Genomic DNA, 165,616 nt, shown 5'->3' with positions numbered 1-165,616 from the left:
AGTAGCGGCCGCGGGGCATGGTGAGGTCCTTGACGAGCGTCGGGCCCGCCCGGCCGGACGGCGCGGACGGGCCCTGGGGCCCCCGCCTGGGCGGGGGCCGGGTCAGCGGCCGCCGACCGTGCGGTCGGCGGCGCCGGTGCGATCAGCGGATGCGATCAGTAACGGTAGTGCTCGGGCTTGTACGGGCCCTCGACCGGGACGCCGATGTAGGCGGCCTGCTCGGGCCGGAGCGTGGTCAGCTTCGCCCCGAGCGCGTCGAGGTGGAGGCGGGCGACCTTCTCGTCCAGGTGCTTGGGGAGCACATAGACGTCGGTCGGGTACGACTCCGGCTTGGTGAAGAGCTCGATCTGGGCGATGGTCTGGTTCGCGAAGGAGTTGGACATCACGAACGACGGGTGACCGGTCGCGTTGCCGAGGTTCAGCAGACGGCCCTCGGAGAGCACGATGAGCGTCTTGCCGTCGGGGAAGGTCCAGGTGTGGACCTGCGGCTTGACCTCGTCCTTGACGATGCCCGGGAGGGCGGCGAGGCCGGCCATGTCGATCTCGTTGTCGAAGTGGCCGATGTTCCCGACGATCGCCTGGTGCTTCATCTTGGCCATGTCCGCGGCCATGATGATGTCCTTGTTGCCGGTCGTGGTGATGAAGATGTCGGCGGTCTCCACCACGTCGTCCAGGGTGGCGACCTGGTAGCCGTCCATCGCGGCCTGGAGTGCGCAGATCGGGTCGATCTCGGTGATGATCACCCGGGCGCCCTGGCCGCGCAGCGACTCGGCGCAGCCCTTGCCCACATCGCCGTAGCCGCAGATGACCGCGACCTTGCCGCCGATCAGCACGTCGGTGGCGCGGTTGATGCCGTCGACCAGGGAGTGGCGGCAGCCGTACTTGTTGTCGAACTTGGACTTGGTCACCGCGTCGTTGACGTTGATCGCCGGGAAGAGCAGCAGGCCGTCGCGCTGCATCTCGTAGAGGCGGTGGACGCCGGTGGTGGTCTCCTCGGTGACCCCGCGGATCTCGGAAGCGAGCTGCGTCCACTTCTGCGGGTTCTCGGCGATGGTGCGGTTGAGCAGCTCGAGGATGACGCGGTGCTCGTCGTTCTCGGCGGTGGCGACGTCAGGGGCGGCGCCGGCCTTCTCGTACTCGACGCCCTTGTGGACGAGGAGGGTGGCGTCGCCACCGTCGTCCAGGATCATGTTGGGTCCGCCGGTGGGGGTGCCGGGCCAGGTCAGGGCCTGCTCCGTGCACCACCAGTACTCCTCCAGGGTCTCGCCCTTCCAGGCGAAGACCGGGATGCCCTGCGGGTTCTCCACCGTGCCCTTGGGGCCGACGGCGATCGCGGCCGCGGCGTGGTCCTGGGTGGAGAAGATGTTGCAGGAGGCCCACCGGACCTCGGCGCCGAGGGCGACCAGGGTCTCGATCAGCACGGCGGTCTGCACGGTCATGTGCAGCGAGCCGGTGACACGGGCGCCGGCCAGCGGCTGCTGCTCGGCGTACTCCTTACGGATCGCCATCAGGCCGGGCATCTCATGCTCGGCGAGGGTGATCTCCTTACGGCCGAAGGCAGCCAAGGAGAGGTCCGCGACCTTGAAGTCCTGACCGGAGACGGCTGTCGTCATGAGTGCTGCTCCTCCTCGATCGTGTGCGAGCGAGAGTGGTTTCGGCTGGGCATGTGAGGCGCTGGGCAGGGCCCCGCACAGCGGGCACACCTATCCCCTTCTACCTCACAGTGCGCAGTCCGTCGGAGGCCCTCTCTCCCTCGGCCGACCCGGTGTACGGGCCGCCCGACCGCCATCAGCAGCGACGTCTGGCTCGGTCACGAATCTACACCGATCGGCGCGGCGAACCCCAGCCCCCATCGGCCATCTTCGGCCGTAAGGCCATGACCTGCGCCGACGGCCACACCGCTCGGGGAGCCCGGTGGCTCACCCCGTCGCTTTGATCCTGGCCGGATGTATTGCACGATGCCGCGAGCGCGGGGACGCTGGCAGCTTCCCGCGCCCGCTCGACGCGTTGTTAAGGAGAACCACGTGACCAGTCCAGCCGATCCCCCCAACGGTGCGGGGGCCAGCGGACCGGGGCTCAAGCTGCTCGCGGTGACCGCCTGTCCCACGGGTATCGCCCACACCTATATGGCCGCTGAGAAGCTGGCTCAGGCGGCGGAGTCACTCGGCCACAGCATGAAGGTGGAGACCCAGGGCTCGATCGGGGCCGAGAACGTTCTGTCTGACAACGATGTCAGCCGGGCCGACGGCGTCATCATCGCCGCCGACAAGGACGTCGACCGCAGCCGCTTCATCGGCAAGAGAGTGCTCGTCGTGGGGGTCGCCGACGGCATCCACCGCCCGGAGCGGCTGATCGAGCAGGTGCGCAACGCGCCCGTGTACCAAGGCGACGGCCGGGAGGCCCAGCGCGGCGCCGCCTCGGCCGCTTCGGCTTCCGGCGGCGGTAAGGGGCGCAGCGTCACCTATAAGGCGCTCATGAACGGCGTCTCTTACATGATCCCGTTCGTCGTGGTCGGCGGTCTGCTGATCGCGGTCTCGCTCGCCCTGGGTGGTGATACGACGTCCAAGGGCATCGTCATCCCCGACGACTCCTTCTGGAAGACGGTCAACGACATCGGGAGCATCGGCTTCCAACTGATGATCCCGGCCCTGTCCGGCTATATCGCCTACGCCATCGCGGACCGGCCCGCGCTGGTGCCGGGCATGGTGGGCGGCTGGATCGCGGCCCACGGCGAGCTGTACGACAGCGAGGCGGGCGCCGGCTTCATCGGCGCGATCGTCACCGGCTTCCTGGCCGGTTACCTGGTGCTGTGGATCAAGCGGGTCAAGGTTCCGAAGTTCGTCCAGCCGATCATGCCGATCATCGTGATCCCGATCGTGGCGACCTCGGCGCTCGGCCTCTTCTTCATCTATGTCCTCGGCGAACCGATCTCCTGGGTCTTCGAGCGCCTCACCGACTGGCTCGGCGGGCTGACCGGCACCAGCGCGGCGCTGCTCGGCATCATCCTCGGGCTGATGATCGCGTTCGACATGGGCGGTCCGGTCAACAAGACCGCGTTCCTCTTCGGCGCCGGGCTGGTGTCCAAGAACCCCGAGGTCATGGGGGCGTGTGCGGCGGCCATTCCGGTTCCGCCGCTGGGCCAGGGCTTGGCCACGCTGCTGCGCCGCCGGATGTTCGACGACCAGGAGCGGGAGACCGGGCTCGCGGCGCTCTTCATGGGCTTCTTCGGCATCACCGAGGGCGCGATTCCGTTCGCCGCGGCGCGTCCGGCGCGGGTCATCCCGGCGAACATGCTGGGCGGCGCGGTCGCCGGGGCGATAGCCGGGGTGGCGTCGGTCGAGGACAACGTGCCGCACGGCGGGCCGATCGTCGCGGTGCTCGGCGCGGTCGGCGGGGTGCCGATGTTCTTCGTCGCGGTCGTCGGGGGTACGGCGGTTACGGCGTTGGTCACGATCGGGCTGATGTCTGTGGGCGGTGGTGGTCGGGGTTCGGACGCGGATGCGGATGCGGATCCGGCGGGGGCCGCGGAAGTCGCGGAGGCTGTCTCCTTGGCTCCGTCGCCGGCGGGTGCGCCGGTGCTGGCCGGGGTGGGCAGTGGAGGCGCTACGGGGGCGGCGAGTGGTGCCGTGGCGGATTCCTCGGCGAAGGCTGCGTCCGTCTCGGCCGCTGAGCCGCGGGACGGCGGTAAGGCCGAGGCCGAGGCTGCGCAGGAAGCTGAGGTCGCTCCCGAGGCTGAGGCCGCTCCCGAGGGCGATGCCGCGGACCAGGTGTTGTCCGGCTATCTCGGCGAGCAGACCGTGAAGGAGCGGCTGGCGGCGGACGGTAAGGATGCCGCGATCCGCGAGATGGCCGAGCTGCTGGCCACGACCGGCAAGGTGGCGGATACGGCGGAGCTGGTCCGGGCCGCGTTCGCCCGGGAGGACCAGGGCACCACCGGTCTCGGCGAGGAGATCGCGATTCCGCATGCCAAGACGGACGCGGTGACCGCTCCGGTCGTCGGCTTCGCGCGCTCCCCCGAGGGCATCGAGTGGGGCGCGCCGGACGGCACGAAGGCCAGGCTGGTGTTCATGATCGCGGTGCCGGAGGCGGCCGCGGGCGATGAGCATCTGCGGATTCTGGCGCTGCTGTCACGCAAGTTGATGGGCGCCGAGTTCCGGGAGCGGTTGCTGGGGGCGGCGGATGTGGGGGCGATTCTGGGGGTGCTCGGGGAGATCGAGTAGGTCCCTTGTGGGCAGCCCCTTGTGGGTAGGTGCGCCCCGGTCGCGTGTGCGGTGTATGCCGTTGGCGGCCGGGGTGCGCTTTCGGGTGTGGCCCGGTTGTTCGTGCGGAGCGCGCCTTCCGGGGTTGAGGTGCGTTGCCGCGTGCCGACCGGTTGTTCGTACGGCCTACGCCGTCGGCGGCCAGGGTGCGTTGCCGGGTGCGGGCCGGTGGCCGGTTTGTGCCCACCCGTTCCACCCCGCGGAACGAATGCCCACAAACCGGCGGTTCCGCTCAGGTGGTTGTGGAGGTGCGGAGGATGTCGGGTTCCAGGTAGATGACTCGGGCGATGGGGACCGCCTCGCGGATGCGCGCCTCCGCGGCGTCGATCGCGCGGGCGATCTCCACCGCCGTGTCGTCGTGCTGCACCGCGATCTTGGCGGCCACCAGCAGTTCCTCGGGGCCGAGGTGGAGCGTGCGCATGTGGATCAGCCCGGTGACGGTCTCGCCGTCCACGACCGCTTCGCGGATCTTGGTGACCTCGGTGATGTCGGCCGCCTCGCCCAGCAGCAGCGACTTGGTCTCGGCCGCGAGCACCAGGGCGATCAGCACCAGCAGGACGCCGATGCAGAGGGTGCCGACGCCGTCCCAGACACCGTCGCCGGTCAGCAGCGCGAGCCCGACGCCGCAGAGCGCGAGGACCAGGCCGATGAGAGCGCCGAAGTCCTCCAGGAGGACGACGGGCAGCTCGGGGGCCTTGGCCCGGCGCACGAACTGCGACCAGCTCAGCTTGCCCCGGATCTCGTTGGACTCCTTGATGGCCGTGCGGAAGGAGAAGCCCTCGGCGATGATCGCGAAGACGAGCACCCCGACCGGCCAGTACCAGTGCTCGACGTCATGGGGATGCTTGATCTTCTCGTAGCCCTCGTACAGCGCGAAGACACCGCCGATGGTGAACAGCACGATGGAGACGAGGAAGCCGTAGATATAGCGTTCGCGGCCATAGCCGAAGGGGTGCTCGGGGGTGGCCTCGCGCTTGGCCTTCTTCCCGCCGAGGAGCAGCAGCCCCTGATTGCCCGAGTCGGCGAGCGAGTGCACGCCTTCGGCGAGCATCGACGACGAGCCGCTGAAGGCGAACGCCACGAACTTGGCTGCGGCGATAGCCAGGTTCGCGCCCAGCGCGGCAACAATCGCCTTGGTTCCGCCTGATGCACTCATATGTGCCGAATGTCCCTTCCGCTTCGATACACCTCATGGCGGCTTTGCCAGCGCTTTACCGCCTCACGGCGCGCCATTGTTCCAGCCCCTCGAACGGGCCGTACGTCAGGCTGTCACTGTGGCCCTGAACACAGTGCCGTCGCCGCCCAGTACGGCCTCCTCACCGGCCGGTACGAAGGCCGACTGCCCGCGCGTCAGCGGGAGTTCGCCGTCCGCGCCACGCAGGGAGACCTCTCCCGCGGCGCACAGCAGGATCTGCGGGCCGGTCGCCGGCAGCGGGCGCGGAGCGGCGCCGTCGGCCAGGACGTGGCGGGAGAGCCGGAACTCGCCTATCGGGGTGGTGTAGAGCTCCTCGCCGGAGGGGTCCGCCTCGGGCCGCAGCACGGCGGGGGCGGCGCTTTCGAAGCGGACGATGCGCAGCAGCTCGGGGACGTCCACATGCTTGGGCGTGAGTCCGCAGCGCAGCACATTGTCGGAGTTGGCCATGATCTCGACGCCCAGGCCGTCGAGATAGGCGTGCGGTACGCCGGCGCCGAGGTAGAGAGCCTCGCCGGGCTGGAGGGTCACGAAGTTGAGCAGCATCGCGGCGATCACCCCGGGGTCGCCCGGGTAGTGCTGCGCGATGGAGGCGTACGCCGCGTACGCCGGGGCGTGCGGTCCGTCCAGCGCGCCGAGCCGCTCGGCGGCGTCCGCTGCCCGCCTTACGGTCTCCGTCATCGCCTCAGGGTCGGCCGTCAGCACGGCGGTCAGCACCTCGCGCAGGGCGTGCGACTCCGGGTGGGCGTGCAGGATGTCGACGTACGGCTTGAGCGAGTCGACCTCCAGGGCGGCCAGCAGCTCGGCCGCCTCGTTCGGGTCGCGGAAGCCGCACAGCCCGTTGAACGGCGTGAGCGCGCATATCAACTCGGGCTTGTGGTTGGCGTCCTTGTAGTTGCGATGCGGGGCATCGGCCGGAACGCCGCGCTCCTCCTCGTCCGCGTAGCCCTCCTTGGCCTGCTCGAGGTCGGGGTGGACCTGGAGCGACAGCGGCGAGGCGGCGGCCAGCACCTTCAGCAGGAACGGCAGCCGCGGCCCGAAGAGGCTTACGGCGTCCGCGCCGAGCTCGCCCTCGGGATCCGCGGCGATCACCTCGGAGAGCGCGACGGGGCCCGAGCCCCGGTCGACCCGGGACGGCGCCCCGGGGTGTGCCCCCATCCACATCTCGGCCTGCGGCTCCCCGGTCGGCCGGACGCCCAGCAGCTCGGGGATGGCGGTGGTGGAGCCCCAGGCGTAGGGGCGCACGGTGTTGACGAGGCGGTCCATGCGGTGCGGTTCCTGACTGTGCAGTGAGGGACGTGGGGCGAGTGGTGCGTGGTCTTACGGCGTCAGGTTCTGGAGATCTGTTCCAGATGTCTACGGCGTCACGTTGTCGAGGTCTACGGCGTCAAGTTCTATCGGCCGAAGCGAGCGCGAGGTAAACGGCGGCGAAATCCGTGATGGCGAGAAGTTCCGCGGCGGTCTCCAGTGGGGTGCCCTCGGCCGGTTCCAGCTCGCTGAACGCGGTGTCATGCGCCAGCGCCAGCTCCCGGGCGGTCGGCACCGCCGAGACCGGGCCCACCGGCTCCTCGTGGAGCAGCACGATCCGGGCGCGGAGCGCCTCCGCCTCCTCCACCCGGTCGCGGAAGAAGTCGTCCGGGTCGGCCCCGCCCGCGAACGCCCCGGTCAGCATCGCGCCATGCGCGGCGAGCGCCCCGGGAAGCTCGGCGACGAGCGCGGGGCGCCCGGCGAGCGACGCGAGCAGCCTCGCGAACCGCCGTCCGGTCGCGGCGGCGACCGGGCCCTCGGTCCACAGCAGCGGAAGCGCCCCGGCGAGCTCGGCCGCGAGCGTCTTGGCGGGGTTGGTGTAGGTGGCGATGGCCGGGCCGCAGCGCTCGGCGACCTGGTCGAGCCGGTCGGCGACCTGAAGCAGCGCGGCGGGCGGCGCGGACACCAGGCCGATCCGGTCGACCAGCAGGAGCAGCGGGGTGAGCAGGGCCCACAGCGTGCCGGGCAGCGCGGGGCCGGTCATCTCGTCGGGCGCGGTGCCGGGCGGCTCGACGGGGTGCGGGACGGGAGGCGTCCCGTACGTGCCGGGGGCATCGCCCAGGGCGCCCTCGGCGCGGGCGGTGTCGTCGTCCTCGGCCGCGCCCGGCGCGTGCGGGTCCCTGCGGTACGGATCGGTGCTGTACCCGCCCGTGGCGTACGGGGCCGAGGCGTACGGCGCCGTGGCCAGCGGCACCATCAGGCCGCGCGCCTGCGCGACCGCGTCGGCCAGCGGGGACTGGCCCGGGGCGACCGCGACGATCGCGCAGCCGCGGCGGTACGCCTGCTCGACAAGGCGCGGAAGGCCCGGTTCCGTACCGTCCGGCGTCGCGACGATCAGCAGGTCGAGCGGGCCCGCCCAGCCGGGCAGTGTCCAGCGCAGCGCGCCCGGCGCCGGGGCCACACCGGTGGGCGCGATCAGGCTGACCGGGCAGTTGCCCCCGCTGAGCGCGCCGAGGAGGTCGGCGGTGCAGGTTCCGGCCGCCCCTGGGCCCGCGACCATGACGGCGCGCGGCCGCCCGTCCGGCTTGAGATCGCCGATCCCCGCCTCGGTGGCGTGCCGGGCGGCGGTGCGGATGCGGGCGCCGGATTCGGCGGCTCCGCGCAGCAGCCCGCGGCTGTCGGCGCGGGCCAGGGCCTCTGGGGCGTCGAGGAGGGATTCGTCGAGCATCGTGCTTCGGCCTCCGATCGCCGTGGCGGGCGGTACACGCGGGACCGCGCGGGGCTGGGGCTCCGGCGGGCCGCCGGGTCAGGCCGGGCGGCGGGCCTCGTCGACGAGCAGCACGGGGATGCCGTCCCGGACGGGGTACGCGAGACCGCACCCCTCGCCCGTGCACACCAGCTCGGGGGTCTCCGGGGACTGCTCCTCGCGCAGCGGGGCGTGGCACGCCGGGCAGGCGAGGATGTCCAGAAGACCGGCTTCGAGCGGCATGGGGCGTCCCTTCGGGTATGGGTCCAGCCGGACATCGGCCCGGCGTGGTCAGCGTACCGCCGGGCGGGGGCGGGGCGCGGCCGGTGGGCACCGGAGCCCGGGGGCTCGCCCCGGGCTCCGGCGACGCCGTGCGCCCCGCGCGCGGACGGCCGTAAGGGCAGCGCGAGGACCGCGGGGAGCTGGCCCTCGGCGGGGCCCGCGCACGGAACGGCCGTAAGGCTTACGTATGGACGACAGCCGTAGGGCTTACGCACGGACGACAGCCGTAAGGCTTACGCGCGGACGATGGAGAGGACCTCGTCGCGGACCCCGGCCACCCGCTCCGCGTCCCGCGCCTCCACGTTCAGCCGCAGCAGCGGCTCGGTGTTGGAGGGGCGGAGGTTGAACCACCAGTCGGCGGCGGTGACCGTAAGGCCGTCGAGTTCATCGAGCTCGACGCCTTCGCGGCCCTCGTACGCCGCCTTGACCGCCGCCATGCGCCCGGTCTGGTCGTCGACGGTGCTGTTGATCTCCCCGGAGGCCGCGTACCGGTCGTACTGCGCGACCAGCTCCGACAGCGGGCCCTTCTGGCCGCCGAGCGCGGCCAGGACGTGTAGGGCGGCCAGCATGCCGGTGTCGGCGTTCCAGAAGTCGCGGAAGTAGTAGTGCGCGGAGTGCTCACCACCGAAGATCGCGCCGGTGCGGGCCATCTCGGCCTTGATGAAGGAGTGGCCCACGCGGGTGCGGACGGGGGTGCCGCCGTTCTCCTTGACGACCTCCGGGACCGACCACGAGGTGATGCAGTTGTGGATGACCGTCCCACCCGGGTGCTTGCCCAGCTCGCGGGCGGCGACCAGGGCGGTGATGGCGGAGGGCGACACCGGTTCGCCGCTTCCGTCCACCACGAAGCAGCGGTCGGCATCGCCGTCGAAGGCGAGCCCGAGGTCGGCGCCGGTCTCCAGGACCCGGGCCTGGAGATCGACGATGTTCTTGGGGTCGAGCGGGTTGGCCTCGTGGTTGGGGAAGGTGCCGTCCAGCTCGAAGTAGAGGGCGTCGAGCTCGAGCGGGAGCCCCTCGAAGACGGTCGGGACGGTGTGGCCGCCCATGCCGTTGCCCGCGTCCACGACGACCTTCAGCGGCCGGATGGCGGTCAGGTCCACCAACGAGCGCAGATGGGCGGCGTAGTCGGCGAGGACGTCCCGCTGGGTGATGGTGCCGGCCTCGGCGGCGGGCTCGGGCGCGCCGCTGTCGGCCCATTCCTCGACCAGGGCGCGGATGTCGGCGAGCCCGCTGTCCTGGCCGATGGGGGCGGCGCCCGCGCGGCACATCTTGATGCCGTTGTACTGCGCGGGGTTGTGGCTGGCGGTGAACATCGCGCCGGGCAGGCCGAGATGTCCGCTCGCGAAGTAGAGCTGATCGGTCGAGCACAGCCCGATCTCGGTCACATCCACCCCGAGCGAGGCGGCGCCGCGCGCGAAGGCCCGCGCCAGACCGGGCGAGGAGGGGCGCATGTCATGGCCGACGACGATCGCGTCCGCGCCGGTCACCCGGGCGAAGGCGGCGCCGAAGAGTTCCGAGAGCGACTCGTCCCACTGGTCCGGGACCACACCGCGCACGTCGTACGCCTTCACGATCTGCGACAAGTCGGGCACAGCCAACCCCTTCTGGAGGTCCTGGTGAAGATGTCTCCGCGGACGCCTCTGGGGACGTCCCCGCGGACCTCAAAACCTACCCGCAGGACCTGGGCCGGAACTGTGAGCCCCGTCGCGCGGCGTGCTGCCGTGCGTCCCGGACCGGGTCACGGCAGCATGGCGTGCCGCCGGGCATCCCCGGCCGGGTCACGGCAGCATCCAGCCCAGCAGGAACGACGACTGCGCGACGACGATGAGGCACATCACCAGCAGCAGCGCGAGGCTCCACGGCAGCACCTTGCGGAGCAGATCCCCCTCACGCCCTTTCAGCCCCACCGCCGCGCAGGCGATGGTGAGGTTCTGCGGGGAGATCATCTTGCCGAGCACCCCGCCCGAGCTGTTGGCGGCGGCCAGCAGGTCCGGGGAGAGCCCGGACTCATGGGCGGCGGTCACCTGGAGGGCGCCGAAGAGGGCGTTCGCGGAGGTGTCCGAGCCGGAGACGGCGACGCCGAACCACCCCAGCACCGGGGAGAGGAAGGCCAGCCCGGCCCCGGCGGCCGCGACGAAGTGCCCGATGCCGGCGGCCTGCCCGGAGAGATTCATGACATAGGCGAGCGCGAGCACCGAGGTGACCGTAAGGATCGCATGACGCAGTTCGTGCACCGTCGCCGTCCATTCCCGCGCGGCGTCGCGGGCGGTCACCCCCAGCACAGCGACGGTGGCCACCCCGGCCAGCAGCACCAGGGTGCCGCCGGTGGCGATCAGCGGCAGCGAGAAGACATTGGCGCCGACCGGCTTGCCATCAGGCGCTCCGACGTCCAGGAAGGGCCAGTCGAAGGTGCGGGTGGCCTTGGCCAGGAGATCCTTGACCGGGCCGATCTGGGCGATGGAGAAGATCGCCACGATGAGCGCGTACGGGGCGTAGGCGCGCAGCACCTCGGGGCGCGGGTCCTCGCGGTCCAGGTCGTCGCTGCGTACGCCGGTGAGCACGGCGGCGCGCACCGGCTCCTCGGCGGGGCGCCGGGCGGCGGGCATGGCCACCAGTACGGCCGCGCCGGCCAGCGCCGCCGCGATGTCGGCGAGCTGGACGGAGAGGTAGTTGGAGACGGTGAACTGGGCGACGGCGAAGGCGACCCCGCAGGCGAGCGCGGGCGCCCAGGTCTCGCGCAGCCCGCGCCGCCCGTCCACGAGCGCGACCAGCAGCAGCGGGACGACGAGGGCGAGCAGCGGGGTCTGCCGCCCCACGACGGAGGCGACGGAGTCCAGCGGCAGCCCGGTGACCTGAGCCAGCGTCACCACGGGGGTGGCCATGGCGCCGAAGGCGACCGGCGCGGTGTTGGCGACGAGCGCGACGACGGCGGCGCGTACCGGGTCGAAGCCGAGCGCCACGAGCATGACCGAGCAGATCGCCACGGGGGCGCCGAACCCGGCGAGCGCCTCCAGGAGCGCACCGAAGCAGAAGGCGATGACGAGGGCCTGGACGCGGGGGTCGTCCGAGAGCCGGCCGAAGGAGCGGCGCAGCACGTCGAAGTGGTCGGTGCGGACGGTCATCCGGTACACCCACAGGGCGTTGACGACGATCCACATGATGGGGAAGAGACCGAAGAGCGCCCCCTGGACGGCGCTGGAGAGGGCCTGGCCGACGGGCATCCCGTACGGGAGGCAGGCGACGAGAGCGGCGACGACGAGCCCTATGGGGCCCGCGTAGTGGGCGCGCATCCGCACCCCGCCGAGCAGGACGAGGACGGTGACGAGGGGAAGGGCGGCGACGAGGGCGGACAGGGAGAGTGAATCGGCGACGGGGTCCAACTGCTGCACGAACACACGGGCCTCCCGTTATGGGCAATCCCTGGAAGGTCACATCCGTGATGCGGAAACGGAGGACCCTGGTGTGCAGGCATGGTCGTGTCCGCGCCAAGTCACAGTCAATGCTCCGTCAGCAAGTGATCCCGACAAGGAGCCGGAGAGGACCGCGAGACGTTCGCGAGAAGAACGCGGGGAAAGTGCGGGAAGATCGCGAGGGAAGTGCGGGGGGGCCGATCAGGACTCGGGCGACCGCAGGACCCGCAGATGGCCGCGGCGCGCGACCTCACGCGGGTCGCCCTCCCGGCCGCCATGTCCGCTCCCGGCCCCGGAGCCTCCCGAACCGGACGCCGCCCCCGCCGCGCGCTCATGGGGGCGGGCGGCCTCGCGGACCGCGTTGGCCAGCGCCTCCAGATCGTCACCGCTGGGCCGCGTCGGACCGGTGTCGACGGCGAGCCGGACGACCTCCCAGCCACGCGGGGCGGTCAGCCGCTCCGAGTGCTCCGAGCACAGGTCGTAGCAGTGGGGCTCGGCGTACGTGGCGAGCGGCCCGAGAACGGCGGTCGAGTCCGCGTAGACGTACGTCAGCGTCGCGACGGCGGGGCGGCCGCAGGCGGTGCGCGAACAGCGACGTACAGGGCTCACGACGTTGGACGGTACCGCACTCTTGAGCGGGCCGCGACGACTCTCCACCAGCTCACTCCGCCGTGTCGTCCTGGTTCGCCCCGTGCACCCGAAACGTGAACTTACCCGTTGACCAGCAGGGACTTCCGGTGCGGCAGAAACCGCCGGCAACGAATCCGGTCAGCACTCGAACCGAGAGAGATCATCCTGGGCCAGGGAAGCGATGCAAGAGACGTCCGTTTTTGGACCCAAGCATGGCTGGAATGCTCATTTGGCGACATCCGGCACGGCTGTCCGGTAAGCGCATGGGAGGCGGGCGGGCGACGGCTACCCTCGTGAGTGATGACCAGGCCCGTACATCCCCATCAGTCCGAGCCGCGCCCTCGCCGCCGCGACCGCCACGGACGAGGTATGCGCGGCCCTATCGCGCCGCCCCAGGTGCCGCTCTCGGTCAGCCGCGCGGAGTCCTTCGTCGATCTGGTGCAGGACTCGGCCGAGCGGCTGGAGAGACGCTGGCCGCAGTTGTCCGGAGTCGACTTCACGGTGCTGGAGGTCCCCACGTCGGAACTGGGCGGCCCGGGGCCGGGCGGGGGCCCGGACGGGCACGGCGGACCGGACGGCTGGGACGGCGAGTCCGTGCCGCTCGGGCGCTTCATCGCGGCCCGCGGGGACGCGCCGGACCGGATCGTGATCTACCGCCGCCCGGTCGAGATCCGGGCGAAGAACCGGGACGAGCGGGCGCTGCTGGTGCACGAGGTCGTGGTCGAGCAGGTGGCGGAGCTGCTGGGGCTGGCCCCGGAGTCCGTGGACCCGCGGTACGGGCAGGAGTAGCGGGCAGCGGCACCGAGGCACGAGACGCCCAGAGGCGCGACGCGCCCCGAGGGACGAGGCGCCCGGAGGCGCGACGCGCCCCGGGGCGGGCCGCGAACCCCCGCGGCCCGCCCCGGCACGGGCCGCGGGCCCCAGGACCGCAAGGACCCAGGAGCGGCCCCAGTCGCCCCAGTCGCGACCCTAGTCGTCGTTGAGCAGGGACAGGTCCTGGCCCGCCTCGGGCACCGCGACCATGCCCCGGTCGTCCGGCAGCGGCTGGATCGTGAACATCGGGACCCCGCCCTGCGGCAGCTCCAGCATCCGCGAGGCGTGCACCGGACCGCCGGAGAGCCGCTCGACCGTCACCGCGTACGGGCCCTTGCCCGAGGCCGGGCGCGGTGGCTCCAGCGCCTGGGTGGTGCCGCCCTTGACCTCGTAGGTCTTGCTGACCGGACTGCCGCCGCCGGCGCCCGCGGAAGCGGTGATCCGCACCTTGGCGGTCGCTCCCGGCGCCACCAGGGAGAGCGTCGAGCCCTTGGTGCGGTTGTCGGCCGCGGTGGCGCTGCGCTCGATCGCGCCGGTCGCCGGGATGAACGCCGTCTCCTGGTCGCTCCCCTTGCCCCGGGTCACCTGGAGCCCGGCCACCACCGGTGTGGCCGGGCCGTCGCCGCCCTCGGGGGTGAGCAGCAGCGAGCCGGGCTCGCCCTTGGTCACGTCGCCGAGGTCGATCGCGGCCGTCATCCCGCTCTTGACGTGCAGTGACTCATGTCCGGCGGGGGTGATCGAGTTGTTCGGCCCGGCCAGCCGCACCTTGAGGTCCGCGTCGTCGGCCCCGGGCGCGAAGACGACAAGGCGCGCCGAGGTGGCGTCCTTGGGGATGCCGGGGATCGCCACGCTCGTCGAGGGCACGGCGGAGGCGGGCAGCCAGTCGCTGCCCGCCTTCTGGTCCACGGCCTGCACGGCCGCGCCGATCCGGCCGGTGCGGGCCGTCACGCGGAGCGAGGCGCCGGCCGCCCGCTGGTCGGTGAGGGTCGAGAGCAGGACCGGGACGGTGGAGCGCGGCGGGACCGTGATCGACTCGTCGGTCGAGGGCTTCAGCCGGCCGCTCGGTCCGTAGAGCTTCAGATCCACCTCGGCGGCGGCGTCGTCCGGGTTCGTCAGATGGACGAAGTCCTGGCGGTTCTTGTCGGTGCTGACCCCTGGGAACCAGAAGTCCGTATCGGGAGCGGTGCACGCGGTGCCCAGGATGCCGCGTCCGCTGCCCGCGTCGATCGTGGTGGTCTGCTGGACGGTCCAGCCGGGCGCGAAGCGGCCGTCGGCGGTGCCGATGAGCGCGGGGGCGCCCGCGCTGTCCAGGTCCGTGGTGACGGGCTTGCCGGGCTCCTTCAGGGGCAGTACGGGCTTCTCGCCGCCCGGGGACGGCTGGTCGCCCTTCTTGTCGCCCTTGCCGTTCTTGCCGTCCTTACCGGCGTCATCGCCGGGATTCTGCACGTCATCGGCGGGGTTCTGGGCGGGCAGCAGTTCGGCGGTGCCGTCCTTGGCGTCCACGCCGTCCCGCTTGGGCGTGTACGCGGTGTAGGTGGTGCTGCTCACATCCGAGGAGGAGGGCGTCGGGCACAGCAGCGTCGAGCGCTGCACGGGCAGCCGGGTGGCGGCCTTCGCGGTGGAGTCCGCGTCATCGGAGGAGCCCCCGGTGAGGGCCGCGACGCCGGTGACGGCGGCCAGCGCGGTGGCGGCGCCGATCAGGGACAGGGTGGTGCGGTTCATCGCTGCTGCTCGCTCCCGTCGCGGCGGTCCTCGGGGTCGGCGCCGCCGTACGTCGTATCGCCCTGCGGGGGGTAGCCGCCGTCGGGGTAGGGCTGCTGCTGGTCGTAGCCGTAAGGGTCGGCGTACTGGCCGCCCGCGTACGGGTCCGCCGGGTACTGGCCCTCCTGGTACTGGCCCTGACCCTGGCCGTCCTGGTAGCCGGCCGGATAGCCGGTGTCCTGATAGCCGCCCTGGTAGTCACCGGCCGGGTACTGGCCGCCGGGGTACTGACCCGGGTAGCCCTCGCCCTGGTACTGCTCGCCTTGGTACTGCTCCCCCTGGTACTGGCCGGCCGGGTACTGGCCGTATCCGGCGTCGGCGTACGTCTGCGCGTCCCACTGCTGCCCGTACTGCTGCTGGTGCGGTACGGCGGCCTGCTGCTGATGCGGCACCGCCGCGTACGGGTCACCGGCGGCCGTCTGGTCGCCGTACGGATCGTTGGCCGCCGCCTGGTCGCCGTAAGGGTCGTTCGCCGCCGCCTGGTCGCCGTAAGGGTCACCCAGGGCGGCCGGCTCGGCGGGCGGCTCGGCGGGCGGCTCCAGCGGCGGCTCGCCCGGCCGCGGGGGAATCCCGTCCGGCAGCGGGGGCATGGCGTCCGCGTCGGCCGGGTCCGCGTCCGGCCGCCCCTTGGCGGCCTCGGCCTGTACGGCCTGCGCCTCCGCGGCGGCCCGCAGCCGCCGCGCCCGGCGTCCGTCGCCCGCCATGTCCTCGGCGGTGATGACGGCGGCCGCGGCCTCCGCGTCCGGCAGGTCGTCGTCGACGTTCCGGCGGCGGCCCGGCAGCGCGAGCACCAGCAGCACGACCGCGAGCAGCCCCTGCGCCCACACCCACGCGGTGTGCGTGATGGGCGTGTCGTAGCTGAGGTCCAACCGGCCGCCGTTCGCCGGGAGTTCGAAGCCCTGCGCCCAGCCGTCGACCGTCGTCGCCTTCAGCGGCTTGCCGTCGAGCGTGGCCTGCCAGTCGGGCGCGGACCGGTCGGCGATCCGCAGCACCCGCCCGGCCGTGCCGTCCGGCACCGTGGTGTGCGCCTCGACCGGGCCGGACGCCACATGCACCGGCTTGGCCGCCGCCCCGCCCGCCGGGCGGCCCGAGGACTCCGCCGGGACGATGGAGACCCGCGAGACCCGCTGGTCGACCCGCCACAGCACGCCGCCGTGCTCCCGGCTGAGCTGGGTGAGGCCCGGGGTCGCGTTCAGCACCCGCTCCATCTCGGACGGCGCGCCCTTCTGGACGTACACATAGCGCACCGCGTAGCCGCCGAGCTGACGGGTCTGGTCGGCGCCGGAGCCCGCGATCAGATTGGCCACGACGCCGTCGAGCCGGGTGTCGGCGGCGCCCGCCGCCGCGAGTTCGCCCTCGCCCAGCCGGGCGCCGGAGCCGCGCACCAGGGCGTAGTCGGCGTGGGCGGCGCTGCTGCCACCGCCGAGCACCAGAGTGCGGGCCTGGTCCTCGGTGGCGCTCTCGGCCGCCACGAACGCCGGGACCTGCGAGGGGTCGCGCCGCCCCACCGGGCCGTCCGCGCCGCTCACCATCCAGACGACGGCGGCGTACAGCGGCGCGGCGACCGTGGCGACCGCGATCAGCAGCGCCACCGGCTGGCGCCAGCCGAAGCTCTGTGCCGCGACCCGCTCGCGTGCGTTCTCGGCGCCCACCACACCGGCGGTCAGCAGCGCCAGGCCGTAGACGAGGGTCGCGGGCCCGGCCCAGCCGGAGCCGCCCGTGAACGCCGCGAAGAGGAAGCCGGTGAGCGCCACGGCCCACGCGGTGCGCACCACCGTCTGCCGCTCCCCGCGCATCAGCGCGGCGAGGGCGGCCAGCACGAAGCCGAGCAGCAGCAGCGTGCCGCCGCCCTTGGGGCCGCCGGGGCTGAGCGCGAGCAGGTCCAGGGCGGACGCGGAACCGGCGCCGCGGTCCAGCCCGGCCTCCTTCAGGAAGCGCGCGGGGTCGGTAAGGAGGTCGAGCGACCAGGGGGCGAGCACGACGAGCGGGGTGCCGACCACGGTCAGGAACCGCAGCCCGTACCCCATGAGCTGCTCGGTGCCGCTCTGCCGGAACCGCAGCACGAGCACACCGGCGCCCAGGAGGAGCGCCATCGGCCAGACGACCGGGGTGAAGGCCATGGTGAACGTCAGCAGCAGCGCGTACGCCCACGCCGCCCGCCAGCTCGGCAGCCGCGTCCCGTTGCTCGTGAACCCGGTCGCGGCGGCCGCGGCCCGGGCCATCAGCGGCAGCAGTATGGCGAGCACGGCGGTGCCGAGCCTCCCGCCCGCGAGCGCTCCGGTCGCGGCCGGGAGGAAGGCGTACGCGACGCTCCCCCAGGCGCGCAGCAGCCGGGACTCGACCAGCGGCCGGGAGGCGAAGTACGCGATGAACCCGGCCAGCGGCACCGAACAGACCAGCAGCAGGGTCAGCGTGAAGCCCGTGGAGCCCAGGAAGACCGTGCCCAGTGCGGCGAGGGCGGCCAGATACGGCGGCGCGGACTGCGTCCCGCCGGTGCCGACCGGATGCCAGCCGTCCACATAGCTCGACCACAGCTCGGAGACATGAGCGGGCGCGGGTAGCAGGGCGCCGCCCGCGAGCGCGCCCGCACCGAGCAGATCCCGGCAGGCGACCAGCGAGACCACCAGCAGGACGAGGAAGAGCATCGGCCCGGGCTTGCGCGCGATCCGCTTGAGCCGGGCGAACTGCTCGATCTCCAGGAAGTCGGCGTCATCGCCGCCGGGCCCGGACTCGACCGCGCCGTGCCGTCCGCCGGACGACAGTTCGGGCTCGGAACGGCCGCCTATATTGCTGGCGACCTGCTCGACCGTCGCCCTTACGGTCGCACCGGGCGGCGGGAACAGCGGCCGCAGCTCGCTCGGCTCCGCCGCGGGGCGGCCTCTGCGCTTGCGCGCGGCGAGGATCCGCCCAGGCCGCAGCAGGATGCCGAAGAGACCGGCGACCTCGTCCAGGGCCTGCCCCGGCACCTTGCCCACGAGATAGGCCAGGGTGCGCAGCAGGGTGCCGAACAGAAGCCGCAGCATCACATAGGGCAGCAGCGCGCCGCGGGTGTTGACCAGCAGGGTGTAGACGGCGCCGGCCTTGTCCACGCGATGGGGGTTCGCCACCGAGCGCCCCACGCAGTCGATGGGCCGCCGCTCGCGCGCGGACGCCTCCGCGTGCCGCAGTACGGCGTCCGGGGCGATCAGCACCTGGTGGCCGGCCGCCTGGGCGCGCCAGCACAGGTCGACGTCGTCCCGCATCAGGGGCAGCCGGGCGTCGAAACCGCCCAGCTCCTCCCACACATCGCGGCGCACCAGCATGCCCGCGCTGGACACCGACAGCACGGGGCGCACCTGGTCGTGCTGGCCCTGGTCCTGTTCGCGCCGTTCCAGACCGGTCCAGCGGCGGCCGCTGCGGGCGATGCTGACGCCGACTTCGAGCAACTGCCGCCGGTCGTACCAGCCGCGCAGCTTGGGGCCGACGATCGCCGGCTCGCGGTTGGCGGTGAACTCGGCGTCCACGACCCGCAGCAGCTCGGCCAGCGCGTCGGGCTCGGGCGAGCAGTCGTCGTGCAGCAGCCACAGCCACTGGACGGGCTCGCCGTGCGGCAGCTCCGGCAGGTCGTACGCGTCGTCGCGCCAGGCCCGGTTGACGGGGTCCCAGCCGCTGGGGCGCTTGAGGTACGTGAGCTCCTCGGGGCCGAGCACCGGGGCCGTACGGACCGCCTCGGCGACGGCCGTGCCGAAGCCGCTGCGGCGCGCCATATGCAGCACCCGCTCCTCGCCGAGGGTCTCGGTGAGCAGCCGGGCGGAGTCGTCGGCGCTGCCGGTGTCGGCCGCGACGACGCTCTGGACGGGGCGCTCCTGGCCGAGCAGACCGGACAGCGCGTCGGGCAGCCAGCGGGCGCCGTCGTGGGCGACCAGGACGGCGGTGACGACATGACGCGGATAGGCCGGTGTCTGAACCGGTTCTTGAGCGGGCGCAAACGCGGCGTTGGCGGCCGGATATTGGGCCGCCTGGTGGCTGTGCACGGACATCGAGGTACGGGCCCCGGTTCGCTGGACTGCGGTGGACGCGCGCGCCCCCTGGGGGCGTTGGAGCGTCTCGGACGGGGCCCCACACTAACGGCTGTGTATGCGACCGGTCCGCCTCCCGTCACCATGCGGGCAGGGGGCGGACCGGTCGCGGTGGCTCAGCCCGCCGTGAACTGTGCGGATATGTCAGCGCGGGTCATACGGTTCCGGCAGGCCCGACGGGGCCGAGGAGTCGGCCGGGGCCGAGGAGTCGGCCGGGGCCGACTGGTCCCCTGAGTCGGCGGGACCGACGGGACCGGCGAGTCAGGCGGGTCCCGTGTCGGGTGTCAGACAGCGGCCTTCTTCAGTCGGCGGCGCTCACGCTCGGACAGACCACCCCAGATGCCGAACCGCTCATCGTTGGCGAGGGCGTACTCAAGGCACTCGGAACGGACCTCACAGGCGAGGCAGACCTTCTTCGCCTCACGGGTGGATCCGCCCTTTTCCGGGAAGAACGATTCGGGATCGGTCTGGGCGCACAGTGCGCGCTCCTGCCAACCGAGCTCCTCGTCCGCCTCTTCGACCAGCAGTTGCTGGAACAACTCGGTCATGTGCGCCCCTCGTCTGTCTTTGCGTCCCCGTGCCTGATGCCGTCGGTGAACCGGCAGAACGACACGAGTGAAATTACAAGTGTGCCGATCCGGGCCAGTCAAGCCGAGATCTGCTATTGGGCCTCTTATTCACTCTGCGGAACCAAGGCTGCGCGGAAAGTGTTCAAATCGGCCTAAACGCGACACCTTCCCCATCCGACGACCGAGTCCCTCCTCTCACGCTCACTGAGGAGGACGCCATCGACGCCGCTCCCGTTGCATCGCCCGGGAGATGGAGCGGGGTGGCGCAGGGGTCGTGCGGGGATCGTGCAGGAGTGGTGCGGGGGTGGTGCGCGTCGATGCGCGTTGGTGCGCCGTCTCACCGGTACAACGCGCGCACAAACCTTTCTGCCTCCATAGCGACCGGAAGAGGTGAACCTTGAGCTGAAACGTGAGATCAAGTTGACAGCGGCGCGGCGATCCAGGTCTCCTTGGTCGCATGTCAGTGACCCACGCGCCCCTGCCGACCCGTGACCACGGGTTCCGCTGCGCTGTGCGGGCTCGCTGTCGCTGTTCGAGCTGTTGATGCCCCCAGAGCTCCGGCTTTCTCCGCGTTTCTCTCGCTTCGCTCACCGCGTCTCGTCCTGAGACCGCGTTCGCAGCGCGCTTCGCACCGCACTTCGGGCCGCATTTCGCGCCCTTGCCGCCTCCCTACGGCGCACCTCTCCGCGCCCTTCCCGCCGAGGAACCCCCGCCATGAACAGCGACGTCCAGATCGCCGGTGACCCGCTCGCCATCCCGCATCTGCTGCCGCCCGTACCCGCGCGCCCCACCACCGTCTCCGCCTTCGCGGGCCTGGCCCGCACCATCGCGGCCGACCGCGACGGCTGGGCGTCCCTCGTCCAGTACGACGCCACCAGCCGCTGGTACCACCGGCTGCGCACCGGCCCCGGCTATGAGGTGTGGCTGCTGAGCTGGGTGCCCGGACAGGGCAGCGGAGCCCATGACCACGGCCGCTCCTCCGGGGTGCTGACCGTGCTCCAGGGCGAGCTGACCGAACGGGTGGGAACGCGCGGCGTGCGGCATGCGCTGCGCGCCGGCGCACAGCGGGTCTTCGCGCCTGGTTATGTGCACGACGTCGTCAACGACGCCCTCGAACCGGCCGTCAGCCTGCACATCTACTTCCCCGGGCTGACCGAGATGCCGCTGCACCCCACCCAGAGCGCCGAGTTGTCCGCCCCCGCGCACCCTGCCGCGGCCCCCGGCACGCTGGGCGTCCCGGGGCGCTGAGCCGCCCCGAACGCCCGCGATGTCCGAGGCTGCTGCCAGACTGTCTCCCATGCGCATTGTGGTTCTGGCAGGCGGTATCGGCGGCGCCCGTTTCCTTCGCGGTCTGATGTCGGCGGCTCCGGACGCCGACATCACCGTCATCGGGAACACCGGCGACGACATCCACCTCTTCGGCCTCAAGGTCTGCCCCGACCTCGACACCGTGATGTACACCCTCGGCGGTGGCATCCACGAGGAGCAGGGGTGGGGCCGGGCCGACGAGACCTTCGCCGTCAAGGAGGAGCTGGCGGCATACGGGGTGGGGCCCGAGTGGTTCGGCCTCGGCGACCGCGACTTCGCCACGCACATAGTCCGTACGCAGATGATCGGCGCGGGCTATCCGCTGAGCGCCGTCACCGAGGCGCTGTGCGCCCGGTGGCAGCCGGGCGTGCGGCTGCTGCCCATGACGGACGACCGCGTCGAGACCCATGTCCTGATCGACGACCCGGACGCCCCGGACGGCGAGAGCCGTAAGGCCGTCCACTTCCAGGAGTACTGGGTGCGGCTGCGCGCCTCCGTGCCCGCCCACGCCGTCGTCCCCGTCGGCGCCGACCAGGCCAAACCGGCGCCCGGCGTCCTGGAGGCCATCGCCGACGCCGACGTCGTCCTCTTCCCGCCGTCCAACCCGGTCGTCAGCGTCGGCACGATCCTCGCCGTGCCCGGCGTGCGCGAGGCCATCGCCGACGCCGGGATCCCGGTCGTGGGCCTGTCCCCCATCGTGGGCGACGCGCCCGTGCGCGGCATGGCCGACAAGGTGCTCGCCGCCGTCGGCGTCGAGTCCACCGCCGCGGCCGTCGCCAAGCACTACGGCTCCGGGCTGCTGGACGGCTGGCTCGTCGACACCGTGGACGCGGGCGCGGTCGACGAGGTCGAGGCCGCGGGGATCCGCTGCCGGGCGATCCCGCTGATGATGACGGACCTCGAGGCCACGGCGGCGATGGCGGCCGAGGCGCTGGTGCTGGCGGAAGAGGTGCGGGGATGAGCGCGTTGCGGGACGGGGTGGAGGGCGCGTCGGGCGACGCGTCGGAGCGCGTGCCGGGGGGTGTGGCAGGCGACGTGTCGGAGGAGTTGCCGTCGTATCAGGTGTGGGCCCTCCCCGGGATGCCCGAGGTGCGGCCCGGTGACGACCTCGCCAAGCTCATCGCCGACGCCGCGACCTCCGGCGGTCTGCCGGGGCTCGCGCACGGCGATGTGCTGTTGGTCACCTCCAAGATCGTCAGCAAGGCGGAGGGGCGCGTCGTCGAGGCGACCGACCGCGAGGCGGCCATAGACGCCGAGACGGTGCGGGTCGTGGCGCGGCGCGGCCGCACCCGGATCGTCGAGACCCGCCACGGACTGGTCATGGCCGCCGCCGGGGTCGACGCCTCCAACACCCCTTCCGGGACTGTTCTGTTGCTCCCCGAGGACCCCGACGCCTCGGCCCGGGCGATCCGGGCCGGGCTGCGGGAAGTGCTGGGCGTGGAGGTGGGCGTCGTCGTCACCGACACCTTTGGGCGACCGTGGCGGACCGGGGTCACCGACGTCGCCATCGGGGCCGCGGGGGTGCGGGTCCTGGACGATCTGCGCGGCGGCGTCGACGCGTACGGAAACGCGCTGAGCGCGACCATCGTCGCCACCGCCGATGAGCTGGCCTCGGCGGGTGACCTGGTCAAGGGCAAGGCCGAGGGGTTGCCGGTGGCTGTGCTGCGGGGGCTTCCGCAGGTGGTGAGGTTCGAGGGGCTGGACGATGAGTCTGGGGGACTTGGTGGGTCTGGGGGACTTGGTGGGTCTGGGGGACTTGGTGAGTCTGGGGGACTTGGTGAGTCTGACGGGTCTGACGGGCCAGGAGCTGATGAGGGTGCGCGGGCGTTGGTGCGCGGTGCCGCGGACGACATGTTCCGGCTGGGCACCTCCGAGGCCGTACGGGAGGCCGTGACGCTGCGCCGTACGGTTCGGGAGTTCACCGACGAGCCGGTGGACGGCGCGGCGGTGCGGCGCGCGGTCGCCGCCGCCGTCACGGCGCCTGCGCCGCACCATACGACGCCGTGGCGCTTCGTCCTGCTGGAGTCGGAGGAGTCGCGGACGCGGCTGCTGGACGCGATGCGGGATGCCTGGATCGCCGACCTGCGGGGGGACGGCTTCTCGGAGGAGAGCGTCGCCAAGCGGGTGCGGCGCGGGGATGTGCTGCGGAAGGCGCCGTACCTGGTGATCCCGTGCCTGGTCGCGGACGGCGCCCACACCTACCCCGACCCGCGTCGGAACACGGCGGAGCGCGAGATGTTCGTGGTCGCGGCGGGCGCCGGGGTGCAGAACCTGCTGGTCGCGCTGGCGGGTGAGGGGCTGGGGTCGGCGTGGGTGTCGTCCACGATGTTCTGCCGCCCGGTGGTGCGCGAGGTACTGGGCCTGCCGGACGAGTGGGACCCGATGGGGACGGTCGCGGTGGGCCAGGCGGCGGTTCCGCCGGTGGCACGGGCGGAGCGGGGGGTCGAGGGGTTCGTGGTGGTGCGGTAGGACGTCGGGTCCGGGGGCTGGTCGGGGCCGGGTCCGGGGGCTGGTCGGGGCCGGGTCCGAGGTTGTGCGGGCCGGTTGTGCGGTGGGGTCGTGTGCGCGGGGGCAGGGGGGCGCGCGTTGTGCGGGGTGGGGGCACGGGTGCGGGAGCGTTTGCTGGGGTGCGCCGTGGGGTTGCCCTTGGAGCGGGGCGCCCTTGGGTCCGGTGGTGGGTGCCGGGTGCGGGGCCTCCGGGGCGGCGCCCTGGACCGTATATTTACGGCGCCATTGGCCGGGGGCGTTGAGTGGGCCGGGGATTGGCGCCACAAATACACGTAAGCGTCCAGGACACCACCCCTGCGACCCCGCCCCCTCCCGTCTCTGGACATCAGCCGGGCGTTCATCGAGCCGCCGCGGGCCTCGGGCAACGGGGTGCTGGTCAACGTCGCCAGCATGGCCGCGTACTTCCCCGTCCCGAACATGGTCGTCTATGGGGCGGCCAAGGCGTTCGTGCTGAGCGTGGTCTCCGGTCGGCTCAACAGTTGTCATGGTCATGGGATCCAGTACCGCTCAGTGACCCTCGGCGCGCGGCGGGCCGTAGGGTGGCGGGGTGTGTGTGAGACGTACCTGGAGCCCTTCGGGACCCTGCGACCTCGCGCGTAACCTCGGCGTGCTTCAGCGAGGCCCAGGGGATCCCGCGTTTCAGGTCGGCACGGACGGCGCCTTCTGGCGGGCGAGCCGGACGCCGGCCGGGCCCGGGACCATACGGATCGCGCGCAAGGGTTCGGAAATCGAGGGCCGGGCCTGGGGGCCCGGCGCGGAGTGGCTGCTGGACGGTCTGCCCGCCCTCCTCGGGGCCGACGACGACCCGTCCGGGTTCGTGCCCCGCCATCGGCTCGTTCACGAGGCGCACCGGCGCCATCCCGGTCTCCGGCTCATCCGCACCGGGCTGGTCCTGGAGTCCCTGATTCCGTCGATCCTGGAACAGAAGGTCACCGGCGTCGAGGCGTACCGCGCCTGGCGGCTGCTGCTCCAGCGCCATGGCGAGCCCGCGCCCGGTCCGGCCGAGGGGATGCGGATGCGGGTCATGCCCGATCCGCGCACCTGGGCGCTGATCCCGTCGTGGGAGTGGCATCGCGCGGGCGTGGACACCAAGCGCTCCTCGACGATCCTGCGGGCCGTCCGGGTCGCCCGACGGCTGGAGGAGGCCACGTCCATGGACCTCGCCACCGCCTCCGCCCGGCTGCAACTCATCCCGGGCATCGGGCCCTGGACGGCCGCGGAGACCCTCCAGCGCAGCAATGGCACTCCGGACGCGATCACGGTCGGGGATCTGCATCTGCCGCGGATCGTCGGCTACGCGCTCACGGGGGAGCGGGGTGCGGATGATGAGGCGATGCTCGAACTCCTGGCCCCGTATGCGGGTCAGCGATACCGTGCGACCCGGCTGATCCTTCTGTCCGGCCGTACTCCGCCCCGGCGCGGGCCCCGCTTCGCGGTCAGGGACTTCCGGACGATGTAGCCCCCACCCCGCCCCTTCCCACAGCATCAATATGCGGCTCCGCCGCGTGGGGGGGGCTCCGCCCCGGACCCCGCTCCTCAAACGCCGGAGAGGCTGAATTCACGCCACCGGCGCGCGGACGCCGACGAGACGGGAGGGGGCGGGGTCGCAGGGGTGGTGTCCTGGACGCTTACGTGTATTTGTGGCGCCAATCTCCGGCCCACCTCACGTCCCCGGTCAATGGCGCCGTAAATATACGGTCCAGGGCGCCGCCCCGGAGGCCCCGCACCCGCCACCCACCACGAACAGCAGGCGCACCACCCACACACCCGCACCGCACCCACAAGCCGCACCCACAAGCCGCACCCAGCGGAACCCGCGCCCCCCCCCGTCACTGGTCGGACGAGAAGCGGACCGCCCCCGCCGGGATGTCCGCCCCGCACCACACCCGTACGCCGTCCCGCAGCTCGTTGTCCGGGCCGACCAGCGCGCCGTCCCCGACCACCGCGCCCTCCAGCACCGTACGGGCGCCGATGCGCGCCCCCGCGCCGACGAGCGAGTCGCGCACCTGGGCGCCCTCCTCCACGACGGCGCCCTCCAGCACCGTGCTGCCGTCGATGCGCGCGCCCGCGCCCACCCGGGCCTGGGGGCCGATGACCGTGCCGCCGGTCAGCTTGGCGTCGCCCGCGACCGAGGCGCTGTCCAGGACGAGGCGGTCACCACAGCGCCCGGGGACGGCCGGGGAGGGGGCCCGGCCCAGCACCAGGTCCGCGGAGCCGCGGACGAATGCCTGGGGGGTGCCGAGGTCGAGCCAGTACGTGGAGTCGACCATGCCCTGAAGATGCGCGCCCGCGGCCAGCAGACCGGGGAAGGTCTCGCGTTCGACGGAGACGGGGCGATCGGCGGGGATGGTGTCGATGACCGAGCGGTTGAAGACGTACGCGCCCGCGTTGATCTGGTCGGTGACGATCTCCTCGGGGGTCTGCGGCTTCTCCAGGAAGGCGGTGACCCGGCCCCGCTCGTCGGTGGGCACCAGCCCGTACGCGCGCGGGTCGGGGACCCGGGTGAGGTGCAGGGAGACATCGGCGCCCGTCGTGCGGTGGTTGTCGACGAGGGCGCGGATGTCGAGGCCGGTGAGGATGTCGCCGTTGAAGATCAGCACCGGGTCGTCGGGGCCCGAGCGCAGCCGGGAGGCGACGTTGCGGATGGCGCCGCCGGTGCCGAGGGGTTCCTCCTCCGTGACGTACTCCAGGTGCAGGCCGAGCGCGGAGCCGTCACCGAAGTACGGCTCGAAGACCTCCGCCAGATAGGAGGTGGCGAGCACGATGTGCTCGACCCCGGCGGCGCGGGCGCGGGCGAGTTGGTGGGTCAGAAACGGAACGCCCGCCGCCGGGACCATTGGCTTGGGAGTGTGCACCGTCATCGGGCGCAACCGGGTTCCCTTGCCGCCGACCAGGAGGATCGCCTCTGGCGATGGCGTTGCTGGCGCAATGGTCACGTAACGTCTCTGCTTCCTGCTGGGGCTCGCCGGTCGGCGGCCAGTGTATGCAGATCCCCGGACCGCGCCTGATCAGCGCCCCTGGAGGCGGGCGGCTGTCTTCCGTACCGAACCGAGCTTCTTGTAGAGGTCCTTGCCCGGGCACTCGGTGGCAAAGCCGTCGCGGTGACCTGCGATCACATGGAGCTTTACGTTGGTGCCCTTTTTGTACTTGTTGCCGCCGCCGGACACCAGATGCGCGGTGCCACGCGGATTTCGCTTGAAGAGGCCCAGCTTCCACGCGGCGAGCTTGGCGACGGCCTTCACGGCCTTGGCCGAGGGCTTCTTGGACGAGAAAGTACCGAGGACGGCGACGCCCATGCTGTTGGTGTTGAAGCCCAGCGTGTGCGCTCCGCGGACGGCTTTGGCCACACCGCCGGAGCGGCCTTCGTAGATTTTTCCGCACTTATCGATGGTGAAGTTGTAGCCGTAATCGCGCCATCCCAGGCTCTTCACGTGGTAGCGGTAGATACTGCGCAAAACGGAGGGCGCCTGGGAGCAACTGTACTTATTGCCCGTCACGGTGTGGTGGATGAAGGCGACCTTCACGGTCTTGCTGTAGACGTGGCCCGTTTCACGGATCTTCTCGTCGGCGCCCCAGCCCGCGCGCGTGACGATGCTGGGCCGCGGCGCGCTGTAGCGGGCGGCGTTCGCCTTGGTCACCTCCTCGGGGAGTGCGCTGGTCGGCGGGGTGATGGCACTGGGCGGCGCGGTGGGGCGGGTGGCGTGAGTGGAGGGGGCGGAGGGCGCGGAGGATGTGGAGGATGCGGAGGGGTACGGCAGCGGCCTGGCGGATGACCCGGAGGGCCTGGAAGACGGCCTCCCGACCGACCCCGGCGACGGCCTCGCGCCCGGCGCGGCACCTCCCGACGCCGACACGGCGCCCGCCTTCCCGGCACCCCCCGGCGTCGGCACCGGATGCGCCGGAAGGGCGCGCAGTACGGCCTGGTCCGGGGGCGGCGGCGCCGGGGTCTCCCCGGGGTCGACCAGCTCCAGCCGCAGCCCGGACGGCAGCACCGCCGACCTGGCAGCCACACCCCCGCCCGCACCCGCACCCCCGACTCCGTCCGCCGCCGCAACCACCTCCGGCCGCACCCGCGCCTGCACGCCGTCCGAGTCGCCGACCCACAGCGGTGCGGTGCCGCCATGGGCCCGTACGCCCCGGAGTTCGGGCGAGTCGGGGTCGGGGCCGTCGTCCCCGTACGGCAGCAGCTCGCGCCATGGGGACCACTCGCCGCCGACCGCGCGGGTGCGCACCTGCACCCGGCCGCGGAGGTCGGCGGAGGGCTGGTCCCAGACGACGCCGACGAGCGAGAACGGCCGTACCCGCGATGCGGCGACGCCCCGGTCGGCCGAGACGCCCCCGTCAGCCGGAGCCGGAGCATCGGCGCCGGGCGCGGCCACGCCCCGGTCGAGCCCGTCCGCCGCCAGCGGAAGGAGCGGCAGCGACTGCGTGGAGCCGGAGGAGGAGAAGGAGGAAGGGGAAGGGGAAGGGGAAGGGGAAGGGGAAGGGGAAGGGGAGGAAGAGGGGGCGGCGGTCCGCTCGGCCCGGGCATGTGCGGGACCGGGATAGACGGCGAGGGGCAGGGCGAGGGCGGCGGTGCACGCGACGCCGATCGAGGATGCCAGGTATGCACGCATGATTGAAATCGTCTACATAAGGGGACAAACCTGTCCATTCGGAAGAGCGGCCATGTCGCGGACCGTTCGCTGAGCCGACCCCCACCGACCCCGTCCGCGCGGCATCTTCGGCGCGTAGTCTTGCGCGCGTGAACGCCACCGATCGCACCCCCGCCGACCTGCTGGGATCCGCGCTCGCCGCGGACCCGCCCCGCCCGCTCGTGACCTTCTACGACGATGCCACGGGCGAACGTGTCGAACTCTCCGTGGCCACCTTCGCCAATTGGGTGGCGAAGACCGCCAATCTGCTCCAGGACGATCTGGCCGCCGCGCCGGGCGACCGATGCGCACTGCTGCTGCCCGCCCACTGGCAGACCGCCGTGTGGCTGGTGGCCTGTTCCTCGGTCGGGGTCCTCGTGGACATCGGGGGCGACCCGGCCTCCGCCGATCTCGTCGTCAGCGGCCCGGACACCCTCAAGGAGGCACGGGAGTGCTCCGGTGAGCGGGTGGCGCTGTCGCTTCAGCCGCTGGGCGGCCGGTTCCCCCAGTTGCCGGAGGGGTTCGCGGACTACGCCGTGGAGGTGCCCAGCCAGGGCGACCGCTTCGCCCCGTACTCCCCGGTGGACCCGGAGGCACCCGCGCTGACCGTCGGCGGTGTGGAGCTGACGAGCGCGGAGGTGGTGGAGCGGGCGCACGCCGACGCCGCCGCGCAGGGGCTCGGGCCCGGTTCGCGGATCCTCTCGGGGCTTCCGTACGAAAGCTGGGAGGGGCTGTCGTACGGGCTGTACGCACCGCTGGCCACCGGCGGTTCGGTGGTGCTCTGCCGCCATCTGGACCGGCTGGACGAGAAGGGGCTGGCGGGGCGCAAGGAGAGTGAGCGCGTCACCGCCACCATGTCCTGAGACCACTCATGCCCTGAGACCACTCATGCCCTGAGACGACTCATGCCCTAAGCCGACACCCCAGCCCCCAGCCCCCAGCCCCCACCCCCCTTCCCACCCCTGACCCGTCCGGCGGACCGCGGGCCGAGTCCACGGGCCGCGTCGCCCACCCCGCGCGATGATCTACGGATACGTACAACCATGTGCGGGCTTCGCATGTCTGTTCCGTTAATCGGTATCCCGGTAATCGGTAGGTATCCCGGTAATCGGTATCCCGCCATGCGATGCCGCTCCGCCCCCGGGCGGAAGACGGGTGGGAGGACGCGGACGTGACGACCGACAGTTCCGAGCCTGCGCCGAGACGCAGGCGCCGCTGGCCGCGTGTTCTCGCGCTGGGCGTGGCCATGCTGGTGCTGTCGGTCGCCGGTGCGGGGTGGTGGTTCTACGAGCGCCTCGACGGCAATATCCGCACCGATACCCGGACCGCGAACGAGCTGAGGAAGTACGAGGCCGAGCGGCCGGTGTCGGTGGTGCGGGACGCCCAGAACATCCTGCTGATCGGCTCCGACAACCGGGGCGGCAAGGGCAACGGCAAGTACGGCAAGGACACCGGCACCCAGCGCTCGGACACCACGATCCTGCTGCATCTACAGGCCGGCGGTAAGAGCGCCACCGCCGTCTCCATCCCCCGCGATCTGATGGTGGACATCCCGGCCTGCGACCAGCCGGACGGAAAGCGGACCCGGGCCCGGTTCGCCCAGTTCAACTGGGCGTTCGAGGCCGGTGGCGCGGCCTGTTCGATCCGTACCGTCGAGAAGCTGACCGGGATCCGCGTCGACCACCATCTGATCGTGGACTTCAGCGGCTTCAAGCGGCTGGTGAACGCGGTCGGCGGGGTGGAGATGTGTCTGAAGGAGCCCGTGGACGACGCCGAGGCGCATCTGAAGCTGCCCGCGGGCCGTCAGGTGCTCCACGGGGAGCAGGCGCTGGGCTATGTGCGCGCCCGGTACAGCATCGGCGACGGCAGCGACACGGAGCGTATCGGCAGGCAGCAGGAGTTCATGGGCTCGCTTGTGAAGAAAGTGCAGAGCAATGGTGTGCTGCTCAATCCGGCGAAGCTGTATCCGGTACTCAATGCGGCGACGTCCGCGCTGACCACGGATCCGGGGCTGGATTCGCTCAAAGATCTGTACGGACTGGTGCGCGGGGTGCGGGACATCCCGCGGGAGAAGATCCGGTTCCTCACGATTCCGCGGCAGCCCTACACGTATAACAAGAACCGGGATGAGCTCGTCCAGCCCGACGCCGACCGCTTGTTCCGGCAGTTGCGGCTCGATCGGCCGGTGCCGGTGGCCCACACCGTCACCGCCTCGACGGGCGGCGATCAGAAGGCCGGCGACCTCAGCCCGTACCAAGGGACGACGGCCGCCCGAGGTATCTGCGAGTAAAGGCACGTTAAGGGCGGCCCATGAATCGTGAAGGGCGAGACAACAATTGGGCAGATTGCCCAGTTGTAGGGAAGTGGAATTTGTCACCGGCGTCGCTTGACGCTGATCCGGGCGGATAGTGTGAGCGATCCGGTGCGCTCTACGAGGTGGCCGCGCACTGCACGAAGACAGATGGAGCGCCTTGAGGGGGAGGCGCCGCGTGGCACCGACGGAGGACACAGGCGACCGTGGACGCGCAAGGCCCTGGCGGGGCGGGTGACTTCGACCCAGCCGATCAGTGGGTGTTCGACCCGAATACGGGCAATTACGAGCTGCGGCTGAACCCCGCCGAGACATCGGAGGACACCACCGAGCTGCGAGCGGTCTCCAGATCGTCGAGCGCTGACGGCGCCACCGACTCCGAGCCCAAGGGGCGCCGGCGCGCGGCCAAGCGGGAGTCGGAGGAGGAGAAGGAGACCGGCCCGGTCAGCCGCCGCAAGCCGAAGCCGAAGAAGTCGAAGACGAAGAAGGCGCTGTACTGGGGCAGCGGCACCCTGGCCTTTCTGCTGGTGGGCGGTTCCGCCGCGGCCTACTTCGTCTATCAGCACCTCAACAACAACATCAGCAAGGTCGACGTCGGCGAGAACAACGCCGCGGTCTCCGACGGCCCGATGAACATCCTGCTGATCGGCACCGACCGGCGCGACGGCAAGGGCAACGAGGGGTACGGCGACGCGGGGAGCGTCGGGCATGCCGACACCACGCTGCTCTTCCATGTCGCCGAGGACCGGTCCAACGCGACCGTGCTGTCCATCCCGCGCGACATGATCACCGACATCCCGAACTGTCGTACGAAGCAGAAGGACGGTTCCTTCAAGAGCATCCCGGGCGAGTCGGAGGTGCGCTTCAACACCAGCCTGGGTCAGGAGGGGCGCGACCCCGGCTGCACCTGGCAGACGGTCGAGAAGCTCACCGGGCTGGAGATCGACCACTTCATGATGGCCGACTTCAACGCGGTCAAGGAGATGTCCTCGGCGGTCGGCGGGGTCGAGGTGTGTCTCGCCAAGGACGTCAACGACCCCAAGTCGCATCTGAACCTCAAGAAGGGCCGCCATACGATCAAGGGCGAGGAGGCGCTGGCGTTCGTCCGGACCCGGCACACCGTCGGCTTCGGCGGCGACCTGGACCGGATCAAGCTCCAGCAGCAGTTCCTCAGCTCGCTGATGCGCAAGATGAAGGACAGCGGGACGCTCACCAGCCCGGGCAAGATGTGGGACCTGGCGCAGACCGCCACCAAGGCGCTCACGGTGGACACCGGGATCGGCACCGTCAACAAGCTGGCCTCACTGGGGAAGAACCTGAGCAAGGTCGACCTCAAGAACGTCACCTTCGCGACCGTCCCGGTCGTCGACAACACCGACGGTGCGACCGTGCTGCTCGACAAGACCAAGGCCGAGCCGCTGTTCTCCATGGTCCGCCAGGACGTGTCCCTGACCGAGGTCAAGAAGAAGGAGAAGGCGGCCAAGGACGAGCAGGCGGCACGGCTGAAGGGGCCCAAGGCCGATCCCGCCGATGTCCGGGTCAAGGTGCTCAACGGCAGCGGGCAGTTCGGCGCCGCCCAGGAGACCGTCGACTGGATGCAGAACACCGAGGGGATGCTCCGCACCAGCAACGGCGGAAACGCTCCGTCAGAGCTGAAGAAGACGACGCTGGAGTACGCTCCCAACCAGGCCGACCAGGCACGTCGGCTGGCCGACAGCATGGGGCTGCCCGCCTCCGCCATGAAGGAAGGCACGAAGGACGCCGAGCCGAAGGCGGAGATGAGCCTGACGCTGGGGGCGGACTTCAAGGGCGCCGGCACACCGATCTCCGCTCCGGCGAAGGCGCCGAAGGACATTCAACGGGTCGAGGCCGACGACAAGAACGTCTGCGCCAAGTGACCTCACCGGCCAATTCGCCCTCTTCCGTTGAGCCGGACAACAGACAGACAGACAGCAGGAGGCCCGATGCGGCAGAGCAGTGTGCGGGGGAGAAGAGGGCGGCGGGCCACCGTTCCCGAACCCCGTGAGCCTGGTGAGGACGGCAGCCCGTCGGAAGGGGAGCGCCCCGCGTCGAACGGCGCGGGGCGCCGGCCGGGCGGTCGGGGGCGGCCAAAGCCGAAGCGGAGTCGCGGGGTGCGGATCCTGCGCTGGACCGCCCTGACGCTGGCCGTGCTGGTACTCGGCGGGGCCGGCGCCGGATACTTCTACTACGAACACCTGAACGGCAATCTGAAGAAGGCGGATCTGGACCTCGGCGACAGCAAGCTCGGCAAACCCGAGCCCAACGCCGCCGGACAGACCCCCCTCAACATCCTGCTCATCGGCTCCGACGGCCGGAACACCGCGGAGAACGTCAAGCTCGGCGGCGCCAAGCGGGACGCGGACCGCAAACCGCTGGCCGATGTGCAGATGCTGGTGCATGTCTCGGCCGACCGCAGCAATATGTCGGTGGTCAGCATTCCGCGCGACACCCGGGTGACCATCCCCCGGTGCACCGATCCGGAGGACGGGACGGTCTACCCGAAGACCGTGGGGCCCATCAACGAGTCGCTCCAGTACGGCGGTCCGGGCTGCACGGTCGCCACCTGGAAGGAACTCACCGGCGTCTACATCGATCACTTCATGATGATCGACTTCTCCGGGGTGGTCTCCATCGCGGACGCCATCGGCGGCGTACCGGTGTGCGTGAACAACAACGTCTACTCCCATGACAGCGACGGCCACGGCTCCGGTCTGAAGCTGACCAAGGGCACCCACAACGTCAAGGGCGTCCAGGCCCTCCAGTGGCTGCGCACCCGCTACGGCTTCGAGGACAACACCGACATAGGCCGGGCCAAGGCCCAGCACATGTACATGACCTCGATGATCCGCCAGCTCAAGTCGGGGACCAAGCTCAGCGACCCGGGCAAGCTGATGGACCTCACGGAGGCCGCCACCAAGGCGCTGACTGTCGACCACGGCCTCGGCTCCCCCAAGAAGCTGTACGACCTGGGCAATGACCTCAAGCGGGTGCCGACCAAGCGCACCACCATGATCACCATGCCCTGGGTGTACGGCGAAGGCGAGAAGTACGTGCTGCCCAAGCCGGGCGACGCCGAGCAGACCTTCTCGCTGCTGCGCAACGACACAGCGCTGGACGGCAAGGACAAGAAGAAGCCCGACGCCACCCCGGCGCCCACCGCGCCCAAGGACCAGCTCCCGGTGGTGGTGCAGAACGGCACCGCCAGCACCGTCCTGGGGCCGGCCTCCGGCCGGGCCTCGGAGATCACCTCCGAGCTGGTGCGGCTGGGCTACGCCAAGGCCACCGCGAACTCGGTGCTGATCTCGCAGGCCGACACCACCGTCCTCTACCCGGGCGAGGACCGGCAGGGCGACGGCCTGGCCGTGGCCAAGGCGATGAAGCTGCCGAAGTCCGCGGTGAAGTCGTCGAAGTCGGTACGGGAGATCACCGTGGTGATCGGCAACGACTGGCGCCAGGGCACCGCCTATCCGAAGCCGGCCACGGACGACGGCGACAAGACGCCCAAGAGCGCGGACGCGCTCAACGGCGAGGAGAAGGGCTGTATGAAGGTCAACCCGGGCTACAGCTTCTGACGCCTCCGTGAGGGCACGACGCCCCCGTGGGGGCACGATGCCTCCGTGACGGCACGACGAAGGGGCCGGACCCGCTGGTGGGTCCGGCCCCTTCGCGTAGGGCTACGGGGCCATGACCGCCGGGCGGCGGCTGGCGATGACCCGCTTGGCGAGCGCCCGCGGGCTGGTCAGAAAGCCCCAGCCCCAGGACATGTGCATGGTCGCGAGCGCCACCGGGACCCGCAGCCGGGCCATCACCGGCAGCCCCTTGCCCGCCGGGACCGAGCCCGCGACGATCGCGGCCAGATAGCCGCCGGGGATCACCAAGGCCCAGGGGGTGACGGCCGCGCCCACCACGATGCCCGCCGCGATGGCGACGACGGCGGTCGGCGGGGCGAGATAGCGCAGATTGATCGAGCCCTGGTGGAAGCGGGCGACGACATGGCGCCAGCGCCCGTAGTCCTTGTACTGCTTGGCCAGGGCCCGCACGCTCGGCCGCGGCCGGTAGGAGACCTTCAGCTCGGGCGAGAACCAGATGAGCCCGCCGGCCTCACGGATCCGGAAGTTCAGCTCCCAGTCCTGGGCGCGGATGAACTCCTCGTTGTAGCCGCCCTGTTGCTCCAGCGCCTCGCGCCGGAAGACGCCCAGATAGACGGTCTCGGCGGGGGCCGCCTCGCCGCCGGTGTGGAAGGCCGCGTTGCCCACCCCGATCTTGGAGGTCATGGCGGCGGCGACGGCCTTCTCCCAGTCGTTCTCGCCCTCGGCGTGCATGATCCCGCCGACGTTCTGCGCGCCGGTCTCCTCCAGGAGCCGTACGGCGGTGGCGATGTAGTTCGGCGAGAGCATGCCATGGCCGTCGACCCGCACCACCACCGGATGGCGGGATGCCTTGATCGCCGCGTTCAGGGCGGCGGGGGTGCGGCCCGTGGGGTTGGGGACCGTATGCACCCGGGGGTCCTCCGCCACCAGTTCGGCGGCGATCTCGTCGGTACGGTCCGCGGACGGGCCGAGCGCGATCACCACCTCCATCTCACCGTCGTACTCCTGCTCCAGGATGTGCCGCACGGCATTGCGCAGATGGCGTTCCTCATTGAGCACCGGCATGATCACGGAGACGGCCGGGAGCTGATGCGGGGGCATGGCACCTCGGGGTTCGGGGGCCGGGCCCAGGTGACTGGGGGTGGGGCCCCAAAAGACTGCGATATCGCGCCCACGTTACCGCGAATGGGCGACACCGGAACGCGCCGCCCGGGTGGCAGTGCGCCGCACGGGCGGCGTGGGGCCGTCAAAGCGATCGTCGTATGGGCCTACGGTGAGGCGGTTCCGCCCAGCCCACCCGTTCACGGAGGTCCCCGGAGTGAGTGCACCGGCCCGATCGCCGCGCCCGCCGCGCCCCCGCTCCCGCCGCCCCCGCTGGGGGCTGCGGCTCGCCACGGGCGGCGCCGCTCTGGTGCTGGCGGTCAGCGGCATCGGGCATCTGCTGGTCAGTGAGCTCGAATCCGGGATCCACCGGGTGGATGCCTTCGGCGGCCTGGACAACCGGCCGAAGAACACCGGCGGGGGCGTCAACTTCCTCGTGGTCGGCACGGACGGACGGGAGAAGATCACGCCTCGGGAGAAGGCGCTGTACCGGCTGGGCGGAGCCCCCTGCCGCTGCACCGACACGATCATGCTGATGCATCTGTCGGCCGACCACCGCCGGGTCAGCGCGGTCAGCCTGCCCCGCGACTCGTACGCCCAGATCCCGGCGTACACCGACGCCACCGGCAAGCGCCATCCGCGCCATCCGCGCAAGCTCAACGCCGCGTACGCCGAGGGCGGGCCGAGCCTGACCGTGCGCACCGTGGAGCATCTGACCGGCGTCCATATCGACCACTACCTCGAGGTGGACTTCACCAGCTTCATGAAGACGGTCGATGTGCTCGGCGGGGTCAAGATCTGCACCTCACGGCCGCTCAAGGACGACCACACAGGGCTCGACCTGGCGCCCGGCACCCACGTCCTGAACGGCGGCCAGGCGCTCCAGTACGTCCGCTCCCGGCATGTCGACGGCACCTCCGACCTGGGCCGGATCCAGCGCCAGCAGCGCTTCCTGGCCGCCGTGGTCCACCAGACCACGGCCGGTGGCATCCTGCTCAACCCGGTGCGGTTCAACCGGGTGGCCGGGGCCCTGCTGGGCTCGGTCCGCGCCGACCACGGCTTCGGGGCGGCGGACATGGTCGCCCTGGGGCGGGCGATGAGCGGCGTGACCCCCGCGTCCTCGGAGTTCGCCTCGGTCCCGGTGATCCTGCCCGGCGTCGCGGTGCAGGGGGCCGGCTCCACGCTCCGCTGGGACCGGGCCAAGGCCGAGCGGCTCTTCACCACCCTCCGCGAGGACCGGCCGCTGGTCGCCCACCGCCCGAAGCCGTCCGGCGCCACCCCGGTCGACGTGGACCCGGGCCGGGTCCGGGTCCATGTGCTCAACGGCACCAATACGGCGGGGCTCGCCCGCCGCGCGGACCGCGCGCTGCACGCCACCGGCTTCGCCACCACCGGCTCCCCCGCCGATGCCGCGACCCCCGACGTCCGGCACACGGTGATCGCGTACGACCCCGTCTGGGACCGCTCGGTGCGCTCGCTGGCCGCCGCGCTGCCCGGGGCCCGGCTGAAGCCGGTGGTCGGACAGGGCGCGGTGATGCAGATCACTATCGGCGCGGACTACAAAGATGTGCGGCCGGTCCGGGTGGAGAAGCCGCGGAGCGACCCTGCCGGGTTCGGCGCCATCACCGGCGACGAGGTCGTCTGCCCCGAGAGCGCCACTCACGCCCTCTGACCCGAGGGATCGCCCGCTGACCCGAGGGGTCACCGCCGGTGGGCGTCCTCGGTGTCGTCGGCGGCGCGCGGGGCGACGCGCTGGGCGCGGAGTTCCTTGATCGCGCGGCGCCGGGCCAGCCGGTGGGTCCGGCGGATCTCGGCCTCCTGTTGACTGGCCGCCCGATGGATGCAAGCCGAAGCGCTGCGCCTCGCCCGCCTGTTCGACCCCCACCCTGGCGAGCCCTACCTCGGGAGGGCTCCCGTCGTCCCCACCGGGCCCACGTGTCCCCGCCCTCACGCCTACCTGTACGCATGGCTCAGGAACCCGGCCAGTACAAGCAGGCCCTACTGACACTCGCAGCCGCCGAGCCGTACCGCATCAGCGTCACCGACTACGACGCCCGGTACAGCCTGCTCGTCGTGCCCCTGCTGATGCCTCCCCAACCCCTCCCCCTCACTCCCCCGCCCCCGCCGGGTGCCAACCCTCCCCGGCGAGGGCGGGCCGACGCCGCCGGAAACCGGCGAGGCATGCCGCCCGTTGACCGCTGCCCTCGCTCGTTACCGGTTCCCCCGGGGCGCGAGGGCGGTGCACCACCTGTCCAGAACCACCGCCCAACCTAGGGAAGTGAGTCCATGGAACAGTTCGAGCGCGCCCGGATCGACTCCTATTTCGCGCGCATCGCCGCTGAGTTCGCCCCGACCGAGCGGCCGTCATCCTTCTTGATCACGCACCTTCTACCCGAACGCCCCTCGTTCCTGGGGGCCGTGGGCAGGACCAGCAACCTGCGGGCCGTCCTGCCCAAGCCGAAATCCATCGACGCCGCCGCCCGCCGCGCGATCGAGAAGACGACCCCGTGCGAAACCCTGTCGCGCGAGATGTTCGAGGACCCCGACACCGCCGTCGAGTACATCGAGTCGCGGGCCGCCGGCGAGGCCGTCGTACTGCTCGACGTGGGCGGGTACTTCACCCCCTCGCTCGACGCCATCTGTAATCAGGTCTCCGGGCGCATCCTCGGCGTCGTCGAGGACACGGAGAACGGGCACAAGCGCTACGCCAACAGTGACAAGCTGCCCTGCCCGGTCGTCTCCGTCGCGCGCTCCCCACTCAAAGACCCCGAGGACTTCCTCGTGGGGCAGTCGGTCGTGTTTTCCACCGAGGCTCTCCTGCGCAGCCGCGGAGACATCCTGCACGGCCGGCCCGCACTCGTCATCGGGTTCGGCAAGCTCGGGTCCAGTATCGCCCGCTTGCTGCACGCAAAAGGCGTCCAGGTCACCGTGCACGATGTCGACCCCGTACGGCGCACACAAGCACTCTCTCAGGGCTTCACGGTGGCCCGCGACCGCGACGTCGCCCTGCACGGCGCCGGCCTGGTGCTGTGCGCCACCGGAACCGTGTCTCTCCGCGGCGAGGACTTCGCCACCCTGCGGAACGGCGCCTACGTGGCCACGGTGACCAGCAGTGAGGACGAACTCGACCTCGGCAGCCTGCCCGATGTCTACCAGCGGACGCCCAACGGCGAGCACGTCACCCGCTACGCGACGACCGGCCACTACTTCTACTTGCTCAACCGCGGCAACGCCGTCAACTTCCTGCACGGCGCCAGCGTGGGCCCGTTCATCTTCCTCGTGCAGGCCGAGATACTCGCCGGAATCCGGATGCTCACCCGCGGCGACCTCGGACACGGTATGCGCGAGGTGGACGCCGCCGACCGGAAGACCATCGCGGCAACGTGGCTCAACTACTTCAACCGCTAGGAGACAGGACCCCATGCCGATCACGGCACAGCATGTGCGCGAGACCGTCGACGCCTACCTCGCCGAGAACTCCGACGAAAAGGACAGCCTGTCCGCCCTCGCGGAAACCCTCGGCCAGGTCGGCGACACGATCGCCTCGCGTAAGGAGTTCCGGGGACACGTCACCGCCGGGGCCGCCCTGCTCCGCCCCGACGGCCGCGTACTCACCATCGAGCACCGCGCCCTGCGTAAATGGTTGCTGCCCGGTGGCCACGTCGAGGACAGCGACGCAACCCTCGTCGACGCCGCCCTGCGCGAACTGGCCGAGGAAACCGGCATCAGCCCCGATCAGGTCGAGCCGGACAGCGGCCTGCCCCTCCATGTCGACGTGCACACGATCCCGGCCAACCCCGACAAGGGAGAGCCGGAACACCTTCACTTCGACTTCCGGTACCTGTTCCGCACCACGGCCGACACGGTCGAGCTGCAAGAGGAAGAGGTCACGGCCTACTCGTGGCAGTTCGCCGACATGCTGACAGCCGAGCCGCTGCGCTCCCGCGTAATGGCCTCCACTCGCATGCAATAGGCGAAACACAGAAGCGGCCCCGGCCCCCCCAGAGGGGCGCCGGGGCCGCCGCGCGTCACTTGTCCGGGCGCTGCTCGCGCAGCTCCCGAATGGCGCGGCGCCGGGCAAGCCGGTGCGTACGCCTGATCTGCGCCTCTTCAAAGCGCCGCTTGTCGCGCTCCGTCTCCGGAAGCACAGGGGGGACCGCGCGCGGCTTGCCGTCGGCGTCGACCGCGGCGAACACCAGGTAAGCCGATCCGACCTGCTGCGCCGGCGTCGACTCGTTCCAACGCTCGGCCTCGACCCGTACGCCGATCTCCATGGACGTTCGGCCAGTCCAATTGCACTGTGCGTGAACATGCACAAGATCGCCCACACGGACGGGCAGGAGAAACGCCATTTCATCCATGGACGCCGTTACGGCGGGCCCGCCCGAGTGCCGACCCGCTACCGCTCCGGCCGCGTCGTCCACCAACTTCATGATCACGCCACCATGGACGGTACCGAGCAGGTTGGTGTCAGCGGCCGTCATGATGTGTGACAGCGTGGTACGGGATGCGGAGGTGGGCTTACCCGGAAGCTCCGGTTCCGCACCGTGGGCCTGATTGGTCATGCTGTCCACCTTATGCGGACGACATTCTTATCAGGTCTGCAACAGCCGTGCCCCGATCCGGCCCCCGCCCTGTAAGGGGACCCACCCGACCAGGCACACTGCCTTGCATGAGCGAATGGCCCCAGGGATCGACCGGCGACCGCAGCGGCCGGTACGGACGTGGTAGCGGCAGCCCCGAACCGGAGGGGGCCCGCGCCATGCCGCAAGTGAGGCGCTCGGCGCCCGGTGCGGGCGGTCCGCCGCCCTACAACGAACCGCCACTGCCGCCCGACCTCTCGCCCCACGGCACCATTCCGCGGCAGCAGGCGTCCCAGGGCTATGACGACTACGACGACGGCTACAACACGGGGCAGGTCTACGGCCACGGCAACGGCGGACCGGGCGGCGGCGGCCCCCACGGCCCCGGCGGTCCGGGCGGCCCCGGCCCACGTCCGGTGAGGCCGAAGAACTGGAAGCGCCGGATAACCATCGGCCTGGTCACCCTGGTCGTCCTGCTGCTCGCCGTCGGCATCGGCACCTACATCTGGGCCGACTCCAAGCTCCGCAACGAGGTCGACCTCAGCAAGGTCGAGGACCGGCCGGGCGGCGGCAAGGGCACCAACTACCTGATCGTGGGTTCGGACAGCCGCGAGGGCATGTCCGACGCGGACAAGAAGAAGCTGCACACCGGCTCGGCCGACGGCCGCCGCACCGACTCCATGATCCTTCTCCATGTCGGTGAGAACGGGAACACCATGGTCAGCCTCCCGCGTGACTCCTGGGTCACCATCCCGGCCTTCACCGGCTCGGAGAGCGGCCGGCGGATCCCGCAGAGCCAGAACAAGCTGAACGCGTCGTACTCCTCCGAGGGCCCCTCGCTGCTCGTCCGCACGATCGAGTACAACACCGGCCTGAAGATCGACCACTACGCGGAGATCGGCTTCGACGGCTTCGCCAATCTCGTGGACGGGGTCGGCGGCGTCGACATCGACGTCCCGCAGGACATGAAGGACAAGAAGTCCGGCAATGACCTGAAGAAGGGCAAGCAGACGCTGAACGGCCAGCAGGCGCTCGCCTTCGTCCGGCAGCGCTACGGCCTCGCGGGCGGCGACCTGGACCGCACCAAGAACCAGCAGAAGTTCCTCTCCGCGCTGGCCAACAAGGCGGCCTCGCCGAGCACGATCATGAACCCGTTCAAGCTCTACCCGACGATGGGCGCCGGCCTGGACAACCTGGTCGTCGACAAGGACATGAGCCTGTGGGACGTGAAGGACATGTTCTTCGCGATGAAGAGCGTCTCCGGCGGTGACGGCAAGCAGATGAACATGCCCATCTCCAACCCCGGCCTGGCCACCTCCAAGGGCAGCGCGGTGCAGTGGGACATGGGCAAGGTCAAGCAGCTCATGAGCGAGCTGAAGAACGACGACAAGGTCACGGTCTCCAGCAACTGATCCGGACCACCACCAAAGACCGCTGCCGGGCCCGTCGGGCCCGGCAGCGGTCTTTGGTCTTTCGAAGACTACGGAAGGTTCCTTGCCATCACGATGCGCTGAACCTGATTCGTGCCCTCGTAGATCTGCGTGATCTTGGCGTCGCGCATCATCCGCTCGAGCGGGTAGTCACGGGTGTAGCCGTAGCCGCCGAGAAGCTGGACGGCGTCCGTGGTGATCTCCATCGCGGCATCCGAGGCGTAGCACTTGGCCGCGGCACCGAAGAACGTCAGGTCCTCCTTGCCGCCCCCGGCGGAGACCCGCTCGGACTTGGCCGCCGCCGCGTAGGTGAGCTGCCGGGCGGCCTCCAGCTTCATGGCCATGTCGGCGAGCATGAACTGGACGCCCTGGAAGTCGCCGATCGGCTTGCCGAACTGCTTGCGCTCCTGGACGTACCCCTTGGCGTAGTCCAGGGCGCCCTGGGCGATGCCGAGGGCCTGCGCGGCGATGGTGATCCGGGTGTGGTCGAGGGTCTTCATGGCGGTGGCGAAGCCGGTGCCCTCTTCGCCGATCATGCGGTCGGCGGGGATGCGGACGTTGTCGAGATAGACCTCACGGGTCGGGGAGCCCTTGATGCCGAGCTTCTTCTCCGGGGCGCCGAAGGAGACGCCCGGGTCGCCCTTCTCGACGACGAAGGCGGAGATGCCCTTGGAGCGCTTCTCGGGGTCGGTGACGGCCATCACCGTGTAGTACTCGGAGACCCCGGCGTTGGTGATCCAGCGCTTGACGCCGTTGAGGACGTAGGAGTCGCCGTCGCGCACCGCCTTGGTCTTCATCCCCGCCGCGTCCGAGCCCGCGTCCGGCTCGGAGAGACAGTACGAGAACATCGCGTCGCCCTTGGCGAGCGGCGCCAGGTACTTCTTCTTCAGCTCCTCGGAGCCGGAGAGGATGACCGGCAGCGAGCCCAGCTTGTTGACCGCGGGGATCAGGGAGGACGAGGCGCAGACCCGGGCGACCTCCTCGATGACGATCACGGTGGCCAGCGCGTCCGCGCCGGAGCCGCCGTAGGACTCGGGGACGTGCACCGCGTGCAGATCGTTCGCGACCAGGGCGTCGAGCGCCTCCTGGGGGAAGCGGGCCCCCTCGTCGACCTCTGCCGCGAAGGGGGCTATCTTCGCCTCGGCGAGAGAGCGGACGGCGTCCCGGAGCATGTCATGCTCCTCGGACGGCCGGTACAGGTCGAAGTCGTTCACCGAGGACGCCAAGCCTCTCACTCCCCAAGAGTGCTAACTACCGTTAAGTAACTGAATTCTAGGGGCGGCGCCCCGGTAGGTATACGTGAGTTACCTGACAGAGTCGGCTGAGCCCGTCCCGTGGTCCCGACTATGCTCAGGCACCGCATCTGCGATCGACCGTTCTGGAGCACTGCATGGCCCTCAAGATCACTGTGATCGGCACCGGCTACCTCGGCGCCACCCACGCAGCGGCCATGGCGGAACTGGGCTTCGAGGTGCTCGGCCTCGACATCGTGCCCGAGAAGATCGCGATGCTCACCGAGGGCCGGGTGCCGATGTACGAGCCCGGCCTCGAGGACCTGCTGCGGCGCCATGTCGCGGGGATCGAGGGCGCCACCGGGCGGCTGCGCTTCACCACCTCCTACGAGGAGGCCGGGGAGTTCGGCGACATCCACTTCATCTGTGTGAACACCCCGCAGAAGCACGGCGAGTACGCCTGTGACATGAGTTACGTGAACGCCGCGGTGGACTCGCTCGCCCCGCATCTGCGCCGCCCCGCGCTGGTCGTGGGCAAGTCCACGGTGCCGGTCGGCAGCGCCGACCTGCTCGCGGCCCGGCTGGCCGAGCTGGCCCCGGTGGGGGCGGACGCGGAGCTGGCCTGGAACCCGGAGTTCCTGCGCGAGGGATTCGCCGTCCAGGACACCCTGCACCCGGACCGGATCGTGGTCGGCGTCGCCGGCGACCGGGCCGAGAAGCTGCTCCGCGAGGTGTACGAGACGCCCATCGCCGAGGGCTCGCCCTTCGTGGTGACCGACTTCCCGACCGCCGAGCTGGTGAAGGTCGCGGCCAACTCCTTCCTGGCGACGAAGATCTCCTTCATCAACGCCATGGCCGAGGTCTGCGAGGCGGCAGGCGGCGATGTGGTCAAGCTCGCCGAGGCCATCGGCTACGACGAGCGCATCGGAAGCAAGTTCCTGCGGGCCGGGATCGGCTTCGGCGGCGGCTGCCTGCCCAAGGACATCCGGGCCTTCATGGCGCGCGCCGGTGAGCTGGGCGCCGACCAGGCGCTGACCTTCCTCCGCGAAGTCGACTCGATCAATATGCGGCGCCGCGGCCATATGGTCGAGCTGGCCCGCGAGGCCGTCGGCGGCAGCTTCCTGGGCAAGCGGGTCGCCGTGCTGGGCGCGACCTTCAAGCCGGACTCGGACGACGTCCGGGACTCCCCCGCACTCAACGTTGCCGGTCAGATACAGCTCCAGGGCGCCCAGGTCACCGTCTTCGACCCCAAGGGCATGGAGAACGCCCGGGCCCTCTTCCCGACCCTCGCCTACGCGGCGACGGCGGCCGAGGCGGCGCAGGGCGCGCATGCGGTGCTGCATCTCACCGAGTGGCGCGAGTTCCGCGAGCTGGACCCGGCGGCCCTCGGCAGCGTCGTCGCCGAGCGCCGCATCCTGGACGGGCGCAACGCCCTGGACCCCGACCACTGGCGCGAGGCCGGCTGGACCTACCGCGCCTTGGGGCGCCCGCTGGCGTAGCCGTTCGCCCGACGCCACTGCCCCCACCGGACGGGCTCCGGTGGGGGCAGTGGCGTCGGGCCGGTTTCAGCGGCGGGGGCGGTGGCCGCGTTCCTGCCGCGGGGGCTTCTGGTCGGCGCCCGGCAGGGTCGGCTTGGGAAGGTTCTCGACGTCCTTCTTGGCCTGCTCCAGTTGCTCGGCCGTGTCGTCCGGCAGCTTCGGCGGCTTCGGCGCGGCATGCGAGAAGCCGAAGGCCGAGGTGAGGTCGCCGAAGGTGCGGCGGCGCCACTGGCTGATGTTCGGCTCCTCGACCCCGGTCAGCCGCTCCAGGAACTGGAGCACCGAGGTGTGGTCGAACGCCTGGCCCGCGGCCCAGCCGCCCACCGTCCACGGCGAGACGATCAGACAGGGCACCCGGAAGCCGCCCCCGATGGGCAGGCCGCCCACGAACTCGTCCACGGTCCCCTGCTTGGGGGTGGGCGGCGGGACATGGTCGAACAGGCCGTCGTTCTCGTCGTAGTTGAGGATGAAGACGGTCTTGCGCCAGACCTCCGGGTTGGCCGCGATGGCCTCGATCTTCGAGGCCACGTAGTCGGCGCCGGCGGCGGGCAGATAGTCCGGGTGCTCGGACTGGGTGCTGGTGGGGATGATCCAGGAGACGGTCGGCAGCCGGCCGTTGCGGGCGTCCTCCTCGAACGTCCCGGCGGGGCTGACCACCATGCCGCGGTCGTGCAGCGGATCGCCCGGCTCGGCGTCCCGGAACTGCTGGAACTGCTCCAGCAGATTGCAGCCGTAGTCGTCCTCCTCCTGGTACACCTTCCAGCTCACGCCCGCCTGCTGGAGGCGTTCGGCGTATGTCGTCCAGCGGTACGGCTGCGGGGCGGTGTTGTCCAGGACCGGACCGCCCTTGCGGCCCGCCGGGTCGATGGTGCCCGTCATCCAGTACAGCCGGTTGGGCCAGGTGGGGCCGAAGACCGAGCAGAAGTAGTTGTCGCAGATCGTGAACGCCTCGGCGAGCGCGAACTGGAACGGGATGTCCTCACGGGTGTGATAGCCCATGACGTACGGACCGTTCTTGCCGTCGGCCTTACGGTGCGCGGGCAGCCACTTGTCCATGGCGCCCTTGTTCCACGCCTCGTGCTGCACCGACCAGGCGTGGCTGGTGGAGGGGATCGCCTGGGCGCTGGTGGAGTGGGTGTCCAGATGGAACGGGAGCAGATAGCCGTCCAGGTTCTCCTCGTCCGGCTGGTAGAAGACGGACTTGCCGGTGGAGAGGGTCAGAGCGTCCGGGTCGGCGAAACCGCGGACCCCCTTGAGGGTGCCGAAGTAGTGGTCGAACGAGCGGTTCTCCTGCATCAGCAGGACGACGTGCTCGATGTCGTGGAGGGAGCCGCCCTTGGCCGGTCCGGCGGCTATCGCCTGCTGCACACTCGGCGGCAACAGCGACGCCGCCGCGCCCACACCGAGCGAGCCGGCGGCGGCACCGAGAAGTCTACGGCGGGTGAAGTCGGGCATAACGCCTCTTTCCCGTTGAGCGCGTGAGAGATCGTCAGACCACTTCGACTCTCTCGCCCGGAAGGCAACGGGGAAGAGGAGAATTACGTGAACGATGCATCAAGGCATCGCAAAGGCACCAAGAGCCGCTAAAGCGGCTGTTGGTGCGTCAGGTCGGTCAGTGTGTTCGGCCGGTGGTGCGTCAGGCGGTGGCCGCGCCGTCCAGTTGGTCGATGGTCGCGAGGGACGGGCCGCGGGTGCTCTGCGCGGCGCGCGCCACGTCCTCGGCGCCACGCAGCGTACGGACCGCGTTCTGCCAGGTCAGCTTGGCGAGGTCAGCCGGTGACCAGCGGCGGCCGAGAAGCTCGGCGATCAGGTTCGGATAGCCCGCGACATCGGTGAGGCCCTCGGGGGTGAAGGCGGTACCGTCGAAGTCGCCGCCGATGCCGATGTGGTCGATGCCCGCCACCTCGCGCATATGGTCGAGGTGGTCGGCGACGGTCGACACCGTCGCCAGGGGACGCGGGTTGGCCTCCTCGAAGGCACGCTGGACCTTTATCCCGGCGGACGTCATCTCCAGCGGATGCATTCCGTGGGCGCGCATGTTCTCGTCCGCCGCCTTGGTCCAGGCGACCGCCTCGGGCAGGACGAACTTGGGGACGAAGGTGGCCATCGCCACGCCCCCGTTGGCGGGCAGCAGCCCCAGCACATCGTCGGGGATATTGCGCGGATGGTCGCAGACGGCGCGTGCGGAGGAGTGCGAGAAGACCACGGGCGCCTCGGTCACCCGGAGCGCGTCGCGCATGGTGTCGGCCGAGACATGGGAGAGGTCCACGAGCATGCCCAGGCGGTTCATCTCGCGCACCACCTCCTCGCCGAAGCGGGTCAGGCCATGCGCCTTCGGCTCGTCGGTCGCCGAGTCGGCCCACGGGACGTTGTCGTTGTGGGTGAGCGTCATGTACCGCACGCCGAGGTCGTACAGGGTGCGCAGAGTGGCCAGCGAGCAGTTGATGCTGTGGCCGCCCTCGGCGCCCATGAGGGAGGCGATGCGGCCCTCGGTCCGCGCCGCCTCCATGTCGTCGGCGGTGAGGGCGGGGCGCAGGTCGGTCGCGTAGCGCTCGTTGAAGCGGCGGACGACGTCGATCTGTTCGAGGGTGGCGCTGACTGCGGTGTCACCGCTGAAGTCCGAGCGCACGTACACCGACCAGAACTGGGCGCCTACGCCGCCCGCTCGGAGGCGCGGGATGTCGGTGTGGGTGTGCTGGGTGAGGTCGGCGGCCATGTCGCGCTGGTCCAGGTCGTAGCGGACCTGCTCGCGCAGGGCCCAGGGGAAGTCGTTGTGGCCGTCTACGACGGGGTGGGCGGCCAGCAGGTCGTGGGCCTGCGCGAGGTGATCGGTCATCCTGGCATTTTCGTCCGTGGCTCGGCCGAAGTCACGTGTTGGGGGGCGGCGCGTGTGCGGTGGGGGCGCCTGCGGCGGGCCATGCCCCACCCCGCCCCTTCCCGAAACTGGGGGCTCCGCCCCCAGCCCCCCGTTTTCGGGGCTCCGCCCCGGACCCCGCTCCTCAAACGCCGGAGGGGCTGGAATGGGCTCAGTGACCGAAGCCGAACGAACCCGCCCCGTCCACCTTCGCCCGCAGGCGCTTCCCCTTTTCCGTTGCCTGGGCGTTGAGTTCGTCCTGGAACTCGCACATGCGTGCCTGGAGTCCGGAGTCGTGTGCGGCCAGGATTCGAGCGGCCAGCAGGCCCGCGTTGCGGGCGCCGCCGATGGAGACGGTGGCGACCGGGACGCCCGCGGGCATCTGGACGATCGACAGCAGGGAGTCCATGCCGTCGAGGTACTTCAGCGGTACGGGCACCCCGATCACCGGCAGCGGGGTGACGGACGCGAGCATGCCCGGGAGGTGGGCGGCGCCGCCCGCGCCCGCGATGATGGCCTTGAGGCCGCGGGATGCCGCGTTCTCCCCGTAGGCGACCATCTCGCGCGGCATGCGGTGGGCCGAGACGACATCCACCTCGTACGGGACCTCGAACTCGTCGAGGGCCTTGGCCGCTTCTTCCATGACGGGCCAGTCGGAGTCGGAGCCCATGACGATGCCGATCACAGGAGCGCTCATTCGGTGATGGTCCCTCGGAGGTAGTCGGCGGCGTGCCGGCCGCGCTCGCGCACATCGGCCAGGTCGTCGCCATAGGTGTTGACGTGGCCGACCTTGCGGCCGGGCTTCACGTCCTTGCCATACATATGGATCTTGAGCGCCGGGTCGCGCGCCATGCAGTGCAGATACGCGCCGTACATATCGGGGTAGTCGCCGCCGAGCACATTGGTCATCACGGTCCATGGCGCGCGCGGCCGCGGGTCGCCGAGCGGGAGGTCGAGTACGGCCCGCACATGGTTGGCGAACTGGGAGGTGACGGCGCCGTCCTGGGTCCAGTGACCGGAGTTGTGGGGGCGCATCGCCAGCTCGTTGACCAGCAGCCGGCCGTCGCGGGTCTCGAACAGCTCGACCGCGAGATGGCCGACCACACCCAGCTCCGCCGCGATCTTCAGCGCCATCTCCTGCGCCGTACCGGAGAGCTCCTCGGAGAGGCCGGGGGCCGGGGCGATCACGGTGTCGCAGACCCCGTCCACCTGGATCGACTCCACGACGGGGTAGGCCACGGCCTGGCCGTGCGGGGACCGTACGACGTTGGCGGCCAGCTCACGGGCGAAGTCGACCATCTCCTCGGCGAGGACGGGCACCCCCGCGCGGAACGGCTCGGCCGCCTCCGCCACGCCGCGGACGACCCAGACGCCCTTGCCGTCGTAACCGCCGCGCACCGTCTTGAGGACGACCGGGAATCCGTCGCCCTCCCCCGCTTCCGCCGCGAACCGCGCGACGTCCTCGGGGTCGGCCACGATGCGGTGGCGCGGGCACGGCACACCGGCCTCGCTCAGCCGCTCGCGCATCACACCCTTGTCCTGGGCGTGCAGCAGCGCCTCGACTCCGGGGCGGATGACCACGCCATCCGCTTCCAGGGCGCGCAGATGCTCCGCCGGGACATGCTCGTGGTCGAAGGTGACCACAGCACAGCCTTGTGCGAAGGCACGAAGAACGTCCAGGTCGCGGTAGTCGCCGATGACGACATCGCTGACCACCTGGGCCGCCGAATCCTGAGGGGTGTCACTGAGCAGCTTGAACCTGATGCCGAGGGGGATGCCCGCCTCATGGGTCATACGGGCGAGCTGGCCGCCACCGACCATGCCGACTACCGGGAATGTCACCCTCCCAGGGTAACTTCCTCCGCCGACCGGCCCTGACCTGCGTTGGAGGAACCTCCAGACATACCCGCCGGACACCTGGCCGCGGCCTGAAGGGCGCGGGGCGCGGCCGCTGGTTAGCATGGTGGGATGGACGACGCCGACGGGACGGGGCTGAACGATCACCATGAGTGAACGGAGCACACTCGGCGGGCTGCGCGCCCAGATGGGGCAACTGGCCCGCGAGATCGCGAAGTTCGGGGTGGTCGGCGGTGCCGGCGTCTTCGTCAATCTCGCGGTGTTCAACCTGGTCCGCAGCCTCACCGAACTGCCGGTGGTGCGGGCCAGCATCGTGGCCACGGTGGTCGCCACCGGCTTCAACTACGTGGGATACCGCTACTTCACCTACCGGGACCGCGACAAGCAGGGCCGCACCAAGGAACTCAGCCTCTTTCTGCTGTTCAGCGCCATCGGCCTGATCATCGAGAACGGGGTGCTCTACGCCGCCACCTATGGCTTCGGGTGGGACAGCTCACTTCAGAGCAATGTGTTCAAGTTCCTCGGCATCGGCCTGGGCACCCTCTTCCGCTTCTGGTCCTACCGGACCTGGGTGTTCCGGACACTGCCCGCCCGGGACGCCGTCGTGCGCGCGGAAGCCTTCCTGTCCGACGCGCCGCCCGCCCAGGCCACCCGTAAGCAGCCGGTGCGCAAGTAGGTCCGTAGCAGGTCGGCAAGGAGCGCCCGAGGGCCCTCGGGCGCCGCTCAGGCGCCCGCCGAGGCGTCGTCGGCCTCCCGGCTGAGGAAGAGCGCGAACACCGGCGGATGCTGCTGGAGCAGCTCCAGCCGCCCGCCGTCCGCCTCCGCGAGATCCCGGGCGACGGCCAGCCCGAGCCCGGTGGAGTTCCGTCCGCTGACCGTCCGCTCGAAGACCCGCGCCCCCAGGTCCGGGGAGACCCCCGGCCCCTCGTCGGAGACCTCCACCACGGCCTGGTTGCCGGTGACCCGGGTACGCAGCGCGACCGTGCCGTCACCGTGCATCAGCGAGTTCTCGATCAGCGTCGCCAGCACCTGGGCGACCGCGCCCGGGGTGCCCACCGCGCGCAGCCCCTTCTTGCCCGAGCGCACGATGGCGCGGCCCTCGCTGCGCGAGGCCGGGCGCCACTCCTCGATCTGCTGCTTGACGACCTCGTCCAGGTCGAAGGCGACCGCGGAGCCGCTGCGCGGATCGCGCGAATTGGTCAGCAGCCGCTGGACGACGTCGGTGAGCCGCTCCACCTGGCCCAGCGCGATCGTCGCCTCCTCCTTGACCGTCTCCGGGTCGTCGGTGAGCGTGATCTCCTCCAGCCGCATCGACAGCGCGGTCAGCGGCGTACGGAGCTGATGCGAGGCGTCGGCGGCCAGCCGCCGCTCGGCGGTGAGCATCCGGGCGATGCGCTCGGCGCTCCCGTCCAGGACGTCGGCGACCCGGTCCAGCTCCGGCACCCCATAGCGCCGGTGGCGCGGCCGGGGGTCACCGGAGCCCAGCCGCTCGGCGGTCTCCGCGAGATCGGTGAGCGGGGCGGAGAGCCGGTGCGCCTGGCGTACGGCGAGGGCGACGGCGGCGAGCACGGCGAGCAGCGCGACCGCGAGGATGATCAGCATGGTGCGGCCGACCTCGCGGCTCACCGTGGTCCGGGACGCCTCGACCCGTACGACCTCGCCCTGCTCACCCGCCTCCTCGGCGGAGATGACACTGCCCGTGGGGCGCTTGCCGATCTCCACATTGCGGTGGTCGGGCATCCTGATCACGGCGTAGCGGCCGGGCTCGATCTGCTCGCGCAGCACTTGGGGGGTGACCCCCTCGCCCCCCAGCAGCCTGCTGTCGACGATGCTGACCAGGCGCACCGCGTCGGAGCTCACGCTCTCCTGGGCGCTGTTCTCGATGGTCCGCGTCTCGACGATGACCAGCGACAGGCCGAAGACCGCGATGACGACGAGCACCACGGCCAGCGTGGAGTTGATCAAACGACGGCGCATTGCCCCACCGTGTCAGCCCCGGTCAGCTTTTCTCGAATCGGAAGCCGACACCCCGAACGGTTGCGATATAGCGGGGGTTGCCCGCATCGTCACCGAGCTTCTTGCGCAGCCAGGAGATATGCATATCGAGGGTCTTGGTGGAGGACCACCAGGTGGTGTCCCACACCTCGCGCATGAGCTGATCGCGGGTGACGACCCGCCCGGCGTCCCGCACGAGGACGCGCAGCAGATCGAACTCCTTGGCGGTGAGCTGAAGCTCCTCGTCGCCCATCCAGGCGCGGTGCGACTCGACGTCGATCCGCACCCCATGGGTGGCCGGCTGCTGTTGCTGCGTCTCGACGGCACCGCGCCGCAGCAGCGCCCGGACCCGGGCGAGCAGTTCGGCGAGCCGGAAGGGCTTGGTGACGTAGTCGTCGGCGCCGGCGTCCAGGCCGACCACCGTGTCCACCTCGTCCGCGCGGGCCGTGAGCACCAGCACCGGAAAGCCGTGGCCCTCCGTACGGAGCCGACGGCAGACCTCGAGCCCGTCCATTCCGGGCAGGCCGAGGTCGAGGACGAGCAGGTCGACGCCTCCTTGCAGACCGGCGTCGAGCGCGGTGGGTCCGTCCTCGCGCACCTCGACCTCGTACCCCTCGCGGCGCAGGGCGCGGGCGAGCGGCTCCGAGATGGATGCGTCATCCTCGGCGAGCAGTACTCGGGTCATGGGGGTGATGGTAGTCCGCTGAGGTCGGGGCACGGGGCGCGTACGGCGCGACGGACGGAGCACGGAAGGTTGCACGCCTCCACCGTGAGCTATCTCTCACCGTCTCCAAGAGTGTCAAGTACGTGTCGTATGGTGAAACAACGTCTGTAGCACTCCTCCGGGACCTTTGGTGACGACGACGCACCCAAAGGTCTCTGTCATGTCCGGAGCGGGGAAGGGGCCGGCACGACCGGCCCGGACCACGTCCGGCGCTCAGTCGCTCAGCCATCCCCCCATGGGCGCCGGCCCCTCGGCAGCGCTCTCTGAGCACGCAAGGAAACCACCATGGCGTCCAGCCTGACGAAGGGCGCCACCGCGCAGGGGACCCCTGCCGGCGGCAAAACCTTCTTCGGCCACCCCCGCGGCCTGGCCACTCTCTTCATGATCGAGATGTGGGAGCGGTTCAGCTTCTACGGCATGCGGGCCCTCCTCGTGGTCTATCTGATCTCCGGCGGCCCCGACGCCAAGTCCGGCGCGCAGGGCGGCGGACTCGGGCTGACCGAGGGCAACGCGGTCGCCATCTACTCGGTCTATCTGGCCATGGTCTATCTGCTGGCCATGCCGGGCGGCTGGTTCGGCGACCGGGTCTGGGGCCCGCGCAAGACGGTGGTCATCGCGTCCGGGATCGTCATGGCCGGGCATCTGGCGCTCTCCGTCCCCGGCCAGGCGACCTTCTTCGTCGGCCTCGCGCTGGTGGCGCTCGGCTCCGGTCTGATCAAGGCCAACATCTCGACGATGGTGGGCCAGCTCTACGACGGACCGCAGGACCCACGCCGGGACGGCGGCTTCACCCTCTTCTACATCGGCATCAACCTCGGTGCCTTCGCCGCCCCGTTGGTCATCGGCACCGTCGGCCAGTCGTACAACTGGCACCTGGGCTTCGCGCTCGCCGCGCTGGGCATGGCGCTGGGTCTGGTCCAGTTCCTGATCGGCACCCGCCATCTGAGCCCGGAGAGCAACGTCGTCCCCACCCCGCTGGCGACCGAGGAGCGCCGCTCCTGGCTGCGCAAGGCGATGATCTGGCTGATCGTCGCCGCGGTCTTCTACACCGGCGTGGTGCTCAGCGGAAGCTGGACCCTCAACTGGGTGCTGATCCCGATCACCGTCCTGGGCCTGATCATCCCGACCGGCGTGCTCATCCGGATCAAGCGCGACCGGGAGCTCTCGGCCGTCGAGCAGACCAAGGTGAGCGGCTACATCTGGTTCTTCGTGGCCGCCGCCGTGTTCTGGATGATCTACGACCAGGGCGGTTCGACGCTGTCCGCCTTCGCCGAGTCCAAGACCGCGGACACGATCTTCGGGCTGCACTTCCCGTCCTCGTGGTTCCAGTCGGTCAACCCGCTGATGATCATGGCGCTGGCCCCGGTCTTCGCGTGGCTGTGGCTGTGGCTGGCGCGGCGTGACCGGGAGCCGAACACCACGCTGAAGTTCGCGATGGCCCTGGTCCTGGTCGGCGCCTCGTTCTTCGTCTTCGTCGTGCCGATGGGGATGGCCCAGGACGGGACCAAGGTCAGCCCGCTGTGGCTGGTGTCGATCTACATGGTCCAGACGATGGGCGAGCTGTGCCTGTCGCCGGTCGGCCTGTCGGTGACCACCAAGATGGCGCCGGCGAAGTACGCCAGCCAGATGATGGGCGTGTGGTTCCTGGCCGTGACCGCGGGCGACTGCGTCACGGGGCTGCTCTCCATCGCCGGGGTCGACCTGAGCGGGGTCGGGGTGATCACGCTGGAGGCGGCCATGGCGGCGCTCGCGGGCTTCGCGGTCTTCATGTACCGGAAGAAGGTCGTGGCCCTGATGGCCGACGTCCACTGACGTTCGCAGCGGAGCGAAGTACGCGGGCACTCCGTAGCGATACGAGGGGCCCGGCGCGGGAAACCGCGACGGGCCCTTCGCCGTTCGGTGTGGCTATCCGGTTCAGCGGGTGGTGCCGCGCAGCTTGCGCCACGGGGTGAGGGTGAAGATGGCGCCGCCGAGCAGCACGGTGGTACCGGCGATCAGGGCGAGCGCCTTCAGCCCGCCGTGGTCGCTGGCACCGGTGTCGGCGAGCCCGCCGCTGGTGGCCGAGCCGCCGCCGCCGGCGGTGCCGCCCCCGGAGCCGCTGCCCCCGGTCGTGCCACCACCGGTCGAGTCACCGCCGGTGGTGCCGCCGGGCTGGCCGGTGGTGTCCAGTTCGAGTGAGGCGCCGGGGTCCTTGGACGGGGTGCAGGTGGTGGTCGTACCGAGCGCCTTGACCGTCAGCACCCCGGGAGTGAGCGTCGACTTGCCGCTCGCGCCCGGCTTGTAGGTGCCGGTGAGGTCGGGGATCTCGATCGGATCACCGGACTTGATGGGCCCCTTGTTGGTCGGCCCCGCCACGGCGACGGTGCCCTTGTCGGCACCGCCCACCTTGACGGCCATCGACGGCTTGACCGAATCGGCGGGGATATCGGCCGGACTGTCCATCACGGACTTGCCGAACTTCACGGTCAGCGCGAAGCTCCCGCCGCTCTTGGTGGCGTTGATCTGGACCGGGGAGGTCGCGTTCTTGTCGCCGATGGGGGTCTTGCAGGCGTAGGCGACCTCAACCTCCTTACCGGTGTACGAATCGCCTCCGCCGCCCCCGCCACCGGTGTTCCCGCTCGTGGTGCCACTGGTCGTGCCGCTCGTGGTGCCACTGGTGGTACCGCTGGTCGTACCGCTCGTGGTCCCACTCGTCGTACCGCTGGTGGTGCCACTTGTCGTGCCGCTGGTCGTCCCGCTCGTGGTGCCGCTGGTCGTGCCGCCCGGACCGCTGCCGCCGTCCGTCACCTTGATGGTCGCGGCGGCCTTGACGTCCTCCTTCGCCGAGCACTTGGTGTCCGTGGACAGCGGCTTGCTGACATTGATGTTGTAGCCGCCGGGTGTCAGCGTCACCTCGCCCGCCTTGGTGAGCTTCAGCTTCCCCTTCATGTCGGAGAGCTTCATCTCACCGCCCTTGGGGATCGCCGGGTTCTCCCGCGGCCCCTCCATGGACAGGTCACCGGTCTGTGCGCCGCCCACCGTGATGGTGCCGGTCGGCAGGATGGTGTTGGCCTCCAGGTCGAGGATCGGCGGGTTCTTGGAGGCGGCCTGCACCGTCTTCCACACCACCTCGACCTCCTCCCCGACCTTGGCCGTCGCCGGTGCCGTCACGGCCACGGTCGTGGTGCCCTCCACCGGCGGCAGACCGGAGATCGGAGGCGGTAGACACTCGGTCTTGTACGAGACCTCGGCGCCCGCCGCGCTGCCCGCGCCGAGCAGCACGCCCGCACCGCCGAGCAGCAGCGCGACGGCGGCCGCACTCACTCTTCGTCGCATCTCAGGTGGTTCCTTTCGGAGTCGATCGGATCTCCTCGGACGGTGCGGAAATCTGGTGGTGCGGCGGTGCCTCCGGCGCCGTGTCGGGGGTGAACCAGGGCAGCGCCGGATGCGCCCCGTTCGCCGCGGCCGGTCCGGACGCGCTCGATCCGGACGACGAGGATGAGGGCGGGGGCGGGGGCGCGGCCCGGGAGGTACGGGGCCGTACCTTGTCCACGATGGCCATGCCGATCCGGAAGACCGTCGCCGCGACCACCACGCACAGCAGGACCCAGAAGAGCGTGACGCCCCAGGGCCGCCCCACCGTCCACGGCTGTTCGACGAGCAGCTTGTCCCCGTAGCGCAGCGAGACCAGATAGTCGCCATGGGCCCCGGCCGACAGTTCGACGTCCAGCTTGACCTGCGTCTTCTTCCCCGGCTGAAGCGTCCCCCGCCATCGCTGCTCCTCCCAGGAGGGGGCGAAGACGCCATGTGAGGTGCCCACTTCGAAGACCGGATCGCGGGCCGGGGTCGAGCCGAGATTGCCGACGGTGACCACGAGCCGTCGACTCGGCGGTGCGCCGAACCAGGTCAGCAGCCCGCTGGAGCCGTCGAGCCGGGCCGAGAGCACGCTCAGCCGCTCGCCTCCGCTGCGTTCCTTCGGCAGCGGCGCGACCGGATGCCCGGCGACCTTGAACGTCACGTCCGCGGCGGCGGCTTCACCGGTGACGGTCGCTATATGGATGACACAGGGGCAGGGTTTGGGCGGCTCGGAGACCGGCAGCTTCTTGGTGAAGGTGCCGTCCGCGCCGACGGTGACCGCCCTGCCGTCGCCGTTGGCACAGGAGTTGGTGCCGCCGATCATGTTCTGGCCGCAGATGAGCAGGGTCAGCAGGGCACGCGGCCGCCATCGGGCGCCGGTCACGGTGACCGTGCCGCCCGTGCCCGCCTCGGCCCGGGATACCTTCGCGGTCGGGCCCTCGGCCGCCATGGCGCCGCCCGTAAGGGGCGCACCGAGGGCGAGGAGGACCAGGGCGAGCACGGTGACCACGGCGGCGGGCCGGGCCGGGGTGCCTGCGAATCGGCGTGCGTTCACGTGGTCGCTCCTGCCCCTGTGCTCTGCGGTTGCGGCTGTGGCTGCGGTCGTGGGGTGCGGGGTCGGCGCCGTCGTCTGCGCAGCAGCCAGACGCCTCCGCCGGTGCCCGCGCCCACCAGAGCCGCCGCCGCGGGGGCGAGCAGCCACCAGGGGACGGCGGTGTACCCGGCGGTCGCGGTGGCGTGTGCGCCCCCGCCCGCGGTGACCGTGAGCCGCACGTCCACCGAGTCCAGGGCGGGCGGATGCGGCCAGTTCTCGGTGAGCCGCACCCGTTTGCCCGGCGGCAGCTCGACCGGCAGGGTGCGCGGGCCCCGGCGCAGCACCTGGCCGAAGAGCCCGTCGGCGCGTACGGCCAGCCGCGGGGTGAGCACGGTGTTGCCGCGGTTGACGAGGGCGTAGCGGATGGCCGCCCGGTCGCCGCGGCCCTGGATCGTCACGTCCTCCACGGCGAGGGCGGACAGCGTCGCACCGCTGATCCGCAGCCGCAGCCGGACCGCGATCTCCCGGCCGCCGGAGGAGACCATGACCGCGCCGGGACGTTCGCCGGGCGCCGCGTCGGAGGGAACGGTGACGGTGAAGGGGATGTCGGCGCGGGTGCGGGGCGGCACCGTCACCCGCTGTCCGGCGAGCGCGATACGGACGCCGTCGGCGGCGCGCAGCCGGACGGTGCGGGGGCGCTCGCCCTTGTTGGTGACCGACAGCTTGTCCTCCAGGACGGCGCCGGGCCCGCCTTCGAGGTAGATGTACGGCCGGTCGCCCGCGCCCGGTGCGCTGCCGCCCCCGGCGGCGGGCGCCGCCGACCAGTCGGGTCCGGCGGCGGCAGCCGGGGCGGCCCAGGACACCGGGCTCGCCGGGGCCAGCAGGGCCGCGGCCAGCAGGGCCGGGGCCCAGACGCGGACGGCCGGCCGGACGACGGCATGCATGGCCGCACGGCCGGTTGTACGGCTCGCTGCACGGCTGAGCGCACGGCCCGCTGTACGGCTGACTGCGCGGCTGACGGCACGGATACGCGGCGGCATCGGCGGCTCCTCGGCTGCCGCGAGCGTCAGGGGGTCCGCTGACGGCGGGTCAGCCAGAGCGCCCCGGCCACTCCGGCGAGCAGCACCGTGCCGCCGAGGGTGCCGAGCGCGACGGCGGAGTCCGCTGGTCCGGTCTGTGGCAACTGGTCGTTGCCGGAGCCGCCCTGCGCACCGCCGGATCCGCCCGTGCCGCCCGTACTCGTACCGCCCGTACTGCCCGTACCGCCGGTGGAGCCGGAGTCCCCGCCGCCGCCCGCGCCCTTGACGTCCAGCGTCAGCGAGGGCTTGGGGTTGTTGCCGGGGGTGCAGGTGGTGGTCGTTCCCAGCGCCTTGATGGTGAGCGTGGAGGCGGTGAAGGTGACCTTTCCGCTCTTCTTGGGGGTGTAGGTGCCCGACAGATCACTGATCTTGATCGGGGTGTTGGCCGGGATGGCCTTGTCGTTGGCGGGCCCCGAGACCGACAGCGTGCCGCTCTCCGCTCCGCCCAGCTTGATGAGCGCGCTGGGGTGCATGGCGCCCTTGCCGAGCTCGACGGGGCTGGAGGAGACGCCCTTCTCGAAGGACATCGTGAGCTTGTAGGAGCCGCCGCTCGCGGTGCTCTTGATATCGATGGGCGATACGGCGCTCTTGTCGCCGATCGGTGTCTTGCACTGGTAGTCGACGTCCACGGTGTCGGCGTGCGCGGCCGGGGCGGTGAGGAGCACCACGGAGCCGGCCAGGGCCGCCGCGAGCGTGAGGGCGCCGCCACGGCCGGCCGGGCGCCGTTGGATGTGGGACACCACGAGATCCCCTCTCGTCAAGCGCCGCAGCCGAATGTAACTGACGGCACATCAGATTGGGCGCTGACGGTACGCCGGGGACCTTGCCAAGGGAAGACAAAAAGCACGCCGGATCGGCGCGAAGCGGAGAAGAGGGGTGAAGTGGCCGCTTACGGCGGCGGGATCAGACGGGCCCGGGCCGGAAATGCGGCACGGATCAGGCCGGCTCGGGGCCGGAAACGCCGGAGGAGACCCCGGCCGTGGCGGGCACGGCCGGGTCGACCACGGCCGGGTCGGCGCGGCGGATCGGCCGGGCCTGCGGGTGGACGGTGGTGTCGCGGTGGGGCCTGGGCCGCGCTCTTCAGCCCGGCGCGGCGAGTTCGGCCCAGACCGTCTTGCCGGATCCCTCCACGTTCCGCACGACCCCCCAGTCGAGGCACAGCCGCTGGACGATGAACATGCCGTGGCCGCCGGGCCGGCCGGCCCGGTGCGGGGTGCGCGGCGCGGGCGTACCGGTGCCGAGGTCCACGACCTCGAGGCGGAGCACCTTGGCGTTGCAGCTCACGCGCAGCTCTTCGGGGCCCTCGGCGTGCAGACAGGCGTTGGTGACCAGTTCGGAGACGACGAGCAGGACGTCCTCGGCGGCGGCCCGGTGGTCGGCGGTCGCCGCCGGAAGCCACCCCCAGTCGCGCAGCGCCTCGCGTGTGAAGTCGCGGGCGCGCGGAACGGCCCCGCTGGCCCCGATCAGAGCGAGCCTGCGGGTCTGGCGGAGGGGACCGGCGGTCGGGGGTGCCGGGGGTGCCGGTGGGGAGGCCGAAGCCGCGGGGCCGTCCGGGTCCGGGCCGCGGTCGCCCGGCGGGTACGGCCGGGTGGTGCTCATCAGCGCTTCACCTCACCGATTCACCGATTCAGGGTCAAGGGATACCTGATCTCTTCAACAGTTTCAGCCTGTCTCCTGCCCGGCCAAAGCGTGAGAACACCCACTACTTCCGCCCCACTGATGTGACGCGGGCAACGCATCGATGACCCATCGATAACACGCCGGGAACAGGAGTGACCTATGTCACTCGACAAGGGCCGCGTCGAGCGACTCATGCACCGTAAAGACAGCATCCGCGCCCGTGATCTCGAACACTCGGGCAACGATCGGCAGCATCCCGGCCAGATGGACGCCGCCGCCTTCGGCCTCGGCCTTGAGCCGTGCGCCGAGGAGGACATTGAGCCCGGTGGAGTCGCAGAACTCCAGCTTCGAGCAGTCCACCACCAGCCGGACACGTCCCCCCTCTACGCACTTCTCGAGCGGCTCGCGGAGCACTTCGGCGGTGTGGTGATCCAGCTCACCCGCCGGTGTCACGATCGCGCTCGCCCCGTGGTGCCGAACCTCGACCTGGAGCCGGCCTTTGCTGGCGCTGCCGACCATCCCGCGGTCCATCTGCGCACCTCTTCTGGCGTCTCGTTGCTTTCGATTGCGCGCATCGAACCCTACGCCTTCTACCCGGTCCTCTGGTAGCTGAACATTTCGCATAGTTCGGCAAATATGGACAACGTGGACTTGCCACTTGGTGGCTGATGCAGGTAGGCGTAGAGGGTCACATCCGCTTACGGCCCGGCTTTGGAGGCGCCGCTCACCGGAGCAGCACGTTATGGCACCGGCAGCCATATGCCGAGAACGATGGAGGAGACTATGTCACCCCGCCTCGACGACACGCGTACCGAACCCTCGGGGAGTACCCGGACCACCGTTTCGTCGGCCCCCCTGCCCGAGCAGTTCACCCCGGACGCGGACGCCCAGGCGACCGTTGGCCACCTCTTCGACGAACTGCCGGAATTGTCCGATCTGCCGGAAATACCTCCTTATGACACGGTAGCACCGGTGGACGCGAGGGCTCTGTCGAAGACCCTTTTCGAGCGTCTCGAGGTGCTGGAGGAAGGCACCCACGAATACGCCTATGTGCGTAACACCCTGGTCGAGCTCAACTTGGCGCTGGTCAAGTTCGCCGCCTCCCGGTTCCGCTCCCGCAGCGAGCCGATGGAGGACATCGTCCAGGTCGGCACCATCGGCCTGATCAAGGCCATCGACCGCTTCGAGACCGGCCGGGGCGTCGAGTTCCCGACCTTCGCGATGCCGACGATCGTCGGCGAGATCAAGCGCTTCTTCCGCGACACGAGCTGGTCGGTGCGCGTACCGCGGCGGCTACAGGAGCTCCGTCTCGACCTGGCCAAGGCCGGCGACGAACTGGCCCAGCGGCTGGACCGCGCCCCCACCGTCGGCGAGCTGGCCCAGCGGCTGGACATCAGCCAGGCCGAGGTCGTCGAGGGCATGGCCGCGAGCAACGCGTACACCGCGAGCTCGCTGGACGCCCAGCCGGAGGAGGACGACTCCGAGGGAGCGCTGGCGGACCGGATCGGCTACGAGGACCACGGACTCGAAGGCATCGAGTACGTCGAGTCCCTGAAGCCGCTGATCGCCGATCTGCCCGCACGCGACCGGAAGATCCTCTCCCTGCGCTTCGTGGCGAATATGACGCAGTCGGAGATCGGTGAGGAGCTGGGCATCTCCCAGATGCATGTCTCGCGGCTGCTGTCGCGCACCCTCCGTCGGCTCCGTAAGGGTCTGATGATCGAGGAGTGACGCCTCCGCAGACGGATAAGGGCCCGCCCCCGGCCGACCGGGACGGGCCCTTATCCGTGCGCCTATCCGTGCGCGCTGCCGTTCCGTCAGGTCAGGCCGGATCAGGTCAGATCAGGGTGCCGTTGTGCCATACCGCCGAGATCAGCGGGACGCCGGGGCGGTAGGCGAGGTGCACATGGGACGGGGCGTCCAGCAGCGCCAGATCGGCGCGGGCGCCCGGGCTCACCCGGCCCACGTCGGTACGGCGCAGGGCACGCGCCCCACCGGCCGTGGCGGCCCACACCGCCTCGTCGGGGGTCATCCCCATCTCCCGTACGGCCAGGGCGACACAGAACGGCATGGAGCTGGTGAAGGACGAGCCCGGGTTGCAGTCCGGGGACAGCGCGACCGTGGCGCCCGCGTCGAGCAGCCGGCGCGCGTCCGGATAGGTCGAGCGGGTGGAGAACTCCGCCCCGGGGAGCAGGGTGGCGACCGTCTCCCCCTGGGCCAGCGCGTCGACGTCCCCGTCGGTCAGATGGGTGCAGTGGTCGGCCGAGGCGGCGCCCAGCTCCACCGCGAGCTGCACTCCGGGGCCGTAGGAGAGCTGGTTGGCGTGGACCCGCGGGATCAGCCCGCGCTCCTTGCCCGCCGTCAGGATGGTGCGGGCCTGGTCGCCGTCGAAGGCGCCCTGCTCGCAGAAGACATCGATCCAGCGGGCGTACGGGGCGCAGGCGTCCAGCATCGGGCCGGTGACCAGATCCACGTACGCGGCCGGGTCGTCGGCGAACTCGGGGGCCACGATATGCGCCCCGAGGAAGGTCACCTCGTCGGTGTGGGCACCGGCGATGGTCAGCGCGCGGGCCTCGTCCTGCGAGGTCAGCCCGTAGCCGGACTTGATCTCGACGGTCGTGGTGCCCTGGCGGCGCGCCTCGGCCACATAGCGGCCGACGTTGGCGTGCAGCACGTTGTTCGACGCGGCGCGGGTGGCGGCGACGGTGGTGCGGATGCCGCCCGCGCTGTAGGGGCGGCCGGACATCCGGGCGTTGAACTCCTCGGTCCGGTCGCCCGCGAAGACCAGATGGGAGTGGGAGTCCACAAAGCCCGGAATGGCCGCCCGGCCACCGGCGTCGACCCGGTTGTCGGTGGCGGGTGCTTTGCTGGACTCACCGACCCAGGCGATGCGGTCGCCGTCGATGACGACGGCCGCGTCCCGGATCAGACCGAGGGGGCCTTCACCGAGGGAGGGGTCATTGGTGACCAGACCGGCGATGTCGGTGATGGCGGTCGTGGTCGGCGCGGTCGTCGCGGTCGTCGCGGTGGTCATCGTGGGGGTGTTCTCCTTCGTCGGCCGTTGCGGTGGCGGCCGGATCACCGTCCGAGCAGGGCTTCGATGGATTCGGCCAGCGCTTGCGGGACGCGCGGGACGAGCTGATGGGTGCCGTCCCGTACGACATGGCGGCCGCCGACCACGGTGTGCCGGACGTCCGCGTTGGTCGCCGCGAATACGGCGGTCTCGGCGCCCAGCCGGGGCGGCGGCCCCGCCGTGCGCACCGAGTCCAGTGCGACCGTGGTGAGGTCGGCGAGCGCGCCCACCTCGATCCGGCCCGCCTCCGCGCCCCAGCCGAGCGCCGCGTGACCGTCCACGGTGGCGGCCCGCAGCAGTTGGGCCGCGGTCCAGTGGCCCCGGGCGCGGGTGCGCAGCCGCTCGTCGAGCTCCATGGCGCGGGCCTCCTCCAGGATGTCGATCACGGCATGGCTGTCGCTGCCCAGCGAGAGCGGTGAGCCCGCGCTCTGTAGCTCGGCGGCCGGGCCGATTCCGTCGGCGAGGTCACGCTCGGTGGTCGGGCACATACAGACCCCGGTGGCGGTGTGGCCCAGCAGCCGGATGTCGCCGGGGGTGAGATGGGTGGCGTGCACGGCGGTCGTCTCCGGGCCCAGCACACCGTGGTCGGCGAGCAGCCGGGTGGGGGTGAAGCCGTGTGCCTCCACACAGGCGTCGTTCTCGGCGGTCTGCTCGGAGAGATGGACGTGCAGGGGCGCCGTGCGCTCCTGGGCCCATCCGGCCACGGTCGCGAGCTGATCGGCGGGGACGGCCCGCACCGAGTGGATCGCCGCGCCGATGCGGGTGTTGCCGTCGCTCTTCAGCTCCGAGACCCGCTCGGCCCAGGCTTCCGCCGTGCCGTCGGAGAAGCGCAACTGGTGCTCGTTGGGCTCGGCCCCGAAACCGGAGGAGAGATAGCAGGTGTCGAGCAGGGTGATCCGGATACCGGCCTCGGCAGCGGCCGAGATCAGGGCCTCCCCCATCGCGTTGGGGTTGCCGTAGCGGGCGCCGCCGGGCGCGTGGTGGAGGTAGTGGAACTCCCCCACACAGGTGATCCCGGCCATCGCCATCTCGGCGTAGACGGCGCGGGCCAGCTCGAAATAGCTCTCCGGGGTCAGCCGGTCGGCGACTGAGTACATCACCTCGCGCCAGGTCCAGAAGGAGTCCGGCGCGCCCTTCCCCTGCCCGTCGCGCTGCCGCTCCGGCGCGCCCTCCGCCGCGGTCCCGGCCTCGCTCTCCGTCTCGCTCTCCGCCTGTACGACACCGCGCAGGGCCCGGTGGAAGGCGTGGCTGTGGGCGTTGGCCAGACCGGGAATGGTCAGGCCACGGAGAGTGACGGATCCGGCGGGCGGGCGCGGACTCCCGGGCACCACCGCCGCGATCCGTCCGTTGGCCGCGGCCACGATCACCACGTCCGACCGCACGCTGCCGTCCACCCAGGCGTGCTCCGCCCAGTAGGTCTGCGCCGTCAGTGACACGCCAGGCCCTCCAGTACCTCCGCGAGCGCGGCCACACCGGCGAGGCAATCGTCCTCGCCCGCCGTCTCCGCGGGTGAATGCGAGACGCCGGTGGGGTTCCTTACAAACAGCATGGCCGTAGGAACGGACGCGGACAAAATGCCGGCGTCGTGCCCGGCCCCGGTCGGCAGCACCGGAACGCCGCCCAGCAGCCCGGACAGCCGGTCCCGAAGGTCATGGGCGAACTCGACGACCGGGGTGAACGACTCCCGGGTGACCCGCACGTCCACCCCGTCGCGCTCCCCGCGCTCGAGCGCGGCGCGCTCGATCTCGCCGACCACGGCCGCCAGGGTCTCCTCGTCGGCGGCGCGCGAGTCCAGCCAGCCGCGGACCAGGCTCGCGATCGCGTTGACCCCGTTCGGCTCGACGCTGACCTTGCCGAACGTCGCCAGCGCCCCGGCGATCCTGGCCTTCTTACGGGCCGCGAGGACGGTGTTGGCGTAGGTGAGCATCGGATCGCGGCGGTCCTCGATCCGGGTCGTCCCGGCGTGGTTGGCCTCGCCGTGGAAGTCGAACCGCCAGCGGCCGTGCGGCCAGATCGCGGACGCGACGCCCACGGCGTCGTCCGTGTCCGCCAGGGCACGCCCCTGCTCGATATGCAGCTCGACGAACGCGCCGATGCGGGCCAGCCGCTCCGGGTCGGGGCCGATGGCGTCCGGATCGTATCCGGCGCGCTCCATCGCCTGGGGGAGGCTCAGCCCGTCCCCGTCGCGCAGTTGGTGCGCCTGGTCCGTGGTGAGCTGCCCGGCGGTCAGCCGGGAGCCCACGCAGGCCAGGCCGAAGCGGGCGCCCTCCTCGTCGCCGAAGTTGACGATGGCGAGCGGTTTGGTGGGGTGCGCACCCCGTGCTCGCATCTCGTCGAGGGCGGCGAAGGAGGAGACGACGCCCAGCGGGCCGTCGAAGGCGCCACCGTCGGGGACGGAGTCGAGGTGGGAGCCGGTGACCACGGCGCCTTGGGCGGTGGGGTCACCGAGCCAGGCCCATTGGTTGCCGTTGCGATCTACTTCGTAGGTGAGGCCGCGGTTCTGGGCCTGCTCCTTGAACCACGTCCGGCAGTCGGCGTCGGCTTCCGTCCAGGCGTAGCGGCGGTAGCCGTTCGTTGTGGTGTTGCGGCCGATGGGGGCCAGGTCGCGCCACATCTCGTGGAACGACGCGCCCGTGGTCGCGGGTGCGCCTTCCGCCGCCGGTCCTTCCGTTTCGTTGGCGAGTGCGGCCCGGTGGTCGCGTTGTGCCCACCCGTTCCGCCCCGCGGAACGATTGCCCACAACGCGGCTCACTGCGCTTCCCTCATGGGGATCCGCACATTCCGCTCCTCCGCGATCTCGTCCGCGTGGTCGTAGCCCGCGTCCACGTGGCGGATCACGCCCATGCCGGGGTCGTTCGTCAGGACCCGGCGGATCTTCTCGCCCGCCAGCGCGGTGCCGTCGGCGACCGTGACCTGGCCCGCGTGGATCGAGCGGCCCATGCCGACCCCGCCGCCGTGGTGGATGGAGACCCAGGACGCGCCCGAGGCCACGTTGACCATGGCGTTGAGCAGCGGCCAGTCGGCGATCGCGTCCGAGCCGTCCAGCATGGCCTCGGTCTCGCGGTACGGGGAGGCCACCGAGCCGCAGTCGAGGTGGTCGCGGCCGATCGCCAGCGGTGCGGCGAGCGTGCCGTCGGCGACCATCTCGTTGAACCGCTCGCCCGCCTTGTCGCGCTCGCCGTAGCCGAGCCAGCAGATACGGGCGGGCAGCCCCTGGAAGTGGACCCGCTCCCCCGCCATCTTGATCCAGCGGGCCAGCGACTCGTTCTCCGGGAAGAGCTCCAGCATCGCCTTGTCCGTGGCCGCGATGTCCCTCGCGTCGCCGGACAGGGCGGCCCAGCGGAAGGGGCCCTTGCCCTCGCAGAACAGCGGGCGGATGTAGGCGGGCACGAAGCCGGGGAAGGCGAAGGCGCGATCGTAGCCCGCGAGCTGGGCCTCGCCGCGGATCGAGTTGCCGTAGTCGAAGACCTCGGCGCCCGCGTCCATGAAGCCGACCATGGCCTCCACATGCCGGGCCATCGCCTCGCGCGCCCGCTGGGTGAAGTCGGCGGGCTTCTCGGCGGCGTACGACGCCATCTCGTCGAAGTCCACGCCGATCGGCAGATAGGCCAGCGGGTCGTGGGCGCTGGTCTGGTCGGTGACGATGTCGATCGGGGCGTTCATCGCGAGAAGCTGCGGGACCAGCTCGGCCGCGTTCCCCAGCACGCCGATCGACAGGGGGCGCCGGGCGTCGCGCGCCTCGGTGGCCAGTCGCAGGGCGTGGTCCAGGCTGTCGGCGCGGACGTCCAGGTAGCGGTGCTCGATACGGCGCTCGATGGCGCGCGGGTCGCAGTCGATGCAGATCGCGACGCCGTCGTTCATGGTGACCGCAAGCGGCTGGGCGCCGCCCATGCCGCCGAGGCCCGCGGTGAGGGTGATCGTTCCCGCCAGGGTGCCGTTGAACTTCTTGGCCGCCACGGCCGCAAAGGTCTCATAGGTGCCCTGGAGGATGCCCTGGGTGCCGATGTAGATCCAGGAGCCCGCGGTCATCTGGCCGTACATGGTCAGGCCCAGCGCCTCCAGGCGGCGGAACTCCTCCCAGTTGGCCCAGTCGCCGACCAGGTTGGAGTTGGCGATCAGCACCCGCGGCGCCCATTCGTGCGTCTGCATGACGCCCACCGGGCGGCCCGACTGGACCAGCATCGTCTCGTCCTGCTTGAGCGTGCGCAGGGTGCGGACCATGGCGTCGAAGGAGCGCCAGTCGCGGGCCGCCTTGCCGGTGCCGCCGTAGACGACGAGCTTGTCGGGGTGCTCGGCGACCTCCGGATCGAGGTTGTTCTGGAGCATCCGCAGGGCGGCTTCCTGCTGCCACCCCCGAGCGCTGAGCTCTGCACCACGCGGCGCCCGTACGGGTCGCGGTCCTGTCATGGGGCCAAGCCTCCCTGCCATCGATTGGATCGAGTTATTCACATCTTGATGCCGATGAATATGACTAGTCAATACCACGGAGCTGCGCATACACCCGGGTGGTTCAGCGGCGCGGGCTCGCGGTGGGCACGAACGGCAGGTTCCGGCCCCCCGGGGTAGCGTCACCGGGAGGTGTCCGCTCCGCCCCCGCTCCGCCCGCCGAGGAGCCCCGCGTGTCCCTTCCCGCCACCCACCGCGAGGTCCGTCTGGCGGCCCTGCCCGAAGGGGCGCTCACCCCCGGTCACTTCGAGGTCGTCACCGCTCCCGTCCCCGCCCCCGGCCCCGGCCAGGTGCTGGTGCGCAACCGGCTGATGAGCGTCTCCGCCGTGATGCGCCCGCTCACCCTCGCCGACCCCGACACCCTCGGCCTTCCCCAGTTGCTGCACAAGACCGGCGAGGTGATGCGGGGCCCGGCCCTCGGCGAGGTGATCAGCGCGCCGGGTACGGAACTCGCCCCCGGGACCCTCGTCCGCCACCGCGCGGGCTGGCGCGAATACGCGCTGCTCGACGCCGCGCAGGCGTCGCCCATCGACCCCGAGGCGCTGCCGGACCCGGCCGCCCATCTGTCGCAGGGGTTCACCGCCTGGCTGGGGGTGGTGCGCGGGGCCGGGGTGCGGCCCGGCGACACGGTGTTCGTCACCGGTGCGGCGGGCGGCGTGGGCTCGCTGGCCGGGCAGTTCGCCCGGCTGCACGGCGCCGAACGGGTCATCGGCTCCACCGGCTCCCGCCGCAAGGCCGACCGGCTGACGCGGGAGCTGGGCTACGACGCGGTCGTCCTCCGGGACGCCGGACCGATCGAGGAGCGGTTGCGCGCGGCCGCCCCCGACGGAATCGACGTCCTCTTCGACACCGTCGGCGGCGAACAGTTGCGGGCCGCGGTGGCGGTGGCCCGCCGCAACGCCCGTTTCGCCCTGGTCGGCGCGCTGGCCGCGCAACTGTCGGACGACGCGTCGGCCCCGACCGGGATCAGCACCCTGGCCCTCATCGCCCGGGGCGTCACACTGCGCGGCATCAGCGCGATGGACCACCAGGACGCCATGCCCGCGTATCTGCGCGAGTTCGGCCGGGCGCTGCGCGCGGGCGCCCTGACGTATCCGTACACCCGGCTGACGGGGATCGACCGGGCGCCGGGCGCGCTGTGCGAGCTGCTGGAGGGCCGCCACCTCGGGGCGGTGCTGGTGGAGCTGTGAGGCCGGATCGGTCCCGGGCCGGGGGCCACGCTCCCCACGACCACACGGCCCCGTCCCGGAGCACCCCCGGGGGAACTGGTCCGCAGCCGTCCTCGGTGGTTGGCTGAAAGCATGACTTCGAAACCGGTTGCGATGGCCGCCCGGCGCGAACGGGCCGTTCGGGCCGCCGTGGAGCAGGGGCTGCTCGGCCCGGATCAGCCCGTCGTCGGACTGCTGGACGTGGCCGGGATCCGCGCCGCCGCCGCGGAACTGCGCGCCGCCTTCGAGGAGGTCGTCACGCCCGGCACCCCGGTCCTGCACGCCTTCGCGGTCAAGGCCGCCGCGCTCGTCCCGGTCCTGCGGCTGCTGGCCGACGAGGGGCTGGGCTGCGAGGTGGCCAGCCCCGGCGAGCTGGCGCTGGCCCGCGCGGCGGGGGTGACGCCCGACCGGATCGTCCTGGACTCCCCCGCCAAGACCCCCGCGGAGCTGCGCGAGGCCCTCGACCTGGGCATCGCCGTCAACGCCGACAACCCACAGGAGCTGGACCGGCTCGGCGAGCTGGTGGGGGACCACGCGGACCCGCCCGCACCCCTGGGCCTGCGGATCAACCCGCAGGTGGGCGGCGGCAGCATCGACGCGATGAGCACGGCCACCGCGACCTCCAAGTTCGGCGTCGCCCTCCAGGACCCGGGGGTGCGCGAGTGGGTCGTCCGCGCCTTCGCCGAACGCCCCTGGCTGACCCGGCTGCACGCCCACGTCGGCTCCCAGGGCTGTCCGCTGGAGCTGATGACGGCGGGCATACGGGCGGCCTACGAACTGGCCGAAGAGATCAACGGGGCGGTCGGCCGACAGCAGATCGACGCCCTCGACATCGGCGGCGGCCTGCCGGTGAACTTCGCCTCCGACGAGATCACCCCCACCTACCGGGAGTACGCACAGCTTCTGCGGAGCACCGTGCCGGGGCTCTTCGACGGACGGTACAAGCTGGTCACCGAGTTCGGACGGTCCCTCCTGGCCAAGTCCGGCCTGGTGCTGGCGCGGGTCGAGTACACCAAGTCCGCGGGCGGCCGCCCGATCGCGGTCACCCACGCGGGCGCCCAGCTCGCCACCCGTACGGTCTTCGCCCCCGAGGCTTGGCCGCTGCGCGTCCTGGCCTACGACGCGGAGGGCCGCCCCAAGGCCGGGGGCTCCTCCGACGGCCAGGTGCCCCAGGACATCGCCGGTCCCTGCTGTTTCGCGGGCGACCTGGTCGCCCGCGACCGGCCGCTGCCGGAGCTGGTGGCCGGCGATCTGGTCGGCCTGCTGGACACGGGCGCGTACTACTTCTCCAACCACTTCGCGTACAACAGCCTGCCCCGCCCCGGGATCCACGGCTTCGACGCCACGAACGGCGACGGCGAGGTGCGCTTCGCGACGGTACGAGAGCCGCAGACGGTGGACGAGATCGTGGCCGAGAGCGGCGCGGCACATGCGCTGGGCCTCAGCCGCCTGCGGTAGCGGACCACGTCCAGGCGGGCTGCGATGCGCCGCATATCGCGAGGTGCGCCCAGGCCGCATGAGCTCAAGGTCCATGGCGCGCCTACCGCTTCGTCTCGCTTGGCGTCGTTTGAGCATCAGGACAGGTAGGGGCGGCCCGGAGCCCGGCCACCCCACCCGGTGGGGGTACCCCCTTCCAGAAAACGCTTGATCTGACGCAACTAATTCATCAAACGATTTCGCGAGGGGTACCCCCACCCCCCGCAGTCCGGATCGGCGCGAAGCCCAGGCCGGAGGGGCGCCGCAACCGGGCCCGTAGGGCCGAAGGTCTGCCCGTTGTCGCGTGATCGGGGCAGGCGTGCCCCTCGAAAGCCCCGCGCCCGCGACCCCTCAGCGCGTGGCCGCCGCCACGGTCCGCGAGGAGCGGCGCGCGCCGCCCGGCCCCGCGTCCCCGGCCACGATGCCCGTCGTCTGGTAGGCGTCCACCGCCTTGCCCGCGGGCCGCCCGCCGGAGACCCGCTCCGTGCGCACCCACAGCAGCACATCGTTCGCGCGCTCCCAGCGGCCCAGCCACAGCGCCTTGGCCCACAGCCCGGCGCCGAGCCCCGCCAGCAGCATCCCGCCCGCCGCCGGAACGGCGAAGGACGAGCCCATCGCGGCGAGGAAGGCCGGCAGCAGCCACCAGCGCAGGGCGCGTCGGCGCGTCCTTACGGTCACCGCGCGGTCCTGGAGGAAGACCGACTTGCTCGCGCGCGAGGCACCGCGCGCCAACTCCAGATACCGCTTCCGACGCACCGTGAACACCACGACCGCCGCGATCAGGAAGAGCGCCGCCCCGGCGAGCACTCCGATCCGGCGCCCGGTCAGCCCCGGCACCAGCGCTCCGATCCCCGCGGCCAGCACACCGGGCCACCACAGCCATCCGGCAGGGGCCCTCACGACCACCGCCACCCGTGCCAGCGCATACGCCCCGCGCCCCACGACCGACCTCCCTCACCCTGGCGAATCCCTGATGAAATCCCTGCCGGAACCCCTGTCGGAATCCCTGACGAATCGAAGAATCTAGCCAGGATGCCTGAGAATTGGGTGAGAGGGACGGGGGTTGGCATACACAGCGGCGCGCGGGCCCGGGCTCACTCCACGAACAGTCCCCGCTCCGCCGCCTTCGCGTCGAACTCCTCCAGCCGCGCCTGCGCATCCGGCAGCGCGTCGCAGATCGCCTCCAGCAGCACCCGCCCCAGCAGCATCGGCGCACACGCGGTGTCGAAGGCGAGGCCCGTGCCGACCGCCGCGGGCAGCAGCAGATCGCTGTGGCGGGCGATCGGGGCGAAGGCGCTGTCGGCGACGGCGACCACGGTCAGCCCCGCCTCCTGGGCGTACTCCAGACCTTCCACCACCTCCCGCGGATGCCGCGGCAGCGCGAAGCACAGCAGTGCCGTGGCACCCGCGCGCTTCGCGGCGTCGACGCGGTCGGCGAGCATCGTGCCGCCCTCGTCGAGCAGCCGGACGTCCGGATGGACCTTGCGCGCGAAGTAGGTGAAGCCGCGCGCCTGCGCGGAGGCGGCGCGCAGCCCGAGGACCAGCAGCGGGCGGGAGTCGGCGAGCAGCCGGCCGGCCCGGACGACGGGGGCGGGGTCGGCCAGCAGCGCGGCGAGATGGCGCAGATTGTCGATCTCGGACTGCACGGCCTGCTGGTACTCGTTGTACGACCCCTCGTCGGCCGCCGGCTCGGCGGGGGCCACATCGCGCAGGTGCTTGCGCAGCGCCGGATAGCCGTCGAAGCCGAGGGCGACCGCGAAGCGGGTCACGGACGGCTGGCTGACGCCCGCGAGTTCGGCCAGCTCGACGCTGGAGAGGAACGGCGCGTCGGCGGCCCGCCGCACCATGCAGTGGGCGATCCGCCGCTGGGTCGGGGTCAGCCGGTGGCCCTCGAAGAGCGCCTGAAGCCGAGCGGCGGTCGAGGCACCAGAACCGGCCGCCGCGACCGAACCCGTCGTAGCGACCAGGCCACCCGCATCGCCCGCGCCCGCCGACGCCCCCGCGACATCCTCGCCCACTGGCTCCATCCGAACACCGCTCACCCCGTCGCTCACCCCATGGTCCGTACTCATCGCGTCCTCCCGAACCTCGTACCCTCGTCCCTCATACCCCTGCCAGCCGGTCGAGCAGACGCGCGGCCACCGCCACATCCTCCGTCAACGGCCGGTCCTCCATGCGGGGATCGAGCACTTCCGACGCCATGGCGAAGGCGACACCGGCCGGGAGCTCCGGGTCCGGCTCCAGCCCGCGCTGGCGCAACGCCCTTACGGCCGCGACCAGTTCACAGCCCAGCACCAGCCGGTAGTGGTCGGCGACGCGGAGCGTCTGGCGGGCGCCGAGCGAGGCGAAGCTGGCCTGTTCCTCGACACCGCGGGAGAGCACGGCATGGCCGAGCGAGGCGGGGTGGGAGACCGCGCGCATCTCGCCGAGGGCCGCCCCCGCCGCGTATTCAAGGATCATCACGCCCGAGCTGGCGGGCGCGGCGTCGCCGAGGAAGGGGCGCAGCCGGGTGAAGTCGGGTTCGCTGAGCGCGGCGAGCCGGGCCGTGGAGAGCCGGGCGGTCTGTAGCGCGGCGAGCCGGAAGGCGTCCAGGGCGAGGGCGGCGTGCGCGGCGTAGAAGTTGCCGTGGTGGTAGGCGGCCTCGTCGGCGGAGCTGATCAGCGGGTTCTCGGTGGCCGCGTTGAAGTCGACGGTCAGCACCCGCTCCAGCGCCTCCGCCGCGTCCAGCGCCGGTCCGTGGATCTGCGGCAGACAGCGGAAGCCGTACGGGTCCTGTATGCGCCCGAGCGGCGGGGTGGGCCGGGCCGGGGCGCCGAGCAGGGCGCGCATCCGGGCGGCGGCCTCGACGGAGCCGGGGTGCGGCCGGGCGGCGTGCACGGGTTCGGCGTACGCCTCGTACGACCCGCCGACCGCGATCAGCGAGAGCGCGGCCACCGAGAGCGAGGCGGACAGCAGCCGCTGAAGCTCGGCGAGGGCGAGCGCGGACTGGCCGAGGGTGAGGGCGTTGCTGCTGATGAGGGCGAGGGCGTCATTGCTGTCGAGCACGATCGGGTCGGGGGCGCGACGGCCCGGGGCGGCCTCGGTGAGGTCCCAGGGGTGTTCGCCGACAAGCGCGAGACCGGTCTGGGCGAGCGCGGCGAGGTCCCCGGTGCCGACCGCGCCGTATTCGTTGATCACCGGGTGGGCGCCGCTGTCCAGGCCCTCGACGAGCGCGGTGACGACGGCGGGGCGCAGCCCGGCGCCGCCCGCCAGTAGCTGATTGGCGCGGACGGTCATCATGGCGCGCACCTCGCGCGCGGGCAGCGGTGCGCCGATCGCGCCGGCGTGGCTGCGCAGCAGCCGCAGCCCGTGGTCGGAGTCGGCCGGGCCGACGTCCTCGGTACGGTTGGCGCCCACACCGGTGCTCCGGCCGTAGACGCGGCCGGTGGCGGCCAGCCGGTCCGCGGTCTCCCAGGCGCGTTCGGCCAGGGCGAGCGCGGTCGGGTCGGGCGCCGCGGGCCGGCTGACGCGGTCGGCCAGGCGGGCGATATCGACGACGCGTAGGCTCCGGCCGTCCAATGTGATGCGCTGAGCCGCGCCGCCCGCGCCCTCGGCCGCCGCGGCATCAGCATCCAGCATGTGAGACAACATCCAGGGCAACCCCTTTCAAAACGCCCATTCCGGGCCAGCCGCCAGGCACTTCGTCCACATTGCGAGCAGAAGTAACCGGTGATTAACGCAGACCTCTTGACTTCTATTCACTCGACTATGACTGTGCATGACTATATGCAGACAGGGCAAGGGGAAGCGGATGATCAGCTTCAAGGACGTCAGTAAGCACTACCCGAACGGCACCACCGCGGTGGACCGTCTCAACCTCGAACTCCCGGAAGGGGGCATCACCGTTCTCGTCGGCTCGTCCGGCTGCGGCAAGACCACCACCCTCCGCATGGTCAACCGCATGGTCGAACCGAGCAGCGGCACGGTGAGCGTGGCCGGGCGTGATGTCCTCGCGGCGGACGCCGCCGAGCTGCGGCGCGGCATCGGCTATGTGATCCAGCAGGCCGGGCTCTTCCCGCACCGCACGATCCTCGACAACATCGCGACCGTCCCGCTGCTGCTGGGCTGGGGCCGCCGCAAGGCGCGGGCTCGCGCCGCCGAGCTGCTGGAGCTGGTCGGGCTGCCGAGCGACTCCGGCAAGCGCTATCCGCACCAGCTCTCGGGCGGTCAGCAGCAGCGCGTCGGGGTCGCCCGCGCGCTGGCCGCCGATCCGCCGGTGCTGCTGATGGACGAGCCGTTCGGCGCGGTCGACCCGGTCGTGAGGACCCAGCTCCAGAACGAGCTGCTGCGGCTTCAGAGCGAGCTGCGCAAGACGGTCGTCTTCGTCACCCACGACATCGACGAGGCGGTACGGCTCGGCGACCGCATCGCGATCTTCCGCACCGGCGGCCATCTCGTCCAGTGCGCACCCCCCGCCGAGCTGCTGGCCAGCCCCGCCGACGACTTCGTGGCGGGCTTCCTGGGCGCCGAGCGCGGGCTGAAGCTGCTCTCCCTGTCCACCCTCGCGGACCTGCCGCAGGAACCCGCTCCCGCCGACGGGGACCGCTGGCGGCTGGTCACCTCCGAGCGCGGTGAGCCGCTGGGCTGGCGCGACACCGAGGGGCCGGAGGGCGACCGGGCGCCGCTGCTGCCGGTGCGGGCGCTGCGGGACGGCGATTCGCTGCTCACCGCCCTGGACGAGTCGCTGGCCTCCCCCGCCGGTCTGGTGGCCCGCGTGGACGCCGACGGCGTTCTGACCGGGGTCACCGGGCGCGAGCGCATACATGAGTTCGCGGGGCGCCGCCATGCGGAGGCGGGCCGCGCGGCGGCCCTCAAGAACGCCACGGAAGCCGCCGGGGCCGACGAGGCCCCCGCCACCGCTGAAGCCCCCGCCACCGCTGAAGCCGCCGAGACCCGTGGCGAGACCGACGGCGAGGGCACCCAGGGCTCCGCGGGCTCCGACGACGCCCCGGCATCCGACCCGAGCGTGACCGCATGACCGTCGACTGGGGCTGGTTCCCCGATCACCAAAGCGACCTGGTCACGCTCACCCTCGACCACCTCTCCACCGCCGTCCCCGCCGTCCTCTTCGGTCTGCTGATCGCGCTGCCGCTGGCCGTGATCGCCCACCGGGTGCGGGCGCTGCGCGGACTCCTCCTCGGGCTCTCGAACATCCTGTTCACGATCCCGTCCATCGCGATCTTCGTGCTGCTGCTGCCGGTCACCGGCCTCACCCGCACCACCGCCATCACCGGCCTGACCGTCTACACCCTGGTCGTGCTGCTCCGGAACACCGTCGAGGGGCTCGACAGCGTCCCCGCCAAGGTCCGCGAGGCGTCCGCCGCGATGGGCGCCCGTCCGCTGCGCACCCTGCTCACCGTCGAGCTGCCGCTCGCCTTCCCGGTGATCATGGCGGGCGTACGGGTGGCCACGGTGATGGCGATCTCCCTGGTCAGCGTCGCCAGCTACATCGGGTACGGCGGCCTGGGCCAGCTCTTCACCGACGGCTTCCAGCGCAACTACCCCACCCCCGTCGTCGCCGGGGTCCTTCTGTCCCTGCTGCTCGCGCTGGTCGCGGACGCCGTGCTGGTCACCATCCAGTGGCTGTGCACCCCGTGGCTGAGGAGGCGTGCCTGACATGATCGAACTGCTCAAGGACCTCCTCCGCTGGCTGACCAGCGGCTCCCAGTGGTCCGGGACCGACGGCATCGCGACCCGCCTCCTGGAACACCTCCAGTACTCCCTGCTGGCCACCCTGGTCGCCGCCGCCATCGCCCTCCCGGTCGGGCTGCTCATCGGGCACACCGGGCGCGGCGCGTTCCTCGCCATCAACCTCTCCGGCTTCGGGCGGGCGCTGCCCACCGTCGGCCTGGTCACCCTGGTCTTCCTGGCCAGCGGGCTGAGCATGTGGCCGGTGTACATCTCGCTGGTCGCCCTCGCGGTCCCGGTGATCGTCACCAATACGTACGCGGGCATGGCCGCCGTCGACCCCGAGGTCCGGGACGCGGCGCGGGGCCAGGGCATGCGCTGGTACCAGGTGCTGTTCCAGGTCGAACTGCCCCTCGCGCTCCCGCTGATCATGACCGGGCTGCGGCTGGCCTGCGTCCAGGTCGTGGCCACCGCCACCATCGCCGCGTACGTCAGCTTCGGCGGGCTCGGCCGCTACGTCTTCGACGGGCTCGCCCAGCGCGATCTGGTGCAGGTGCTGGGCGGGGCGGTGCTGGTCGCCGTACTGGCCATCGCCCTGGACCTGGCGCTGGCCGGAGTGCAACGCCTGCTGTTCCGCAACCGCCCCCCGCGCGCCCACGCGCACTGACGTCACCGACTCACTCCGGATCCGAGGAGAGCACCCCATGAACCGCAGGAAACTGCTCGGCGGCCTGCTCGCCGGCGCCTCCGTACCCGCGCTGGCCGCCTGTAGCGGCGGCGTCACCTCGCTCAAGGGCGACGGCGGCAGCGGTGGCTCGGGCGGCGGCAGCAGCCTGGGCGGCCTGGTCATCGGCACCGCCAACTTCACCGAGAACCAACTGCTCGGCTATCTCTACGCCGAGGCGCTGAAGGGCGCGGGCATCAAGACGAGCGTGCGGCCCAACCTCGGCTCGCGCGAGATCGTCATCCCCGCGCTCCAGCAGGGCGATATCGATCTGCTCCCCGAGTACCAGGGCAATCTGCTGCTCCACTTCGACGACAAGGCCCCCCAGACCGAGGCCGGCGACCTCCAGAACGCCCTCACCGTCGCCCTCCCCAGCGGCCTGGAGGCCCTGTCGTACGCGGCGGCCGAGGACAAGGACGTCTTCTGCGTCACCCATGAGGCCGCGCAGAAGCACGGTCTGCGCAGCTTCGCCGACCTCGCCAAGCAGAACGGCAAGCTGATCTTCGGCGGCCCGGCCGAGGACAAGAACCGCGTGGTCGGCCTGGTGGGCCTCAAGGACCGCTACGGCGTGACCTTCAAGGAGTTCAAGGCCCTCGACGCCTCCGGCCCGCTGGTCAAGGGCGCGTTGAAGAAGGGCGATGTCGACGTCGCCAACCTCTTCTCCACCGACCCCGACATCGAGGCCAACGGCTGGGTGATCCTCGCCGACCCCAAGGCCCTCATCCCCGCCCAGCACATCGTGCCCGTCATCCGCTCGGCCAAGGCCGACGCCAAGGTCCGCAAGGCCCTGGCCCGCCTGGGCGGCGCCCTCACCACCCAGGAACTGGCCCGTCTCAACAAGCTGGTGAGCAACGACAAGAAGGACCCGGACCGGGTCGCCGCCGACTGGGCGGCCAAGAACGGCCTCACCAAGAAATAGCGGCAGGAGCACACCCTCATGACCGACTCTCTCGACTCCCGCGGCTCCCGCGACACCGTCGACTCCCGCGACGCCCTCGACTCTCTCGTCGAGAAGCGCTCGATCGACGTCGTCCCGGACGCGGAGCGCCATGGCACCGCCTTCAGCCAGTTCACGTTGTGGCTCGGCGCGAACCTCCAGATCACCGCCGTCGTGACCGGCGCGCTGGCCGTCGTCTTCGGCGCGGGCGCCTTCTGGTCGATCATCGCCCTGCTGCTCGGCAACCTGCTCGGCGGAGCCGTCATGGCGCTCCACTCGGCCCAGGGACCCCGGCTCGGCCTCCCCCAGATGATCTCCTCCCGGGCCCAGTTCGGGGTCCGGGGCGCGATCGTCCCGCTGCTGCTGGTGATCGTCATGTACGTGGGCTTCTTCGCCAGCGGCAGCGTGCTGGCGGGCCAGGCGGTCGGCGAACTGACCCATCTCGGCGACACCACCGGGATCATCATCTTCGCCCTCATCACCGGCGTGGCGGCCGCCGTTGGCTACCGCCTGATCCACACCCTGGGCCGGATCGCGGGCGTGGTCTGCGCCCTGGCCTTCGTCTACCTGGGCATCCGGCTGCTGGACCGCACCGACCTGGCCACCCTCCTGCACGACCGGACCTTCGACTTCCCGCTCTTCCTCCTCGCGGTGTCGCTGTCCGCCTCCTGGCAGCTCGCCTTCGGCCCGTACGTCGCCGACTACTCCCGCTACCTGCCGCGCAGCACCTCCCCCAAGGCCACCTTCTCCTGGACCCTGGCCGGCACCGTCCTCGGCTCGCAGTGGTCCATGACCTTCGGCACCCTCGCGGCCGCCGCGGCCGGCCACGCCTTCGTCGGCAACGAGGTCTCCTACATCGTCGGCCTCGGCGGCGGCGCGGCCGTGATCACCTCACTGCTCTACTTCGTCATCGCCCTCGGCAAACTGACGATCAACGTCCTGAACACCTACGGCGGCTTCATGTCGATGGTGACCAGCATCAGCGGCTTCCGCGGCAACGCCACCCTCTCGCCGCGCGGCCGGGCCGCCTATATCGCCGGGATCATGGTCGCGGGCACGGCGGTCGCGCTGCTCGGCAAGGACAGCTTCCTGTCCTCCTTCAAGGACTTCCTGCTGTTCCTGCTGACCTTCTTCACCCCGTGGAGCGCGATCAACCTGGTCGACTACTACGCCATCGCCAAGGAGCGCTACGACATCCCCGCCCTCAGCGACCCGGGCGGCCGCTACGGCGCCTGGCGCTGGAAGGCCCTGTCCACCTACGCCGTGGGCGTCCTGGCCCAACTCCCCTTCCTCTCCACCCACTTCTACACCGGCCCGCTCGTCGCCCCGCTGGGCGGCGCGGACATCTCCTGGCTCGTCGGCCTCGCCATCCCCGCCGCCCTCTACTGGCTCCTGGCCCACCGCGACACCGCCCACGTCCCCGACCACATGATCCTCACCCCGGAGCCGACCCCCGACCGCCCGTACGCCACCGAGCCCGGCTGACCCGGACCGGCACCGCTCAGGTGCCGCCCGCTTCCAGGGCGGCGAGGACGCGTTCGCGCAGCGCGGCGGCCCGGGGATCGTCGAACGAGGCAAGCGCGCGCAGCGCCTCGCCCCAGTGCCGCCGCGCCTCCTCGCCACCGCCTGCCTCGTCGGCCTCGCGCAACGCGGTGGCGAGGCCGACGAGGGCGAGCGCCGCGTGCCACAGGTCGTCCAGCTCCCGATGGGCCGCCACGGCCCGGCGGTGGAAGTCGGCCGCCTCACCGGGCCGCCCGAGCCGCCGGTAGGTCTCCCCCGCGCCGTCCCACGCCCGGGCCTCTCGCGCCCGGTCGCCGAGGCGGCGCTGGAGCGAGGCGGCCCGCTGGAACGAGACCAGGGCGGCGTCGAACGCGCCGTTGGCCTGCTGCGCCCGGCCCAACTCCAGCAGCCAGTACCCCTCCCACATGTGGTTGCGGTGGGTGCGGGCGATCTCCAGCGCACCCTCGGCGGAGCCCAGTGCCTCCTCCGGCTGCCCACGGTCCCGCTGAATGGCACTCAGGATGCGCAGCGCGTTGCCCTCGCCGCCCTGGTTCCCCAGTTCGCGGTGCATCTCCAGGGCCCGCCGCACAAAGCCGGACGCCTCTTCGGGCCGGGCGAGCTCGTACGTCACCTCGGCGAGGTTCGCCAGCACAACGGCCTCCCACTGGGCGGCCCCCAGCTCCCGGAAGACCGCCGCGGCCTGCTCGAACCGCTCCTTCGCCTCCTCCAGCCGGCGTCCCCGCAAGTGGATCAGCCCGATGTCGTTGAGCGAGAGCGCCTCCCCGAGCCGGTCGCCGGTCTCCCGGCGGGCGGCGAGGGCGCCCTGGTGGTACTCCGCGCCCTCGGCGAGGCGATGCGACTGCGTACAGGCCATCCCGAGGCTCTCCAACAGCTCGGCCTCCGCGGTGCGGTCGCCCAGCCTGCGTGCGGCGCGCAGTCCGATACGGCCCATGGCGAGCCATTCCTCGAACGGGTTCAGCAGCATGTGCACGCTCCGCAGCACCGCGGGAAGCTGCCAGGCGATCACCTCGAGACCGGCTTCACCGGCGGCGCGGGTCGCGGCCAGCAGATTGCCGCGCTCCGCCTCGTACCACCGCATGGCCTCCTCGTAGTCCGCGAAGGACGCGGGGGTGAGGTCATCGCCCGGCGGATCGAGCGGGATATGGGCCTCCTGAGGGTTGATCCACGTCTGGGCCGCGTCCGCGGAGTGCAAGTACCAGACAAGCACCCGTCGCAACGCGGCCGCACGCTCCTCCGGGGGCTTCCTCATCGTCGTCCGCCGCCCCCGATTACCTGACCGTTCCGCCAGTCATCCGGTGGCGCCGCATCTGATCCGGACACACAGCGCAAGCATCGGCACGGCGGCCACGCCGAGGTGTGCAGGGGAGCCAACGGGTCACTGCTGATGACCACCACTTCTGCGTCCCACGTCCGGCCGCTGTCACGGGACACCCGGATACTCATGAGCCGCTGCCCCTTTGCCGCTCCGTCCATCACGATCCGCCTTTCTGTCGTGTTCGGTCGTGATGGTGCCGTTGGTGTCCAGGCCATCGCGACGACAGAAAAGGCGTTGTTCGGGCGTCCCTCAAAAGGCGTCATTTAGGTGTCATTGATGGGCATCTGGGGCTAGCGTGGACGTCATGACGACCGAGGTGCACGCACCGAACGACGCGCTGCGGGCTGTGCGGATCGGCCTGCGGATGAGCCAGGACGACCTGGCGAAGGCGCTCCGCCGAGCAGGTGCGGAGCTGGGCGAGCCGAACGAGGCCAGCAAACGACTGGTCCAACGCTGGGAATCCGGCATCAGCAGGTCGCCGAGGCCGGTCTACATCCGCGCGCTGGAGAGGGTCACAGGGATGCCGGTCGAGTCGTTGGGATTCGCCCCGCAGGTGCCCATGGCGAGAGTCCATGGCGATGGGGCAGGAGGCCATGACATGGCACCGGGTGCGGAGGGTATCGCCCCCGCGTCCGCCGACACCCGGGAGGGCCAGCAGATGACGGGAGACAACTTCAGCGGCGTCTGGCTTTCCCGGTACGAGTACTACTCGTCAGGCCGTGACGACGTCTATGAAGGCAGGCATTACGTGGTGCTCGTCCAGCACGGCAATCGTCTGACGGGGCGGTCGCTGAACGGTGCGTCCCTGAACTCCGATTCCCCGCTCAGTCTGGATCTCACTGTTGACCGCAACGTGGTCACGGGCGCCTGGACGGAGCAGACGGCCACGGATGGCTACTACCAGGGAGCGTGTTACCACGGCGCGATTCAGATGCTCGTGGAGCCGACCAGTCGCCGTATGGCCGGCAAGTGGGTCGGATTCGGCAAGGACTTCGACGTCAACACCGGGCCGTGGGAACTGCGCCTGATGGACACCTCGATGTCGAAGGCGACTCTGGAGCAGTACAGCGTCCCGCCGGAGTGACCGGCTCGCGGCCGGGGGTCGTCAAGCCCGAGCATCGGGGATGTCCGGTTTCGCGGCGCTCAGGGTGGAACCCGGGATGACGACGAGGCGCTCGTCCGGGGCGATGCTGGCGTCGTCGGGGAGTTTCGCCCGGTAGGCGTCGGTGAGGTCGCGGCCGATGACCGCGATGTCACCGTTGTCGAGCTGCCAGATGTCGGGACACCCGTCGCGTCCACCGGTGTTTCCCAGCTCGCGCGCCGACTTTCCTAATCGACGCGCGAACGATGCGGACGGGTCGGCTTCCCATGCGCGGACCATCGGTCTCTCCACTCATCCGTCGTGGTCACTGAGTGTAGGAATGAGCGTCACGGATGGCAACGGCGGCCGGGAGCCGGGGCCGGGATCAGGCCGGGGGCAGGAGTTTCTTCTGGGGCTTGCCCATGGCGTTGCGGGGCAGGGCCTCCAGGAAGCGGACCTTGCGGGGGCGCTTGTGGACGGAGAGCTGGGAGGCGACGAAGTCGATCAGCTCCTGTTCGCCGATGCCGTCGGCGACGACGTAGGCGACGATCTCCTGGCCCAGATCCTCGTGCGGGGCGCCGACGACGGCGGCCTCGCGGACCGCGGGGTGGTCGAGGAGGGCGTTCTCGACCTCGCCCGCGCCGATGCGGTAGCCGCCGGACTTGATCATGTCGGTGGAGGCGCGGCCCACGATGCGGTGGAAGCCGTCCGGGTCGATCGCGGCGATGTCGCCCGTGCGGAACCAGCCGTCCTCGGTGTACGAACCGGCCGTGGCCTCGGGCCGGTTCAGATAGCCGTCGAAGAGGGTGGGGCCGGTGAGCTGGAGTTCGCCGATCTCGGCGCCCTCCTCGGTGGCGATCCGGGTGCGGATGCCCGCCAGCGGGGTGCCGACATAGCCGGGGCGGCGCTCTCCGTCGGCCCGGGTGGAGAGGGTGATGAGGCTCTCGGTCATGCCGTAGCGCTCGATGGGGCGCTGGCCGGTGAGCCGCTCGAGGTCGCGGAAGACCGGGGCGGGCAGCGGGGCGCTGCCGGAGACCAGCAGCCGGGCGGAGGCCAGGGCGCGGGCGGAGTCCGGGTCCTGGACGATCCGGTTCCAGACCGTCGGCACGCCGAAGTAGAGGCTGCCGCCCGCCGCCGCGTACGCCGCCGGGGTCGGCTTGCCGGTGTGGACCAGGCGGCTGCCCGTGCGGAGCGCGCCCAGGACGCCCAGCACCAGCCCGTGCACATGGAACAGCGGCAGCCCGTGGACCAGCGTGTCCTCCGCGGTCCAGGCCCAGGCCGTGGCGAGCCCGTCCAGGTCGGCGGCCACCGCCCGCCGGGAGATCAGCGCGCCCTTGGGCGCCCCAGTGGTCCCCGAGGTGTAGAGGATGAACGCCGTGGACTCCGCGTCCGGCTCCGGCTTCGTCCACGCCGCCCGCTCGGCCGGGTCCACCGGGACCGTCTCGATCGGGGCCGCTATCGCCTCCCCGGTGAGCAGCAGGGTGGCGCCCGAGTCCCGCAGGATGTGGTCGCGTTCGGCCGGGCCGGAGTCCGGCGGTACGGGCACCACCGGCACCCCGGCCAGCAGCGCGCCGACCACCGCGACCACCGTCTCCGGCGTCGCGGTCGCCCGGACCGCCACGACCGGCGCACCGGCGATACGGGCCGCCACCGCGCCCGCGGCACCGAGCAGTTCCTCGCGCGAGAGGGAGCGGCCGCCGACGCTCAGCGCGTCGGGGCGGTCGCCGCCGGGCGCGGCGAGGGACGTGAGGAGAGGTGCGGTCACGGAACTGACTCCTTCCACAGCGGGCCGGGGGTACCAGGGGGGTACCCCTTCGCGCCCGCGCGTCTTTCGGGGGCTAGCCCTACCGACAAAGCGTCCCCGCGACCGTACCGTCATTAGCATGGACGCCCGTGACCCGGATCTGCCGGATCTGAAAAAGGAACTCGACGCGGCCCTTCAGACCCGTAAGGAGCTGGGTGCGGAGTACGAGTCGGAACTGGTCGACTCCTTCATGGACAAAGTCGAGCAGAGCTTCAACGATACGGCGGACCGGCATGTCCGCCGCCAGCTCGCCGAACAGCAGATGGCGGCGGCCCGCGGCACCCGCCCGTACGCCACCGGCGCGAACCCGGACCAGCCCCACGGGATGGGCATCGGCGAGCGCTTCGCCTTCGTCGGGGTCTCCCTGGTGCTGGCGATCCCGCTGTCGGCGATCGGCGTGGTGAACGAGGGCATGCCCGGCCTGCTGGTCACCTGGGCGGGGATCTTCGGGGTCAACGCGGTCCACGCGGCGGGGGGCTTCTCCTGGCTGCGCCGGGACAAGGGCCTGGAGGAGAGCCGGGACTAGGTTCCGCCGAGCTTCCGGGTGCTGGGGTCTTCCGGCGAGTGAGCCGAAGGGGCGCGTCGCTGTCGTAAGGGAGTCGCGCGCAGGGAGCGAGGTACGAGCGACCGAGCACGTCGACCGTCGACAGGGGGCACCTCCCGGCGGTAGCTGGGGGAGGCTTTTGCGCCCCGGAGGCGAACCGAGCCTCAAAAAAATACGCGGGGACCGCCGCACCCCGGTGCGTTGCACCGAGGGCGGGACGACGGCGGTCCCCGCGGGGGACGCGGGCCGGGTCAGGGCCGGACTTCCGCGTCCAGGGCGACCATGGAGGTCCGGGAGCCGCTCCGGAGGTCCTGTCGCCTCATCCTGGGTGTCGGTGTCGTCCTTCCGACACCCACTAATCTGCCGGAGCTGTGTTAACCCTGTGCTGCGGGCGCGTGACACGTACGTACCACTTCCCCGAAGCACTGGCGGGCCCTCCTCGAAGGGCAGTTGGGCCCCCTTCGGGCCCCGGTCGAATCCCCGTCGAGTCCCGTTCGAGCCCCCCTGATGAGCCCGCTCATGAGCGGTTACTTGACGCCGCTGGCCAGGTACGCCAGCAGGTCCTGCCGGCTCACCACACCCTTCGGCTTCCCCTCCACCAGCACGATCGCCGCGTCCGCCGTACCCAGCACCGCCATCAGGTCCTCGACCGGCTCGCCGGAGCCGACGTGCGGCAGCGGCGGGCTCATGTGCTTCTCCAGCGGGTCGGTCAGCTCCGCCCGCCGGGCGAACAGCGCGTCCAGCAGCTCGCGTTCCACCACCGAACCGATGACCTCGGCGGCCATCACATCCGGGTGCCCGGCGCCCGGCTTGACGATCGGCATCTGCGAGACGCCGTACTCCCGCAGCACGTCGATGGCCTCGCCCACCGTCTCCTCCGGGTGCATATGGACCAGCGAGGGCAGTCCGCCCTGCTTGCCCTGGAGGACGTCGCCGACCCGCACCGAGGGGCCGTCCTCCTCCAGGAAGCCGTAGTCGGCCATCCACTCATCGTTGAAGATCTTGGACAGATAGCCGCGGCCGCTGTCGGGCAGCAGCACGACCACCACATCGTCCGGGCCGAGCCGCTCGGCGACCTTCAGCGCGCCCACGACCGCCATTCCGCAGGAGCCGCCGACCAGCAGCCCCTCCTCCTTGGCCAGCCGCCGCGTCATCTGGAAGGCGTCCTTGTCGGAGACCGCGACGATCTCGTCCGCGACGGTCTGGTCGTAGGCGGTCGGCCAGAAGTCCTCACCGACGCCCTCGATCAGATACGGGCGGCCGGAGCCGCCGGAGTAGACGGAGCCCTCGGGGTCGGCGCCGATCACCTGGACCCTGCCCTCGCTGGCCTCCTTCAGATAGCGGCCGGTGCCGGAGATCGTGCCGCCGGTGCCGACGCCCGCGACAAAGTGGGTGATCTTCCCCTCGGTCTGCTCCCACAGCTCGGGGCCGGTGGACTCGTAGTGGGAGAGCGGGTTGTTCGGGTTGCTGTACTGGTCGGGCTTCCAGGCACCCGGCGTCTCGCGGACCAGCCGGTCGGAGACGTTGTAGTACGAGTCGGGGTGCTCGGGGTCCACCGCGGTGGGGCAGACCACCACCTCGGCGCCGTAGGCCCGCAGCACGTTGATCTTGTCCGTGGACACCTTGTCCGGGCAGACGAAGATGCACTTGTAGCCCTTGCGCTGGGCGACCATCGCGAGGCCCACGCCCGTGTTGCCGGACGTCGGCTCGACGATCGTGCCGCCCGGCTTAAGCTCACCGGAGCGCTCGGCCGCCTCGATCATCCGGACCGCGATCCGGTCCTTCACCGAGCCGCCGGGATTGAAGTATTCGACCTTGGCCAGGACGGTTGCCCGGATGCCCTCGGTCACGGTGTTGAGCTTCACCAGCGGGGTGTTGCCGACCAGCTCAATCATCGATTCGTAGTACTGCACACCTGCTCCTGGTCCGGTTCCGCGGGATCTCCGCGTCGGGGCGGCCGCCATCGCGGCGCCGTGCTGTCAGCTTATTGCGCGCCCCGGCCGTGCGACCCGTGCGTTGGGAGGAAGGCTGTGCGGGGCAACAAGTTGTTAGCAAGGCGTACAAAGGAGAGGGAAGCGCGTGCGCGTGCGGACGGAGGTGGGCTGGACCCATGTCGATGTCGAGGGCGAGGGTGGCGCGGCGGATCGCGGCTGCGGCGGCGTACGGGGGCGGCGGGATCGGGCTGCTGGGCGGGGTGACCGCCGTGCTGTTGCTCACCGAGGTGTCCCATGCGAAGCGGGTCGTGGGCGGGTCGGACGATCCTCCGCCGCGCGCGGACGGCCGATATGGCTTCGCCTTCGCCCGCAGGACCGGCCAGCCCCCACTGCGGCTGGCCTTTCTCGGCGACTCCACGGCCGCCGGGCAGGGCGTCCACCGCCCTAGTCAGACACCGGGCGCGCTGCTCGCCTCGGGGCTCGCGGCGGTCGCCGAGCGCCCGGTGGACCTGCGGAACGTGGCACTGCCGGGGGCGCAGTCCAGCGATCTGGAGCGCCAGGTCACGCTGGTGCTGGAGGATGCGGAGCTGCTTCCCGACGTATGCGTGATCATGATCGGGGCCAATGACGTCACCCGCCGGATGCCGCCCGCCAAGTCGGTTCGGCTGCTGTCGGACGCGGTGCGCAGACTGCGTGAGAGCGGCTGCGAGGTGGTGGTGGGCACCTGTCCCGACCTCGGCACGATCGAGCCCGTCTATCAGCCGCTGCGCTGGGTCGCGCGGCGGCTGAGCCGACAGCTCGCCGCCGCGCAGACGATCGGGGTGGTGGAGCAGGGCGGGCGCACGGTCTCGCTGGGCGATCTGCTCGGCCCCGAGTTCGCGGCCAATCCGCGTGAGCTGTTCGGCCCGGACAACTTCCACCCCTCGGCGGAGGGGTACGCCACGGCCGCGATGGCCGTTCTGCCGACCCTGTGCGACTCGCTGGACCTCTGGCCCGAGGAGGCGCCGGAGACGCTCGACGAGGGCATCCTGCCGGTCGCCACGGCGGCGGCCGAGGCGGCCGCGGAGGGCGGCACCGAGGTCACGGCGGCCCGCGGCCCCTGGGCCCGGCTGCTGCGGCGCCACCGACTCGCGGCACAGGAGCCCGCGACCGTATCCGGCTCCCCCGACACCTCGTATCCGACGCCCCCGCCCTCTTCGGGCTGCTGACCCCCGCCGGGTCCCGGGCCCGGCTGGGGCCTGCGGCCCGAGCCCATCCGGGTCTGCGGCCCCAGCCCACCGGGCCTGCGACCGCAGCCCACCAATGCCTGTGGGCCCGGGCCGGGCTTGCCACGCCGTCGCCGGACTCCGGCCGCCGCGCCGCCGCGGCGGCGGCACCTCCCCGGGCCGCCATGCCCCTGCGGGGTGGGCTGCTCTGCCCGGCCGGGCACGGCCTTCGTCTCGCGCCTCCGGCGCAAATGAGCAGCGGCGGCGGACGTACCCGGCCGAGCCTTCGCCGCCGACCACCGAGCCGGAAGGGGCGGGAGCCGGTGGCGGCTCCCGCCGCCTGGGGTCAAGGCCGACGCCGGAGAGCGGGCCGCGCCCACGCCACCGGGCCTGCGGGCCCCGGGCCGGGCGGGCACGCCGTCGCCGGACTCCGGCCGCCGCGCCGCCGCGGCGGCGGCACCTCCCCGGGCCGCCATGCCCCTGCGGGGTGGGCTGCTCTGCCCGGCCGGGCACGGCCTTCGTCTCGCGCCTCCGGCGCAAATGAGCAGCGGCGGCGGACGTACCCGGCCGAGCCTTCGCCGCCGACCACCGAGCCGGAAGGGGCGGGAGCCGGTGGCGGCTCCCGCCGCCTGGGGTCAAGGCCGACGCCGGAGAGCGGGCCGCGCCCACGCCACCGGGCCTGCGGGCCCCGGGCCGGGCGGGCACGCCGTCGCCGGACTCCGGCCGCCGCGCCGCCGCGGCGGCGGCACCTCCCCGGGCCGCCATGCCCCTGCGGGGTGGGCTGCTCTGCCCGGCCGGGCACGGCCTTCGTCTCGCGCCTCCGGCGCAAATGAGCAGCGGCGGCGGACGTACCCGGCCGAGCCTTCGCCGCCGACCACCGAGCCGGAAGGGGCGGGAGCCGGTGGCGGCTCCCGTCGGCGGGGCCGGGGCCGATGCCGGGCAGCAGGCAGTAGCGGGCCAGGGTCGCGCCACCGGCCGCTGGGCGGTGGCGGCTTCCGTGGGCCGGGGGCGTGGCCCATGCGGGGACGGGCAGGGGGTGGGGTACCCCTTTGGAAATCGCTTGATGGATTAGTTGCATCAGGTCAAGTAATGGGCGTGCCGGGGGCGGGGGCGCCCGGGTGGCGGGCGCCCGGCCCGTGTTCAGGGCCCGGGGGCACTGGGCCCCGGGCGGGCGGCGCCCGGGGGCGCATCGGGGCCCGTAGGGCGTGAGAGAAAGCGCCGCGGGCGACGCCAACCCGGGGTCGCTGAGCGTACGCTTGGAAAAAAGAGTCCCGGGTCACAGCCCGCACCCCGTGACCCTGCCGATACGTACGGGTAACTTCCCTCGGAGTCCCACCCGCACCCCCGCCCCCATGGAGCCGTGATGCCCGAAGCAGTGATCGTCTCTGCCGCCCGTTCTCCCATCGGCCGCGCCTTCAAGGGATCGCTCAAGGATCTGCGCCCGGACGACCTCACCGCCGAGATCATCCAGGCCGCGCTCGCCAAGGTCCCCGAGCTGGATCCGCGCGAGATCGACGACCTGATGCTCGGCTGCGGTCTGCCGGGCGGTGAGCAGGGACACAACCTGGGGCGGATCGTGGCCGTGCAGATGGGGATGGACCACCTCCCCGGCTGTACGGTCACCCGCTACTGCTCCTCCTCCCTCCAGACCTCGCGGATGGCGATGCACGCCATCAAGGCGGGCGAGGGCGATGTCTTCATCTCGGCGGGCGTCGAGATGGTCTCGCGGTCGAAGAAGGGCACCTCGGACGGACTGCCGGACACCCACAACCCGCTGTTCGCGGAGGCCGAGGCCCGTACCGTCGCGCGCGCCGAGCAGGAGGGCACCGACTGGCACGACCCGCGCGAGGACGGCCTGCTGCCCGACCCGTACATCGCCATGGGCCAGACCGCCGAGAACCTGGCCCGGCTCAAGGGCGTCACCCGTGAGGACATGGACGAGTTCGGCGTCCGGTCCCAGAACCTCGCCGAGGAAGCCATCGAGAAGGGCTTCTGGGAGCGTGAGATCACCCCGGTGACCACCCCGGACGGCACGGTCGTCAGCCAGGACGACGGCCCCCGCGCGGGCACCACCCTGGAGGCCGTGCAGGGCCTGAAGCCGGTCTTCCGCCCCGACGGCCGGATCACCGCGGGCAACTGCTGCCCGCTCAACGACGGCGCCGCGGCGCTGGTGATCATGTCCGACACCAAGGCGCGGGAGCTGGGCGTGACCCCGCTGGCCCGGATCGTGTCGACCGGCGTCTCCGGGCTCTCCCCCGAGATCATGGGGTACGGACCGGTCGAGGCGTCCAAGCAGGCGCTGGCCCGGGCCGGGATGTCGATCGGCGATATCGACCTGGTGGAGATCAACGAGGCGTTCGCCGCGCAGGTCATCCCGTCCTACCGCGACCTGGGCATCGACCTGGACCGGCTCAATGTCAACGGCGGCGCGATCGCCGTGGGCCACCCCTTCGGCATGACCGGCGCCCGGATCACCGGCACGCTGATCAATTCGCTTCAGTTCCACGACAAGCAGTTCGGCCTGGAGACCATGTGCGTCGGCGGCGGCCAGGGCATGGCGATGGTCATCGAGCGCCTGAGCTGAGCCGGACCGGGCCGGGCGGCCGAGCGCGGCCGAGCCGCTGGGCGGAGCCGGGCCGGGCCGGGGGCCGAGCCGCCGCGCGTCTGAGACACTGGTCTGGATCGAGCCGTGACCGAATCTCCCCCAGGATGTGACAAAGGTCCTGGGGGAGAGCCGTCTGCCCAGCTCAGTACCGGTGACCAAAGACCCTTCCGGTACCGAATTCTGCCCATTTGGTGATGGTATGTGCTGACGTCGGGAGGCGATAAGCCTCAAGCTGAGGTAGGAATTCGGGGGATCAACAGCCAACCGGGAGTACGTCAGTGAGCCCCACGACTCTTGCCCTCCTCCTGGCCGCGGTGACCGCCACGGCCGTAGGGGCGGCCGCCCTGCACACCGCGCGCGGTATGCGCCGGCAGATCTGTGAGCTGCGCGCTGAGCTGGCGGCCACCGTCGCCGCCGGCGCCCAGGCGGGCAGCGGCGGCGAGGAGAACGGTGCGACGGTGCCCGCACCCCGCGCCACCCCGGCCGCCGAGATACGCGCGGCGGTGGCCGAGGCGCTCGCCGAGGAGCGGGAGCGCGAGCTGGCCGAGGCGCGGGCGTTCTGGGCCGCCCAGGAGGCCAGGGACTCCGCCGGAACGGCCGACGCCCACTCGCTGCTGGGCGGGCCCGGCGGGTACGGCGAGGACGCCGTACAGGACGCGCAGCTCTTCGTGCCCCGCCAGGCCGATCTGGCCGGGCTCGAACCGCTGCTCGGTCTGGACGCGCTGGGCCCCGAGGCGCTGGACTCCGGCGGGGACCAGGAACCCGAGGTCGAGGCCGAGGTGGAGCTGGAGCTGGGCGTCGAGCCGGAGCCGGCGGCCGAGCCCCGGGAGTCGGCCGAACTCGCGGCGGCCCGCCGGCGCCATCCGTCCCACCCCGACTTCTCCCCGTCGTCCCCCGTGGCCGACCACGACCGTACGGTGACCCGGATCACCGAGCTGGCCGCCGCCCGCACCCCGCTGTCCGATGTGCGCCCCGGGCCCCTCGGCACCCTGGATGTCTATGTCTTCGCCGACGGCACCACGATCTGCATGACCCCGGGCCACCGGGAGACCGCCGAGCGGCTGGCGGACGCGCTGCGCGAGGGCACTGTCCCGGTGCTGCTCGGCGGCTCGGGCGTCTCCGGTGCGTTTGCGCTCACGTTCGGTTGCGGCGAGGACAATGTGTACGTCCTGGCCGACCGCGTCATCGCCTCGTTGTAAGGGCAGCCACCCGGGTACTCAGACCCCGCAGCGCCCCGCCGTCTCCACCACGAGCGCCACCGCCTCGGTGACCCCCTGCGCCGCCCGGGCGCCCCCGGAGCCGCCCGGCGCACGCTCCAGCGCGTGCACCAAATCATGTCCGGCCACCGCCACCTGGTCGGCGACCACGAACAGCCCCGCGTCCGGCATGATCCGCGGCGGGGTTCCCGGCTCCTCCAGACGCTGTGCGCGCGCCGACAATTCCCTAGCCAGCGCCAGTCCTTCGGCCGCCGCGCCCGCGCGCAGGCGGGACTGCGGAAGGGCACGCAGCCGGTCGGCGAACCGGTCCACGGCGGTCATGAGGGGGGTCGTATCATCCACGCTCCGAGCGTATGCGCCACCGAGGGACTGTTGCCAACGGGCGAACACTCAGGCACGGTGAGCTGAAGGAAACCCGGGCCATGGACCCGGGGGCCGGCATGGAAGCGTCCGGAGGCGCCGATGTCCCAAATCTTCTCCGACGAGACTCACCGGAACCTACTCTCCCGCATCCCCCAGTGCACGGGCCGTGAAGTCGCCGATTGGCTGCGCACGGTCGACGATGGCCCCGCTTTCTTCCGCTTCGAGGAGAAGGTGAGCTGGTTGCGCGGCGAGCACCAGCTCGCATACGGCCACGCGAAAGCCATCATCCATGAACACGACTTGAGGCGTGCGGCACGCAAGCTGCTGTAGCCGCTGCCCGGAGGCAGAAGCGTGTATGACAGACCCACCGAGCCGGGCGGCTTAAGCCGCACAGGAAGAAGGGCCCGCGGAGGTCATCGCCTCCGCGGGCCCTTTCAGGTGTTGCGGGTCCGAGCCGGTGGTGCGGACGAGGCCCGCACCACCCGACGCTAGTCCCTGAAGATCGAGATCAGCCGGAGCAGCTCCAGGTAGATCCAGACCAGCGAGAGCGTCAGCCCGAAGGCCGCCAGCCAGGACTCCTCACGCGGAGCGCCGTACTGGACGCCGTCCTCGATCTGCTTGAAGTCCATCGCCAGGAACGCCGCGCCGAGCACGACACCGACGAGGCCGAAGACGATGCCGAGGCCACCGCTGCGGAAGCCGAGGCCGTCCCCGCCGCCGATGAGGGCGAACAGCAGGTTGACCGCCATCAGCAGCACGAAGCCGATGGCGGCGGCGAGCACAAAGCGCTGGAATCGCGCGTTCACCCGGATGAGGCGGGTCTTGTACGCGACGAGCACACCGACGAACACGGCCATCGTGCCGAGCACGGCCTGCATCGGGATGCCGGACCAGCGCTCGTTGTACACCTGGCTGATGACGCCGAGGAAGAGACCCTCGAAGAGGGCGTAACCCATGATCAGCGCGGGCGAGGCCGTGCGCTTGAACGACTGGACGAGGCCGAGCACCATCGCCACGAGCGCGGCGCCGAAGCCCACGCCCACCGGAAGCTGCGCGATCCACGCGGCCGCGGCGGCGACGATGACGGTACCGAGCGTCATTCCGGTGCGCATGACGACGTCGTCCATCGTCATCCGGCCGGTCTGAAGCGGACCCGCCGGCGGCGCACCATACATCTGCTGGAGCTGCTCGGGGGTCAGATTCTGCTGGTCGCCCGCCGCATAGGGGTTTGTGGGCGCCTGTGTCTGCGCGTACGGATTGCCTTGACCGGCGACGGGGCTCCCGGCCTGCGGCGCCGCGCCGAAACCGGCGTAGCCGCCGCTGCGGCTGAACCCCCGTCGCGAGAAGACCGGGTTGCTGCTCCTCATCTCACTCCTCCATGGCCGCCGGGCGCGACCTTGACTCAAGAGTAATAGGTAAGCAAAGAAAGCACCCTAGTGCCCAAGGAGGATCTTTTCACGCAGGGAGGGACCGCGCGAGGCCCCTGCGGGTCCCGCCACGGCACGTGGGGCGACCCTTCACCCACGCTGACCGCGCCCCATCGGATCCGTGCCTCGGTGGGCGGCCCGCCATGCCATGGGGCTGGAGCCGAACTCGTCGCGGAACCAGCGTGAGAAGGTGCTGAGGGCGGAGAAGCCGAGTAGTTCCGCGATCTGGGTGAGCGTGCGGTTCTGGTTGACCAGGTACTGCTGGGCCAGTTGCGCACGGGTGGAGCTCAGCACCGACGAGAACGTCTCCCCGGATTGGGCGAGGTGGCGGTGGACCGTCTTGCGGTCGACGCCCAGACTGTGCGCGACCTGCTGGAGCGAACAGCGACCTGTCGGGAGCAGCGCCTCGACGAGGTCCCGGATGCGGTCGACCTCGGCTTCGGGCCGGGGGACGGCGAGCGCTTCGAGGTGCTGCCGGGCGTAGGGCCTCAGCAGGGGGTCCGACTGTTTGTTCGGGGCGTTGAGATCGGCGGCGTAGAAGACGATGCCGTTGACCTCCTGGCCGAAGCGCAACGCGGGGCCGAGGACGCGGTGGTGGGTCGCCGTGTCGGCCGGTGCCTCGTGGGTGAACAGGACGGTGACCGGCTTCCAGTCGCCGCCGATGAGGCTGTGGAGATAGCGGTGTATGGCACCGACGAGCAGCTCCGTGGCCTGGCGGCCCGCGGGTACGGTGCCCAGGTCCAGGGCGGGCTGTGGAGCCTGGCGGCGCTGTGGTCAGCCGCCGCGGGCAGCTACGCCCAGTTGTTCACGGCCCGGTCGATGCTGGGCGTCGGGGAGGCCGGCTACGGCCCGGCAGGGGCGGCCCTGCTGTCCAGTTACTTCCCTCAGCGCGTGCGGGCGACCGTGCTGAGCGTCTTTCAGGCCGCCGGTCCACTGGGGTCGGTGCTCGGGGTGGTCCTCGGCGGCAGCATGGTCGAGCACTGGGGATGGCGGCTGACGCTGGGCGCGTTCGGAGTCCCCGGACTGGTGCTGGCGCTGATGTTCCTGAGGGTGCGTGACTACCGCGCTCCCGCCGCGGCGGACGACGCCGTAAGTGCGGCCGCCGGCACCTCGACGGCCGCCGTCGACCAGCCGAAACTGCGCGAGACCCTGCGGGAGCTGTGCCAAGTCCGCACGGCCACCTGGTGCTATGCCGGCGGGGCCCTCAACCTGGTGCTGCTGTCCACGCTCTACACATGGCTGCCCACCTACCTGACGCGTGAAGACGGCCTGTCCTCGGCCGCCTCCGGCACCAAGACGGCACTGGTGATCCTCGCCGGCGCCGCGGGAACCGTCGCCTTCGGCCACCTGGCCGATCGGTGCGGTGCACACCGTCCGCGGCGCAGGCTCATGGTCCCCGCGCTGGCCGCCGGGGCCACCTGCCTCGGGTGGCCAACCTCCTCGCCTCGCGGGGCATAGGGCGGGGCGAGGAGGTCGCGTTGTCCTGTGCCAACGTGCCGCAGTTCCCCGTCGTCCACTACGGCATTCTCAAGGCCGGCGCCGTGGTCGTACCGGTCAACGTGCTGCTCAAGCGCCGTGAGATCGCCTACCACCTGGCCGACTCGGAGGCCAGGGCCTACTTCTGCTTCGAGGGGACGGACGAGCTCCCTCTCGGGCAGGAGGGATGGGCCGGATTCACCGAGACCGAGGGCTGCGAGGACTTCTTCCTCATCACCGCCGGTCCCGTCGCCGCATGCGCCCTGAGCCGGGCCGAGACCCTCGACGAGGCACTCGATGGGCGGAGCGCCGAGTTCGCCGCCGACGCGGACGCGGCGGCCGCCGGGCAGAACCTGCGTATCGCCGTCTCCGGTGGCGCTCCGCTGCCCGTGGAGATCCACCGGAGCTTCCGCCGCCGCTTCGGGACGTCGATCCGGGAAGGCTACGGACTGTCGGAGACCAGCCCGCTGGCGACCTTCACGCCCCCGGGCTCCGAGCCACGACCCGGTTCCATCGGCAAGCCGGTCTGGGGGGTCGAGGTGGACCTGATCGGAGACGACTGGACCTCGGTCGGCGATGGCCGGATCGGAGAGGTCGCGATCCGCGGCCACAATGTGATGCGGGGCTACCACCGGCGACCCGAAGCCACCGCCGAGGTCCTGCGTGACGGCTGGTTCCGCACCGGCGACCTGGCCTCCCGCGACGAGGACGGCTGGCTCTACATCGTCGACCGCGCCAAGGACATGATCATCCGGGGTGGCTTCAACGTCTATCCGCGTGAGATCGAAGAGACCCTGCTCTCCCACCCCGCCGTCAGCATGGCCGCCGTCGTCGGGGTACCCCACGCCACCTACGGTGAGGAGGTCAAGGCGTTCATCGTTCCCGTACCCGGTGCGGAGATCACCGAAGAGGCTCTTGTCGCCTGGTGCCGCGGCACCATGGCCGGTTACAAGTACCCCCGTGCCCCGCCGAGCCGCTGTTCCACCTGGTGGCGCGATCACTCCGGCGGGGCTCTTTCGCGTGGTCACGTACGCCATGGAGGGGCGATGCGCCCGCGTGGTCCCACACTCCACCGAGAACTCTGCGTCACCGACGCGTTTCAGTAGGTCAGGGGGTGTGAGCAAGGTGGTGCCCGGAACCGGACTTGAACCGGTACGCCCGCGAGGGGCAGCGAGGTTTAAGCTCGCCGTGTCTGCATTCCACCATCCGGGCGGCGGTTCCCCCTGGGCCGTACGGAGCGCATACGGCCCTCCCCTGGAAGAGAGCAGCACGAGCCTATCCGGGGACATGCCCCCGCACAGTGAATCCGCGGACCGAGGTTGTCTTATTTTATTGGCAACTGAGGGTGCATCAGCAGCGGGGCGGGGTACCCGAAGATGCCGACGGCCATTGGACCTGCCGATATGCCCTGAACCCCCACTAACTGGGGATTGACGCAATCTCGACGCCCCGCCCGGGGTGTCTTCTCCTCCTCAAGGAGGACTCCGCCACCACCACCTACATCGCGAGACCCCCCGCAGAACCGGAGCACGGGGTGATCCCGTCCCCTTTTACAACCGGAACCATGGAGTGACGTCCCGCCCACTCCCGTAGAGCACGACAGGAGTCATCCACCGTGACCACCACCCCCTTCGGCGTCGAAACCGCCCACCGCACCTCAGCGGCGGCCGCCCGGGCCACCGATCTCTCCAAGGTCTACGGCGAGGGCGAGACTCAGGTCATCGCCCTGGACTCGGTCTCGGTCGAGTTCCGCCAGGCGGAGTTCACCGCGATCATGGGCCCCTCGGGCTCCGGCAAGTCGACGCTGATGCACTGCATGGCGGGTCTCGACACGATCTCCAGCGGCTCGGCCCGGATCGGCGACGTCGAACTGACCACGCTCAAGGACAAGAAGCTCACCCAGTTGCGCCGCGACAAGATCGGCTTCATCTTCCAGGCGTTCAACCTGCTGCCCACGCTGAACGCGCTGGAGAACATCACCCTCCCGATGGACATCGCCGGCCGCAAGGCCGACCAGGCGTGGCTGGACCAGGTCGTGGCCACGGTCGGCCTGGCCGGGCGGCTCAAGCACCGGCCCAACCAACTGTCGGGTGGTCAGCAGCAGCGCGTCGCGGTGGCCCGCGCCCTGGCCGGCCAGCCGGAGATCATCTTCGCCGACGAGCCGACCGGAAACCTGGACTCCCGCTCCGGCGCCGAGGTCCTGGGCTTCCTCCGCAACTCGGTGCGGGAGATGGGCCAGACGATCGTGATGGTGACCCACGACCCGGTCGCCGCGTCCTACGCCGACCGCGTGGTCTTCCTCGCCGACGGCCGGATCGTGGACGATCTGCGCAACCCCACCGCCGACTCGGTCCTCGACCGCATGAAGCGCTTCGACGCCAAGGGCCGTACGAGCTGACGCGGGGCGCGCCCGTATCCGTACGCCGCCTCGCACTCCCCTCCCCACCCCTCAGGACTGACACTCATGCTCCGTACAGCCCTGCGCAATGTGCTTGCGCACAAGGCCCGGTTGCTGATGACCGTGCTCGCCGTGATGCTCGGCGTGGCCTTCGTCGCCGGCACCCTGGTCTTCACCAACACCATCTCCGACGCCTATCAGAAGAGCTCCCAGAAGGGCTTCCAGGGCGTCGACGTCGCCATCAGCCCGGACAAGAAGGACGACGACTCCGCCAACCCCGGTGACGCCCCCCGGCTGAGCCAGCAGGTGCTCGACAAGGCGGCCAAGGTGCCCGGCGCCGCCTCCGCCTACGGTGTGGTGAACGGCTACTCCGCCCTCGCCGACAAGAAGGGCGACCTGCTCGGCGGCGGCTTCTCCAACCGCGGCGGCAACTACTACCCGGGAGCCGATGGCAAGGACCCCCGGTACACGATGACCGAGGGCCGCGCCCCCAAGGCCGCGGGTGAGATCGCGCTCGACTCCAAGACCGCCGAGCGCGGCAAGTACAAGGCCGGGGACTCCATCCGGGTCTCCGTCGACGGCCCGGTGCGCACCGAGAAGGTCGTCGGCGTCTTCACCACCGACGACGGCAATGTGGCGGCCGGCGGCACCCTCGCGCTGTACGACACGGTCACCGCCCAGAAGCTGTTCGCCAAGCCCGGGCAGTTCGACGAGATCGACGTGAAGGCCGCCGCGGGCACCTCGCAGGCGACGCTGAAGTCCGCGCTCGACAAGGTCCTGCCCGAGCAGGCCAAGGCCACCACCGGCAAGAAGCTCGCCGATGACCAGGCCAAGGCGATCGAAGACGGCATGAGCAGCATGCAGACCGCGATGCTGGTGTTCGCCGGGATCGCGCTCTTCGTCGGCATCTTCATCATCGTCAACACCTTCTCCATGCTGGTCGCCCAGCGCACCAAGGAGCTCGCCCTGATGCGCGCGGTGGGTGCGACCCGCCGTCAGGTGACCCGGTCGGTGCTGATGGAGGCCACCTTCGTGGGCGCCGTCGCGGCCGTGGTGGGCCTCGCGGCCGGTGTCGGCATCGGCGCCCTGCTGCGCTCGGTGCTCAACTCCACCGGGGCCAGCGTCCCGGACGGTCCGCTGATCGTCGCGCCCAACACGGTGCTGATCTCGGTGCTGGTGGGCGTCGTGGTGACCGTGCTCTCCGCCTGGCTGCCCGGCCGCCGCGCCGCCAAGATCCCGCCGGTCGCCGCGATGAACAGCGTGCACGCCGCGCCGACCACCCGTGGTCTGGTGGTCCGCAACACCATCGGCTCGCTCTTCGCCGCGGCCGGTATCGCCCTGGTGGTGTCCGGTGCGGGCATGAACGGCAGCGACGGCCAGGGCCCGATGGCGTTCGGCGCGGCCGTCCTGGTGATCGGCGTCTTCATCCTCACCCCGCTGCTGTCCCGGCCGCTGATCGCGGCCGCCTCCCCGGTGCTGAAGATCTTCGGGATGCCCGGCAAGCTGGCCCGGCAGAACGCGGTGCGCAACCCGCGCCGTACCGCCGCCACCGCCTCCGCCCTGATGGTCGGTCTCACCCTGATCACCGGCATGACGGTGATCGCGGGGAGCATGCAGAAGGGCATCAACAACATGGCCGCCGACGGGCTGAAGTCCGACTACGTGGTCAGCATGGGCGGGGACGGCGTACGGCCGCTGTCGCCGGAGGTGTCCAAGACCCTGGCCAAGGTGCCCCAGGTCACCGCGATCAGCCCGCTGCGCTCCTCCCCGGCCCGGGTCGCCGGTGACACCGAGACCCTGATGGGCGTCGACCCCAAGGCCATCAAGGAACTGGTGAACGTGGACTTCACCGAGGGCTCCTTCGGCGCGCTCGGTGGCACCAAGGTCCTCGTCGACGACAAGATCGCCGACGAGAACCACTGGAAGGTCGGCTCCGCCTTCCCCGTGACCTACGAGGACGGCAGCAAGGGCCGGCTGACCGTGGGCGGTGTCTACGAGGGCAACCAGATGGTCAACGGCGTCATGCTGGACAGCGCCACGGTCACCCCGCACATGACGACCGTCGCCGACTTCCAGGTGATGCTGAAGACCAAGGGCGGCGCCACGCAGGACACCCAGGACCTGCTGAAGAAGACGCTCGGCGACAACCCCGCGATCAAGGTCCAGAACAAGCAGGACCTCTCGGACGAGATCGCCAAGGCGTTCACCCTGATGCTGAACATGCTCTACGGGCTGCTCGGCATGGCCGTGATCGTCGCGGTGCTCGGCGTCATCAACACCCTGGCGATGTCGGTCTTCGAGCGGTCCAAGGAGATCGGCATGCTGCGGGCGATCGGCCTGGACCGGGCCGGTATCAAGCGGATGGTGCGGCTGGAGTCGCTGGTCATCTCGCTCTTCGGCGGGGTGCTCGGCATCGGCCTCGGCGTCTTCTTCGGCTGGGCGGCCGGTGAGCTGATCGCCGCCGAGCTGCCGACCTACGAGCTGGTGCTGCCGTGGGCCCGGATGGGTCTGTTCCTGCTGATGGCCGCTCTGGTCGGGGTGATCGCCGCGCTGTGGCCGGCCCGGCGGGCCTCCAAGCTCAACATGCTGATGGCCATCAAGGCCGAGTAGCGACGAGCCGATCGGCAGGCCGCCACCGGACGTCCCCGTCCGCCCCCTCTCCGGGGCGGACGGGGACGTCCGCGTTTCAGCCGCGCCAGTCGCGGGCGCGCAGCGGCAGCCCCGAGGTCCCGCTCTCGGGGGTGCGGACGGCGAGGATCTGGTTGACCCCGATCCGGTTGCGTTCGAAGGAGAGGGCGGAGGCCGCCATATAGAGCCGCCAGACCCGGGCCCGGCCCGGGGAGGTCAGCCGCATGGCCCGCGGCCAGGACCGCTCCAGGTTGGCGACCCAACCGCGCAGCGTGAGCGCGTAATGCTCGCGGATGGCCTCCACATCGCGTACCTCGAAGCCCGCCTCCTCGAGCTGGGTGACGGTCCGGCCGACCGGGGCCAGCTCGCCGTCGGGGAAGACATACCGGTCGATGAACTCGTCCACGTGGTACGCCTCTTCGTCCGGCTGGGGGCGCCGGGCGATCTGGTGGTTCAGCAGCCGCCCGCCGGGCCGCAGCAGCCGGTGCAGGATGGCGGTGTACTCGGCGTAGCGCACGGAGCCCACATGCTCGGCCATCCCGATGGAGGAGATGGCGTCGTACGGCCCGTCCGGAACCTCGCGGTAGTCCTGGACCCGGATCTCCACCTGGTCGGTGAGCCCGGCGTCCGCGATGCGCTTGCGGGCGTACGCCGCCTGCTCCTCGGAGAGCGTGACGCCGACGGCGCGCACCCCGTACTCGCGCGCCGCGTGCAGCACCATCGAGCCCCAGCCGCACCCCACGTCCAGCAGCCGCTGGCCCGGTCGCAGGGCCAGCTTGCGGCAGACGAGGTCCAGCTTGGCGCGCTGGGCGTCCTCGAGCGCCGCATCCGGTCTGTCCCAGTAGGCGCAGGAGTAGACCATCGAGGGGCCGAGCACCAGCTCGTAGAAGTCGTTGCCCACGTCGTAGTGGTGGCTGATGGCCTTCTTGTCGCGGCGCAGGGAGTGCAGCGGGCCGAAGCCGGTGCGCGCCTCCTCGCGGGGCGGGGCCGGCGGCAGCCCCGGCCCGGCGAGCGCGATCAGCTTCCGGGCGGCGGTGCGCAGCGCGGGGTCGCGCAGCGCCTCGATGCCGGTGCGCAGCCGGGACCGCGGCGCGGTGGCGGGGCCGCGCTCCCACAGCAGCCCGGACAGCCGCTCCAGGGCGTCATACAGATCGCCCTCGACGTCCAGGTCCCCGGCGACCCAGGCGCGGGCCAGGCCCAGCTCGCCCGGCCGCCACAGCAGCCGGCGCAGCGCCCGGCGGCGCCGGATGACCAGGGTGGGGGCGCCGGGCGGGCCGGTCTCGCTGTGGTCCCAGGCGCGGACGCGGATCGGGAGGGGGTCTCCCAGCACCTCCTTGGCCAGGGTGGCGATCCGCCCAGCGGCGTCGGACATGTCACACCTCCGTGATGGCGAGTCAGGAAGATTCACTCACCACGTAAACACCATGGAACCCGCTTTACAGTCCCGCCGACACGTCTGGAATCGGCAAAACAGCTTCAAAAGGCGGGCCATCGGCGGGCAGACGAAAGGGCGCCCGCCCCACGGATGGCGGACGCCCTCGGCGTCAGATGTGCGGGTCCGGCCCCGAGGTCAGGACGCCTTGGCCTTCTCGGCCGGTGCCGACGGCTTGACCGCGGCGGCGGCGCCGACCGGGGAGGCGGCCTCGTAGAACTCCTCGCGGGGGTTCTCGATGGCACCGAGCGAGACGACCTCGCGCTTGAGGAACATCCCCAGCGTCCAGTCGGCGACCACCCGGATCTTGCGGTTGAAGGTCGGCATGGCCATGCCGTGGTAGCCACGGTGCATGTACCAGGCGAGACGGCCCTTCAGCTTGATCTTCATCTTGCCGAAGACGATCATCGCGACGCCCTTGTGGAGGCCCAGGCCCGCGACGGCGCCCTTGTTGGCGTGCTTGTACTCGCCCTGCGGGAAGCCCCGCATGCCCGAGATCACGTTGTCGCCGAGGACCTTGGCCTGGCGCAGCGCGTGCTGGGCGTTCGGCGGGCACCAGGCGCCCTCGCCGACGGCGAGGTCCGGCACCTGGGCGTTGTCGCCCGCGGCCCAGATGTAGTCGGTGCCCTGGACCTGGAGGGTCGGGGCGGTGTCCACGTGGCCGCGCGGGCCGAGCGGCAGGCCGAAGCGGGCCAGCGCCGGGTTGGGCTTGACGCCGGCGGTCCACACGATGGTGTTGGAGTCGACCTCGAGGCCGTTCTTGAGGACGACATGGCCGTCGATGCAGGAGTCCATCGAGGTCTTGAGGTAGACCTCGACACCGCGCTTCTGGAGGTGCTCCAGACCCCACTGGCCGAGCTTCGGGCCGACCTCGGGGAGGATCTTGTCGGCGGCGTCGACGAGGACGAAGCGCATGTCCTCGCGCTTCACGTTCGGGTAGTACTTGGCCGCGTCACGGGCCATGTCCTCGATCTCGCCGATGGTCTCCGCGCCGGCGAAGCCACCGCCGACGAAGACGAAGGTGAGCGCCTTGCGGCGGATCTCCTCGTCCGTGGTGGAGTCGGCCTTGTCGAGCTGCTCGAGGACGTGGTTGCGCAGGCCGATGGCCTCCTCTATGCCCTTCATGCCGATGCCGTTCTCCGCGAGACCGGGGATCGGGAAGGTGCGGGAGACCGCGCCGAGGGCGACGACCAGATAGTCGAAGGGCAGCTCGTACGTCTCGCCGACGAGCGGCTGGATGACGGCGACCTTGCGGTCCTGGTCGATGGTCGACACTCGGCCGGTGAGGACCTCCGCCTTGGGGAGCACGCGCCGCAGCGGAACCACGACGTGGCGCGGGGAGATGCTGCCGGCCGCAGCTTCGGGGAGGAAGGGCTGGTACGTCATGTACGAGCGCGGGTCGACGACCGTGACGGTCGCCTCGCCGTACCGCATCTTCTTGAGGATGCGGCGCGCCGCGTACAGGCCTACGTACCCACCGCCTACAACGAGGATCCTGGGACGCTCCGTGGTGCTCATGTTTCGAGTATCCAGCACCCCCCGAGGGGGACCTCGTGAGCCCCTTCACAAGCATGGTGACGGCATCTGCTACACTCCGCCGCCCCCGTGACGGATGCCATATCCGCACAGGGGAACCACTAGGCGGAGCGGCACGTTCCCGGCCCCTCTGAGCAGGGCTTGTGGCTGAACTGGGGAGTAGACCAAACGGTCGGCACCGGGGCCCGCGACACCCCTGTGACACCTCACGATCCGGTCAGCGACGGGCCCCGGACACCGAAACCGCCCCGGAGGGCCGTATCGGTCGGCCACCAGGCGCCTTTTTCATGTGAAGAGTTTCACGAACTTTCTCGGAGGCGGTTCACGGAAGGCCCCCGAAGGGCGTTCCGTGGCCGCTCATACGTTATTCCACCCGCTCAGGCGATGCTCCAGGCGATCCCGTCGAGGATGTCATGTTCGCTCACCACGACCTCCTCGGCGCCGGTCCTTTCCATGATCGAAAGCAGGATGAGGGCCCCCGCACCGATCACATCGACCCGCCCCGGGTGCATCACCGGAATCTCCGCCCGCTCGGCGTGGGTGGAGCCGAGCAGCTTCGCGGTGATCTCGCGGACCTGGTCCACGGTGATCCGCGAGTGGTGGATCGCGGAGGAGTCGTACTCCTCCAGACCCAGCGCGATCCCGGCCACGGTGGTGACCGAACCGGCCAGCCCGACCAGCGCATGACCGTCCGCGGGACGGCAGGCACCGGTGAGCGGCACGGTCCGCTCGGCGAGGTCGAGCGCCGCGTCCACATCGCCCCTTATGGCGGCGAGCTGATCCTCCGTCGGGGGATCGGTGATCTGGCCGTCGGCCACCAGATGGCGCTCGGTCAGCCGGACGCAGCCGATGTCCACGCTGCGGGCCGCCCGCACCCCCTCGCTGCCCTCGACGAACTCCGTCGAACCGCCGCCGATGTCCACCACCAGATACGGCCCGGCCACATGGTCATGGCCCTTGAGCTCCTTGGTGGCCCCGGTGAAGGAGAACTCCGCCTCCTGGTCCCCGGTGATCACCTCGGGCTCCACGCCAAGGATCTCCACGACCCCGCGCACGAACTCCTCGCGGTTCTCGGCGTCCCGGGAGGCGGAGGTGGCCACGAAGCGGACGCGCTCGGCGCCCAGCTCACCGATGACCTCCGCGTACTCGCGGCAGGCGGCGAAGGTGCGCTCCAGGGCCTCGGGGGCGAGCCGTCCGGTGCGGTCCACGCCCTGGCCCAGCCGGACGATCTTCATCCGGCGGTCGAGTTCGGTCAGCTCCCCGGTGGCCGGATCGGCGTCCGCCACCAGCAGCCGGATCGAGTTGGTGCCGCAGTCCACGGCCGCGACGCGGGTCATGCGCCCTCCTCCCGGCTCGCGCCCTCGGCCCCGCAGGGGCTCACGCACGGGCCCTTGCGCCACCACTCCGGCAGCATCGCGAGCGCCTCGTCCCCGAGCGGATTGACCCCGGGCCCGGCCGCGAGGGCATGGGCGACCAGGACATGCAGGCACTTCACCCGGTCCGGCATCCCGCCCGCGCTGGGGAAGCCCTGGAGCACCTCGATGGCGTCGCGGCGCGCGATGTAGTCCTCGTGGGCGGCGCGATAGGCGGCGGCCAGTTCGGGGTCGGTGGCCAGCCGGGCCGTCATCTCCTTCATCACGCCCTCGGCCTCCAGCGTGCCGATCGCGGACGCGGCGCGCGGACAGGTCAGGTAGTAGAGGGTGGGGAAGGGCGTACCGTCCTCGAGCCGCGGCGCGGTCTCCACGACGTCCGGATTGCCGCAGGGGCAGCGGTGCGCGATCGCACGCAGGCCCCGGGGCACGCGGCTGAGCTGCTCCCGTACGGCGTGGATGTCCGCGTCGGTGGGCGCGGTGGGCTCCGTCTGGGGCGGGGGCGTATCCATGAGTGGGAAAGTTCTTCTTCTTCGTGTCGGTTCGAACGCCGGGTGCGACCGGTGGCCGGAGCGCGGCGCCTCAGCGGCGCGCGCTGCCCGCCCCCGCCGCGTCCGCCGTGTCCACGGCGTCCCAGAGGTTGGAGTACCAGGGGCGGCCGGCCGCGCCCTGGTCGGTGGAGCGCTCGATGATGCCGCTGCCGTCCACCACGCTGTAGCCGGTCTCGCCCGGCATCAGGAAGTGCAGCCGCTCCCGGGCCTGCTGCTCGGTGTAGGCGGGGTCGCGCAGCCGGGCCTTCCGCTCCCGCAGCTTCTTCACGTCCTCGCGGGCCCGCTGGGCCTCGCTGCGCTGCTCGGCGATGTCGGAGCGCTGGGAGATGTACTGCCGCATCGGGTAGGCGAGCGCCACCACGAGGGAGCAGACGACCAGCGCGAGCAGGGCCGCGCGGCCGGTCAGCCGGCCCCGGCGGCGCTTGGTCCGCACCCGGTAGACCCGGGCGGCGGCGTGCTCGCCGAGCGCCCTGAGCCTGGTCGCGGTGGAGAACCGTTCGCGATCCGCCGGCACGTCGCCTCCCCGGTGATGACTTCGCTTGAGTGACGCGTAACGCCGTCCCCGGTCACGGTACGGGACCACGGCCGGGGACGGGTGTCAGACGTGTCTGCTACTTGAGGTGGTGCGCGGGTCAGCCCTTGAAGCGCGGGAACGCCGAGCGGCCCGCGTACACCGCGGCGTCGTCGAGGATCTCCTCGATGCGCAGCAACTGGTTGTACTTGGCCACCCGCTCGGAGCGGGCCGGGGCGCCGGTCTTGATCTGGCCGCAGTTGGTGGCGACGGCCAGGTCGGCGATGGTGACGTCCTCGGTCTCACCGGAGCGGTGCGACATCATGCACTTGTAGCCGCTGCGCTGGGCCAGCTCGACGGCGTCCAGGGTCTCGGTCAGCGAGCCGATCTGGTTGACCTTGACCAGCAGGGCGTTCGCGGTGTCGCTGTCGATACCGCGGGCGAGCCGCTCGGGGTTGGTGACGAAGAGGTCGTCGCCGACGAGCTGGACCTTGTCGCCGAGCTGCTCGGTGATGGTCTTCCAGCCGTCCCAGTCCTCCTCGTTCAGCGGGTCCTCGATGGAGACCAGCGGGTACGCGGCGACCAGCTCGGCGTAGTACGAGGTCATCTCGGCGGCGGTGCGGGACTTCCCCTCGAACTCGTACGACCCGTCCTTGTAGAACTCGGAGGCGGCGACGTCGAGCGCGAGCGCGATGTCCTGGCCCGGCTGGTAGCCGGCCTTCTTGATCGCCTCGAGGATCAGGTCGAGGGCCTCCCGGTTGGAGCCGAGGTTCGGCGCGAAGCCGCCCTCGTCGCCGAGGCCGGTGGACAGCCCGCGCTCCTTCAGCACGGACTTCAGGGTGTGGTAGACCTCGGCGCCCCAGCGCACGGCCTCGGAGAAGGACTCCGCGCCCACGGGTGCGATCATGAACTCCTGGATGTCCACATTGGAGTCGGCGTGCGACCCGCCGTTGAGGATGTTCATCATCGGGACCGGCAGCAGATGGGCGTTCGGGCCGCCCAGGTAACGGAAGAGCGGGAGGTCGGACGCCTCGGAGGCGGCGTGCGCGACCGCGAGGGAGACGCCGAGGATGGCGTTGGCACCGAGCGAGGACTTGTCCGGGGTGGCGTCCAGGTCGAACATCGCCTGGTCGATCAGACGCTGCTCGGTGGCGTCGTAGCCGACCAGCTCGGGGCCGATCTGCTCGATGACGGCGAGGACGGCCTTCTCCACGCCCTTGCCGTTGTAGCGGTTCTTGTCGCCGTCACGGAGTTCGAGGGCCTCGAAGGCGCCGGTGGAGGCGCCGGACGGAACGGCGGCACGGCCGGTGCTGCCGTCGTCGAGGCCGACCTCGACCTCGACCGTGGGGTTGCCTCGCGAGTCGAGGATCTCGCGAGCTACGACGACGTCGATGGACGGCACGAGGTTCTCCTTCGTATGGGTCTGCGGTAGCAGCACGAGCCTAACGGGCCGGGAGGGCTGCACCCCGCGTTCGCCCGCCCCACGAGACAGGGGCGTGACACAAAAAGCCGGATTCCGAATCACATATCAAGATTTCTGGCGAATTGGGCAATGAGGAAGCCCCGGTGGGGCGCGCCATGGGGGCGGCACGCCCGACCGGGGCTCGTCGCTCAGGTGCGCACCGTGGCTCAGCCGAGGTGCAGCTTCTGGCCCGGGTAGATCAGGTCGGCCTTCTCCACGATGTCGTCGTTCAGCTTGAAGAGCTTCTTCCAGCCGCCCTTGACGTGGTGCTCCTTGGCGATCTTGCCGAGGGTGTCGCCGGACTTGACCTTGTACTCGCCGTCACCCTTCTTGATCGGGCCACGGGGCTGCTCACGCGTGGCGCGCTCGGGCGCGGAGTGCGGCTGGGCCTTCGGCTGGGCGGGCTGGGCGGCCGGGGTCGACTTGGTGGAGGCCGAGGGCTGGCCCTGCGAACCGGACGGCGCGGAGGGGGCGGAGGGCGCGGACGGGCTGCCGCCGGAGGTCAGACCCTTGCCGCAGACCGGCCAGGCGCCCTTGCCCTGGCTGCCGAGGACCTTCTCGGCTATCTGGATCTGCTGGCTCTTGCTGGCCTTGTCCGCGGTGGGCGCATAGGCGGTGCCGCCGTACGCGGCCCACGTGGAGCTCGAGAACTGGAGGCCGCCGTAGTAGCCGTTGCCGGTGTTGATCGACCAGTTGCCACCGGCCTCGCACTGCGCGACCTGGTCCCACTGGGAGGTGGTGGCCGCGGAGGCGGAGGTCGCACCGATGAGGGGGGCCGCCACGGCGGCACCGGCGAGACCGGTGAGCGCGGCGATACGGGTGGCCTTGGAGGGACGGCGGTGCTTCCCGTTGGACTTCAGCATCGTTGGTTCGTTTCCTCACCGACGCCTACGAGGTGAGCTGTCGGGTTCGGACGTGAGTTGCCCGGCCGGTCGCGATCGAGGATCGCTCCCGGCTTCACCCCTAGCCGACGAGCCCGTGTCCACAGGCCACTCGGCACCTACCTTGGGTCCCCCGCTCCTGCCTTCGGCGCTGACGCGTCGGATTCCCCCCGACCGCCGGCAGGATTCGGCGTGACGATCGACGGTGCCCGCGGTGGCGAGCGGAAAGACGTTAAACACACCTCCCGAGAACGTTCAAACACCCCAATGGCAGCGAATGAGGCTGTAATTGATCTCACTCGGCCCACATCGGCGCAGGTAGGGCCGGGTGAGGAGAGATCGGACACGAGGTGCGCCCCGGAAATTGTGACGAGATGTATGTCTCACCGGAACCAGATCGGGCAATTCCCCCCGAATCACTGCTCCCTGATGGTGAGGTCAAGTCGCTGACCAGGGATGATCAGGTCGGGGTCGGTTCCGATGAGGTCCTCGTTGCTCTCGTAGAGCCCTTCCCAACCTCGGGACACATTCCGGTCCTCGGCGATGCCTGACAGGTTGTCACCGGGGCGAACAGTGTAATCGTCGGCCGCGGGGCTCCGGTCGCGGTCCGCGGCGCCGCGCGAGGCGTGGCGGCCGGAGGGCTGTCCGTCCGCCGAATCGCCGTCCTCGGCCCGCTTCCCGGCGTCCGGGGTGCCGCGGTGGCGGCCGGAGGGCGAGGGGTCGGCGGAGGGATCCGCCGAGGACCCCTTCGAACCGTCGGACGCCGAGTCGTGCGGGTCATCCGAGGCCGGGTCGTCCGAGGCCGAGCCGTCCGACGTCGGGGTGTCCGAGGCCGAGCCGTCCAGTCCGTCGGGGGACTTGGAGGTGTGGGGGGCCTCCGGCTTACCGGTCGATCCGGACGAATCCGGCTTACCGGCGCTGTCGGACGTCCCCGAACGGTCCGAGTCCTGCGAGGAGGCGCCGTCCCGCTCCCGGTCCCCCGCCTCGCCCCGGCCGGCCCCCTGGTCCGGGCCGGCCGTGTCACCGGGGTTCACATCGGGGGCCCCGGAGCCGTCGGTGAGCCCGGCGCCCAGCGCACAGCTCGGCCAGGCGTCGGGGCCACGGTCGCCGAGGATCGACTGGGCGACGGATATCTGCTGGGAGCGGCTGGCCAGGTCGGGACGCGGGGCGTACCGCGTGCCGCCGTAGTCCTTCCACATGTCGAGGGTGAGCTGGAGTCCGCCGTAGAAGCCGTTGCCCTCGTTGGCGCTCCACATCCCGCCGCTCTCGCACTCGGCGACCTGATCCCAGGTGGCGGTCTGGGCGGCCTGTGCGCCGGACGCCCCGAAGAGGGGCAGCGCGATGCTCGCTCCCGTGACCCCCGCCGCGACGATGATGGCCGGGGCCTGACGGGGGCGACGGTGTCGACCATTACCGGAACGCATGCGATTGCCCTCTCTATGGCGAACTCGGTTGCCGGTGAACATAGCGAGGGCACTCGATCATCACAAGCCGATGTATCCCAGGTCACGCCACGGTCACACGGCTGATCATTCGTCACCAATGTCCGTACGTACGGGGCTTGAACGCCTCAGCGGTCCGCGGAATTCCAGGTCACCGGGAGCGTGCGCAGCCCACGCATGATGAGCCCGCCGCGCCACCGCAGCTCCTCCGGCTCCGCCGCGAGCCGCAGTCCGGGCAGCCGCCGCAGCAGGGTGGCGATCGCGGTCTGCGCCTCCAGCCGGGCGAGCGGGGCGCCGAGGCAGTAGTGGATGCCGTGGCCGTAGCCGAGGTGCTGGTTGTCGCGGCGGGTGAGGTCGAGAACATCGGGCTCCGCGAACCGCTCGGGGTCCCGGTCGGCGGCGGCGAGCACCACCAGCACCGGCTCCCCTTCGGCGATGCGCTGCCCCGCCAGGGTGAGCGGCTCGGTGGCGAACCGCCAGGTGGCGATCTCCACGGGCCCGTCGTAGCGCAGCAGCTCCTCGACCCCGGCGGCCAGCAGCCGCTCGTCCCCTTCTTCCAGGGCCCGCTGCATGACGGCGCGCTGCTCCGGATGGCGCAGCAGTGCGTAGACGCCGTTGCCGATGAGGTTGACGGTGGTCTCGAAGCCGGCGAACAAGAGGATGAAGGCCATGGCCGCGGCCTCGTTCTCGGTGAGGTGCTCACCGTGGTCGCTGGCCCGGATCAGCCCCGAGATCAGGTCCTCCCCGTCCTCTTCTTCTCTCCGCTCCACGAGCTCCAGGCGCTTGCGGTGGATCAGCTCGCCGAGATACGCGCGGATCCGCTTCACGGCGCGGGCCACTCCGCCGCGCGGGCCGCCGCCGTGCCGGATCATCGCCCCGGCCCAGTCCCGGAAGTCGTCCTGGTCCTCGCGCGGCACCCCGAGCAGATCGCAGATCGCGTAAATAGGGAGAGGGAAGGCGAACTCATGGATGAGGTCCGCCTCCCCCCTTTCCTCGAAGGCGTCGATGAGCTGATCGGTGAGGGTCCGCACCCGAGGGGCGAACGCGGCCACCCGGCGCGGGGTGAACGCCGTGGAGACCAGGCGCCGCAGCCGGGTGTGGTCGGGAGGGTCGATATTGAGCAGATGTGTCATCAGATCGGCACGCCGCTCGCCGGGAATGCCCACCTTGCCCTTTGCGTGGGCCGCCGCGCTGTGCCGTTGGGGGTTCTTGGAGAGCCGGGGGTCGGCCAGTGCCTTCCTGGCATCGGCGTAACGGGTCACCAGCCAGGCGTCGACACCGCTGGGCAGCGTGGTCCGGTGCACCGGGGCGTGCTCGCGTAGCCAGGCGTACGCAGGGTAGGGATCGGTGGCGAACTCCCAGGTGAAGAGGGTGGGAGCGGAGCTGTCACGGGGCTGTTCCGACACGCCCCGACGATACCCGCGACCGGTCGCCACCTCCGGCCTGTCGGAAGTAACGGGCAATATGAGAAATAAGTGAATAAACAGAACAAAGAGAATAAGAGAGTAATGACCGGGATGAATGTCCAGCGGAATTCCCCATTCATCTCCACACACCCTTCACCACCCATGCACAGCGCGGGCCGAATGCCCGGATATCTGATGGCTGCGACCGCCGTTCGGCGGTTGCCCGCGCCGCCCCGATACGAACCCCCGGGACATGCCCTGACGTCGGTCAACGTGGTGAACTGACGGTGTGGCTGAAACGGCGTCAGGTGAACGAATGAGACTGGGGCACATGCACGGGGCCCAGTGATACCGGTGATACGATCACCGCGCTTGCCAGGCGAGCCAAGGGCGCGTAAGACACACGGCGATCCGGCACATCAGCCGAGAGGGTCCCCACTCTGAGGAGCATTATGCCGCCAGTTGGGCATATGGAGCCGTTCCGGCGCACCGACGCCTGTGCGCTGCCGTCGGCAAGACGAGTGCGATGTCCCCGGAACCCGCGGGCGCCGTACGGGCGCTGACTTACCGCTGCTCAGGCACACTCCAGATCGCATAACGCACCACACCTCCCTAAAGTCCCTGGCGGTCTAGTCGTTCAAAGAGAGTCTTAATGACGCAATATCTACAGGATCCAGCGCTCTGGGCCCTGATCGCTGGCACGCCTCTCGCCGCAACCGCCATTATTCGCGGGCGAAAGGCGCGGGCGAATCTGCGCCAGGAGAAGGCGGAGCTCGAGAAACGCGCGGCCGACCTCGACAACAATTACGCCGAGGCGGTCCAGGAGGCTCACAACCGCGCCGAGGAGGCCACCAAGAGCGCTCTGAAGTCCGCCATGCGTACGCTTCAGGGCCTCGCCAACGAGCAGCAGCTCGCCATCTCCAAGACACAGGACAAATACGGCGAGCATCAGCTTCTCCAGGACCTCCTGGAGATCGACCATATGAACTCGCAGTTCGGTCGGCGTGCGCAGTCCATCGCGGTGCTGTGTGACGGCTGGCTGGGCCGGCAGCGCGCGGTCGCGTCGGTGTACGACGTGGTCCGCAGCGCCAAGGGCCGCATCCGCCATTACACCCGGGTGGAAATCCGCTCACAGAGCAACTTCGCCCTGGTCAGCCGGGCCGTGGAGCCCGTCGCGCTGGCGCTGGCCGAGCTTTTGGACAACGCGACCAGTTACTCCGCGCCCGACTCGCCGATCGACATCACCATCCGCACCGTCCCCAAGGGTGTCTGCGTCATCATCGACGACGCCGGTGTCGGTATGAACGAGGAGGAGAAGAACCGGGCGGACAAGCTGCTCTCGGCCACGCACGCCACCGGTGTAACAGGACTGGGCAATCCGCCGCAGTTCGGTTTTGCGGTGATCGGTGTGCTCGCCGCGCGCTATGGCTTCACGGTGTCCGTCGATTCGGCCTCTCCCTACGGTGGTGTACGCGCGGTCGTGCTTCTCCCCGAGGACCTTCTGACCAATATGCCCGAGCCGGAAGAGCAGCCGACGACCCACGTTCCCGCCGAGGCCGAGCAGCCGCAGCCGAGCGGTTCCGCCATGACCGGTGCCGCCGTCAGCGGTTCGACCGTGAGCGGTGCCACCGCGGGGGGCCTGCCCAAACGTCGCCGTAAGGGCTCGATTTCCATCGTCCCCAGAGCGGACTCCACCAGTGCCCCGGCCCGGACGAGCGAGGAATCCGCATCGATCATGGGCGCGTTCCAGCGCGGCACGCAGTCCGGACGCTCAGCAAACCCGAACAGGGAAGGGCATGATCCTCAGTGAACAACGACCTGTCATGGATGCTTGAGAGCGCCCTGGAAGTACCAGGGGCTCGTCATGCGATCCTGGTCTCCGCCGACGGTCTGCTGATGGCCCGTTCTCAAGAGGTCAAAAAGGACGAGGCCGACACCGTCGCCGCGGCGATGAGCGGCATCCAGTCGCTGAGCCGCACCATGGCCGGCTTCTGCGGTGGCTCCCATATGACATGGCGCCAGACCCTGGTCGAGTTCGACGGTGGCTGGGTCTTCCTCATCTCCGCGGGTGAGGGCGCGTATCTGGCGGTCTCCTCCGCCCCGGATGTCGACATGGCCGACATCACCTTCCGGATGCAGCAGCTTGTGGGGCAGCTCGGCAAGGCGCTGTCCACACCACCGCGCGAAAACACCGGAATACAGGCATGACGGCGCCAGGCGAGCAGGAGCCCCAGTCCGCTCAATTAGTGCGACCGTACGTCATCACGAACGGTCGCGGGCTGCCGGAGAATGACCAGTTCAACCTGATCACGCTGGTCACCGCGTCCGAACAGAGACCCCCCAGTCAGCTCGACCCGGAGAAGCGCAGCCTCTTGGAGCTGTGCGCGGGTGGTTATCTCTCGGTTGCCGAGATAGCGGGGCATATGGGGCTGCCGATCGGCATCGTGAAGGTTCTGCTGTCCGATCTCTCATCGGACGGGTACCTGATCACCCGTGCCCCCGCGCCTCCCGCGCAGCTTGTCGACGTTTCGCTCCTTCAGGAGGTGCTGGATGGGCTCCAGGCCCGTTTCGGATGACGATGTCTATCTGAACGAAGCGGTGCAGATCGCGGCCAAGATTCTTGTCGTGGGGCATTTCGCGGTCGGCAAGACGACGTTCATCGGCACCATGTCCGAGATTCCTCCGCTGCGCACCGAGGAGCGGATGACTCAGGCCGGAGCCCACGTCGACGACCTCATGGGTACCCGGGGCAAGACCACGACCACCGTGGCCATGGACTTCGGCCGGCTCACGCTGAGCGAACGACTTGTCCTCTACCTCTTCGGCACACCCGGACAGGAACGCTTCGTCCAGGTGTGGGAGGACATGACCCGGGGCGCTCTCGGGGCGCTGATCCTCGTCGATCCCGAACGCATCAAGGAATCCTTCCCGGTCATCGACCTGGTGGAGCACTACGGACTCCCCTATGCGATTTCCGTCAATCACTTCGACGGCACGCCGACCCGCCCCGACGAGGAATTGCGCGAGGCGCTCGATCTGCTGCCCGAGACCCCCATCGTCACCTGTGACGCACGTGACGAGAAGTCATCGGCCAATGCCCTGATGGCGCTTGTCCGTTACCTACAGGAACGTACCCGCTAGGAGCACCTGATGAACACGCAATCGGATTTTTCGGCGGTGCCGCCACCCGGCTGCCCCGCCCATGGCAGTGGCAAGCGGGTGCCGCTGTACGGGACGGAGTTCGCCGCCGATCCGGGTGCCTATTACACGTATATGCGCTCGTTCGGCCCGGCCGCACCGGTCGAGCTCTCCCCGGGTGTCGAGGCCACGCTGATCACGGACTATTCGGCCGCGCTTCAGTTGCTCCAGAACCCCGACACCTTCCGGAAGGACTCGCGCCGCTGGCGCGATTACAACGAGGGCAAGGTCACCCGGGACAATCCGGTCGTCCCGTTGCTGGAATACCGGCCGAACTGCATGTTCACCGATGGCGCCGAGCATATGCGGCTGCGGCAGGCGGTGACGGACAGCCTGGCCCGGGTGGATACGCATCGGCTGAGCCGCCATGTCGAGCGCGTCGCGGACTACTTGATGGACCAGTTCATCTCCCGCGGCTCGGCCGATCTGCTCAACGACTATGCCAAGCTGCTGCCGCTGTTTGTTTTCAATGAGCTCTTCGGATGCCCGGCGGAGATCGGCGACCGGGTCATCTTCGGCATTTCCGGGATCTTCGACGGGATCAACGCGGAGAAGGCGAACGAGGTGCTCGGCCAGAGCGTCAGCGAACTCGTCGCGCTGAAGCGCAGGCAGCCCGGGGAAGATGTCACCTCCTGGCTTATGCAGCACCATGCCCAGTTGACCGATGAGGAAATGGTCCATCAGCTCGTCCTGCTGCTGGGCTCCGGCGCCGAGCCGCAGCGGAACCTCATCGCCAACGCGCTGCTCCTGCTGCTCTCCGACGAGCGGTACGCGGGTGCCGGGCTGCTGGTCGAGGACGCCCTCGACGATGTGCTGTGGAACAGCCCACCGATGTCCAACTACGCCCCCCACTACCCGGTTTCCGACGTGGACTTCGCCGGAACCCGGCTGCGGGCGGGCGATCTGGTGATGGTCTCCATCGCGGCGGCCAACACCGACCCCGCGCTGTCCGCCTCCCGGCAGCAGCTCAGCAAGCGGGCGCACCTCGCCTGGAGCGCCGGTCCGCACGCCTGCCCGGCCAAGGACACCGCTCAGCTCATCGGTGTGGTGGCCATCGAAAAACTGCTCAACCAGTTGCCCGACATTGAACTCGCGGTGCCCGAGTCGAGCCTGACTTGGCGCCCCGGTCCGTTCAACCGCGGGCTGACCGCGCTGCCTGCCCGATTCACTCCGATACGTACGGACAAACAGCCCGTTGCACAGCAACAGATACCGACGGGCGACCATCGTGGGCACGCCCAGAACAAGCAGGAGAAGGGCGGCTTGTGGAGTTCGTTCCTCTCGTGGTGGAGAGCGTGATCCACGCCACATCCGGAACCCATTTCATACCGCATGAATGTTCAACTGAACGGGTAGGCACTATCGCGCAATTTTTGTTGGCCCATTCCTAAGAGGAGCTGTCGTGAGGTCTCCCGCCGCCGACGACATCACTGTCGGTCGACGATCCGCGGTTTCACTCATATCCCGACCGCACCACCCCCGCGGCCAATCGAACACCTACCCTAATTTCGCGGATGCACACGCGATGGGAGCCGAGATACCCGCCCCACGGGGCGGGTATCTTCTCGTGGGGCATGACCGCCCGATTACCCCGCCGCACAAACCCAAACAGCCGTTCCTCTCGATTCAGCGGGAGGTTCGATGAACGGTTTCAATTCGGGTGAGGCGCTGCTCGGCGACCTCGCCACGGGCCAGCTCACCCGACTGTGCCAGGTGGCGGGGCTCAGCGAGCCCGATACGGCCGCCTACACCGGGGTGCTGATCGAGAGTCTGGGCGCCTCGGCCGGACGGCCGTTGGCGCTGCCACCCCCGTCACGGACCTTTCTCTCCGACGACCACAGCCCCTTGGAGTTCTCCCTGGCCTTTCTGCCGGGGCAGGCTCCGGACCTGCGGGTCCTGGTGGAACCGGGCTGCTCCCGGGGCGACGACCTCGCGGAGAACGGCCGGGCCGGTCTCCAGGCGATCCACGTCATGGCGGACCGCTGGGGGTTCTCGACCGACCAGCTCGACCGGCTCGAGGACCTGTTCTTCCCCCAGTCCCCCGAGGGCCCGCTGGCCCTGTGGTGCGCCCTGGAGCTCCGCCCCGGCGGCGTCCCCGGGGTCAAGGTCTATCTCAACCCCTCGGCGAACGGCGCCGACCGGGCCGCCGAGACCGTACGCGAGGCGCTGGCCAGGCTGGGCCATCGGCAGGCGTTCGACTCGCTGCCCCGGGCGGACGGCTTCCCGTTCTTCGCCCTGGACCTCGGCGACTGGGACGCCCCGCGGGTGAAGGTCTACCTCAAGCACCCCGGTCTGTCCCCCACCGAGGCGGGCTCCCTCCCCCGGATGTCACCGGCACCGGGCCGGGAACGACTGGAGGAGTTCTTCCGCACCGCGGGGGACCTCCCCGCCGCCGACGACCTCACCGCCGACGGGGCCGCTGAGGACGCCGACCGGCTCACCGGGCGCCCCGCCCTCACCTGCCACTCCTTCACGGAGACGGCGACCGGGCTGCCCAGCGGATACACCCTCCATGTGCCCGTCCGCGACTACGTCCGGGACGACGGCGAGGCGCGGGAGAGGGCGGTCTCCGTGCTGCGCAGCCATGACATGGACAGTGCAGCTCTGGACCGGGCGCTGGCCGCCGTGAGCCCGCGCCCCCTCGGCGACGGAGTGGGCCTGATCGCCTACCTGGCGCTGGTCCATGAGCGCGGCCGGCCGCCGCGGGTGACCGTCTACGTCTCCTCCGAGGCGTACCGGACCCGCCCGCCCCGCGAGACGGCCCCCACCCGCGACCGGGTGCGGGCACGGCTGTGACATCCGTCGAGACCGAGACACGGAACAACGAAAAGACAGGAGCAGCGGTCGCGTGGAGCCGTACAGGATCAAGGTCGTCGAACCGATACCCTTCACCACCCGGCAGCAGCGCGAAGAGGCGCTGCGGCGGGTGAACTACAACCTCTTCGATCTGCGCGCCGAAGAGGTGACCATCGATCTGCTCACCGACTCGGGCACCGGAGCGCTCTCCGCCGCCCAGCTCGCCGCGGGGATGGCCGGCGACGAGTCCTACTCGGGCTCCCGCTCGTTCTACCGGTTCCACGAGACGGTCACCGAGCTCACCGGTTACGCGCATATCCTCCCCGCCCACCAGGGGCGCGCCGCCGAGCGGGTGCTGTTCACCACCCTGCTGGAGCGCGGCAACCTCGTGCTGTCGAACACCCACTTCGACACCACCCGGGCCAATGTCGAGCTGAACGAGGCCGAGGCGCGCGACCTGCCGTGTCCCGAGGCCAAGAACCTCGACAGCACCGAGCCGTTCAAGGGCAATATCGACCTGGAGGCGCTCGCCCAGACGCTGTCCGGGCCCGAGGGCTCCCGGGTCGCCGTGGTGGTCATGACCATCACCAACAACGGCGGCGGCGGCCAGCCCGTCTCCATGGACAACCTCAAGCGGACGGCGGCCCTGTGCCGTCAGCACGGCGTTCCGCTCTTCCTGGACGCCGCCCGGTTCGCCGAGAACGCCTGGCTGGTCACCCGCCATGAGGAGGGCTACCGCGACCGCACCCCCCGGCAGGTCGCGGAGGAGGCGTTCCGGCTGGCGGACGGCTGCATGATGAGCGCCAAGAAGGACGGCATCGTCCACATCGGCGGCTTCATCGGCACCAACGACCCGGAGCTCGCTCAGAAGTGCGAGCTGCTCCTCATCGCCACCGAGGGGTTCGCGACCTACGGCGGTCTGGCCGGACGCGACCTCGACATGATGGCGCAGGGGCTGACCGAGGTGACCGAGCCGAGCTATCTCGCCGAGCGCGCCGAGATCGCCTCCCACCTCGCCCACCGGGTCCGCGCCGCGGGCGTGGACATCGTCGAGCCGCCGGGCATGCACGCCCTCTACCTCAACGCCGGGCGGTTGCTGCCGCACATCCCGCCGCACCAGTACCCCGGCCACGCCCTGGCCTGCCAGCTCTACCTGGAGGGCGGCATCCGCTCGGCCGAGCTGGGCTCGCTCTACCTCGGTGAGGAGGACGAGCACGGGAACCCGATCAAGAGCGCGCCGTACGAGCTGGTCAGGCTCGCCCTGCCGCGCCGGGTCTACACCCGCAGCCACTACGACCACGTGGGCGAGACGCTCGCGAAGATCGCCAAGAACGCGGACCAGGTGTACGGCTTCCGGATCACCGATCAGTCGCCGATCCTGCGCCACTTCCGCGCCACGCTGGTGCCGGTGCCCATCACGGGCTGACCGCGCCGCACGATCAGGGCACGGACCAGGGCCCGGCACCGGACACCACCGGTGCCGGGCCCTCGTCATGCGCCCGTATCGCGCGCCCGCCGTGTCCCCGAGCCGCCCAGCTCGGACGGGAACCGGCGGCCGCGGTGCGGGTCCAGCTCATCGGGTTCGCGGTGCTGGGTGACATAGCCGACGCTGCCGCCGTCGTCCTGGTGCCCCGGGCCATGGCCCGCCGCCCGCGCCTCGTGGTCGGCCTCCTGGGCCTCCTGCCAGGCACCGGCGCGGGGCTGCGGCCGGTGGGGCGGGGCCGGTTCACGGGCCCGTAGCCGTATCCCCCACCACACGGCCCCGACGCACAGGATGACGACCACCAGACCGACGATGAACGGACCGGTCCCGATCAACAGGTCCCGGGTCACGGCGAGATCCTCGGTGTACGTATCCATGGCGGCCGGGTACCCGGACCCGCCCGGATATCACTCCGGCCCCACGGGCGTCACACCCCGCCCGCGCCACGGCGCCGCGTCACCCGCCCCGCACCCGCGCCCCGGATCACCGCACCGAGGTCACCGCCCCGCGGAGCCCTCCGCCGCCCGTATCGCGTCGCGGTAGGCGCGGGCCGCCGCGCGCAGGGCCGCCTCCGGGTCCACGCCGTCCGCCTCGGCGCGCACCGCGAGCGCCAGCAGCTCATAGCCGACGCCCGCCCCCTCCGGCAGGGCCACGTCGAGGGCGGCCGTACGGGCGCGGAAGGCCAGCTTGGCGGTCAGCGCGAGCGCGGGCTGGCCGAGTGGCACCCCCTCGGTGACCGAATCGCGTTGCTTCTCGGCCGCCTTGGTCCGCAGCCAGTGCCTCCGGACGTCCTCGGCGGTCTCGGCGGTCTCGTCGCCGAAGACATGCGGATGGCGGTGGATCAGCTTGTCCACGATGCCGCCCGCCACATCGTCGATCGAGAACGGGTCCTCGGGGGCGTCCTGGGCGATCCGGGCGTGGAAGACGACCTGGAGCAGCACATCGCCCAGCTCCTCCAGCAGCGCCTCGCGGTCGCCCTCCTCGATGGCCTCGACGAGTTCGTACGCCTCCTCGATGCCGTACTTCACCAGCTCCTCGTTGGTCCGGGTGCCGCTCCACGGGCACTCGGCGCGGATCCGGTCCATGACCTGCACCAGATCGAGCAGCCGCGCGCCCGGCAGATCGTAGGAACCGGGCAGCAGCTCCAGGTCCGGCATCGCCTCTCGGCCGGATCCGGCCAGCCGCGCCAGCCCGTCGGTCAGCTCGGACTCGCCCTCGGCGGAGGTGAGCACGACGGCCGTACGGCCGCCTCCCGCCACGCAGTAGTCGACCAGCTCGCGCGCGGCCGGTGAGCCCGGCTCCACCTGGACGCCCGCCTCCCGCAGATACGGCAACTGCGGATGGTCCGGATCGCCGGAGAGCACCCGGTCCGCGCCGTGCAGCGCCTGCCAGGCGGGCCAGGACAGCAGCCCCGGCGCCACCCGGTGGGTGGTGGTGAGGAGGACGATACGGCCGGTGGGGGCGGCGTCGGCGGGTACGGGCGAGTCGGCTTCGGTCACCCTTGCAACGTAACTTACGCCTGCTCGGGGGTGCCGCCGGAGGTGCGCAGCCATGCCTCCTTGGCGAGGACGGCGGTGCCCTGGGTGTTGTCCCACTTTCCGTAGCGGGGGTTCACCTTGATGTCGAGCGCCTTGGAGGTCCGGGCGAACACCTGGTTGACCTTGGAGGTGCCCAGCTTGCGCAGCAGGGCGTTGCGCGTGAGGTCCATCCGGACGGCCTCGTCGATGCCGCCGGGCGCGATGCCCTGCTGGAGATACAGGGCGCGCAGTGCGGTGGCCCCGCCGCTCTGCCCCTCGGCGGCGGCGCGGGCGCGCTGGATCTCGCGGCGGGTGAGGCTGATCCCGTTGTCCTTACCGGCCCGCTCGATCACCCGGAACTGGATCATCCGGATCAGCGTGTCCTGGCTCAGCCGGCCGCTGCCCGCGACCATTTGAGCCGCCCTCGGATCATGACGCTGCGCCTCCCGGACGGCCTTGACCTGCCCCTGGAGCTCGGACACGGTGATCCGGCCGCCGTCCATGACCGCCGCGGCGCCGGGCCGCGGGGCCTCGCCGCACGCGGTGAGCAGCGGGGCACAGAGGAGGAGCGCGGACGCGGCGGAGACGGAGAGCGCAGTATGGCGGCGGATCATTGAGCCTCCCGGCAGAGATCGTGCGGCGCGACAAACGATCTGGCGTTGATCGATGGTATGGAGTCGGCGCGGCCTAGGCCACTGCTTGGACAACGATTCACCGCGGTCTTGGTCAGCGCCCGGCCGCCATCCGCCGGTGCGGGCCCAGGGTCTGTCGCTCGGATCCGGCCTGATCCGAACGACAGGCCCTAGCGGCCGCCGGAGCGCGCGGGCAGCTCGGCCGTGGGGCAGGAACCCAACACCCGCTTCATCGCCCCCTTCTCGGCCTCGGTCACCCACAGCCCGTACGCCTTCTTCACGGCCACCTGATGCGCCACATAGTCACAGCGGTACGCCTTGTTGGGCGGCAGCCAGGTCGCCGCGTCGCCGTCTCCCTTACGGCGGTTGGCGGACGCGTCCACCGCGATCAGATTGAGCGGATCGTTGGCGAACGCCAGGCGCTTGTCCCGGTCCCACTTCTGCGCGCCCTTCTGCCAGGCGTCCGACAGCGCGACCACATGGTCGATGTCCACCTTGCTGCGGCCCCGCACGAACCGCACATCGCGGCCGGTGTACGGATCGTCGGTGAGCGTGCCCGAGGCGACCAGGCAGTGGCCGTCGCGGAACCTCACATCCTTCAGGTCCCGTTTGAGGATGTCGTCGCGGGTCCCGCAGCCGTTGTCGTCGGTGTCCACCCACGAGCTGCCGAACTCGCTCCGCTCATAACCCGTCTTCGGCGCACGCCCCTTGACTGTGAGCGAGGACACAGCCGCGAGGGCCGATCCGGACGTCGCGGGCCCGCTCGAAGCGCCCCCGCCCCTGCCGCCACCCTTACCGCCGCCCTGGTCACCGTCCTGGTCACCGGCCTTGCAGCCGCCGACCGCCAACAGCGCGGCCAGCACCGTCACAGAACTGCGCATCGGTATGCGAAACCGTCCCTGCAACCTTCCCGCCCCCTTCGCGTATCTTTTCGCACAGACCGCCCACACGATAAGGACCCTGGATGGACACGGCCGCAACCGCTCCGCCCGGCACCGGCGCCGAGGGGGCGACCGCCGTCACCGCGGGGCGTACCCGGCTCGTCGCGAGAGCGGGTGCACTGCGGCAGCCGCGGGCCGATCCGTACTGGCTGGCCCTCGCCCTCTTCGCCGCCTTCACGGCGCTGTCGGTCTGCCGCTTCCGCCGCATGGCCACCATGTCCTGGGACCTGGGCATCTTCGAGCAGGCGATACGGGCGTACGCACACTTCCAGGCCCCCATAGCCGATCTCAAGGGCCCCGGCGCCAATATCCTCGGCGACCACTTCAGCCCCATCACGGCGCTGCTCGGGCCCGTCTACCGGATCTTTCCCGGGCCCGTCACGCTGCTGGTCGCGCAGGCGGCGCTGTTCGCCGTCTCCGCCGTGCCCGTCACCCGCGTCGCGGCCCGGCTGCTGGGCCGCGGCCGGGGGCTCGCGATCGGCATCGCCTACGGGGTCTCCTGGGGCATCCAGCGCGCCGTGGACTTCGACTTCCACGAGATATGTTTCGCCGTTCCGCTCATCGCCTTCTCCCTGGAGGCGGTGATCCGGGGGCGCTGGTATCCGGCGATGCTGTGGGCCGCCCCGCTGGTCTTCGTCAAGGAGGACATGGGCGCCACCGTGGCCGCGATCGGCGCGGTCGTATGGCTCCGCGCCCGGCACGACCCCGAGCGGGGCCCCCGCGCCGTTCCGCTCGCCGTCGTGCTGATGGGCTTCGGCGTCATCGTCTCGGCGCTCGCGCTCGGCGTCGTCATCCCCGGCTTCAACGGCGGGGGCTCGTACGACTATTGGGACAAGGTCGGCAGCGGCGGTGAGCAGACCGGCACGATCCCCTTCGGCACCGCGCTGCGCACCCTGCTGTGGATCCTGCTGCCGACCACCGGTCTGCTGGCGCTGCGCTCCCCGCTGCTGCTCGCCGCCGTGCCCACCCTCGGCTGGCGCTTCCTCTCCCACGACGACCACTACTGGGGCACCGACTGGCACTACAACGCGGTGCTGATGCCGGTCGTCCTGCTGGCCCTGGTGGACGCCCTGGACCGCACCCGCGGCACCCGGCGGCCCTGGCTCGCCTCGTACGCCCGCCAGATGCCCGCCGCGGTGTGCGGCGCGGCCCTGGCGCTGTCGTCCTCCATGCCGCTGTACAGCCTCACCCAGGGCGCCACCTACGACAGGCCGCCGCAGGCGGGCGCGGTGGAGCGGCTGCTGGACCGGATCCCGGACGGGGCGACGGTGGAGGCCAACGTGGGGCCCATAAGCCGGCTCACCAGCCGCTGCCGGGTGCTGTGGGTCGGCGCCACCGAGGACATACAGCCGGACTACATAGCCCTTCAGGAGCCGCCGGAGCGCACCGTGCGGCAGGTGCTCGACTACGCGGGGCAACTGCACCCGGACACGCCGTACACACCCGTCGGCTTCGCCTCGGGCTACTTCGTCCTCAAGCGGGGCTGAGCGGACCCTCAAGCGGGGCTGAGCGGACCCGAGGCTCTCGGGTCCGCGCCGGTCCGGCCCGCGGCTCAGCTCATGGGCTTCGGGGCGATGAGGGCGAACGGCGCCCCCTGCGGGTCCTTCACCAGGGACATCCGGCCCGCGACCATGTCGTACGGCGGGCGGAGGACCGTGCCGCCCTCCGCGGACACCTTGGCCGCGGAGCGGTCGGCGTCCTCGACGGCGAAGTAGACCAGCCAGTGCGGGGGCACCTCCGGCGGCGTCCCCTCCCGCAGCGGCTGGAGCCCGCCGACCGTACGGCCGTTGACGGAGAGCGCGAAGTAGCCCTCGGCGCCCTCCATCGGGGTCGACTCCACGCCCAGCGCCTCCGCGTAGAAGGCCGAAGCCGCCTCTCGGTCGGTGGTGTTGAGCTCGTTCCAGATCAGCGTTCCCGGCTCGTTGACGAGGCCCGCGCCGGAGAAGCTGAGCGGCTGCCAGATGCCGAAGACGGCCCCCAGCGGGTCGGCCGCCACCAGCATCCGCCCGAGGTCCATCACATCCATGACCGGCAGCAGTACGGTGCCGCCGGCCCGGCTGATGGCCTCCGAGGTGGCCTGGGCGTCGGCGGAGCAGAAGTAGGTGGTCCACACGGTCGGCGGCGGGCCCTCCCCGGACATCGACTGCGCGGACATGGCCCCCGCGACGGGCTTGCCCCTCAGGGTGCACATCGCATAGCCGCCGGTCTCCGGAGGGCCGACCTCCGCCTCCCAGCCGAACAGCCCGGAGTAGAAGTCCAGGGCGGCCTGTTGGTCGGGGATCATCAGATCGATCCAGCAGGGTGTTCCGGGCTGATAGGACGTGACTTCGGGCATGGGGCCGCCTCCGTATCGCCACCTCCGGCCGGGCGTGGCCGGATGGGATGGCCCCCTTCGGCCCATTCTCCTCCGGCCGGCCCGGCCCGCCACTCGACGGGGATCGCTACGGCGCGCACCGGTCCGTGACCGGCCGTGCACACGGCTCTCCGGCCCTGGACACGGCTGTCCGGCCGTTCCGAAGCCGCCGTGAAACCGCCGGGCGGCGGCCGGCCCGAAGGCCGACCGCCGCCCGGCGGTGGTGAGAAGAGGGTGCGTCAGGCGCCGGCGGCGCTTCCGGCCACCCACTTGCTCCAGTCCATGTTCCATCCGTTGAGGCCGTTGTCCGGCTGGATGGTCTTGTCGTTGGAGTTCTTCACGACGACGACGTCGCCGACCTGGGAGTTGTCGTAGAACCAGGCGCCGTCCGTGTTGGGGTCGCCCGCTCCCTTGGTGTCCGACAGGCCGACACAGCCGTGGCTGGTGTTGACGCTGCCGAAGATGGACTTGGCGCCCCAGTAGTTGCCGTGGATGAAGGTGCCCGAGGTGGACAGCCGCATGGCGTGGGGCACGTCCTTGATGTCGTACTCGCCCTTGCCGTCATCGTCCGTGAAGCCGACCGTGGCACCGTTCATCCGGGTCTCCTTGAACTTCTCGGAGATCACCATCTGACCGTTGTAGGTCGTGTTGTCGGGGCTGCCGGCCGAGATCTTGATGGTCTTCAGCAGCTTGCCGTCGCGGACGACCTTCATCTCCTTGGACTCGGCGTCGACCGTGGAGACCTGGGAGTGGCCGATCTTGAAGTTGACGGTCTTCTCCTGGACGCCCTTGACACCGGGCGCCGCCTCGACGCCGTCCAGGTCGAGCTTCAGGGTGACGGTCGAGTTGGCCTTCCAGTAGTCCTTCGGGCGCAGGTCCAGCCGGTTCCCGTCGAACCAGTGGCCGACCACCTGCTGGCCGCTGCTGGAGGTGACCTTGATGTGGGACTCGACGTCCTTCTTGTTGGTCACCGCCTTGTCGAACCGGATCGAGACCGGCATGCCCACGCCGACCGTGGAGCCGTCCTCCGGCGTGAAGTTGCCGATGAAGCTGTTGGCGGGCGAGACGGTGGTGAAGGACGAGTTCTCGGTCGCCTTACGGCCCTTGGAGTCCTCGGCGGACGCGGCGATCTTGTACTGGGTGGCCCGCTCGAGCTGCCCGCTCGGCTTCCAGGACGTCTTGTCGGGCGATATGGTCCCGGCCACGGTGTCGCCGGTCGACGCGGACGTCATCGTGACGGAGCTGAGCTTGCCTCCGCTGACCGTGACCTTGGTGTCACTGTTGATGCCCGCGTTCGTCGCACCGGCCTTCGGCGTGATCTTGATGTGGGCGTCCGACGCGTCCTTGGCCGCTGCCTCGTCGACCTGCGACTGCGACTTGTTCCCGTCGTTCTTGGCGTCGTCGCCGCCGCCATCCCCGCCGCATGCGGCGAGAGTGAGTACGCCGCCGAGCACGGCGGCCGCGGCCACCAGCCCCTTACGGCGCTTGCCGTCCGTCATCACACGCTTCTCCATTTGACCTGGATCTTGATCTGGACCCCAGAAACCCCGGACCTGCCTGAAAAGAACGCCCGTACCTTTTGGCCGGTTCCACGCACAGTAAAACTGTGCGCAAGGCCACTGAGCAAAGACACCGGACAAGCCTAAGACCCGTCGGCCCCCGGACCCGTACGGCTCAGCCGTCTTCGCCCCGTCTTCGCCGCCCTGAGCCCCCTCCGCGCCGCCCTGAGCCGCCGTGTGCGCCGCCACCCGGCTCACTCGTCCCAGTCATCCTCGTCGCCCCAGTCGTCTCAGTCGTCTCAGTCGTCCTCGTCCAGCTCGGCGAAGGCCCCGGACCACTCGGCGGCGCGAGGATCGTAGTCGATGTGCTCGCTGCTCCAGGACGCCTGGGCCAGTTCGACCCCCGGCACCTCCTCCACCATCTCGAACGGATCGACCAGATACGCCAGCGCCTCGGCCTCGTCCGACTCCACCATGCGGCGCGCGTGTCCTCGCTCCTCCGCGGCCAGGGACGCATCGCCGTCGATCCGCTCGTACGTCGCGCGCCGCAGCACATCCGGATCGGTGATCTCCACCACGAGCTCCACGCGAAGCCGGACAAACCGGGATGTCTCGGTACTCGTCATGCGACGGAGATTAGGGCTCCTACCCGTCTCGCTACCGCACGACCCGCAGTTGTCACTACGATCGGCGCACGGGGTCAATTTGCCGCAGCCTCAAGGAGGATGCCGTTGTCCGCACGCCGACCGCTGCTGACGGCCGCCGCTGCCGGTTCGCTGCTGTGCGCCCTGTGGTTCGTTCCATCCGCCAACGCCACGGTGGAGGACCCCGGGTCGTCATCGGCGCCCTCGCGGACCTCACCCGGATCGACCGGATCCGAGGCCAGAACCGAGGCCGTGCCCGACGGGGATCTGGCCGACACCGGCAGTGTGGACGTCACCCCGTATCTCTTCGGCGGCACGGCCTTTCTGTGCCTGGGCGTCGCGATGGTGACGGCCTCCGTGCGGCGGACCCGCCCGGAGGCGTACTGACACCGCGGGCGCGGGCCGTTCAAGCCTCGTGGACTCTTCCGTTCACGCCGCCGGTTCAGTCCAGGCGGCCCGTCACCGACTCCACGGCCTCGATCAGCTCTCCGGATCGTACGAACGCGTCCGCCGCCGCCAAGTCGGGCGCCAGATAGCGGTCCCCGCCCGGCCCCTCGACGCCCGCCCGGCGCACCGCCGCCAGCACCGCCCGGCTCGCGGGCGCGGGCTCCAGCCCCTCGCGCAGCTCGACGCCGCGGGTGGCGGCGACCAGCTCCACGGCCAGCACGCGGGCCAGGTTGTCCACCGCCGTACGCAGCTTGCGCGCCGCCGACCAGCCCATCGAGACATGGTCCTCCTGCATCGCGGAGGACGGGATGGAGTCGACCGAGGCGGGCACCGCCAGCCGCTTCATCTCGCTGACCAGCGCCGCCTGGGTGTACTGGGCGATCATCAGCCCGGAGTCCACGCCCGGGTCACCGGCCAGGAAGGGCGGCAGGCCGTGGGAGCGGTTCTTGTCCAGCAGCCGGTCGGTGCGGCGCTCGGCGATCGAGGCGAGGTCGGCCGCCGCGATGGCCAGGAAGTCCAGGACATACGCCACGGGGGCGCCATGGAAGTTGCCGTTGGACTCCACCCGTCCGTCCGGCAGGACGACGGGGTTGTCCACGGCGGAGGCCAGCTCGCGGTCGGCGACCAGCCGGGCGTGCGCGAGGGTGTCCCGGCCCGCGCCCGCGACCTGCGGGGCGCAGCGGATCGAGTACGCGTCCTGGACGCGCGGCGCGTCGTCCTGGTGGTGCCCGGTGAGCCCCGAACCCTCCAGCACCCGCAGCATGTTGGCGGCGCTGGCGGCCTGCCCCGGGTGGGGGCGGATGGCGTGCAGCTCGGGCGCGAGGACGCGGTCGGTACCGAGCAGCGCCTCCAGTGAGAGGGCGGCGGTCACATCGGCGACGGTGAACAGCCGGGCGAGATCGGCGCAGGCCATGATCAGCATGCCGAGCATCCCGTCGGTGCCGTTGAGCAGCGCGAGACCCTCCTTCTCCCGCAGCTCGACCGGCTCGATGCCGTGCTCGGCCAGCAGCTCGGCGGCCGGCCGCACGACCCCGTCCGGGCCCTCGGCCTCGCCCTCGCCCATCAGGGTCAGCGCGCAGTGGGACAGCGGCGCGAGGTCCCCGGAGCAGCCCAGCGAGCCGTATTCGTGCACCACGGGGGTGATCCCCGCGTTGAGGAGCGCGGCCATCGTCCCGACCACGACGGGCCGGACCCCGGTACGGCCGGACGCGAGCGTCTTCAGCCGCAGGAACATCAGCGCCCGTACGACCTCGCGCTCGACCGGCGCGCCCATGCCGGCGGCGTGCGACCGGACGATGTTGCGCTGGAGCTGGGCGCGGAGCTCGGGGCTGATGTGGCGTACGGCGAGCGCGCCGAAGCCGGTGGAGACGCCGTAGACGGGCTCGGGCTTGGCGGCGAGATCGTCGATCACCTGCCGCGAGGCCGAGATGGCTTCGAGCGCCGCCTCGGAGACCTCTACGCGCGCGGCGCCGCGGGCCACGGCGATGACATCGTCGGCGGTCGTTCCGGACGTCCCCACGACCACAGATTGCATATCCATATTCAGGAACCCTAGAGAGTGAATCGCTCCCTGTCACCCCACTGAACCTTCCCCACCCGGCCCCGAACCGGGGGCAAACCCCCGCACCCCCACCGGGGCTCCGCCCCGGACCCCGCTCCTCAAACGCCGGAGAGGCTGAAACCGGGACTCCGCCCCGGGTCCCCGGGAGGAGGGGAGGGGTATGGGGCGGCGGAGCCCCGGACGGGGTCCGGGGCAGAAGCCCCATCCCCCAGCCCCTCCGGCGATCCCCCAGCCCCTCCGGCGATTGAGGAGCAGGGTCCGGCGCAGAACCCCATCTCCCAGCCCCTCCAGCGACTGAGGAGCGGGGCCCGGGGCGGAGCCCCACCTCCCAGCCCCTCCGGCGACTGAGGAGCGGGGCCCGGGGCGGAGCCCCACCTCCCAGCCCCTCCGGCGATTGAGGAGCGGGGCCCGGGGCGGAGCCCCGGGGTGGGTGGGAGGGCGGGGCGCGTCGTACGCGTTAGCGGCGTCCGCGGAAGCGGCGGCGCTCCGGCGGGTGGGCAGCAGACGTGTCGGCCAGACGGATCACCGAGTCCTCGGTCCCCCCATCCCGCCCCGCCACCACCGGCTTCAGCGAACGCGCGGCCTTCGCCCGATACTGCGCCGCGTCCGCCAAGCGGAACAGGCGGCGGGCCGATGGCACCGGCCCGATCGGATCGCCCGTGGAGGCGATCCCGCAGGCGACCCCCTCGCCCATCTCCAGCTCGGCGGCCCGGCGGCACAGCTCATCGGCCACCCGCACCACCTCGTCCGCCGGGGGCCCGACCCCCAGCAGGCAGAACTCATCGCCGCCCAGCCGGGCCACCAGCGCCCCGGGCAGCATCGCGCCGCAGAGCGAGAGCAGCGAGCCAAATCGTTCCAGCAGGCGATCGCCGACGGCGTGGCCAAGCGTGTCGTTGACCCGCTTGAGGCCGTTGAGGTCGCAGACCACCAGGCTCACCACGGTGCCGTCCGCGTGGTACGCCTCCAGCGCCTCGTCCAGCCGTATGTCCACCGCGCGGCGGTTGCCGAGGCCGGTCAGCGGGTCGGTGAAGGCGAGGCGGCGGGCCTCCTCCAGGCGCTCGGTCTGGGCCAGCCCGGCGGCGGTCACCGAGGCCAGTACGGTCGCGAAGTCGGCGTCGTCGCGGTCGAAGACGGGACGGCCGATCGCCCGGGCCACATACAGCTCGCCCCACGCCCGCCCGTGCAGCACGATCGGGGCCACCACACAACTCCCCCGGCCGCGCCGCCGCAGGGCGGCCACCCTCCCCCAGCTTCCGCCGGCAGGCGGCGCCCCCTGATGGCCGGGCGGGGCCGCGCCGGGTCGTACGCCGTCGGCGGTCTCGACCCAGGCGTGCGGCTCCCCGCCCGCCGCCCAGTGCTCATGCAGGAACTCGGCGATCTCCGGGAAGTCGTGCACCGGATACGACTCGTCCTCCGGCAGCGGCTCCTCGCCCGCCATCAGCTCGCCCACGTTGACCAGCACCCGCAGCCGCCCCCGCGCACGCTCCCACACCGAGATCGCCGCGAAGCCGCCGTCGAGGGCGCGGCGGGCCGCCTCGGCCGCCGCGCCCACCGACTCCTGCGAGGTGTGCGCCGCCGCCATCTCCTGGGCGAGCCCCACGACGGCCCGCAATCGTCCATCGACCCCGGCGGGCCGTCCGCCGATCTCCCCGTTGTCCGTCACGACGGCCTCGCATTCCTCACGGCCATGCATCGTTCGCTCTGCTCTCCAGCGTAAGAACGTCGAGAACAATCCGCTGCGGGCCGTTCACCCCGGGTATCCGAGCGAACGGTCACCCCCGGTGACCGCGCGCTCCCCGGGCCGGGGCCACTCCCCGGATCCGGTCAGCTTCCCCGGTCCGGGATCCCTACTCCCCCGGCCCACTACTCCTCCGGCCCCCGGCCAGTCCGGGCCGGTCCGGCCGGTCCGGCCAGCCTCGCCGACCCGCCCCTCACTCCCCCGGCCACTGCGGCGACCGCTTCTCGTTGAACGCGGCGACACCCTCCGCACGGTCGCCGGAGAAGGCCACCGTCCGCCACGCCGCGTCCTCGACCTCCAGACCGGCCCGCAGATCCAGCCCCTGCCCCAGCCGCAGCGCCTTCTTGGCGGCCCGCACGCCCACCGGGGAGTTGGCGGCGATGCCCCGGGCCAGCTCCAGGGCCTCGGCCCGGTCCTCGCCCTCCGCCGCCAGCCGGTCCACCAGGCCCAGTTCATGGGCCTCCGCGGCGGCCACCCGGCGCGCGGAGAAGATCAGCTCGGCGGCGCGCGCGGCGCCCACCCGGCGCGGCAGGAGCTGGGTGCCGCCGCCGCCCGGGATCACCCCGACCGACACCTCCGGCAGCCCCACCACGGCGGTGGGGTCGGCGACGATCACGTCACAGGACAGGGCCAGTTCGAAGCCGCCGCCCAGCGCATAGCCGTGCACCGCGGCGATGACGGGCATCGGCAGCTCCAGCACCCCGGTGTAGGCGGCGCGGGAGACCGGCCGGTGCCGCAGCATCTCGGCGTCGGAGAGCGAGTTGCGCTCCTTGAGGTCCGCGCCCACGCAGAAGGCCCGCTCATGGGTCGAGGCCAGCACGACGGCCCGGACGTCACGGTCCTCGGACAGTGCCGTGCAGGCCGCCGTGATGCAGCGCGCCATCTCGGAGGAGACGGCGTTCATGGCCCCCGGCCGGTCCAGCACCAGCTCGGCCACGAAGCCGTCCCTGCGGACCGCGACCCACTCCCCGTACCGCTGCTCACTCATCACGCACTCTCCCGGTTAACGACCGTGAACCCGATGCGGCGATCATTTCAGCTTCCCGGGATGTGCGGAACCTGTGAGCCACCCGGACCGGGCCCAGGGCCTGTCGTTCGGATCAGGCCCTAGCGGGCCCGCCGCCACCGGTTCAGCAAGCCCATCAGGAACGACTGCTGTTTCTGCCCGTCCTCCCCCGGCTGCTCCAGATCCGTCCCCTCCAGGGGCTCGCCTCCGGACACGGACGCCCCCTCGGTGGCGAGCGGCAGCGAGAGCGGCGGCGCCCCCTGTGGCACCCCTTGCGGCGCGCCCTGCGGCATCCCTCGCGGCATCATCCCCTGCGGTATCGCTTGCGGCATGCCCGGTGGCGCCTCGTGCCGCTGGTCCTGCGGGTCCCGCTCGCCGGGGCGGGCGGCGGGCGGGGCGGGGCGCCGTCCCCCCGGCCTGGCGACGGGGGCGAACCGCACCGGCAGCGAGACCACCCCGCGTACGAAGACCCCGGACAGCCACTTCAGCTCGTCGGCCTCCCCGGCCAGCGCGAGGTCCGGGATCCGGTCCAGCAGCTTCTCCAGGGCGACGGAGGCGATCAGCCGGGCCGAGCTCCGGCCGGGGCAGGCGTGGGGGCCCGCGCCGAACGCCAGATGGGCCCGGTTGCCCTGCTTGTGCGGGGACCTCAGCAGGGCGTCCCGGTTGGTCGCCGCGAAGCTGATCATCACGGCGTCGCCCGCGCGCAGCCGCTTCCCGGCGAGATTGGTGTCATGGACCGGGAAGTAGAGCCCCATGTTGGCCAGCGGCGGGTCGGTCCAGAGCACCTCGTCCAGGGCGTCCTCGACGAGCATGCTGCCGCCCATCAGCTCGCCCGAAAACCGCTCATCGGTGAGCAGCACCCGCAGCGAGTTGCCGATCAGGCCGGGCACCAGCCCGGTGATCATGCCGATCAGCAGCAGAAGCTGCTCGACCAGCTCCTCGTCGCTCAGCCGCGCCGGGTGGGCGATCAGCCAGGACGTGATGTCGGCCCCCGGCTCGCGCCGCTTGAGGTCGATCAGCTCGCGCAGCGCCGCGGCCGCGGCCCGGTCCCCGCCCGCGGGATCCGAGCCGTCGATGAACGCCACCACGCCCCGCAGCAGCGGGTCCATGGCCTGCTGCGGGAAGCCGAAGAGCTGGCTGGTCACCAGCACCGGGACCAGTGCGCAGTACGTCCCGATCAGCTCGGTCCCGCCCGCCTCGCAGAACTGGTCGATCAGCGAATCGGCGATGCGCTCGACATAGTTCCGCAGCGCGCCGGAGTCGATCCGGCCGGTGCAGTCGTCGATGGCGCCGCGCAGCCGCCGGTGCTCCTCGCCGTCCACGAAGTCGGCCTGCGGCCGGGGCCTGATGACCTGCGGGACATAGCTGGTCCCGGGCAGCACGCCCTCGTTCCTGGCCCGCCAGTGGCGGGGGTCCTTGGAGAAGGTCTCGGGGCGCCGCATGATCTCCAGCGCGGTTTCGTACCCCAGGCACAACATGGCCGGGACGCCTCTGTCCAGCTCCACCGGTGCGAGCTGGCCGTGGGTCTCGCGCAGGCGCCGGTAGACCGCGAAGGGGTCTCTTCCGAACTCGGGCGCGTGGAGCGGCTCGACACCGGCCCCTTCATGGGCGGGGCAGCCCGGCGGAGGTAAGGCGCCCGGACGCTGAGCACTCGAATCGTAAAGCGGGGTCACACGTGCTCCTGGACACCGCCGGGCCCACCCCGCGGGCGGACGCGCACGGTGCTTCTTCGACGACAGGACCTGGGATCCACCGAGTGGATCTTGCGGACGTAGGCTAGCCCAACAGGTCCGGATCCGCGCCCAGTTCAACGATCCGGCCGCAGCCACCGAAGGGATCCGGACGAGCGTCGTCCACCGCGTCCCACCCGGAGACGCGCCCCGGCGTCATGCCCGGCCGCCACCCGGGGTCATGCCCGGCGGCTCAGCAGCCACGGTTCCACGACCCCCAGACCACGCACCGGCCGCTGCCACATCGGCTGGAGCGCGAACCGGTACGAGGGCGGCTCCTCGCCCTCCTTCTCCGCCGCGGCGGCCGCCTCCGCGGCCTCCGCCTCCGACACCGGGGCCTCCCCGGTGCGGCTCAGCTCCTCCGCGAACGCGCCGTCCACCAGGACCGCGTTCTTGGGGGCTATGGAGGTCAGCCGGCTCGCCAGGTTCACCGTCGTCCCGAACACATCGCCCATCCGGGTCGTGACCGTGCCGAACGCGATCCCGACCCGCAGCTCCGGCATCGTCTCGTCATGCGTGAGCGTCTCGATCAGGCGCAGCCCGATCTCGGCGGCGATGCCCGCGTCGTCGGCCGCGTAGAGCACCTCGTCGCCCAGCGTCTTGATCAGCCGCCCGCCGTGCGCCGCCACCAGGTCGGCGGCCGTGGTCTCGAACGCCTCGACCAGCTCGCCGAGCTCCTCCTCCTCCAGCCGCCGGGTCAGCCGGGTGAAGCTCACCAGGTCCGCGAAGCCGACCGCCAGCCGCCGGTCCACCATCTCCGCGTCGTCCGCCGCCTGCACCACCCGGCCGGTCGCGGCCGCGAGCTGGCGCCGGTAGACGTAGACCAGGAACTCCTCCAGCTCCGGCAGCAGCAGCTCGACCAGCGGATACGCGATCTCGGTCCGGGTCATCCCGGTCTCCTGGGGGTCGGTGAGCCCCTCCAGGAACGAGTCGATCTGCCAGTCGGCGAGCCGGGCGCTGGTCTGGCCGGTGGACCGCGCCACCTGGATGGCCATCGGCTCGCTCAGCAGCCCGGCCTCCACCAGACCGGACAGCCGGCGCAGCGCCAGCACATCGGCCTCGGTCAGCGCCTTGGCCTGGCCGATGTCGGCGAAGCCCATGGCCCGCCAGAAACGGGTGGCCAGCTCGACCGAGACGCCCGCGCTGCGGGCGGCCTGGAAGGGGGTGTAGCGCCGCTCGGCACCGAGGATGAGCTGCTCCAGCCGGAGCGCGATGGGATCCGGCTGGTCCGCATCCTCAAGGGCCTCGTCGGGTGCCTCTTCGGGGGCCTCCGCGGCGGCGCTCTCCCGCGCCCCGGTGTCCCGTACGGCCCCGTCCGGCGCGGCGGCGTCCCACTCCTCGCGCTCCTCGGCCGTGCCGGAACCCGCGTCGTCGGCGGTCACCGCCCGCCCCCTGTCAGATCCCTGCGCACTGCCCTTCCGTTCCCTCTTCCCGGTTGGGGTTCCGAATCGCCCACAGCCGCCCCGAGCTGGACCGACCGCGACCACGATACGTCAGGTGTGCCGTAGCTCACTCTCCACGGCAGGGGTTCATTCCTCCCTCGGTACGGAGCGTAGATGCACGATGTCCCCGGCGGAGACCGGCTCCTGAACCCCGCCCTCGGTGGCCAGAACCAGCCGTCCGTCGCCGTCGACCGCGACCGCCTCGCCGACCCGCTCCCGGCCGCCCGGAAGCTCGGCCCGCACCTGCCGCCCGAGGGTCGCACAGCCCGCCGCATAGCTCTCCTGGAGGCCGCTCGCGCCGGGGTCGCCCTCGAAGCGGCACCACTCCCCGTACCACTGAGCGATCGAGCGCAGCACGGCCCGCAGCAGCGGATCGCGGTCGGTGGAGATCGCGTCGGCCAGGGCCAGCGACCCTGCGGTGGGCACCGGAAGCTCATCCGCGCGTAGCGAAACGTTCAGCCCCATGCCGATGACCACCGCGTCCCCGGCCCGCTCGGCGAGGATCCCGCCGAACTTCCGCTCCTCGCCCGCGACCGTCACCAGCAGGTCGTTCGGCCACTTCAGCGCGGTGTCCACGCCCGCCGTGCGGCTGAGCGCCCCGGCGCCGGCGACCCCGGCGAGCAGCGGCAGCCAGCCCCAGCGCTCGGTGGGCACGCCGGCGTCCGCGGGCCGTAGCAGGATGGAGAAGAAGAGCCCGGACCGGGCCGGGGCCGTCCAGGCGCGGTCGAGCCGGCCGCGCCCCGCGGTCTGCTCCTCGGCCACGAGCACCGCGCCCTCGGGGGCTCCGGCCCGGGCCCGGGTGGCCAGATCCGTATTGGTCGAACCGGTCGCCTGCACCACCTCGAACTCGGTCCACAGCCCGCCGGGGAGCACCAGCCCCCGGCGCAGCGCGGTGGCGTTCAAGGGGGGCCGCTCCAGATCGGACCAGCGGCCGGGCCCGTCACCTGGGCTCCCTGAGGTGTCAGAAGGCGTCATGAGGGCCAGCCTAGGGTCAGGAGGTGTGGCCAACGACGCAGTGCCACCAAGCGGTGCCGCCGATACGCTACGTGCCGGTAGCCCAGCCGGCGCAACGGCTGCCGAACGGTCCGTAACCACCGAACGTCCATAGGCCCCCACTGATCACGATTCCGACCCCTCACTCCGCTTCCGCCGATTCCCCCCGACCCTGAAGAAGCCCGCCGTATCCAGAAGTCCGCCGTACCCACCCCCAGGACGAGCAGGAGCCGCATCCCGATGTCCGAGCCGGAGATCGCCCCCGAGATTCCAGACCGTCACACCACCGCGGGGAAGCTCGCGGATCTGAAGCGCCGTATCGAAGAGGCGACCCATGCGGGGTCCGCGCGCGCGGTGGAGAAGCAGCACGCCAAGGGCAAGCTGACCGCGCGCGAGCGCATCGACCTCCTCCTGGACGAGGGGTCCTTCACCGAGCTCGACGAGTTCGCCCGGCACCGCTCGACCAACTTCGGCATCGAGCAGAACCGCCCCTACGGCGACGGGGTCGTCACCGGCTACGGCACGGTCGACGGCCGCCCGGTGGCCGTCTTCTCCCAGGACTTCACGGTCTTCGGCGGGGCGCTCGGGGAGGTGTTCGGCGAGAAGATCGTCAAGGTCATGGACTTCGCGCTGAAGACCGGCTGCCCGGTCATCGGCATCAACGACTCCGGCGGCGCCCGCATCCAGGAGGGCGTGGTCTCGCTCGGCATGTACGGCGAGATCTTCCGCCGCAACACCCATGCCTCCGGAGTGATCCCGCAGATCAGCCTGGTCGTGGGCCCGTGCGCGGGCGGGGCGGTCTACTCCCCGGCGATCACCGACTTCACGGTGATGATCGACCAGACCTCGCATATGTTCATCACCGGCCCCGATGTGATCAAGACCGTCACCGGTGAGGACGTCGGCTTCGAGGAGCTGGGCGGCGCCCGGACGCACAACACCACCTCCGGTGTCGCCCACTACATGGCCGGGGACGAGAAGGACGGCATCGAATACGTCAAGACCCTGCTGTCCTACCTCCCCTCCAACAACCTCTCCGAGCCCCCGGCCTTCGCCGACGAGGCCGATCTGGAGGTCTCGGACGAGGACCGGGAGATGGACACGCTCATCCCGGACTCGGCGAACCAGCCGTACGACGTGCACAAGGCCATCGAGCACGTCCTGGACGACAACGAGTTCCTGGAGACGCAGGCGCTCTTCGCGCCCAACATCATCACCGGCTTCGGCCGGGTGGAGGGCCATCCGGTGGGCATCGTGGCCAACCAGCCGATGCAGCTCGCCGGCTGTCTGGACATCGACGCCTCCGAGAAGGCCGCACGCTTCGTGCGCACCTGCGACGCGTTCAACGTGCCCGTGCTGACCTTCGTGGACGTGCCCGGCTTCCTGCCCGGCACCGACCAGGAGTACAACGGCATCATCCGGCGCGGCGCCAAGCTGATCTTCGCCTACGCGGAGGCCACCGTCCCGCTGATCACGGTCATCACCCGCAAGGCGTTCGGCGGCGCGTACGACGTGATGGGCTCCAAGCATCTGGGCGCGGACCTCAACCTGGCCTGGCCGACCGCCCAGATCGCGGTCATGGGCGCCCAGGGCGCGGTCAACATCCTCCACCGGCGCACCATCGCCGCCTCCGACGACCCCGAGACGACCCGCACCGAGCTGATCGCGGACTACGAGGACACCCTGCTGAATCCGTATATCGCGGCCGAGCGGGGGTATGTGGATGCTGTGATCATGCCGTCCGAGACCCGCCGCCACATCGTCCGCGGACTGAGGACCCTGCGGAACAAGCGCGAGTCGCTGCCCCCGAAGAAGCACGGCAACATCCCCCTCTAGCCCCCTCGAGCGAAGGGCTAATTCCATGATCCGAATTGTCCGGGGCAACCCGACCCCCGAGGAGTTGGCCGCCGCACTGGCGGTGGTGCAAGCACGCGCGGCGGCCGTCACGGCCGCTGCGCAGAGCGAGGACGATCCGGAGGAGTGGTCCGACCCGGCCCGCACCGTCCCCGGCCACCGGGTGCCCCACCCCGGCCCCAAGGCGTGGCGTACCACCTACTGGCCCGCTTGAGAGCCGCGCGGTAAGGCCGGAATGCACCTTCGCGCCGGGGCGCCTGAGTACGCGTACTCAGGCGCCTCGCCGTCCGCGGCCTCAGGATCGGTTCCATGCTGTGGTCCGAGCCGCCCGATGAGCCGCCCGAGGAGCTGCGGCGCGCCGAGGCCATGCTCCGCCGCGCCCGCACGGTCCTGACCGTCTCCGTGCTGCTCGCGATGTGCCTCCTCAGCATGTGGCCGTGAATGGCCCTGCATACGGCCCTGATCCGACCCCCGGCCGGGCCCTTTCGGGGGCGGCTTACCCTGGTGCGCATGACCGCTCAGCGCACTCTCATCCTCGCGTCCGCCTCACCCGCCCGGCTCGGGCTGCTGCGACAGGCCGGAATGGCGCCGAAGGTGATCGTCAGCGGGGTGGACGAGGACGCGCTGAGCGCGGCGACCCCCGCCGAGCTGGCCCGGGTGCTGGCCGAGGCGAAGGCCACCGCCGTGGCCGGGCTCCCGGAGGCGGCCGGTTCCCTCGTCATCGGCTGCGACTCGGTGCTGGAGCTCGACGGCCAGGCGCTCGGCAAACCGGCGGACGCCGAGGAGGCCACCGCCCGCTGGAAGTCGATGCGCGGCCGGGCCGGGGTGCTGCGCACCGGGCACTGCGTGATCGACACGGCGAGCGGCCGCCGCACCTCGGCCACCGCGTCCACCACCGTCCGCTTCGGCGAGCCGACGGACGAGGAGGTCGCGGCCTACGTCGCCAGCGGCGAACCGCTGCATGTGGCGGGGGCGTTCACGCTCGACGGCCGTTCGGCGCCGTTCATCGACGGCATCGAGGGCGACGCCGGAACCGTGATCGGGCTCTCCCTGCCGCTGTTCCGCCGTCTGCTGGCCGAGTTGGGCGTGCGGATCACGGCCCTCTGGGACTAGCCAGGGGTCTCCCGGCCTCCGGGGCGACTGGGGATTCCCTGAGTCAGACCGGGCCGGGGGCTAGGGATTCCCCCCGAATCAGGCCGGGCCCGGCTAGGGATTTCCCCTGAATCAGGCCGGGCTGGGGGCGTCCTGGCCGCCGCCCGCGGCCTCCGCGGAGGGCTCGGCGGGCCGTTCCGCCTCGTACCCCAGCAGGCTCAGCACGATCAGCCCCAGCACCACCATCAGGAACGCGAACGCCGGCCAGCCCACCAGGCCGACCGCGAACGCGCCCACCAGCCCGTGCACCACCGCGCAGGTGACGAGCAGGATGCGGGCGAGGCGGCCGGGGGCGCGGTCGCGTACGGCGGTGCGCAGCAGCACCACCCCGCAGACCAGCAGATAGAGGCCGAAGAGGCCGCCCCCGACCCAGGTGCCGATGGACATCGCGTCGGTGTCGAGGCCGCCCATGGACATCTGCTGACGGTCCACGACCAGGCCGAGGATCCAGTTCAGCAGCGCTATGCCGACCGCTTCGAACATGAGCGTCACAGCCGCTATCGCGGCCACTGGTCTGCGCGCCACCGTGTTCCCCCTCCACTCCGTCGGTGCCGAAGCACGCTACTAACGGGTAAGCGCTGCCACAAGAGGTGCGGACGAGCAGAACGCCATGGCAAAGTTTCCGCCCGGCATTCGTAGGGTTTCCACAAAGAAACGCGAAGCGCCGCAGCACGGCGGGCCAGAGACCTTGCCCACACCGTGGACAGCGCACCAGCCCTGAAAACCGGGCGTACGGTGGAGCGACGGGGGATCTGGTCGCTCGCCCAACGCGAGGTTCACGCTCCGTGTGGTCAAGCTCACGCCCGGGATCTTCTCGGCGCGAGGTGTCGCCTGTACCTAAACTCGGCTTGTTTCAAGGAGGGAGCCATCGTGCGCAAGGTGCTCATCGCCAACCGTGGCGAGATCGCTGTCCGTGTTGCCCGTGCCTGCCGGGATGCCGGGATCGCGAGCGTAGCCGTCTATGCCGATCCGGACCGGGACGCTGTGCATGTGCGCGCGGCCGATGAAGCCTATGCGCTGGGCGGTGACACCCCGGCGGCCAGCTATCTCGACCAGGCCAAGGTCCTTGCCGCGGCCGCCGAATCCGGCGCCGACGCCGTCCACCCCGGCTACGGATTCCTCTCCGAGAACGCCGAATTCGCCCAGGCCGTCCTCGACGCGGGCCTGACCTGGATCGGCCCCCCGCCGCACGCCATCCGCGATCTGGGCGACAAGGTCGCCGCCCGCCATATCGCCCAGCGCGCCGGCGCCCCGCTGGTCGCCGGCACCCCCGACCCGGTCTCCGGGGCGGACGAGGTCGTGGCCTTCGCCGAACAGCACGGCCTGCCGATCGCCATCAAGGCCGCCTTCGGCGGCGGCGGACGCGGCCTCAAGGTCGCCCGCACCATGGAAGAAGTCCCCGAGCTCTACGACTCCGCCGTCCGCGAGGCCGTCGCGGCGTTCGGCCGCGGCGAGTGCTTCGTCGAGCGCTACCTCGACAAACCCCGCCATGTGGAGACCCAGTGCCTGGCCGACACCCACGGCAACGTCGTGGTCGTCTCCACCCGTGACTGCTCCCTCCAGCGCCGCCACCAGAAGCTGGTCGAGGAGGCCCCGGCCCCGTTCCTGACCCAGGAACAGAACGACCAGCTCTACGCCGCCTCCAAAGCCATCCTCAAGGAAGCCGGCTATGTGGGGGCGGGGACGGTGGAGTTCCTCGTCGGCAACGACGGCACCATCTCGTTCCTCGAGGTCAACACCCGGCTCCAGGTGGAGCACCCGGTCACCGAAGAGGTCACCGGCATCGACCTGGTCCGCGAGATGTTCCGCATCGCCGACGGCGAGGCCATCGGCTACGACGATCCTCCGATGCGCGGCCACTCCTTCGAGTTCCGCATCAACGGCGAGGACCCGGGCCGCAACTTCCTGCCCGCCCCCGGCACGGTGACCTCCTTCGTCCCGCCCGCCGGCCCCGGTGTCCGGCTGGACGCGGGCGTGGAGTCCGGCAGCGTCATCGGCCCGGCGTGGGACTCGCTGCTGGCCAAGCTGATCGTCACCGGCGCCACCCGCACCCAGGCCCTCCAGCGCGCCGCCCGCGCGCTGGCCGAGTTCCAGGTCGAGGGCATGGCCACCGCGATCCCCTTCCACCAGGCGGTGGTCGTGGACCCGGCGTTCACCAGCGAGCCGTTCACGATCCACACCCGCTGGATCGAGACCGAGTTCAACAACACGATCGCCCCGTTCGCGCCGACCGGGATGGATGAGACCGACGAGCCCACCGCCCGTGAGACCGTCGTGGTCGAGGTCGGCGGCAAGCGGCTGGAGATCTCGCTTCCGGCGGTCCTCGGCCTGGCGGTGTCGCCCGGGGAGGCCGCGGGGACCAAGAAGCCCAAGCGCAAGGCGGTCAAGAAGTCAGGCTCCGCCGCCTCCGGCGACGCCCTGGCCTCCCCCATGCAGGGCACCATCGTCAAGGTCGCCGTGAGCGAGGGCGACACCGTGGCCGAAGGCGACCTCATCGTCGTCCTGGAGGCCATGAAGATGGAACAGCCCCTCAACGCCCACCGCGCGGGCACCGTCAAGGGCCTGGCCGCCGAGGTCGGCGCGTCCATCACCTCGGGCGCGGTCATCTGCGAGATCAAGGACTGAGCGAGGATCAGGGACTGACCAGCCCCACCGCACCATGACGGCGGGCCCCGACCGGAATCCTCCGGCCGGGGCCCGCCGTCGTCGTGCCCGGCCCGCTCAGCGGCTGTGCACCACGTCCTGGGGGAAGGTGAGCTGGCCGTTCATCCACCGCAGGGCCGTGGGCAGCTCTCGCCGCCAGGTGCGGAAGTTGTGGCTGCCCCGGTCGAGGATGATCGACTGCGCGCTCATCGGCGGCCGGACCGCGGCCAGGAAGTCACGCGTGGCCCCATAGTTGGGCTCGCCCCGGCGGCTGGAGGACACCAGCACCGAGACCTGCGGCTGGGGCAGATGGTGCAGCCGCCACTGAAGATCGTGCTCCCGCTTGCCGCGCTCGCCCTGCGGGCCCTGGCCGAAGAGGTCGCCGGTGGTGGGGTCGTTGACCACGCGGTAGTCGGGCGACAGGGCCGCAGCCGCGCTGTAGACGCGAGGATGGCGCATGGTCAGCTCCAGGGCGCAGGTGCCGCCCGTGGAGTAGCCCAGCACGCCCCAGGCGCTGGGGTCATGGCCGACCCGGTAGTGCCCCCGCAGCGCCTCGGGCAGGTCCTGGGCGAAGTAGGTCTCGGCCTGCGGGCCGCCGGGGACGTCCACGCATTCGGTGTCGCGGGGCGGGGCGATGGTGGGCCGCACCATCACGATGACCGCCGGCTGCATCGCCCCGGTGCGGATCAGCCCGCCCGCGGTCTGGGGCAGCCGCAGATGCTGGGCCAGCAGGAAGGTTCCGCCCGGATAGCCGCTGATCGCCACGATCACCGGGAACCGCTGGCGGGCGTACTGGCGCTGGAAGTACTGCGGCGGCAGATACACATACGCCGGGGTGGCCACCTGGCTGCGGCGGCCCAGGATCCGCACCGACTCGACCTTGCCCGCCTTGTCGGGGGGCCCGCTGGGCAGTCCGTGCACCCTGTCCAGCCCCTGCGGCGGGGCGGGCCGCACCAGCCCGCCCGACGCCCCGACCGGCCCCGCGGCGCCGCCCTGCACATGGGAGAGGGCCGCCGGTGCGGCTTCGCCCTCGCCCAGCAGTTCGTCCCAGGACCCGTAGAACTGGAAGGTGGTGTTCACCGCGAGGGCCAGCGCGGCCACGATCGCGCATTGGGTCACGGCGAGGGCGGCCAGCCGCCCCAGCCAGGCCCGTACGCCCCGGCCCGCGAAGCGCGGCCACAGCCAGAGCGTCAGCCCCGCGCACCCCACGGCGAGGGCGATCATCACATACTCGAGTGAGCGACTGGTCAGTCCCATCGTTCTTCCACTTCGGCGCACCGCAACGCACGATGCCTTCGCCCCGTTTGATGCCGTTCGCGGTGCCCGCGTTGCCTGGCCAGGGCGTGCCTCCGGTCACGAAATGGCATGCTTGACTCACGGGCAGCCACGGCAGGGAGGACCGCGATGGCGATCGAGACAGCCACGGCGCAGATGCCACCGCGCCCCATGCGCGCCGACGCGCGCCGCAACTACGAGCGGCTGCTGGCCGAGGCGCGCACGGCGTTCACCCGGCACGGCACCGATGCCTCGCTGGAGGACATCGCACGCCGCGCGGGCGTCGGCATCGGCACGCTCTACCGCCACTTCCCCAACCGCACCGCGCTGATGGGCGCGGTCTTCCAGGGCGAGATATGCGCCCTGCTGGAGCGGTCGCGGGAGCTGGCCAAGGCGCCGCGGCCGTGTCAGGCGATGATCGACTGGCTGCGCGCCATCATCGACCACGCCAGCACCTACCGCGGGCTCTCCCGGGCCCTGATGGCGTGCTCGGGAGACGAGACCTCGGCACTGTCCCGCGGCTGCGGGCTGCCGCTGCGCGAGGCGGGCAGTGAACTGCTCGCCCGCGCCCAGCAGAGCGGTGCCGTACGGTCCGATGTGGTCATCGCCGATCTGATGCAGCTCACCAACGCGATCGCGCTGGCCGTGGAGCAGTCGCCGGACGACCCGGAGTTGGCCGACCGGCTGCTGGCGCTGGCCTTCACCGGCCTCAAGGCCCGCTGACACCGGCCGGTGCCCCCTCGTTAGCGACGGCGCGGCGCCAGATCCGCCACCCGCCCCGGCTGCTCCGCCAGCGGCACCGCACTGCGCAACTGCGCGGAGCCGGGACCGCCCGGCGGATGGGGGTGGTTACGGCGCGGCCCCGGCAGCGGCAGGCCCTCCTCGCCGCCGCCACGGCCCTGGGACCCGGCCAGCCGCCCCGACTGCCGCCCGGCCGAACCGCCGCCCTCACCGCCCCCGGCCGGGCCGGACCCCGCGCCCGGCCCGGCCACGGCGATCTGAACCCCCTGGTCCGCGAGGGCCTGGAGCTCGGTCAGGGCACGGTCGTCATGGGCGGGTGGCTCATCGGTCACCAGCCGGGTGATCACATCGGTGGGCACCGTCTGGAACATGGTGTCGGTGCCCAGCTTCGTATGGTCGGCGAGCACGACCACCTCCGCCGCCGCCTGGACCAGCGCCCGGTCGACGCTGGCCGAAAGCATGTTGGAGGTGGACAGACCGCGCTCGGCGGTCAGCCCGCTGCCGGAGAGGAAGGCGCGCGAGACCCGCAGCCCCTGGAGGGACTGCTCGGCGCCGCTGCCGACCAGGGCGTAGTTGGAGCCGCGCAGGGTGCCGCCGGTCATCACGACCTCGACCCGGTTGGCATGCGCCAACGCCTGTGCGACCAGCAGGGAATTGGTGACCACGGTCAGCCCCGGAACCCGCGCGAGCCGGCGGGCCAGCTCCTGCGTGGTGGTTCCGGCACCGACGACCACGGCCTCGCCCTCGTCGACGAGACCGGCCGCGAGATCGGCGATGGCCGTCTTCTCCGCGGTCGCTAGATGGGATTTCTGCGGGAAGCCGGACTCCCTGGTGAATCCGCCCGGCAGCACCGCACCGCCGTGCCGGCGGTCGAGCAGTCCTTCTGCCTCCAGCGCCCGCACATCACGCCGTACGGTCACTTCGGAGGTCTGGACGACGCGGGCGAGCTCCCGGAGCGACACCGCTCCGTTCGCGCGCACCATTTCAAGGATCAATTGGCGACGTTCTGCAGCGAACACGAAACTGACAGTAACGCCAACGACCGTCTGTTTTCAGCAGCTTGCACCAATTAGCAGAAGTTGGACATCTCTGAAGGTGCGAAGTGCTATAAGGACCGGATCTACGACTCTTCCTGAGTCTTCCGGGTGTGCAACTGCCGCGCCACCTCGGCGATCGAACCGGACAGCGAGGGGTAGACCGTGAACGCCTTGGCGATCTGCTCCACCGTCAGGTTGTTGTCGACCGCCAGCGAAATCGGGTGGATCAGCTCGCTCGCCCGCGGCGCGACCACCACACCGCCGACCACGATGCCGGTGCCCGGACGGCAGAAGATCTTGACGAAGCCGTCCCGGATGCCCTGCATCTTCGCCCGCGGATTGCGCAGCAGCGGCAGCTTCACCACCCGGGCGTCGATCTTCCCGCCGTCCACATCCGCCTGCGAGTAGCCGACCGTGGCGATCTCCGGGTCGGTGAAGACGTTCGCGGAGACCGTCTTCAGGTTCAGCGGCGCCACCGCGTCCCCCAGGAAGTGGTACATCGCGATCCGGCCCTGCATCGCCGCCACCGACGCCAGCGCCAGCACCCCGGTGCAGTCACCGGCCGCGTAGATGCCCGGCGCGCTGGTCCGGGAGACCTTGTCGGTCAGGATGTGCCCCGACTCGGCCAGCTTGACCCCGGCCTCCTCCAGACCCATGTCCGCCGTGTTCGGGATCGAGCCGACCGCCATCAGACAGTGGGTGCCGGAGATGACCCGCCCGTCCGAGAGCGTCACCTCCACCCGGTCCCCCACCCGCTTGGCCGCCTGCGCCCGCGAGCGGGACATCACGTTCATCCCCCGGCGCCGGAACACGTCCTCCAGCACCGCCGCCGCGTCCGGGTCCTCACCCGGCAGCACCCGGTCCCGGCTGGAGACCAGCGTGACCTTCGACCCCAGCGCCTGATACGCGCCCGCGAACTCCGCACCCGTGACACCGGAGCCGACCACGATCAGCTCCTTGGGGAGCTCGTCCAGGTCGTACACCTGCGTCCAGTTCAGGATCCGCTCGCCGTCCGGCTTCGCGTCCGGGATCTCCCTCGGATGGGCACCGGTCGCCACCAGCACCGCGTCCGCCACCAGCGTCTGCTCGGTGCCGTCCACCGCCCGCACGATCACCCGCCGCGAGCCGTCCGGCGACTGCTGCGGCTCCACCCGCCCATGCCCGCGCATGACCCGGCCGCCGGCCCGGGTGACCGAGGCCGTGATGTCGTGCGACTGCGCGAGCGCGAGCCGCTTCACCCGGCGGTTGACCTTGCCGAGATCCACGCCGACCACCCGGGCCGCCTGCTCCATCGGCGGGGTGTCGTCGGCGACGATGATCCCCAGCTCCTCATAGGAGGAATCGAACGTCGTCATCACCTCGGCGGTGGCGATCAACGTCTTCGACGGCACGCAGTCGGTGAGCACCGACGCGCCGCCCAGACCGTCGCAATCGACGACGGTCACCTCCGAGCCGAGCTGCGCGGCGACCAGCGCCGCCTCATAGCCGCCGGGTCCGCCACCAATGATCACGATCCGAGTCACATGCTCCATTGTCCCGCACCGGTTCGACCGGCTTCCGCCCGGGGGGTTTCGCGGGGGCGACTGACGTACGAACCTCCCACCCCGGGGGCCGTTCCGCCCCTCTCCCGTACCCTCAGACCCATGTCGCTCTACGCCGCGTACGCCGGCAACCTCGACGCGCGGCTGATGTCCCGCCGCGCACCGCACTCCCCGCTGCGCGGAACGGGCTGGCTGAACGGCTGGCGTCTCACCTTCGGCGGAGAGCAGATGGGCTGGGAAGGCGCCCTCGCCACCATCGTGGAGGCCCCGCGCTCCCAGGTCTTCGTCGCCCTCTACGACATCGCGCCCATGGACGAGGACTCCATGGACCGCTGGGAGGGCGTCGGCCTCGACATCTACCGCCGGATGCGGATCCGCGTCCACACCCTGGACGGCGACGAACCCGCCTGGCTCTACGTCCTCAACGGCTACGAGGGCGGCCTACCCTCGGCCCGCTACCTCGGCGAAATCGCCGACGCCGCGGAATCCGCCGGCGCACCGCACGACTATGTGATGGAGCTACGGAAGCGCCCCTGCTGAGTCCGGTGTTTCCGGTCTGTCTGTGTCTCCGGGCGAGCCGTGTACCCGGGGCGGCCCAGGGGCCGGGGGGCGTGTTTTCGGTCGGCCCGGGGCCCGGGGGTTCGTGTCTTGGGGCGGCCCGAGTGACCGGGGGCCCGTATCTCCCCGCGGGCCTGATCGGCCCCGGGGTCCGGGCGGCCTGAGGATCCAGGGGTCCGGGGACCGTGTTCCCGGGCGGCCCGGGGCCTCCGAGTCCCCCCGGGGACTCCGTGAGTCCGTGAGCTTGACCGGACCCGCCCCCAACCTGCCGGGTCCCCCTGGACCCCCGCTCCGACCGAGCCCACGGCTTCACCGGACATACGGCCCTCCGGGCCCACGCACCGGACACGCGCCCCCAGCCCCCCGGGCTGACCGGACGCACAAACCCCCCGGGGAGGCTATGCAACGATCCGAATACCTCGGCGGACCCGTCTACGCGCGTAGGCAGTTACCGGCTACCCTCGTGCGCGTGAACGCATCAGTTTCTTGGGACGACATCCAGGGCGACCCCCACGCCGCCGCCGACGACGCCGCCACCCGCCTGCGCGAGCTGACCGGCGCGGAGACCCACGACGTCGCGCTGGTCCTGGGCTCCGGCTGGGTCCCCGCCACCGACGCCCTCGGGGCGCCCGAGCACGAGTTCCCCGTCACCGAGCTGCCCGGCTTCCCGCCGCCCGCCGCCGAGGGGCATGCGGGCCGGATCCGCTCGTACCGGATCAACGACAAGCGGGCGCTGGTCTTCCTCGGCCGTACGCATTACTACGAGGGTCGCGGTGTCGCCGCCGTCGCACACGGCGTACGCACCGCCGTCGCCGCCGGCTGCAAGACCATCATCCTCACCAACGGCTGCGGCGGCCTCCGCGAGGGCATGCGCCCCGGTCAGCCGGTACTGATCAGCGACCACATCAACCTCACGGCCACCTCCCCGATCGTGGGCGCGAACTTCGTCGACCTCACCGACCTCTACTCCCCGCGGCTGCGCGCCCTGTGCCAGCAGGTGGACCCGACCCTGGAGGAGGGCGTCTACGCCCAGTTCCCCGGGCCGCACTACGAGACCCCGGCGGAGATCACCATGGTCCGCACCCTGGGCGCCGACCTGGTGGGCATGTCCACCACCCTGGAGGCCATCGCGGCGCGCGAGGCGGGCGCGGAGGTCCTGGGCATCTCCCTGGTCACCAACCTCGCGGCCGGTATGACCGGCGAACCCCTCAACCACGAGGAAGTCCTCCAGGCAGGCCGCGACTCCGCCTCCCGCATGGGCAGCCTGCTGTCGCAGGTCCTCGACCGCATCTGACCTCGCCGGTCGGGCGACCCTATTCCGACGTTGGCGGCGGCGCCGGCGGCGTCACAGCGTGCTGTGCGGGTACTCACCCCTCAGCCAACTGAACAGAGCGTCGCGGCACCCACGGCCGGGCCGAGCCGGGGGCGCGGTGGGGTGCCCTCCACCGGGGGCGGGGGCGCGGTGGGGTGCGTGGTGGGTGCCGGGGGCGGGGCCTCCGGTGCGGCGCCCTGGACCGCATATTTACGGCGCCGGTGCCCGGGAGCGTGGAGTGGGCCGGAGATTGGCGCCACAAATATGCGAGAGCGTCCAGGACACCACACCTGCGACCCCACCCCCTCCCGTCTCGTCGGCGGCCACCCGCCGGTGGCCTCCTCCCCTGGCCCGGTTCCGCGTCGCCTGGTGGCGGCCGCTGGGTGGAGATGGGTACGGCCCCGCCTCCCGAGCCCGCACGGCACGGACACCGACGAGCGAGAGGGAGACGGGCCGCACCGGACATCCGGGCGATCAGGAAACAGGCCGGGGCCCGTGCCACCGGTGGGGAGCCGCCGACGAGACGGGAGGGGGCGGGGTCGCAGGGGTGGTGTCCTGGACGCTTACGTGTATTTGTGGCGCCAATCCCCGACCAACTCAACGCCCCCGGCCAATGGCGCCGTAAATATACGGTCCAGGGCGCCGCCCCGGAGGCCCCGCACCCGCCACCCACCACGAACAGCAGGCACACCACCCACGCACCGCACCCAGCGGAACCCGCACCCAGCGGAACCCGTACCCGTAAGCCAGCCCCGAACCCACCAACCGACCACCACCCCCCAGGAGGCCCCCATGGCCACGGAGCCCGATCTCATCGCACAGGCCCGCGCATGGCTCGCCGAGGATCCCGATCCCGAGACCCGCGACGAGCTCAGCACGCTGCTCCAGGCCAGCAAGGACGGCGGGGACGGCGCGGAGGACGCGTTCGACGAGATCGCCGATCGGTTCTCGGGCATGTTGCAGTTCGGTACCGCCGGTCTCCGGGGTGAGCTCGGCGCCGGGCCCATGCGGATGAACCGCGCGGTCGTCATCCGGGCCGCCGCCGGGCTCGCCGCCTACCTGCGAGGCAAGGGGCATGCGCAAGGGCTCGTCGTCATCGGTTACGACGCGCGCTACAAAAGTGCCGACTTCGCGCGCGACACCGCCGCCGTCATGACCGGCGCGGGCTTCCGCGCGGCCGTGCTTCCGCGGCCGCTCCCCACGCCCGTCCTCGCCTTCGCCATCCGTCACCTCGGCGCAGTCGCCGGTATCGAGGTCACCGCGAGCCACAACCCGCCCCGCGACAACGGCTACAAGGTCTACCTCGGCGACGGTTCCCAGATCGTGCCGCCCGCAGACGCCGAGATCGCCGCCGAGATCGCCGCCATCCGCGGCCTGGACGACGTGCCCCGCCCCGACAGCGGCTGGGAGACGTTGAACGACGACGTCCTCGACGCGTATCTGGCCCGTACGGACGCCGTGCTCACGCCGGGTTCGCCCCGCAACGCCCGCGTCGTCTACACCCCGCTGCACGGCGTCGGCCGCGAGACGCTCGTCGCGGCCTTCGCGCGGGCCGGTTTCCCGGCGCCCGCGGTCGTCCCCGAGCAGGCCGAGCCCGACCCGGCGTTCCCCACGGTCGCGTTCCCCAACCCGGAGGAGCCGGGGGCGATGGACCTGGCCTTCGCGACGGCCCGCAAGGTCGCGCCGGACATCATCATCGCCAACGACCCGGACGCCGACCGCTGCGCCGTCGCCGTGCCCACGATCACGAACCCCACGGCCCCCACGGACGCCGCGGGCTGGCGGATGCTGCGCGGGGACGAGGTCGGCGCGCTGCTCGCCACGCACCTCGTCCACAAGCGCGCCCGTGGCTCCTTCGCGACCACGATCGTCTCCTCGTCGCTGCTGTCCCGGATCGCGGAGGACGCCGGGCTCCCGTACGCCGAGACGCTGACCGGTTTCAAGTGGCTGGCCCGGGCGGACGGGCTGCGCTACGCGTACGAGGAGGCGCTCGGCTACTGCGTGGACCCGGCGGGCGTACGCGACAAGGACGGCATCACGGCCGCGCTGATGGTCGCCGAGCTGACGTCCGAGCTGAAGGAGCAGGGCCGTACCGTCACCGACCTGCTGGACGACATCGCGGTCGCCCATGGCCTGCACGCCACCGACCAACTGTCCGTCCGCGTCACGGATCTCTCCCTGATCGGCACCGCCATGAAGCGGCTGCGCGAACAGCCGCCCACCGAGCTCGCGGGGCTCGCCGTGACCTCGGCGGAGGATCTGTCACGGGGTACGGAGACGCTGCCCCAGACGGACGGGCTGCGCTACCAGCTCGCCGGGAAGGAGACCGTCCGGTCCGCCCGCGTGATCGTCCGGCCCAGCGGCACCGAGCCGAAGCTGAAGTGCTACCTGGAGGTGGTGGTGGACGTGCAGGGGGCGGTGGCCCTGGTCGCGGCCCGCGCCACGGCGGACAGCGTGCTGGCCGCGCTCAAGAAGGATCTTTCGGCGGCGGCGGGAATCTGATCGGCGGCGCAGTCCGCGCTCCGGAGATGCTCCGGACCCGCTCCGGACGCCCGGCGCTCAGCCGATTGCCAGCATGATGATCAGCAGCACCGCACCCGCCAGCGTCGGCGCGATGACCTCGAACGCCCACCGGACCTCGGGCGCCCCCTGGGCGCCATCGCGTTGGGCGTTCAGCTCCGCCATTTCGCGCAGGTCGCCGATGGCCGCGTCGGAGGGGGCTCGTCGGTCCTCCCCGGCCTTGTCCGCCGACACATGGGCCGACGTACGGCGGAAGGGGTCCTCGGAGGCCGCCCTCGCCTGCTGCCTCGCGGCCCGCTTGCGCTGCCGCAGCGAGACCGGGATCGCCCAGAGCTGGTACTTCGCCCCGCCCGCCAGCACCTCGCTGGTGTATCCGGCGCGCAGGCCCTCGACCGAGGCCCAGGGCAGGGTGACCGTACGGAAGGGGTTGCGGACGAGCAGCCGGTCCTGGCCCGCGTACACCGCCGGGCGCACCGTGAAGGCGATCACCACCGGCACCGCGAACAGCAGTCCGGCCAGCGCCAGCCACGGCGTCCGCCCCTCGCCCCGGATCATCGCGTCGATGCCCAGCCAGCCGCTGAGCGCGAGCAGCAGCACCCCGCCTCCGATGCCGCTCGGGGAGCGGTAGACCCGGTCCGAGAAGGTCTCGGGCACCGAGGAGGATGCGGCGGGGGCGGAGGAGTCGTCGTCCGGGCTCGTCATGCGCCCGATTGTGCACCACACTCCCGGTACGGGGGACGCCCAGGGATCGCTCGCCCCGGCCGCCAGGGAATCCGGGGGCGGGGGTGACATCCGACTACGCGCGTAGATATGCTCGTCTGGTGACCATGCCCACCACAGTTCCCGCATACGGCAAAGAGGCCGCGGAGCGACTCGCGTCGATGGCGGACGTGACCGCCGACGACCGCGCCCTGCGCCGCTTCCTGCACGGCCTGCCGGGCGTCGACGCGGTCGGCCTCCAGGCCCGTGCCGCGACCCTCGGCACCCGCTCGATCAAGACCACGGCGAAGGCGTACGCCATCGACCTGGCGATCTCGATGATCGACCTGACGACCCTGGAGGGTGCCGACACCCCGGGCAAGGTCCGGTCCCTGTGCGCCAAGGGGATCAACCCCGATCCCACCGACCGCACCGCCCCCCAGGTCGCGGCGATCTGCGTCTACGGCGACATGGTGGCCACCGCCAAGGAGGCCCTGAAGGGCGGCGGCGGCATTCATGTGGCGGCCGTCGCCACCGCCTTCCCCTCCGGCCGGGCCGCGCTGCCGGTCAAGCTGGCCGACACCCGGGACGCGGTGGCCGCCGGGGCGGACGAGATCGACATGGTGATCGACCGCGGCGCCTTCCTCTCCGGCCGCTATCTCGAGGTCTTCGAGGAGATCCGGCAGGTGAAGGACGCCTGCGTGCGCGAGGACGGCACCGCAGCCCACCTCAAGGTCATCTTCGAGACCGGTGAGCTCCAGACGTACGACAACGTCCGCCGCGCCTCCTGGCTGGCGATGCTCGCGGGCGCCGACTTCATCAAGACCTCCACCGGCAAGGTGGCCGTCAACGCGACCCCGCCCGTCACCCTCGTCCTGCTGGAGGCGGTCCGCGACTTCCGCGCCGCGGTCGGCGTCCAGGTGGGTGTGAAGCCCGCGGGCGGCATCCGCACCTCCAAGGACGCGATCAAGTACCTGGTGATGGTCAACGAGACGCTGGGCGGCGAGTGGCTCTCCCCGGATTGGTTCCGCTTCGGCGCCTCCAGCCTCCTCAACGACCTGCTGATGCAGCGCCAGAAGCTGAGCACCGGCCGGTACTCCGGTCCCGACTACGTGACGGTGGACTGATACGCCATGCCCGTTTTCGAGTACGCACCGGCGCCGGAGTCCCGCGCGGTCGTCGACATCGCCCCGTCCTACGGCCTGTTCATCGACGGGGAGTTCGGCGAGGCGGGCGACGGCAAGGTCTTCAAGACCCTCTCCCCCTCCTCCGAGGAGGTCCTCTCCGAGGTCGCCCAGGCCAGCGCCGAGGACGTGGACCGCGCCGTCAAGGCCGCCCGTAAGGCGTTCACGAGCTGGTCCGCGCTCCCCGGCTCCGAGCGCGCCAAGTACCTCTTCCGGATCGCGCGCATCATCCAGGAGCGCTCCCGCGAACTGGCCGTCCTGGAGTCGCTGGACAACGGAAAGCCGATCCGCGAGTCGCGCGACTCCGATCTGCCCCTGGTCGCCGCCCACTTCTTCTACTACGCGGGCTGGGCCGACAAGCTCGCGTACGCGGGCTACGGTCCCGACCCCCGGCCCCTGGGCGTCGCCGGCCAGATCATCCCCTGGAACTTCCCGCTGCTGATGCTGGCCTGGAAGATCGCCCCGGCGCTCGCCACCGGCAATACGGTCGTCCTCAAGCCCGCCGAGACAACGCCCCTGAGCGCCCTGTTCTTCGCGGACATCTGCCGCCAGGCGGGCCTGCCCAAGGGCGTGGTGAACATCATCACCGGCGACGGCTCGACCGGCGCCGAGCTGGTCGCCCACCCCGGGATCGACAAGGTGGCCTTCACCGGCTCCACCGAGGTCGGCAAGGCCATCGCCCGTACGGTGGCCGGTACGAAGAAGAAGGTCACCCTCGAACTCGGCGGCAAGGCCGCCAACATCGTCTTCGACGACGCCCCCATCGACCAGGCGGTCGAGGGCATCATCGGCGGCATCTTCTTCAACCAGGGCCATGTCTGCTGCGCGGGCTCCCGCCTGCTGGTCCAGGAGTCCGTCCAGGACGAGCTGCTCGACGCGCTCAAGCGCCGGATGGGCACCCTGCGGGTGGGCGACCCGCTGGACAAGAACACCGACATCGGCGCCATCAACTCCGCCGAGCAGTTGGCCCGGATCCGCGCGCTGGCCGACGCGGGCGAGGCCGAGGGCGCCGAGCGCTGGGCCCCGCAGTGCGAACTGCCCAGCTCCGGCTACTGGTTCGCGCCCACCCTCTTCACCGGCGTCACCCAGGCCCACCGGATCGCCCGTGAGGAGATCTTCGGCCCGGTGCTGTCGGTGCTCACCTTCCGCACCCCAGAAGAGGCCGTGGCCAAGGCGAACAACACGCCGTACGGACTGTCGGCGGGCATCTGGACGGAGAAGGGTTCGCGCATCCTGTGGATGGCGAACAAGCTCCGGGCGGGCGTGGTGTGGTCCAACACGTTCAACAAGTTCGACCCGGCCTCCCCGTTCGGCGGCTACAAGGAGTCGGGATACGGCCGCGAGGGCGGTCGGCACGGCCTGGAGGCATACCTCGATGTCTGAACGACTCTCGGTCCTGAAGACCTACAAGCTGTTCGTGGGCGGCAAGTTCCCACGCTCGGAGAGCGGGCGGGTGTACGAGGTGACCACAGCGAAGGGCCAGTGGCTGGCCAACGCCCCGCTGGCCTCCCGTAAGGACGCCCGGGACGCGGTCGTCGCCGCGCGCAAGGCGTTCGGCGGCTGGTCCGGGGCCACCGCGTACAACCGGGGCCAGATCCTCTACCGCGTCGCCGAGATGCTGGAGGGCCGCCGCGACCAGTTCGTCAAGGAGGTCGCCGACGGTGAGGGGCTGAGCAAGGCCAAGGCCACCGCCCAGGTCGACGCCGCGATCGACCGCTGGGTCTGGTACGCGGGCTGGTCCGACAAGACGGCCCAGATCGCCGGATCCGCCAACCCCGTCGCCGGGCCGTACTTCAACCTCTCCTCCCCCGAGCCGACCGGCGTGGTCACGCTCCTCGCACCCCAGGACTCGTCCTTCCTCGGCCTGGTCTCCGTGATCGCCCCCGCGGTCGTCACCGGCAACACGGCCGTGGTGGTGGCGAGCGAGAAGTCGCCGCTGCCCGCCCTCTCCCTGGCCGAGGTGCTGGCCACCTCCGACCTTCCGGGCGGCGTGGTCAACATCCTCTCCGGCCGTACCGCCGAGATCGCCACCCCGCTCGCCGCCCACCAGGACGTCAACGCGATCGACCTCGCCGGAGCGGACGCGGAGCTGGCGGTCGAGCTGGAGAAGGCCAGTGCGGAGAACCTCAAGCGGGTCCTTCGTCCACAGCCTGTGGATTGGGCGGCCGACCCCGGCACGACCCGGCTGTTGGCCTTCCTGGAGACCAAGACCGTCTGGCATCCGATGGGCGCCTAGCCCGGAAGCTCCTCGGCCACCCCGCCCCCGCGGCGCCCGTATCCCGGGCCTCGCGGGGGCCTTTTTTCGTCGCACATATTGTCAACAATTTCATCGACAGTTAGGTCGCGAGGAACCGCACGCCGAGAAGGAACAGCGAATGATCATCGACTGCCATGGCCACTACACCACCGGGGCGCACTACCTCAACGCCGATACGACGGTGTTCATGCAGCTCGTGCAGGGCGATCTGGTCGCCGACTTCCCCACTCTGCGGCTGATCATCCCGCATGGCGGCGCCGTTCCGTATCACTGGGGCCGGTTCCGCGGTCTGGCGATGGCCCTTGGCAAGCCGCCCCTGGAGGAGCACGTCCTGGGCAATGTCTTCTTCGACACCTGCGTCTATCACCGGCCCGGCATCGATCTCCTCCTCGACGTCATCCCCGCGCGGAACATCCTCTTCGCCTCGGAGATGATCGGCCCGTCCGCGATGTCGACCCCCGGACGGGCCGGCACTTCGACGACACCCGCCGCTACACCGAGGCCGCCGGGCTCTCCCTCATCCTGGCGGCCTTCGGCCCCCGGATCCGCCCGGCCCGTACGGCGGCGGCGGAACGGCCGCGCGCGGTCGTCTGACGGGGCGCAGACACCTGGGCGGTGACGCGGTCACGTGGTGACGCCGGACGTTACGTCGTCGGTCACGCGGGGGTCACGTGGGCGAAAGGATGCGTCACACTGGTGTTCCGTGACCAGCCAACCGCCTTCCGCCCTTGTCGTCCTGCTCACCGGCCCCTCGGGCTCGGGCAAGTCCTCCCTCGCGGCCCGCACCGGGCTGCCCGTGCTCAACCTCGACGACTTCTACAAGGAGGGCGGCGACCCGACGCTCCCCCAACTCGCCGACGGCGGGGGCGCCGACTGGGACTCGCCACACTCCTGGGACGCGGACGCGGCGGTAGCGGCGATCGAGGCGCTGTGCCGTACGTCACGGACGACCGTGCCGCTGTACGACATCGCCACCAGCTCCCGGGTCGGCGAGGAGGCGCTGGACATCGGGCGGGCGCCGCTGTTCATCGCCGAGGGGATCTTCGCCGCCGACATCATCGGGCGGTGTGCCGAACTCGGGGTGCTCGCGGACGCGCTCTGTCTGCGCGGCCGTCCCTCCACCACCTTCCGACGCCGGCTGCTGCGCGATCTGCGGGAGGGCCGTAAGCCCCCGCACTATCTGCTGCGGCGTGGCTGGCGGCTGATGCGCGCGGAGCGCGGGATCGTGGCCCGGCAGACGGCGCTGGGCGCGTACGCGTGCGGCAAGGGCACGGCGATGGGACGGATAGCGGCCGCGACGGCGGGAGGGCGGGTGCCCGCCTCCGGCGAGAAGGCGTCCGTGTAGCGAGCGGAGGCGTACAAAACGAAAAGGCGTGAGGCCGGACAATCCCCCTCGGATGTCCGGCCTCGCGCCTGTTTCCCCCGTGCTCCCCCGATTTCTTGTTCCCCTCCCGCTTTTCTCGCTCCCCTCCCGTTTCCCCCGATTTCCCCCGTTTCCCCCCGCCTTCGGCCGGCCGGCCGCCGTCAGGCGACCAGTTCGCCGAAGGACTCCTCCTCGTCACGGCCGAAGCTGAGGGTGTCGTCCTCGCGCAGCCGACGCAGCGAGCGCCAGATGCTGCTTTTGACCGTTCCGACGCTGATGTTCAGAATGTCCGCGATTTCCGGATCCGTCCGGCCCTCGTAGTAGCGCAGCACCAGCATCGTGCGCTGCATCTCGGGCAGCCGGGCCAGGGCCTGCCACAGCACGGCGCGCAGCTCGGTGCCGCGCATCGCGTCATGGTCGCCCACCGTCTCCGGCAGCTCCTCCGTCGGGTACTCGTTGAGCTTGCGCCGACGCCAGGCGCTGATGTGCAGATTGGTCATGGTGCGGCGCAGATAGCCGCCGACCGCCGCCTTGTCGCTGATCCGGTCCCACGCCCGGTAGGTCGAGAACAGCGCGCTCTGAAGCAGGTCCTCGGCCTCGAAGCGGTCACCGGTCAGGTGGTAGGCGGTTGCGTACAGGGAGGCGCGGCGCTCCTGGACATAGGCGGTGAACTCCGCCTCCGACGCGGTGCGCCGCTCCCCCTCTGCCTCCCCGTACGAGCTTCCCCCGTGTCCCCCCGGTCCCCCGTTGTCCCCCCCGAGGCCGTGACCGGCCTCCTTCTCCCCCGTGATCGCGTCAATGGCCACCATGTAAGGAGGCCGCTGACGCCCGGCGCCGCGAGCGCACCCCCGCCCGCTCACGGCACCGGACTTCTCATTGCCCCGGCCGGTGTCGTGGAGGCGCGTGCGAACTGCGCTGGTGTTCGTGAAGTGCAGTGTGCTCATTTTCGCGCCCCCCGTCGGTGGAGCCTGATCGGTCTGCTGGCTGCCCCGGCCGGTGGCGTTCCGCCCGGTGCACAGAAGACTTTGCCGGTTCAGTTTCATGGGGCTGTCTGTCGACTGTCACAGGCTCGTCACAGGGGATCGGACCGATAAACCCCTGACGGTCGAACTACAGGCCCCTTGTAGGCCAGAATGACCAACGTGCCTTTCCTGTTGCTGATCGAGGACGACGACGCCATCCGCACGGCCCTCGAACTCTCTCTGTCCCGCCAGGGCCACCGTGTGGCGACCGCGGCGACGGGCGAGGACGGCCTGAAACTGCTGCGTGAGCAGCGGCCGGATCTGATCGTGCTCGATGTGATGCTGCCCGGGATCGACGGCTTCGAGGTGTGCCGCCGGATCCGCCGTACCGACCAGTTGCCGATCATCCTGCTGACCGCGCGCAGCGATGACATCGACGTCGTCGTCGGCCTGGAGTCGGGAGCCGACGACTATGTGGTCAAACCCGTCCAGGGCCGGGTGCTGGACGCCCGGATCCGCGCGGTGCTGCGGCGGGGCGAGCGGGAGGCCAATGACTCCGCGGCCTTCGGCAGTCTGCTGATCGACCGCGCGGCCATGACGGTCACCAAGAACGGCGAGGACCTCCAGCTCACCCCCACCGAGCTGCGGCTTCTGCTGGAGCTCAGCCGCCGGCCGGGGCAGGCGCTGTCCCGGCAGCAGTTGCTGCGGCTGGTCTGGGAGCACGACTATCTCGGTGACTCGCGGCTGGTGGACGCATGCGTACAGCGGCTGCGCGCGAAGGTGGAGGACGTCCCTTCGTCGCCGACACTGATCCGTACGGTGCGCGGGGTCGGATACCGGTTGGACACGCCACAGTGAGTCATACGGTGTGCCGCGCGCACGGGGGCGGAGACGTACGGAATTGAGCGCAGTGAGCGACGAGCCCGGTCGGGCCCGGGGCTGGGCCGCGGGGCTCTTGCGGTGGTTCAGCCTCCGGCTGCGGCTGATGCTGGTCTTCGGCCTGGTGGCGCTGACCGCCGCCGTGTCCGCGTCGGCCATCGCGTACTGGCTGAACCGTGACGCGGTGCTGACCCGCACCCAGGACGCGGCGCTGGACGAGTTCCGTAAATCGCTGAAGGACGACACCGACCCGCTGCCCTCCCTTCCGACCTGTTCCGAATTGCGGGACGCCGCGGGTCGTATGGCGGACAACACCCAGAAGTACGAGGTGCTGCTGATCACCCGGACCCGGGACGCCGGAAGCTGTCCGGCCGCCTCGGACAAGAAGCTGTTCACCCTCGACGCGGTGCCCGCGTCGCTGCGGCGCGCGGTGGACCAGAAGCGCCCGGTGGCCAAGGGGAACACCGCCCCGTACCACCTCTACTGGCAGCGGATCACGCTGGACGGCACCCCGTATCTGGTCGGCGGGGCCAAGGTGAACGGCGGCGGGCCGACCGGCTACATGCTCAAGTCCCTGGACACCGAGCGCCAGGATCTGAACTCGCTGGCCTGGTCGCTGGGGATCGCCACCGGGCTCGCGCTGATCGGCGCCGCGCTGCTGGCGCAGGCCGCCGCGGCCACGGTGCTGCGGCCGGTGCAGCGGCTCGGGGAGGCGGCGTACCGGCTGGGCGAGGGGCATCTGGACACCCGGCTACAGGTCTCGGGCTCCGATGAGCTGGCCAATCTCTCCCACACCTTCAACCGGGCCGCGGAGCGGCTCCAGAAGCGGGTGGCGGAGCTGTCCGCGCGGGAGGCGTCCAGCCGGCGCTTCGTCGCGGACATGTCGCATGAGCTGCGGACCCCGCTCACCGCGATCACGGCCGTCTCGGAGGTGCTGGAGGAGGAGGCCGATTCGCTCGACCCGATGATCGCTCCGGCGGTGCAGCTCGTGGTGAGCGAGACGCGGCGGCTGAACGACCTGGTGGAGAACCTGATGGAGGTGACCCGCTTCGACGCGGGCACGGCCCGGCTGGTGCTCGACGATGTCGATGTCGCCGACCAGGTGACGGCGTGCATCGACGCCCGCGCCTGGCTGGACGCGGTGGAGCTGGACGCGGCGCGCGGGATCGTGGCCCGGCTGGATCCCCGGCGGCTGGATGTGATCCTGGCAAATCTGATCGGGAACGCGCTCAAGCACGGCGGCTCGCCGGTGCGGGTCTCGGTGCGCACCGACGGCGATGAGCTGCTGATCAAGGTCCGGGACCACGGTCCGGGCATCCCCGAGGATGTGCTGCCGCATGTCTTCGACCGCTTCTACAAGGCGAGCGCGTCCCGCCCGCGCTCGGAGGGCAGCGGGCTCGGGCTGTCGATCGCGATGGAGAACGCGCATATCCACGGCGGCGACATCAGCGCCGCGAACTTCCCGGAGGGCGGGGCCGTCTTCACCCTGCGGCTGCCGATGGACGCCTCCCGGATCGCCTCCGACGAGGCCGAGGACGAGCTCGGTGATCTCGGCGATCCCGACGATCCAGACCGCGAGGGCGCCGCCGAGGGCGGGCGCGACGACGGCGGCAGGGCCGGCGGCAAGGGCAAGGGCAGGACCTGGGGCAGCAAGGGCAAGGGCAGGAATGCGGCCAGGGGCACGGGCCGGAACCAGGAGGGCAGGCCATGAGCGCGCGGTGGAACCGGTCGGCCGCTCTTCTGCTGGCCGGCGCGGTCGCACTGCTGGCGTCCGGCTGCGGGATACGCGGCACCTCGGTGCCGGTGGACGCCGGGGCCGCGCCCTCGCGGGCGTCCTGCCGGGCACCGGAGTCGGAGCGGGCCGCCGAGGGGTTGAGCCGGGTCTCCGTACGGATCTATCTGCTGTGCTCCTCGCGGGTCCTGTCGGTGAGCCGGACGACCCGGGTGGGCGACGAGAAGACGTCCCGGGAGCCGGTGCGGATAGCCCGGGCGCTGCTGGAGCAGTTGCGGCTGCCGCCGACGGCGGCCGAGGCGGCGGCCGGGTTCACCACGGCGGTCGAGGACTGGGTGGAGATCTCCGGTCCGGCCAGGGACGACCCGGACAGCGCGCTGCGGCTGAACCGGCCGCCGGAGGAGATCCAGTCCCTGGGGCTCGCGCAGATCGTCTGCACTCTCGCGGACACCACGGTGGCCGGGGATGACGGCAAGGTGGTGCTCGGCGGGCCGGACAGCCAGCGGGATCCGCTCAAGGCGTACCAGTGCACCGAGGAGATGCGCCGCAACCCCATGATCGCGGTCAACTCGGGGGTCCTGGTCTCCTGATTCGCCACGACGGTCGGCTCCGGGGTCCTCGTATCCTGATTCGTTACCTGCTGGTACCGCCTCGTCCCAGGTCGGCGACTTGTCGGTAACAAGGTGCTGACCAGCGGGGCGCGGGCGGAACCGCGACCCCCGCGGGCGGCGTCCTGATGTGCGTGCAGGGTCCCTTCGGCCGCAGGGCCGCCTTTCGCTACCGCGTCGCGGGCTTCGTCCTCCTCGTCGCACATCTCGCGTTCGTCTGCTGGCTGACCCTGCGACCGACCAACGTGCCCTGGGTGTCCGCCGCGACCCTCGAACCCCTGGCCACCATCCGCGCCGATCTGGCGCTCAGCCCCTGGGAGGCCGCCCGGTCCATCGGAGGCGGGCTGTTGCTGCTCGCGCCGCTGGGGGTGCTGCTGCCGCTGGCCGGGGGCCGGGTGGCGGCGTATCCGCTGGCCTCGCTGGCCCGTACGGCCTTCAGCGGGGCGATGGCGGCCATGGGGGTGGCGCTGCTGCGCAGCGAGGTGACCGGGCAGATCATGAACGTGGACACGGTGCTGCTGAACACCGTCGGGGTCGCCCTCGCGCACATACTGGTGGTCCCCGCCGTCCGGACGTGGCTCCGCCGTCGGGCCGACCGGGGCAGGGTCGCGCCCCTCCCCCGGGACGACGGCGCCCCGGCCCCGACCCCGACGATTCCCAGGGTCGGGATCGCACCGTGGAGCGACGTCTCCTCCAGCACGCGGACATAGCGTTGAGTCCATCGGGAACTTGGCTCTTCCCGAGCCCACTCGACAAGGAGGAGTCCCCATCATGAGCGCACCGCTGGTCCGCCCCCGCCACGAGAAGAAGATCGCCGGTGTCTGCGCGGGTCTCGCCCGGCGCTTCGGGACCACCCCGACGACGATGCGGGTGCTCTTCGTGGTCTCGTGTCTGCTGCCGGGGCCGCAGTGCCTGCTCTATCTCGCGCTGTGGTTCCTGCTTCCGGCGGAGGACACCTACCGCGAGGCGTGGTGACCCGGCCCGGCCGGTGTCGCGGCTCGGCGCCGTGACCCTGGCATAGGGCCCGTACAGCTCAACAGCTCAACAGCTCATACGGAACGGCCGGGCCGCACACCCCAGCGGGAGGTGCGGCCCGGCCGTGTGCCCAGGGGGGGATCAGCCCAGCTTGAAGAGGCTGCCGGTCGGCAGACCTTGCAGCGGGAGCTGCCCCAGCACGCCCTGGCCGGGCTTGGCCTGGGGGGCGGCGGGCTTTCCGGCGGGCTGGGCGGCGGGCTGCCCCGGGGCGGCGACACGGCCCGCGGAGCCGCCCGGGACCGGCGCGCTGGGGGCCGCGGACGCGGCGCTGCCTCCGGTGATGACGGCGACGGCGCCGAGGGCAATGACACCGAGAGTCTTGAGCGTTCCCTGCTTCATCAGAAATCTGTCCTTGAGACGGGGGCTTGACCGATACGGAAACGTAGCCATGGATTTCGGCTGCCCGCAAACGCCGAAAACGGCCCCCGAAACCCCGTCCGGGTCATGATCCCAGCGCGCTAGGTCAACTGCCCTCGGACGCGGAATCCCTGGTCACGGCCGACGCGGAGGCCACATTTCGGAACAGCCATTCGGACTTCAGCTCGGCGTATCCGGGCTTGATCACGTCACTGATCATCGCCAGACGTTCGTCAAAAGGAATGAAGGCTGATTTCATGGCATTGACCGTGAACCATTGCATGTCGTCGAGCGTGTAATGGAACGTTGATACAAGATGCTGGAATTCCGCGCTCATGCTCGTCCCGCTCATCAGACGATTATCCGTATTCACGGTCGCACGGAAATGCAGTCGGCGGAGCAGTCCGATGGGGTGCTCGGCGTAGGAACTGGCCGCGCCCGTCTGGAGGTTGGAGGTCGGGCACAGCTCCAGCGGGATGCGCTTGTCGCGGACGTAGGAGGCGAGGCGGCCGAGGGCGAGGGAGCCGTCGTCCGCGACCTTGATGTCGTCGATGATGCGCACGCCGTGGCCCAGCCGGTCGGCGCCGCACCACTGGAGCGCCTGCCAGATGGACGGCAGTCCGAACGCCTCGCCCGCGTGGATCGTGAAGTGGTTGTTCTCCCGCTTCAGATACTCGAAGGCGTCCAGGTGCCGGGTGGGCGGGAAGCCGGCCTCGGCGCCCGCGATGTCGAAGCCCACCACGCCCAAGTCGCGGTAGCGGTTGGCGAGTTCGGCGATCTCCAGGGCGCGGGCCGCGTGCCGCATCGCGGTCAGCAGGGCGCCCACCCGGATGCGGTGGCCGTTCTCCCGGGCCCGCCGCTCCCCTTCACGGAAGCCCTCGTTGACCGCCTCGACGACCTCTTCCAGGGTCAGCCCGCCCTCCAGGTGCTGCTCGGGGGCGTAGCGGATCTCGGCGTAGACGACGCCGTCCTCGGCGAGGTCCTCGGCGCATTCGGCGGCGACCCTGACGAGCGCGTCGCGGGTCTGCATCACGCCGACGGTGTGGGAGAACGTCTCCAGATAGCGCTCCAGCGATCCGGAGTCCGCCGCCTCGCGGAACCAGACGCCCAGCTTGTCGGGCTCGTTCTCCGGCAGCGCGCCGTACCCCGTCTCCCTCGCGAGGTCGACGATCGTGCCCGGGCGCAGCCCGCCGTCGAGGTGGTCATGGAGCAGCACCTTGGGGGCGCGGCGGATCTGTTCGGGGGTGGGCTCATGGCTGTGCTCGCTCGTCATCTGGGCACCATAGCCCCTACGCGCGTAGAACGTGAGGGATAGATACGGAACAGTGACCCGCACGGGTAGTGGAGTACACCAATCCTTCTGCGATCGTGTCGCCATGGCTCAGCAAGCGTTGCCCGAGCGGGGCGCACGGCTGGGGCGGCCGATGGGCGCGGCCGCCACGCAAAGGACCGTACACGGTGTGGTGCTGCTCCTCCCCGAGGGCGAACCCAACGGGACGAGACGGCCCTCCAGACTCACGGCGGCCGCCGCCCTGCCACTGGCCCGGCGGCTGGTCCGGGCGGGCCGGGAGGAGGGGCTGGCCGGTCATGTCGTGCACTACCGGCGCCGGGGCTGGAACGGGGCCGCCGCCGATCCCGCCGCCGACGCCGGGTGGGCCGTGGAGGAGGTGGTACGGCGCTACGGCGATGTGCCGGTCTGCCTCGCGGGCCACGGCATGGGCGGGCGCGCCGCCCTCCGCGCCGCCGGGCACCCGGCCGTCACCTCGGTGGTGGCGCTGGCGCCCTGGCTTCCGGCGCCGGACGAGGTGCTCGAACCCGAGCCGGTGAAGCAGTTGGTGGGACGGCAGGTGCTGATCGCCCACGGCACGAACGACGAGCGGTCCGACCCCGAGCTGTCCTACCGGCTGGCGGAGCGGGCGAAGAAGGCCAACCGCGATGTGTGCCGCTTCGAGGTGCACACCGACGGGCACGGGCTGCATCAGCACCGCTCCGAGGTGCAGGCGCTGGCCGTGGACTTCCTCCTCGGCTCCCTCTTCCACTCCGGCTTCTCCCGCCCGGTCGCCGACGCGCTGGCGGCTCCGCCGCCGCTGGGACTGCGGATGCCGCTGGCGGCGGGCTTCGGGGCGAATCTGCGCCGCTGAGCGCTTGGGTTGTGCGCGGGCGCCCCGGCCCCCGTCCGTGCGGCTCCCGCGCCGCACGGACGGGGGCCGGGCGCGTCGGGGTTCGCGTTGCCGGGGCGCCGGGGTTCGCGTTGCCGGGTGGACAGGGGTTCGCGTTGCCGGGCGCGTCGGGGTTCGCGTTGCCGGGTGCGGCGGGCGCTCGCGTTGCCGGGTGCGGCGGGCGCTCGCGTCCTCATGGGCGAAGGGGCCGCCCCGCCGGGACAGTGGCGGGACGACCCCTTCGGGCTTCGGAGGGCTGGGCCATAAGAGCGCCAGGGGCCGGGGCTACGCCGGTGCGCCGACCAGATCGCGGCGCGCGGCCTCCGCGCGCCGTTCGGCCTGCGCCTTGCGCGTCGCGTACACCGTGATCGCCGCCGCGCCGCCGACCGCCACCAGGCCCATGGTGACCGTGCCGCCCCAGCCGGCCGCGTGGAAGGCGAGCGCGCCCAGCGCACCGCCCACGCTGCTGCCGATGTAGTACGACGCCTGGTAGAGCGCCGCGGCCTGGGCGCGTCCGGTCTTGGCCGTACGGCTCACCGCCGAGGACGCCGCCGCGTGGCCCGCGAAGAAGCCCGCGGTGATCAGCACCAGACCGGCCAGCACCGCCGGGATCGAGTTCAGCAGGGACAGCAGCAGTCCGGCCGCCGTCGTGGACACCGCCACATACAGCGCACCGCGCCGCCCGAGCCGGCCGACCAGCTTGCCGGTCGCCGCCGAGGAGACCGTGCCGACCAGGTAGATCAGGAAGATCGAGCCGACCAGGCTCTGCGAGAGGCCGAAGGGCTCGGCCACCAGCCGGTAGCCGATGACCGTGTAGACCCCGCCGAAGACCGTCATGAACAGCGCGCCGATCGCGTACAGCCGGCACAGCAGCGGATCGGAGAGATGCCCGGCGAGGGTGCGGGCCAGCGCCCGCGGGCTCACCGCGGCCGGGGTGAAGTTCCGGGCCTTGGGGAGCAGCAGCCGGAAGGCCACCGCGCACAGCAGCGCCATCGCGCCGACCGCGGCCAGCGCGGCCCGCCAGCCCCAGGCGTCCGCGACCCAGCCGGTGAGGATCCGGCCGCTCATACCGCCGACGCTGTTACCGGCCACGAACAGCCCGATCGCGCCGATCAACGCCTTCGGGTGAACTTCCTCCGAGAGATACGCCATCGCGGAGGCCGGGATCCCGGCCAGCGCCACGCCCTGGACCGCGCGCAGTCCGATCAGCCAGCCCAGGTCCGGTGCGAACGGCACCAGCAGGGCGAGGAGGACCGCGACGGTGAGCGAGCCGGTCATCATGGCGCGTCGGCCGAACCGCTCGGACAGCGCGCTCAGCGGCACGACCGCGAGCGCCAGGCCGAAGGTGGCCGCGGAAACGCTCCAGCTTGCCTGGTCCGCCTGGACCCGCAGATCGTCGGAGATCGCGGGGAGCAGCGCCTGGGTCGAGTAGAGCAGGGCGAAGGTGGCGAGTCCGGAGGTGAAGAGGGCGAGCCGCATCCGGACGTAGCCGGGGTGGCCCGGGCTCATCTGCTTGGACGCGGGGCTCGCGGGGCTCGCGGGGCTCGCGTTGCTCGCGGGGCTCGCGTCGTTCGCGTTGCTCGCGGTGCTCGCGGTGCTCGCGGTGCTCGCGGTGGCGGGCCGGGAGGAGTTCGGGGTCGTCGGCATCGAAGCGGAGGCGTCCACACGGTGGGTTCCGGTGGACGCCCCGGTATCAGCAGGAGGCATGTTTCGACCGTACGTAAGCACGGTTGATGCGTCCAATGCACGGAATGGCGATAATTAATCCAGTGCAGCATGAGTAAAGGTCAGGGGCGCACGTGTCACGCATCAGTTACGAAAACGACATTCCGGTGACAGCAGATGTCGAGGCGGAGTCCTGGGCCGCAGCCCTCACGCCGCGCCTCGCCCAGTTCGCCGCCGTCGCCCGCCATGAGCATGTGACGCGCGCCGCACAGGAGATGGGGGTGCCCCAGTCGACGCTCAGCCGGGCGATGGTCCGGCTGGAGGAGGACCTGGGCGTGGCGCTCTTCGCCCGCCGGGGCCGAACGGTGGCGCTCACCCCGGCGGGACGGACGTTCCTGCGCTCGGTCGAACGGGCCCTCGCCGAGGTCGACCGCGCCGCCGAGTCCGTACGGGCCGACGCGGATCCGGCGGCGGGCCTGGTCTCGTTCGGCTTCCTGCACACGCTGGGGACCGAGACCGTGCCCGGTCTGATCCGGAGCTTCCGGGTGGACCATCCGCGGGTGCGGTTCCAACTGGTCCAGAACTACGGCGAGGCGATGCTCGAACGGATGCGCGCGGGCGGCCTCGACCTCTGCCTGACCTCCCCGGTGCCGGACGCCCCCGATCTGGTCGCCCGCCGCCTGGACGAACAGCGGCTGCGGCTGGTGGTCCCCGACGACCACCGGCTGGCCGGGCGCCGCCGGGTCCGGCTCGCCGAGGCCGCCTCGGAACTGTTCGTCACGCTGGAACCGGGCTACGGGCTGCGGCGCATCACCGATGCGCTGTGCGCCGAGGCGGGGTTCACACCGCGGATCGCCTTCGAGGGCGAGGAGGCGGAGACACTGCGCGGCCTGGTCGCGGCGGGCCTTGGGGTGGCCCTCCTCCCGCCTCCGGCCGTCCCCCGCCCCGGGGTGGCGGAGCTGACCGTCACCGCGCCGCGTGCCGTCCGCGAGATCGGCGTTGCCTGGCTGGACGGGCACCCGGACACCCCGCCGGTGGCGGCCTTCAAGAAGTTTCTGCTGAGCCGGCGGGGTCAGTTGCTGACGTAGTGGGTGTGCGGGTGTGCGGTGGTTGCTGAGGTGCGCCTGGTGTTCGTGGTGGGTGCCGGGGGCGGGGCCTCCGGTGCGGCGCCCTGGACCGCATATTTACGGCGCCGGTGCCCGGGAGCGTGGAGTGGGCCGGAGATTGGCGCCACAAATATGCGAAAGCGTCCAGGACACCACACCTGCGACCCCGCCCCCTCCCGTCTCGTCGGCGGCCACCCGCCGGTGGCGGAAATTCAGCCCCTCCGGCGATTGAGGAGCGGGGTCCGGGGCGGAGCCCGCTCTTCAGCCCCTCCGGCGATTGAGGAGCGGGACCCGCTCTTCAGCCCCTCCGGCGTTTGAGGAGCGGGGTCCGGGGCGGAGCCCCGGTGGGGGTGAGGGGGCGGAGCCCTCTGGGCCGTGGGTGCGGCGGCCGCTACGCGATGCGTTCCAGCACGATCGGGGTGGCCGTGAACTCCGTGTTGTGGGGGGCGTAGGTGACCGCGTCCTTCAGGGCCTCCAGGGCGTAGGCGAAGGTCGACGGGGTGTCGGTGTGGAGGGTGAGGAGGGGCTGGCCCGTGGTGACGCGGTCGCCCGGTTTGGCGTGGAGTTCCACGCCCGCGCCCGCCTGGACCGGGTCCTCCTTGCGGGCGCGGCCCGCGCCCAGGCGCCAGGCGGCGAGGCCGACCGCGTAGGCGTCGAGGCGGGTGAGGACGCCGTCGGCGGTGGCCGTGACGACGTGGTGTTCGCGGGCGGTGGGGAGCGGGGCGTCCGGGTCGCCGCCCTGGGCGGCGATCATGCGGCGCCAGTGGTCCATCGCGGTGCCGTCGGCCAGGGCCTTGGCGGGGTCGGCGTCCGGCAGGCCCGCCGCGTCCAGCATCTCGCGGGCCAGGGCCAGGGTGAGTTCGACGACATCGGCGGGGCCGCCGCCCGCCAGGACCTCCACGGACTCGCGGACCTCGAGGGCGTTGCCCGCGGTGCGGCCGAGCGGGGTGGACATGTCGGTGAGGAGGGCGGTCGTCCGGACGCCGTGGTCATTGCCGAGGCCGACCATCGTGGTGGCCAGTTCGCGCGCCGAGTCGATGTCCTTCATGAAGGCGCCGGAGCCGACCTTGACGTCCAGGACCAGGGAGCCGGTGCCCTCGGCGATCTTCTTCGACATGATCGAGGAGGCGATGAGCGGGATCGACTCGACCGTCCCGGTGACATCGCGCAGCGCGTACAGCTTCTTGTCGGCCGGGGCCAGGCCCTCGCCCGCCGCACAGATGACCGGGCCCACCTCGCGCAGGACGGCCAGCATCTCCTCGTTGGACAACTGGGCGCGCCAGCCGGGGATGGACTCCAGCTTGTCGAGGGTGCCGCCGGTGTGGCCGAGGCCCCGGCCGGAGAGCTGCGGTACGGCGGCTCCGCAGGCGGCCACGAGGGGGGCGAGCGGCAGGGTGATCTTGTCGCCGACGCCGCCGGTGGAGTGCTTGTCGGCGGTCGGGCGCGGCAGGGAGGAGAAGTCCATCCGCTCACCGGACGCGATCATCGCGGCGGTCCAGCGGGCGATCTCGGCCCGGTCCATGCCGTTGAGGAAGATCGCCATCGCGAGCGCGGACATCTGCTCGTCCGCCACCTCGCCGCGCGTGTAGGCGTCGATGATCCAGTCGATCTGGGCGTCGGTCAGGCGAGTGCCGTCGCGCTTGGCGCGGATGACGGAGATGGCGTCCATGGGGCGGTACGGGGCCTTTCGTGTGCGGGGGGTGCGACCAGGTGGGCCGGGGCGGCGCGCGGACGTCAGCCGTGGGCGGCGGCGCGGCGCAGGTCGGCGGGGCCGAAGGCGTCCGGGAGGAGTTCGGCGAGCGGGCGGATGCCCGTGAGGGTGTCCATCTGGAGCTCGGGGCCGCCGTGCTCCCACAGCAACTGACGGCAGCGGCCGCAGGGCATCAGCACGGCACCCTCGCGGTCGCAGCAGGTGAAGGCGGTGAGACGGCCGCCACCGGAGGCGACGAGGGAGGAGATCAGACCGCATTCGGCGCACAGCGCGACGCCGTACGCCGCGTTCTCCACATTGCAGCCGCTGACCGTGCGGCCGTCGTCGACGAGCGCGGCGGCGCCGACGGGGAAGTCCGAGTAGGGGGCGTAGGCCCGGGACATCGCGTCCCGGGCCTGTGCGCGCAAGCCCTCCCAGTCGGGGGCCGCCGCGGCGGAAGTGGTCATGTGCCCTGTCCCTTTCGATAGGGCCTGTTGTTCGCCTTGGGCATCCGCAGCCGCTGTGAGGCGAGCCCCATGACCAGCAGGGTCACGATGTACGGCGTGGCGCTGACCAGGTCGTTGGGGACCGTGTCGGTCAGGGCGTACCACAGCAGCAGCGCGACGGCCGCGGCGCCGGACACCGCGCCCGCGAGATAACTCTTGCGGACAATCCGCCAGGCCGCCAGCGCGGCGAGGCCGAGTGCGACCAGGAGCAGCAGGGCGTGGACGGTCGCCCCGCCGTTGCGCAGTTGCAGGGCGTCGGAGTAGCCGAAGAGCCCGGCGCCCATCGCGAGCCCGCCCGGCCGCCAGTTGCCGAAGAGCATGGCGGCGAGGCCGATGTAGCCGCGGCCGCCGGTCTGGCCCTCGTTGTAGATGTGCGAGCGGACGAGGGCCAGGAAGACGCCGCCGAGCCCGGCGAGGGCGCCGGAGATCACCACGGCCGCGTACTTGTAGAGGTAGACGTTGACGCCGAGGGACTCGGCCGCCGTCGGGTTCTCACCGCAGGACCGCAGCCGCAGTCCGAACGAGGTCCGCCACAGGGCGAAGAAGCTGCCCACGACCAGCAGGACGGAGACGATGGTCAGCGCGGAGATGTCGGTGACCAGACCGCCGAGGATGCCCGCGACGTCCGAGACCAGGAACCAGTGGTGGTTCTCCAGGTCGGCGAGCCAGTCGGACAGTCCGGGGACGGTGAACGTCTGGATGGGGTCGACCTGCGGGGAG

Annotated in this window: 142 protein-coding genes, 1 tRNA gene, 3 pseudogenes and 1 riboswitch (2 of these 147 running past the window's edge); of the genes and pseudogenes, 66 read left to right on the top strand and 80 right to left on the bottom strand. The window is 71.2% G+C overall.

Going from position 1 to position 165,616, the window contains the following annotated elements; all coding sequences use genetic code 11:
* A protein-coding gene (locus ACK1X7_RS30210; protein ID WP_413115877.1) for a hypothetical protein crosses the window boundary here: on the bottom strand, nt 1-19 show its start. The gene continues 599 nt to the left of window position 1, outside the view; the window shows 19 of its 618 coding nt (coding positions 1-19); it begins with the start codon at nt 17-19; its stop codon lies off the left edge, out of view.
* A 136-nt stretch (nt 20-155) separates the two neighbouring features.
* Nucleotides 156-1,613, bottom strand: a complete 1,458-nt coding sequence (ahcY, locus tag ACK1X7_RS30205; protein ID WP_385144237.1) for an adenosylhomocysteinase — start codon at nt 1,611-1,613, stop codon at nt 156-158.
* 411 nt (nt 1,614-2,024) lie between these two features.
* Between ahcY and ACK1X7_RS30200 the strand changes: the two genes are divergently transcribed.
* The gene (locus tag ACK1X7_RS30200; protein ID WP_413115876.1) at nt 2,025-4,220 is read left to right on the top strand and encodes a fructose-specific PTS transporter subunit EIIC; all 2,196 of its coding nucleotides are present in this window, start codon (nt 2,025-2,027) and stop codon (nt 4,218-4,220) included.
* 271 nt (nt 4,221-4,491) lie between these two features.
* Here the strand turns inward: ACK1X7_RS30200 and ACK1X7_RS30195 are convergent, their stop codons facing one another.
* The 7 genes from ACK1X7_RS30195 to ACK1X7_RS30165 form a co-directional block, all read right to left on the bottom strand.
* The gene (locus ACK1X7_RS30195) at nt 4,492-5,415 is read right to left on the bottom strand and encodes a cation diffusion facilitator family transporter (RefSeq protein ID WP_385144233.1); all 924 of its coding nucleotides are present in this window, start codon (nt 5,413-5,415) and stop codon (nt 4,492-4,494) included.
* Nucleotides 5,416-5,520: 105 nt separating this feature from the next.
* Nucleotides 5,521-6,717 (bottom strand): mannose-6-phosphate isomerase, class I, encoded by a 1,197-nt coding sequence (gene manA, locus ACK1X7_RS30190; RefSeq protein WP_385144231.1) that lies wholly within the window; start codon nt 6,715-6,717, stop codon nt 5,521-5,523.
* A 121-nt stretch (nt 6,718-6,838) separates the two neighbouring features.
* Nucleotides 6,839-8,146: an SIS domain-containing protein gene (locus ACK1X7_RS30185; protein WP_385144229.1), complete on the bottom strand. Its 1,308-nt coding sequence runs from the start codon at nt 8,144-8,146 to the stop codon at nt 6,839-6,841.
* Between the two features lie 78 nt (nt 8,147-8,224).
* The gene (locus tag ACK1X7_RS30180; protein WP_078641824.1) at nt 8,225-8,407 is read right to left on the bottom strand and encodes a Trm112 family protein; all 183 of its coding nucleotides are present in this window, start codon (nt 8,405-8,407) and stop codon (nt 8,225-8,227) included.
* Nucleotides 8,408-8,679: 272 nt separating this feature from the next.
* On the bottom strand, nt 8,680-10,038 hold the full coding sequence (locus ACK1X7_RS30175) for a phosphomannomutase/phosphoglucomutase (RefSeq protein WP_385144227.1): 1,359 nt from the start codon (nt 10,036-10,038) through the stop codon (nt 8,680-8,682).
* Nucleotides 10,039-10,224: 186 nt separating this feature from the next.
* Nucleotides 10,225-11,841 (bottom strand): L-lactate permease, encoded by a 1,617-nt coding sequence (locus ACK1X7_RS30170; RefSeq protein ID WP_390795685.1) that lies wholly within the window; start codon nt 11,839-11,841, stop codon nt 10,225-10,227.
* Between the two features lie 216 nt (nt 11,842-12,057).
* A complete protein-coding gene (locus tag ACK1X7_RS30165; protein WP_119989156.1) occupies nt 12,058-12,513 on the bottom strand; it encodes a DUF3499 domain-containing protein in 456 nt (151 codons plus the stop codon).
* Between the two features lie 342 nt (nt 12,514-12,855).
* Between ACK1X7_RS30165 and ACK1X7_RS30160 the strand changes: the two genes are divergently transcribed.
* On the top strand, nt 12,856-13,275 hold the full coding sequence (locus tag ACK1X7_RS30160; protein ID WP_385144223.1) for a metallopeptidase family protein: 420 nt from the start codon (nt 12,856-12,858) through the stop codon (nt 13,273-13,275).
* Between the two features lie 180 nt (nt 13,276-13,455).
* Here the strand turns inward: ACK1X7_RS30160 and ACK1X7_RS30155 are convergent, their stop codons facing one another.
* The 3 genes from ACK1X7_RS30155 to ACK1X7_RS30145 all read right to left on the bottom strand — a co-directional run bounded on the left by ACK1X7_RS30155 (nt 13,456) and on the right by ACK1X7_RS30145 (nt 19,666).
* Complete coding sequence (locus ACK1X7_RS30155) at nt 13,456-15,021, bottom strand: DUF5719 family protein (RefSeq protein WP_385144221.1); 1,566 nt, start codon at nt 15,019-15,021, stop codon at nt 13,456-13,458.
* Nucleotides 15,018-19,079, bottom strand: coding sequence for a glycosyltransferase family 2 protein (locus ACK1X7_RS30150; RefSeq protein WP_385144218.1), 4,062 nt, complete (start codon nt 19,077-19,079; stop codon nt 15,018-15,020). Before ACK1X7_RS30150 ends, ACK1X7_RS30155 begins: the two co-directional genes overlap by 4 nt.
* A gap of 323 nt (nt 19,080-19,402) precedes the next feature.
* Nucleotides 19,403-19,666, bottom strand: coding sequence for a WhiB family transcriptional regulator (locus ACK1X7_RS30145; protein WP_004952403.1), 264 nt, complete (start codon nt 19,664-19,666; stop codon nt 19,403-19,405).
* A gap of 735 nt (nt 19,667-20,401) precedes the next feature.
* On the opposite strand from ACK1X7_RS30145, the gene ACK1X7_RS30140 reads away from it, so the two are divergent.
* The 5 genes from ACK1X7_RS30140 to ACK1X7_RS30120 all read left to right on the top strand — a co-directional run bounded on the left by ACK1X7_RS30140 (nt 20,402) and on the right by ACK1X7_RS30120 (nt 24,962).
* Nucleotides 20,402-20,935, top strand: coding sequence for a cysteine dioxygenase (locus ACK1X7_RS30140; RefSeq protein ID WP_413115875.1), 534 nt, complete (start codon nt 20,402-20,404; stop codon nt 20,933-20,935).
* 49 nt (nt 20,936-20,984) lie between these two features.
* Nucleotides 20,985-21,956, top strand: coding sequence for a 2-phospho-L-lactate transferase (gene cofD / locus ACK1X7_RS30135; RefSeq protein WP_216345575.1), 972 nt, complete (start codon nt 20,985-20,987; stop codon nt 21,954-21,956).
* Nucleotides 21,953-23,464: a coenzyme F420-0:L-glutamate ligase gene (locus ACK1X7_RS30130; protein ID WP_413115874.1), complete on the top strand. Its 1,512-nt coding sequence runs from the start codon at nt 21,953-21,955 to the stop codon at nt 23,462-23,464. The genes cofD and ACK1X7_RS30130 overlap by 4 nt, the downstream gene beginning before the upstream one ends.
* Before the next feature lie 408 nt (nt 23,465-23,872).
* Nucleotides 23,873-24,103: an SDR family NAD(P)-dependent oxidoreductase gene (locus ACK1X7_RS30125; RefSeq protein ID WP_413115873.1), complete on the top strand. Its 231-nt coding sequence runs from the start codon at nt 23,873-23,875 to the stop codon at nt 24,101-24,103.
* Complete coding sequence (locus tag ACK1X7_RS30120) at nt 24,051-24,962, top strand: DNA-3-methyladenine glycosylase family protein (protein ID WP_385144210.1); 912 nt, start codon at nt 24,051-24,053, stop codon at nt 24,960-24,962. The genes ACK1X7_RS30125 and ACK1X7_RS30120 overlap by 53 nt, the downstream gene beginning before the upstream one ends.
* Nucleotides 24,963-25,332: 370 nt before the next feature.
* Here the strand turns inward: ACK1X7_RS30120 and ACK1X7_RS30115 are convergent, their stop codons facing one another.
* A complete protein-coding gene (locus ACK1X7_RS30115) occupies nt 25,333-26,439 on the bottom strand; it encodes a sugar phosphate nucleotidyltransferase (protein WP_216345572.1) in 1,107 nt (368 codons plus the stop codon).
* Nucleotides 26,440-26,511: 72 nt separating this feature from the next.
* Complete coding sequence (locus ACK1X7_RS30110; RefSeq protein ID WP_413115872.1) at nt 26,512-28,119, bottom strand: N-acetylmuramoyl-L-alanine amidase; 1,608 nt, start codon at nt 28,117-28,119, stop codon at nt 26,512-26,514.
* Between the two features lie 128 nt (nt 28,120-28,247).
* Between ACK1X7_RS30110 and ACK1X7_RS30105 the strand changes: the two genes are divergently transcribed.
* The 4 genes from ACK1X7_RS30105 (at nt 28,248) to ACK1X7_RS30090 (ending at nt 34,041) form a co-directional block, all read left to right on the top strand.
* Nucleotides 28,248-29,000, top strand: a complete 753-nt coding sequence (locus tag ACK1X7_RS30105) for a TIGR03089 family protein (protein WP_385144206.1) — start codon at nt 28,248-28,250, stop codon at nt 28,998-29,000.
* A 308-nt stretch (nt 29,001-29,308) separates the two neighbouring features.
* Complete coding sequence (locus tag ACK1X7_RS30100; protein ID WP_382960616.1) at nt 29,309-30,427, top strand: LCP family protein; 1,119 nt, start codon at nt 29,309-29,311, stop codon at nt 30,425-30,427.
* Between the two features lie 227 nt (nt 30,428-30,654).
* Complete coding sequence (locus tag ACK1X7_RS30095; RefSeq protein ID WP_385144202.1) at nt 30,655-32,346, top strand: LCP family protein; 1,692 nt, start codon at nt 30,655-30,657, stop codon at nt 32,344-32,346.
* A 66-nt stretch (nt 32,347-32,412) separates the two neighbouring features.
* Nucleotides 32,413-34,041, top strand: coding sequence for an LCP family protein (locus tag ACK1X7_RS30090; protein WP_385144200.1), 1,629 nt, complete (start codon nt 32,413-32,415; stop codon nt 34,039-34,041).
* Between the two features lie 102 nt (nt 34,042-34,143).
* Here ACK1X7_RS30090 and ACK1X7_RS30085 read toward each other — a convergent pair whose 3' ends face one another.
* The gene (locus ACK1X7_RS30085) at nt 34,144-35,160 is read right to left on the bottom strand and encodes a glycosyltransferase family 2 protein (protein WP_385144198.1); all 1,017 of its coding nucleotides are present in this window, start codon (nt 35,158-35,160) and stop codon (nt 34,144-34,146) included.
* A 217-nt stretch (nt 35,161-35,377) separates the two neighbouring features.
* Here ACK1X7_RS30085 and ACK1X7_RS30080 point away from each other — a divergent pair, with 217 nt between their 5' ends.
* Entirely contained in the window at nt 35,378-36,832 is a 1,455-nt protein-coding gene (locus ACK1X7_RS30080; RefSeq protein WP_385144196.1) for an LCP family protein, read from the top strand.
* 29 nt (nt 36,833-36,861) lie between these two features.
* Here the strand turns inward: ACK1X7_RS30080 and ACK1X7_RS30075 are convergent.
* Nucleotides 36,862-36,981, bottom strand: a pseudogene (locus tag ACK1X7_RS30075) (acyl-CoA thioesterase); the annotation flags it as partial.
* Nucleotides 36,982-37,446: 465 nt separating this feature from the next.
* Here ACK1X7_RS30075 and ACK1X7_RS30070 point away from each other — a divergent pair.
* Together ACK1X7_RS30070 and ACK1X7_RS30065 are read left to right on the top strand one after the other, a co-directional pair.
* The gene (locus ACK1X7_RS30070) at nt 37,447-38,568 is read left to right on the top strand and encodes an NAD(P)-binding domain-containing protein (protein ID WP_413115871.1); all 1,122 of its coding nucleotides are present in this window, start codon (nt 37,447-37,449) and stop codon (nt 38,566-38,568) included.
* Nucleotides 38,569-38,581: 13 nt separating this feature from the next.
* Entirely contained in the window at nt 38,582-39,133 is a 552-nt protein-coding gene (locus tag ACK1X7_RS30065) for an NUDIX hydrolase (RefSeq protein ID WP_413115870.1), read from the top strand.
* A 55-nt stretch (nt 39,134-39,188) separates the two neighbouring features.
* Here the strand turns inward: ACK1X7_RS30065 and ACK1X7_RS30060 are convergent, their stop codons facing one another.
* Nucleotides 39,189-39,725, bottom strand: coding sequence for an acyl-CoA thioesterase (locus tag ACK1X7_RS30060; protein WP_385144192.1), 537 nt, complete (start codon nt 39,723-39,725; stop codon nt 39,189-39,191).
* A 107-nt stretch (nt 39,726-39,832) separates the two neighbouring features.
* Between ACK1X7_RS30060 and ACK1X7_RS30055 the strand changes: the two genes are divergently transcribed.
* Nucleotides 39,833-41,155, top strand: coding sequence for an LCP family protein (locus tag ACK1X7_RS30055; protein WP_413115869.1), 1,323 nt, complete (start codon nt 39,833-39,835; stop codon nt 41,153-41,155).
* A 68-nt stretch (nt 41,156-41,223) separates the two neighbouring features.
* On the opposite strand, the gene ACK1X7_RS30050 is transcribed toward ACK1X7_RS30055, so the two are convergent.
* Entirely contained in the window at nt 41,224-42,399 is a 1,176-nt protein-coding gene (locus tag ACK1X7_RS30050) for an acyl-CoA dehydrogenase (protein WP_398161191.1), read from the bottom strand.
* A 164-nt stretch (nt 42,400-42,563) separates the two neighbouring features.
* On the opposite strand from ACK1X7_RS30050, the gene ACK1X7_RS30045 reads away from it, so the two are divergent.
* Nucleotides 42,564-43,904 (top strand): UDP-glucose dehydrogenase family protein, encoded by a 1,341-nt coding sequence (locus ACK1X7_RS30045; protein ID WP_216344514.1) that lies wholly within the window; start codon nt 42,564-42,566, stop codon nt 43,902-43,904.
* A 66-nt stretch (nt 43,905-43,970) separates the two neighbouring features.
* Here ACK1X7_RS30045 and ACK1X7_RS30040 read toward each other — a convergent pair whose 3' ends face one another.
* The 4 genes from ACK1X7_RS30040 to ACK1X7_RS30025 all read right to left on the bottom strand — a co-directional run bounded on the left by ACK1X7_RS30040 (nt 43,971) and on the right by ACK1X7_RS30025 (nt 48,759).
* The gene (locus tag ACK1X7_RS30040) at nt 43,971-45,398 is read right to left on the bottom strand and encodes an alkaline phosphatase family protein (RefSeq protein ID WP_413115868.1); all 1,428 of its coding nucleotides are present in this window, start codon (nt 45,396-45,398) and stop codon (nt 43,971-43,973) included.
* A 181-nt stretch (nt 45,399-45,579) separates the two neighbouring features.
* Nucleotides 45,580-46,779, bottom strand: coding sequence for a dipeptidase (locus tag ACK1X7_RS30035; RefSeq protein ID WP_385143523.1), 1,200 nt, complete (start codon nt 46,777-46,779; stop codon nt 45,580-45,582).
* Nucleotides 46,780-46,969: 190 nt separating this feature from the next.
* A complete protein-coding gene (gene purE, locus ACK1X7_RS30030; protein WP_385143525.1) occupies nt 46,970-47,494 on the bottom strand; it encodes a 5-(carboxyamino)imidazole ribonucleotide mutase in 525 nt (174 codons plus the stop codon).
* Nucleotides 47,491-48,759: a 5-(carboxyamino)imidazole ribonucleotide synthase gene (locus ACK1X7_RS30025; RefSeq protein ID WP_385143527.1), complete on the bottom strand. Its 1,269-nt coding sequence runs from the start codon at nt 48,757-48,759 to the stop codon at nt 47,491-47,493. The genes purE and ACK1X7_RS30025 overlap by 4 nt, the downstream gene beginning before the upstream one ends.
* Before the next feature lie 43 nt (nt 48,760-48,802).
* Between ACK1X7_RS30025 and ACK1X7_RS30020 the strand changes: the two genes are divergently transcribed.
* On the top strand, nt 48,803-49,330 hold the full coding sequence (locus ACK1X7_RS30020; RefSeq protein WP_390795142.1) for a GtrA family protein: 528 nt from the start codon (nt 48,803-48,805) through the stop codon (nt 49,328-49,330).
* A 47-nt stretch (nt 49,331-49,377) separates the two neighbouring features.
* Here the strand turns inward: ACK1X7_RS30020 and ACK1X7_RS30015 are convergent, their stop codons facing one another.
* Both ACK1X7_RS30015 and ACK1X7_RS30010 read right to left on the bottom strand, forming a co-directional pair.
* The gene (locus ACK1X7_RS30015) at nt 49,378-50,631 is read right to left on the bottom strand and encodes an ATP-binding protein (RefSeq protein ID WP_385143531.1); all 1,254 of its coding nucleotides are present in this window, start codon (nt 50,629-50,631) and stop codon (nt 49,378-49,380) included.
* Between the two features lie 22 nt (nt 50,632-50,653).
* Nucleotides 50,654-51,334, bottom strand: coding sequence for a response regulator transcription factor (locus ACK1X7_RS30010; RefSeq protein ID WP_385143533.1), 681 nt, complete (start codon nt 51,332-51,334; stop codon nt 50,654-50,656).
* Between the two features lie 324 nt (nt 51,335-51,658).
* Here ACK1X7_RS30010 and ACK1X7_RS30005 point away from each other — a divergent pair, with 324 nt between their 5' ends.
* Entirely contained in the window at nt 51,659-53,185 is a 1,527-nt protein-coding gene (locus tag ACK1X7_RS30005; RefSeq protein ID WP_385143535.1) for a peptide MFS transporter, read from the top strand.
* Between the two features lie 102 nt (nt 53,186-53,287).
* On the opposite strand, the gene ACK1X7_RS30000 is transcribed toward ACK1X7_RS30005, so the two are convergent.
* The 6 genes from ACK1X7_RS30000 to ACK1X7_RS29975 form a co-directional block, all read right to left on the bottom strand.
* Nucleotides 53,288-54,688 carry a hypothetical protein gene (locus ACK1X7_RS30000; RefSeq protein ID WP_390795143.1) on the bottom strand — a complete coding sequence of 467 codons (1,401 nt, stop codon included), beginning with the start codon at nt 54,686-54,688 and terminating at the stop codon, nt 53,288-53,290.
* A 1-nt stretch (nt 54,689) separates the two neighbouring features.
* On the bottom strand, nt 54,690-55,763 hold the full coding sequence (locus tag ACK1X7_RS29995) for a hypothetical protein (RefSeq protein ID WP_385143539.1): 1,074 nt from the start codon (nt 55,761-55,763) through the stop codon (nt 54,690-54,692).
* Entirely contained in the window at nt 55,760-56,686 is a 927-nt protein-coding gene (locus tag ACK1X7_RS29990) for a hypothetical protein (RefSeq protein ID WP_413115867.1), read from the bottom strand. The genes ACK1X7_RS29995 and ACK1X7_RS29990 overlap by 4 nt, the downstream gene beginning before the upstream one ends.
* A 122-nt stretch (nt 56,687-56,808) precedes the next feature.
* A complete protein-coding gene (locus tag ACK1X7_RS29985; protein ID WP_385143543.1) occupies nt 56,809-57,564 on the bottom strand; it encodes an LPXTG cell wall anchor domain-containing protein in 756 nt (251 codons plus the stop codon).
* 337 nt (nt 57,565-57,901) lie between these two features.
* A complete protein-coding gene (locus ACK1X7_RS29980; protein WP_385143545.1) occupies nt 57,902-58,420 on the bottom strand; it encodes an ATP-binding protein in 519 nt (172 codons plus the stop codon).
* A 183-nt stretch (nt 58,421-58,603) separates the two neighbouring features.
* A complete protein-coding gene (locus tag ACK1X7_RS29975; RefSeq protein WP_014061225.1) occupies nt 58,604-58,972 on the bottom strand; it encodes an STAS domain-containing protein in 369 nt (122 codons plus the stop codon).
* A gap of 252 nt (nt 58,973-59,224) precedes the next feature.
* On the opposite strand from ACK1X7_RS29975, the gene ACK1X7_RS29970 reads away from it, so the two are divergent.
* Nucleotides 59,225-60,172 carry an RNA polymerase sigma factor SigF gene (locus ACK1X7_RS29970; RefSeq protein WP_385143547.1) on the top strand — a complete coding sequence of 316 codons (948 nt, stop codon included), beginning with the start codon at nt 59,225-59,227 and terminating at the stop codon, nt 60,170-60,172.
* Nucleotides 60,173-60,278: 106 nt separating this feature from the next.
* Here ACK1X7_RS29970 and hutI read toward each other — a convergent pair whose 3' ends face one another.
* The 4 genes from hutI to hutU form a co-directional block, all read right to left on the bottom strand.
* On the bottom strand, nt 60,279-61,475 hold the full coding sequence (gene hutI / locus ACK1X7_RS29965) for an imidazolonepropionase (RefSeq protein ID WP_361497092.1): 1,197 nt from the start codon (nt 61,473-61,475) through the stop codon (nt 60,279-60,281).
* Nucleotides 61,476-61,519: 44 nt separating this feature from the next.
* Entirely contained in the window at nt 61,520-62,944 is a 1,425-nt protein-coding gene (locus ACK1X7_RS29960; RefSeq protein ID WP_413116917.1) for a formimidoylglutamate deiminase, read from the bottom strand.
* Entirely contained in the window at nt 62,941-64,128 is a 1,188-nt protein-coding gene (locus ACK1X7_RS29955) for an allantoate amidohydrolase (protein ID WP_385143580.1), read from the bottom strand. The genes ACK1X7_RS29960 and ACK1X7_RS29955 overlap by 4 nt, the downstream gene beginning before the upstream one ends.
* Nucleotides 64,129-64,262: 134 nt before the next feature.
* Nucleotides 64,263-65,921, bottom strand: a complete 1,659-nt coding sequence (gene hutU, locus ACK1X7_RS29950) for a urocanate hydratase (RefSeq protein WP_385143549.1) — start codon at nt 65,919-65,921, stop codon at nt 64,263-64,265.
* A 212-nt stretch (nt 65,922-66,133) separates the two neighbouring features.
* Between hutU and ACK1X7_RS29945 the strand changes: the two genes are divergently transcribed.
* Both ACK1X7_RS29945 and ACK1X7_RS29940 read left to right on the top strand, forming a co-directional pair.
* Nucleotides 66,134-67,150 (top strand): zinc-binding dehydrogenase, encoded by a 1,017-nt coding sequence (locus ACK1X7_RS29945; RefSeq protein ID WP_413115866.1) that lies wholly within the window; start codon nt 66,134-66,136, stop codon nt 67,148-67,150.
* 111 nt (nt 67,151-67,261) lie between these two features.
* Nucleotides 67,262-68,626, top strand: coding sequence for a diaminopimelate decarboxylase (locus ACK1X7_RS29940; RefSeq protein ID WP_413115865.1), 1,365 nt, complete (start codon nt 67,262-67,264; stop codon nt 68,624-68,626).
* A 369-nt stretch (nt 68,627-68,995) separates the two neighbouring features.
* On the opposite strand, the gene ACK1X7_RS29935 is transcribed toward ACK1X7_RS29940, so the two are convergent.
* The 3 genes from ACK1X7_RS29935 to ACK1X7_RS29925 form a co-directional block, all read right to left on the bottom strand.
* Complete coding sequence (locus tag ACK1X7_RS29935; RefSeq protein WP_413115864.1) at nt 68,996-69,586, bottom strand: hypothetical protein; 591 nt, start codon at nt 69,584-69,586, stop codon at nt 68,996-68,998.
* A 152-nt stretch (nt 69,587-69,738) separates the two neighbouring features.
* Nucleotides 69,739-70,716, bottom strand: coding sequence for a MurR/RpiR family transcriptional regulator (locus tag ACK1X7_RS29930; protein WP_385143561.1), 978 nt, complete (start codon nt 70,714-70,716; stop codon nt 69,739-69,741).
* A gap of 31 nt (nt 70,717-70,747) precedes the next feature.
* The gene (locus ACK1X7_RS29925; RefSeq protein ID WP_385143563.1) at nt 70,748-72,274 is read right to left on the bottom strand and encodes an aromatic amino acid ammonia-lyase; all 1,527 of its coding nucleotides are present in this window, start codon (nt 72,272-72,274) and stop codon (nt 70,748-70,750) included.
* 160 nt (nt 72,275-72,434) lie between these two features.
* Between ACK1X7_RS29925 and ACK1X7_RS29920 the strand changes: the two genes are divergently transcribed.
* From ACK1X7_RS29920 to ACK1X7_RS29900, 5 genes are read left to right on the top strand one after another with little or no spacing between them, the layout of a single operon-like run.
* A complete protein-coding gene (locus ACK1X7_RS29920; RefSeq protein WP_385143582.1) occupies nt 72,435-73,661 on the top strand; it encodes an ABC transporter ATP-binding protein in 1,227 nt (408 codons plus the stop codon).
* Nucleotides 73,658-74,299, top strand: a complete 642-nt coding sequence (locus ACK1X7_RS29915) for an ABC transporter permease (RefSeq protein WP_361498170.1) — start codon at nt 73,658-73,660, stop codon at nt 74,297-74,299. Before ACK1X7_RS29920 ends, ACK1X7_RS29915 begins: the two co-directional genes overlap by 4 nt.
* Before the next feature lies 1 nt (nt 74,300).
* Nucleotides 74,301-74,978, top strand: coding sequence for an ABC transporter permease (locus ACK1X7_RS29910; protein WP_059145155.1), 678 nt, complete (start codon nt 74,301-74,303; stop codon nt 74,976-74,978).
* A 37-nt stretch (nt 74,979-75,015) separates the two neighbouring features.
* Nucleotides 75,016-75,954 (top strand): ABC transporter substrate-binding protein, encoded by a 939-nt coding sequence (locus ACK1X7_RS29905; RefSeq protein ID WP_385143565.1) that lies wholly within the window; start codon nt 75,016-75,018, stop codon nt 75,952-75,954.
* An 18-nt stretch (nt 75,955-75,972) separates the two neighbouring features.
* Nucleotides 75,973-77,457 (top strand): purine-cytosine permease family protein, encoded by a 1,485-nt coding sequence (locus ACK1X7_RS29900; RefSeq protein WP_413115863.1) that lies wholly within the window; start codon nt 75,973-75,975, stop codon nt 77,455-77,457.
* 16 nt (nt 77,458-77,473) lie between these two features.
* On the opposite strand, the gene ACK1X7_RS29895 is transcribed toward ACK1X7_RS29900, so the two are convergent.
* Nucleotides 77,474-78,742 carry a tetratricopeptide repeat protein gene (locus tag ACK1X7_RS29895; protein ID WP_390795149.1) on the bottom strand — a complete coding sequence of 423 codons (1,269 nt, stop codon included), beginning with the start codon at nt 78,740-78,742 and terminating at the stop codon, nt 77,474-77,476.
* Between the two features lie 370 nt (nt 78,743-79,112).
* Between ACK1X7_RS29895 and ACK1X7_RS29890 the strand changes: the two genes are divergently transcribed.
* Nucleotides 79,113-79,892 (top strand): helix-turn-helix domain-containing protein, encoded by a 780-nt coding sequence (locus tag ACK1X7_RS29890; RefSeq protein ID WP_385143569.1) that lies wholly within the window; start codon nt 79,113-79,115, stop codon nt 79,890-79,892.
* A 21-nt stretch (nt 79,893-79,913) separates the two neighbouring features.
* On the opposite strand, the gene ACK1X7_RS29885 is transcribed toward ACK1X7_RS29890, so the two are convergent.
* Both ACK1X7_RS29885 and ACK1X7_RS29880 read right to left on the bottom strand, forming a co-directional pair.
* Nucleotides 79,914-80,189 carry a hypothetical protein gene (locus tag ACK1X7_RS29885; protein WP_361498180.1) on the bottom strand — a complete coding sequence of 92 codons (276 nt, stop codon included), beginning with the start codon at nt 80,187-80,189 and terminating at the stop codon, nt 79,914-79,916.
* 85 nt (nt 80,190-80,274) lie between these two features.
* Nucleotides 80,275-81,654 (bottom strand): acyl-CoA synthetase, encoded by a 1,380-nt coding sequence (locus ACK1X7_RS29880; protein ID WP_390795150.1) that lies wholly within the window; start codon nt 81,652-81,654, stop codon nt 80,275-80,277.
* A gap of 118 nt (nt 81,655-81,772) precedes the next feature.
* Between ACK1X7_RS29880 and ACK1X7_RS29875 the strand changes: the two genes are divergently transcribed.
* The gene (locus ACK1X7_RS29875) at nt 81,773-82,219 is read left to right on the top strand and encodes a hypothetical protein (RefSeq protein WP_385143572.1); all 447 of its coding nucleotides are present in this window, start codon (nt 81,773-81,775) and stop codon (nt 82,217-82,219) included.
* Nucleotides 82,220-82,764: 545 nt separating this feature from the next.
* Here ACK1X7_RS29875 and ACK1X7_RS29870 read toward each other — a convergent pair.
* Nucleotides 82,765-84,150 (bottom strand): cystathionine beta-synthase, encoded by a 1,386-nt coding sequence (locus ACK1X7_RS29870; RefSeq protein WP_385143574.1) that lies wholly within the window; start codon nt 84,148-84,150, stop codon nt 82,765-82,767.
* 197 nt (nt 84,151-84,347) lie between these two features.
* Between ACK1X7_RS29870 and ACK1X7_RS29865 the strand changes: the two genes are divergently transcribed.
* From ACK1X7_RS29865 to ACK1X7_RS29855, 3 genes are all read left to right on the top strand, one after another.
* Nucleotides 84,348-85,379, top strand: a complete 1,032-nt coding sequence (locus tag ACK1X7_RS29865) for an SGNH/GDSL hydrolase family protein (protein WP_413115862.1) — start codon at nt 84,348-84,350, stop codon at nt 85,377-85,379.
* 1,360 nt (nt 85,380-86,739) lie between these two features.
* Nucleotides 86,740-87,960 (top strand): acetyl-CoA C-acetyltransferase, encoded by a 1,221-nt coding sequence (locus ACK1X7_RS29860; RefSeq protein ID WP_385144542.1) that lies wholly within the window; start codon nt 86,740-86,742, stop codon nt 87,958-87,960.
* 299 nt (nt 87,961-88,259) lie between these two features.
* Nucleotides 88,260-89,180, top strand: a complete 921-nt coding sequence (locus ACK1X7_RS29855) for a hypothetical protein (protein WP_390795151.1) — start codon at nt 88,260-88,262, stop codon at nt 89,178-89,180.
* Between the two features lie 18 nt (nt 89,181-89,198).
* Here ACK1X7_RS29855 and ACK1X7_RS29850 read toward each other — a convergent pair whose 3' ends face one another.
* On the bottom strand, nt 89,199-89,519 hold the full coding sequence (locus ACK1X7_RS29850) for a hypothetical protein (RefSeq protein ID WP_385144544.1): 321 nt from the start codon (nt 89,517-89,519) through the stop codon (nt 89,199-89,201).
* 141 nt (nt 89,520-89,660) lie between these two features.
* Here ACK1X7_RS29850 and ACK1X7_RS29845 point away from each other — a divergent pair, with 141 nt between their 5' ends.
* A complete protein-coding gene (locus ACK1X7_RS29845; protein WP_014061257.1) occupies nt 89,661-89,891 on the top strand; it encodes a DUF4287 domain-containing protein in 231 nt (76 codons plus the stop codon).
* Nucleotides 89,892-90,049: 158 nt separating this feature from the next.
* Here ACK1X7_RS29845 and ACK1X7_RS29840 read toward each other — a convergent pair whose 3' ends face one another.
* From ACK1X7_RS29840 to ACK1X7_RS29830, 3 genes and pseudogenes are all read right to left on the bottom strand, one after another.
* On the bottom strand, nt 90,050-90,928 hold the full coding sequence (locus ACK1X7_RS29840) for a Bax inhibitor-1/YccA family protein (RefSeq protein ID WP_385144538.1): 879 nt from the start codon (nt 90,926-90,928) through the stop codon (nt 90,050-90,052).
* A 150-nt stretch (nt 90,929-91,078) separates the two neighbouring features.
* Nucleotides 91,079-91,561 carry a helix-turn-helix transcriptional regulator gene (locus ACK1X7_RS29835; RefSeq protein WP_413115861.1) on the bottom strand — a complete coding sequence of 161 codons (483 nt, stop codon included), beginning with the start codon at nt 91,559-91,561 and terminating at the stop codon, nt 91,079-91,081.
* Nucleotides 91,562-91,675 (bottom strand): annotated as a pseudogene (locus ACK1X7_RS29830) (AraC family transcriptional regulator); the annotation flags it as partial.
* On the opposite strand from ACK1X7_RS29830, the gene ACK1X7_RS29825 reads away from it, so the two are divergent.
* Together ACK1X7_RS29825 and ACK1X7_RS29820 are read left to right on the top strand one after the other, a co-directional pair.
* Nucleotides 91,670-92,446, top strand: coding sequence for an MFS transporter (locus ACK1X7_RS29825; RefSeq protein WP_385144534.1), 777 nt, complete (start codon nt 91,670-91,672; stop codon nt 92,444-92,446). The pseudogene ACK1X7_RS29830 and the gene ACK1X7_RS29825 sit on opposite strands and share 6 nt — an antisense overlap.
* Nucleotides 92,447-92,466: 20 nt before the next feature.
* Nucleotides 92,467-93,570 (top strand): AMP-binding protein, encoded by a 1,104-nt coding sequence (locus tag ACK1X7_RS29820; RefSeq protein ID WP_385144532.1) that lies wholly within the window; start codon nt 92,467-92,469, stop codon nt 93,568-93,570.
* Nucleotides 93,571-93,590: 20 nt separating this feature from the next.
* On the opposite strand, the gene ACK1X7_RS29815 is transcribed toward ACK1X7_RS29820, so the two are convergent.
* Nucleotides 93,591-93,676: transfer RNA gene (locus ACK1X7_RS29815), tRNA-Leu, on the bottom strand.
* A gap of 403 nt (nt 93,677-94,079) precedes the next feature.
* On the opposite strand from ACK1X7_RS29815, the gene ACK1X7_RS29810 reads away from it, so the two are divergent.
* Both ACK1X7_RS29810 and ACK1X7_RS29805 read left to right on the top strand, forming a co-directional pair.
* The gene (locus tag ACK1X7_RS29810; protein WP_361508857.1) at nt 94,080-94,862 is read left to right on the top strand and encodes an ABC transporter ATP-binding protein; all 783 of its coding nucleotides are present in this window, start codon (nt 94,080-94,082) and stop codon (nt 94,860-94,862) included.
* 66 nt (nt 94,863-94,928) lie between these two features.
* Entirely contained in the window at nt 94,929-97,472 is a 2,544-nt protein-coding gene (locus tag ACK1X7_RS29805) for an ABC transporter permease (protein WP_385144530.1), read from the top strand.
* A 76-nt stretch (nt 97,473-97,548) separates the two neighbouring features.
* Here the strand turns inward: ACK1X7_RS29805 and ACK1X7_RS29800 are convergent, their stop codons facing one another.
* The 9 genes from ACK1X7_RS29800 to ACK1X7_RS29760 form a co-directional block, all read right to left on the bottom strand.
* Nucleotides 97,549-98,862 carry a class I SAM-dependent methyltransferase gene (locus ACK1X7_RS29800; RefSeq protein WP_385144528.1) on the bottom strand — a complete coding sequence of 438 codons (1,314 nt, stop codon included), beginning with the start codon at nt 98,860-98,862 and terminating at the stop codon, nt 97,549-97,551.
* Between the two features lie 198 nt (nt 98,863-99,060).
* The gene (locus ACK1X7_RS29795; protein WP_385144526.1) at nt 99,061-100,440 is read right to left on the bottom strand and encodes an NAD(P)/FAD-dependent oxidoreductase; all 1,380 of its coding nucleotides are present in this window, start codon (nt 100,438-100,440) and stop codon (nt 99,061-99,063) included.
* A 395-nt stretch (nt 100,441-100,835) separates the two neighbouring features.
* Entirely contained in the window at nt 100,836-101,795 is a 960-nt protein-coding gene (locus ACK1X7_RS29790; protein WP_398161169.1) for an exopolyphosphatase, read from the bottom strand.
* Nucleotides 101,792-102,340, bottom strand: a complete 549-nt coding sequence (locus ACK1X7_RS29785; protein ID WP_216345812.1) for a DUF501 domain-containing protein — start codon at nt 102,338-102,340, stop codon at nt 101,792-101,794. Before ACK1X7_RS29785 ends, ACK1X7_RS29790 begins: the two co-directional genes overlap by 4 nt.
* 70 nt (nt 102,341-102,410) lie before the next feature.
* Complete coding sequence (locus ACK1X7_RS29780) at nt 102,411-102,893, bottom strand: FtsB family cell division protein (RefSeq protein WP_385144522.1); 483 nt, start codon at nt 102,891-102,893, stop codon at nt 102,411-102,413.
* A gap of 118 nt (nt 102,894-103,011) precedes the next feature.
* Nucleotides 103,012-104,292 (bottom strand): phosphopyruvate hydratase, encoded by a 1,281-nt coding sequence (eno, locus tag ACK1X7_RS29775; protein ID WP_208520894.1) that lies wholly within the window; start codon nt 104,290-104,292, stop codon nt 103,012-103,014.
* Nucleotides 104,293-104,519: 227 nt separating this feature from the next.
* Complete coding sequence (locus tag ACK1X7_RS29770) at nt 104,520-105,215, bottom strand: transglycosylase family protein (RefSeq protein ID WP_390795152.1); 696 nt, start codon at nt 105,213-105,215, stop codon at nt 104,520-104,522.
* Between the two features lie 7 nt (nt 105,216-105,222).
* Nucleotides 105,223-105,394: riboswitch (cyclic di-AMP (ydaO/yuaA leader) on the bottom strand.
* Nucleotides 105,395-105,649: 255 nt separating this feature from the next.
* Nucleotides 105,650-106,657 carry a transglycosylase family protein gene (locus ACK1X7_RS29765; protein WP_385144518.1) on the bottom strand — a complete coding sequence of 336 codons (1,008 nt, stop codon included), beginning with the start codon at nt 106,655-106,657 and terminating at the stop codon, nt 105,650-105,652.
* A gap of 146 nt (nt 106,658-106,803) precedes the next feature.
* Nucleotides 106,804-108,081, bottom strand: a complete 1,278-nt coding sequence (locus tag ACK1X7_RS29760) for a cytochrome P450 family protein (protein WP_385144516.1) — start codon at nt 108,079-108,081, stop codon at nt 106,804-106,806.
* A 652-nt stretch (nt 108,082-108,733) separates the two neighbouring features.
* On the opposite strand from ACK1X7_RS29760, the gene ACK1X7_RS29755 reads away from it, so the two are divergent.
* The 7 genes from ACK1X7_RS29755 to ACK1X7_RS29725 all read left to right on the top strand — a co-directional run bounded on the left by ACK1X7_RS29755 (nt 108,734) and on the right by ACK1X7_RS29725 (nt 115,501).
* Nucleotides 108,734-109,891 (top strand): sensor histidine kinase, encoded by a 1,158-nt coding sequence (locus ACK1X7_RS29755; protein WP_385144514.1) that lies wholly within the window; start codon nt 108,734-108,736, stop codon nt 109,889-109,891.
* Nucleotides 109,888-110,289, top strand: a complete 402-nt coding sequence (locus ACK1X7_RS29750; protein WP_014061271.1) for a roadblock/LC7 domain-containing protein — start codon at nt 109,888-109,890, stop codon at nt 110,287-110,289. The genes ACK1X7_RS29755 and ACK1X7_RS29750 overlap by 4 nt, the downstream gene beginning before the upstream one ends.
* Entirely contained in the window at nt 110,286-110,657 is a 372-nt protein-coding gene (locus tag ACK1X7_RS29745) for a DUF742 domain-containing protein (RefSeq protein ID WP_014061272.1), read from the top strand. Before ACK1X7_RS29750 ends, ACK1X7_RS29745 begins: the two co-directional genes overlap by 4 nt.
* Nucleotides 110,632-111,222, top strand: a complete 591-nt coding sequence (locus ACK1X7_RS29740; protein ID WP_390795154.1) for a GTP-binding protein — start codon at nt 110,632-110,634, stop codon at nt 111,220-111,222. The genes ACK1X7_RS29745 and ACK1X7_RS29740 overlap by 26 nt, the downstream gene beginning before the upstream one ends.
* 9 nt (nt 111,223-111,231) lie before the next feature.
* Nucleotides 111,232-112,578: a cytochrome P450 gene (locus ACK1X7_RS29735; protein ID WP_385144512.1), complete on the top strand. Its 1,347-nt coding sequence runs from the start codon at nt 111,232-111,234 to the stop codon at nt 112,576-112,578.
* Between the two features lie 342 nt (nt 112,579-112,920).
* Nucleotides 112,921-114,075, top strand: a complete 1,155-nt coding sequence (locus ACK1X7_RS29730) for a tryptophan dimethylallyltransferase family protein (protein ID WP_413115860.1) — start codon at nt 112,921-112,923, stop codon at nt 114,073-114,075.
* Nucleotides 114,076-114,127: 52 nt separating this feature from the next.
* Nucleotides 114,128-115,501, top strand: a complete 1,374-nt coding sequence (locus ACK1X7_RS29725; protein ID WP_398161167.1) for a tryptophanase — start codon at nt 114,128-114,130, stop codon at nt 115,499-115,501.
* A gap of 65 nt (nt 115,502-115,566) precedes the next feature.
* On the opposite strand, the gene ACK1X7_RS29720 is transcribed toward ACK1X7_RS29725, so the two are convergent.
* The 4 genes from ACK1X7_RS29720 to ACK1X7_RS29705 all read right to left on the bottom strand — a co-directional run bounded on the left by ACK1X7_RS29720 (nt 115,567) and on the right by ACK1X7_RS29705 (nt 118,588).
* On the bottom strand, nt 115,567-115,935 hold the full coding sequence (locus ACK1X7_RS29720) for a DUF6479 family protein (protein ID WP_413115859.1): 369 nt from the start codon (nt 115,933-115,935) through the stop codon (nt 115,567-115,569).
* A 120-nt stretch (nt 115,936-116,055) separates the two neighbouring features.
* Nucleotides 116,056-117,111: a nucleoside triphosphate pyrophosphohydrolase gene (locus tag ACK1X7_RS29715; RefSeq protein WP_385144504.1), complete on the bottom strand. Its 1,056-nt coding sequence runs from the start codon at nt 117,109-117,111 to the stop codon at nt 116,056-116,058.
* Entirely contained in the window at nt 117,072-117,689 is a 618-nt protein-coding gene (locus ACK1X7_RS29710) for a SurA N-terminal domain-containing protein (protein WP_216347055.1), read from the bottom strand. The genes ACK1X7_RS29715 and ACK1X7_RS29710 overlap by 40 nt, the downstream gene beginning before the upstream one ends.
* Before the next feature lie 188 nt (nt 117,690-117,877).
* Complete coding sequence (locus ACK1X7_RS29705) at nt 117,878-118,588, bottom strand: HNH endonuclease family protein (protein ID WP_390795158.1); 711 nt, start codon at nt 118,586-118,588, stop codon at nt 117,878-117,880.
* 83 nt (nt 118,589-118,671) lie between these two features.
* On the opposite strand from ACK1X7_RS29705, the gene ACK1X7_RS29700 reads away from it, so the two are divergent.
* Nucleotides 118,672-120,135: a DUF2079 domain-containing protein gene (locus ACK1X7_RS29700; protein ID WP_385144500.1), complete on the top strand. Its 1,464-nt coding sequence runs from the start codon at nt 118,672-118,674 to the stop codon at nt 120,133-120,135.
* Nucleotides 120,136-120,200: 65 nt separating this feature from the next.
* Here ACK1X7_RS29700 and ACK1X7_RS29695 read toward each other — a convergent pair whose 3' ends face one another.
* The 3 genes from ACK1X7_RS29695 to ACK1X7_RS29685 all read right to left on the bottom strand — a co-directional run bounded on the left by ACK1X7_RS29695 (nt 120,201) and on the right by ACK1X7_RS29685 (nt 123,126).
* The gene (locus ACK1X7_RS29695) at nt 120,201-120,983 is read right to left on the bottom strand and encodes a VOC family protein (RefSeq protein WP_383147079.1); all 783 of its coding nucleotides are present in this window, start codon (nt 120,981-120,983) and stop codon (nt 120,201-120,203) included.
* A 257-nt stretch (nt 120,984-121,240) separates the two neighbouring features.
* Nucleotides 121,241-122,515, bottom strand: coding sequence for a L,D-transpeptidase (locus tag ACK1X7_RS29690; protein ID WP_385144498.1), 1,275 nt, complete (start codon nt 122,513-122,515; stop codon nt 121,241-121,243).
* A 284-nt stretch (nt 122,516-122,799) separates the two neighbouring features.
* A complete protein-coding gene (locus ACK1X7_RS29685) occupies nt 122,800-123,126 on the bottom strand; it encodes a hypothetical protein (protein WP_385144496.1) in 327 nt (108 codons plus the stop codon).
* Nucleotides 123,127-123,225: 99 nt separating this feature from the next.
* On the opposite strand from ACK1X7_RS29685, the gene ACK1X7_RS29680 reads away from it, so the two are divergent.
* Nucleotides 123,226-123,531 (top strand): hypothetical protein, encoded by a 306-nt coding sequence (locus tag ACK1X7_RS29680; protein WP_413115858.1) that lies wholly within the window; start codon nt 123,226-123,228, stop codon nt 123,529-123,531.
* Between the two features lie 55 nt (nt 123,532-123,586).
* Here ACK1X7_RS29680 and hutH read toward each other — a convergent pair whose 3' ends face one another.
* The 6 genes from hutH to ACK1X7_RS29650 form a co-directional block, all read right to left on the bottom strand.
* The gene (gene hutH / locus ACK1X7_RS29675; protein ID WP_398161163.1) at nt 123,587-125,131 is read right to left on the bottom strand and encodes a histidine ammonia-lyase; all 1,545 of its coding nucleotides are present in this window, start codon (nt 125,129-125,131) and stop codon (nt 123,587-123,589) included.
* Between the two features lie 478 nt (nt 125,132-125,609).
* Entirely contained in the window at nt 125,610-126,734 is a 1,125-nt protein-coding gene (locus ACK1X7_RS29670; RefSeq protein WP_390795166.1) for a GGDEF domain-containing protein, read from the bottom strand.
* A 349-nt stretch (nt 126,735-127,083) separates the two neighbouring features.
* Nucleotides 127,084-127,878 carry an enoyl-CoA hydratase/isomerase family protein gene (locus ACK1X7_RS29665; protein ID WP_413115857.1) on the bottom strand — a complete coding sequence of 265 codons (795 nt, stop codon included), beginning with the start codon at nt 127,876-127,878 and terminating at the stop codon, nt 127,084-127,086.
* A 119-nt stretch (nt 127,879-127,997) separates the two neighbouring features.
* A complete protein-coding gene (locus ACK1X7_RS29660) occupies nt 127,998-129,569 on the bottom strand; it encodes a cytochrome P450 (protein ID WP_390795162.1) in 1,572 nt (523 codons plus the stop codon).
* Nucleotides 129,570-129,805: 236 nt separating this feature from the next.
* A complete protein-coding gene (locus ACK1X7_RS29655) occupies nt 129,806-131,008 on the bottom strand; it encodes an adenylate/guanylate cyclase domain-containing protein (RefSeq protein ID WP_385156401.1) in 1,203 nt (400 codons plus the stop codon).
* A 147-nt stretch (nt 131,009-131,155) separates the two neighbouring features.
* Nucleotides 131,156-132,043, bottom strand: coding sequence for a biotin--[acetyl-CoA-carboxylase] ligase (locus ACK1X7_RS29650; protein ID WP_398161161.1), 888 nt, complete (start codon nt 132,041-132,043; stop codon nt 131,156-131,158).
* 258 nt (nt 132,044-132,301) lie between these two features.
* Between ACK1X7_RS29650 and ACK1X7_RS29645 the strand changes: the two genes are divergently transcribed.
* The 4 genes from ACK1X7_RS29645 to ACK1X7_RS29630 all read left to right on the top strand — a co-directional run bounded on the left by ACK1X7_RS29645 (nt 132,302) and on the right by ACK1X7_RS29630 (nt 135,028).
* On the top strand, nt 132,302-133,897 hold the full coding sequence (locus ACK1X7_RS29645) for an acyl-CoA carboxylase subunit beta (RefSeq protein WP_413115856.1): 1,596 nt from the start codon (nt 132,302-132,304) through the stop codon (nt 133,895-133,897).
* Nucleotides 133,898-133,922: 25 nt separating this feature from the next.
* A complete protein-coding gene (locus ACK1X7_RS29640) occupies nt 133,923-134,129 on the top strand; it encodes an acyl-CoA carboxylase subunit epsilon (protein ID WP_059144442.1) in 207 nt (68 codons plus the stop codon).
* 95 nt (nt 134,130-134,224) lie between these two features.
* Nucleotides 134,225-134,356 carry a morphogenic membrane protein MmpB gene (mmpB, locus tag ACK1X7_RS29635; protein WP_014061294.1) on the top strand — a complete coding sequence of 44 codons (132 nt, stop codon included), beginning with the start codon at nt 134,225-134,227 and terminating at the stop codon, nt 134,354-134,356.
* Nucleotides 134,357-134,425: 69 nt separating this feature from the next.
* On the top strand, nt 134,426-135,028 hold the full coding sequence (locus ACK1X7_RS29630; protein ID WP_385158462.1) for a Maf family protein: 603 nt from the start codon (nt 134,426-134,428) through the stop codon (nt 135,026-135,028).
* Between the two features lie 111 nt (nt 135,029-135,139).
* Here ACK1X7_RS29630 and ACK1X7_RS29625 read toward each other — a convergent pair whose 3' ends face one another.
* Nucleotides 135,140-135,592, bottom strand: coding sequence for a hypothetical protein (locus ACK1X7_RS29625; protein ID WP_385158464.1), 453 nt, complete (start codon nt 135,590-135,592; stop codon nt 135,140-135,142).
* Between the two features lie 345 nt (nt 135,593-135,937).
* On the opposite strand from ACK1X7_RS29625, the gene ACK1X7_RS29620 reads away from it, so the two are divergent.
* Nucleotides 135,938-137,692: an acetyl/propionyl/methylcrotonyl-CoA carboxylase subunit alpha gene (locus ACK1X7_RS29620; protein ID WP_413115855.1), complete on the top strand. Its 1,755-nt coding sequence runs from the start codon at nt 135,938-135,940 to the stop codon at nt 137,690-137,692.
* A gap of 96 nt (nt 137,693-137,788) precedes the next feature.
* Here the strand turns inward: ACK1X7_RS29620 and ACK1X7_RS29615 are convergent, their stop codons facing one another.
* Entirely contained in the window at nt 137,789-138,967 is a 1,179-nt protein-coding gene (locus tag ACK1X7_RS29615) for an alpha/beta hydrolase (protein WP_390795978.1), read from the bottom strand.
* Nucleotides 138,968-139,114: 147 nt separating this feature from the next.
* On the opposite strand from ACK1X7_RS29615, the gene ACK1X7_RS29610 reads away from it, so the two are divergent.
* On the top strand, nt 139,115-139,708 hold the full coding sequence (locus ACK1X7_RS29610; protein WP_390795977.1) for a TetR/AcrR family transcriptional regulator: 594 nt from the start codon (nt 139,115-139,117) through the stop codon (nt 139,706-139,708).
* A gap of 20 nt (nt 139,709-139,728) precedes the next feature.
* Here ACK1X7_RS29610 and ACK1X7_RS29605 read toward each other — a convergent pair whose 3' ends face one another.
* Together ACK1X7_RS29605 and ACK1X7_RS29600 are read right to left on the bottom strand one after the other, a co-directional pair.
* A complete protein-coding gene (locus ACK1X7_RS29605; RefSeq protein WP_385150026.1) occupies nt 139,729-140,709 on the bottom strand; it encodes a DeoR/GlpR family DNA-binding transcription regulator in 981 nt (326 codons plus the stop codon).
* Nucleotides 140,710-140,846: 137 nt separating this feature from the next.
* The gene (locus ACK1X7_RS29600; RefSeq protein ID WP_385150015.1) at nt 140,847-142,295 is read right to left on the bottom strand and encodes an NAD(P)H-quinone dehydrogenase; all 1,449 of its coding nucleotides are present in this window, start codon (nt 142,293-142,295) and stop codon (nt 140,847-140,849) included.
* Between the two features lie 111 nt (nt 142,296-142,406).
* Between ACK1X7_RS29600 and ACK1X7_RS29595 the strand changes: the two genes are divergently transcribed.
* From ACK1X7_RS29595 to ACK1X7_RS29585, 3 genes are all read left to right on the top strand, one after another.
* Nucleotides 142,407-142,844: a gamma-glutamylcyclotransferase gene (locus tag ACK1X7_RS29595; RefSeq protein ID WP_014061302.1), complete on the top strand. Its 438-nt coding sequence runs from the start codon at nt 142,407-142,409 to the stop codon at nt 142,842-142,844.
* Between the two features lie 487 nt (nt 142,845-143,331).
* Nucleotides 143,332-144,156 (top strand): purine-nucleoside phosphorylase, encoded by an 825-nt coding sequence (locus tag ACK1X7_RS29590; protein ID WP_385150012.1) that lies wholly within the window; start codon nt 143,332-143,334, stop codon nt 144,154-144,156.
* An 810-nt stretch (nt 144,157-144,966) separates the two neighbouring features.
* On the top strand, nt 144,967-146,676 hold the full coding sequence (locus tag ACK1X7_RS29585; protein WP_413115854.1) for a phospho-sugar mutase: 1,710 nt from the start codon (nt 144,967-144,969) through the stop codon (nt 146,674-146,676).
* A 57-nt stretch (nt 146,677-146,733) separates the two neighbouring features.
* On the opposite strand, the gene ACK1X7_RS29580 is transcribed toward ACK1X7_RS29585, so the two are convergent.
* Nucleotides 146,734-147,396 (bottom strand): PH domain-containing protein, encoded by a 663-nt coding sequence (locus tag ACK1X7_RS29580; RefSeq protein WP_385150006.1) that lies wholly within the window; start codon nt 147,394-147,396, stop codon nt 146,734-146,736.
* A 125-nt stretch (nt 147,397-147,521) separates the two neighbouring features.
* Here ACK1X7_RS29580 and deoC point away from each other — a divergent pair, with 125 nt between their 5' ends.
* The 5 genes and pseudogenes from deoC (at nt 147,522) to ACK1X7_RS29555 (ending at nt 152,179) form a co-directional block, all read left to right on the top strand.
* Nucleotides 147,522-148,520 carry a deoxyribose-phosphate aldolase gene (gene deoC / locus ACK1X7_RS29575; protein WP_413116916.1) on the top strand — a complete coding sequence of 333 codons (999 nt, stop codon included), beginning with the start codon at nt 147,522-147,524 and terminating at the stop codon, nt 148,518-148,520.
* A gap of 6 nt (nt 148,521-148,526) precedes the next feature.
* Nucleotides 148,527-149,960 (top strand): aldehyde dehydrogenase family protein, encoded by a 1,434-nt coding sequence (locus ACK1X7_RS29570; RefSeq protein ID WP_385150003.1) that lies wholly within the window; start codon nt 148,527-148,529, stop codon nt 149,958-149,960.
* On the top strand, nt 149,953-150,813 hold the full coding sequence (locus tag ACK1X7_RS29565) for an aldehyde dehydrogenase family protein (protein WP_385150000.1): 861 nt from the start codon (nt 149,953-149,955) through the stop codon (nt 150,811-150,813). Before ACK1X7_RS29570 ends, ACK1X7_RS29565 begins: the two co-directional genes overlap by 8 nt.
* Before the next feature lie 163 nt (nt 150,814-150,976).
* Nucleotides 150,977-151,350, top strand: a pseudogene (locus ACK1X7_RS29560) (amidohydrolase family protein); the annotation flags it as partial.
* 187 nt (nt 151,351-151,537) lie between these two features.
* Nucleotides 151,538-152,179, top strand: coding sequence for an ATP-binding protein (locus ACK1X7_RS29555; protein ID WP_385149997.1), 642 nt, complete (start codon nt 151,538-151,540; stop codon nt 152,177-152,179).
* Nucleotides 152,180-152,358: 179 nt separating this feature from the next.
* Here the strand turns inward: ACK1X7_RS29555 and ACK1X7_RS29550 are convergent, their stop codons facing one another.
* Nucleotides 152,359-153,141, bottom strand: coding sequence for a SigE family RNA polymerase sigma factor (locus ACK1X7_RS29550; RefSeq protein WP_385149994.1), 783 nt, complete (start codon nt 153,139-153,141; stop codon nt 152,359-152,361).
* A 198-nt stretch (nt 153,142-153,339) separates the two neighbouring features.
* Between ACK1X7_RS29550 and afsQ1 the strand changes: the two genes are divergently transcribed.
* From afsQ1 to ACK1X7_RS29525, 5 genes are all read left to right on the top strand, one after another.
* Nucleotides 153,340-154,017: a two-component system response regulator AfsQ1 gene (gene afsQ1, locus ACK1X7_RS29545; RefSeq protein WP_216344997.1), complete on the top strand. Its 678-nt coding sequence runs from the start codon at nt 153,340-153,342 to the stop codon at nt 154,015-154,017.
* A gap of 43 nt (nt 154,018-154,060) precedes the next feature.
* A complete protein-coding gene (locus ACK1X7_RS29540) occupies nt 154,061-155,749 on the top strand; it encodes an ATP-binding protein (RefSeq protein WP_385149991.1) in 1,689 nt (562 codons plus the stop codon).
* On the top strand, nt 155,746-156,360 hold the full coding sequence (locus ACK1X7_RS29535; protein ID WP_385149988.1) for a hypothetical protein: 615 nt from the start codon (nt 155,746-155,748) through the stop codon (nt 156,358-156,360). The genes ACK1X7_RS29540 and ACK1X7_RS29535 overlap by 4 nt, the downstream gene beginning before the upstream one ends.
* Before the next feature lie 146 nt (nt 156,361-156,506).
* Nucleotides 156,507-157,088: a VanZ family protein gene (locus ACK1X7_RS29530; RefSeq protein ID WP_385149986.1), complete on the top strand. Its 582-nt coding sequence runs from the start codon at nt 156,507-156,509 to the stop codon at nt 157,086-157,088.
* A 61-nt stretch (nt 157,089-157,149) separates the two neighbouring features.
* Complete coding sequence (locus ACK1X7_RS29525) at nt 157,150-157,353, top strand: PspC domain-containing protein (protein WP_216345001.1); 204 nt, start codon at nt 157,150-157,152, stop codon at nt 157,351-157,353.
* Between the two features lie 141 nt (nt 157,354-157,494).
* Here the strand turns inward: ACK1X7_RS29525 and ACK1X7_RS29520 are convergent, their stop codons facing one another.
* Both ACK1X7_RS29520 and ACK1X7_RS29515 read right to left on the bottom strand, forming a co-directional pair.
* Entirely contained in the window at nt 157,495-157,752 is a 258-nt protein-coding gene (locus tag ACK1X7_RS29520) for an ATP-binding protein (RefSeq protein WP_385149983.1), read from the bottom strand.
* A gap of 124 nt (nt 157,753-157,876) precedes the next feature.
* Nucleotides 157,877-159,043, bottom strand: a complete 1,167-nt coding sequence (locus tag ACK1X7_RS29515) for an adenosine deaminase (RefSeq protein ID WP_385149980.1) — start codon at nt 159,041-159,043, stop codon at nt 157,877-157,879.
* Nucleotides 159,044-159,146: 103 nt separating this feature from the next.
* Here ACK1X7_RS29515 and ACK1X7_RS29510 point away from each other — a divergent pair, with 103 nt between their 5' ends.
* Complete coding sequence (locus ACK1X7_RS29510) at nt 159,147-159,911, top strand: alpha/beta hydrolase (protein WP_390795974.1); 765 nt, start codon at nt 159,147-159,149, stop codon at nt 159,909-159,911.
* A gap of 303 nt (nt 159,912-160,214) precedes the next feature.
* Here the strand turns inward: ACK1X7_RS29510 and ACK1X7_RS29505 are convergent, their stop codons facing one another.
* The gene (locus ACK1X7_RS29505; RefSeq protein WP_413115853.1) at nt 160,215-161,636 is read right to left on the bottom strand and encodes an MFS transporter; all 1,422 of its coding nucleotides are present in this window, start codon (nt 161,634-161,636) and stop codon (nt 160,215-160,217) included.
* A gap of 92 nt (nt 161,637-161,728) precedes the next feature.
* Here ACK1X7_RS29505 and ACK1X7_RS29500 point away from each other — a divergent pair, with 92 nt between their 5' ends.
* Nucleotides 161,729-162,682: a LysR family transcriptional regulator gene (locus ACK1X7_RS29500; RefSeq protein ID WP_385158394.1), complete on the top strand. Its 954-nt coding sequence runs from the start codon at nt 161,729-161,731 to the stop codon at nt 162,680-162,682.
* Nucleotides 162,683-163,091: 409 nt separating this feature from the next.
* Here ACK1X7_RS29500 and ACK1X7_RS29495 read toward each other — a convergent pair whose 3' ends face one another.
* From ACK1X7_RS29495 to ACK1X7_RS29485, 3 genes are all read right to left on the bottom strand, one after another.
* Complete coding sequence (locus tag ACK1X7_RS29495) at nt 163,092-164,369, bottom strand: thymidine phosphorylase (protein ID WP_385147294.1); 1,278 nt, start codon at nt 164,367-164,369, stop codon at nt 163,092-163,094.
* Nucleotides 164,370-164,434: 65 nt separating this feature from the next.
* Nucleotides 164,435-164,857: a cytidine deaminase gene (locus ACK1X7_RS29490; RefSeq protein ID WP_413115852.1), complete on the bottom strand. Its 423-nt coding sequence runs from the start codon at nt 164,855-164,857 to the stop codon at nt 164,435-164,437.
* Nucleotides 164,854-165,616, bottom strand: the 3' portion of a protein-coding gene (locus ACK1X7_RS29485; RefSeq protein ID WP_361494328.1) for an ABC transporter permease. It continues 533 nt past the right edge of the window; only the last 763 of its 1,296 coding nucleotides appear in the window; its start codon lies off the right edge, out of view; the stop codon is at nt 164,854-164,856. Before ACK1X7_RS29485 ends, ACK1X7_RS29490 begins: the two co-directional genes overlap by 4 nt.

The organism is Streptomyces sp. CY-1, from assembly GCF_047218265.1.
Lineage (GTDB): Bacteria > Actinomycetota > Actinomycetes > Streptomycetales > Streptomycetaceae > Streptomyces > Streptomyces niphimycinicus.
The sequence above is the reverse complement of the archived record's forward strand: the minus strand, read 5'-3'. Positions and strand labels throughout refer to the sequence as shown.

Excerpts from the sequence above, each read along its gene's own strand:
- ahcY (WP_385144237.1), bottom strand. The coding sequence starts at position 1,613 with ATGACGACAGCCGTCTCCGGTCAGGACTTCAAGGTCGCGGACCTCTCC.
- ACK1X7_RS30195 (WP_385144233.1), bottom strand. The coding sequence starts at position 5,415 with ATGAGTGCATCAGGCGGAACCAAGGCGATTGTTGCCGCGCTGGGCGCG.
- manA (WP_385144231.1), bottom strand. The coding sequence starts at position 6,717 with ATGGACCGCCTCGTCAACACCGTGCGCCCCTACGCCTGGGGCTCCACC.
- ACK1X7_RS30185 (WP_385144229.1), bottom strand. The coding sequence starts at position 8,146 with ATGCTCGACGAATCCCTCCTCGACGCCCCAGAGGCCCTGGCCCGCGCC.
- ACK1X7_RS30180 (WP_078641824.1), bottom strand. The coding sequence starts at position 8,407 with ATGCCGCTCGAAGCCGGTCTTCTGGACATCCTCGCCTGCCCGGCGTGC.
- ACK1X7_RS30160 (WP_385144223.1), top strand. The coding sequence starts at position 12,856 with ATGCGCGGCCCTATCGCGCCGCCCCAGGTGCCGCTCTCGGTCAGCCGC.
- ACK1X7_RS30155 (WP_385144221.1), bottom strand. The coding sequence starts at position 15,021 with ATGAACCGCACCACCCTGTCCCTGATCGGCGCCGCCACCGCGCTGGCC.
- ACK1X7_RS30150 (WP_385144218.1), bottom strand. The coding sequence starts at position 19,079 with ATGTCCGTGCACAGCCACCAGGCGGCCCAATATCCGGCCGCCAACGCC.
- ACK1X7_RS30145 (WP_004952403.1), bottom strand. The coding sequence starts at position 19,666 with ATGACCGAGTTGTTCCAGCAACTGCTGGTCGAAGAGGCGGACGAGGAG.
- ACK1X7_RS30140 (WP_413115875.1), top strand. The coding sequence starts at position 20,402 with ATGAACAGCGACGTCCAGATCGCCGGTGACCCGCTCGCCATCCCGCAT.
- cofD (WP_216345575.1), top strand. The coding sequence starts at position 20,985 with ATGCGCATTGTGGTTCTGGCAGGCGGTATCGGCGGCGCCCGTTTCCTT.
- ACK1X7_RS30130 (WP_413115874.1), top strand. The coding sequence starts at position 21,953 with ATGAGCGCGTTGCGGGACGGGGTGGAGGGCGCGTCGGGCGACGCGTCG.
- ACK1X7_RS30110 (WP_413115872.1), bottom strand. The coding sequence starts at position 28,119 with ATGCGTGCATACCTGGCATCCTCGATCGGCGTCGCGTGCACCGCCGCC.
- ACK1X7_RS30090 (WP_385144200.1), top strand. The coding sequence starts at position 32,413 with ATGCGGCAGAGCAGTGTGCGGGGGAGAAGAGGGCGGCGGGCCACCGTT.
- ACK1X7_RS30085 (WP_385144198.1), bottom strand. The coding sequence starts at position 35,160 with ATGCCCCCGCATCAGCTCCCGGCCGTCTCCGTGATCATGCCGGTGCTC.
- ACK1X7_RS30070 (WP_413115871.1), top strand. The coding sequence starts at position 37,447 with ATGGAACAGTTCGAGCGCGCCCGGATCGACTCCTATTTCGCGCGCATC.
- ACK1X7_RS30065 (WP_413115870.1), top strand. The coding sequence starts at position 38,582 with ATGCCGATCACGGCACAGCATGTGCGCGAGACCGTCGACGCCTACCTC.
- ACK1X7_RS30060 (WP_385144192.1), bottom strand. The coding sequence starts at position 39,725 with ATGACCAATCAGGCCCACGGTGCGGAACCGGAGCTTCCGGGTAAGCCC.
- ACK1X7_RS30055 (WP_413115869.1), top strand. The coding sequence starts at position 39,833 with ATGAGCGAATGGCCCCAGGGATCGACCGGCGACCGCAGCGGCCGGTAC.
- ACK1X7_RS30045 (WP_216344514.1), top strand. The coding sequence starts at position 42,564 with ATGGCCCTCAAGATCACTGTGATCGGCACCGGCTACCTCGGCGCCACC.
- ACK1X7_RS30040 (WP_413115868.1), bottom strand. The coding sequence starts at position 45,398 with ATGCCCGACTTCACCCGCCGTAGACTTCTCGGTGCCGCCGCCGGCTCG.
- ACK1X7_RS30035 (WP_385143523.1), bottom strand. The coding sequence starts at position 46,779 with ATGACCGATCACCTCGCGCAGGCCCACGACCTGCTGGCCGCCCACCCC.
- purE (WP_385143525.1), bottom strand. The coding sequence starts at position 47,494 with ATGAGCGCTCCTGTGATCGGCATCGTCATGGGCTCCGACTCCGACTGG.
- ACK1X7_RS30025 (WP_385143527.1), bottom strand. The coding sequence starts at position 48,759 with ATGCTAACCAGCGGCCGCGCCCCGCGCCCTTCAGGCCGCGGCCAGGTG.
- ACK1X7_RS30020 (WP_390795142.1), top strand. The coding sequence starts at position 48,803 with ATGAGTGAACGGAGCACACTCGGCGGGCTGCGCGCCCAGATGGGGCAA.
- ACK1X7_RS30015 (WP_385143531.1), bottom strand. The coding sequence starts at position 50,631 with ATGCGCCGTCGTTTGATCAACTCCACGCTGGCCGTGGTGCTCGTCGTC.
- ACK1X7_RS30010 (WP_385143533.1), bottom strand. The coding sequence starts at position 51,334 with ATGACCCGAGTACTGCTCGCCGAGGATGACGCATCCATCTCGGAGCCG.
- ACK1X7_RS30005 (WP_385143535.1), top strand. The coding sequence starts at position 51,659 with ATGGCGTCCAGCCTGACGAAGGGCGCCACCGCGCAGGGGACCCCTGCC.
- ACK1X7_RS30000 (WP_390795143.1), bottom strand. The coding sequence starts at position 54,688 with ATGCGACGAAGAGTGAGTGCGGCCGCCGTCGCGCTGCTGCTCGGCGGT.
- ACK1X7_RS29990 (WP_413115867.1), bottom strand. The coding sequence starts at position 56,686 with ATGCATGCCGTCGTCCGGCCGGCCGTCCGCGTCTGGGCCCCGGCCCTG.
- ACK1X7_RS29980 (WP_385143545.1), bottom strand. The coding sequence starts at position 58,420 with ATGAGCACCACCCGGCCGTACCCGCCGGGCGACCGCGGCCCGGACCCG.
- ACK1X7_RS29975 (WP_014061225.1), bottom strand. The coding sequence starts at position 58,972 with ATGGACCGCGGGATGGTCGGCAGCGCCAGCAAAGGCCGGCTCCAGGTC.
- ACK1X7_RS29970 (WP_385143547.1), top strand. The coding sequence starts at position 59,225 with ATGTCACCCCGCCTCGACGACACGCGTACCGAACCCTCGGGGAGTACC.
- hutI (WP_361497092.1), bottom strand. The coding sequence starts at position 61,475 with ATGACCACCGCGACGACCGCGACGACCGCGCCGACCACGACCGCCATC.
- ACK1X7_RS29955 (WP_385143580.1), bottom strand. The coding sequence starts at position 64,128 with ATGTGGCGCGACCTGGCCCCCATCGGCCGCAACACCACAACGAACGGC.
- hutU (WP_385143549.1), bottom strand. The coding sequence starts at position 65,921 with ATGACAGGACCGCGACCCGTACGGGCGCCGCGTGGTGCAGAGCTCAGC.
- ACK1X7_RS29940 (WP_413115865.1), top strand. The coding sequence starts at position 67,262 with ATGACTTCGAAACCGGTTGCGATGGCCGCCCGGCGCGAACGGGCCGTT.
- ACK1X7_RS29930 (WP_385143561.1), bottom strand. The coding sequence starts at position 70,716 with ATGAGTACGGACCATGGGGTGAGCGACGGGGTGAGCGGTGTTCGGATG.
- ACK1X7_RS29925 (WP_385143563.1), bottom strand. The coding sequence starts at position 72,274 with ATGTTGTCTCACATGCTGGATGCTGATGCCGCGGCGGCCGAGGGCGCG.
- ACK1X7_RS29920 (WP_385143582.1), top strand. The coding sequence starts at position 72,435 with ATGATCAGCTTCAAGGACGTCAGTAAGCACTACCCGAACGGCACCACC.
- ACK1X7_RS29915 (WP_361498170.1), top strand. The coding sequence starts at position 73,658 with ATGACCGTCGACTGGGGCTGGTTCCCCGATCACCAAAGCGACCTGGTC.
- ACK1X7_RS29910 (WP_059145155.1), top strand. The coding sequence starts at position 74,301 with ATGATCGAACTGCTCAAGGACCTCCTCCGCTGGCTGACCAGCGGCTCC.
- ACK1X7_RS29905 (WP_385143565.1), top strand. The coding sequence starts at position 75,016 with ATGAACCGCAGGAAACTGCTCGGCGGCCTGCTCGCCGGCGCCTCCGTA.
- ACK1X7_RS29900 (WP_413115863.1), top strand. The coding sequence starts at position 75,973 with ATGACCGACTCTCTCGACTCCCGCGGCTCCCGCGACACCGTCGACTCC.
- ACK1X7_RS29895 (WP_390795149.1), bottom strand. The coding sequence starts at position 78,742 with ATGAGGAAGCCCCCGGAGGAGCGTGCGGCCGCGTTGCGACGGGTGCTT.
- ACK1X7_RS29890 (WP_385143569.1), top strand. The coding sequence starts at position 79,113 with ATGACGACCGAGGTGCACGCACCGAACGACGCGCTGCGGGCTGTGCGG.
- ACK1X7_RS29885 (WP_361498180.1), bottom strand. The coding sequence starts at position 80,189 with ATGGTCCGCGCATGGGAAGCCGACCCGTCCGCATCGTTCGCGCGTCGA.
- ACK1X7_RS29875 (WP_385143572.1), top strand. The coding sequence starts at position 81,773 with ATGGACGCCCGTGACCCGGATCTGCCGGATCTGAAAAAGGAACTCGAC.
- ACK1X7_RS29865 (WP_413115862.1), top strand. The coding sequence starts at position 84,348 with ATGTCGATGTCGAGGGCGAGGGTGGCGCGGCGGATCGCGGCTGCGGCG.
- ACK1X7_RS29860 (WP_385144542.1), top strand. The coding sequence starts at position 86,740 with ATGCCCGAAGCAGTGATCGTCTCTGCCGCCCGTTCTCCCATCGGCCGC.
- ACK1X7_RS29850 (WP_385144544.1), bottom strand. The coding sequence starts at position 89,519 with ATGACCGCCGTGGACCGGTTCGCCGACCGGCTGCGTGCCCTTCCGCAG.
- ACK1X7_RS29845 (WP_014061257.1), top strand. The coding sequence starts at position 89,661 with ATGTCCCAAATCTTCTCCGACGAGACTCACCGGAACCTACTCTCCCGC.
- ACK1X7_RS29840 (WP_385144538.1), bottom strand. The coding sequence starts at position 90,928 with ATGAGGAGCAGCAACCCGGTCTTCTCGCGACGGGGGTTCAGCCGCAGC.
- ACK1X7_RS29805 (WP_385144530.1), top strand. The coding sequence starts at position 94,929 with ATGCTCCGTACAGCCCTGCGCAATGTGCTTGCGCACAAGGCCCGGTTG.
- ACK1X7_RS29800 (WP_385144528.1), bottom strand. The coding sequence starts at position 98,862 with ATGTCCGACGCCGCTGGGCGGATCGCCACCCTGGCCAAGGAGGTGCTG.
- ACK1X7_RS29795 (WP_385144526.1), bottom strand. The coding sequence starts at position 100,440 with ATGAGCACCACGGAGCGTCCCAGGATCCTCGTTGTAGGCGGTGGGTAC.
- ACK1X7_RS29790 (WP_398161169.1), bottom strand. The coding sequence starts at position 101,795 with ATGACCCGCGTCGCGGCCGTGGACTGCGGCACCAACTCGATCCGGCTG.
- ACK1X7_RS29785 (WP_216345812.1), bottom strand. The coding sequence starts at position 102,340 with ATGGATACGCCCCCGCCCCAGACGGAGCCCACCGCGCCCACCGACGCG.
- ACK1X7_RS29770 (WP_390795152.1), bottom strand. The coding sequence starts at position 105,215 with ATGCTGAAGTCCAACGGGAAGCACCGCCGTCCCTCCAAGGCCACCCGT.
- ACK1X7_RS29765 (WP_385144518.1), bottom strand. The coding sequence starts at position 106,657 with ATGCGTTCCGGTAATGGTCGACACCGTCGCCCCCGTCAGGCCCCGGCC.
- ACK1X7_RS29755 (WP_385144514.1), top strand. The coding sequence starts at position 108,734 with ATGACGCAATATCTACAGGATCCAGCGCTCTGGGCCCTGATCGCTGGC.
- ACK1X7_RS29745 (WP_014061272.1), top strand. The coding sequence starts at position 110,286 with ATGACGGCGCCAGGCGAGCAGGAGCCCCAGTCCGCTCAATTAGTGCGA.
- ACK1X7_RS29740 (WP_390795154.1), top strand. The coding sequence starts at position 110,632 with ATGGGCTCCAGGCCCGTTTCGGATGACGATGTCTATCTGAACGAAGCG.
- ACK1X7_RS29735 (WP_385144512.1), top strand. The coding sequence starts at position 111,232 with ATGAACACGCAATCGGATTTTTCGGCGGTGCCGCCACCCGGCTGCCCC.
- ACK1X7_RS29730 (WP_413115860.1), top strand. The coding sequence starts at position 112,921 with ATGAACGGTTTCAATTCGGGTGAGGCGCTGCTCGGCGACCTCGCCACG.
- ACK1X7_RS29720 (WP_413115859.1), bottom strand. The coding sequence starts at position 115,935 with ATGGATACGTACACCGAGGATCTCGCCGTGACCCGGGACCTGTTGATC.
- ACK1X7_RS29715 (WP_385144504.1), bottom strand. The coding sequence starts at position 117,111 with ATGGCTGCGCACCTCCGGCGGCACCCCCGAGCAGGCGTAAGTTACGTT.
- ACK1X7_RS29710 (WP_216347055.1), bottom strand. The coding sequence starts at position 117,689 with ATGATCCGCCGCCATACTGCGCTCTCCGTCTCCGCCGCGTCCGCGCTC.
- ACK1X7_RS29705 (WP_390795158.1), bottom strand. The coding sequence starts at position 118,588 with ATGCGCAGTTCTGTGACGGTGCTGGCCGCGCTGTTGGCGGTCGGCGGC.
- ACK1X7_RS29700 (WP_385144500.1), top strand. The coding sequence starts at position 118,672 with ATGGACACGGCCGCAACCGCTCCGCCCGGCACCGGCGCCGAGGGGGCG.
- ACK1X7_RS29695 (WP_383147079.1), bottom strand. The coding sequence starts at position 120,983 with ATGCCCGAAGTCACGTCCTATCAGCCCGGAACACCCTGCTGGATCGAT.
- ACK1X7_RS29690 (WP_385144498.1), bottom strand. The coding sequence starts at position 122,515 with ATGGAGAAGCGTGTGATGACGGACGGCAAGCGCCGTAAGGGGCTGGTG.
- ACK1X7_RS29685 (WP_385144496.1), bottom strand. The coding sequence starts at position 123,126 with ATGACGAGTACCGAGACATCCCGGTTTGTCCGGCTTCGCGTGGAGCTC.
- ACK1X7_RS29680 (WP_413115858.1), top strand. The coding sequence starts at position 123,226 with ATGCCGTTGTCCGCACGCCGACCGCTGCTGACGGCCGCCGCTGCCGGT.
- hutH (WP_398161163.1), bottom strand. The coding sequence starts at position 125,131 with ATGGATATGCAATCTGTGGTCGTGGGGACGTCCGGAACGACCGCCGAC.
- ACK1X7_RS29670 (WP_390795166.1), bottom strand. The coding sequence starts at position 126,734 with ATGGCGGCGGCGCACACCTCGCAGGAGTCGGTGGGCGCGGCGGCCGAG.
- ACK1X7_RS29665 (WP_413115857.1), bottom strand. The coding sequence starts at position 127,878 with ATGAGTGAGCAGCGGTACGGGGAGTGGGTCGCGGTCCGCAGGGACGGC.
- ACK1X7_RS29650 (WP_398161161.1), bottom strand. The coding sequence starts at position 132,043 with ATGACGCCTTCTGACACCTCAGGGAGCCCAGGTGACGGGCCCGGCCGC.
- ACK1X7_RS29645 (WP_413115856.1), top strand. The coding sequence starts at position 132,302 with ATGTCCGAGCCGGAGATCGCCCCCGAGATTCCAGACCGTCACACCACC.
- ACK1X7_RS29640 (WP_059144442.1), top strand. The coding sequence starts at position 133,923 with ATGATCCGAATTGTCCGGGGCAACCCGACCCCCGAGGAGTTGGCCGCC.
- mmpB (WP_014061294.1), top strand. The coding sequence starts at position 134,225 with ATGCTGTGGTCCGAGCCGCCCGATGAGCCGCCCGAGGAGCTGCGGCGC.
- ACK1X7_RS29630 (WP_385158462.1), top strand. The coding sequence starts at position 134,426 with ATGACCGCTCAGCGCACTCTCATCCTCGCGTCCGCCTCACCCGCCCGG.
- ACK1X7_RS29615 (WP_390795978.1), bottom strand. The coding sequence starts at position 138,967 with ATGGGACTGACCAGTCGCTCACTCGAGTATGTGATGATCGCCCTCGCC.
- ACK1X7_RS29610 (WP_390795977.1), top strand. The coding sequence starts at position 139,115 with ATGGCGATCGAGACAGCCACGGCGCAGATGCCACCGCGCCCCATGCGC.
- ACK1X7_RS29605 (WP_385150026.1), bottom strand. The coding sequence starts at position 140,709 with ATGGTGCGCGCGAACGGAGCGGTGTCGCTCCGGGAGCTCGCCCGCGTC.
- ACK1X7_RS29600 (WP_385150015.1), bottom strand. The coding sequence starts at position 142,295 with ATGGAGCATGTGACTCGGATCGTGATCATTGGTGGCGGACCCGGCGGC.
- ACK1X7_RS29595 (WP_014061302.1), top strand. The coding sequence starts at position 142,407 with ATGTCGCTCTACGCCGCGTACGCCGGCAACCTCGACGCGCGGCTGATG.
- ACK1X7_RS29585 (WP_413115854.1), top strand. The coding sequence starts at position 144,967 with ATGGCCACGGAGCCCGATCTCATCGCACAGGCCCGCGCATGGCTCGCC.
- ACK1X7_RS29580 (WP_385150006.1), bottom strand. The coding sequence starts at position 147,396 with ATGACGAGCCCGGACGACGACTCCTCCGCCCCCGCCGCATCCTCCTCG.
- deoC (WP_413116916.1), top strand. The coding sequence starts at position 147,522 with ATGCCCACCACAGTTCCCGCATACGGCAAAGAGGCCGCGGAGCGACTC.
- ACK1X7_RS29570 (WP_385150003.1), top strand. The coding sequence starts at position 148,527 with ATGCCCGTTTTCGAGTACGCACCGGCGCCGGAGTCCCGCGCGGTCGTC.
- ACK1X7_RS29565 (WP_385150000.1), top strand. The coding sequence starts at position 149,953 with ATGTCTGAACGACTCTCGGTCCTGAAGACCTACAAGCTGTTCGTGGGC.
- ACK1X7_RS29550 (WP_385149994.1), bottom strand. The coding sequence starts at position 153,141 with ATGAGCACACTGCACTTCACGAACACCAGCGCAGTTCGCACGCGCCTC.
- ACK1X7_RS29535 (WP_385149988.1), top strand. The coding sequence starts at position 155,746 with ATGAGCGCGCGGTGGAACCGGTCGGCCGCTCTTCTGCTGGCCGGCGCG.
- ACK1X7_RS29530 (WP_385149986.1), top strand. The coding sequence starts at position 156,507 with ATGTGCGTGCAGGGTCCCTTCGGCCGCAGGGCCGCCTTTCGCTACCGC.
- ACK1X7_RS29525 (WP_216345001.1), top strand. The coding sequence starts at position 157,150 with ATGAGCGCACCGCTGGTCCGCCCCCGCCACGAGAAGAAGATCGCCGGT.
- ACK1X7_RS29520 (WP_385149983.1), bottom strand. The coding sequence starts at position 157,752 with ATGAAGCAGGGAACGCTCAAGACTCTCGGTGTCATTGCCCTCGGCGCC.
- ACK1X7_RS29515 (WP_385149980.1), bottom strand. The coding sequence starts at position 159,043 with ATGACGAGCGAGCACAGCCATGAGCCCACCCCCGAACAGATCCGCCGC.
- ACK1X7_RS29510 (WP_390795974.1), top strand. The coding sequence starts at position 159,147 with ATGGCTCAGCAAGCGTTGCCCGAGCGGGGCGCACGGCTGGGGCGGCCG.
- ACK1X7_RS29505 (WP_413115853.1), bottom strand. The coding sequence starts at position 161,636 with ATGCCTCCTGCTGATACCGGGGCGTCCACCGGAACCCACCGTGTGGAC.
- ACK1X7_RS29495 (WP_385147294.1), bottom strand. The coding sequence starts at position 164,369 with ATGGACGCCATCTCCGTCATCCGCGCCAAGCGCGACGGCACTCGCCTG.
- ACK1X7_RS29490 (WP_413115852.1), bottom strand. The coding sequence starts at position 164,857 with ATGACCACTTCCGCCGCGGCGGCCCCCGACTGGGAGGGCTTGCGCGCA.